Origin of the sequence: Flavobacterium sp. W22_SRS_FK3, from assembly GCF_052113665.1 — a bacterium.
Taxonomy (GTDB): domain Bacteria; phylum Bacteroidota; class Bacteroidia; order Flavobacteriales; family Flavobacteriaceae; genus Flavobacterium.
In genome coordinates this window covers 115,343-288,913 of sequence record NZ_JBGQOF010000005.1, presented here as the reverse complement: position 1 = coordinate 288,913, position 173,571 = coordinate 115,343, and the positions used below count along the sequence as shown (strand labels likewise).

The following is a 173,571-nucleotide window of genomic DNA, read 5'->3' as shown; positions in this document are numbered from 1 at the left end:
AGGCATAGCTACCCTTACCCATAAAATTAACTTTTAAAGGGATTGGGATTTTGGCTACCGCCAAGATACCAAGCAGGGGGACCATGCTGGTCAAAAAAATCCTGTTTTAGCACAACTTTTTTGTTATATTTGAACTAATACAAGCGGAAGTTTTTTCATAGACTGACGTTAGCTGCAAGCGTGAGTGCGGCCGACAGAAAATCACATGACAAATGCAAACCCTTCGCAAAATGAAAAGAGCTGTAGGCCAAGCACACCCAAGCCAAACAACTACTCTAAATTCTTTGGTTTAGCTACAACTATCAGAGATTTGGTTACTTCTACCGTTTAAATTTGGAAGACTTTTGTAACATAAATTTTAAACTATTAAAAAATGGATAAAAAAATTTGGCTTATTACAGGGACTTCTAAGGGATTTGGAAGAGTTTGGGCAGAAGCAGCTCTTAAGCGTGGCGACAAGGTTGTGGCAACAGCAAGAAACATCAATTCATTAAATGATTTAGTTGCAATCTATGGCAACGCCATATTACCAATTGAATTAGACGTAAACAATCGACAAAACTGTTTTGACGCAGTTGAAAAAGCGAAAGCACATTTTGGTAAAATTGACATTTTAATCAATAATGCTGGCTTTGGTCACTTTGGTTATGTGGAAGAAATTTCAGAATCCGAAGCAAGAGAACAAATTGAAACAAATGTGTTTGGTTCTTTATGGATGATTCAAGCAGTGCTACCTCTGATGAGAAATCAAAATAGCGGGCACATTATGCAAGTATCGAGCATTGGTGGTGTAATGGCTTTTCCAAGTTTAGGTATTTACCATGCTTCTAAATGGGCAGTCGAAGGATTATGCGACTCGCTTTCTCAAGAAGTAAGTCAATTTGGGATACATGTTTCACTCATAGAGCCTACTGGTTATGCAACGGATTGGGGCACAAGTTCTGCCAAACATAGTAATCCAATTGAAGCGTATAACGGGATTAGAGAAATGATGAAAGCCAATGCAGGTAAGACTCCAATGGGCAACCCAAATGCAACTGGAGAAGCAATATTAAAATTGTCAGATTCTGCTAACCCACCACTTCGAATGTTTTTGGGAACAATGCCTTTTATGATGATTGAACCAACTTATGATAAACGCCTTGCAACTTGGAAAGAATGGCAAGCAGTCTCTGAAAATGCACAATGATAAATTTAGTATTGGTTTTGACTATTCGGAAATAATAGTCAAAACCATTTTTAAACAATTTTAATAATGCGCATGAAAGCAATCAAAATAATATTTCTTTTCCTAACAATAGTGTTCTATTTAGGTATGGGGGCAATGCACATTTTCAAGCCTGACCAATATTTAGTAACGATACCTTCTTGGCTACCGTTTCCAACACAACTTATTTACGGAAGCGCTATTATAGAAATTATTTTAGCAATATCACTTACACCTAAACAACCACGAACTCTAGCTTCCAAATTAATAATTACAATGTTGATTATTTATTTAGTCGTTGTTCATATTTCACCATCCATTACTTATTATCAAACTAGCAACCAGGATTTTATTGCAAGTCTTATAAGACTTGCTTTTCAGTTTATTCTGATTTATTGGGCTAGTATATTCGGTGAAATATCTTTTAAAAAACAGCAACAATGTTTAATTTTGAATAACTAAAATGAACAAAAAAAAACAACCTAATATTGTTAATTCAATTTCTGAATTACATAATTTTATTGGTTTATCAAAACCTCAACACCCACTAATTAGTCTAATAAATTTAGATGAAATTTCCAGCTCTAAAAGCGAATTTGTAGTAAGTATTATTTTAAATTTTTATAGTATTTCCTTAAAGAGAAAAGTGAAAGGGAAACTTAAATACGGACAAAATTACTATGATTTCGATGAAGGTGTTTTAGCAATGATGGCTCCAGGGCAAATGTTATCATCAAGTGGCTCAGATAATTATGAAGTATCTGGTTGGTGGTTAGTTTTTAATCCCGATTTTGTCCGTAATTATGCTTTAGGGAAAATAATCAATCAATATGGCTTCTTTTCGTATTCCGTTCATGAAGCATTACATCTTTCAGACAAAGAGGATAAAATGTTAGAAGGAATAATGAAAAATATCGAGCAAGAATATCACACATCTATTGACAATTACAGTCAAGATGTAATGGTTTCCCACATAGAATTATTACTTAATTATTCAAATCGTTTTTACAATCGTCAATTTATTACCCGTAAGTCAGTAAACAATGATTTGTTGAGTAAACTTGAAAATATTTTGACTGAATATTTTAAAGAAGAAAATATTGTAAAACTAGGACTTCCAACTGTTAAATACATTGCCGATAAACTTAGTGTATCACCAAACTATTTAAGTGATATGCTTACAAGCCATACGGGCCAAAGCACACAACAGCATATTCACAATAAGTTAATTGATAAAGCAAAAGAAAAACTTTCAACTACTAATTTGACTGTAAGTGAAATTGCTTATGAACTAGGTTTTGAGCATCCACAATCGTTTAGTAAATTGTTTAAAAGCAAAACAAAAATGACACCATTAGAATTCAAGCAATCATTTAATTAAAAATCAACGTATTTGGGGGCACATTTGTATTTTGCCTTCGCACAGACCAGCATCAAAAAACACAAAAGAGCCGTCAAGCAAACGCTTCAAAGAAACAGTGAACAACAGAGCGACGATGATAGAACGCCAGCACCTAACAGCTAAGGGATTCGTTGCGTACGTAGCACGAACAATGAAGCCCGTGTTGAACGTAACCACTGAGATTCTGCAACTATGCTTTTTTCGATAAATAAATTACAGGAACTTCAACAGGCTATTGCGCCTCTTTTTTTTTGGAAGTAGTTTCTGCTTGGTTTTCTCGTGTTTTCCCTTACCCATAAAATTAACTTTTACAGCGATTGGGGTTTTGGCTACCGCCAAAGATACGAGGCAGGTGGACCAGGATTTTCAGAAGCTCCCGTTTTAGCATAACTTTTATGTTATATTTGAGGTAATACAAACGCAGGTTTTTTAACAGTACAATAAGCGCAGTATAACGCACGTATCGATTGTTCCAGAGATATGGTCGTTAATTTCCTGTCGTTTACGGGACAGCTCTGGGTTTTCCTGATAACGGTTGTTGTTTTCTTCTAAAGCATCACAATATTGGCTATGGTCTATTTCCCTGCCTGATTTTCTGCTGGCACTTAAATGTTTTACAGGACATTCTTCGCATTTGGGTGTTCGGTATTTTTTAAAATTATAACTGTCTTTATCTTTTTTCTTATACCAACTCCCTGTGGTTTTAAGTGTTTCGCTCTGTAAATTAGTTGTTATTTTCTGTTTTTTATACAGAGAACAAGAAAAAAAATATTAAAAGTGATTTGGCGTACTGGTTTTGTTTAGCTTTTCTATTAATTTTAAGCTTATAATTTGTTAGGTTTACTTACATACTTGTTGCCTTTAATAAAAAAGCGCCATGGTAAAAGTGCATCTTCCTGTGCGTATGATACGCCAACACGCGGTGTAGAGACAATTTCGTCTGCATTATATCGAATACCCTGATCCTCAATCCAGATTTCTTCTCCCGTTAAATCTTTTTGGTTAAAGGAGCGATCAATTCCGAGTGCTTTAGCTGCAGATCCGGGACCTGATGAAATCGCTGCTTTACTTGCAGGCATATTGCGTCTAAATTCCATAATATCTTTTCCTATTAAGGGTTCAATACCTCTTATCAATACAGCATGAGGTTCTCCTCCCACAGAACTAACAACATTAAAGAGATGATGAATGCCATAACATAAATAAACATAAGAAACACCTCCTTCACTGTATAGCGTTTCAGTTCTGTTAGTTCGTCTTCCGCCATAGGCATGAGAAGCTTTGTCTTTTTCTCCAAAATAGGCTTCAGTTTCTATAATTATACCTGCTGTAATTTCTCCATTTATTTGAGTAAAAAGTACTTTCCCCAAAAGATCTTTCGCCAGAAAAAGTACATCTGGATTTAGATAATAGTAAAATTGTAATTTAACATGATTGCTTTTGGAATATTTAGACATAATCTTTATTTTTTTAAAATAATTCTTTAAGAAAAGATTCATTACTAAATTAAGCAATATAATTTATGAAACTATGCAATAATTTCAAAGTCTTATGAAACAAGTAAAAATGTGTAAAGTGATAAAATTGAAACGATTCAGGCAGTTGACTGCTAAACTGTATCTGACATAAAAGAAGTAAGTAGTTAAAAAAAGATAAAATAAGAAATTCCGGAGAACAGAATTTTGAGTATTAGATCCAGGAGTTCTTGACTTTTAGATTTAACTCTGACAATGTCTTTCTTCGAAACTTATATTAAATTAGCTTCAGTAAGACGAAAAATATAAAAAAGCAACTTTAAAAAAAAGTTGCTTCTTTATGGCTAAATACTCAACGAGTTATGACAACTCTTTTTTCAAAAATTTAGCAGTATAGCTCTTTTTATTTTTTGCTACTTCTTCAGGAGTTCCTTTGGCAATCAACTGTCCGCCGCCTTTTCCACCTTCTGGACCAATATCTATAATATAATCTGCAAGTTTGATGACATCCATATTATGTTCGATTACTAAAATGGTGTTTCCTTTATCAACCAGTTTATTGATTACATCCATTAAAACACGAATGTCTTCAAAATGCAAACCAGTTGTAGGTTCATCCAAAATATAAAACGTATTTCCGGTGTCTTTTTTAGATAATTCTCCCGCTAGTTTGATACGTTGTGCTTCACCGCCCGAAAGAGTAGTACTTTGCTGACCAAGCGTAATATATCCTAAACCAACATCCTGAATGGTTTTTACTTTTCTATAAATTTTCGGAATGTTTTCAAAAAATGGAACCGCTTCATCAACCGTCATGTTCAAAACGTCAGAAATGGATTTCCCTTTGTATCGAATTTCAAGTGTTTCTCTGTTAAAACGTTTTCCCTGACAGGTTTCACATTCTACATAAACATCCGGTAAAAAGTTCATTTCAATAGTCCTCACACCCGAGCCTTCGCACGTTTCGCAGCGTCCACCTTTTACGTTGAAACTAAAACGCCCTGCTTTATAACCCCTAATCATGCTTTCGGACGTCATTGTAAACAAGTTTCTGATTTCGGTAAAAACTTCTGTATAAGTCGCCGGATTCGAACGTGGTGTTCTCCCAATCGGGCTTTGGTCAATATCAATTACTTTGTCAATATGTTCCAGACCTTCGATTTTTTTATAAGGCTGTGGTTTTTTTACACCATTAAAATAATAGGCGTTCAGAATAGGGTAGAGCGTCTCATTAATCAGAGTGGATTTCCCACTTCCTGAAACTCCCGTAACGCAAATCATTTGTCCCAAGGGCAATTCAATAGAAATATTTTTCAGGTTATTTCCGGTTGCTCCGGTTAGTTTTAAAAACTTTCCGTTGCCTTTTCGACGTTCTTTTGGAATCTCCAGTTTCATTCTACCGTTCAAATATTGTGCGGTGATTGTGTTTGATTTCAAAGTTTCTGCGGGAGTTCCAATACTGATAATTTCTCCTCCGTATTTTCCTGCTTTCGGACCAATATCAATAACGTAATCTGCAGTTTCAATCATGTCTTTATCATGTTCTACAACAATTACAGAGTTCCCAATATCACGCAGTTGTTCCAGTGATTTAATCAGTTTTTCATTATCTCTTTGGTGTAAACCAATACTCGGTTCATCCAGAATATACAAAACACCCACTAATTGCGAACCAATTTGTGTTGCTAAACGGATTCGCTGAGCTTCTCCTCCCGAAAGTGATTTTGAACTTCGGCTTAAAGCTAAATAATTCAAACCAACATTCATCAGGAAGTTCAAACGATCTTTAATCTCTTTTACAACTTCAGAAGCAATTAAAAGTTGTTTGTCTGATAAATGATTATTTAAATCCTGAAACCAGGCTGTTAAATCGGAAATATCCATATCACATAATTCGGTGATGTTTTTTCCATTTACTCTAAAAAACTGTGCTTCTTTTTTTAAACGAGAACCTTCACAAACCGGACAATTTACTTCGTCCATGAAATCTTTTGCCCAGCGTTTTATGCTTGTTGTTGCGCTTTCATCGTATTGATTTTTGATGAAATTTGAAATTCCTTCAAAATCTATTTTATATTCCCTTGTTACGCCAAGATCTTTTGAGTTTATAGCAAATTTGTCTTTTCCGCCATACAAAATCATGGTCATGGCTTCTTGCGGAATTTTCTCAATCGGATCGGTCATTTTAAATCCGAATTTTTCTCCAATAGTTTCTAATTGCTTAAATATCCAGGAAGATTTGTATTCGCCAAGTGGAGCAAAACCACCACTTTTTATAGATAATTTCGAATTTGGAATAATCTTTTTTACGTTGATTTCATGAACCGTTCCCAAACCATTGCAATGCGGACAAGCTCCTTTTGGAGAGTTGAAAGAAAATAAATTCGGCTCTGGATTTTGATACGAAATTCCGGTTGTGGGACACATTAAATTCCTGCTGAAATAACGTACTTCATTCGTATCCTGATCTAAAATCATCAACACGTTTTCGCCATGATGCATCGCTGTATTGATACTTTCTGACAATCGCTTTTGATTGTCTTCAGTATCTTCAATCAGCATTCTGTCAACAACAATTTCAATATCATGAGTTTTATAACGATCCAGTTTCATTCCGGAAACCAAATCCTGAACTTCGCTATTTACACGAACTTTCAAAAATCCCTGTTTGGTAATTTGCTGGAACAATTCGGCATAATGTCCTTTTCTGGCACGAATAATCGGTGCCAAAATATTAATGCGTTTTCCATTAAAATCCTGAATAATCAAATCTTTAATTTGGTCATCAGAATAGGAAACCATTTTTTCGCCTGTATTGTAGCTATAAGCATCTGCACCACGGGCGTATAAGAGTCTTAAGAAATCATATATTTCAGTAATTGTTCCAACAGTCGATCGCGGGCTTTTACTGGTTGTTTTTTGTTCAATTGCAATTACTGGCGAAAGTCCATCAATTTTATCCACATCCGGACGCTCCAAACCACCAAGAAACTGTCTGGCATAAGCCGAAAAAGTTTCTACATAACGACGCTGTCCTTCGGCATAAATCGTATCAAATGCTAAAGATGATTTTCCCGAACCGGAAAGCCCTGTAATGACTACAAGTTTATCACGCGGAATAGAAATATCGATATTTTTTAGATTATGAACTCTTGCACCAAGAACTTCAATAGTATTGTCTTTTTCTAACATAAATTTGAGCAAAACGCAAAGTTACCACTTTGATTTGTTCTTTTTGTGCTAGAATATAGAAGTTTATGTTAAAAATTGTAACAAAAAACGGTAACTTTTGTTAGCACTTCTCTTATTGGTTGCTATATATATGGAATAGTATCCTGTTTTGAAAATCACCCCTTTTTTTGTTATCATCGAGAAGTTGATTAAAATTCAGTTTATATGTTAAGTCAATATTCCACATTACCTAACAAGGTGCTTTTTAATATCGGATAAAGCAAAAAATAAACTATCCGATATTAATATTATTCAATGGTCATAGAACGCAGTTTTGTTCTATAGGCTTCAAGCGCTATAGATTTGGAAATGAATCCGTAATACTTTTCATTTCGTATTACAGGAAGAAAAGCGGACTTAGATTTTTCAAATTTGCTCATTACAATTTCCATACTGTCAAATGAAGAAATAGTTGCAGATGGGGTTTTCATAACTTCTTTAATTAAAGTGTGTTTTACACGATATGTGTTAAAAATTATTTCCCTGATGTTATTAAAATGAACAACTCCAAGAAGTTTTTTTTCATTTGATACAACGGCAAAAACTACCTGATTGGAATGCGATATAAGATCAACTAATTTACTCAGGTTCTCATCAGGATGAACAGTTAAATAATCGCATTGAATGATGCTGTCAATATCTAAAGTAGATAAGATATTTGAATCTTTGTTACTCGTAAAAGCATGACCTTTTTTTGCCAGACCTTTCACATCAAGTGAATATTTCTCAAAACGTTTTGAAATTGCAAAACTTATCGAAGATACAATCATTAAGGGGATCATTAAGCTATATCCACCGGTAATTTCTGCAATTAAGAAAATAGCGGTAAGCGGCGCATGAAACAATCCGCTCAAAATACCGGCCATACCAACCATAGTAAAATTACTTATTGGAAGTTTTGATAAACCTATCAGACTAATAACTTTTGAAAAGAAATATCCAAGATAAGATCCCAAAAATAAGGATGGGGCAAAATTACCGCCATTTCCACCACTTCCAATTGTTAATCCGGAAGCGAATACTTTTACCATCATTGTAAAACCTACAAAAATAAGCAGAACCCACTGATTGTTTCTAAAATCACCAAACAAAGTATTGTCTAATATTTTTCCAGGATCAGTTTCTGATAAGATTTTGATGCTTTCATATCCTTCTCCAAAAAGAGTTGGAAAAATAAAAATCAACAGAGCCAGAAGAGATGAACCAAACAAAGCTTTTTTGTAAGGATTCATTTTTAATTTTACAAAATAGTGCTCAACTCTTTGAAAGTTTCGTGCATAATAAACAGCCATAAAACCTGTCAATATACCTAAAAGTACATAAAAAGGGATATTGTTATAATTAAAAACTTCTTGTTTTTTAAAAGACAATAAAATGGTTTCATCTAATACAATTGCAGAGACTAAAGCACCTGTAGCTGCAGAGATCATAATAGGGGTGAAGGCTGAAATACTTACATCTACCAATAAGACTTCGATAGCAAAAAGAACTCCTGCAATAGGCGCATTGAAAGCAGCAGCGATTCCTGCAGCCACACCACAGCCAATAAGTAAAGTTCTGTCTTTATATTGTAGTTTATAATTTTGTGCAAAATTTGATCCAAATGCTGCTCCAGTAACCACAATCGGACTCTCAAGACCGGCTGAACCTCCCAGACCAACAGTCAGTGAGCTGGTTACAATTTGCGCATACATCTGCTTTCTTGGAATAATACTTGCTTTTTTAGCAACAGCGTATAATATTTGAGAAGTTCCTTTTTCAATACTACCATTTAATATTCTTTTTACAACAAAAACAGTAAGAATAATTCCGATAATTGGTAAAATACTGTTGATGAAACTTAGTTTTAAAATTCCGTTGATGTAAGTAGCAAAGGAGAAAACGTTATGGGCAAAAGTTTTTAATATAATTACTGCCAATGAACAAGATATACCAATTAAAACACTTGATAAAAAAATAAATTGCTTTGGTGTCATTAAAGATTGCGCTAAGGCAATAATACTTTCTAGTTTTCTGAAATATTTTTTTAGCATTCTGTTGTAAAAGTTAGGGATATTGCAAATTTAGCTTTTAACATCCAAATTTGTATAAATTTCAATACAAATCTTTTTTAAAATTTAAAATCCTATAGCTGTATCGTCTCCTCGAAAATCCGCACCAGCTTCAAGAGTTTTGTTTGGCAGGACTAAAATAGCATCAACTTTACCAATTACTGGGGTTGTTTTCTCATTGATTAGATATGCTTTAGCTTTAAGTTTGTCTATGGTGCTACTATCAAAAGTATTTGGCTCAAAAGTAACAAGATCCGGCAACCATTGATGATGAAAACGAGGTGCATTTACAGCATCCTGCATACTTAATTTATATTCGTACACATTTAAAATAGTTTGCAAGACAGATGTTATAATTGTTGAACCGCCCGGAGTTCCCACTACCATAAAAAGTTTTCCGTCTTTTTCTACAATTGTTGGCGTCATCGAACTTAACATGCGTTTTTGTGGTGCAATACTATTGGCTTCGTTTCCAATTAATCCAAACATATTTGGTGATCCCGGTTTAGCACTAAAATCATCCATTTCATTGTTTAAAAAGAACCCTAACTCCTCGCAGTAATATTTTGATCCATAACCATCATTTAAAGTTGTTGTAGCTGCGATCGCATTTCCAAATTTGTCAACAATAGAATAATGGGTAGTTTCGGTACTTTCGTTATACGTTACATTTCCTTCTTTTATTTCAGAGGATAAGCTGGCTTTATCAACGTTAAGAGTTGACATTCTGTTTTTTAAATAATCATCAGACAGTAATGCTTTTACAGGAATTTTTACAAAATCCGGATCACCTAAAAACTGGCTTCTGTCGGCATAAGCTCTTCTTTCTGCTTCAACAATTATCTGGATAGCCTCTGCTGAATTATGCCCCATCTTTTCTAAATTATAAGGAGCAATCATTTTTAAAATTTGGGCAAGGCAAATCCCACCGCTGCTTGGTGGAGACATAGATGTGATTTTTAAATCTTTATAGGTAAATTGTAGTGGTTTTCTCCATTTAGCTTCATATTTAGACAAATCTTCAAGCGTAATAATTCCGCCCTTTTTGTGCAGATAATTAACTAGAATTTTTGCTGTTTGTCCTTTATAAAACTCATTTCTTCCATATTTTGAAATTCGTTTTAAAGTATTGGCAAGAGCAAGGTATTTAATAGTGTCATTTTCTTTAAAATTAGTTGCCAAAAGTGTCGATGAGCCGTTTATTTTTATAATTGCATCTCTATAATCGTGCAGATTTTTTTCTTGTTTTTTTGTTACTACGACTCCTCGTTCAGCTAAAGCAATGACAGGTTTTAAAATTTCGGACATTCGCATTGAACCGTATTTTTTATGAACGGCAAAAACTCCGGCTACTGTTCCAGGAACACCAATTGCAAGAGCGGTTTCTGTACTTTTTCCTTTTATGACATTTCCATCTTTATCTAAAAACATATCTTTTGAAGCAGCTAAAGGCGCTTTTTCGCGATAATCTAAAGATCCGGCTTCGCCATTTCCTCTCCGATATACCATAAAACCGCCCCCTCCAATATTTCCTGCAAACGGAAAACAAACTGCCAGGGCTAATTCGGTTCCAACCATAGCATCAAAAGCATTTCCTCCCTTTTTCATAATTTCAACGCCAATTTTTGAGGCTTCTTCTCTTGCAGAAACTACCATCGCCTTTGAAGCAATTAATCCGGTCGAATTTTGCTGTGCAAAATTTAAAGCGGAAATGAAACAGCATAAAAAAGTAATTTTTTTCATATCGAGAAAATATTGATTTTATAAGGAAAGCAATTTTTGTTTGGAGTGATGCTGAATATCTTCAAAGAAAGTAGTGAATTCGTTTTCAAAATCGGCATAAAATTCTTTTAATTCTTCGCTGGCAAATTGCATTTTAGATATGTTTTTCGACCTTCGATCCATTTGAGTTAAAATCTGATGAATACCTTCGACTGTTTGGTAGCTCAAAAGCCAGTTTCTTTCGATCATATACGGCATTAAACTCTGTGTTTTTTCAGTAAGTATAGCATAATTAGCATGCAATGAATTATAAAAACGATGAATAAAATCTTCCAGCTTTTCATCTGAATATTTGGTCCAGTTTTTGGCTAAAAAATGATCATACACAATGTCTACAATAACTCCGGCGTAATGATGGTATTTTTCATGTAAACGCTTGGTGCTTTTTCTGAAGATATCATGAGAATCAGTATAGGTATCTATAAAGCGATGTAAAATAATTCCTTTTTGCACATCATGAGGAAAATGATCGAATTGTTTACCACGAATACCATCGGCCATAAAATTGCCAATTTTGATTAAATCATTTTCGCCGGAAAGATAAATATGGGCAAGGAAATTCATTTTTTTGAGTTATTAAGATTCTGAAGGCTAAAGAAACTAGATCTTCATTGTAAATGTATAAAAAACTTTTTAAATCATTTTTGTTAAAAAAAAACAGTTTTTTGTTTTAATGTTTAGCGATTATTTTAAAATCTTAGTGCTTTATATCTTAGTAACCGGGCAACTTTTTTATATTTGTAATAAATACTATAACTCACAAAAATGACTTTAATAAAATCGATTTCAGGAATACGTGGAACTATCGGTGGAAAGGTAGGTGATAACCTGACTCCTGTTGATGCTGTAAAATTTGCATCGGCATATGGAACCTTTCTAAAAAATAACACTTCAAAAGAAAAATTGACTGTTGTAATTGGTCGTGATGCCAGAATTTCAGGACCAATGATTCATAATCTGGTTGTACATACATTGATAGGTTTAGGAATTAATGTAATTGATCTTGGACTTTCTACAACACCAACAGTAGAAATTGCTGTGCCATTGGAAAAAGCAGATGGAGGGATAATTTTAACAGCTTCTCATAATCCAAAACAGTGGAATGCTTTAAAATTATTGAATGAAAAAGGAGAATTTTTAAGCGGAGCTGAAGGTGCAAAAATTCTTGAAATTGCAGAAGCGGAAGCTTTCGATTTCTCAGATGTAGATAATTTAGGAGAGATTACAGTAAATGATGCGTATATGGATATTCATATTGACGAGGTTTTAAACTTGCCATTAGTTGATGTTCAGGCTGTAAAAGCAGCAAAATTTAAAGTAGTTGTTGATGGAGTAAATTCATCTGGAGGAATCATTATTCCGAAATTATTAGAATTAATGGGTGTTGAAGTTGTAAAATTATATTGTGAACCAAACGGACATTTTCCTCATAATCCAGAGCCTTTAAAAGAACACCTGACTGCTATTTCAGAATTAGTTGTTAAAGAGAAAGCACATTTAGGAGTTGTAGTTGATCCTGATGTTGATCGTTTGGCATTTATCTGTGAAGACGGAGAGATGTTTGGAGAAGAATATACTTTAGTAGCTTGTGCCGATTATGTTTTGAGCAAAACTCCCGGAAATACAGTTTCTAATATGTCATCTTCGCGCGCGTTGCGTGATGTGACTAATACACATAAAGGAAGCTACGAAGCAAGTGCAGTAGGTGAGGTAAATGTTGTAGAGTTAATGAAGAAAAATAACGCTATTATTGGTGGAGAAGGTAATGGTGGAATTATTTATCCCGAATCACATTACGGAAGAGATAGTCTAGTTGGAGTAGCTTTATTTTTAACCCATTTAGCGAATAAAAAAATGTCAGTTTCTGCATTACGTGCTTCATATCCGGAATATTATATGAGCAAAAATAAAATTGAATTAACACCACAAATTGATGTGGATGCAATTTTAATTGCTATGACTGAAAAATATAAAGATGAAGATATCACAACAATTGACGGTGTAAAAATCGATTTTGATGCAGAATGGGTTCATTTAAGAAAATCAAATACTGAACCGATTATCCGTATCTATACAGAAGCTTCTTCTCAGGAAAAAGCAGATGTTCTGGCACTTCGTATTATTGATGAAATAAAGGAGATTGCAGGGATTTAATACTTAAATAATCTGGATTTTGGCTATAAAAAAAGTTTGATGGAATTTTCATCAAACTTTTTTTAAATATTTTTTTAATACTTTTTAACCTTACTCAGGGCGGTTTTGTAATTTTCGTTTACTTTTTCCCAATTAATTAATTTATAGAAAGAATCGATATAGCTTCCTTTTCTATTCTGATAATCCAGATAATAGGCATGTTCCCATAGGTCTATTCCTAAAATAGGTGTGCCTGGTATCAAAGCATTTCTCATTAATGGATTATCCTGATTTTCGGTAGTTGTAATTTGTAATTTCCCTGCTTTATCTACAACCAGCCAAACCCATCCTGAACCGAATTGTTTTGTAGCTTCATTTTTAAATTGAGTTGTAAGATTGTTAAAAGACCCAAACTCTTTGTTTATCGAACCAGCTAAAGTATCTTTTGGAGTTTGCTCTTTTGGAGTTAAAATGTCAAAATAAAGGGTATGATTGTAATATCCTCCTGCATTTTGACGAAGCTTCGTATTGTTCATATCCATTTTTTTGAGAATATCTTCAATTGGAGCATTTTCAAATTCTGTTGAAACAATTTCTTTATTCAAATTATTAGTGTAAGCTAAATAATGTTTTGAATAATGAGTTTCTAAAGTCAATGATCTTATAGCAGGTGCTAAAGCATCATATGCAAAAAGCAGTTTTGTCAGAGCAAATGAGCCTTCATTTGCTTTTACATCGGCAGGAATACCTATTATGATTTTTTCTTCTTTTGTAGGTAAAGGCACTTCAACAACTTCAGTTAATTTATTATCATTACATGAAAACAATATCAGAAATGAAGCTGTGACAGTAAAACGAATGATGTTTTTCTTCATAATTTAAATTATTTTAATGTTAGTGAATTAATTATTTCAATGTAATTCTCTTTAGCTTCTTCAATAGATAGATGGCTAATTTGCATCCAGGCATTTGTTTTGAATGCATTGCGTAGATCAAAATTTTCAGATTGATTATATACAGCAGTTCCAAAAGTTGCTTGTTTGTAATAAGCATAAAGTCTTAGCTGCACATCTTGCGGCAGCGAGGCTTGTGTCATCTTCATTGCAGTTTCTACAGCCTCTGAAAAACGAAAATCCAGATCTTTTTTAGTCATTTAAGCTTTTGTAGCAATAACAGTTTTACCGCCAATTGCTTTTTGATTTAATACCACATTAATTGGCGTACCTAAAGGTAAAAATAAATCTACTCTTGAACCAAATTTAATAAAACCGGCATCGGTTCCCTGAATAACCTGCATTCCTTCCTTAGCATAATTAACAATTCTACGTGCTAATGCACCTGCAATTTGTCTGTATAATATTTGACCGAAAGTTTCATTTTCAATTACAACGGTCGTTCTTTCATTTTCTTCACTAGCTTTTGGGTGCCAGGCTACTAAAAATTTTCCAGGATGGTATTTACTGAATTTTATAACACCATCCATTGCATAACGCGTAACGTGTACGTTGATAGGTGACATAAAAATAGAAATCTGTAAACGTTTGTCTTTAAAAAACTCACTTTCATAAACTTCTTCAATAACTACAACTTTTCCGTCAACCGGAGCAAGAATGTGATCACTGTTTATAATTGCAATTCTTTTAGGATTTCTAAAAAACTGTAAGATAATAATCAAAACTATTAGGCCTGCAATTTGTACAAGCATTCTTAGCCATGTGATATCAATGAATTTGTCGGCAATTAAAAGTACGGCAACCGCAAAAACAGTACCTAATAAAATGGATGGACCTCCTTCTTTATGAAACATAATATAAAATTTGATAAAATAAAAATATAATTGGTGCTACAAATATAACACTATCTAATCGATCTAAAACCCCTCCATGACCCGGCATTATGGCTCCACTATCTTTAACACCTGCAATTCTTTTAAATTTAGATTCAATCAAATCTCCAATTGTTCCAAAAACACTGGCAATTAAAGCGATAATCATCCAAATTAAGATTGATCTGTTGCTGAAATCCGGATTGGGCTGAATGTATAATTTTGAAATCAAAAAACCTGCAAAAGCAGCAAAAATAGTCCCTCCAAGAAAGCCTTCAATGGTTTTCTTAGGTGAAATACGTTCGAATAATTTATGCTTTCCAATAGATTTCCCTACCAAATAAGCAAATGTATCATTGGTCCAGATCAAAATAAATAATCCGATAATAATTTTTGGATTGTAATCATTGGTGCCAAAAGAAATTTTAACGATAAATACAAATGGTAGTGTAATGTATCCTAGCAAATATAAATATTTTGACGATGTACTTATTTTTTGAACACTGTCATAAAATAAGAATAAAATACATTTGATAGATATAACAATAGTAACAGCAAGTAATATCAAGTCTAATTGCTGAATATTGGTATTTAAATTTAATCTTAAATTAAATGTCTGGACTAAATATGCAGTAGTCGCTTTATTATAGTGACTAACCAACATAATAGTTGTGTATAATAAAATTCCAAAAAGAATTGAAAAGACTTTATTAAGATTCGCTAAATTACAAAACTCATAAATAGCAATAATTAGAAAAATGCCAAAAAGAATAATAAAGCTTTCGGTAGAAAACAGAATAGATGTTAATAATAAAGCGATATAAACAGCACCAGAAATGGTTCTCTTGAGTGTTTCATTCATCTTAAAGGTCCTCTAAGAGCAATAAATATAAATTTTTAGCAACACTTCCGTATTGAGTAAAATCTTCTTCTTTTGCTTTTTCGAAATATTTTATTGTGGTAATATTCGTAGGGTAATCTCTTTCGTATTTTCTTTTAATAGCACTTAATCCGTCACTTTTCACAGGGAGTATTTGACTTGTTGTTGCTATTATGACGATATTAGGAGGTAATTCGTTTGGTTTGTCTTGTCTAATTTGTTTTGATGAAAATAAAATGGAACCTTCATCAGCAATAAGATTTTCACAGGAAGCCAATAAAAATTTGGGACTTTTAGGAGAAATATAAAGTAATTTATTCTCTTCTAATAGATTAAAAAGCCCTGGTTCGTAACATAAAGCTTCACTCTCAAACCAATCATTTTCTTCTAAAATATTTTCAAATTGCTCTTCAACTTCTTGCTTGTTTTCGCAATACAAAAATTTCCCTCCATTTTTTTTAAAATTAAAAATGAATTGTTCATCTATTGATAAATGACTGTTTGGAGCAGGATTGTTTCCATACTCACTTTCATTTTCCTCATCTGATGAAGTATTGGCAGAACCAAATATTTTTTTGAAAAAACTCATTTTATATGAAATACTTTACATGTTAATTGAAAACGCTCAAAGATAAAAAAATCTTAATTCAAAAGAGGTTTTTGAATTAAGATTTTAAAAAATATTAAATATTTAGTTGAAATTTACGAAACCACTTCGCCTAAATTTTTATCAAAAGTACGCTTTCCAAAAATAGTTTCTAAGTCATCTTTAAAAATAACTTCTTTTTCAATTAATATATCGGCAAGTTGATTTAACTTGTCTTTATTGTCTTCCAAAATTTGAATAGCTCTTTGATATTGACCTTCAATTAATTCTGAAATTTCAGCGTCAATAATTTTCGCAGTTTCATCAGAATAAGGTTTAGAGAAGTTGTATTCGCTCTGCCCTGTTGAATCGTAGTAGGTAACATTTCCAATTTTATCATTTAAGCCGTAAATTGTCACCATAGCACGAGCCTGACGTGTAACTTTTTCTAAATCGCTTAATGCTCCGGTTGAAATTCTGTCAAAAGTCACTTTTTCAGCAGCTCTTCCACCCATTGTAGCACACATTTCGTCTAACATTTGGTCAGTTCTTACAATTTGTCTTTCTTCTGGTAAATACCATGCGGCTCCTAAACTTTGTCCACGAGGAACAATAGTTACTTTAATTAATGGTGCAGCATGCTCTAACATCCAGCTTACAGTTGCGTGACCAGCCTCATGAATAGCGATTGCTCTTTTCTCTTCGGGAGTAATAATTTTATTTTTCTTCTCAAGTCCGCCTATAATTCTGTCAACAGCATCAAGGAAATCTTGTCTGTCAACAGCAGGTTTATTGTTACGGGCAGCGATTAAAGCTGCTTCATTACAAACATTTGCAATATCAGCTCCGGAAAATCCTGGAGTTTGTTTTGCCAAAAAATCTAAATCAAGTCCTTCAACTTTTTTGATAGGAGCCAAGTGAACTGCAAAGATTTCAGCTCTTTCACGAATGTCTGGTAAGTCAACAAAAATTTGCCTGTCAAAACGTCCTGCACGCATTAATGCTTTGTCAAGAACATCAGCTCTGTTTGTTGCTGCTAAAACAATTACGTTAGAATTTGTGCCGAAACCATCCATTTCTGTCAACAATTGATTCAGAGTGTTTTCTCTTTCATCATTTCCGCCTGACATGTTGCTTTTTCCTCTCGCTCTACCAACAGCATCAATCTCATCAATGAAAATGATAGCCGGAGATTTTTCTTTAGCCTGTTTGAATAAATCACGAACACGTGAAGCGCCAACTCCTACAAACATCTCAACAAAATCAGAACCAGATAATGAGAAAAATGGAACCTGAGCTTCACCTGCAACAGCTTTTGCTAATAAGGTTTTACCAGTTCCCGGAGGTCCTACCAGAAGAGCACCTTTTGGAATTTTACCTCCTAAATTGGTGTATTTTTCGGGGTTTTTAAGGAATTCTACAATTTCTTGTATTTCTTCTTTAGCACCTTCTAAACCGGCCACATCCTTAAATGTTGTTTTGATATCTGTTTTTTCATCAAATAATTTAGCTTTTGATTTTCCTATATTGAAAATTTGTCCGCCACCGCCTCCTGCGCCGCCAGACATCTTACGCATAATAAAAATCCATACACCAATAATGATGATTATTGGAAGTAAGCTCACTAAGATGTCACTCCAATTGCTTGCTTCTTTAAAATCATAATCAACTAATTTTTTTTCGGCTTTAGCTTTGTCTAATTTCTCCTGAAAAGATTTTAGATCACCAAATTTTGTAGTGTAATGAGGACCTTTGTTAGGTCTGTCAAACATATCTTTGGCTACTTTTTTATTTGCAGGATCTTTTAAAGCGGCATCTGAAAGGTAAATTTCAGCATCTTTATTATTGAAAATAATAACGTTTTTGATTTGCCCTTTGGCTAACATATTATCAATGTCAGACGATTTTAATTGAGCAGGCTCGCTTAAATTTGAACCTCCTGTTGCAAAACTTATAAATAAAAAAACCAGAAGTATTGCGGTATATATTAACCAGGGACTTATTTTAAATTTATTCGGATTTGGATTATTATCTTTAGCCATTAGAGAAATTTTCTTTTAGTATTTGTTTTCGATTGTAGTTATTTTGGCATCACCCCAAAGGCTTTCGATGTTGTAATATTCACGAATATGTTTTTGGAAAACATGTACCACAATATGAACATAATCCATAAGAACCCATTCTGCATTATCGGTTCCTTCTACGTGCCACGGTTTATCTTTTAAGTCTTTGGATACTGTTTTTTGAATGGAGTTTACTATGGCGTTAACCTGAGTGTTTGAACTACCGTTGCAAATAACAAAATAGTCACAAACAGCCGTATCGATGTCCCTTAAGTCAAGAATATCTATGTCATTTCCTTTTACTTCTTCAATCCCTTTGATTATGTTCGCCAATAGAACATCATTATTAATAGTCTTTTTCGCCATGAATTATTTTATATGAATTTGTAAAGTTACCAAAATTTGTCATTATTTTTGAACCTTAACAAAATATTAAATTAAGTTATTTAAATTATCAGAATGAAACTAATCAAACTCGATGCCATAGATTCTACAAATGATTTCCTTAAATCGCTATCAAGTCAAGAAAAGCTTGATAATTTTACAGTAGTAATAGCTGAAAATCAGAGTAAAGGAAAAGGACAAATGGGGGCAAAGTGGCAATCAGAGTCTGGTAAAAACTTAATTATGAGTGCCTTGGTAAAGGATTTTGTATTTGATAATCAGCAGTTTTTTGATCTTAATATTGTGGTTTCACTATCGGTAGTAGAAGTGCTAAAAACGTTAAATATTCCTGATTTAAGCATAAAATGGCCGAACGACATTATGTCATACAATAAGAAAATTGGTGGCATATTGATCGAAAATACGCTAAAAAGTGATGGCAGAATCGTGTCAGTAGTTGGATTAGGCCTAAATGTTAACCAAACTAATTTTGAAAATCTGCCTCATGCATCGTCTTTGGCTCTGATTACCCAAACTGAATTTGATAAAGAGATTTTCCCTCTTTTAATTATCAAAAAAATAAAAGAAAAAATCGCCTTATGGAATACTCATACTGCTGATTTTTGGAACGAATATGTTGATAATTTGTTTCGAAAAGGAGTTCCAATGCCCTTTAGAAATCTTCAAAATGAAAATTTTATGGGAATTATTAAAGGTGTAACTTCAATGGGAGAATTACAGATTGTTTTAGAAGATGAATCAATAAAAAACTTTGAAGTGAAGGAAATAATAATGCTCTATTGATCTTTATGAAAAAATAATTTAAAAGTAGCTCCTTCGTTTGGAGTACCTTCAGCAACAATATAACCCTTATGAACCTGCATAATTTTTTTACATAAAGCCAACCCAACTCCAGAACCTTTATATTCATCTTGTGCATGTAATCGTGTAAAGATTTTAAAAATATTTTTTGCAAAAATTTGTTCAAATCCTATTCCATTATCCGAAAACTCTAGAACTTCAAACAATTCTCCTGCATCTGATTTTTCGATACCTAATGACTTAACATTTATAACGGAAGCTTTATCTGTGATGGAGTATTTAAGTGAATTTTGAATTAGATTAGAAAAAAGTTGCTTCATTAAAAAAGACATTCCTTTTATTGATGGAAGTTTTTCAATATTAATTATAGCATTTTTCTCATTTATTAATTCTTGTAAATCATGTAATACTTCAATCAACACTTCATTAGGATTTACAATTTCAAAAGATTCAGTATGATGCTTAATTCTGGTGTATTTTAAGATATCAATTAAAAGTATTTGCATTCTGTTTGCCGAATTATTCATTCTTTGAACAGAATTTAAAACTTTTTCAGGTACTACTTCATCTTGTTTTCCCAAAATTCGCGAAGATATCATTTGAATTTTTCGAAGTGGTTCTTGTAAATCATGTGTACTAATCCAGTTTATATTTTCCAGTTCAGAATTAGTTTCTTTTAATATTTCACTTAATTTTCGATACTTTTCTTCTTCTTCGGTTATTATTAGCAAATTAAATAATTTTTGAAGTGTATGTGCATAATTAGCAGCGGCATTTAGTTCCGGCTGCAACCAAATTTTACTTTGACATTTTATAATTTCTTTATATAACTCAAAAGAATTTCTTGGGGAAAGTCCATTTTTATCTTTAATGATAGCTTTGTTCGGGTCACCGGCCCAATTAACTTCAGTTAAATATTCTGGACGAAACCAAATAATACAATTATTATTATCTGCACTTAGGGAATAATAGATGATACCAGAAGCTTCCTGACAATAATCACCAGGGTCTGGTAAAAAGTCTATTAATTTATCAGTATAAAAAAAGTTATTTTTAGAATGTTCTGAAACCCAAAGCAAAAGTTTAGTTATATTTTCATCATCAGGAGTCAATCCGCTTTTATAAATATTATAATCAAAAATTATAGCTACACCGGCAGCATTACAAATTTCGAGAATTTCGTTACTTTCAGCTATTTTATTAAAAGATTCTTCCTTTGCAGGCAGATTAAAAGAATTAAGCTTTTCTAATGCTGTATTAGATTTTCTTGCTACTTCGTATTCTTCATTTGACTGACGAATATTAATCTGCGAAGTAATAAAATGACCTTGTAATTGTGCTGCTAAGCGAATTTCAGGTGTCAGGTTTTTAGGGCTGTAATGATGACAAGCAATGAGTCCCCAGAGCTTTTTTTGATGTATTAATGAAATGGTTAGTGTTGCACCAACTCCCATATTATGCAAATATTTAACATGAATAGGAGAAGTGCTTCGCAAAATAGAAAAACTTAAGTCAAGATTTTTATCTGTACCACCATTATCAATAGTGTAAAGAGGCACTGGGCTATAGTTTACATCTACAATAAGTCGCAAAAGATTTTTCATATACAATTCTCTCGCCTGTGGCGGAATATCAGTATGTGGATAATGCAGTCCTAAAAAAGGTTCTAAATCATCCCGAACACTCTCTGCAAAAACTTCTCCGTTATAATCTTTATCAAAACGATAAACCATGACTCTGTCATAACCGGTTATTTCTCGGGTTCCCTTTGCGACCATACCACATAATTCTTTTAAATCATGTACTTCGTTCATATAATTCAAAAACTGTGCAGTCTGATCGTAAACATTTGTTTGTTGTTTACTAATGTATGTTGATGATTCTGCTTCTAAAATATAAATATCGTTGCTTTTGTGAATCGTGCATAAAAACGAATGGCTGTTAAAAATAAGTCTTAATGGTGTAGAGGACAGTAACAATTCATTAAAAATATAATCTTTAATTAAATCTTGTTGATTTTGTCCAAAAGAATCTGTAAAAGTAGTATTCAATAAGGATCTGTAATCTAATCCAATATAATCATGAATATTGCCACTACAAAATTCAATCTTCCAGGTAATAGAATGTATACCAATTAAAAAACCATGTGGCTGAATACTTCCTGGTATATGAATGGGTTCAAATTCACAGTTGGTTAGATTTACAATATTCCGATTTACTATATCTCTTATTTTCATAAACTAAAGGGAGTGAGCAGATAAATGGTCATTAATAATTTTAAATCCGTAAGCTGCGCCATTGATAATTTCATCTTCTGAATTTGTTTTCTCTTGAAAGTCAGTTAATTCTTTTAAAAATTTTTTCCAGTAACTTCCGGTTTTATTTCCATAGCCAGAAAAATAAGATGCTCCGTTTACTTCATCATAACCTAAAGAATCTTTGATGTTTTTTAAAATAAATCGACCACCCAGTGTAGATCCTTCAACAACATACATAATTCCCATTGCAAATTGCACTGACATCTCTGAAGAATTTATGAAAGGAGAAATGATTTTTTTTTTTTGAATTCCTGTTACTTCTAAGTCGTTTAAAATATGCTGTGCTTTTTTCCTTTCATTCAAGTCTGAAATAACGTCACTTAAAATTGGATGGATATCATTTTCAAAATTCTGAACGATGTCATGCATCAATGATAAGTACAAAGCATACTCTTTTATAGTGATTTCAGGATCAATTATTGATCTTGAAATTGGTAATTTTTCTAAATTTTGATGAGATTCCGAAGTTTTCGATCTAAGACTATTTAAGAAAGAAACGCTTGTTGATTCGTCAGTTTTCAAATTTTCAATATTCATTTTTGAAAAATTATTTATTTAAGTATAAAAAATTATGCTCATTTGGCTTGAAAGTATCCCAGTTTATTTTTAAGACATGATCAATTGCTTTTTGCAAAAATTCAAAATCTGTCGGCTTTTGAATGTAATAACTGGCACCAAGTTCTCTCGTTTTGGCAATGGCAACACTATCTGAAGATGTTGACAATATAATAATTGGAATGTTTTTATGATCTTCTGAACTTCTTAATTCTTTCAAAACATCATAACCTGTAAGTCCATGCATATTTAAATCTAAAAAAATAATATGAGGATTTGGTGGTGGATTTTTTAAATCATGCAACAATTTTTTACCATTATTTTGTGTAACAATATTTAAATGATTACCTAATTCATTTAAAGCATCTGTAAAAAAATCTAAATCTTCAGGGTCATCATCCGTGTAAAATATGGTAAAATCAGTATTCATAATCATTTTATATTTATTTGGGTACAAAGATAAAAAAAACTTAAAAACATTTTAAACTAAGTTATTCCAACGTTTAAAGTTAATACCATTAAAAAAATAAAAGCCTTTAGCGTAAACTAAAGGCTCTATTGTACTTTATTTATATTGTGTTTTATAATTTTGTCATGTTTGTAGCCAGGGTTTCAATAAATTTACTAATTGGCCCTTTTATCATCATGGCCATCATTGCGTTAAATTCACCTTCAAATTGAAGTTGAACTGTACTTTCATTATCTGAAATACTTTCAATGTTTGAAACCAAAGTAAAAGGAAGTTTATCACTTGCTGCTCCTAAAACAATTTTGTTGGGAGCAGTTTTTTCTTTCATTTTTAGTTTTATTTCCGGCATACCTTTCAGTCCAAAAATAAAAGCATCTTCGCCAATTACTTCAAATTTAGCAATGTTTTCAGGCATTAATTTTTCAAAATTCTTTACATCTGATAATAAATCAAATAAATATTGAGCCGACTTTTGAACAGTAACTTTTGGACTTTCTAAGTTCATAGTATTATTTTTTATTCTTTATTTTTATTTAAATCAATTGAGAAATAGTTCATCTAAAATCAATATTTTTGAAATCAACATTATTTTTCTTTTCCCCAAGTTGAAGGACTTACGTTCCATTCTTGTAAAGTAGATTGCTGCTCTTCTGTAATGTACTGTTTTTGAACCGCTAAATCTAATAAATTTTCATAATTGCTTAATGTGTATAATTCAATATTAGCGTTTTTGAAGTTCTCTTCAGCCACATTAAAACCATAGGTAAAAATTGCTGCCATTCCCTTAATATTGGCACCTTCATTGCGTAAAGCTTCTACAGCCATCAAACTGCTGTTTCCTGTACTAATTAAATCTTCAACTACTACAACATTTTGTCCTTTTTCAAAAAAACCTTCAACTTGGTTTTGTCTTCCATGTTTTTTTGCTTCCGGGCGCACATATACAAATGGCAATCCAAGGCTTTCGGCAACAAGAATTCCAATTCCAATGGCTCCTGTAGCTACTCCGGCAATAACATCTGGTTTTCCAAATTGCTTTTCTATATTTTTTGCAAACTCATTACGAACATGATTTCGTATGTCCGGAAATGAAAGAATTAATCTGTTATCACAATAAATAGGTGATTTCCACCCAGACGCCCATGTAAAAGGATTTTCTGGATTCAATTTAATTGCATTTATTTGCAAAAGCAATTCTGCTGTTTTTTCGGCGGTATCTTTATTAAAAATCATAGTGCAAATGTATAAAGTTTTTGTGAACGACAAACCACTTTTTTTGACAAATGAAATCTCAAAAGAGACTAATTTTCAATTGTTTTTATTGGAAAGTATTGATATAGAACATCTTATAGTTAAAATCTTTCAAAATAAAATTCAAAAAGCTTATTTATACCATCCTGATGAAAAGGAAATCATGAGGACGTTAAAAGCCAAAATACCTGTAAATAAAGCAGGAGGAGGCTTTGTGTACAACAAAAAAGGAGAGGTATTATTTATTTTCAGAAATGGTAAATGGGACTTGCCAAAAGGAGGAATTGAAAAAGGAGAAGAGATTGAAAACACTGCCATGCGCGAAGTTGAAGAAGAAACTGGTGTAAATAAACTACGAATCACCAATAAACTTCAAAAAACGTATCATGTTTTTAAACGAAATGGAAAATACAAACTTAAAATAACACATTGGTTTGAGATGCACTCTGATTTTGAAGGGACTCCTGTTGGGCAAGAAAACGAAGGCATTGAAAAAGTAGCCTGGCTAAATCCGGAGCAAATTAAAGAAGCCTTAAAGAATTCTTACGAAAATATTAAATTACTTTTTGAAGAAGAAAACACTTTGTAATAGCAATTACAACGTAAATATCAAAAATCAATGTTAATTGAAATGTGAAAATTGATATTGATTTTGCAATTGAATTTTGACTTTAATTTGGGTTTGCTGCCGTCCCGATAAGATAGCAAAATTTCTTTGCGTGTATTTGTCTTCTTATCGACATGCTGTCGGGCTATGAGTGCTACTTCTTTAACCAGCTTCTATTGCTCGAGATCTAGGTTTAAAAAGTTCGTAACAGTTTCTGGCGATTTTCATTAAAAAAAAGCCAATAAAGATAAATCCACATAATGAGAATTAAAATAAATTTCTTGAAATCCTTCAGGCTAATTTAAATTATTTTTATTTTGGTTGTTTTTCTAACATCCTATCTTTTTTTCCAGTTAAAAAAATTCGAAAAACTACATCAATCGATACACTGGATATTGCAAATGCGCCTTTTCATAATAAACGGAGTTTTTATAAATCCAATTTAACTGCGCTTCTGGGTTTTTTGCAAATTCTCCGTCATTTCTTTTTTTGGCTTCTAATTCTGCTTTTAATTGCGGATTTTCCTTTAATAATTGGGCTGCTGTATCTTCAAAAATATATTCTGAATAATGTTCTTTCTGCTGTAGAATTGGATCGAAGAAATTCCAATTAAAAAAAGAATCAATGCCTTCCGGTTCAAAAGCTTCTACCAGATATTTTACGCCTTTTTGTTTTGTTGAAATGAGATAGTCACCTTTAGCAAAAGCCATTTTTACAATTTTAGAAGTCACTTTTGTATTATAATGTAAATAATGTCCTTCATATGCATTAGAAACGGTTCTAAAATCTGAAATTTTATAACTTTCGACTTCAATAATTGTATCATTTTTAAATTGTGTAAACGAAATATTATTGGTCTTCAAAAGATTAATAATATTCCAATAACCAATTGGTATGATATAAGCAGAAGGGATGACAATGTCTTTTAGTGATTTGAATCCTTTTGTATAAGGTACATCTTTTTTATAGGGTTTGCTTTGGTCATAATACAAACGATCTCCGTTTGTAGCATCGCTTTTTTTGTATCCTGCTTCATATCCTAAAAATGAAAAAGTTGCAGCTTTAGTACTGTCTAATTCCCATTGTAGTGTATATGTTTTTTTAGGTTGATATTGATCCAAATTTTTAATTCGCAAGTCTTTTATTTTTTGATAATTGGTATCCATAAAATCCATTGTAGATCTCATGTATTCATAAGTAACTTTTACTCGATCTGCATACTTTTTAAGCATATGTGTTTCTACCACAAAACCAATTGTGTTAAACAAAGAAGTATAACCAGTAGTATATCTCGGACTATCAACAAACTGCCCAAAACCTTTGTCTGGAGTATCTTTAAACGAATCAACATAAGGAGTTGTTTCTATTTTCTTTTGCTGCAAATCATTTACCAAAGCCGGCATCATTTTATCATTCATGAAATCACCTAAAACAATTCCTAACTTATTATGCTGCGTCATTATATAAGTCAGTTTGTATTGATAATCAGAACCGTTGCTAACATGATTGTCTATAAAAACATCGGCATTTATTTTTTGAAAAATCTCAGCAAAACTCTTGGTATTTTGCGTATCCATTTTCATTAAATCACGATTCAGATCGTAGTTTCTGGCGTTTCCTCTAAAACCGTAAATTTCAGGGCCATTCTGATTGGCTCTTGTTGTCGAATTTCTGTTTAAAGCTCCACCAATATTATAAACAGGAATACAAACTAAAACTGTATTTTTAGGCGTTTTCAATTTTCCAATAGCTAAATCTCTATAGAACTGCATTGTGGCGTCGATTCCGTCAGGTTCTCCCGCATGAATACCATTATTGATAAAAAGTACTGCCTTGTTACTTTGGATTTTTGCAAAATCAAATTCTTTTTCAGGATTGTAAACGATAATGTGCAAAGGCATTCCAGAATCGGTTAAACCCATTTCTTTCATCTGAATTGTAGGAAAATCATGAGCTAATAGTTTATAATAAGCAATAGTTTCTTCATAAGAAGCCGACTGATTTCCATTTCCTTTCTCAAAAAAAGTATCATATTTTTTATTGTTTTGAGCAAAAAAAGTAATGGTAAAAAAGGAAAGGAAAATTGTAAAAAGTCTCATGATTTTGGATTTTAAAGGAACCAAATATAAAGAAATTTAGATTTATAAATTGTTGTAAAAAACAACAAATCCCTTACTTATTATTTTGTTAGAAGAAATCAAATTCAAAGAAAATATCAAAATATAAAATGTTTATCCGGGTTTCTTATTGATTAGCAAGTCTTTATTTTCTTCTAACTTTTTAAAATTTTATCCATTGGCTTTCCTTTAGCCAGTTCATCAATCAACTTGTCTAAATAACGAATCTTTTGCATGAGAGGATTCTCAATATTTTCTATACGATAACCACAAATTACCCCGCTTATTTTTGAAACATTTGGATTTAATTGAGGTACTTCTGCAAAAAAAGTTTCAAAGTCTTTTTTGTTATCTATTTGTTCCTGTAGCTCTTCTTGACTGTATCCTGTCAACCAGCAAATTATGTTATCGACCTCGGCTTTTGTACGGCCTTTTTTTTCTGCTTTGTTGATATAATGTGGGTATACGCTTGCAAATGATGTTGTAAATATTCTATGCTTTTCCATATTTTTTCGGTTTATAGTAATTAGTATGTGTAATTCGCCCTTAAAAATAATTAAAAAAGGATATAAATAAAAAATAGATTGAGGACTTAAAAATACTATTACAACCTTGGTAATTTGCTGTTAATGTAAAAATAACACAATCTAAAATCTAATTTTCCTACTTTTGCAAAATGAATAAAAATCACCATTCCAATAATATACTTTCGAATTTAGGAATTGAGAACCTAAACGAAATGCAGGAAGCAGCGCAGGATGCTATTTTAAACGAAAATAATGTTCTATTACTTTCACCAACAGGATCAGGGAAAACGCTGGCTTTTTTACTGCCAATTCTAGAGTTATTACAGCCTGAGATACTTTCGGTTCAATGCTTAATTTTAGTGCCATCTCGCGAATTAGGTTTGCAGATTGAGCAGGTTTGGAAAAAAATGGGAACTCAATATAAAGTTAATATATGTTATGGAGGTCACTCAATTGATACTGAAATCAATAATTTAAGCAATCCTCCAGCTGTTTTGATTGGAACTCCGGGTAGAATTGCAGATCATATTGATAGAGAAACTTTTCGTACAGATAAGATTCAGACTTTAATTTTGGATGAATTTGATAAATCATTGCAATTGGGTTTTCATGAGCAGATGTCCTATATTATTGGAAAACTTACGAAGTTGAACAAACGTGTTTTGGTTTCTGCAACTTCAGATATTGAAATTCCAAAATATACAAGAGTAATCAATCCTACTGTTTTAGATTTTATTCCTGAAGAAGAAGAAAAGGCAAATCTTTCGATGAAAATGGTGGTTTCACCCGCAAAAGATAAATTAGGAAGTTTATTTAATTTGATTTGTTCTTTAAAATCTCAGTCGGCAATTATATTCTGTAATCATCGTGATGCAGCTGAACGTATTAGTGATACTTTAAACGAAAAAGGAATTTACGCTACTTATTATCATGGCGGAATGGATCAGGATGAGCGTGAACGTGCGCTAATTCAGTTTAGAAACGGAAGTATGAGTTATTTAATTACAACAGATTTAGCTGCCCGTGGATTGGATATCCCTGAAATGAAACACGTCATTCATTATCATTTGCCTTTAAAAGAAGACGAATTCATACATAGAAATGGTCGAACAGCACGTATGCAGGCTTCAGGTACAGCTTATATAATCATTCACGAAAGTGAAAAAAAATTGGATTATATTGATTACGAAATGCAAATCCTGGAAGTAGAAAATACAACTACTTTACCAAAACCGCCTGAATTTCAAACTATTTATATTAGTGGAGGAAAGAAAACAAAATTGAATAAAATTGACATCGTTGGGTTCTTTTCTCAAAAGGGAAAATTAGAAAAAGCTGATTTAGGCTTAATTGAAGTAAAAGATTTTGTTTCGTTTGCTGCCGTGAAATATAATAAGGTAAAAGATGTGCTTAAAAATGTAAAGGATGAAAAGATGAAAGGCAAAAAATTCAAAATAGAAGTCGCCCGTAAGGTTGTTAAGAAAGAAAGATAGCGCTAATATTTATAATTTTTAAAAAATTTGATAAAAAAATCAAGGCATCGTAATTGATTTTTTATACATAATTTATTGATTATTAAAAAGTTGTATTTTTTTTATTTTAAGTTTGCATAAATTTAGATAAAAATCACAATTTAATGTTAATAAAAAAGTGATTTTAGAACTATTTTTTCATAATTTCGGCATTTATAAATAGTATAAAAATTAACCCCAAATTCATTATGAAAAAGATTATTACCCTTGCCGTTTTGCTTTTTAGTTTTGTTTCATTTGCTCAAATTAAAGTACTTGAAACTGTACCAGTTGAAAAATTAGGAAAAGTAAACAACAACTACATTCAAAAAATTGGAGATGAATACACAGTTTACTATACTAGTATTGTAAGTGATGATGATGAATCTTCAAGCTTAAGAAAGTTTTCTTTTAAAAATATTAATAACGATTATACAAGTCTTTATAATATTATTATGAATGGTTTTACTGCAACTCCTTTATACGATATTAAATTAGAATTACCTAATAATTACATTTGGTTGCATTACACAGGAAGTACTTTGCCTGAAAAATCTACAGTTCAGTTTATGGTTTCGAGTAAAAATGCTTCTTCAGGTTCAAGCAATGTTTCTGAGCCTTTTGTAAAAGATCAGATTAATAAATTATTTCAAAAGTAATTTGCTAAAATATAAAACTAAAAAGGCTATTCAATTTTCGAATAGCCTTTTTTGTATCATATAAGATTTTAGAAATATTTATTTTCTAAAATTCTTATGATTATGTTTTCTCTTGTAATGTGTTTGTTTTAAATGCTTCTTGTCTTCAGAAATTAGGCTAATTGTGCCGTCAATTTCTAGCATGCAAAGCTTTACATCGGTAAAATGTTCTAAACCATGTTCGCGCATAACTTCTTTCAATTCGTCGTTAGAAATATCTAATTTGCTTAAAGCTTTGAAATCAAGTCTTCCGTCATGAATTAAGACTTCAGGTTTGTCTAAAAGTAAGTCATTGACAATCTTATATTTGTGAGTCAATTTTTTGATTATAAAGTTTATTAGAAATAAAACCAAAGCAGCAATCAAACCTCCAGAGAGGCTTGTGTCAGGACCAACCATCGCGTTTTGAACCGAATTACTAATTAGTAAAATCAGAATGATATCGGCAGTATTTAATTGTGAAAGCTCTTTTTTGCCGAAAATGCGTAACGCAATTGTCATGAAAAAATAAACAGCTGCACTTCTTAATATGATATCGTAGTAAGGAAAGAGTGTCATTTTTTTTATTTGAGTTAAAAAAAACTTTACCAAAGATTTTAAGCCTTTAACAAAGTTACTACTGTATTTTTAAAAATTAAGTTTAAATAATATTCCTAATAAAAAAGAAAATATTATAACTTAAAATTCTTCTCAATTGCTTTAATCATTTCACCTGCAACATCTTTGTTTGTGGCACCTTCAATTCCTTCTAGACCTGGTGAAGAATTTACTTCAAGTAATAATGGTCCTTTTGAGGAACGAATAATGTCTACACCTGCCACTTTTAAATCCATTGCCTTTGCGGCTTTAATGGCGATCTTTTTCTCTTCTGGAGTTACTTTTATTACGGACGCAGTTCCTCCAAGGTGAATGTTAGCTCTAAATTCTCCAGGCATAGCTTCACGCTGAATGGCAGCAACAACTTTTCCGTCTATCACAAAACAACGAATATCTTTTCCATTTGCTTCCTTGATGAATTCCTGAACGAGAATGTTTGCATTTAAACTTTTAAATGCATTAATAACACTTTCTGCTGCTTTCTTGGTTTCTGCCAAGACAACACCTTTTCCTTGTGTGCCTTCTAATAATTTTACAATTAGAGGCGAACCTCCAACCATTTTAATTAAATTGTCTGTATCTAAAGGCGAGTTGGCAAATCCGGTTGTTGGAATATCTATACCGCTATTTAAAAGCAATTGTAACGAATATAATTTATCACGCGATTGTGTAATAGCTGTAGCCGAATTTAAAACGAACACCTTCAAAGCTTCAAATTGGCGTGTTAAGGCACAACCGTAAAAAGTAATACTTGGTCGGATTCGTGGAATAATAGCGTCAAATTGATTTAATATTTTTCCGCCACGATAGTGAATCTCAGGTGTTTTGGCGTCCAATTTCATATAGCATTCTTTGATATTCAAAAAATGCATCTCATGACCACGCATCTCACCGGCTTCCATGATTCTTTTATTGCTGTATAATTCAGGATTACTCGCTAAAAGTCCAATTCGTAAACCAGAACTCGCCTTTTCAGAGTTTTGATATAGCTCTTTTAAGGTTTCAGTTGTAGGTTGTCCTAATAGGTATTTTTGTTCAGGATCAACTAATACACGTCCACTCATTGCTTCACGGCCTAAAAGCATTCTAAAGCCCATTGAGTCACGATTGGTTAAAGTCATTTCTATTGGCCATTTTGCATCGCCAATTTTAAGATTGGTCTGAATTACATAACGATGTTCTCTAAAGCCACTGGAACTTTTTACAATTCTTTTGTCTACCAGAGGGGCTTCACAATGAATGATGGTTTTGATATTGTTCTGAATTGGATTAATGTCAAATTTCACCCAATTGGCATCATTTTTTATAAAAGGAGCTATGTTTATGGCATGCATTGCCGAGGTTTTAGCACCAGAATCCACACGAGCCTTGATTGTTGGGATTCCGAGTTCAGGAAATGAGCACCATTCTTCGCTACCTAAAATGACTTTATTTTGAAGCATATTTTTGTTTTTGTTGTAGAATTTAATAGCCAAAAATAACTATTTGGTTTTACTAAAGATAGTAAATTATCTAAAAAAAATACCCGCTACGTTATGAAAACGTAACGGGTAAATTAAATTTGTTATAAATTTAAATAATTATTGATTTTTCGGTTCTTCAGCTTTGTGGATTTCTACTGAAAGTTCTTGAGAATCATCTTTTAAATCCATCATTATCTCATCACCTGAATGTATTTTTGAAGTTATGATTTCTTCCGCTAACAAATCCTCTACATATTTCTGAATTGCTCTTTTTAGAGGTCTTGCCCCAAATTGTCTATCAAAGCCTTTCTCGGCAATAAATGCTTTTGCTTTATCAGTAAGACTTAAATTGTATCCAAGTTCAGAAATACGTGCATAAAGCTTTTTAAGCTCAATTTCGATAATCAAATCGATATCATGTTTTTCTAACGCATTAAATACGATTACATCATCAATTCTGTTTAAGAATTCAGGAGCAAAAGTTTTTTTCAATGCATTTTCTATAATACTTTTTGAATTTTCATCGGCCTGAGCCACCTTTGCAGCAGTTCCGAAACCTACGCCTTGTCCAAAATCTTTTAATTGACGCGCTCCAACATTTGAAGTCATGATAATGATGGTGTTTTTGAAGTCAATTTTACGACCTAAACTATCTGTCAAATATCCATCATCTAACACTTGAAGCATCATATTAAATACATCAGGATGTGCTTTTTCGATCTCATCCAAAAGCACAACACAATATGGTTTTCTGCGAACTTTTTCAGTCAATTGACCTCCTTCTTCATAGCCAACATATCCCGGGGGCGCTCCAACTAAACGAGAGATAGCAAATTTTTCCATATATTCACTCATATCGATACGAACTAATGCATCTTCAGAATCAAATAATTCTTTTGCTAAAACTTTTGCTAATTGTGTTTTACCAACTCCAGTCTGACCTAAGAAAATAAAGGAACCAATTGGTTTATTAGGATCTTTAAGTCCGGCTCTGTTACGCTGAATAGAACGTGCTATTTTTAAAACCGCATCGTTTTGACCAATTACTTTGTGCTGAATTAATTCAGGTAATTTGGCTAATTTGTTGCTTTCTGTCTGTGCAATACGGTTTACAGGAATTCCTGTCATCATCGAAACAACATCGGCCACATTATCTTCTGTAACTTCAATTCGGTTGCTTTTAGAATCTTCTTCCCATTGTTCTTGTGCAACAGCCAGATCTTTTTCTATACGTTTTTCATCATCACGAAGTTTGGCTGCTTCTTCATATTTTTGTTTTTTAACAACCATATTTTTGTTTTCACGTACTTCTTCTAACTGACGTTCTAGATCTAAAATTTGTTTAGGAACATCAATGTTAGTTATGTGTACGCGAGAACCTGCTTCGTCAAGGGCATCAATAGCTTTGTCCGGTAAAAAACGTTCAGACATATATCTGTTTGTCAATTTAACACAGGCTTCAATTGCTTCCTGAGTATAAGTTACATTGTGGTGATCTTCGTATTTGTCTTTGATGTTATTTAAAATGGCAATCGTTTCCTCAACAGATGTTGGTTCCACAATTACTTTTTGAAAACGTCTTTCAAGAGCACCGTCTTTCTCAATATATTGTCTGTACTCATCAAGAGTTGTAGCGCCAATACATTGAATTTCTCCTCTTGCTAATGCAGGTTTAAACATATTTGAAGCATCAAGAGATCCAGTTGCTCCGCCAGCACCTACAATAGTGTGAATTTCATCAATGAAAAGAATAATGTCATCATTCTTCTCAAGTTCGTTCATTACGGCTTTCATTCTTTCCTCAAACTGACCGCGGTATTTTGTTCCGGCTACTAAACTGGCTAGATCTAGAGTTACCACACGTTTATGGAAAAGAATACGGGACACTTTCTTTTGGATAATACGCAAAGCAAGTCCTTCTGCTATGGCAGATTTACCAACTCCAGGTTCGCCAATAAGAAGGGGATTATTCTTTTTTCTACGGCTTAGGATTTGAGAAACACGTTCAATTTCTTTTTCTCGTCCTACTACCGGGTCCAATTTTCCTTCTTCGGCCATTTCTGTTAAATCTCTCCCAAAATTATCTAAGACCGGAGTCTTAGATTTTTTGTTTGACTTATTGGCCGGATTGTTAAAACTGCTTTCTTTAAGACTGTCATCTTGTCCTGAATCATCATTGTAAGATTCGTTTCTTGGCAAGTTTTCTAAGAATTCTTCTTCGTTTGGAGTCATGTTTAAATATTGTTCTTTAGCTATGTCATAATCTATTTTTAATTTATTCAATAGCTTGGTTGTTGGATCGTTTTCGTTTCGTAAAATGCATAAAAGCAGGTGCGCCGTGCTAATGGACGAGCTTTGAAATACTTTTGCTTCCAGAAAAGTGGTCTTCAGTGCTCTTTCCGCCTGTCGGGTAAGATGAAGGTTTTTCTTTTCAGCATTTACTTCAACACTCTGGTTGGCTGGACTCAGTATTTCTACTTTCCTGCGTAAATGATCTAAATCGACTGCAAGGTTATTAAGTATATGAATAGCTTTTCCGTTACCATCTCTTAAAATGCCCAGCATGAGATGTTCAGTACCAATAAAGTCGTGTCCTAAACGAAGGGCTTCTTCTTTACTGTATGTAATAACATCTTTTACTCTTGGTGAAAAATTATCATCCATAATATATAATTGGTATTGTAAATTTAATGATTTAGTTTTTGAAAAACAAAAACCATACCCTTTGAGATCTCCTGTCAGCTAATAGACAAAAAAAATAACAATAAAAGAGTTAAAAAACGCTTAATTTATTAACTAAATGGCAAAATAAAGTTGTTAATAAATCATTGAAATAAGTGTGTGAAAATAGTTATAAAAATTTGAAAAAAACGTATCTTGGCACGCTTTGAAAATTAATATAATTATTTAATATAACAATTTATGTCTGAAGGAGAAAAGTTAATTCCTATTAACATCGAAGATGAAATGAAATCAGCTTACATCGATTATTCGATGTCGGTAATTGTATCCAGAGCACTTCCTGATGTTAGAGATGGCTTGAAACCAGTACACCGAAGAGTACTTTATGGAATGTATGATTTGGGAGTTAATTCTCGATCTGCCCACAAAAAATCTGCAAGAATTGTCGGGGAAGTTCTTGGAAAGTATCACCCTCACGGAGATACTTCAGTTTACGATGCTATGGTTCGTATGGCTCAAGAGTGGAGTATGCGTTATTTATTAGTTGACGGACAAGGTAACTTTGGTTCTGTTGATGGAGATAGCCCTGCAGCAATGCGTTATACTGAGGCTAGAATGAAAAAGATTTCGGAAGAAATCATGGCCGATATCGAAAAAGAAACTGTTGATTTTCAATTGAACTTTGACGATACGTTATATGAGCCAAAAGTAATGCCAACAAGAGTTCCTACCTTATTAGTGAACGGGGCAACAGGTATTGCGGTTGGTATGGCTACCAATATGCCTCCACACAATTTAACTGAAGTTATCAATGGTACATTGGCATATCTGGATAATAACGATATTGAAGTAGACGAATTAATGACACATATTAAAGCTCCGGATTTTCCAACAGGAGGTATTATATATGGTTATGAAGGTGTTCGCGAAGCGTTTAAAACCGGTAGAGGACGTATAGTAATGCGTGCTAAAGTTGGTTTTGAAGAAGTTGACGGAAGAGAATCAATCATTGTTACTGAAATTCCATATCAGGTTAATAAAGCTGATATGATTAAACGTACAGCGGATCTCGTTAATGAAAAGAAAATTGAAGGTATCGCTAATATTCGCGATGAGTCTGATAGAAATGGTATGCGTATCGTTTATATCTTAAAGCGTGATGCAACTCCAAACGTAGTTTTAAATACTTTATATAAGTTTACACAATTACAATCATCATTTAGTGTAAACAATATTGCATTAGTAAAAGGCCGTCCACAAATGCTGAATCTGAAAGATATGATTCATTATTTTATTGAGCATCGTCATGATGTTGTGGTTCGCAGAACGCAGTTTGAATTACGTAAAGCAGAAGAAAGAGCACATATTTTAGAAGGATTAATTATTGCTTCAGACAATATTGATGAAGTAATTGCGTTAATCAGAGGTTCGAAAAATACTGAAGAAGCTCGTGAGAAATTAATTGAAAGATTTAAATTATCGGATATTCAGGCTCGTGCCATTGTTGAAATGCGTCTACGTCAGTTAACCGGATTGGAGCAGGACAAATTAAGAGCTGAATATGAGGAGTTGATGAAATTAATTGAGCACTTGAAAGCTTTATTGGCAGATGTTAATTTAAGAACCAATTTAATTAAGGAAGAACTTGCTGAAATACGTGATAAATATGGTGACGAACGTCGTTCTCAAATTGAATATTCTGGCGGAGATGTAAGTATTGAAGACTTAATTGCTGATGAAAATGTAGTAATTACAATTTCTCATGCTGGTTACATCAAACGTACCAATTTAACTGAATACAAAACTCAAAATAGAGGAGGAGTAGGACAAAAAAGTGCAGGTACAAGAGATCAGGATTTCTTAGAACATATGTATGTTGCTACTAATCATCAATATATGATGTTCTTTACACAAAAAGGAAAATGTTTCTGGATGCGTGTTTACGAAATTCCGGAAGGAAGCAAAACGGCAAAAGGCAGAGCCATTCAAAACTTAGTGAACATTGAGAGTGATGATAAAGTAAAAGCTTTTATTTGCACACAAGACTTAAAAGATAAAGATTATATCAATAGTCATAATCTTGTAATGGTTACCAAAAAAGGTCAGGTTAAGAAAACTTCTTTAGAGAAATATTCTAAACCAAGAGTCAATGGTGTGGCAGCTATTACTATTAAAGATGGTGATGAATTATTGGAAGCTAAATTAACAAACGGAGAAAGCCAAATTATTCTGGCTGTTAAATCTGGGAAATTAGTTCGTTTTGAAGAAACCAAAACACGTCCAATGGGAAGAACAGCGTCAGGAGTTAGAGGGATTACTTTAAAAGATGATACTGATGAAGTAATTGGAATGGTTACTGTTGATAAAAACGACATCAACGATTCGCAAATTTTAGTAGTTACTGAAAATGGATACGGTAAACGTACCAAATTAGTTGACGAAGATGGTGAAGATGTTTACAGAATTACAAACCGTGGTGGAAAAGGAGTAAAAACACTTAATATTACTGAAAAAACTGGAAAATTAATTTCGATAAATGCAGTAACAGATGCAGATGATCTGATGATTATTAACAAGTCTGGATTAACTATCAGAATGGCAATTGAAGATTTACGTGTAATGGGACGTGCTACGCAAGGAGTTCGATTAATTAACTTAAAAGGTAAAGATTCGATTGCAGCAGTTACAAAAGTTATGAAAGATGATGTTGCAGAAGTTATTGTCGATGAAGATGGTAATGTTATTGAATCAGCTATCGAAAGAGTTAAACCGGATTTAGAAGTTCTTGAAGATGAAGGTGTTGTAGAAGACGATGATGAAGACGATGATTCTGAAGAAGAAGTCGAAGATGAAGACAATTCTGAGGAAGAAGAATCTGAAGAATAGAGGGATACTAAAAAAATTAAAATTAAATATACAAATTGAATATTATGAAAAGTAAATATGTAATACTTGCATCAGCATTATTGATTTCGGTAGCTACTTTTGCTCAAAAAGATCAAATTAAAAGTGCCGAAAAAGCATTAAAAAGCGGTGATGCACAAGGAGCCCTTGCACAATTAAAAGATGCAGAGAACCTAATAGTGAATGCAAAAGATACTGAACAATCTCAGTACTATTTTGTACAAGGAAATGCTTATTTAGACCTTGCTAATAAAAAAGTTGAAGAAAGCAAAAATTTAAGCGCAGCAGCTGACAGTTTCAAAAAATTAATTGAGGTTGAAAAAGCTTCTGGAAAACAGAAATATTCTACTCAGGCTGCAACTTCAATTACACAAATTAAAGGTTTGTTGATTAATTCTGCTATTGCTGATACTCAGTCAAACAAATCAGCAGAAGGGGCAAAAAAATTATACGAAGCTTATTTATTAGATAAAAAAGATACTATCAATTTGTATTACGCAGCTTCAACATATGTAAACGCTCAGGATTATGATGCAGCTTTACCAATGTATGAGGAGTTGAAAAAATTAAACTATTCAGGAAAAGGAACCAGTTATACTGCTGTAAATAAAGCTACAGATAATGAAGATGGGTTTAATACTGCAAATGAGAGGGATATGGCTGTGAAATTAGGAACTCACGAAAAACCTAAAACAGAACCTATTCCTTCTAAGAGAGGTGAGGTTTATAAGAATTATGCTTTAATCTTAGTTCAGAAAGGAAGAACTGAAGATGCTAAAAAAGCTATTGCTGATGCCAGAAAGGCAAATCCTGAAGATTCATCTTTAATTCTTTCTGAAGCTAACTTATATTTAGAAACTAAAGATTATGATACTTATAAAAAATTAGTTGGAGAAGCTTTGCAAAAAGATCCAAATAATAAAGAATTAATTTTCAATCTTGGAGTAATTAGTAATAATGCTAAAAATACTGCAGATGCTGAAAAATATTATTTAAAAGTAATTGAAATCGATCCTAATTACACGAATGCTTATCTTAATCTTGCTGCATTAAAATTAGAGGCAGAGAAACCAATCATTGATGAAATGAATAAATTGGGTACATCTGATAAAGATATGAAACGTTATGATGTGCTTAAAGTGCAAAGAGAAAATGTTTTTAAAAGTGTTATTCCTTATCTTAAAAAAGCAAATGAGTTAGATCCTAAAAATGAGGATGTTTCTAAAACTTTATTAGGTGTTTATAAAGCACTTGAAATGACTGCTGAAGCAAAAGCACTAAAAGCTACAATGTAGTAAAACAAGTATAAAATTAAATCTAAAAAAACCGTCTAAATCATTTTTGACGGTTTTTTTTATGCCTTAAATGCATTAATAAATTTGTTTTTTCTCAATGAAAGAAACAGACTTACTTCAATGTTTTACAGTGATAGTGTCTCACTACAGTTAAGTAAAAACGAACTTATGTTAAGACAAGACTTTATGATTATTTTGTTAGATTTTAATTATGTTAAAAAAAGGTAGGACACTTTTTTTTAAAACTGTAATATTTATTCTTTAAATAAAAAAGATATTTATTTACTTCAATTTGTTTTCGGTATCAGTATAATTACCAGTAATTGTTACATTGCTATTTTTGGTTACTTTTCCATAAATAGTTATGGAAGAATTGTTTCCAATAAAATTAATTTTTGCACCACTGTTAAGTCTTAAATCTCCCCAAATAACAACAGATCCTTCAATTTGCAAAAAAGCATTGCTATTAATTATAAGTTCTGTTGGATTAGCTTGTTGGTATTTTCCCTGAGCTAATGTACCTCTCATATTAAAAGTACCGCCGCTATTTAATATCAGGTTATTTTGAATTGTTATGGCGCCGCAATGTGTCAATAATCCACCTGAATTAATTATAGCAGAATTAATTGCTGTTGATCCTGAAAAAGATTTAACTTCATTCGAATTTAAAATTAAATCTTTACCCTGATTATACGTTGAATATTGTTCACAGCTTGTAAAAGTTGTGTTTTCCTTCTCTTTTTTAATAATCTTTAAGCCGCCTTTTCCACTGGCAACATAAATAAAATCACCACTTGATTTTACATAGTTTGAAGAACCTGCTATATCAACTGTTCCTAATAAAGTAAGTTGTGCTCCTGATTTGTAAACATTTAAGCCTGCAGCCCCATTAGCTACAAAAGCATATCCATCATTTACAGAAACAGCATTTGTAACATTATCTTCTCCTGGATTCATTACTTCAATAGTTTGTAATTTTGAACCACTATTGATATCGTATATTCCTAGGCCATTGTAACCTTCAGAAACTAATAATTTTTGTCCGTCAAAATCTATTGTTCTTTTTGCTCCGCTTACATCAGCAGAAGTATTGAAAGTCTTTTGTAAATTTAAAGTAGATTCATTGTAAATGTTTATACCTTTTGTTCCACTTAAAGTAATTATTTTATCACCATTTATAGCTAATGAGCGCAAATCTTCTATAGAAATTTTTCCGCTAATTTGTTTAGAACTATTATTAATTTTGTATAAGCTTCCCTGATTTCCTGTTGTTGCAAAATAAGAAGTAGAATTTGCTATAACATCAGTAGTTACTTTTCCTTCAAGTGCGTTTGTAGTATATTTATCAGTAAGTAAGCCTGAACTCAATTGCATGTTAATTACAATTGAAGGTTGTGATAAGGTGCTGTTTTTATCTACATCTGTAGCACCTGCTATAATTAAATTCCCATTAGAATATACCAATGAAGTAATATCTGTATTTGCAATTAATGCAGAAGTTAACAATTTTGGTTTGTATGGATCGGTAATATCGATAACATCAATTGCACCAGAGTAAGCATCACCAATCATAGTGTAAGCTACATAAGCGTAGTTTCCGTTTACTGCTACATGATTTGCTTGTAGTTTTCTTCCGTTTCCATCAACAGGCGGATTAATTTCTGCAATTTGAACAAGTGGAAAATCACTTGTATTTGCTGTTGCTTTTTTTGTTGATGAAGAATTAATAGTAAGCACTCCTGAATTAGTATAATCTAATCGTTTGCTTAGGGAGATCAAATCATTATTTATTTCAATTTTATCGTTAGTCTGTGATTGATTATCGGTTGAATCATCATTTTTATCACACGATACAAAAAGTAAAATAGTAAAAAAAGCTAGTAAGCTGATATTCTTCTTCATAAAATCTCTTTTGTTTAAATGAGGGTGCAAAAGTATATAATTATTTCAGTATTGTATCTGATTATCATTATTTTAACTAAAAATTTAAGTATCATCATTTTATTCTTTTACCATCTGTGATTTTAACATTTAATATCTGAGAATTAGAAAAAAAAAGAGAGATGCTATAAACAGATCTCTCTTTGTGGGTAAAATTTTGATAAAATTAATGTTTTCCGTGACCGTGTGAATTATGATGGTCATTTTTTTTATTATGGCTTTTGTCATTGTATCCATAATGTTTATCATGGTGTCCGCGATTGTCATTATGATGATTATCTCTTGGTCTAAAAGGTTTTTGAGGCGCACCATGATATCCTTTATAATATGTAGCTCTGTGTCTGTCATAGTATACATATGGTGTTCTTCCATGATAATCATTCAATACAACTTTATAACCTGAATACAAATCATAGTTTCTGTATTGTCTTGGTAAACGACTTGATCTAACCCATCTTCCACCACCAAAATAAATAAATTGTGAGGCTCTAACATCATAATAAGATTGGATATCAGGCAAATAATAATATTCCATATTAGTATATCCTACAGGTCCCCAAACAGGAGGAGTTCCAATATTTACATTTACAGATACCTGAGCTTGTGTGGCATTTGCAACGATTAGAAATAATCCAACGATTGCTATTTTTATTGTTTTCATCTTTAATATTTTTTTAATGTTAGTATATATCCGGATATTCATATACTATGCCAAAAAAATATCCGAAAATAAATTTTGCTTTAAAAAATGTTTTTAAGGGTGTAAAAAATCAAATAATATTTTTGAATATTGTTGATTGTGAAATAATTATAAAAGTATTGTGTGCAGAATAAAAATTCATTTTAAATGAAAAAAGGAGATCATTTATATTCTACAATTCTAGGTTTTCCTAATTCAAATGACTGAAGACCGATATCCTGAGTTTCAAAAGTATTTGTTTTAAAGAGACTTTCACCTTGGAAGGGGATACTGGGATAATACGAAATTGAAAGTTGAAAGGCACTAAAAACCAGATAATCGTTACTTATTAAAACCCCTAAGCTGATTTTTGAATAATATTTATTTTGAAGCAAACCTGAAGTACTGTTTCCTAATACAGCAATAGAATAATTAAAATAAGGATTCAACCTGAAACCCAAAACCTCTTCAGGTGCATATGTTTGGGTTTGTAATGTTAGTATCATTTTGCTTTTGCCGTAATGTGCTGCATTAAATCCCGGAATTCCATAATTTTCATTTATTGTAAGCTGATCTGCTATAGAACCAGCCCTGTTAATTCCAATAATCATTTCAGGTTTAATGAATTGTCGCAATTTCCAATTTCCTAAAGTCAATAAATTTGTAAAATAGTTGGCTTTAACTAAAATGGAAGTCTGGTAGGTTTTGGCTTGATGAAAAAAAGAACCAATTTCAAAGTTAGTACTCAAGAACCCCCATTTGTAATAATCTCCAAAAGATGCCTGAGCTCCAATGTATGGTCGCCATATTTTATTTTTATACTGATACCCGGCTGTTATTCCATAAATTCTACCAATCGGAACATCTTCGGTGTATCCATTTCTAAAAATATAATTGTCTTTTACGAATTCTCTTGTATTGACTCCAAAACCCATTAAAATTTGCTTTTCATCTGAAAAAAAATTGATGGTATCAAATGCTATGGTGGGTTGTTCAGTATAATCGATGTCTAAAAAACGTCCGGACACAATAAAATTAGTAGTTTTCTCTTTTTTTGTATTTGCACCACTTATATCAAAAGCTTTCGCAACCCAGAAATCATGAGAGTTGTACTTAAAAGGCTGGTATTCATATTTTAAAGTTGCATCCTGTAATGTGTCTTGTCTAAATTCTTGTCCTAAGAGTATACCGCCAGCCCATTTGGTTAAAGGAGAGTAAAAAGGACGTTCGATAGAAATGCTTTTAATATAGTTATCATCAATATCATTGTAATATTTGAATTTGGTAGTAATGAATGTGTTTTTTATGTTCGGTATAGTGTATAAAGCATTATGTGCATTGTGTCCATCTTCAAATCGGTTGGTAAATTTATATTCAAGCTGTTGACCAGTACCTACAATATTACGATCATTAAATCCAACTCCTACACGGGAACTCGATATCGAAAATTTAGGGGTCAAACTCCAGGCATCCAGAACACGCACAGTAATATCAATAGAATCATTGCTTGTTTCAACTAATTCTTCGGATATGGTTACTTTGTTTACAAATCTTTGTGATCGTATAATACGTTCTGTTTCTTCTATTTTATAACTGTCATATAATGAATTTTTTCTGAAAAGCAATAAATTCTGTATGGCAAACTTTTTGGTTTTTAGGTGTAATTTATTTCCGGTTCTTTCTCCCCAGTTTTTCGGGACCATAGTAGAATCGGTATCAGAGCGTCCAAAAGGGTCTAAAGTAATAATTCTTATATTGCGAATAATTTTGCCATCAATATTTGGTAGATGTTCTTTTTCAACTAAAGTTTCATTTTTCTTTTTAATTTTTGCTGGCTTGAAAATTATCTTATTTAAAAATTTTGTGAATTTACTTTTTTTTGAAAGCTCTTTAATTTTATTATATTTTTCGACACTGTCTTTTTTAGTTTCTTTTTCTTGTGAAAATGCGCTTTGGGAGAAATTCCAAAGAAAAAGAAAAAGTAAAACTATTTTTATAAAGTTTCGAAACATGCTAATAAAGTTAGCTTAAATAATTGGTGATTTTTATAATTTGTAATAATGTAATTAAGATTAAAAACAATTTTAGTTTTCAGTTTTTAATTTTCTAATTCTCCACGTAAATTTTTTTGGCATGTGATTGCCCATAACGTAGCCCCAGGGTTCTAAAGATTCGATTCGATCAAAAATGATTTTTAAAATAGCTAATAATGGTATAGCTAAAAACATTCCTGAAATTCCGGCAACGGCTCCACCAATAATGATTCCTATTATTGAAACCAGAGCGTTAATCTCAACCTTTGAATTGATAATTAAAGGTACAAGTATATTATTATCAATAAATTGTACAATAATATTCACAACTAGAATACCTATGACTATTGATACTTCAGGTGTTCCTGTAAGTGAAGATAGGATCGTTAAAACACCTGCAATCATAATTCCTATATATGGAATTAAATTTAATATTCCGGTAATAAGTCCGAGCAGAATAAAATATTTAACTCCTATGATCCATAAGCCCAATCCTGTTAAAATTGAAACTACAAACATTTCAAATATAAGTCCCAGTATATAATTATTTATAGAAATTTTTATTTGGGTAATGATTTCCCTTAATCTTGCATGTTCATCTTTATTGAATAATTTTGCTAAAAACAGAATAAAGTGGGTTTTGTATAAAAGAAACAGAAAGGTGTAAACAATCACAAGCATACTATCAAATAATACATCACTCAATGATCCTATAGCAGTTCCTATTGTTCCAGTTCCATTTTGTACAGAATCTTTAGTTACTTTTTCTATATATTTTTTTTGTTCCCAAATACTTATTTGAAATTTTTCATTAATGTAAGACTGTACATTGTTAAAAAATGAAATTGCATTTTTTTTAATGATATCAAAATCATTAGCAATATCTGTTACCTGATAAGAAATAAACGCTAAAATTGCTGCTATAAAAAGCACAAAAATTAATACCGTTATAAATGAGGCAAGATAGTTAGGGAAACTTAGTTTTATATGCAATAAACTATGTAAAGGAATCAGTAAAACAGTAAATAAAAATGCAAGCAATACAGGTGTAATTATATCACTTCCAATATAAGATATTGTACCAATACAAATTAGACTTAGTAGTATAAATGTAAATTTGGCATAAAAAGGCAGTACTACAGGTTGATTCATTTTTTGGATTTTAAACTAAATTAGGCTAAACAAATATTAAATTTTATTTAGTTTATATTGTTTTAGCTTTTAATATATAGTTTATAAAATTCCCATTATAGTTTAATCAAAAAACTCTTTATGTTCGTATTGTGAAGGCATTATCGAAATTCCTTTTTGCAGTAAAAGATTATTTGGGAAGACAATTTTCTCGCCTTCTTTGGTTTTTAAATTCACATGAAAAGCACTAATATCTTCAATTTCTGCTTCAATAGGAAAATCTTTGTCATGGATTTTTATAGTATCACCAATTCGGAAGGGAAATGAAAAAAATAGAATCATTCCAGAAGTGATATTGCTTAAAATAGACCATTGGGCAAACATCGCAACACCAATTACAGTAGCTATTGACGAAATAGTTATAAAAATATCCTTCGTATCAACACCCCATATAATTATTAAGCTTATGGTAATCAGTATATTCATTAATAAATGAATATACTTTATAACCAAATTAGTTCGATGTTCCAATAATTGACTTGTATTGGCATAACGTCGAATCAATTTTGCAATTATGACTCTTAAAGCTATTAAAGTTAAGATTAGAATTATTGTAGTTAAAATTTCCTGGCTATATTCTTTGAAAGAAAACATAAATTAAATTTTACTCTAATATACTCAAATATTCGTAAACTTTTGCAGTTGGCAACCCCATAACATTGGTATAAGAACCTTCTATTTTTGCAACAGCCATAAAACCAAACCATTCCTGTATGCCGTAAGCACCAGCTTTGTCATAAGGTTTATAGTTTTCGATATAATATAAAATAGCTTCATCTGATAAATCATTAAAAGTCACTTTTGTAATATCGTTTAAAAGAGTGGAAGCAGAGCTCGTCTTAAAACAAACTGAAGTAATTACTTCATGCGTTGTACCCGACATTGATTTTAGCATCTCAAAAGCTTCCTCAGCATTTTTAGGTTTACCCAATGCTTTATTTCGGTGCCAGACAATGGTGTCGCTGGTGACTAAAATTTCATTTTCTTTTAATTCTCCTTCAAAGGCATTCGCTTTTAAAAGCGCTAAAAAATCAGTAATCTCAACTGCTTTTAATTCTGGAGGATATATTTCTTCAATATCTTTTAATCTAATTTCGAAGTCTAAATCCAGATCTTTAAAAAATTGCTGTCTTCTTGGTGAACCTGACGCCAATATTAAGGTATGCTTTTTTAGTTTTTCTTTAAGCATTGTAATGAATATTTAAGGTGATAACAACGATTGATAAAATTCCAAAAAGTAATATTAATTTAAGGACATTGCTTAAATGGTGAAATTCTTTTTTTGATTTAGCGGTAAATATTTTAATAACAAAGTAAAGAAGAGGGGCAAGTACTAATATAAATGCGTATAAAGTAGCTAAAAAAAGACCATTTTCAACAAAGTAGTTTTTAATGTAAAGCGATAGTAAAATCAAAGGAATGATTGAAATAACGGTAACAATTTTTGCAGTTCTCTCAATACCAATAACAATTGGCAGAGTATTCATCCCCTGATTGTAATCTCCGTTAACATCTTCAATATCCTTCACTATTTCCCTTATAAAATTAATCATAAAGGCGAATAGAGCATAATCAGTTAAAATTGAGAATAAACTAGCCATTTGACTCTGATTACTGGAATCGGTAGCAGGAAAAATATCAAAAACGCCAATAATAATAACACTTAATGCTAATATAAAAGCAACAACTAAATTTCCTAAAATCATTATTTTTTTTATAGTAGTGGAATAAAAATATAATAAGGAGGCAATTAAAATAAAAATCACAACAAAATTGGGTCGCTGGATAACATTTGACAGATAAAAACCAATTGCAACACCTGTAATATTCAATGTAATATAAATATTATAGCCCTGTGTTTCTGAGATTTCTTTTCCTATTACAACATCATTTGGCTTGTTAATGCTGTCAGTTTCAACATCAAAAATATTATTGATTACATAACCGGCAGCAGCAATTAAAACGGTGCTTAAAACCAATAAACCATATTGCCATTCAGCTAATGCCAAAGGGATATCCTGTTCTTTTAAAAAGGCATAGCGGAATAAAACCTGCATAAAAGCAAGCATTAGTAAGTTTTGATAACGAATAAGTTTGAGGTATTTCATTTTAAAAATGTCCTGTTTTTTTTAGCTAAGATTTTGAGGTTTCATTATAAAGAGAATCATTAACAATTCATAATTAACAATTATTAATCGTGTTGTCCGTTAAAATATTCCATCCATTTCCCCTGCACTTTCATAACTTGTTCGATCACGTCACGTACAGCTCCTCTTCCGCCTTTAACATGCGAAATATATCGGCAAATATTTTTAATTTCAGGACTTGCATCCTGCGGGCAGGTTGGCAGACCTACCAATTTCATAACGTGAAAATCAGGAATATCATCACCCATGTACAATACATTTTCAGGTTTTATATTGTAGGTTTCAGTATATTCCTTAAAAGTTTTAACTTTGTCCGGCGTTCCTAAATGAATATCACTAATTCCTAAATTACGTAATCTTATACGAACCCCCTCGTTGCTTCCGCCAGAAATAATACATACCTTAAAACCACTTTCAACAGCTGCTTTCATGGCATAACCATCACGAATGTTCATTGTACGAAGCATTTCTCCTTCGTTAGTTACAAAAACAGAACTGTCTGTAAGTACGCCGTCAACATCAAAAACAAACGTAGTGATGTCATTCATTATTTCTTTAAAGTGTTTTGCCATTATGCTGTATAGATTGCGTTAGGATTTTATAGATATTTTTTTGATTTTCATTTGTTAAATAATTCAAATGTGCTTCAATCGTACCGAAATCATTACGTTTTGCAGGACCAGTTTGTACATCAATCGGATTTAAGGTCTTTATTTTATCAGCAGTTTCCTGAATCAGAGGTTTTAAAATTTCAAAAGACATTTGATGTTCGTTGCAGATTTCCTGTCCGATTTGATACAAGTGATTTGTAAAATTATTCACAAAAACTGCCGCAACATGTAATGCTTTTCTTTGTTCTGAACTGATTGAAAAAACAGCGTTCGAAATTCTGTTAGCAACTGTTTCCAAAATTTTATAATCCCTTTCATTCTCAGCTTCCAGACAAATTGGAATAATCGAAAAATCAACTGCTTTGCTTTTGGAAAAAGTTTGTAACGGATAAAAAACGCCTTTTCGGTTTTTCGGATTTAAAACAGCAATCGAAGAAGTTCCGGATGTATGAACAACTAATTGATTTTGAAAAGGCAATTGTGCTGAGACTTCAGAAATGGCATCATCTGTAACAGAAATGACATATAAATCGGCTTCTTTTAAATCTGAAAAATCAGTTACAATTTTATCTGATTCAATTAAATGTGTTAATGATTCTTTTTTTCTTGAAAACACTTGTCCAATTTCTATTCCTTCACTTTTAGTAAAAGCTTTAATCAGATGTTGCGCAACATTCCCGGAACCAATTATTGTTATTCGAATCATATCGCAAAATTAGCATTATTTTTTTTAAAGAGAATTGCTTTTGATTTGTTTGAAGCAGAATTTCTTTACCACCAGTTCAATGTTGCTGAACTAAACAAAAATAAAAGGGTTAAACTTCACTGTTCATCAGATAGTAAAAAAGCAACAAAAAATGGATGTGTGAGAAAAAGCTTTAGTTTTATCGATTTCTAAAATTAAGGCTGTGATTTTAAAATATTTCATGTCAAAAAAGTAGCTGTTTTTGGTTTTAATTAACAAATCGCAAATCTTAGAACTCAACATTTTTAAGTACTTTTGTGCCACTTTTATACACTGTAATTTCCTTAAAAATGGATAAAAAAATATTCTCTTTTTTGTTTTCTACACGATTAATGGCCGTTCTTTTTTTAACATTTGCAATCGCAATGGGTATTGGAACTTTTATCGAAAGTAAATACAATACGGATACCGCCCGAATTTTAATTTATAACACCTGGTGGTTCGAGGCTATAATGGTCTTTTTTATGATCAATTTCTTCGGAAACATTAAACGTTATCAACTATTGAAAAAAGAAAAATGGGCAACATTATTACTTCACATTGCTTTTATTTTTATTCTTTTAGGCGCTTTTATTACACGTTATATCAGTTATGAAGGCATGATGCCTATACGGGAAGGAGCAGCCGAAAATCAAATCTATTCTGATAAAACATTCTTAACCGTTTTTGCAGATGGGGAATATAAGGGAGAAATGAAACGCAGAACTTTTGAAAGAAGCCTTTTATTGTCACCTGTTACCAATAATGATTTTACACTTTCGGGTAAATTTGACGAAACTCCTTTCGAAGTAAGCTACGTTAAGTACATCATGGGAGCAAAAGAAACTATAAAACCGGATCCAAAAGGAACTTTATATATTAAATTAGTTGAAGCCGGAGCAGGTGGTCGTGAAGAACATTTCCTGAAAGAAGGAGAAGTTCAAAATATTCACAATGTTTTATTTGCTTTAAATAAACCAACTGATGGTGCTATAAATATCAATACAACTGGCGAAAAATATACGATCCAAACGCCTTTCGAAGGGGAGTTTATGCGAATGGCAGATAAATTTCAGGGAAAAGTCACCAAAGATAACATACAGCCTTTGATGATGCGTTCTTTGTACAGTATAGGTGATATCCGAATTGTTTTTCCGGATCCTGCCTTAAGAGGAGTTGTTGATTATGAATCAAACAATGATTACAAAGCTAAATCTCACACTGATGCTTTAATCGTAAAAGTAAAAGCGGAAGGTCAGGAAAAAGAAGTACGTTTGTTAGGATCGAAGGGAAGTGTTGGAGAACCGCAAACCATTAAAATCGGAAAAATAGAATACAGTTTATTTTACGGAAGCAAAGCATATGTTTTGCCTTTTAAAGTAAAATTAAACGATTTTATAGCTACTAAATATCCTGGAACTGAGAAAAGTTATTCGGCTTTTGAAAGTAAAGTTACCGTTCAGGATTCTTCAGAAACATTTGATGCAAGAATTTATATGAATCACGTTTTAGATCACAAAGGATACAGATTTTTCCAGTCTTCGTTTGATCCGGATGAAAAAGGAACTGTATTATCTGTAAATCATGATTTTTGGGGAACTTCGATTACTTATTTAGGATATTTTATGTTGTATTTTGGTTTAATGGCGATTATGTTTACCAAAGGCTCCCGTTTCACAGATCTAAAGCGTAAACTTGAAAAAGTAAAAGAGAAAAAAGCAAAATTAATTACGATTTTGATTGTAATGTTAAGTTTTAGTGGTTTTTCTCAGGCTCCTCATGTGCATACGCCAGGCCATAATCATGACCATACTCATACCGAAGAGCCTAATGATCATGCCAATCATGTAACACGTCCGCCAAGTCAAAAGCAAATAGATTCATTGCTGAATATTTACAAAGCACCGGAAGCTCATGCGGCTAAATTTGGCCGTTTGATTATTCAGGATGCCGGAGGAAGAATGAAGCCTATCAATACTTTTTCATCAGAATTGTTGAGAAAAGTAAGTCAGAGCGATACTTATAATGGAATGAATTCTGATCAGGTATTTTTATCCATGACACAATATGCTCAGGTTTGGATTCAGGTTCCGCTTATTTACATCAATACAAAAGATGACAGTATTCGTAAAATTATTGGTATTGACAGAAAAGCTAAGTTAGCCCCTTTTGTAAAGTTTTTTGATGAAAACGGAAATTACAAGCTTTCGCCGTATTTAGATGCAGCCTACAAAGCAGCAAATCCAAATAGTTTTGAAAAAGATTTTATCGAAACGGATAAAAAAGTAAACCTGATGGAATCTGCTTTAAGCGGAAGTATTTTGAGGATTTTTCCAATTCCGAATGATCCAAATAACAAATGGATTTCTTATTTAGAAATTAGTAAGGCAGGTTTAAAAGGAATGGACGAAACCTATGTAAAGCAAATAATTCCTTTGTATTTTAATGCTTTAAACAATGGTTCTATTTCGAAAGACTTTAAAACTGCCGATGACCTGGTGGAAAGTATAAACGGTTTTCAAAAGAAATTTGGAAGCAAAGTACGTCCAAGTGAAAAGAAAATTGATCTTGAAATCGCCTATAACAAATACAATATTTTGCCAAAAATGTTTTATTGGTACTCGCTTTCCGGAATATTCATGTTGATTTTTACACTTTTCAGTATTTTCTTCGATAAAAAGTTTTTACGCATTACAGTAAATGGTTTTCACATTTTAATAGGATTAATATTTGCGCTCCACACTCTTGCATTAATTGCGCGTTGGTACATTTCGGGTCATGCGCCGTGGAGTAATGCTTATGAAGCGATTGTATATGTGGCTTGGTCAACAATGTTCTTCGGATTGGCTTTCGACCGAAAATCAAAACTGACTGTCGCATCTGCAGCCTTTGTAACGGCCATGATTTTATGGTCTGCAAATTTAAACTGGGTCGATCCTGAAATTGCAAATTTACAGCCTGTTCTGAATTCGTATTGGTTAATGATTCACGTTGCGGTTATTGTAGCAAGCTACGGACCTACAGCACTTGGAATGATTTTAGGTTTTGTAGCCCTAATATTGATTTTCTTTACCAATGAGAAAAACAAGACCAAAATGGACTTGAATATAAAAGAGATAACTTATATCAACGAAATGGCATTGACAATTGGTTTAATCATGCTATCGATAGGGAACTTCCTGGGAGGTCAATGGGCCAACGAAAGCTGGGGACGTTACTGGGGCTGGGATCCAAAAGAAACCTGGGCATTGATTTCTATTATGGTTTACGCTTTTGTAATTCACGCTCGTTTTGTACCTGCTTTACGAGGAAAATGGTTTTTTAATTTAATGAGTATGTTTGCCTTTCTATCTATTTTGTTTACCTATTATGGCGTGAATTTTCACTTAGTAGGGCTACACTCATACGCAAGCGGAGAAGCACATTCACTAAGCTGGATCTGGTACTCATTAGGAACAATTTCAATAATAGGAGTTATAACCTACCCTAAATATCGAAAATATTATAAAAAATAATAGTTATTAATCACATAGAAAAAGGTTCAGCTTTACGGTTGAACCTTTTTTTGTTTAGAATTAGAAGCTGTTCCTGCTGTCCACTGTATCTTTTGTAGCGAACCCCGCCACAAAAGGATGCCGTTCTCATCAGGGCTAGGGCTTTAGTTTTCATTATAAAATTTAAGGCATAAAAAAAGGATAGTGTTTGCTATCCTTAAATTATATTCTTATTTGATTATTTTTTAATGATTTCCTCTAAAACAGCTTTGTTTTCGTAGTTGGTTACTTTAAGGATAATCTCCTGATTTTTTACCGTTTTTCCTTCGATGATATATAATTTTCCTTTTTTGTAAGGAACATTACTTTGATCAAAATCGACATCTCCAAATTGCAGTGTGTTTTTAATATCAGCAGTGTCAACCCATTTTTCGTTCAGCGTTTGAATTGCTTTATCCGAATATTGAAATGGCTTGGTTCTTAAGCTATTCAAAACTCTGGCATTCGGAAAGTAGTTGCAGCGAGTATCTTTTCCACTAAAAACGAGTGCTACAAAAAAGCATCCCATAACTAAACCAATCAAATAATAAGCAAAACGATGTACGAACTTCATGAATTAAATTTTTTGCAAAGGTAAGCTAAACTTGCTTTAAAAAACAAGTAAATTAATGTCGCTGTCAGGTAAATCAAACCATTCACCAATTGCTTTGTTGGTCAGGATTCCGTGGTACAAATAGATTCCGTTTTTTAAGCCTTTATTACATCTGATGGCACTTTCCAAACCGCCATCTTCAGCTATCTGAAGAAGGTAAGGAGTAATTATATTGCTTATTGAAAGTGAAGCTGTTTTTGAATATCTGGAAGGAATATTTGGTACACAATAATGTAAAACATTACTTTTTATGAAAGTTGGTTTTTCGTGTGTTGTAACTTCTGAGGTTTCAAAACAACCTCCGGTATCAATACTAACATCAACTATTACAGCGCCTTTTTTCATATGCTCGACCATAGTTTCAGTTACAACAATCGGACAGCGTTCTTTGCCTCGCATGGCACCTATGGCTACGTCACAACGTCTTAAAGCTTTAAGTAACGCTTTTTGCTGAATTGTAGAAGTAAAAATACGTTGATTCAAGTTATTTTGTAAACGGCGTAATTTGGTAATCGAATTATCAAAGACTTTTACATTTGCTCCAAGTCCAATAGCAGTTTTTGCAGCAAATTCACCTACAGTTCCGGCACCTAAAATAACAACATCAGTAGGAGGGACACCTGTAATATTTCCAAACAACAACCCTTTTCCAAATTCGTCAGTAATCATCAGTTCTGCTGCGATAAGTATAGACGCTGTTCCTGCAATTTCACTTAATGATTTCACTGCTGGATAAGAGCCGTCTTCGTCTTTAATATATTCAAAGGCAAGTGCAGTTATTTTTTTTTGTGCCAAAGCTTCAAAATAAGCTTTCTTTTTAGTTTTTAACTGTATGGCAGATATAATTATCGTTTCAGGATTAATCATTTTAATTTCTGCCAAAGTAGGAGGTTCAACTTTCAGTAATAAAGGACAGCCAAAAACTTTTTTAGTGTCTTTCGTAACCTCTGCTCCCGCATCACTATATTCCTTATCTGAATAACTGGAGCTTTCTCCCGCTCCTGATTCAATCATAACACGATGTCCTGCGTATGTCAACGAATTAACCGCGTCAGGGGTTAGGCAAATACGACGTTCCTGATAACTTGTTTCTTTCGGAATACCTATGAAAAGTTCTCTTTTATGTCGGCCAACTTCAAGCTTTTCTTCTTGTGGCAACAATTGCTGTTTTGTAAACGGAGTTAGGGTTATAGACATGGGTTAAGCAAAAAATTAAGAGTACAAATTACGTAAAAAGTTTTAAAATTAGTGCAAATATTCTGCTAATACTATAAGTCAATATTAACAGATTGTTTTTTCCATTTTGATGTTGGCTCTTTTATAACTTACATTTCCTAATGGGACTTCTATAAAACCAAATTTTTCATATAAATGAATCGCCGGAAGAAGAATTCTATTCGAATATAAAACTAGCTTTTTGATGTCTTTTTCTTCGGCGACAGCCAAACAATGCAGCAATAATTTATTTCCAATTCCAATTCCCTGAGCTTTATCTGATACAGCCATTTTGCTCAATTCAAAAGTAATATCATCAATTTTCATTAAAGAAGCTGTTCCGAGAATTTCATTATTACATTTTGCATAAAAAATCATTCCGCCTTTATCTATAATTTCCTCTTGTGGATTTGAAAGCATTAAATCGTCTTTTTCTTCAACTCTGAAATATTTATTAAGCCATTCAATATTTAAAGTTTTGATAGGTTCTTTTAGATCTGATGAAAAAGGGATTATTTGTACGCTATTTTGGGTATTCATTATAAATATATTATTACTTTCACGGAGATTCACGAAGTTTTTCACAAAGATTCACAAAGTTTTTATTAGAATATTTTTTTGAGTGTCTCTGTGAAAAACTTAGTGAATGTCTGCGGAATTAAAACAGTTCCAATTCTCTTTTCCTGTCTGTCAATAACACAATATTGATTGTTGAAGTTTCTTCCGGAAGCAGATTCTCAATTTTTTCAGACCATTCGATAAAACACCAATTTCCGGAATATAAATAATCATCAACGCCCATATCCAGCGCTTCTGTTTCTTTATTTAATCTGTAAAAATCAAAATGATAAACGATTTGATTGTTTGAAGTGTAATATTCATTAACTAAAGAAAAAGTGGGACTGCTTGTGGTGTCTTTAACCCCTAAAGTTTTGCATAATTGTTTAATAAGAGTAGTTTTTCCAACACCCATTTCTCCGTTAAAAAGAATGATCTTTTTTGGATTTTGAGCAATTATTTGTGCTGCTACTTCCTGAATTTGATCTAATGAAAAAACGATATTCATTGTTTGTATTTCTTTAATTTAAAAATCAGTCCCGAAATTCCTATTGAAAACCGGGATTGAAAACTGTATTTTTATTTTGGATTAAACACCAAAAACGGAATAATCATTTCTTCAAGCGAAATTCCGCCATGTTGATAGGTATTTTTGTAATAACTCACATAATGATTATAGTTGTTCACGTAAGCTAAAAACAAATCATTTTTAGCAAAAATAAACGAACTGCTCATGTTTATCGCCGGCAAACCTATTGTTTTAGGCTCTTTTACAACGTAGACGTCTTTTTGTTCGTATGTTAAACTACGACCGGTTTTATAACGTAAGTTTAAACTTGTGTTCTTGTCTCCAACCACTTTTGAAGGGTTTTTTACATTTATGGTTCCGTGATCTGTTGTCAGGATTAATTTGAATCCTAAAAGTTGTGCCTGTTGAATTATTTCAAGCAATGGTGAATTTTTGAACCAGCTCAAAGTCAGCGAACGATAAGCTTTGTCATCAGAAGCAAGTTCTTTTACAACATCCATTTCAGTTTTGGCATGTGACAACATATCGACAAAATTGTACACAACAGTTACCAGATCATTTCCTTTTAAAGCTTTAAAGTTCTCTGCCAGCTTTTTACCGCTTGAATAATTGGTGATTTTAAAATAATCTTCTTTTAAATTCAAACCCAGACGTTTCAATTGCGCACTAAGGAACTCTGCTTCAAAAAGATTTTTCCCTCCATCTTCAACATCATTCTTCCAATATTGAGGAAATTGTTTTTCCATTTCAATTGGCAATAAACCAGAGAAAATGGCATTTCTGGCATATTGTGTTGCTGTTGGAAGTATTGAAAAATAAGGAACTTCTTTTTCTAATTTATAATAATTGGATACTACAGTTTCAAAAGATTTCCACTGGTCATAACGTAGATTATCAATTACTACAAATAAAATAGGTTTGTCTTTCTTTTTAATTTCCGGAACGACTAATTCTTTAAATAGATTGTGGGATTGAATGGGTTTGTCTGCTTTTGGTACAAACCAGTCTTCGTAGTTTCGTTCGATATACTTTCCGAACTGTGAATTAGCTTCAACTTTTTGTGATTCCAAAATTTCGACCATGGCTTGATCGTTAATATTTTCAAGTTCTAATTCCCAGAATATTAATTTTTTGTATAATTCAACCCAATCTTCAAAAGAATTGACCATAGCTAATTCCATTGAGATTTTTCTGAATTCCTTTTGATAATCTAAAGTTGTTTTTTCAGAAATTAATCTGGAGTGGTCCAGGTTTTTCTTTAAACTCAACAAAATCTGATTTGGATTGACAGGTTTTATCAGGTAATCGGCAATTTTAGAACCAATTGCTTCTTCCATGATATATTCCTCTTCACTTTTGGTAATCATAATCATCGGAGTTGCAGATTTTTTTTCCTTCATTTCAGAAAGTGTTTCCAAGCCGCTCATTCCGGGCATATTTTCATCCAAGAAAACAATATCAAAGTTTTCTTCTTCAAATAATCCAATCGCATCCAATCCGTTATTGCAGGTAGTAACTGCGTAGTTTTTTTTCTCTAAAAACAGTATATGTGGCTTTAAAAGATCGATTTCATCATCGACCCAAAGTATTTTTATCTTATCCATAATTGACTTTAATTTTAATGCAATTTAAAGTTCTAGAACTTAAAAAGTATTAAAAATAGTATAAAATTAAAATTTCAGTTGTAATTATTTACGTTGTCAAAGTGAAGAAAAAATAATAATAAATATTTTTAACTGCTTCATTTTTAATTAGCAAATCAATTAATTTTATCATTAGTTTTTTACAGAATTAAGAAAAAATTATCCGTGAATTGTTTCGCCTTTACCGTAGTTTTTAATGATTGATTCTTCAAAAGCTAGCCATTCTCTCCAACGTTTTTCAACATCAATTCCAACTCCGTATTTTCTTGCGTATGTTATAAAAGTGGTGTAATGTCCGGCTTCGCTTTCCATCAATTCTCTGTAAAAAGCAGCCAATTCTTCGTCCTGAATATTTTCGGATAAAACTTTGAAACGTTCACAGCTTCTGGCTTCGATCATGGCTGAGAAAAGTAATCTTTCGACCAAACCAGAAACACGGCTTCCATCACCGCTTTTCTTCATATATTGGTATAATTCATTTACATAATCATCCTTGCGTTCACGGCCTAATTTCAATCCACGTTTGATGATGATATTATGAACCTGTTCAAAATGATCGATTTCTTCTTTGGCCAAAGCCAATAAATCTTTCACTAAATCCTGATGTTCCGAATTATTGGTAATAATAGTAATCGCATTTGTTGCTGCTTTTTGTTCGCACCAAGCATGGTCGGTAAGGATTTCTTCAATGTTTTTTTCAACTATATTTACCCATCTTGGGTCAGTTGGCAATTGTAATCTTAGTACACCCATTTTATAAGTCTTAAAGTTAGAAAGTCAAAAAAGTCGAAAATCAAAACTTAAATAGAAATTTACATTCCATTAAAGACTTTCGACCTTCGACTTTAAGACTTTATGACTAATATTTAGTAAACGAAAATTGGTCTTTCGCTCATCATTTCATCTACTTCGTTAGCTACTTCTTCAATAACGGCTTCGTTAGTATGATCTGTCAAAACTCTATCAATTAAGGCAACAATCGTTTCCATATCTTCTTCAACTAAACCACGAGTCGTGATAGCGGCTGTCCCAACACGAATTCCTGAAGTTACAAATGGTGATTTATCATCAAATGGAACCATGTTTTTATTTACCGTGATTTCAGCTTTTACCAATGCATTTTCAGCATCTTTTCCAGAAATATTTTTATTTCTTAAGTCAATCAGCATCATGTGATTATCAGTTCCTCCAGAAATAATGTTGTATCCCCTTTTTACGAAAGCATCTGCCATTGCATTTGCATTTTTTTGTAATTGCATCGCATAAGTAAAGAACTCATCTTTTAATGCTTCACCAAAAGCAACTGCTTTAGCAGCAATAATATGCATTAAAGGTCCACCTTGATTTCCTGGAAAAACAGCTAAGTCTAATAAAGATGACATCATTCTGATTTCTCCTTTTGGAGTAGTTAACCCCATTGGATTAGGGAAATCTTTCCCCATCAAAATCAAACCGCCACGTGGTCCGCGTAATGTTTTGTGAGTTGTTGTAGAAACAATATGACAATGTGGAATAGGATCATTCAATAATCCTTTAGCAATAAGCCCTGCAGGGTGAGAAATATCAGCAAATAAGATAGCACCAACGCTGTCAGCAATTTCCCTAAAACGTGCAAAATCCATATCACGAGAATAAGCCGAAGCCCCTGCGATAATTAATTTCGGCTTTTCTTTAGTGGCGATTTCCTGAATTTTATCATAATCTAATCTTCCAGTTTCTTTATCTACTCCGTAAAAAACAGGTACATAAACACGTCCTGAAAAATTCACAGGAGATCCGTGAGTCAAGTGACCACCGTGAGATAAGTCAAAGCCTAATATTTTATCACCTGGCTGTAAACAAGCATGATACACAGAAGCATTTGCCTGAGAACCTGAGTGAGGCTGCACGTTTGCATATTCAGCACCAAATAATTCCTTGGCTCTGTCAATTGCAATTTGTTCAATAACGTCAACTACTTCACAACCGCCGTAGTATCTTTTGCCAGGATATCCCTCAGCGTATTTATTAGTTAAAACAGAACCAGCTGCTTCCATAACTTCATCACTTACGAAGTTTTCTGAAGCAATTAATTCTAATCCGTGAATTTGTCTGTCTTGTTCCTCTAGTATAAGGTCAAAAATTTGTTCGTCGCGTTGCATTTTTTCGTTTTTCGTTAATTTCCTGCAAAAATACAAAAAAACGTTTGTGAAACTGTTAGATTATGATATATTTGACATAGATTTTTTCAACAAATAATTAACATTCACATGCCAATAACCGCCAACGATACTAAAAGAAAATCATGGTTAGAAGTACCAGAGAATAGTGATTTTCCTATTCAAAATATTCCTTTCGGTGTATTTCTTACCAAAGAAAATGTCGTTACTGTAGGAACAAGAATTGGTGATTTCGCTATAGATTTAGGAGCTTTACAACAATTAAACTATTTTGAAGGAATAGATTTAACTGATGATATGTTTATGCAGGATACGCTAAATGATTTTATTTCTGATGGAAAAAAAACATGGCGTTTAGTTCGTAATCGTATCGCTGATATTTTTGACGCAACAAATTCAAAACTTCGAGATTCTACAAAAGAACGCGATATTGTTATTTTTAATATTGATGATGTCGAGATGCAATTGCCCGTTTTAATTGGTGATTATACAGATTTTTATTCGAGTAAAGAGCATGCCACAAACGTTGGTAAAATGTTTCGCGATCCTGAAAATGCTTTGCTGCCAAACTGGTTACACATTCCGGTTGGGTACCATGGAAGAAGTTCTACTATAGTTCCGTCTGGAATTCCCGTACACAGGCCAATGGGACAAACTTTGCCAAATGGTGAAAAGACACCTGTTTTTGGCACTTCGCGTTTGGTAGATTTTGAATTAGAAACTGCTTTTATTACGACCGATGTAAATGTAATGGGCGAAAATATCGCAACTTACGAAGCTGAAGATTATATTTTCGGAATGGTTTTATTGAATGACTGGAGTGCCCGCGATATCCAAAAGTGGGAATATGTTCCTCTTGGACCATTTTTAGCAAAAAGCTTTGCCACATCAATTTCTCCGTGGATTGTAACTATGGATGCTTTGGAACCTTTTAGAACAAAAGGTCCTAAGCAAGATCCTTCACCACTTCCTTATTTACAAACCAAAGGGAAAAAGACGTTCGATATTCATTTAGAAGTGTCACTAAAACCTGAAAATAAAGAAGAAACGATAATTTCTAAATCAAATTTCAAATATTTATATTGGAATATGAGTCAGCAATTAGCACATCACACCTCTAATGGATGTCGTGTAAATTCTGGTGATATGATGGGTTCTGGAACAATTTCTGGTCCTACTCCAGATAGTTTTGGTTCGATGTTAGAACTAACTTGGGGAGGAAAAAGTCCATTAAAACTAAGAGATGGAAGTGAACGTAAATTTATCGAAGATAATGATACAGTAATTATAAGAGGTTTCTGCGAAACTAAGGAAATACGTATCGGTTTTGGAGAAGTTTCAAGCCAATTATTACCCCCTTTTGTGAGGAAATGAAGAGAAAATAAAGTATATTAATTATTTATAAAAAAGCTTGTATTTCTAAATACAAGCTTTTTTATAAATAAATTTGCAAATTCGAGTAGTCAAAATTTAACCCCAAAAATTTAAAAAATATAACTTTTCACTTACGAGATTATTTTACTGAAACTATTCAGGAATCTGCTGGCTCAGGCAATGCAAAGTTCCGAATCCCCATATGAAATCGATACAGCTTATACCGATAACCTCCCGATCAGGGAAACATTCAGAAAGTATATTTAATGCTACACGATCATTGCTGTCATTAAAAGTAGGAACTAAAACACATTTGTTCAAGATTAAGAAATTAGCATAACTTGCAGGTAATCTTAATTCCTCAAAATCTACTCGTTTTGGCATAGGTAATGCTACAATAATTGGAGATTTTCCGTCTTCCAATTTTGAATTTTGCAAACGTTTTAAATTGTCTTGTAATGGTTTGTAGTTTGAATCGTTTTTATCTGTTTCAATAATCGTAACTATAGTATCTTCATTTACAAAACGGCACAAATCGTCTATGTGTCCGTGAGTATCATCGCCTTCAATTCCGTCTCCTAACCAAATTACATTGGTAACTCCTAGATATTCTTTAAAAACTGATTCATAATCTTCTTTGGTAAAACCGGGATTTCGTACCTGTATTGTTGGATGCATTAAGCATTCTTCAGAAGTTAGTAAAGTTCCTCTTCCGTTTACATCAATAGCACCTCCTTCAACAATTACCGGTTTTCCTTTATATATAACCTGAGTTAATGGAATGTCTATGAATTCAGCAATTTTAGCCGGAACAACTTTGTCGAGTTGGAAATTTTTATACTTTGCCCAACCGTTAAAATTAAAATTCAAAGCTTCTCTTTTTGAACCATTTTTCACAATAATTGGTCCCGAATCACGCATCCAGCTTCTATTTGTTTTATGAATTACAAAAGAAATATTCAAAATATTAACATGTGCTCTTTCTAATATTTCGTATACTTTTTCTTTTAGTTTTCCATCGGCTACTACTAAAAAAACGGTTTCATAAGTAGCTACTTTTTTAATAAATTCTACAAAAGCCCATTGTACAGCTTCATATTTTCCCGGCCAATCATTACCATTATGGGGAAAACATAATACAATTCCTTGTTGTTTTTCCCATTCTGCTGGAAATCTTCTCTTATTTGTTGACATAAAAAAGTTCTAAATTAATGTTTGTAAAGATAAATTATTCATTTTTAATTATGAAACTGTATAAAAAAAATCAGAGTTAATCTCTATAATTCTAAAGGTAATTGTTTAATAAAAAGCATGTTATAATAAAAAAAATTGTAGATAATTATTGATTTTGACTTTTTTACTAAGATTTTATTAACTTAATGATGAAAATTTTTACAAAAAAAATATGATTTTTAAAAAAAAACATTAATTTTACTATAATTAATATAACTATTTTTTGATAGAAATTTTGTGATTTCATGTTAAGCTTTTAATCTGTTAGATAAAGTACACTATAGAAATATAGTGCTTTTTCTGAATAGAATTTAAGGTGTAAAACAAAAAAAATCATCATTAATAATTATTTTTAGTATCGCCCCAAGTTGTTTTAAAAAAGGCAAAAATTCATTTAATTCCCATTATACCTATATGTATGGGAATTATGTAAAAATTACAAAAATGAATAGAATGCTTTTTTTGTATCATTATTATAAGTTTGTTCTGAGTTTTTAAATAAAACTCACAATGGTAAACTTCAAAAAATGTTAAATTTAAAACACTTAGATATTATGAAAAAGAAATTAACTTCCTTAACACTTTTATTATTAACATTTGCAGCAAATGCTCAAAATATGGCAACGACTTCTGTTGAGTCCTCTATTGAAAATTCTGCTTATAACAAATGGTCCATCGAATTGAATGGTGGTTTAAACAAGCCCGTTAGAGCAATGGGCGCTAACTATGCTACAGAACCTTTGGGTGCTTGGCATGGAGATTTAGGAGTGCGTTATATGTTTAACCCTAAATTTGGTTTAAAATTAGATTATGGTTATGATCAATTAACCGAGGGTAGCAATTCTCCGGATTTTGATAGCCGCTATATGAGGCTTGATTTACAAGGAGTTATAAATCTTAGTAGAGCTTTAAATTTTGAGACCTGGACCAATACATTTGGTTTGTTAGTTCATGGTGGATTTGGAGTTTCACAACTAACTTCTAAAAATGGTTTTGATGGAGAAGATTACATGGGTAATGGAATAATGGGTATTACTGGCCAGGTAAGATTAGGAAATCGTGTAGCTTTAACAGCTGATTTAACTGGGTTAGTAAATATTAAGCAAAATGAAAATTTTGATGGAATGACACCTTTAACGACAAGAGGGTTTGACGGAATTTTAATTAATACATCAATTGGTTTAACATTTTATCTTGGTAAAAATGAAAAACATGCTGACTGGGTTAGTGAAGGAGATAAATATGACAGTTTAGAAAAAAGAGTTGGAATGATAGAAACAGGTCTTTTAGATTCTGATAAAGATGGTGTAGCTGATTTGTATGATTTAGAACCAAACTCAATTGCAGGTGTTGCAGTAAATACAAAAGGACAATCAATTGATAATAACCAAAATGGCGTTCCGGATGAATTAGAAAGTTACTTAGAAAAAACTTATGGAGTAAAAAGTGATAGTGTTTCAACAAATAGTACTGTAGAGCAATTAATCAACGATGGATATGTAAATGTTTACTTTGATTTCAACTCTTCAAAACCAACTACTGCTTCATTATCTGGTATTGATTTCTTAGTTAAATATTTGAAAAACAATCCTAGCAAATCTGCAGATGTAGTAGGTTACGCTGACGAAATTGGAAGTTCAAGTTATAATGTAGAGCTATCGAGAAAAAGAGCTGAAGCTGTGAAACAGGTGGCAATAAATGCAGGAATTGATGCTTCAAGATTAAATGTAATTGCAAATGGTGAAGATGCTTCTGTAAATAAAAATTCAAAAGAAGCACGTCAAATTGTGAGAAGAGTTTCTTTCCAAGTGAAATAAAAACTCAAAATAATACTAAAAAATCCCGTTACTATTAAAGAGGGCACTGATAAAGTCCTTTTTTAGGAATGATTGTTAATTAAAAGGAGTAGAAGCTAAAAGTTTTCTGCTCCTTTTTTTGTATCTTTTGGGTGTAATCATAAGGCCTTTTAAATGTTAATTCAGCAGCAGCAAATTCAGTTTAGTCCATATTCTTCATTATATGATTTAATCGTTCCACAGGATAATCTACTTAGAAAAATCAACGAACTAATAGATTTTTCATTCATTTACGAGGAGTTGTTAGATAAATACTGTACAAATAACGGTCGCAAAGCAGAAAGCCCAGTTCGTATGTTTAAGTACTTACTTTTAAAAACAATATATAATGTATCTGATGTTGATGTAGTTGATCGTTCGCGTTTTGATATGTCTTTTAAATATTTCTTAGAAATGAGTCAAGAAGAAGGCGTCATCGATCCAAGTTCCTTGACAAAATTTCGTAAACTTCGTCTTAAGGACACAGACTTATTAAATCTTCTCATTGGAAAAACTGTATCTATAGTTATTTAAAAGTGAATCATCAGATCTAAATCTATCATAGTTGATGCCACGCATACTTTATCGAGATCCAATCCATTTTTAGCAATTGATGTATTAAGAGAACGTTCTAAACTACTACTAAAAACGGTATATTTATTTGATGATCGATTCAAAGAGAATATGCCAAAGAACAACGATATCTATGAATTAGAAAAAGAATTGGACTATTGCAAAGAGTTAGAGAAGCGTATAGAAAAAGAACAATCTTTAAGTTCTATACCTGCTGTGAAAGAAAAATTAAACTTACTAAAAGAAGCAATAGAAGATACTCAGGAAAAATTTACTTTATCAAAAGATACAGATGCTAAAACAGGTCATAAATCTGCTGATAGCTCTTTCTTTGGATATAAGACTCATCTAGCGATGACAGAAGAACGAATTATCACAGCAGCTATAATAACCTCAGGAACAAAGGAGTTGGTCCAGAGTTACCGAAACTCTTAGAGATTAGCCAAGAAAACGGAATGGATGTAGATACCATTATTGGCGATGGAGCTTATACAGGAACAAAAAATCTCCAGCCAGCAACCGGGCAAAATATTAGAGTTGTAGCTAGATTAAATGTTTCGGTAGCACAAGGAACTAGAAAAGAAGAAGATAGATTTGAATACAATAAAGATGCCGATAGAATTGTTTGTCCTGCGGGGCATATGGCTATACGAAAAGCTAAACAGGGCAAAAAAAATGTTGGAAAAATCAATCACACACCTATTATTTTGATGTTGAAAAATGCAAGTCTTGTTCTTTAAAAGAGGGATGCTACAAAGAAGGGGCAAAGACAAAAAACTATGCTGTAACGATAAAATCAGACTTACACCAAGAACAAATCGCCTTTCAGGAAACAGAATATTACAAAGAAAAAGCAAAACATCGATACAAAATAGAGGCTAAAAATAGTGAGTTAAAAAAGATACACGGCTATGATAGGCTAATATCGTACGGCATTGCCAATATGCAAATGCAAGGAGCAATGACTATTTTTACAGTCAATTTAAAAAGAATACTGAAATTCATATAAGAAATTAAAAGCCAAATGGTGCATTATTCAAAACGACCTTATATAAGTCAAAAATAGACTCATACTAGCTTCAAATAAAAAACAGTTATAAAGCGAAAAACGCTTGCAACGGGTTAAAAAATCCTGTTACAAGCGTTTTTTTAATTCTCTAAAAACAATCCCAATCAAAATAAGAGGTGTTTTTCAGTGCCCTCAAATATTTGAAACAGCCTTTTTTTTAATCAACTAAATTTAGTCAATTGCTCTTTTTGTAATATCTCCAAAAGCATCAATTCTTCTGTCTCTGAAAAATGGCCAGTTCTGACGAACATTTTCCTGAAGATCTAAGTCAACTTCGGCTATTAAAATTTCTTCCTGATCATGAGAAGCTTGCGCTAAAATTTCCCCTTGAGGGCCAGCGATAAATGAAGCTCCCCAAAATTGAATTCCGTCAGTCCCTTCAATATATTGCTCTAAACCGATTCTGTTTGCAGCAGCAACAAAAACACCATTTGCAACGGCATGCCCTTTCATAACATTCATCCATGCACCATATTGGTTTTCTCCATATTGTTCTTTTTCTTTTGGATGCCATCCAATAGCTGTAGGGTAAAATAAGACTTCTGCTCCTTTTAAAGCAGTAATACGAGCAGCTTCAGGATACCATTGATCCCAGCAAATTAAAGTTCCAACTGTTCCTTTTTTAGTTTTAATTGCCTGAAAACCTAAATCACCAGGGGTAAAATAGAATTTTTCGTAAAAATGAGGATCATCGGGAATATGCATTTTGCGGTATAAACCTGCTTCTGTTCCATCAGTATCAATAATATAGGCACTGTTGTGATAAATTCCTGCCATTCTTTTTTCAAAGAAAGGAACAATAATAACAACTCCTAATTCTTTGGCCAATTCGCTAAAAGCAATAAATGATGTGCTATAAAGTGGTTCTGCTATTGCAAAATTATCTACATCTTCGCTTTGGCAAAAATAATGGCTGCTATATAATTCAGGTAATAAAATAACTTCTGCCCCTTTGTTTGCGGCATCTTTTACCCAACTGATACATTTTTTAAGATTATTTTCTGCAACGTCATTAAGGTTTAACTGAACAACGGCTATTTTATATTTTCTTTTCGGCATCACATAAAAATTTAGAGTGCAAAAATAGTAATTTTTAAAGGAATGACAAAGAGTGTTAATAGGAGCTTATGAAAACTAATAAAGCTATATTTTTTCCTGTAAATGCAAAAAAAACATCGGTATATGCATATCTGCATACCGATGCTTATAATTGTTTGAAAAGACAATTCTGAAAATTATTGTTTTTTGATTAATGCTATATTGCCATAATTAGAATTAACAGCAACTTTATTTTGACCCTTTTTCTTGTAGTATCCACTTATTTTTTTTGTTGTTGTTTTATTTTCGGTTACTAAAATTTCTAAAGAATTATCACTTTTAATGTTTCCGTATTTGGTGTTAATATCAAAATCAAATGTATAATTTGCATCATATCCTAAGGAAATATCAGAATAACCAGAATTAATATTGACATTATTTGCACCTTGGGTTATAGTTGAAATATTTACTTTACTGTAATTTGTATCTATATTTAGATTATTTGAAATTTCGGCGATATTGATTGTAAGGTAATTGCCGGATCCTGAAAAGGAGTTTATCTTTTGAAATTTAAAGCTGCCGTAATTACAATTGTATTTAATATTTTGTCCATCAGAAATAGTCAAGTCTGTGTAATTTGTATCTAAATTCAAATTTCCGGAGTCATTTATTTTTAAGTCTGAATATCGGGCTTCAATTGTTCCGGTTTTTATATAATCTATAGTAGAATTTTGGCAATACTCTATGTGAATGCGATTGTTGGAGCTGTTAAGTTTTCCAAGGATCACTTTACCATACTTACAGCTAATATCAGTTATTGATTCTAAACTAAGGATTGAAATATTTCCATATTTGTTGTTTAGTTTTACGGTTCCGTTTTTCGGAATTTTAATTACATAATTAATTTCAAAGATATTACTGCTTCCTTTGCTTTTTAAAGACGAATTTCCAATTTTGGTAATTGCGGTAACCATTGATTTGAGAGCAGTTATATCAACATCAATATTATTCAGTTTTTCGTTTACCCAGTTTTCATTTCCACCGGTCACTTTTATAGTAATGTCAAGGTCAATTTTGTCTTCATTCCAGGTTGATACTGAGATATTTCCGTATTTATTGTCAATATCAATTCCTGCGTTCGAATTAACAAGGTAGGTTTTTTTGATACTTTTTTGTTTTGAAATTAGAGTATCATCATTTGAAAATCCTAAAAAAGGAATCAAAATAAAAATAATCAGTGTGTTATAATATTTTTTCATAAGTTGTTTTTTTTAGATTTTCATTTTCTTCAATGTGTTGTAAAACAGTTTGCAAAAATGATATTCTGGTTTGCAAGTTGCTGATCATAGCATAAATGATTTGCTTGTTTTCACCATTTTTTTGAACTTCTTTTAATATTTTTTCATAATCGGCATCAAAAATTTTCATTTGTTTTAAGGCATCATTTATTATTTGTTCATTTTCGGGAGAAGTTTTATCTTTTAATTTAATCAGTTCATTATCAATCAAAATACTGAAAATAGAATCTGTTCTCTTGGTTTCTTTTGATGCAAATTTGAATTCCTTAGGTTTTTTGCTATTATTGTAAAAAACAGATATTCCTAACAATATTGCTATCGAAGCAGCAATGGCCCAAGTTGTATAATTATTTTTCTTTGTATTTTTTTTGTTTAATTTATTGAAGAAAACAATCTGATGGTCAGGATTTATTTCGTGAACATCCCACTGATTCTCAAATTTTTTTAATAAATTATCTAAATTTTCCTTTTCCTTTTTCATAAATCCAAATTTTCATTTTTGAGGTGATATAGGTATCGCGTCTTTGTTTGTTTTTGTTGACATAAAATTGTTTTAAGTGGTGATTTCATATGTCCTCCAATTTTTTTCTCAAATTTTCCTTAGCTCTGCTTAATGTAGTTCTGCAATTGGCATAACTGATATTTAAGATTTCACTAATCTCTTCCTGATCATAACCTTCAATATAAAAGAGAGTCAAGACCATTCGGTAATTGTCTTTTAAACCTGAAATAATCTCTAAAACCTGTTTTACTTTGAGTGAATTTAAATCGATATTTTCAGAAAAAAAAGTATCGTTTTCTTCAATTTTATAAAGTGTTTTGTTCAGGTCTTCCATCTGAAAAGCATTATTTTTTTTGTAAAAATCAATACTATAATTAATGATGATTTTTTTCAGCCATGCTCCAAACGCAACTTCCTGTTTGTAATCGTTAATTTTTATAAAAGCTTTCAAAAAACCTTCCTGCATGACGTCTTGTGCAAAATGTTCGTCTTTCACAATTCTGTAAGCTACATTATACATAGCTTTACAGTATCGATTGTAAACTTCAAATTGTGCTTTTTGATTGTTCTCTTTACAAAGTTTGATTAACTCTTCGATATATTGATTGGTTGTGTTCAAGTATTGATTGTTGATTTATTATAATGACTTTGATTTTTTAGGTTTGTTACACTTTGGATAAAATTAATTGTATTTTTTTTAAAATGCCCGTCATCCTTATATGAAGAACTCTTTAAAATAAAAATTCAAAACAAATGTCTTTGTTTTTGGCATAATGATTGTCTATTTTTATGGCCTAACTTTCAAAGACAATCTTTAGCCTGATTTTATTTAAAACATAGCTTTAGCAGTTGGTATTTGAGATTAGAACAAACCTTTTAATGACAAAACGACTTATATATTATTATGTCAAACCATAAAATACTCACTATTGACAATCTGTCACTTCAGGAATTTGATTCAGAAGCAGAATTAATTCCATTATTAACTCCCGAAGACGAAGAGGAAATGAACAATGAAGAACTTCCAATTTCGCTACCAATTTTACCTGTACGCAATACTGTTTTATTTCCGGGTGTTGTTATTCCGATTTCTGCCGGAAGGGATAAATCAATAAAATTAATAAACGATGCGAATGCCGGAGGAAAAATCATAGGAGTAGTTTCTCAGATTAATGAAGAAGACGAAGATCCGTCAAAAAATGATATTCATAAAATAGGAACCGTTGCGAGAATTCTTCGCGTTTTAAAAATGCCTGACGGAAATGTAACGGTTATTTTACAAGGAAAAAAACGTTTTGAAATTGATGAAGTTATTTTAGAAGAACCATATATTACTGCAAGTATTAAAGAGGTTTCTGAAGAACGACCTGATGAGAATGATACTGAATTTACGGCTATTTTAGATTCTGTAAAAGAACTGGCTATTCAGATAATTAAAGAAAGTCCAAATATTCCGTCAGAAGCGACGTTTGCAATTAAAAATATTGAAAGCCAGTCGTTTTTGATCAATTTTGTTTCTTCTAATATGAATTTAGCCGTAAAAGAAAAACAAGGTTTGTTATCAATAAACGGACTAAAAGAAAGAGCATTGGAAACATTGCGTTATATGAATGTTGAACTTCAAAAACTAGAATTGAAGAATGATATTCAGTCAAAAGTTCGTTTTGATCTGGACCAGCAACAGCGCGAGTATTTTCTTCATCAGCAAATGAAAACCATTCAGGAAGAATTGGGAGGTGTTTCGCAGGAACAAGAAATGGACGAAATGGGATTGAAAGCGAAAACCAAAAGATGGGATGAAAAAACGCAAAAACATTTTGAAAAAGAATTGTCTAAAATTCGCAGAATGAATCCGCAATCTCCTGATTTTGGAATTCAGCGTAATTATTTAGAGTTATTCTTGGAATTGCCTTGGGGTGAATATTCTAAAGATAAATTTGATTTAAAATATGCACAGAAAATATTAGATAAAGATCATTTTGGGCTTGAAGAAGTGAAGAAAAGAATGATCGAACATTTGGCTGTATTGAAACTTCGTAACGACATGAAATCGCCAATTATTTGTTTAACCGGACCTCCGGGTGTTGGTAAAACTTCCATTGGCCGTTCTGTTGCTGAAGCCCTTGGACGAGAATATGTGCGTATTTCCCTTGGCGGGTTACGTGATGAAGCAGAAATTCGTGGACATAGAAAAACCTATATAGGTGCGATGCCTGGACGAATTATTCAGAGTTTGAAAAAAGCCGGAACTTCAAATCCAGTTTTTATTTTAGATGAAATTGATAAATTGTCTAACGGAAATAGCGGCGATCCATCTTCAGCTTTATTAGAAGTTTTAGATCCGGAGCAAAACAGTTCTTTCTATGATAATTTTCTTGAAATGGGCTATGATTTATCTAAAGTCATGTTTATTGCTACTTCAAATAATATGGCTGCAATTCAGCCGGCGTTGCGTGACAGAATGGAAGTCATTAAAATGTCTGGTTATACTATTGAAGAAAAAGTAGAAATTGCGAAAAGGCATCTTTTTCCAAAACAGCTGGAAGCACATGGATTAACTTCGAAAGATTTGACAATTGGTAAAAAACAATTAGAAAAAATTGTTGAAGGTTACACACGCGAATCCGGTGTTCGTAATTTAGAAACTAAAATTGCTCAGGTGATTCGTAATGCAGCTAAAGCGGTTGCAATGGAAGAGGAATACAATAAAAAAGTTACTGATGAAGATATCATAACTGTTTTAGGCGTACCAAGATTAGAACGTGACAAATACGAAAATAATGATGTTGCAGGAGTAGTAACTGGTTTGGCCTGGACAAGTGTTGGTGGAGATATTTTGTTTATAGAATCTTTAATTTCAGAAGGAAAGGGCTCATTGACTATTACGGGAAACCTTGGAAATGTGATGAAAGAATCAGCTACAATTGCTTTGGAATATATAAAAGCAAATGCTAAAAAATTAGGATTAGGTATTGAATTGTTTCAGAAATATAATATTCATTTACATGTTCCGGAAGGGGCAACACCAAAAGACGGACCAAGTGCCGGTATTGCAATGCTTACTTCATTAGTTTCTTTATTGACTCAAAAGAAAGTAAAGAAAAGTGTAGCAATGACCGGCGAAATAACACTTCGTGGAAAAGTATTACCTGTAGGCGGAATAAAAGAAAAAATCTTAGCGGCAAAAAGAGCAGGTATTAAGGAAATCATCTTATGTCACGAAAATAAAAGTGATATTGATGAAATTAAAGCTGAATATTTAGAAGGGCTGACATTTCATTATGTAAAAGAAATGAGTGAAGTTTTGAATTTGGCTTTGACAGATCAGAATGTAAAAAATGCAAAGACATTAAAGTAGAATTTAAACTTTAAATTCTAAAAAATCATAAATTTCAAATTCCAATTGAAATATTCAAATTGGAATTTGGAATTTTTTTACTGTTTCTTTTTTTCAAGTACAGCGAGACCAAAACGAATTTTGTCATATCCCATTTTTTCTTCAAAATGATCAAAATAGGGTTTTAAAGCGTTTGGACTTTCAAGTTCTATTTGGGCTTTTTGCAATAGGATAACTTCTTCATCAGAAATAAACTGACTAACATCTATGTCAATTCCATCTAAATATAATTTTGCCAAATGCGAAATAACAGTCGAAAGACCTAAATTTCTTTTTGCAGCTATTTCTTCAATTGTATAACCGTTTTCAAAAAGTTCTAAAGTGTTTTTATAAGTATTGCTTTCCTTTTTAACTTTCGCATTCGTTTTTTTTACTTTTTCATAATAAACAATCGCATCAATAAATTCCGAACCATATTTTTCAAGTTTTACCTTACCCACACCGTCAATGGCCAGAAATTCTTCATCACTTATTGGTTTTAAAACTTCCATTTGTCTTAAAGCAGCATCACTGAAAATGACATATGCCGGGACTTCTTCATCTTTAGCAATTTCGTAGCGTAATTTTCTAAGTATTTCAAAAAGAGAATTTTTTGCAGTTTTTTCTTTTGCTTCCTTGATTTCATTTTTATCAATTGCCTTTTTAACCACGGTTGTTAATTTTACTTTTTCTCCTTCAAACAATACTTTTTTAGCAAAAGGAGTCAGTAAAATTTTATTGTGTTGATGAAATGCAATTTCACAATAGCCCAAATTAATTAACTGGATTAAATATTGATTCCAATCGTACCAGGATATGTCAGAGCCAATTCCGTAGGTTTTTAGGTTTTGATAATTTTTTTCGTAGATGTAAGCATTTTTTGAGCCTCTTAAAAAATCAACAATTACGGCCAAAGGTTCAGATTCCTGTAAGCGTGTAATAGCGGATAATGCTTTTTGTGCCAAAATTGTTCCGTCAAAAAAAACTGGAGGTTTTTTACAAATATCACAATTGCCACAATTCTCGGTTACCAACTCGCCAAAATACGAAAGTAGGATTTTTCTTCTGCAGCTCAAAGCATCTGCGTATTGTTTCATTCGGTCTAATTTTGCCAGCTGTACATCAGAGTTTAAACCTTCTGATGCAAATTTCTGGAGCTGGATCACATCGGCATAACTTTCAAATAAAACAGTTTCAGCAGGCAAACCATCTCGTCCGGAACGACCAATTTCCTGATAATAGCCTTCAATGTTCTTTGGTAAGTTATAATGAATTACCCAACGCACATTCGACTTATCAATTCCCATTCCAAACGCAATAGTAGCACACACTACCTGACAATCGTCGTTTATAAATTCATCTTGTGTTTTTGCACGAAGTTTATTGTCTAAACCTGCATGATATGCTTTTGCAGTGATTCTACTTTTCTTTAATTTTTCAGCAAGCTCTTCAGTGGTTTTACGACTTAAACAATAAATGATACCAGATTCATTGGGTTTGTTTTCTACAAAATCAATAATTTGTTTCACACGATCAAGCGCCGGACGAACTTCGAGACTTAGATTTTTTCTATCAAATGAAGCAATAAAAGTTTTGGAATTTTTTAAATTTAATTGTTTTGTAATATCTGTACGTGTTGCTTTATCTGCCGTAGCAGTCAAAGCTAGTATTGGAGTAGAAGGGAAGCGGTTTTTTAAATATCCCAAATTTGTATAAGCCGGACGAAAATCATGTCCCCATGACGAAATACAATGTGCTTCATCAATTGCAATCAGACTAATTGTTAATTCGTTAAATACAACATCGAGATAAGATAAACTTTCCGGAGCTATATAAACAAGTTTAAAATTATTCGATTTTAAATTGTCAATATAAAATTGCTGTTCTTCGCTTGATTGGCTGCTATTGATATAACAGGCTGAAATTCCATTCGTTTTTAAACTGTCTACCTGATCTTTCATCAAGGCAATTAATGGGGAGATTACTATAGTTATTCCCGGAAGAACCAAAGCCGGTAACTGAAAACAAATTGATTTCCCTCCTCCCGTTGGCATAATAGCGAGCGTGTCCTGACCGGAAAGTATGGTTTGTATTATGTTTTCCTGATTTGGTCTGAATTTTTCAAAACCAAAATTGTCTTTTAGTTTGGCATGTAGAATTTCTGAGTTCATTTGGCTTATATTTTTCGCAAAGATATAAAAAAATAATATTTTTCTTATAATTAATTGATTTCAGATTTCATAATCTGTTTTGATTAATAAAAAAAAGGAACCCGATTTAGAGTTCCTTTAATTTATTTTTGAAATGAATTAATCTTCATCATCTTCGTCGTCATCTTCGTCAGCAATATCATTTTTATCTTCGTCATCATCGTCATCATCTCCACCATCAACGTCTGGTTTGTCAAGATTGTCATCTTCATCTTCATCATCACTATCGTCTTCAAGATCAAGACCTTTTACTGGTTCGATTGTGTCAACATCAAGATCGATATCATCATCTTCATCATAATTTTCAATTCTGTCAGCAAGTTTAGTACTAATTTTCACTAAATAAATAGTATCTTCAGTGCGAACTTCAACAGCTTCGATTAATTCGTTTTTAGCATTTCTAAAACGGATAACATCCGAATCATCATAACCATCAGGGAATTTTTCTACCAAAAGGTTTAAAATTTCGTTGGTAAGTTTGGCGTAGTCTACTATAACTCTTTTCATAAATATCCTATAAATCTAATAAGTAAGCAAAAATTAATGGAGCAACAATTGTGGCATCCGACTCAATAATAAATTTAGGGGTTTTAATATCTAATTTACCCCAAGTAATTTTCTCGTTTGGAACTGCTCCTGAATACGAACCATAGCTGGTTGTAGAATCTGAAATTTGGCAGAAATAACTCCAAAAGGGAATATCATGCATTTCCATATCCTGATACAACATTGGTACCACGCAAATTGGAAAATCTCCTGCAATACCACCACCAATTTGGAAAAATCCAATTCCGTTAGTGCTATTTTTTGGATACCAGTCAGCAAGGAATGTCATGTATTCAATTCCTGACTTCATGGTAGATGCTTTCAAATCTCCTTTGATTACGTATGATGCAAAAATATTACCCATAGTACTATCTTCCCATCCCGGAACAATAATAGGCAAGTTTTTCTCAGCTGCTGCGTACATCCAGCTGTCTTTTAAGTCAATTTCGTAATACTCTTCCAAAACACCGGATAATAACATTTTATACATGAACTCATGTGGAAAATAACGTTCTCCTTTATCATCAGCATCTTTCCAGATTTTATAAATGTGTTTTTGTAAACGACGAAATGCTTCATGCTCAGGAATACAGGTGTCAGTAACACGATTCAATCCTCTTTCAAGCAAAGCCCATTCGTCTTCCGGAGTTAAATCACGGTAGTTTGGCACTCTCTCGTAATGAGAATGCGCAACTAAATTCATAATATCTTCTTCTAAATTAGCTCCGGTACATGAAATAATCTGTACTTTATCCTGTCTGATTATTTCGGCAAAAATTTTACCAATTTCTGCTGTACTCATTGCGCCAGCCATACTTACCATCATTTTAGCACCATTAGCCAGTTGTTGTTCGTATGCTTTTGCAGCATCAACAAGTGAGGCAGAATTAAAGTGTAAATAATGTTTTTCAATAAACTGACTGATTGGTCCTTTCATTACGTTGTTGTTTTTTTGTTTTTTTGTTTTGAATTAAAAGATTTTACCTTTCATATCTTCCTGCAAATTAAGAATTTTATCAATATTAATTTGCTTAATTTGAAGCTTTTTTTTTATATTTTTTTCGTGTAACCTAAAATCTTTAATACGTCATCTGAAGTTTGTTGCTCTGAGAAAACCTCAGTTGCTAAAATTCCGTTTTCGTCACGATCAATCAAAATATGTTTAGGCTGTGGAATCAAACAGTGGTGTAAACCTCCGTACCCTCCTATAGTTTCCTGATATGCACCAGTATTAAAGAAGCCAATATACAACGGCTTTTCTTTGTTGTATTTAGGTAAATATATGGCGTTCATATTTTGTTCGGAATTGTAATAATCGTCACTATCGCAAGTCAAACCTCCTAATAAAACCCGCTCGTAAGTATCATTCCAACGGTTCACCGCCAGCATGATAAAGCGTTTGTTTATAGCCCATGTATCCGGCAAAGTGGTAATGAAAGAGGAGTCAATCATATTCCATTTTTCTCTGTCGTTTTGTTGTTTTTGATATAAAATCTGATAGATAGCACCACCGCTTTCACCAACTGTAAAGGATCCAAATTCTGTAAAGATGTTTGGAACATCAACTTCGGCTTCATCACATGCAATTTTAATCTGATTGATAATCTCATCAATCATATATTGGTAATCATATTCAAAAGCAAGTGAGTTTTTAATAGGGAAACCGCCTCCAATATTTAAGCCATCAAGACTTGGACATTCCTTTTTAAGAGCAATATATACTTTTATACATTTTACTAACTCATTCCAATAATATGCGGTATCATTGATTCCCGTATTGATAAAGAAGTGAAGCATTTTAAGCTCTAATTTATCATTTTCCTGAATTTGTTTTTTGTAAAAAGAAACTATATTTTTATATCCTATACCTAATCTGGAGGTATAAAACTCAAACTTTGGTTCTTCTTCGGCAGCAATACGGATTCCAATTTTAAATTTCCCTTTAATTTCTGCCTGAAGTAAATCTAATTCTTCATAATTATCAATAATTGGAATGGTATTTTTATGTCCATTATTGATTAATCTGGCAATATTGGTAATGTATTCGTCTCTTTTGAAACCATTACAAATTACATAAGTGCTCTTGTTGATTTTACCGTTTTCCAGTAAATTCTCCACAATATTGATGTCAAAAGCAGATGAAGTTTCTACGTGAATGTTATTTTTGAAAGCTTCATTCATAATGTATTCAAAATGAGAGCTTTTTGTGCAATAACAATAATAATATTTTGCTTCGTATTTGTTCTTTTCCATTGATTTTCTGAACCAGGCTTTTGCCTTATTGATGTTTTCAGAAATCTGTGGTAAATAGGTAAATTTTAATGGGGTACCATATTGTTCAACCAATTTCATCAAATCGATATTGTGAAATTGTAAGTTGTCTTTGTTCAGTTTGAACTCTTCCTGAGGGAAATAATAGGTTTGATTAATTAAGTCAGAATATTTTGTATTCATTTAGCAATATTTTAGCATGTATTTTTAAATTTAGTAACGTGTCTAAACCTTAAATTCAAACCCTGATATTGGCAAATACAATTTCCAGTTTTTCGTGTTCTGCCTTTGAACATAAAAAAACGTCTAAACAAAAAGGACTCTTGCTATTGTAAAAACGGTTCATTATTCTTAATAAAGAACTATTGAGACGGTTTCTATAAGAGCTGAAGTGTCTTTGTTTATTGTTTGTTTTCATTGGAGCAAATGTAAAAAATAATATATACCTAATGCAACGCTTTTTATTAAAAAAAGTTTAAGATTTATAATCCTGAAACGCATCCAGAATCAATTTATTTTCAACAGATTGATTAATTTTTATCTTTCCGATGCCTTCAATCAGTGCAAATTGAATTAAACCATATTCGTTTTTTTTGTCGTGAATAAGTAATTCTAATATCGGATCTATGTCGTTTTCTTCAATTTGTACATCATCATAGATGCTTTTGAGTGCGGTTTTAATTTCAGCATACTCAGTGGCAGAAATTAGGTTTTTGTGCAATGAAATATAACTTTCCAGAATCATTCCAATAGCAATTGCTTCACCATGTAATAATGTTGTTTTAGTCTCGCTTTCTAAAAAGTAACTTTCTATAGCATGACCTAAAGTATGTCCAAAATTTAAGGCTTTACGGATGTTTTTCTCTGTTGGATCCTGAATTACAATATCATTTTTAATTTCAACTGAACGGTAAATCAATTCATCAAAATCTGCATAATCAATAGATTGTAAATTTAAAAACTGTTTCCAATAGAATGCATCATAAATTAAACCATGTTTCAGCATTTCGGCAAGACCGGAACGCATTTCACTTTGTGGTAAAGTTTCTAAATATTGAGTGTCAATCAGAACCATCTGCGGTACATTAATCACTCCAATCTGGTTTTTAAGATTTCCTAAATCCACACCTGTTTTTCCTCCCACCGAAGCATCTACCATAGATAATAAGGTAGTTGGTATATTGATAAAATCTACTCCGCGCTTAAATGTAGAAGCGACAAAACCTCCTAAATCTGTAACAACTCCACCACCAAGATTAATGATTAATGATTTTCTGTCAGCACCTAATTCTGTCAGCACATTCCAGATTTGTATGCAGGTTTCTATATTTTTATTAGCCTCACCAGATTCGAATTCTATAATTTCAATAGTTAAATCGGTTTCTAATAAAGGCAAAAATTTTGGTAAGCAGTGCTCATTTGTTTCATTATCGACTATAATAAATAAGGTAGAGTATTTATTTTCTTTTAAATGATTGTTTAAAGCCTCGTATGCATTTTGGTTAAAATGTACTAAATAATTATTTGCTTGAATAGATTGCATAATTCTTCGGTTAATTGAATCGGCAAAATAAGGCATTTTTAACTAAATAATCTTCAAATCCTGATTCTAATTTGTTTTAAAAATAAGTTTTTATAATCATTAAAAATAAATTCAGGAGCCTAAATTTGTAATTAATTTTGTGTCTTATTATAGAGATGTTTTTCTTGTAACATAATTTGGAGACTGAGAATTTAATTGATTATTTTTGAATAAATCTAACCATATTAAAGATATTTAAAAATTCAGACATCTTTGTTGAATAATATTCAAAACACTATTTATATTTGCATAAAAATAATTTAATGGAAAAAATATTCGATAACACTCAGGTTGCATTTTCGTTGAAAAGCGATACTGAACTTGACAGAGCTTATTTTCTTTTTAAAATGATCGATAGCCAGCCTCTAGTGAGGATAGGTACAGCTGTTACCAATTTTGCTATAAAGGCAAATCTTCCTGTTGAAGGTTTGATTCGTGCAACCGTTTTCGACCATTTTTGTGGTGGTGTTAACGAAGACGATTGTATAACAGTAGTTGACAAAATGTTTACCAAAGGGGTTTCATCAGTTTTAGATTATTCAGTTGAAGGAAAAGAAGAAGAAGAACAGTTTGATGCTGCCCTTGAAATGACTTTAAAAACTATTGAATTTGCCAAAGAACGTTTGGCAATTCCATTTGCTGTTTTTAAACCAACTGGTTTAGGGCGTTTTGAATTGTATGAAAAATTAGGAGAAAAACAAGTCTTAACTCCAGCAGAACAAGAAGAGTGGAATAGGGTGGTTGCTCGTTTTGATCATGTTTGCAGTGAAGCTTATAAAAAAAACGTAGCATTATTGATTGATGGTGAAGAAAGCTGGATGCAGGATGCTGCTGATGAGTTGGTTACTGATATGATGCGTAAATACAATAAAGAAAAAACTATTGTTTTTAATACCTTGCAAATGTACCGTTGGGATCGTTTGGATTACCTTAAAAAATTGCACGAAATTGCTAAAAAAGAAGGCTTTTTTATCGGAATGAAATTAGTTCGTGGCGCTTACATGGAAAAAGAAAACAAACGAGCGGAAGAGAAAAACTATGTTTCGCCAATTTGTGTTTCTAAAGAAGCTACTGATGCTAATTATGATGCCGCCGTACAATATATGTTGGATCATTTGGATGCAATGTCAATTTTTGCAGGAACTCACAACGAATTGAGTTCATATAAGCTGATGGAAATGATGGAACAAAAAGGTATTGCTAAAAATGACAGCAGAATTTGGTTTGGACAATTATACGGGATGAGCGACAATATCAGTTACAATTTAGCCGAAAATGGTTATAATGTTGCTAAATATTTACCTTTTGGCCCTGTAAAAGATGTGATGCCGTACCTTATTCGTCGTGCTGAAGAAAATACTTCTGTTGCCGGACAAACCAGTCGTGAATTGTCTATGATTAAGGCTGAACGTAAAAGAAGAAAAGGAAAATAAAACTCACAAAATAAAAAAAATCAAAAAAAACCGTCTCACAAACTGAGACGGTTTTTTTGATTTTTTTACATAGCTATTTCATAATACTGTCTTAAACTATAACAGACAAAGAGTTAATCATACAGTAACTATTACATTAAATGCAAATTTTAACAGATAAATACATTTGTATCAAATTTAAATTTAATATTATATGACAAAATATTTACTATTAAAACTAAAAAACGCTGTAACCTTTTTTAATTTAGAACTAATTTATACGCTGAGAATCGGATTATTTTTGCTAACAGCAATATTAGGCTTTAGTCAAAACAGTATAGGCCAAACGGTAGATCTTTCTACTTACATTAGAGTAGGCCGATACGATTTGCCAGAGCCAACGAGAACAGTATATGATTTGAAAGGAAAGCCGGTAGAGACGTTTGAATTTGAAAATGCTAGCGATGCACAAAATCAAAAAATAGGAAGCAATTATTCATCAGGGATTTACAACATTATGGTAGCTCAGGGAAGAAATAAAAAAACAATACGTGTGATTAAAAAATAACACTCATAATATTTATAAAAAGAGGCCGTTTAATAAGTTTAAACGGCTTCTTTTGTTTTGTGATTTATTAATAGTAGAACCTAAGAAAAAACTACTGTTTTATTGCTATAAACCATTGTTTTGCGCTCAGCATGTAATTTTATTGCCCTTGCCAATACTATTCGTTCCAAATCACGGCCTTTCATTATAAAGTCTTCAACGGAATGAAAGTGAGAAACGCGTGCAATATCCTGCTCAATAATAGGTCCTTCATCTAATTCTGCCGTAACATAATGACTGGTTGCACCAATAATTTTTACGCCTCTTTTAAATGCAGAATGATATGGCTTAGCACCAGGAAAAGCAGGTAAAAAGGAGTGATGGATATTAATAATTTTATTCTCGTACAATGAAATCAAACCAGGAGTGATAATTTGCATATATCGCGCCAGAACAATAAAATTGATTTGATATCTTTTTAGCAATTCAATTTGTTTGGCTTCAGCTTCTTCTTTATTGTCTTTCGTAAAAGGAATATAGTGAAACGGAATATCAAAACGTTCAGCAATAGAACGTAAATCATTATGGTTACTAATGATTACTGGAATTTCAACATTTAGCTCATCGGCACTATAACGCCCTAAAATATCAAATAAGCAATGGTCGTACTTAGATACAAATAAAGCCATTTTAGGTTTTTGCTCCTGATTATACAAGTCCCATGACATGTTAAAATCAGTTGCAATGGTGTGGTTAAAATCATCTTTTATGGCATCAATATTTATATTATGATTGGTTAAATCACATTCTAATCGCATAAAAAATACATTTTGTTCTGTATCCACATGCTGATCTATATAAGTAATATTTCCTTCTACTTTTGCAATAAAAGCGGTTACTGCAGCAATAATTCCTTTTTGATCCTTGCAGTGAATCAGAATAGTTAATTTTTGCATTATAATTTTATGGTTAATCGGTTAATTATTTTATAGGATCATCGTTTATTTGGCTAATTGTTTTAATCGAAACAGATATAAGTATTTTTGCGCCTAAACGATTAAACGTAATTTACTTTCCGTCCTGCATGGCAAAAACACTTTTTAATAGCGGGGTTGTTCTTGCACTAATATTGTTGCGAATGTCTTTTTCTTCTACGGCAATCATTTTAAAAACACCTGCTAAAGCTTGTGAAGTTGTATAGTCTGTTAAATCAGGATTTACTTTTTTTACAAGTGGGATTGTGTTGTATTTTGTAATTATTTTTTTCCAAACTACGTCAGCTCCAACTTTTTCAAACGAACTTTTAATTACCGGATTAAATTTTCCGTATAAAGCGGTTGTCGTACTTCCTTGCAAGTAACTTGTTGCTGCACTGTCATTCCCTAATAAGATATTTTTGGCATCAGTAAACGACATGTTTTTAACAGCTGAAACGAATATAGGAGTTGCTTCTTTTACAGCATCTTCTGCAGCACGATTGAGCATTTTTATACCTTCATCAGCCAATGAGCTAAGGCCAACTTTTCGTAAAGTCGCGTCAACTTTTTGTAGCTCTTCAGGCATCAGTATTTTTACAGCTTCATTTTTATAGAAACCATCAACAGCAGTCAATTTACTTACTTGTTCTGTAATTCCTTTGTTTAAAGCTTCTTTTAGTCCTGAAGCAATATCTACACCGCCAACACCTGGTATTTGTGAAGATAATTGGGGTAACTGATTTAAAGTTTGTTGTACTTGAGCACAAGAGTTAAGAGAAAATGCGACTGCTAATAATAAAATCTTTTTCATGAAATGGGGTTTTTAAGTTTCAAAAATACTACTTATTCAAAAACAAAGCCACAATTTTATTTAAGGAGCACAAACATTTTGTTTCATAATTAACTTTTGTCCTGCTGTACACTAAATTCCGCGCAGAAAAAAGCGCGGGATATCGTTCCCATCAGGGCTATTTTAGAAATCTTATTTTTTGAAGATCTAAAATTTAATGCTATGATTAAATTTGAAAATATAATTACGCATCGATGCATAACAAGAAAAGCTACCCGAATTGGATAGCTTTTTTCTAAATTTTTTTTTTATTAAAATGAACCACAGGTATTTCCTGAAAATGTTGCACCGGCTCCAGCTGAAATATTTGTTTTGACAGCTGATGCCGCAAGAGTTATAATACTGTATGGTGGAGTAAAAGCTGTATTACTTCCTGTGGTATTACCACTTGTACCTGTAAAAATATTTCCTGTAGCAGTTACAGCAGTATAACCTGTCATTAAATCAATAGGAGTTTTTACATTTTCAAATACATTATTTTCTACTTTAATATTGGCTTCAAAACCGGCAGCGATACATTTATTACTAGCTGTACTATTGAAATAACTGTTTATGATATGTATTTTTCCAAATCTAACTCTTGGCATTCTCTCTCTACATCCGCTAGCCCACCAGCATCTGGCAAAGGTAATTCTTAATTTTCCACGATCTCCCGTAGCACTATCGCTGGATCCAATTAGATTAGAATATCTATGATCGTCAGAACCACCTGATCCTCCGGCTTTTGGAGCTTTTAGATAAGTGAATTTTGTATAGGAAACTGTAATGTAGTCCGATAAATTTTTAATATCAAAGTTTCCATCAACTCCGTCTCTAAATTCGCAATGATCTACCCACACATTTTGGCAGTTGTCTAATGTTGCATTGTCCCATCCATCCGTATCATAAGCTCCGGGACCTTCAAAAATTAAATTTCTAATAATGATATTTTTGCATCCTTTGAAATAAATTATCCCAGAACCGTCTTTTGTCTGATTAGTCGAAACCAATTTTGCTCCACTGGCACCGTAAATTGTTTTTCCGGTTTGATTTTGAAATGATATTCTGGCAGAAACAGTAATGGTTCCAGATACTTTTATCACTTTTACTGAAGTGTTTTCAATAGCTGATTTCAATTGGGCATACGTTGTTACTGCCGTCTCTGCTGAAGTTCCTCCTCCGGTTGTTCCTCCGTTTTGTGAAGCCCATCCCGGAACTTCTGAGCAGACTCCAACTTTTGAGGTCGAAGCATTTTTATTGGTTGTCAGAATCGCTTCTTCTGTGTTTTCTGAGATATCTTCTGTGTTACAACTTGTAAGAGCCATAGCAATAGTAAATAATGAAATGGCAAATTTGGTTTTTAATTTCATGATAGTTTTTTTGTGGTTATTATTAAATTTTATAGCGATGCAAATATGTTTATTATTTCCTACACTAATATTGAACTTGTTCAATAATTTTGTAATTAATTTGAGTATTTGATTTTTTTTACATAATTAATTTGAATATAATATAATTTTTATATTTTTGCGTAATCGATTACATTATTTAAATTGTCTCAAAAATGTTATGATAGTAAGAAATTTTAATTAAGAAATAATTAAAAACATGTACGAAGAACTAAGACAAAATATAGAAAGAAAAATCACACTTACAGATGAAGAGTGGGGTTTTATATTGGATAAAACGGAGTTCATTAAATTAAAAAAAAATGAGTTTTTGCAGATACAAGATTCCAATAATGCTTACGAAGGTTTTATTCTGAAAGGTACTTTTAAAACTTATATTTTAAATGAAAACGGAACTGAGAGTGTTATTTTCTTTTCATTTGAAAATGAATGGATGTGTGATTTAGAAAGCTTTTATTATCAAAAACTAACGAAGTACAATATTAAGGCAATAGAAGACAGTGAAATATTAGTAATTAATAAGTCAAATAAAACACTTTTATTTGAACAAGTTCCTAAATTAATTCGGTTTCATATATTAATGGTGGAAAGAGCTAACATCGCAATACAGGAGAGGCTTTTAGATGTTTTAAACAAAACTTCAAAACAGAGATATATCGAATTTGTTAAAAAATATCCTCAAAAAAATCAAAAAATAAACAACAAAAATTTGTCTTCTTACCTGGGAGTAACCCATGAATTTTTATCAAAAATAAAAAAGAGTTTTTAAACTTAAGACGCCTCTAAAAACTAAAAAGGGCTATTATTTTCTTTAAGCCATTTTATAACTTCTTTTTATTAACAGAAATTATTTGAAATAAATTATCAACAAAAAATTTTAGTTGATACAGATCTGTATGTATTCCAAATAATTATTTTTGTTAACATAAAGCTATTTGCATAATCAAATATTAAAATATTTTGTAAATTGCTTCCTTAAAATTATCATATTCATAAAATGGAAGTACAAAAACCATATATTCCTAAAAATAAAGTAAGAATTGTTACAGCAGCATCTCTTTTTGACGGACATGATGCGGCAATTAACATCATGCGCCGTATTATTCAGTCAACAGGAGTCGAAGTAATTCATTTAGGTCATGACCGTAGTGTAGAGGAAGTAGTTAATACAGCTATTCAGGAGGATGCCAATGCGATTGCGATGACATCATACCAGGGTGGACACAACGAATACTTTAAGTATATGTATGATTTGCTTCATGAAAAAGGAGCAGGACATATTAAGATTTTTGGTGGAGGCGGAGGAGTAATCCTGCCAAGCGAAATTTCAAAATTGCATGAATATGGAATTACCAGAATTTATTCTCCTGATGATGGACGTTCTTTGGGTTTACAAGGAATGATAAACGATTTGGTTGAACAATCTGATTATCCAATAGGAGATAAACTAAACAGGGAACTCGATCATATCGAAAGTAAAACGCCAACGGCAATTGCAAGATTAATTTCGGCAGCAGAGAATTTTCCTGAAATTGCAAAACCTGTTTTCGATCAGATTCATCAAAATAATATAGATTCTAAAATTCCGGTATTGGGAATTACCGGAACGGGCGGCGCCGGAAAATCTTCTTTAGTGGATGAATTGGTACGTCGTTTCCTGATTGATTTCCCAGAAAAAACTATCGGATTGGTTTCTGTTGATCCCTCGAAACGCAAAACTGGAGGGGCACTTTTAGGAGACAGAATCCGTATGAATGCGATTAATAATCCTCGTGTTTATATGCGTTCACTGGCAACTCGTCAGTCGAATTTGGCTTTATCCAAATATGTTGCCGAAGCGATTCAGGTTTTAAAAGCCGCAAAATATGATTTGATTATTTTAGAAACTTCAGGAATCGGACAATCTGATACCGAGATTATGGATCACTCCGATGTATCCTTATATGTAATGACACCGGAGTTTGGTGCTGCTACACAATTGGAGAAAATTGACATGCTTGATTTTGCTGATTTAGTAGCTTTAAACAAGTTTGATAAAAGAGGAGCTTTAGACGCAATTCGTGACGTTAAGAAACAATACCAGCGAAATCATAATTTATGGGATAAAGATCCGAATGAAATGCCGGTTTTCGGAACCATTGCTTCGCAGTTTAATGATCCGGGAATGAACACGCTGTATAAAGCGATTATGGATAAAATTGTCGAAAAAACTAATTCTGAATTGCATTCGACTTTTGAAATTACGCGCGAAATGAGCGAGAAAATCTTCGTAATTCCTCCAGGAAGAACACGTTATTTGTCTGAAATCGCTGAGAATAACAGATCTTATGATGAAACAGCAATCGCACAGCAAAAAGTAGCGCAGAAATTATACGGAATTTTTAAAACCATAGAATCGGTTTCTGGGAAAGTTCTTCAAATTACAAAAGCAGGAATTGATGATTCAACTGTTTTGCCAACCGCAATTCAGGAACTAGACGAAAATCGTATCTTCCTAAACCTTTTACTCAATCAGTTCGATAAAGTAAAAATGGATTTAGATCCTTATAATTGGGAAATTATTCTGAATTGGGATGAAAAAGTAGCGAAATATAAAAATCCCGTTTATTCGTTTAAAGTTCGTGATAAAGAAATTAAGATTGCTACGCATTCTGAAAGTTTATCGCATTTACAGATTCCGAAAATTGCTTTGCCTAAATATGAAGGCTGGGGTGATATCTTGCGTTGGAATTTACAGGAAAATGTTCCTGGGGAATTTCCTTTTGCTTCGGGATTGTATCCGTTTAAACGTGAAGGCGAAGATCCGTCGAGAATGTTTGCGGGAGAGGGCGGACCGGAAAGAACCAACAAGCGTTTTCATTATGTAAGCGCGGGAATGTCTGCAAAAAGGCTTTCAACCGCTTTTGACAGTGTAACTTTATACGGAAACGATCCAGATTTGCGCCCGGATATTTATGGGAAAATCGGGAATGCCGGAGTTTCGATTTGTTGTTTAGATGATGCTAAAAAACTATATTCAGGTTTCGATTTGGTTCATGCTTTAACTTCGGTAAGTATGACGATTAATGGGCCTGCGCCAATGCTGTTAGGTTTCTTTATGAATGCAGCAATCGATCAGCAATGTGAGATTTACATTAAAGCAAATGGTTTAGAAAAAGAAGTTGAGGCTAAAATCAACAAAATATATAAAGACAAAGGAATTGAAAGACCGAAATACCAAGGCGATTTACCAGCTGGAAACAACGGTTTAGGTTTAATGCTTTTGGGCGTTACCGGAGATCAGGTTTTGCCTTTTGATGCTTATAACGAAATAAAAGTTAAAACGTTATCTCAGGTTCGAGGAACAGTTCAGGCGGATATTTTAAAAGAAGATCAGGCACAAAATACCTGTATTTTCTCAACAGAATTTGCTTTGCGATTAATGGGAGACGTTCAGGAATATTTTATTACCAAAAACGTTCGTAATTTCTATTCGGTTTCGATCTCAGGATATCATATTGCTGAGGCGGGAGCGAACCCAATTACGCAGTTGGCATTTACGCTTTCAAATGGTTTCACTTACGTGGAATATTATTTGAGCCGAGGCATGAGTATCAACGATTTTGGACCAAATTTATCTTTCTTCTTCTCTAATGGAGTAGATACGGAATATTCGGTTATTGGTCGTGTGGCACGTAAAATTTGGGCAAAAGCCATGAAAAACAAATACGGCGCTAACGAAAGGGCACAAATGTTGAAATACCATATTCAGACTTCAGGGCGTTCATTACACGCGCAGGAAATTGATTTTAATGATATCAGAACTACGTTGCAGGCTTTGTATGCTATTTATGACAACTGTAATTCATTGCATACCAATGCCTATGATGAAGCGATTACAACACCAACAGAAGAATCAGTTCGTCGTGCGATGGCGATTCAATTGATTATTAATAAAGAATTAGGTTTGACAAAAAACGAAAATCCAATTCAGGGCTCGTTTATCATTGAAGAATTAACCGATTTAGTTGAAGCAGCCGTTTTACAGGAATTTGACCGAATTACAGAACGTGGCGGAGTATTAGGAGCAATGGAAACCATGTATCAACGTTCTAAAATTCAAGAAGAAAGTTTGTATTACGAAACCTTAAAGCACAATGGCGATTTTCCAATTGTTGGTGTAAATACCTTTTTGAGTTCAAAAGGTTCTCCAACGGTAATTCCGGCAGAAGTAATTCGAGCCACCGAAGAAGAAAAACAATATCAAATTACAATGCTGGATAATTTACACCAGTTTCACGAAGCAAAAGTAAACGAGCATGTAAACAAATTACAGAAAGCTGCTATTAAAAACGAAAATTTATTCGATCATTTAATGGAAGCTACAAAGGTTTGTTCGCTGGGTCAGATCACTTCAGCATTGTTTGAAGTGGGAGGGCAGTATAGAAGGAATATGTAGAAGATGTTTGACTCTAAAAATAATAACCCGGAAAGAATGAAAGGTTTATGTATCGTAGAAACATAGATAAAAATTTAATCAGACCAATTTAGATCTCGTTATGAAATTTCGTTGGATAATAATAACAAAAAAGCAGCTCGATTAGAGCTGCTTTTTTTATGGGGGGCAAAAAAATCATTAACGACGAAATGCAGGGCTTTCATTTACGGATTCATCCAACGTAACTGTTTTAGTTTTTTTAGCTGAAACTGTAATTTTATGTTTTACAACTTTGCTGTTTTGTTTTACTTCTAAATAATAAGTCCCGGCAGGATATGCTTCTAAACTTAAAGTTTTTGAAACCTCTACTTCATTTACAGTTGATTCTCCTGTGTAAAGCAAATTATGATTATCATCAAAAATTGAAAAATTTGATTTTTCAACGGTGTTTAATGTAAAGCTAACTACTTTTCCATTACCGGTTTTTATATACAAGATATAATCTCCTTTTTCGTTACTTGCGTAAGTACTAATTGTTGTTAAAAATACAGCCACAACAAAGCTCAATGTTAAAATTTGTTTCATTTCTTCTTTTTTAATTTTCTAATTTAATTTTCTTATTCGTGGTATTGACAAAACTACAAATAGTTCCTTTATTTCAAAATTTTTATTGTTTTATTTTTCAACAATAAGTTGTTGATTTGTAAGGTTTTCTGTTGTTTTACTAAGATAGATACGTATTTACTGGTGTTTTGGATTTATTTTTTTGAATTATTTTTAATATTTTAACATTCAATACTTTAAGTTTATTAAGGTATACTTTGTTAAAACATTTATGTCTTGTTAATTTATTAATATGCAGAAAACATAAAACAAAAAAACAGCTCAAGAACCACCAAGAGCTGTTTTAAAAACCGTTAAGTTTTAAACTTTACTAACTATCTAACCTCATTTTTATACTTATGAAAAGCATAAACTTTTTAGCGTACTGCTACGTTTGTATTTTTTGCAGAAAATCCTGCTTTATAAACTGAAGAAATTGCTTTAGATGATAATATTATAGTATCATTAGCAATAATAATTTCATGTTTTGTTGTTTTAACGCCATCTTCTATATGTAAGAAATAAGTTCCCTCAGGAAATTCTTCAAACCTGAAAGTTTTTAGAATTCCATCTTTACCTGAGGCCTTTTCAGTATAAATTAAATTACCGTATTTATCGTAGATGGATAAATATGCCTTAGTTACATTATTTAATGCAAAAGTAACTTCATAACCATTTCTCTTAATAACATGAAGAGTTGAATCTTCATTACCGTCAATTGCATATGTACTGAATCCTGTAAAAAGTACTGCTATTACTAAACTTAATTTTAATATCTTTTTCATGGCTTTATTTTTTATTATTAATCATTCAATTCTATAATGCTAAATTACCACAACAAACTCATAAAGTATACTACTGGGTTTTCCAAAATGTATGCTATATTCTCATTTACGAAACCGTTATAGGTTAAAATTTGAATTATTAGAACTGTTAATGTTAATTTGATTATTATTTAACAAATATGTTAATCAAGTTACAGTCTAACCGAATTAAATCTATATTATAATTTTCATTTTAAAAAAAACATAAAAAAAACAGCTCAAGAACCACCAAGAGCTGTTTTAAAAACCGTTAGGTTTTAAACTTTACTAACTATCTAACCTCATTTTTATACTATGAAAAGCATAAACTTTTTTAGCGTATTACAACGCTTGTATTTTCAGCAGAAAATCCTGCTTTATAAACTGAAGAAACTGCTTTGGATGATAAAATGGTAGTATCATCAGTAATAGTAATTTCATGTTTTGTTGTTTTTACACCATCCTCTATTTGTAATATATATGTTCCTTCTGGAAATTCTTCAAATCTGAAAGTTTTTAGTATTCCGTTTTTTCCTGAAGCATTTTCAGAATAAATAAGAGCACCATTTTTGTCGTATATTGATATACTTGCTTTTTTTACATTGTTCAGCGCGAAAGTAATTTCTTTCCCGTTTCCTTTAATTACATGAAGAAAAGAATCTCCATTTCCGTCAATTGCATAAGTACTGATTCCTGAAAAAAGTACTGCACATACTAAACTTAATCTTAACATCTTTTTCATGATTATTATTTTTAAATTATTTTCTATTTCCACATTGCTAAATTACGTCATAACGGCTGTAAATTACACAACTCTATTTGCCAATATATATGCTATATTCTCATTTACGAAACCGATATAGGTTAAATTTTAAATTATTGTAGATGGTTATGTTAATTTAATTATTATTTTTTAAACATTTTGATGAAATTGAGAATATCGAAATCAAAGAATTATTTTTATTTGTATCTCATAATTTTTACTTAAAAAAAATTAGATAACAACAATTTTGTCGAATATGAAATATAAAAAAGCAGCTCAAGAAATAACCAAGAGCTGCTGTGTATAAAATTTACCAATGTTTTATAGAGTATGTTGAGTATTTTTTTAGCGTACTCCTATATTTATATCTTTAGCAGAAAAACCTGGTTTATAAACTGAAGAAACTGCTTTTGATGATAAGACTGTAATATCGCCTTCAACAGTAAGTTCATGTTTTGTTGTTTTTACGCTATCTTCTACTTCTAACATATAAGTTCCTGACGGAAAACCTTCAAATCTGAATTTTTTTAAGATACCATCTTTACCTGAAGCATTTTCAGAATAAATTATAGTACCGTCCTGATCATAAATCGTTAATTTTGCTTTTGTAATATTGTTTATTGCAAAAGTAACTTCATTACCGTTCCCTTTTATTACATGAAGAGTAGAATCTCCATTTCCATCAATTGCATACGTACTGATTCCTGTGAAAAGTACTGCTGCTGCTAAACTTAATTTTGACATCTTTTTCATGGTTTTATTTTTTTAAATTATTGTTCTAATTTTATACCGTTAAATTACTTCACCAGATCAATAAATGGCACAACTATGTTTTCTGATATATGTGCTGTATTCTCATTTACGAAACCGTTATAGGTTAAAATTTAAATTATTTACACCTTTAATGTTAATTTAATTATTATTTAACAAATAAATTAAAAGAAACGCAGGTTGACATATGGTTGATGTTTTTTATATTCATCAAAAAAAAAATCACTATAATGAAAACATAAAAAAACAGCTCAAGAACCACCAAGAGCTGTTTTAAAAACCGTTAGGTTTTAAACTTTACTAACTATCTAACCTCATTTTTATACTTTTATGAAAAGCATAAACTTTTTTAGCGTATTGCTACACTTGCATTTTTAACAGAATTCCCTGCTTTATAAACTGAAGAAACTGCTTTATTTGATAATATGGTTGTATCATCGGTAATTATAATTTCGTGTTTTGTTGTTTTTACGTTATCTTCTACTTTTAAAAAATAAGTTCCTATCGGAAATTCTCTAAAGTCGAATGTTTTTAAAATTCCATTTTTTCCTGAAGCATTTTCAGAGTAAATTAGAGTGCCATCTTTGTCATAGATAGATAAGTTTGCTTTTGTTGCATTGTTTATTCCAAAAGTAACTTCTTTACCATTTTCTTTAATTACACGAAGGGTAGAATCTCCATTTCCATCAATTGCATATGTACTGATTCCTGTAAAAAGTACTGCTGCTGCTAAACTAAATTTTGACATCTTTTTCATGACTAATTTTTTTATGATTTATTATCTATTTCTACAATGCTAAATTACTCCAATCATCAAGACAAACATGTAACTCTATTTGCTGATATATATGCTATATTCTCATTTACGAAACCGATATAGGTTAAATTTTAAATTATTGTAGGTAGTTTTGTTAATTTGGTTATTATTTTTTAAGCCTTTTAACTATATTGAGAATATGAAAATTAAAGATTTAGTTTTATTAGGATCTCGTATTTTTTATTTTAATAAAAATGATTACTAATAAATTTGCTCAAAAAAAATTATAAAAAAACAGCTCCATTACCACAATGAGCTGTTTTTTAAAGTCATTAAGATTTAAATTTCTCTAATTACCTGACCATTTTTACACAAGTATTAAAATCGGAATTTTCTAACGTATTGCGACGTCATCTTTTTTTGGAGAAAATCCTGTTTTATAAACAGATGAAACTGCTTTTGCAGATAAAACTGTTTTGTTGTCTGTAATAGTAATTTCGTGTTTTACTTTTTTTACATTGTCTTCTGCTTCTAAGTAATAAGTTCCTTCAGGAAATTCTTCTAAGCTAAAAGTTCTCAAAATCCCATCTTTACCTGAAGCGTATTCAGAATAAATTAGAGTGCCATCCTGATCATAGATTGCTAATTTTGCTTTTGTTACTTTGTTTAAAGCAAAAGTGATTACCTTTCCATTTGTTTTTAATACATGAAGGTGAAAGTCTTCATTACCATCAATTGCATAAATACTTGTTCCTGTAAAAAGTACTGCACATACTAAACTTAATTTTAAAATCTTTTTCATTTCAATAGTTTTAAATTAATAGTTCTAATTCGCTGATGCTAAATTAGTTCGGATATGTATAATTTTGCGCAGCCTCATTTGCAGATATCTATGCTGTATTCCCATTTACGAAAGCGTTATATGTTAAAATTTGAATTATTTTCGACATTTTTGTTAATTTTGCTATTATTTTTTAATCTTTATGAAATGAAACCAATTGCCCCAGCTCTTGAAATAATATCAAACTCATACGGAAGTTGTTTTACCTACACAAAGCACGCTCAAAAGACCAATAGTAAATCGCATTTACTGCATTATCATCCTGAAATTGAAATTGTTTTTGTAAATGGAGGAGCGGGAAAAAGACAAATAGGAAGTCATATTTCGTATTACACTAATGGTTCCCTGATTTTAATAGGCTCTAATTTACCTCATTGTGGATTTACAAATGAAAAAACCGGTAATACGGATGAAACTGTCATTCATTTTAAGCCTGATTTTCTGGGAAGTGATTTTTTTGGAATCCCTGAAATGAAGAAAATTCAAAAACTTCTCGATCAGGCCAAAGCTGGAATTGCGTTTGGAGGTGAAACCAAAAAGAGAATTGGAACCAAGATGGAATTAATGGAGAACAAATCTCCGTTTGAGCGTTTCCTGACTCTTTTATCTATTTTGAAAGATTTGGAATCTTCTGAAGAATATACCATCTTAAACGCTGATGGATTTTTACTCGAAATGCAGGTGCCAGATAATGACAGGATTAATGTTGTGTTTAGTTATGTAAAAGATCATTTTCAGGAGCCAATTTCAATAGATGAGATTTCTAAACTGGTAAGTATGACAACGCCGTCTTTCTGCCGTTATTTTAAAAAAATATCCAATAAAACGTTTACTGAATTCGTAAATGAATACCGTTTGGTTCATGCTTCTAAACTTTTGGCAGAGAAACCTATTAGTATAAATGAAGTTTGTTATGAAAGCGGTTTTAATAACTTCAGTCATTTCAGTAAGTCGTTTAAACAATATACCGGCAAAAGCGCTTCTGAATACAGGCAGGAGCATAAAGCTTTGATTATGTAGTTTTATAAAATAAACTTTAGTGATATAAATTAACCATCAATTCGTTGATGGCTTTTTTATGCTGTTTTTGATATAATTTGGTTATTATTTAAATCATAAAAAGGTATATTTATATTTCCTTTAAAAAATCAAATCATGAAGTATTTTAAAATTTTGCTATTTATATGTGTATTATCTTACGGAATCTCTTATGCTGCCAAAGTGGATACATTAGAAGTTTCCAGTACTGCAATGAATAAAACTTACAAAGCGGCTATTGTGCTGCCTAATTCATACGCCAAAAGCAAATCGACATTTCCAGTCATGTACTTATTGCATGGTGCTTACGGACATTTTGGTGATTGGTTAAAAAACACTCCTAATAAAGAATTGGTAAAAAACTTAGCGGACCAGTATAATTTGATTATTGTAATGCCCGAAGGAGAAACCTTTAGTTTTTATCTTAATAGTCCGGTAAATCCAGAAAGTCAGTTTGAAACTTTTATTACGCAGGAAGTTATTCAGAAAGTAGATAAAACCTACAGAACAATTAATAATAAAAATGGACGTGTCATTACCGGGCTTTCTATGGGTGGACATGGGGCATTGTACTTGTCGGCAAAACATCCAGATCTGTTTTGTGCTGCCGGAAGCATGAGTGGAGCGGTTGATATGAGTGTGATGCTAAATCGGGATTCGGCTGCACAGGTTATTAAATTGATTGAACCTGTACTTGGAGATAAAAGTGCAGATCCGGAAATGTATGCACAATATGCAGTTTTAGGAATGCTTGATAAACTGAAAAGCAATAAACTGTCATTGATTATTGATTGTGGAGTTGATGATTTTTTAATAGAACCTAATCGGGAATTGCACCGACGATTGGTTTATAATAAGGTAGAACACGATTATACCGAAAGACCGGGAGCACATACCTGGGATTATTGGGAAAATTCATTACCCTATCATGTATTTTTTTTCAATAATATATTGCTTAAAAATCAGCAGGTTGCAAAAAAATGATAATTTTTTTAATTTAGAGTCTACCAAAAATTTTTTTTGGTTTGATTTTTGGTTTACCTTTAAAATATAAACTTTAAATATAAAAAATTATGAAAAAGATATTGATACTTTTTGCAGTTGTTGGATTAACAGTGTTTTCGAGTTGCGAGGGGCCTGAAGGACCTCCGGGACCAGTAGGGCCACAAAGCGAAGCGGAAGTTTTTGAAGTTGGTCCAGACTTTACTGCAGGAAACGGCTATTCAGTTACTTATCCTCTGGATCCTGTAATGCTTTCTGGAGATAACATTTTAGTATATGAATTAGTTAGTACAGGTGGCGTTGATACTTGGGCATTATTACCTCAAGTTTATTACTTTAATAATGGTTTAGAAACTGCTCAATATAATTATACATTTACTTATAATCAATTTAGAATTTTTATTAAAGGTAGTTTAAGTGATTATTCTCAACTGCCAAGTAGTTTTAGATTAGGAAAAACTTTTAGAGTTGTTATTATTATAGGTAATGATGGAGTAAATGCGAAGAAAGCTAAACCAGATTATTCCGATTATAATGCTGTTATTGAAAGATATAATATTGATGATAGTAATGTTAAGAAAATAGATTAGTTGAATTATTCATAAAAAAAAGGAAATCGCAAGATTTCCTTTTTTTATGAATATGTTTTTAGAACTTAGTCCAAATCTAAATCCGTTAATTCTTTCTCTTTACCAAATTTCAATGAAACCAAAATCCCAACCAAAAGCGATAGTGCAATAAATCCTAAAGAAGCCCATTCCGGAACGTGAATATAATCGTGAAGCAGCATTTTTAATCCCACGAAGCTTAAGATAGCAATCAGGCTATATTCCAAATAACTGAATTTAGCCAGCATGTTTGCTAAAAAGAAATACATAGAACGTAATCCTAAAATGGCGAAAATATTAGAGCTAAACACCAAAAACGGATCTGATGTAATGGCTAAAATTGCCGGAACGCTGTCAACAGCAAATAAAACATCCATTACTTCAATCACAATTAAGGCAACGAATAGCGGAGTAGCTGCTTTTTTTGCGGTTTTTGTTGATATGAAAAATTTCTCGCCTTCCATTTCTGCTGTCATCGGAATAATTTTACCTAATGTTTTATATACAAAAGAATCTTTTGGCTGAAAATCTTCATCTTCACCAGATAATAACATTTTTATAGCAGTAAATAATAAAAAAGCTCCAAATAAATAAGTAGTCCAGGTAAATTTATTAATTAACATTACGCCAAAGAAAATCATTAATCCACGGAAGATTACAGCTCCTAGGATTCCCCAGAATAAAACACGGTGCTGGTATTTTTGAGGTATTTTGAAAGAAGCGAAAATGATGGCAATCACAAAAATATTATCAACACTTAGGGATAATTCAATTAAATAACCTGTAATAAACTTCATGGAGGCCACGGCAGGTTTTAGTTTATCAGGATTTGCAATGTAATCGGTTGTGTAAAGCCAGTAAATAACACCGGAAAAAAGAAATGACAATGTTACCCAAATCAATGTCCACTTACTAGCTTCTTTGGTACTGATGATATGTGGGTTTTTATTGAAAACGCCCAAGTCTAAAGCAAGAATAAGTACGACAGCTAATAAAAAGAAAATCCAAACCATTATTAAGATATTTTTTAAATGATTTACAAAGATAGTTCTTGGAATCTAACTTAAAAATTAAATTATTAGAATATTACTTTCAAATTTTAGTTAATATTTAGGTGTTTTGGATAGTAAAGTTTTTTATGCTATCTGCTCGAACTGGCATTTTTTTTTAATATTAATTAAACTGGGTAGATTTTTTTTAAAATAACTATAGACAAAAAAAAGTGCCATCAATAACAATGGCACTTTTAGTATAATTTGAATTATGAGTTACAACGCTGATTTTACAGTTTTGATAATTCTGGCTGCAATTTTGTATGGATCTCCGTTTGAAGCTGGTCTTCTGTCTTCCAACCATCCTTTCCATCCTTTTTGAACAGTCATTAAAGGAATTCTGATAGAACATCCTCTGTCTGAAACTCCATAAGAGAAATCGTGGATAGATGCAGTTTCGTGCTTACCAGTTAAACGTTGATCGTTGTAAGCTCCGTAAACCGCAATATGCTCAGCAGTAACAGGACGGAAAGCTTCGCAGATTCTTTCGTAAGTAGCTTGATCTCCGCAAGTTCTTAACACCTCGTTAGAGAAGTTAGCATGCATGCCTGAACCATTCCAGTCTGTATCTCCTAATGGTTTTGGGTGATATTCGATATAGTAACCATATTTTTCAGTCAAACGATCTAAAAGGTAACGCGCAACCCAGATTTCATCTCCGGCTTTTTTAGCACCTTTAGCAAATAATTGGAATTCCCATTGTCCACAAGCAACCTCTTGGTTAATTCCTTCAAAGTTAAGTCCGGCAGCAATACATAAATCAGCATGTTCTTCAACTAATTTTCTTCCATGCGTGTTTTTTCCACCTACAGAGCAGTAGTACATACCTTGTGGAGCAGGATAACCTCCAACAGGGAAACCTAATGGCAATAAAGTTTTAGTATCCATGATGAAATATTCTTGTTCGAAACCAAACCAAAAATCATCATTATCATCATCAATTGTAGCTCTTCCGTTAGAAGGGTGTGGTGTGCCGTCAGCATACATAACTTCTGACATTACAAGGTATCCGTTTATACGAGTTGGATCAGGATAAATAGCAACAGGAACTAATAAACAGTCAGAAGATCCTCCTTCAGCTTGTCTTGTTGATGAACCATCAAATGACCAGTTTCCAAGTTCTTCTAATGTCCCTTTGAAATTTTCGTGATCTTCAACTTTAGTTTTACTTCTAAGATTTTGAGTTGGTTCATATCCATCTAACCAAATGTACTCTAACTTAATTTTAGCCATAATAATATAAATTAATTTTTTTGTTTTTTTTCTCTGGGTCAAATATAGATTTATTTTTTTAGGCATAAAAATTAGGGGGTGCATTTTGTTTCGCTACTCATAATTTTTTAGATAAGCGCAATTTTGTATGGGGTATATTTAAAAAATAGCAATTTTTTAATGTTTAAAAAATAAATTCGTAATAAACACATGGGTTTTTTAAATTTATTTCTATCTAATTTATGAAAAATTGTTTGTTTCCTCAGTAATATCCACCTGTTTTGTTATATTTTTTCAAAAAGCACTCAGTATTCTTTATAAATAGAGCCTTTTATTGAAAAATTGCTTTTCAAAATTCTATGAATATCTTTAAAAAAAGGCCTTTTTATTCTTTATATTTGTTCCTCTTATTTTAAATCAAGTTATTACCAATTTTTAAAATTATATACATGTCAACATTACGTTTTCAAGCCTTAAAAGAAGCTTCGTCAAGAAAGCCAATACATTTTGAAGAAATTGATAAAAAGTCATCTCTTTTTGGGGCAAATGTTTTTAATGAGAAAGCTATGAAGCAATTTTTAACTTCAGATGCTTTAAAAGGAGTGAGGGATGCTATTCAGCACGGAACTAAAATAGATAGAAAGCTGGCAGATTACATTGCCATGGGAATGAAGGAATGGGCTTTGTCAAAAGGTGTTACTCATTATACACACTGGTTCCAGCCACTTACCGGAACTACTGCAGAAAAACACGATGCTTTTTTTGAAACTTCTTATGACGGAAGCGATCCTGTAGAAAAATTTGGCGGAGCACAATTAGTACAGCAAGAACCTGATGCATCCAGTTTTCCGAACGGAGGAATCAGAAATACTTTTGAAGCCAGAGGTTATACGGCCTGGGATCCAACTTCTCCGGCATTTATTTACGGAACTACTTTATGTATTCCAACCGTTTTTATTGCTTATACAGGTGAAGCCTTAGACAATAAGATTCCGTTGTTAAGAGCTTTATCTGCAATGGATGAAGCGGCAACTGAGGTTTGTAGATATTTTGATAAAAATGTCAAAAAAGTAACGGCAACTTTAGGCTGGGAGCAGGAATACTTTTTAATTGATAAAGCGCTGGCAAACTCCCGTCCTGATTTAATGATGACTGGAAGAACTTTATTGGGACATACTTCCGCAAAAGGACAACAATTGGATGATCATTATTTTGGATCTATTCCTACTCGTGCTTTAACGTACATGAGAGATTTAGAACAGGAATGTATGTTACTGGGAATTCCGGTAAAAACACGTCATAACGAAGTAGCTCCAAATCAGTTTGAGCTGGCTCCAATTTTCGAAGAAACAAATCTAGCCGTAGATCATAATTCTTTATTGATGGATGTAATGCAAAAAGTAGCAGAGCGCCATGATTTTAAAGTTTTGTTTCATGAAAAACCTTTTAAAGGCGTAAACGGTTCAGGAAAACATAATAACTGGTCTCTGGCGACTGATACCGGGGTAAATTTATTGAGTCCGAGTAAAACACCAATGAGTAATTTACAGTTTTTAACTTTCTTTATTAATACCATAAAAGCGGTAAATGATTACGAAACTTTATTGAGAGCTTCTATCGCAACAGCCAGTAATGATCACAGGTTAGGAGCAAATGAAGCACCGCCGGCTATTATTTCGGTTTTTATCGGCGAACAATTAACAAAGGTCTTATCTGAATTGGAAAGCGTAACTACCGGTAAATTATCTCCTGAAGAAAAAACAGACTTAAAACTGAATGTAGTAGGTAAAATTCCGGATGTACTTTTGGACAACACCGACAGAAACAGAACTTCCCCTTTTGCTTTTACAGGAAATAAATTCGAATTCAGGGCAGTAGGATCAAATTCAAACTGTTCGAATGCCATGACTACTTTAAATGCTATTGTTGCCAAACAATTAAAAGATTTTAAAGTTGAAGTAGATAATTTGATTGATACTAAAGGATTGAAAAAAGACGAAGCTATCTTTAATGTTTTAAGAGAGTATATAAAACAATCTAAAAAAATCCTTTTCGAAGGTGATGGATATAGTGATACATGGGAGAAAGAAGCAGCCAAAAGAGGTTTAAGTAATTTTAAAACGACTCCGGAAGCAATCAAAGCGAAAGTTTCTAAACAAGCATTAGATTTATTTTCAGAATTAGGAATTCTAAATCATGTAGAAGCAGAAGCACGTTACGAAATAGAATTAGAAGAATATACTAAGAAAATCCAGATTGAAGGAAGAGTTTTAGGAGATATTGCAAGAAATCATGTAATTCCAACTGCTATTCGTTATCAAAATACCTTAATTGAAAATGTAAAAGGCCTGAAAGAAATTTTCGGGAAAGAATTTGAAACTATTGCAAAAGAACAAATTATTTTAATCAAAGAAATTTCAAGTCATATTGAAAATATCAATTCAAAAGTTGCCGCTATGACAAACGAACGAAGAACGGCAAACCATTTAACAGATGCCCAAAAAATGGCAGAAGCATATTGCAATAAAGTGATACCTTATTTTGATGATATTCGTAATCATTGTGATAAACTAGAATTATTGGTTGATGATGAAACCTGGACTTTAACTAAATACAGAGAGTTGCTACTTACTAAATAAATTGCAAAATACACATTAAGAGATGGAGCCTTTGGGTTTCATCTTTTTTTATTTTAAAATCTTTATTTAAAACGAACTTTCGAAATGTGTTAATTTAAAAGTTAAAATTATACTACTTTACTTAAAAATTGTATAAAATATAATATGGAAAACACACTAATTTTACTCTATTCTAAAACATAAAAATTATGAAAAAATATTTATCCATAACGGCTCTTATATTAGTAGTTTTTTCCTGTGCTACAAATCCTCTAACAGGCAAAAAGAATCTTAATTTTGTTTCTAATAGCGAATTATTTCCTTCTTCTTTTCAACAGTATGACACTTTTCTAAAAGAAAATAAAGTGATTTCAGGAACTTCTGATGCAAAAAAAGTAGAAGCTGTAGGGTTCAGAATTAAAGCAGCAGCCGAAAAATATTTAACTTATTTAGGACAAACACAATATCTTAAAGACTATCGTTGGGAATATAAATTAGTAGATAACAAAGAGGTAAATGCATGGTGTTTACCGGGAGGTAAAATCGTGGTGTATTCCGGTATTTTGCCAATTACACAAGATGAAGCAGGTTTGGCTACCGTTATGGGACATGAGGTTTCTCACGCTTTGGCAAATCATGGTGCGCAAAGAATGAGTGCAGCACAATTACAGCAATTAGGTGCAGTTGGAGTAGCAGTTGCAACCGGAGGGCAAAGTGCAGAAAACCAGGAAATGTGGCAAAAATATTATGGGCTGGGCTCAGAGGTAGGCGTGATGCTGCCTTTTAGCAGGAGTAATGAAAGCGAAGCAGATAAAATTGGTTTGACACTTATGGCAATTGCAGGATACAATCCTGATGATTCCATTGCATTTTGGACCAGGATGTCTGCTAAAGGAGGATCTGGAACTCCTGAATTTTTAAGCACCCACCCGTCTGATGCCACTAGAATTGCTAATTTAAAATCATTGATTCCACAGGCTAAAGCAACTGCAGCAAAAGTTGGAGTAGTTTATAAATAATTAAAAATAAATTTTTTAAAGTTAAGTTTAAAAGAAGTTTCAATAGGAGGCTTCTTTTAAACTTATTTTATTTAACAAAGTCACGCATTCCATCGCTTCTTTAACATCGTGAACCCGAAGTATTTTTGCCCCTTTTGTCAAAGCAATTGTATTAATAACTGTAGTTCCGTTTAAAGCTTCCTGAGCAGAATTATCAAGTGTTTTATAAATCATTGACTTTCTTGAAACTCCAGTCAAAACCGGTAAATCTAACGAATTAAAAAGTTCCATTTTTTGTAAAACTTCATAATTTTGATCGTTAGTTTTGGCAAACCCAAAACCCGGATCTAAAATTAAATCGTTAATTCCGAGCCTTCTGGCTTGTTGTACTTTTTCAGAAAAATAGAAAAGCATTTCTTTTGCAATATCATCATATTTTGTTAGACTCTGCATTGTCTGAGGGTTTCCACGCATGTGCATCATTATATAAGGAACATTATATTGTGCAATAACGCCAAACATTTTATCATCTAATTCTCCTGCTGAAATATCGTTTATAATAGCAGCACCATTTTCTATGCTTATTTTTGCGACTTCAGATCTAAAAGTATCGATTGATAATAATGTTTCCGGAAAATGTTTTAAAACCAATTCTATTACAGGAACAATACGCTCAATTTCATTTTTTTCAGAAACAAATTCAGCACTTGGTTTACTTGAATAAGCACCAATGTCTATAAATGTAGCACCATCAGTTAGCATTTTTTGTACTTGAGAAATAATTTCAGCTTCATTTTTGTATTTTCCTCCATCAAAAAAGGAATTCGGCGTCACATTCAAAATCCCCATCACTTTAGGAATTGATAAATCAATAAGTTGACCTTTGCAGTTTATCAGCATCTGTTTAGTTATTTTGTTTAAGTTTCGAGTTTCAGTTATAGCCATTAACAATTTGTTTAGAAAAAACATGCAACAAAGAAAAGCTGAAACTTGAAACTCTTAAAAAAATCCTTATTTTTGAAGAAATTTTAGCAAATATACAGTAATAAATGAAGAATACTTCCCTTGAATTTGATAATGTAATTACAGTTTGTCGTACACTATATATCAATAAAATGAAAGATTATGGTAGTGCATGGAGAATTTTAAGACTGCCTTCTTTAACTGATCAAATATTCATAAAAGCACAAAGAATCAGAAGTTTACAGGAAAATGAAATCCGAAAAGTGGATGAAGATGAGAAAGGAGAATTCATCGGAATTATCAATTATTCGATTATGGCATTGATTCAATTAGAATTAGGAATTGCAGATCAGCCTGATTTGGATGTTGCAAAAGCAACCCAATTATACGATGCTAAAATTAAACTAACCAAAGAACTAATGGAAGCCAAAAATCATGATTATGGAGAAGCCTGGCGTGATATGCGTGTAAGTTCGTTAACTGATTTGATTATTCAGAAACTGCTTCGGGTAAAACAAATTGAAGATAATAAAGGAAAAACTTTGGTTTCTGAAGGTATTGATGCCAATTATCAGGATATTATTAATTATGCTGTTTTTGCTCTGATTCTGAACCCTATTTCGCTAAAAGAATAAATTTCAAATTAAATCCCAAATTTTAAAAATGAAAAATATCATTACCCAATTCTCACGCTTATTTGTCGGCATACTATTTATAATTTCCGGACTAATAAAACTAAATGATCCTGTTGGTTTCTCTTATAAGTTAGCAGAGTATTTTAGCGAGCCGGTTTTTAATATGCCATTTTTAGAGCCATTGGCTTTAGGACTAGCAATTTTTTTAGTGATTTTAGAAGTAGTTTTAGGTGTAATGTTACTGGTTGGTTATAAAACTAAAATTACGATTTGGGCTTTATTACTCTTAATCGTTTTCTTTACCTTCCTTACGTTCTACTCAGCTTATTTTGATGTAGTAAAAGATTGTGGTTGTTTTGGAGACGCTTTACATTTAACGCCTTGGCAATCGTTTACTAAAGATGTGATATTGCTTTTCTTTATCTTAATTTTATTCTTTAATCAAAAATTAGTAAAGCCATTATTTTCAACTCCACAAACTAATTTTGCTGTTTATGTGAGTGTTTTTTTATGTGCATTTATGGCAGTCTGGGTTCTGAATCATAATCCGATAAAAGATTTCCGTCCTTATAAAGTTGGGACTAATATAAAGAAAGGAATGGAAATTCCTGAAGGTGCCCCAAAATCTGTAGTTGAAATGATTTTCATTTACAAAGTAAATGGCGTTGATAAAGAATTTACCGAAAAAGATTTAATGAATATTCCTGAAGGAGCGACTTTTGTTGATCGAAAAGACAAAATAATTATGGAAGGTTATGTGCCGCCAATTCACGACTTCACCATGACAAAAGGTGATTCTGATTATAAAGAGGAATTGTTGAAAGAACCTAAATTATTACTTTTCGTTACTTATGATTTGACTTTATCGGAACCAGCTGGAATGAAAAAATTAGAAGCTTTAAATAAAGAAGCTCAATCTAAAGGTTATAAAGTGGTTGCCATGACTGCTTCAGGAGCTGAAGAAATTGCAAAAGCAAAAAAAGAATACGGTTTGAATATAGACTTCTATTTTTGTGATGCAACAGCTTTAAAAACTATCGAAAGAGCTAATCCAAGTATAATTGTTATTCATAATGGCACTATCATTCAAAAAGTGCATTATAATGATGTTGATAAATTAAATTTATAAATTTTTTATGTAAATATTTGATTTTCATATTTTAAAAAATCCAGATTCTAAATTCGACTGTAATTTTCAGTTTTTTAGAATTTGTTTTTTTTTAAAATACTTATATGTTTTTTTGTATTTTTGTCTTGTTTAAATAAAAAAAATCTATTTAGAAATTATATTTTAAAACATAAATGTTACAGAATTATAATTTTATCTTCATATCTCCGTTATAATGCAGATTAAGCTCTTAACAAACATGTTGAAAAAATTTGTTCTGTCTTTTTTGTTTTTGGTAAATTCCGTTTCTTTTGGTCAAATAGGAGGTCGGTATGTGTATCAATTTTTAAATTTAACAACTTCACCAAGACAGGCGGCTTTAGGAGGAAAATCGATTACAATTTATGATGAAGATGTTAATCAGGTAATGTTTAATCCAGCCACATTAAATGCAGATATGGACAATCATTTAGCAATGAATTACGGTAATTATTATGGTGAGGCATCTTATGGAACCGCTTCTTATGCTTATACTTATGATAGACATGTGCAAACCTTTTATGCAGGTATTAGTTATGTGAATTACGGTACTTTCGAAGGATATGACGAAAATGGTCAGACTACTTCAGAATTTACAGGTAGTGAAGGAGCTCTTTCAATAGGTTATGCATACAATATCCCTTATACAGACATACATTTTGGGGCAAATGCGAAGTTAATTACATCTACTTTAGAAACTTATAATTCTGTAGGCGGTGCATTAGATTTAGGTTTTTTGTTCATTGACGAAAGAAACGATGTAAACTGGGCACTGGCAATACGTAATATTGGAACTCAATTTACGACTTATTCAGGTTTAAAAGAAAAGCTTCCTCTTGAGATTATTGCAGGTGTTTCACAAGAATTAGATCATGTTCCAATTAGATGGCATCTTTCGTTAGAAAATTTGCAACAGTGGAATATTTCTTTTTCGAACCCTGTCCGGTCAGAAAGTAATATTGATGGTTCAACACAGGAAGACAAAGTTTCATTTGTAAATAACGCTTTGAGACATGTAGTTTTTGGTGTAGAACTTTTTCCTCAAAAAGCTTTTAATATTCGATTAGGATATAATTTTAGAAGAGCAGAAGAATTAAGAATTGAGGAACAGCGTAATTTTTCAGGAGTTTCTTTAGGTTTTGGATTAAAAATGAATCGATTAAAATTTAATTATTCGTATTCTAAATATACATTAGCAGCAAATACAAGTCTTTTTGGTTTAAATATTAATCTTCAATAATGATTTTATATGAAAATATTTAATTTAATTTTAGTTGTAGTACTTTCTGGTTTATTTATTAGCTCAAAGCCATACTTTAAAGATGAACCTAATAGTCTTGAAATAGAAAGGATTAATTTTAGAATTGAAGAAATGAAATCAATGTTAGAAGTTGGCTCCAAATACAACTCTAAAATTGCTTTTTTTGTCGATATGAGGATTCCATCCGGAAAAAATCGTTTTTTCGTTTATGATTTGCAAAATAATAAAATTTTAGATCAGGGTCTTGTTGCTCACGGATGTGGTTCAGAGACAGGAATTAAGGGAGATTTGAAATTTAGTAATATGCCTGATTCAAATTGTACTTCGTTAGGAAGATATTCTATCGGCAATAATTATAAAGGAATTTTTGGAAAAGCATATCGATTATTTGGCTTGGACGAAACCAATAGCAATGCTTTCAAAAGAGCAATTGTTTTACATCATTATTCAGCAGTCCCATACGAAGAACAAGATCATTATATCAGCCGTAGCCATGGTTGTCCAATGGTTAATGAACAATTTTTTAAAAGAATTGAAAAAATCATAGATTCTTCAAAATCAAACATCCTTTTAGATATTTATTACTAAAAACAAATAAAACGCCTTAATTTAAAATCAGCACTTTGAAAAACATTACCATTGCTATTGACGGCTTTTCATCAACCGGGAAAAGCACTTTAGCAAAACAATTGGCCAAGGAACTCGCTTATGTTTATGTAGACACTGGAGCAATGTACCGGGCAGTTGCTTTTTTTGCAATGAAAAATAACTTTATCAAGGCGGATTTTTTTGATAAAACAGCTTTAATTGATTCACTTCCTAAAATTCAATTAGAATTTAAGTACAATGCTGATTTAGGCTTTGCAGAAATGTACCTGAATGGAGAAAATGTAGAAAAACAAATCCGTACCATAGAAGTTTCCAGTTTTGTGAGTAAAGTAGCCGAAGTTTCTGAAGTTCGTTCAAAATTAGTAGAGCAGCAACAGCAAATGGGAACCAATAAGGCTATCGTAATGGATGGGAGAGATATTGGAACTGTGGTTTTTCCTAAAGCTGAACTTAAAATTTTTATGACCGCAAGTGCTGAAACCCGTGCACAAAGACGTTTTGATGAATTAAAACAAAAAGGTGATGATGTATCTTATGAAGAAGTTTTAAAAAATGTAGTTGAAAGGGATTATATAGATACACACCGTGAAGATTCCCCTTTAGTAATAGCTGAAGATGCCATTGAAATTGATAACTCATATTTAAACAAGGAAGAACAATTTACAGCTGTTTTGGAATTGGTAAAAGAGGTTGTTAAAATTTCTTAATTATTTGTAGATTTCATTTTTAATGGTAGTTTTACCGCTTCATTTATTTTAAAGACAATTTCATCATATGGGAATTAAAAACAGATTAATTGTAATGAGCTTTCTTCAATTTTTTGTTTGGGGAGCCTGGTTAATTACAATTGGAAATTATTGGTTTGGAACTAAAAACTGGGAAGGTACCCAATTTGGTCTTGTTTTTGGAACCATGGGAATTGCCTCTTTATTTATGCCCACCTTAACTGGAATTATTGCCGATAGATGGATAAATGCTGAAAAACTTTATGGTGTATTACATATTTTATATGCTGTAATATTATTTAGTATTGCTCAGGTTACTACTCCTGAAAATTTTATTTATGTTATGCTTGCAGCAATGTGCTGTTATATGCCAACAATTGCTTTAAGTAACTCCATATCTTATACTTCACTTAAATTAAATAACAAAAATATAGTAAAAGATTTTCCACCTATTCGGGTTTGGGGAACTATAGGTTTTATTGCAGCCATGTGGATTACGAATTTGAGTGGCAGCAAAGCAACCGAGTATCAGTTTTATATAGCCGGAATTGGGGCTTTTATTTTAGGAATTTACTCTTTTACATTGCCAAAATGTCAACCTCAACGTTTGACTAAAGAAGATGCTTCCTGGGTAGAAACTTTAGGCTTAGAAGCCTTTAAATTATTTGGAAACTATAAAATGGCGCTTTTTTTTGTGTTTTCAATGTTTCTTGGTGGTGCATTACAATTAACAAACGCTTATGGTGATGTTTTTTTGGATGAGTTTAAACATTTTCCAAAATATGCTGATTCATTCGTGATTAAATATTCGACAATTATTATGTCGATATCTCAAGTATCTGAAACTTTATTTATTCTGGCAATTCCATTTTTTTTAAGACGTTTCGGAATTAAACAAGTGATGTTGATCAGTATGCTGGCATGGGTTTTACGCTTTGGATTATTTGCTTTTGGAGATCCTGTTACTGGTTTATGGATGATTATTTTATCTTGTATTGTTTATGGAATGGCGTTTGATTTTTTCAATATTTCAGGATCATTATTTGTAGAAAGCAACACAGATTCTAAAATTCGTTCTTCGGCGCAAGGACTGTTTATGATGATGACTAATGGAGTAGGAGCGGTTTTAGGAAGTTTGACATCAGGTTGGGCTATTGATAAATATTTTACAAAGTCTTTTTTAAATACGAAAGAACTTGCAGCATTTTTGGAGACAGATATTTCAAATTCAAAAATGGTGAATTTTGTAAAATCTCAGGGAAATTCAATTTCAACAGATGGAATTTTTGCTAATCCTGTTTTAATGAAAGACTGGCACAATATATGGCTATCTTTTGCAACTTATGCTTTACTTATTGCAATAGCTTTTGCTGTCTTATTTAAACATAAACATGATCCAAAAGAGTTAGAAAATATTGGGCATTAAATAACAAGATTTTTTATTTATGAATTAGTTAAGTTGGGCAATTGAAACTTTTTAAGAGAAAGTAAAGCCTGTTCTTTTATATTGTCCTGAAAGAAACCAGTCCACCCTAATATATATCCGGTAAATCCGAAAGCTTGTTTTGACCATTTCCAAACATCAAAATTATCAGTGTGTTTAATAATTAATCCATCCTGAAAAATAAATTCAGCCGAAACCCTATTAATTACTTTTCTGTTTGTTTTACTAAAATTATAAGTGGCCATCCAATGGGCAGTTCCTGAAAATTCATCTGCTTTGATATTTGAAAATTCAATTTTGAGATTTCCTTTGCTTTTTAAAATTAGCATTTCCCACATTCTAGAAACCATTTCTTCTTTCAAAAGACCAAAAATTGGGTCTATAAAATGAATTTTAGGATGATAGCATTCGCTCATTGTTTCGAAATCAGCATTTGCAAAAGCTGTGTAAAATTTAGCAATTAAATTCTCGTTAGGATTCATTTTAACAAAATTAGAATATAAAAGTAAGATTATTTTTGGTGAAACAGGCTTTTATAAAAGACTAATTGAAGAGGCTGTATCAAAAGTTTTTTTAGATTTGTCAAAAGCAGTTGAAAAATAATTTTTTCTGCTTACTGCCGTAAAATAACCAGTTTGGTTTCCAAACGCATTAGAATTTCCTGTTATTATAAATCGAATTGCATAAATATCCGTTTTTTTTAATTTTGTAAATTCGGATGGTGTAAAATAATAATAAGAAGTGGTTTTTCCTTCTTCCGTTTCTTTACTGTTTCTATCTACACAAGCTATTACGTCTCCATTAACTAAATCAACATAAACACCTCCGGAAATTCTTGCTTGATCATTTGCAGTAGCGATTGTCAATTTTAAAATCCCGCCCTTATCAGTTTTTGCTATCTGGACATCAACCTCTCCTGTAAGAATATATTTTTCACAAATAAAAGTATAGTTTTCAGTTGCCGGAAATGGTTTTGAACCTTTAACACTTATTGTTTGCTGAGCATTGACAAAAGATGAAATAAAAAGAAACAAAAAAAAGGATAATTTAAAATTCATATATTTTATCAGGTATTATTCAATTATTTTGGAATCAAATTTCTCATCCCAATCCATTGATTTTATGGCAGAAATCAAATTTTCATCGTTTACAAAAACACGAAGCTCTTTATTGGCTACCTTTTTTGTGTATAAGGCATGGTAGCGGTAAATCGTTTCCTGTTTGGTTTTATAAACGCCATCTAATTTTAAATCAATAAAACTCCCATAATATTGTCGAAATCTTAAACAGGTTTTGGTTAAGCGTTCCTCAGTTGTATTTTCTATAACTGATTTTGTTACTTCGGTTTCATCGAAAGGTTTGAATTTCGATGTGTTGCATGTTTCAAGAACTCGTTTTCCTAATGAATAGGCTTTGTTTTGCTGATTCGAATTTACTTCGTTCTCTGATACTTTTTTAATTTTTATGTCTTCAGTGGTTCTGCTTACTGTTTTAGATTTGCAACCTAATAATAATAGCAAACATATAATCAATCCTGCTTTCTTCATAACTATTTATGTTATTTTTAATAATAAATTGGGATCAGGGCAGTTTTCAATGTAAAAATTTAAATCTTTTGTACTACAAACCCCAGGATAATCTCCCCAATAATCTCCCACGTCTTTAATAATTTGAAAATGCAAATGTGGTGCATAATCCCCATTAACTTTTGAATTTCCTATTTTTGCAAAATATTCTCCTTTTTTTAAAAAATCACCAACACTAATCCCTTCTATACTTTCTAACGATAAATGTCCATATAAAGTATAAAATTTTTCATTTTCGATTTGATGTTCCAAAATGATAGTTGGGCCATAATCTCCTAAACCAATATTATTTTTGAAGCTATGTATTTTTCCATCAAGTGCAGCTAAAACTGGTGTTTCTGCTTTTATCCAGAAGTCAACACCAATATGAATGTTTCGTTCAGAAATCAAATCACTTTTAAAAATGGAACTCCGCTGATATAAAGTTCGTCTTTCAATATAACCGCCAAAAGCAACTTCGGCATTATTTTTTTTTAAATAATCAATAATGTATTCCTCAAAATCAGCTGAATTTCCTGATTTACTTGCGGTTAAATTCTGATTCTTTACAGATAAATCTAAAGTAATGTACTTAGAATAATCTATAGTTGGATCGATTACTTTTGAGGGCGGGAAATTTTTTAATATAGATGCAAGAGGTTTCATAATAAGATTAGGCAACTTTTTCAATAATAATTAACTCGTTATGGTGTTCTACGCGGGGCAGCATTTTAGTAGCATATAATTTAGGATTTATTTCAGAAATGTATTTACGATTTCTAATATTATGCTTTTCATCAAGTATCATAGTGTTAAAAAGAACAAAACCTTGTTTTTTTAAAATAGAACATACTCTTTCGCTAAAAAAACGTTCAAATAAAAAATTAGGCATATTTGTGTCTTCAAAAACATCAATGATAATTAAATCATATTGGTCTTTAGTTTTCAAAACAAATTCAAAGGCATCATCGATAATAATTTCTAATTGCTTTATTTGAGAAAGGTTAAAATATTCATTTGCAATCTGAATCAGATCATCATCAATTTCGACTCCTGTTATTTTGCCCTTAAATTCAATTTCATCGACCAGCGTTTTTATAACACTTCCTCCGGCAACTCCCAAAACTAAAATATGATTCATTTTTTGAATAGTTTTAAAACCAATATTTCTTAATCCATACCTTAATATACGCTGCAGACTTCCATAAGAGTAATTTGTGTTTTCCGAATCTAAGACTAATTCACCATTAGCCCAGGTAACTTCAATCATCTTACTGCGAGCTGATCTTTTTTTAAATATTTTGATTGGAATTAAATAACTAAATATTTTTTGAATCATTTTTTGCGCTTTTACCCAAATTTAGCATTAATTTTTTTTATTTTGTGCGAAATATGAGATTTTAATGAAGAAACAATTGTATAAATTTCTTTTTTTTAAGCTAATGGGCTGGAAAATAGTTGGGATTGAGAATGCTGAAGTAAAAAAATGTGTGATGATGGTAATGCCTCATACGAGCAATCATGATTTTTATCTGGGAATTTTTACAAGAGGAATATCCGGTTTAGAGATGAACTGGGTAGGAAAGAAAGAATTATTCAAATTTCCATTTGGTTATTATTTTAGAAGTGTGGGAGGTGAGCCACTCGATCGATCAGGAGGCTTGAATAAAGTTGATGCAATTGCATCTATTTTTGAAAGAAAAGATGTTTTTCGATTAGCAGTTGCTCCGGAAGGAACCCGTAGAAAAGTTTCAGAAATTAGAAGCGGATTTTATTACATAGCACTAAAAGCAAAAGTACCTATAATTCCTGTTGCATTTGATTGGAAAAAAAAAGAAGTCAATTTAGGAAAAGCTTTTTTTCCGACAGAAAACTATGAAACTGATTTATTGTCTTTGAAAAAACATTATAAAAAGGTTGAAGGCAAGATTTATAAAAATAGTTTTCATTTTGATCAATAAGAAAGTATTTTGAAAACAGAAAAGTACCTAAATCGGTTAAAGTAAAAAATCCAAATAAATAAGTTTTTCGTACATATAATTAACCTTAAACAATTATATATGAAAAATTTATTTATTACCTCCGCTTTTTTAATTTTACTTTTTGCTTCTTGTGATAATAACGATTCTGATCCTGTTGCTAATAAGTTAGAATCAACTCTGGTCACTTCAAGTAATACTTCTGGAAAAATCACTGTTACAGATTTATTAGCTACAACTGCGATGGTAAAATCTTTTACAATAGCATCGCAGGACGCTGAAGGAATTTCATATAACAGTGAATCAGATGCTGTTATAGTAGCTTCAAGAAGCAATAATAAATTAGAAACGTATACCGGGATTAAAAATGCATTAAAATCAGGAACCGATAATTTGATGCTGTCATTAAGCAGTATAACAGGAGAATTTACAAATGCCAGAGAAACTGCAGTGTCAGGAGATATTGTTGTAGTTGCTCAGGATCAGTTAGATTCAAACGGTATGGTGAATAAGCTTTTTGTCTATAAAAAAACGTCTGCAGGTTTTTCTTTATTAAAAATATTTACCACAGATTTTAAGCTTTGGGGAATTCATATTAACGGCAATGATTTGTATGCAGTTGTAGATTTGACTGGAGATATTGTTTTGTTTAAAGATTTTATGAATAATATTTCCTTAACAACAATTGCTGCAACTAAACGCGTTACAATTGCGGGCTTAATACGCTCACATGGAATAACGTATTCAGCGAGTGATGATATTATGATTTTAACAGATGTTGCCAGTGCTGCATCAGCAACAGATGGGGGATTAATTGTAATTAAAAACTTTTCCACTGTTTTTAATTCAACTGCAGCTTCAGGGACAATTGCTATGGCGAACCAAATTAGAGTTTATGGTCCCAACTCCATGTTAGGTAATCCTGTTGACGTTGCTTATGATCCTGTAACAAAAAAAATATATGTTGCAGAAAGACTGAATGCTGGAGGGGAAGTTTTGACTTATAGCTTTCCACCTACATCGGGCGATTTTGCCCCTTTAAATGTTAGAGCTGAAGCAGGTGTTACTTCTGTTTTTGTTTTAAGAAAATAAAATTACTTTATAATATTTTTATTAATAAATAGCCTTATTTCAAATTTTGAATTAAGGTTATTTTTTTTGCTTAAATAAGACTCCATTAAACTATAAATAATTTTAAGTAAACAAAATTTTAAAATTTAAGGAAGGTAAGTTTTGAATGTTCCGTTTGTATAAAAAAATACAATTTTTTCAATTTCATTTCCTTCTGATTTTAGAATCATGTTTTTTGTATCAGAAAAATTTTCAGACGCTATCTTTTCCTTAGAGATAATTGAAGGTATTTCTGATTTACTTTCTTTTTTTTGAATTACATTTTCATCATTGTTTTTAGGAAAATTTCCTTTGCCACTTAAAATCCAATACAGGTCAACCTCTGGAAAAACTTCCAAAATTTTCATTACAAAATCCAAACTAGGTTTGTTTCTGCCGGATAGGAGATGTGACATACTTGAACGCTGAACACCAATTTTATCTGCAAATGAAGAAGCGTTTAGTGTATAATAATCAAGTATGATTTCTAATCTTTTTACAAAGTCGTCAATGTTTACCATTGTAAATTGTTGTTTTTTAGTTTTGTAGTTATCAATGTAAAAAATAAGAATTTAAGATGTTATTTACAGTTGTAAAATCTGCTAATGTGTGTTTTTTGTTAATTTAATACTATATATAGGTGTGTTTAAAATATTGATAAATAATATATTAAGTATTTAATATTATAAATATTTTTTTTGTGTTAATATTTTTGTAATTTATTTTTTAAAAAGATTATACACTGTTTACATTCTTAAATGTTATATAGATTTATAAGTTTACATTTGTAAAAGTAAAGATTTTTACTTTTGTGAACTAATCGAAAAGCAAATGAATTTAGAAGAAATTTTCAATCAGTACAAAGAGCAGTCAATAGCTGGCAGATATTTAACTTTAGAGCATATTCGACCTCTATTGGATAGAATTAATACTCATGGCCGGGTGAAGATTATTGGAAAATCGGTTTTAGATAAACCTATATATAGCTATGAGATTGGCTCAGGAAAAACAAGAATTTATCTGTGGTCTCAAATGCATGGTAACGAAAGTACAACTACCAAGGCATTATTTGATTTCATTAATGTTTTGAATAGTGGTTCTGAGTTTGCTCAGAATATGCTTGAGACCTTTACATTTTATTGTATTCCGATATTAAATCCAGACGGAGCTGCGTTGTATACTCGTGTAAATGCAAATCAAATTGATTTAAATAGGGATTCTCAAAATTTAACTCAGCCTGAAAGCAGAATTCTTCGTGAAGTTTTTGAGACTTTTAAGCCTCATTTTTGTTTCAATTTACATGATCAGCGTACCATTTTTGGAGCAGGTCAAACCGGCAAGCCTGCTACGGTATCATTTTTAGCTCCTTCTTATAATGAAGAAAGGGAGATTAATGAGAGCAGGTTAAAAGCAGTTAATTTGATTGCTGCTATAAATGATGAGCTTCAAAAATATATACCAGGTCAGGTTGGTCGATTTGATGATTCATTCAATATCAATTGTATAGGGGATACCTTTCAGTATTTAGGAGTGCCAACAATTCTGTTTGAAGCGGGTCATTTTCAAAATGATTATTCGAGAGAGATTACCAGAAAATTCATATTCTTTTCACTTATTATTAGTTTTAAAGCGCTTTTCGAAAACGTTATAGTTAATAATAGGATTGTTGATTATTTGAATATTTCACAAAATAAAGCGGTTTTTTATGATTTTATGTATAAAAATATCAAAATAAATTATGATGGTATCGAAATTATTACGAATTTTGTCGCTCAATACAAAGAAGAATTGATTGATGGCAAAATTCAATTTAATGCTTATATAGTCGAAACAGGAGAATTAGAAAATTACTTTGGGCATTATGAATATGATGCAGAAGGAGCTGAGTATTCAGATGATTTTACCAATTTTCCGAAAACTGATCAAAAAGCAAACTTTTATTTAAATAAAAACGTTAATTTTGTTAACGGATTGATTAAAAGTTAAATTTTATGTGAATTTGTTGTTTTTTATATATATTTTTATACTTTGTAATACAAATTAGTAATATTAATTAAAGAATTATGAGTAAATTTCGTTTAGATGAAGTAGATCACCAGATTTTAGATATGTTAATAGATAATACGAGAGTTCCGTTTACTGACATTGCGAAAAAATTGTTGATTTCTGCCGGAACTGTACATGTTAGAGTAAAAAAAATGGAAGATGCCGGTATAATCATGGGATCTTCATTAGCCTTGGATTACGATAAATTAGGGTATTCATTTATTGCTTATGTAGGGGTGTTTCTTAATAATACATCTCAAACAAAATTTGTATTAGAGCGCATTAACCAAATTCCATTTGTAACAGTAGCATCTGTAACTACGGGGAAATTCAATATTTTTTGCAAAATTAGAGCAAAAGATACTAAGCATGCAAAAGAAGTTATTTTCATGATTGATGATATCGAGGGCGTTTACAGAACTGAAACAATGATTTCATTAGAAGAAAGTATTAACGACAAGAAACGTTTGATGCACACTATTTTTAAAAATATGTAATATTTTCTTGAATGCTATATTAAAAAAATATAACCTCAAGTTTTCTTGGGGTTTTTTTATGACTAAATAACCAATCAACTATAAAAAAGATTATGTACACGTTACCTAAAATAGAACGTTTTAATCAAGATGTTCTCTCTAAATATCATATTTATAATAGTGTTTTTATAACATTACCTTTTGATTCTATTGATAACACAGGGGTTTTGCTACCGTTATTCACAGAAACATGCGAAACAGGATTTAAAAAACAGGAAACTCCAAAAGAAATTTTTGACTTTTTCTCAGATAAATTTTTAAATAATGCATCTGAAACCGAAAAAATAGGTTTAATGTTTCGATTTATTCAGTATATCGAACGTCAAATTGTACTATTTGATGCAATCGAAGATGCGGCTTTTTCTGTTGTGAATAATTTGGAAGGCCGAGGTTCTCTTCGTGATATTAAAGAAAAGTCAGATGCTAAAGAAAAAGACGATGAACTAATTGATTTTCTGGAAAACTTTAATGTAAGAACGGTTTTAACAGCACATCCTACGCAATTTTATCCAGGGCCGGTTCTTGGTATTATAAATGATTTGACAGAGGCGATCAGATTGAATGATTTGTTGAAAATCAAACAATTATTGGCTCAGTTAGGAAAAACTCCCTTTATACAAAATGAAAAGCCAAATCCATACGATGAAGCGGTAAGTTTGATTTGGTATTTAGAAAATGTGTTTTATGAGACTGCAGGAGAAATAGTTCATTATTTACAAAAAAACATTCTTCAGGGAGAAGCAATCCAAAATCAGTTAATAAAACTTGGTTTCTGGCCTGGAGGAGACCGTGATGGAAATCCTTTTGTAACAACCGATATAACATTAAAAGTTGCAGAACGTTTGCGTACTTCAATTTTGAAATGTTATTATGTTGAAATGAGGAATTTAAAAAGAAAGTTAACTTTCTCAGGTGTAGATACTTTGGTATCAGAACTTGAATATAAACTTTATAGGTCTGTTTTTTATTCTAAAGGAGAAATCTATATAACTTTAGATGATTTATTGACTCAGTTGAATAAAATTAGAACCATAATTATAGAAAAACATCAGTCTTTATATTTAGATGAGTTAGAGGCTTTGTTGGTTAAAATTAATTTGTTCGGATTTCATTTTGCTACTTTAGATATACGTCAAAATAGTAGAATTCATAATGCTGTTTTTCATGATGTGGTAAATCATTATTTAAATTCAGATTCAAAAATATTTCCTGAAAATTATTTCGATTTATCTGAAGAAGAGAAATTAGTGGTATTGTCAAAAGTTAAAGGTGATTTGAATCCGGCTGATTTTGAAAATGAAATTACTAAATTGACTTTGGAGTCTGTACAGGCTATTAAAACAATTCAGGAAAATAATGGAGAATTTGGCGCTAATCGTTATATCATTAGCAACAATGAAAGTGCATTGAACGTAATGGAAACATTTGCCATGATTCGTTTAAATAATTGGGATAATCCTACTGTTGATATTATTCCGCTTTTTGAATCAGTAGATGATTTACAAAAGGCACACAAAATAATGGAACAGTTATATACAAATCAAGAATATGGAGCACACTTAAAATCCCGTGGCAATAAGCAGACTATTATGCTTGGTTTTTCTGACGGAACAAAAGATGGTGGTTATTTGATGGCAAACTGGAGTATTTATCAGGCTAAAATTGAACTTACTGAGATTTCCAGAAAATACGGTATAAAAGTTATTTTCTTTGACGGACGTGGCGGACCTCCTGCACGAGGTGGCGGAAAAACGCATAAATTTTATGCTTCATTAGGGCCAAAAATTGAGAATAATGAAATTCAGATTACCGTACAGGGACAAACTATTAGTTCTAATTTTGGAACCTTGGATTCTTGTCGTTATAATATTGAAAATTTATTAAGTGCGGGAGTAACTAATCAGGTTTTTAGTAAAGAAAAAAACGAGCTGAGTGCTGAAGAAACAGAAATTTTAACTCAATTGGCAGATTTAGGATATGATAAATATTTAAGTTTTAAAAATCATCCTAAGTTTATACCGTATTTAGAGAAAATGAGTACATTAAAATACTATTCTAAAACCAATATCGGAAGCCGTCCATCGAAAAGAAGTAAATCTGAACAATTGGATTTTGCTGATTTAAGAGCTATTCCTTTTGTAGGATCGTGGAGCCAATTAAAGCAAAATGTACCTGGATTTTTTGGGGTAGGATCAGCTTTAAAACATTTTGAAGAAACGAATCAATGGGAGAAAGTAAGCGAGTTGTATCATAATTCTTTGTTTTTTAAGACTCTTTTGGAAAATAGTATGATGTCGTTGGCAAAATCATTTTTGCCTTTAACGGCTTACATGAGAAAAGATCCCGAGTTCGGAGAGTTTTGGCAAATAATCTACGATGAATTTGTAGAAACAGAACGTCTTTTGCTTAAAATAGCAGGTCACAAAACTCTTATGGAGAATTATCCTGATGGTAAAGCTTCAATTCAAATAAGAGAACGTATTGTATTGCCTTTATTGACAATACAACAATATGCTTTGTTAAGAATTAATGAATTGAATAAAGAAAAGGTAATCGATCAGGATTTAATTAAAGTATATGAAAAAATTGTGACCCGTTCATTGTTTGGAAATACAAATGCAAGTAGAAACTCAGCTTAAATTTTAAATTTATGAAAGCTTCAGATTTATCAACAAATGAGTATTCTGTTTTTAATGCGACTTATATTAAAGCTGCAGATGATAAAGCATTAATGGAAGGTTTAATCGATGGATTACTTCAGCTGGTTAATTTTGTAAAAAATATTCCGGTTGAAAAATTAGAATATCGTTACGCAGAAGGAAAATGGACAATTAAAGATGTTGTCCTGCATATGATCGATACAGAACGTATTTTTGCCTATCGTGCTTTAAGAATCAGTAGGGGAGATAAAACGCCTTTGCCGGGTTTTGAAGAAAATGAATATGTGCCATTTGCATTTGCTAATTCACGTTCTATAGAAAGCTTATTGGCTGAATATCAAAATGTCAGAAAAGCAACAATTAGTTTTTTTGAAAGTCTGAATGAAGATCAACTTTTGTTTTTTGGAACAGCTTCAAATACTGCTATTTCTGTCAGAGCAATTGGATTTATTATTACCGGACATCAAAATCATCATCTGGGAATAATTTCAGAAAGATATTTGTAATTATTACAAAGCTCGTTTTGTGACATAAGCACGATAACCAATAATAGCCATCTGCCATTTTTTGGCTTTAGCAATATCTAAACCTTGTTTAGTAAAACTAGGTAAAAGGATTTTGTTTATTTTAGCTAAAATTTTATACATAGGAAATTAATTTTTTCAAAGATATAAAAAAGACTTTGCACTTAAGCAAAGTCTTTTTTGTTATATGTTTAAGATCATTTATTTTCTTTCTTAGATTCAGCCATTTTTTCAAACTTCTCATAACTGCTTTTATCCTTTTGTTTCGAAGGTAAAAACAAAAAAAGGCTGTCTGGTTTAGACAACCTTTAAGTGTATTATGGGAGTAAATTAATACAGACGTGTAAATAATCCTTTTTTATTACCGGAGCCTCCGCTGCCTGTAATAGTAATATGTCCTGTATTTCCGTTGCCATCATAACCCCAGGCTAAATTGTTTGTAGCTGTATTATTGGTTACGGTATGTGCAACATTTTGACCTGCGCTTCCTAATTTAAATCCATTTCCGTCTCCATTTGTACCAAAACCATTATTGCTGGCTGTACAATTTTTGATTGTTACTGTATAAGGTTGTCCATAAAGATCCCATCCGTCATCAGAATTGTGATTAGCAGAGCAACTTTCAAAGACATTGTTTTTTCCGGCAGATAATTTACATGCAAAACCATCTGCATTTTCTCCTCCATTTGCCGCGTCATAATTATCGTTCGACTTACAGGAAAGAACGTAATTATCATGTCCTCCGTTATAGATTTGTAAACCCGAATCTCCATTTGCAGAAGTAGTTACATTATAAACATAATTGTAACCACCACTTTGAAAAACAAGACCACAATCAGGTGCATTTTTGATCGTCATACTGGTTATATTCCAGTAACTCCCGTTTACTTTTACACCCCAGCTGCCGGATGGTTGACCTGAACAGTTTAAAACACCTCCAGTAATATTGATTTTTGAACTTGAAGTGCCGCTTTTAGAAAGTTCTAATGTCTGGGTAAGGTTTATTGTGCCGCTAATTTTAATCACATCGCCTGCAACTGCAGATGAAACTGCAGATCTTAATGCAGATTCGGTTGTTACGGTAGTGGTTTTAGCAGTGAGAGAATTGCTTTCAGGTATTGTTTCCTGAACATCAATAGCTGATTGTGTGTCTTTTACAGGATTATCGCTGGTTTCACAGGCAGTAAAAGAAATAATTGACCACAATACGAGTAATTTAAAATTTGTTTTCATAATAATTTAAGTTGATTAATTGGTTAATAAAAATGAGGTTATTAAAATTTGCTATTCTTCTTAATACATGGTTTGAAATTAGAGTACTGATTATCAGTGTGTAATCGATTACGCAAACTTATGTAAAAAAATAATATAAAATACAAAATATTTAAAAAAAACATATTAAAAATGATTATTACTAAATTATTATCAATAAAAAATTGAATAAGTTCAATATATTAACTTAATTTATGTTTGTTCTAATTTTTTTTGTTTAATGCATACCAAATGTATTTTGTGAAATTTATTTTGAGTGTAAAAGAGTGGATAGAATAATAAAAAATAAAACAGAACAATTTAGTTGTTGTTTTTGGTTAATTTTGCTAAAATTTTAATAATGAATAAAATCTTTGTTTTTGTTTTGTTTTTAGCATTTAATACCGGCTTTTGCCAAAAGAAGTTTGATCCAGTAGAGGTTGAGAATTTTCAGAAGAAGATTAATTCTGAATTTGCAGACCCCAAGACAAGTCCGTTGGAGGAGAAGGATTTAAAAAAATTTAAAACGTTAGAATTTTATTCTGCTAACCACAAGTATTTTGTAAATGCAAAATTCATAAAGGCGAAAAATGAAAAAGCTTTCGAAATGAAAACATCGACAGCCAGAAAGCCTAAATACATTAAATTTGGTACTGTTTACTTTGTAATAGATAAAGTTGCATTGCAGTTAAATGTTTATCAGGATGTTCAGCTTTCCAAAACGAATGAATATAAGGATCATTTATTTTTGCCTTTTTCAGATTTAACCTGCGGTAAAGAAAGTTATATTGGAGGAAGGTATATTGATTTGAAAATTCCCAAAGGAAATACTATTTACATAGATTTTAATCAGGCATATAATCCTTATTGTGCGTATAATCACAAATATTCATGTCCAATTGTTCCTTTAGAAAATGACTTAAACGTAGCCATTGAAGCTGGTGTAAAAACCTTTCATTAATGAAATTCTTCAATTTTCATACACATCAATTTACAAATAATCCTGATATTTTGGAATTGGTTAATCAATATCCGCAGGATTTTGATGCTTCAATTCCTTTCTATTCAATTGGAATTCATCCATGGTATATTGTTGAAAATAGAATTGATGCCGATTTAAAAATTATTGGGGAAAAGTTGAAAGAACATAATTGTTTGGCAATTGGAGAATGTGGTCTGGATAAACGAATCGAAATCCCGTTTGAACAGCAGATTTTGGTTTTTGAAAAACAATTGTATTTAGCCGAAAAATATAAAAAACCAGTTGTGATTCATTGTGTAGCTGCTTTTCAGGAAGTTATTGAAATAAAGAAAAAAATGAAAACATCTGTTCCTATGATCATTCATGGATTTTCAAAAAACAGTCAAATTGCGAATCAGCTTATTAAAGAAGGTTTTTATATTTCATTTGGAAAATATTTACTTAGAAATCCTGATTTAAAAAATGTTTTTCAGGGTATTCCAAATGATAAATTTTTTTTGGAAACAGATACAATTGATGAAAGTATTAATGCTGTTTATGATTTGGCTTCTGAATATAAAGAACTAACAATAAGAGATTTAAAACAGGTTATCTCAAGTAATTTTAAAAATGTTTTTAAAACTGAATAAAATTAAAAATAATAAAATATAAATACCAAATATATGGCAGAGTGGACAGAAAGAGCTGAGCTTTTATTTAAAAAAGAAGGGTTGAATAATTTACAAAACTCAAATGTTTTGGTGGTAGGTTTAGGTGGAGTCGGCTCATTTGCAGCAGAATTTTTAGCAAGGGCAGGAGTTGGAAAAATGACAATTGTTGATGGTGATGTGGTTGATATTACTAATATAAACAGACAATTACCAGCTTTGCATTCTACCGTTGGTCAACCTAAAATTACGATTGTGGGTGACCGTCTACAAGATATCAATCCAGAATTGAAACTTACACGTATACAGGAGTTTTTATCCCCAGAACGAGCTTTCGAAATTGTTTCTGAAGAGTTTGATTATGTTTTAGACTGTATAGACAGCGTTACTCCAAAGCTAAATTTAATTATTTCTGCTAAACGTAAAAGAGTCAAAATTATAAGCAGTATGGGGGCTGGAGGTAAAATGGAAGCTTCCAAAGTGAAAGTAACCGATATTACTAATACAGTAAATTGTTTTTTTGCAAAAACGATCCGAAAACGTTTGAAAGAATTTAAAATTGATAAGTTAAAAGTAGTTTTTTCTTCTGAAATTCAGGATGAGTCAAGTTTAAGAATGACTGATGGATCGAATTATAAAAAATCTTTTTACGGAACCAATAGTTATATGCCAGGGTTATTTGGACTGTATGCAGCTGAAACCGTAATTCGTTATTTGATAGAGAATAATAAATAAAGTATTAAAAGAGGAATGATAAAAACAGTAATTTTTGACATGGATGGTGTAATTGTCGACACTGAACCGGTTCACCGTTATGCCTATTATAAACAATTTTCGGAGCTAAATATTGATGTGACAGAAGAAATGTATACTTCTTTTACGGGATTTTCGACACGAAATACGTTTCAGACATTAAAAGTTTTTTTTCCAACAATAGAACAGGGTGTTGAGGATTTGATCCAAAGAAAAAGAAGCATCTTCAATAATGCTTTCGATACTAAGGAAGATTTGTGTCTATTACAAGGAGTTGAAGATTTAATAAAAGATTTACACGCTAACAAAGTCCAGTTGATTTTAGCCTCGTCTGCTTCAAAAGTTACTATCGATCGTGTTTTTACCCGATTTAATCTGCATCAGTATTTTTCTGCAATTGTGAGTGGTGAAGATTTTCCGCAATCAAAACCAGATCCTGCAATTTTTGTACATGCGGCTTCTTTATCAGCTTCTCCGAAAGAAAATTGTATCATCATTGAAGACAGTACTAATGGAATAAAAGCTGCGAAGCGGGCAGGGATTTTTTGCGTGGGTTACCGAAGTGAAAATTCTGAAGGACAGGATTTATCAGAAGCGAATTTAATTATTAATCATTTTAATGAGTTAAATACCTTTAAAATATCACAATTAGGTAACTGAATTAAGTAAAATTTAACTTTTGTCCTTTTTTGAATTTGTAAATTTGAAAAAAAATAAACAGACTTTTAAAAATATGAAAAAATTACTTATTGCATTAGCCGTTATTCTGGCACCTTTTGTTGCAGAAGCACAAATAAAAACACCACAGGCAAGTCCAAAGGGATATATTAAACAAACAGTAGGATTAACTGATGTTGAAGTTACTTATTCCAGACCTGGCGCCAGAGGAAGAGCTGTATTTGGAAATTTAGTTCCGTTTGGAAAATTATGGAGAACAGGAGCAAATGAAAATACAATTATCAATTTTGGAGATGATGTTGTTATTGATGGTAAGACATTAAAAAAAGGAAAATATGCAATTTATACTATTCCTAGAATAGAAAGCTGGGAAGTGATTTTTTATCTTTCTACTGATAACTGGGGATTGCCGGAAAATTGGAGTGATGCTTATGTAGCTTTAAGAACGACTGTTAAAGAAGATGCATTACCAACTCCGGTTGAAACATTTACAATTGGCATCAACGGTTTGGATCAAAATTCTGCTTATTTGGAAATGGCCTGGGAAAACTCGCATGTGGCTCTAAAATTTGAAGTGCCGACTGCAAAAATTGCTACAGCAAGCATTCAAAAAACTTTAGCCGGACCAACATGGAATGATTACTATGCAGCATCTCAATATTTATTTCAATCAAATGGAAATATGATCACTGCAAGAGAATATGTTGACAAAGCCATAGAATTGAGTACTGAAAAACCATATTACCTTACAAGGTTAAAATCATTAATTCAGGCGAGACAAGGTGATAAAGCTGGTGCTATTGAAACAGCTAAGATTTCTTTGGCTGCTTCTGAAGCTGCAAATAATCAGGATTATGTAAAAATGAATAAAGACAGTATTTCAGAATGGAGTAGATAATCTCTAATTTGTGTATAAAACAACAAAACCCATTTTGAATATTCCGAAATGGGTTTTGTTGTTTTTAAATTAAAAGATTTCTATATCGAATGAAGTGTTGAATGTTTGATTTGCTTCTAAGACTATTATTCCTTCTTTTTTAAATAAATCTCCAGATTTTTCAATTGTATCAGAATAACCATACCAAGGTTCAATACAAATAAAAGGAGCATCCTCTTTTGTCCAGATTCCTAAATTTGGAAAATTTTTAAAATCTACTTTAATATATGGATTAGAGTTTTTAAGAATAGTTAACGAATTAGATTCAAGAGTCTTAAAAACCAAAGCATCATTTTCAAATAATTTATAATTTAATGAAACTGTATTGTTTGAAGTTTCTAAAACCTCAGTTGTATTAGAGATCAAACCGTTTTCAAGAAGCGAATATTCAAGTTTTTCTTCTTTTTCAAACTGAATACTGTAATTTGAAAATTCTTCTGGTAAAGCAAATGCTGGATGTGCACCTATAGAAAAAGGAATTTGTGTTTCTTCTTTATTGATTACTTTGTACCCTATATTTAGTTTATTGGCTTCAAGTCTGTAAATAATCTGCAACTCAAATTTAAAAGGATATTTTTTAAGTGTTTCTTCATTATATGTTAAGGAAAAAGTAGCTGAGGATTCTGTTTGTTCAATCAATTGAAATTCCATATCACGTGCAAACCCATGTCTTGACAAATGATATTTTTTTTCGTTAAAAGTGTATGTATCACTTTGTAAACTTCCAACAATTGGAAAAAGAATTGGCGAATGTTTTGGCCAGAACCTTGGATCACCATCCCAAATATATTCCTTGTTTTGATTATTGATAATAGAGAATAGCTCAGCTCCTGCATGTTTTACAGAAGCACTTAGTGTTTTATTTGATATAGTTGTTTTCAAAATTGATTGGAGTTAGTTTTATAATTGTAAATATATTTTTTAAATTTAATTTTATGAGTAAAACAATATAAAATGTTATTTTAATAAAATTTAGCTAAAATTAAATTAAAGCTTTTACTTTTCTCTTTAAATAGCTTTTTTTTTCATTAATTTGTTACATAAATAGGTATAAATATGAAAACAAATTTTCCGAAAGCCTTATTAAGTATGGCTTTTTTTATTGGAATTTCTTCTGTTTGGGCGCAAGAAAAGCCAACTACAACAGCAGTAAATCCTGTTAACAATTATGATTATCATGATGCATTTGCACCACATTTTTACACAAAAAACGGAACTGCAACACGTTCTGCAAGTGGTAAGCCAGGTGTTGAATACTGGCAGAACAGGGCAGATTATCAAATTAAAGTAAAATTAAACGAATCAACAAATGAAATTATTGGTACAGATGAAATTACCTATACCAATAATAGCCCGGATAATCTGTCATTTCTTTGGCTGAATTTAGATCAGAATTTATTCAAAAATGATTCAAGAGGAAATGCAGTTGTACCTTTAACAGGCAGCCGCAATGGAGCTCAAGGACAAATTTTTGATGGTGGAAATAAAATCAAATCAGTAAAAGTAATTTCAGGAAAGAAAAAAAGAGAGACTGAAGTTAAATATATAATTACAGATACCAGAATGCAAATTTTTCTTCCAGAAGAGTTAGCTTCAAAAGGCGCTTCTGTAAAAATAAAAATTGACTTTTCATTCATTGCGCCTTTTGAAGGATCAGACAGAATGGGAGTTCTGGAAACAAAAAACGGTAAGATTTTTACGATTGCACAATGGTATCCGCGTATGTGCGTGTATGACGACGTGAGAGGATGGAATACGGCACCTTATCTTGGAGCATCAGAGTTTTATTTAGAATATGGTAATTTTGATGTAAAAATTACAGTTCCTGCAACTCATTATGTTGTGGGTTCAGGAGAATTGTTAAATGGTTCTGAGGTTTTGCCAGCAGAACAATTTAAACGTTACAAAGAGGCTTCTCAAAGTGACAAAACGGTAATGATTCGATCTGCTGAAGAAGTTGCAGCAGCAGCTAATTCAAATATTGTCTCTGAAAAAACATGGCATTATCAAATTAAAAATGCACGGGATTTTTCATGGGCATCTTCTCCTGCTTTTATTTTAGATGGAGCCAAAATAAATTTACCAAGTGGTAAAAAGGCTTTAGCTTTATCTGCATATCCTGTTGAAAGTTCGGGTAACAATGCTTATGGACGTTCATCTGAATATGTAAAAGCCTCAATTGAACATTATTCTAAACAATGGTTTGAGTATCCTTATCCGGTGGCCACAAATGTAGCCGGAAATGAAGGCGGTATGGAATATCCAGGAATTGTATTTTGCGGATGGAAATCCAAAGGACAAGATTTATGGGGTGTTACTGATCATGAATTTGGTCATATTTGGTTTCCAATGATTGTGGGATCAAATGAACGTTTATTTGCCTGGATGGATGAAGGATTTAATACTTTTATCAATTCATTAAGTACAGCAGCATTTAATAATGGCGAATATAAAGAAGAACCAACTGATTTGCATGAACAGGCTGAACCTTTTACCAGACCGGATTTAGAAACGATTATGAGTTCTCCTGATAATATGAAGGAAACAAATATTGGGATGTTGTGTTATTTTAAACCAAGTGCCGGTTTGATAATTCTAAGAGAACAGATTTTAGGAAAAGAGCGTTTTGATATTGCATTTAGAACTTATATTGAGCGCTGGGCATACAAGCATCCAACACCAGATGATTTCTTTAGGTCAATGGAAAATGTTGCCGGAGAAGACTTAAGCTGGTTTTGGAGAAGCTGGTTTGTTAACAACTGGCGTTTTGATCAGAGTGTAAGTTCAATTAAGTATGTAAAAAATGATCCTTCAAAGGGAGTTATTATTTCTGTTGAAAATTTAGATAAAATGGCAATGCCAATTGTATTGGATGTGAAAACAAAAAGCGGAAAAGTAACAAGAGTTAATTTGCCTGTTGAAATTTGGCAACGAAATAAAGAATGGTCTTTCAAGCACGATTCTACCGAAGAAATAGAAAGTATAACGCTGGACCCCGATCATGCTTTTCCAGATCACAATGATACTAATAACATCTGGACTGCAGGAAAAGGTAAAATAGAGAAGGATGTTATTTTAGATGGATATTTAGGAAACTATTCCACAAAAAATGCACCGTTAAAAATTGATATAACAGAAAAAAACAGTGTTTTGAACGTAGAGATTACAAACTTTCCTAAGTTCTCTGTTGAGCCGGTTGCAGGCGAAAAAGATACATTTCAATCTAAAAGAGCAGGATTAAAATTCAAATTTAACGAATCTAAAACAGCATTTGATATGATTGTTTTGGGGAATGGTCAAGTGATACCATTTACTAAAAACTAAAATAAATTATGTAAATAATTCAGCCCGATAGGTTTATGTAAATCTATCGGGCTTATTTTATTTAAAAAATAACATAACATTAAAAAAATGTTAGAATTTTAAAAATTAGTTTTCTAAATGAAAAAATAGTGTACTTTTGCATCGATGAATAAAATAAGTTTACATATAACTTCTTTGTCACGGACAATCTCTCCTGGTGCTTCTCCCGAAGTACGGATGCTATCTTTATAGTATTCAAAGAGTTTTTCGTCGCGTATTTATTTATATTCATTTTCATTTTGAAATCACATAAGTTGTCCTTTGGGCAAACATATACCAAAAGTATTTATTTTTTTAAAAATTTTCATAATCAACTTTTTGATTTTGAGAATGTTACTTCTGTATTTTCTAATTTTATTAGCTTGTTTTTTGGATTTCAAAACAAACAATGCGTTTTAATATTTAACTCTAACTTCAACTATTGAAATGAAGATCTCTATTGTTGTTACTCAGGAAGAACACTTCAAATTCGCACAGGAAATATGCGATACGATAGAATCATCTGCCTTGCTAAGAGGTACGGGGATTGCTAAAAGAACTCCTGAATACATTCAGAAAAAAATGTCTAATGGTGATGCAATGATTGCTTTAGCAGACGGAAAATTTGCAGGTTTTTGTTATATCGAAAGTTGGCAGCACGGAAAATTCGTGGCACACTCAGGTTTAATTGTGCATCCTGATTACAGAAACTTAGGTTTGGCCAAAAAGATCAAATCAAAAGTTTTTGATTATTCTTTAAAAAAATATCCTGATGCAAAAATATTCGGGATCACAACTGGTTTGGCAGTTATGAAAATCAATTCTGATTTAGGATATAAGCCTGTACCATTCTCTGAGCTGACAACTGATCCTAGTTTTTGGTCAGGCTGTAAAACCTGTACCAATTACGAAATTCTCAAAAGTAAGGAAAACAAAATGTGCCTCTGTACAGGAATGTTATATGATCCAAAGGATAAGCCAAAAGATCCGCCAAGACATCCTTTTAATGAAGCTGTTTTGAAAAGATTAAAAAAAATAAAACAAGCTTTATTTTTAAATAAAATGTTGTCTTTGTTTTTTTTATCTTAAGTATTAAAATATAAAAAGAATCTCAAACTTGCTACATACGAAAGTATTAGCCTAAATTATAAAAAATGAAAAAAGTTGTATTAGCTTATAGTGGAGGATTGGATACCTCGTATTGTTTGAAATATTTAAAAAATGAAAAAGGATACGAAGTTCACACCGTACTTGTAGATACAGGAGGATTTGATGCAGAGGAATTATCTGCAATCGAAAAAAGAGCTTACGAATTAGGAAGCGCACAACACGCCAACCTTACAATCGTAGATAAATATTATGACAAAGCTATAAAATATTTAATTTTTGGAAATGTATTAAAAAACAATACCTATCCGTTATCGGTAAGTGCCGAGCGTGTTTTCCAGGCAATTGAAGCCATTAAATATGCTAAAAAAGTAGGAGCAAGTGCGATTGCACACGGAAGTACAGGTGCAGGAAATGATCAAATTCGTTTTGATTTGATTTTCCAGACCATTGCTCCGGAAATTGAAATTATCACGCCAATCAGAGACTTGAAATTGTCAAGACAGGAAGAAGTTGATTATTTAGCTAAAAACGGCGTACATTATTCTTGGGAAAAAGCACAATATTCTATCAATAAAGGACTTTGGGGAACAAGTGTTGGAGGAAAAGAAACCTTAACTTCAAGTCAGCCTTTGCCAAGTGAAGCTTATCCTTCACAACTGCAAAGAGAAGGCGAAGAAAAAGTGATGTTGCAATTTGAACAAGGTGAGTTAGTTGCAATAAACGGAAAAAAAAATGCTCCTGAAAAGAACATTGTTATTCTTGAAAAACTGGCAAATGCTTATGCAATTGGTAGAGACATTCACGTTGGAGACACTATTATCGGGATTAAAGGAAGAGTTGGTTTTGAAGCTGCTGCTCCGTTAATTATCATCAAAGCGCACCATTTATTAGAGAAACATACGCTTGGAAAATGGCAGCAATATTGGAAAGAGCAGCTAGGCAACTGGTACGGAATGTTATTTCACGAAGGGCAGTTTTTAGATCCGGTAATGCGTAATATCGAAACATTTTTGCAAGACACACAAAAAACAGTAAACGGAACGGTTACAGTTTCCTTAAAACCATATCATTTTTCGCTTGACGGAATCGAATCTAAAAACGATTTGATGAATACTGGTTTTGGTCAATATGGAGAAATGAACAACGCGTGGACGTCTGACGATGCAAAAGGATTTATTAAGATTTTAGGGAATGCACAAAACATATTTTCATCTGTAAACCATTTAGATCATGATTAATGTGATTATTTATTTAACAAATAGAACTTAATTTTATGAAAACAAAAGTATTTTTTCTATTTCCAATTCTTTTAATGTTTCTGGGCTGCTCAAGTGATACTGTCGCACCTGAAAAAGAAGAATTAAAAGAGATTAGCTACGAAGTTTTATTATTTGAATTTACAGCCGACACAGGTAATAATTCATCTCGATTACATTATGAAATAAAATATAATAACCCAAATAATGTTGCTGTAAAAGGAACATCCAGCATAACAGCCAATTATAACGGATTAATATTAACTCCTATTAAAAGAGTTCCTCCATATATTGAAATTGGTGCAAATTCTACTTATATAGAAGTTTATAATGTTGAATCTCCACATGACACACAATCATTAAGTCCTGAGCAGATAAAGGCATATTACATAAAGTTTGTATCCGCAAAATTTATTTTGGCTATTGATTAAAAAAACTAGGGGATTAGACAACTTTTTAAAATTGGCTAATCTAAAAACACAAAAGATATTAAAAATCGAATTCGATTTAACAATATAGTTAAAAAATAAAAAATATGATTAATATTGGAATAATTGGTGGTTCAGGCTACACGGCTGGAGAACTTATCAGAATATTAATGTATCATCCCAATGTAAACATCGATTTTGTTTATAGCACAACAAATTCGGGCAAACCGCTTTCTGTGGCGCACCACGACTTGATGGGAGATATTGAAATGAATTTTACTGATAAGATTAATCCGGATGTAAATGTTGTTTTCTTATGCCTTGGACACGGAAAATCGATTTCATTTTTGCAGGAAAATCAATTTGCAAGTCACACAAAAATTATTGACTTAGGAAATGACTTCAGATTGAACAAAGATGCTCATTTTGAAGGTAAAGATTTTATTTACGGTTTACCCGAATTGAATAAAGCTGACATTAAAAAAGCCAATTATATTGCAAATCCGGGTTGTTTTGCAACAGCTATTCAATTGGCTTTATTGCCATTAGCTAAAAATAATTTGTTGAATAATGACATTCATATTAATGCAACAACCGGAAGCACAGGCGCTGGAGTTGGACTTTCAGAAACTTCGCATTTTAGTTGGAGAAACAATAATATGTCGCATTATAAAGCTTTTGAACACCAGCATTTGGGAGAAATCTCAGAAAGTCTGGTTCAGTTGCAGGATGATTTTGAAAGTGAATTGCTTTTTATTCCAAACAGAGGAGATTTTCCAAGAGGGATTTTTGCAACCTTATATACAACATCCGACGAAAGTCTGGAACAAACTGTTGCAAAATACGAGGATTTCTATAAAAATGAACCTTTTGTAACTGTGACAACGACAAACATCAATATGAAACAAGTCGTACAAACAAACAAGTGTATCATCAGTTTAATGAAAAAGGGAAACCGGATTTTGATTACCTCAATCATTGACAACCTAACCAAAGGTGCTTCAGGGCAAGCGATTCAAAACATGAATTTAATGTTCGGATTAGAAGAAACCACAGGTCTACATTTGAAACCAAGCGGATTTTAATTTTTGTTGATAGTTATTGATTTATAGTTTGATGGAAACATCGCCTTAAGCCAACAACTATTAACAATCAACCAACAACTAAAAAAATGAATTTATTCAACGTTTACCCATTATATAACATAACTCCAGTAAAAGCAATTGATTGTACAATTATTGACGACAAAGGAGTAGAATATTTAGATTTATACAGCGGACATGGTGTGATTTCTATCGGCCACACGCAACCTGATTATGTTGAAAAACTAAAAAATCAATTAGATCATTTAGGATTTTATTCAAATGCAATTCAGAATCCTTTGCAGGTAGAATTGGCTCAAAAATTAGGAAAACTTTCAGGATTACAAGATTATGAATTGTTTTTATGCAGTTCTGGTGCTGAGGCTAATGAAAATGCCTTAAAGCTGGCTTCTTTCCATAACGGAAAATCAAGAGTTGTGGCTTTTGATAATTCTTTTCACGGAAGAACTTCTGCAGCGGTTGCCGTTACCGATAATAAAAAGATTGTTGCACCTTTAAATGCGCAGCAAGAAGTTACTTTTTTGCCATTAAACCAAATAGAATTAGTTGAAGCAGAACTGTCTAAAGGAGATGTTACAGCCGTAATTATTGAAGGAATTCAAGGAGTTGGAGGTTTAGACCAGGGGACAACTGATTTTTTCCAGGCTTTAGAAAAAGCATGTAAAAAACATGATGTGGTCTTGATTTTAGATGAAGTACAATCAGGATACGGAAGAAGCGGGAAGTTTTTCGCTTTTCAACATCACGGAATCAATCCGGATATTATTTCAGTTGCAAAAGGAATGGGGAACGGATTTCCGGTTGGAGCGATTTTAATTTCTCCAAAATTTGAAGCAAGTTTCGGATTATTAGGAACTACTTTCGGCGGAAGCCATTTGTCTTGTGCCGCAGGAATTGCGGTTTTAGATGTAATTGAAAAACTTGATTTGCAAAAGAATGTAAATGAAGTTTATGAATACTTTTTAGAGAAAATCAAAGAAGTTCCCGGAATCAAACAAGTAAAAGGAAAAGGTTTAATGCTTGGAGTTGAATTCGATTTTGATGTTTCTGCTCTAAGAAAAAAACTAATTATAGAGAAACATATTTTTACAGGAAGTGCTAATAATAAAAATCTCTTAAGAATTTTGCCACCGCTTACTGTGAAAAAATCACACATTGATACTTTTATTGTAGCCTTAAAAGAGAGTCTGGAAGAGCTTAAAAATTAAGATTAGAAATACCAAAAAACCAACCAACTATAAATTATGAATCCATTATCAATTGAAAAACGCAATCTGGTTTTGCACGCCATGGCAAAACTGGTAGAGCAAGAGCGGAGCCAGATTATTTTAGAAAATCAGAAAGATTTGATAGCTTATGACGGTTCTGATTTAGCGATGGAAGAACGACTGAAAGTTGATGATAAAAAAGTAGACGAGATGATTTTATCATTAAACCAATTGGCTGCTCAGGAAGATCCTGTAGGAGTTGAGCGTTTTCATTTTGTTCATGATAATGGAATTCGGGTAACGAATAAAACAGCGGTTTTTGGAACAGTTTTAATTATTTACGAATCAAGGCCTGATGTAACGATTGAAGCGGGAGGAATTGCTTTTAAATCCGGAAATAAGATTTTATTAAAGGGTGGAAAAGAGTCTTTACAATCTAATTTGAAGATTGTGAGTTTATGGCATCAGGCTTTAGAAGAAAATGGTGTTTCAAAAAACTGGGTTGAATATCTGAATTATAATCGTACCGAAACTCAGGCTTTTCTGGAAAATCCAACGCAAAAGGTTGATTTAATTGTTCCTCGTGGCGGTGAAAAATTGATTGAGTTTGTCAAAAAACACGCAACCTGTCCTGTAATTGTAAGCGGTCGCGGAAATAATTTCGTTTATGTTCAGCAGGAAGCTGATTTGGAAATTGCCTTAAAAGTAATTCTGAATGCTAAAACAGCTAAAATTTCCGCCTGTAATGCTGTTGACAAAGTTTTAATTGACAATAGAATTCCAAATTTTGAAGGTTTTGCTGCCATGCTAATTGAAGAATTGACAGAAGCTAAAGTTGAAATTTTGGTTGATCAATCTTTGGAAACTTTTAAAAATACAAAAGTGCTTTCAGACGAAAATATTTGGTACGAAGAGTTTTTAGATTATAAAATTGTGATTGGAACTGTTAATTCTGATTCGGAAGCAATTGCTAAAATCAATACATATTGTGGAGGACATTCGGCTTCTATCATTACTAGAAATGATGCTATTGCGCAAAATTTCATGGAAAGTATTGATGCTGCGGCTGTTTATCAAAATGTTTCTACCCGATTTACGGATGGTTTTCAATTAGGATTGGGAGGAGAATTAGCTATCAGTACGGATAAATTACACCAAAGGGGACCAATTGGGTTGCAGCATCTGGTTACCAATAAATGGTATATTTATGGAGAAGGGCAAATTAGGTAATTGAGATAATTTGTCAATTAGAAAATGTGACAAACTTATTTTGAATTTACAATTTAGAAATTTATTTAAGATTTAGCTTTGTGAACTTAGCTTTTATCTAAACAAATAAAATTAAAAACCTTGCGCACTTTGCGGTTAAATAGAACTGCGGTAAAAAAATAATAATGAGTAAAAAAAGAATTTTATTAAAAATAGGAAGTAATACCTTAACCAAAGAAACCAATCATATTTCGCGGGGAAAGATTGAGGATATTGGTATGCAGATAGCCGCTTTGAACAAAGATTATGAATTTGTAATCGTGAGTTCAGGAGCGATTGCTGCAGCCAAACAGTTTGTAAAACTAGAAAGCAAAGGCAAAGAAATTGCATTGAAACAAGCTTTAGCATCAATTGGTCAGCCACATTTAATGCGAATTTTTCATGAAAACTTTAGCGATTTAGGTTTGTTAACATCACAATGTTTGTTGTCTTACTCTGATTTTGAAAAAGACCAGTCAAAAGTAAATATTGTTAATACGATTAATGTTTTGGTTGAGAATAATTACATTCCGATTATTAATGAAAACGATACAGTCGCTACAGATGAAATTCGGTTTGGAGACAATGATAAATTAGCGGCTTTAACAGCAGTTTTATTAGACGTTGATATTTTGATAATCGCTACCAATACCAACGGAATTTACATAAAAGAATCCATTCATGATGAAATTCCGGAAACGATCCGTTTGGTAAATGATTTAAAACTTTTAGAAAAGGAAATTGGAGAATCAAAATCGTCACACGGAACAGGGGGAATGCAATCCAAAATCGAAGCAGCCGGAATCGCAAAAGCCGCTAACATTGAAACCTGGATTGTGAATGGATTAAATGATAATTTTATTTTAAAGGCATTAGAAGGAGAAATTCCTTTTACTAAGATTGTGTAAAAAGGGTTATTTTTTAACGGTTAATTCGGTTAATCGAATAAAAGAAGGCAATTACGAAAGAATAAAAAATATAAAATATCGATTAAACAAATGAAAGATTAACCGATTAATCAAAAAAACATGAACTATATTTCAATTCAGGATATTAACTCATTATCAAAATGGGTAAAAAGCGCGTTAAAAATAAAGAAGAACCCGCTTAAAAATCAAAGTTTAGGAAAGAATAAAACTTTAGGAATGTTATTCTTTAATCCTAGTTTAAGAACGCGTTTGAGTACTCAAAAGGCGGCTTTAAACTTAGGAATGAACGTTATGGTAATGAATTTTACAAACGAAGGCTGGACATTAGAGTTTGAAGACGGTGCCGTAATGAATTCTGGTGCATCTGAGCATATAAAAGAAGCTGCGGAAGTAGTTTCACAATATTGTGATATTATCGCGATTCGTGCTTTCGCAGGTTTAGTTGACAAGGAAAAAGATTATGCTGAAACAGTAATTTCAGGATTCTTGAAACATGCCACAGTTCCAATTGTTAATATGGAAAGTGCTGTACGTCATCCATTGCAGTCTTTGGCAGATGCTATCACAATGGAAGAATACAAAACACAACATAAACCCAAAGTGGTGCTTTCGTGGGCGCCTCATCCAAAAGCATTACCTCAGGCAGTGGCAAACTCATTTGTAGAAATGATGCAAATGCAAAAAGACATGGATTTTATAATTACACATCCGGAAGGCTATGAGTTGAGTGCGGAAATTACAAAAGACTGCAAAATTGAATACAATCAAAATAAAGCGTTCGAAAATGCCGATTTTGTTTACGTGAAAAACTGGAGTAACTTCAACGATTACGGAAAAGTAAGTAATATCGACCCAAGCTGGACAGTAACTGCCGAAAAAATGGCTTTAACCAATAACGGAAAATTCATGCACTGTCTGCCGGTTCGCCGTAACGTAATTGTAAGTGACGAAGTGATTGACAGTGTAAATTCAATCGTAATTGAGCAGGCGAATAACAGAACGTATGCAGCACAATTAGTTTTACAGAAGATTTTAAAGAAATTGTAAATAAATTCTAAGGTTCTGAGTTACTAAGATGCTAATTTTTCTTTGAACCTCAAACCTTAGTATTCCAGAAGCTTAAAGAAATGAATGTTACAGTAATAAAAATTGGCGGAAATATTATAGATAATCCAAATGAATTAGAGCAATTCTTAACTGATTTTTCTAAAATCAAAGGATATAAAGTTTTAGTTCACGGTGGTGGAAAATCAGCCACAAAAATGGCGCAAAGTATTGGTTTAGTACCTCAAATGATTGAAGGCCGCAGAATTACCGATGCTCCAATGCTTGAGGTTGTGGTGATGATTTACGCAGGACAAATCAACAAACATATAGTGGCACAATTACAGGCAAAAGATAATAATGCCATTGGTTTTTCAGGTGCTGACGGAAATTTGATTCAATCTGTTAAAAGAAATCACCCCACAATAGATTACGGATTCGTTGGAGATGTAAAACAAGTAAATACATCTTTATTGAAAACCTTGCTTGAAAACGAAATTGTACCTGTTTTCTGCGCTATTACACACGACAAAAACGGACAATTATTAAACACAAATGCCGATACAATAGCGAGTGAATTAGCCATTGCATTATCTGAAGTTTTTGATGTTACACTAACATATTGTTTTGAAAAACAAGGTGTTTTGCAGGATTCAGAGGATAATTCTTCTGTAATTACTGAAATTAATGAAGAATTATACAACAAGCTAAAAGCCGAAAATATAATTCATTCGGGAATGATTCCAAAATTGGATAATTGTTTCAACAGTTTGTCACGAGGTGTTCAAAAAATAAAAATAGGGCATCACAAAATGCTAAAAAAGCCTGAAGTTTTGCACACGACAATTACATTATAAAAGAAAAAAGTTGCTAAGTTCACAAGAAACTCTGACTTTTGCATTCCTAGTATACCAGTACCAAAATAAGAAATGAAAAATATAGAAACGCTTACCCAGGAAGCCATAATGCTATTAAAAAATCTAATTGAGACACCTTCATTTTCCAGTGAAGAAGATCAAACGGCACTTTTGATAGAGAATTGGTTCAATCAAAACGAGATTCCCTTTAAAAGAGAAAACAATAATGTGTGGGCTTTCAATAAATATTTCGATCAAAATAAACCAACCCTTTTACTGAATTCGCATCACGATACTGTAAGGCCAAATCAGGCTTATACAAACGATCCGTTTAAAGCCATCGAAAAAGACGGTAAATTATTTGGGTTAGGAAGTAATGATGCCGGAGGATGTTTAGTATCGTTATTAGCGGCTTTTGTTCATTTTTATGAAAATCAAAACTTGTCACATAACTTAGTTATTGTGGCTTCTGCCGAAGAAGAAAGCAGCGGTAAAAACGGTTTAAACAGTGTTTTGAAACATTTACCAGAGCTGGATTGTGCCATCGTCGGCGAACCTACTTTGATGCAGTTAGCTGTTGCTGAAAAAGGTTTGTTGGTTCTGGATGTAAAAGTAAAAGGAACGGCAAGTCACGCCGCGCATCAAAATGATGATAATTCATTATACAAATCAATTGATGTAATGGAATGGTTTAAAAATTATAAATTCGATAAAATATCAGACGTTTTAGGTCCCGTAAAAATGACTGTAACGCAAATCAACGCAGGAAAACAGCATAATGTAGTTCCATCAGAATGTGATTTGGTAGTTGATATTCGTGTAAATGATTGTTACACCAATTCTGAAATTCTGGAAGTGGTGAAAACAAATCTAAATGCCGAAGTAACGCCGAGATCAATGCATTTAAACGCATCGTCTATTCCGGTTGCGCATGGTTTAGTACAGGCAGGGATCGCTTTAGGAAGAACAACTTATGGTTCGCCAACACTTTCAGATCAATCAGTTTTGAGCTGTCAGTCTTTAAAATTAGGTCCAGGCGAAACCCTGCGGTCACACTCGGCAGACGAATTTATTTTTATCAACGAAATCGAAGAAGGAATAGAGTTGTACATCAAAATACTAACTGATTTCTTTAAATTATAAAATCATTCAGGAGCTATTTCCCGCTATCCGTTACAATCTTTTCCTGGCTAAAGAAGCCAGAAAAAGGATTTTCACTACTATCGGGGCTAGAACAGCTACAGTATAACAATGACTTCAGAGTAATTAGAAAATATAAATTTCAAAAGATTCAAAATCTAAGAAGTCTAAAAATCTAAAATGTAAGAAGTCTAAAAAAACTAAGTTATGAAACTTTGGGAAAAAGGAATACCAACAGACAAACAAATCGAACATTTCACCGTTGGCAATGACCGTGAATTGGATTTGGTTCTCGCAAAATACGATGCTTTAGGTTCAATTGCGCATGCAAAAATGCTTGGGCAAATAGGATTACTAACTTCAGAAGAAACTGCTTCTTTAGTTGATGCATTAAATGATATCATCGCTGATATTGTAGTTGGAGATTTCGAAATAGAAGAGAGTTTCGAAGACGTACATTCCAAAATTGAATATCTTTTAACCATAAAATTGGGCGATGCCGGAAAGAAAATCCATACCGCGCGTTCCCGTAACGATCAGGTTTTGGTTGATGTTCATCTGTATCTAAAAGATGAATTGAAAGCATTAAAAGAGCAGGTAAAAACACTTTTTGACTTGTTAATGGAATCTGCAGAAAAACATCAAAATGTTTTATTACCAGGTTATACACATTTGCAAATCGCCATGCCATCCTCATTCGGAATGTGGTTTTCAGCTTACGCCGAGAGTTTTATTGATGATATCACGATGTTGAATGCAGCATTAAAAGTGGTAGATCAAAATCCATTAGGCTCTGCTGCAGGTTACGGAAGTTCTTTTCCAATCAACAGGACTTTTACCACTCAGGAATTAGGTTTTGAGACTTTAAAATTCAATGCAGTTGCGGCACAAATGAGCCGTGGAAAAGCAGAGAAAACAGTTGCGTTTGCGATGAGCAGTGTTGCAGCAACGCTGTCAAAATTTGCTATGGATGTTTGTTTATATATGAGTCAGAACTTTGACTTTATCAGTTTGCCGGCGCATCTTACGACAGGTTCCAGCATTATGCCTCACAAGAAAAACCCCGATGTGTTTGAATTAATCAGAGGAAAATGTAATAAGATTCAGGCGCTTCCGTACGAAATCACTTTAATTACAAACAATTTACCAAGCGGTTATCACAGAGATTTACAATTACTAAAAGAAGGTTTATTTCCTGCGCTTCAAAACCTAAAAGCGTGTCTGGATATCGCCATTTTCTCCGTAAAAGATATTACCGTAAAAGAAAATATATTAAAAGATAAAAAATACGACTATTTGTTTACTGTAGATACTTTAAACGAAATGGTGGTTGCTGGGATGCCTTTTAGGGATGCCTACAAAGCTGTTGCAGAACAATTGGAGGCCGGAACCTTTAAATCTCCAAAACAAACAAAGCATACACACGAAGGAAGTATTAATAATTTATGTTTAGATAATATTAAAGATAAAATGAAGGCCGCTTTTTAAAGAATTTCATTTTTAAAATAATATAACCGATTTGTATAAATGCAAATCGGTTTTTTTTATATAATGATTAGAATTAAAATGTTTTAATAACTTACATCTAAGGCATAAAAAAAGCTATTGATAATTCAATAGCCTTTTTAGAAAGATATTTTTAAAACTAATTTTTTACAACCTTAAAAGTTTTAACTCTGTTTTCAATTTGTACTTTACAGATATAAACTCCTTTAGCAAGGTTTGCAATGTTTAATTCTACTTTTTCATTACCAGTAACAGATTTAGAAGAAGTATAAACTTTACTGCCATTTACAGAGTATATTTCTATAGCAGCTTCACCATTTTCAATGCTTGAAAATTCGATGTTTAAAATATTATCAATAACCGTTGGATAAAATTGAAGTTCTAAGTTTGATACATTATCATTAATACCTAAAGTATTACAACTTGTATTTGCAGATATTTCGCCTGTAGCTGAAACGAGTAATGTAGCTCCGGCACCGCAAGAGTTATTTATATATCCAGCTATATCTGCTGCAGCTAGTACAGTATAAGAATAAGATGGTTTTGAAACTGTACCCGTAACTGAATTAGCTCTATTAATACAACCATCAAATGCCACACCCACAGTTCCACCATCAGTTGAAATATAATCTTTGTAAACAGTGCCTATAGTAGCAAAGTTTGTGTTTTCTACATAGCAAGTAGTATTGTTCGTTCCTCCTCCAAGACCAATAGCCAATGATCCTGCAACTGACGTTTTGTAATAACAGTTTAAGATATGCAATTGAGCATTTCTTGCTCTTGGCATTCTCTCTTTGCATCCTTCGGCCCAATAGCAGTTTTTAAAAGTAATACTATAATTTCCGTCAGTAGGAAAATCTGTTTTTGAAGAACCAACTAAATCTGTAAATCTGTGATCATCTGTTTTGCCAAATCCACCACTAATTGGTGACTTCAAATAGGTAAATTTACACCATGAAATAGTTACATTATCTGCTTTTCCTTTGTTGTCAAAATTGCCATCTTCACCATCTTGAAACTCACAATGATCAACCCATACATTAATACCTTCATTTGTTAAATTATCTCTGCCATCAACATCAAAAGCACCCGGTCCTTCAAAAATTAAATTTCTAATAATTATATTACTGGATCCTGGCTTAATATTTAGAATTCCGGATGGATCTTTTCTGGATGGATCAACTTTAGGATCAATATTATCAGAAAATTGTGTATTTACAAGTTTTGCTCCCGGTAATCCAATAATGGTTTTATCATTTAGTTGCACAGTTGTATAATCACATGTGATTGTTCCCGAAACCAAAATTACAGAAGTAGAACTTGCAGTTGAGTTAAGAGCTGTTTTAAATTGATTGTAATTAGTAACCGTTACAGTATTAGAAGCAGTTGGTGTTCCACCTCCGGTTGCTGCAGCACCAAATCCTTCAGGAGCTGACATATAATAATTCTGAGCAAAAAGGCTGGATATACTCAGTAGGAAAAAGAATAAGGGGAAAGTTTTTTTCATAAAAATTAAATTTTAGGTTGTTTAAAAGTTTACAAGTGGTTAATGTAATCGATTGCACAAATTTAATTCAATAAAATTTAAAATGAATGTTTTTATAAAATATTTATAATTCTGCAATAAACTTTTGAGTGGAAACCTACTTTATTCTGATGTTTATAAGAATATATTATTTTTTAAAGGATTTTTTTTTAAATCTTAAAATTCAGGAATTGATTAAAAAAAATTCCCAAACTTTTGAAATTTGGGAATTGTTAATAAGCTAAATTTAACTTTACATATAATTAGACTTTACCTAGAGTATATAATTGTTCCATTGTAGGAGAAAGACTTCCGCCAGCCGGTTCAAGTGTTATCCCAAAAGCTTCTGCATAAGCAGTTTGATCAACAGCAAATATCTTTTGATCGTTTGCCTCAAAATCACTTAATAAACCAATACTTGTTGGAGTTAGGGTAGGACTTAGTTTAAGAGCCCAAACCTGATACACCATTCCTTCTGGAGGTTTTGGTAAACCGGCAGCATCTATATAAGTGGTTTTAGTATCCTTATTCCAATATACTTTTGCAAACGATGTCGGAGAAACAGCCTGACCACCGAGTGTTACACCAGTGTTTTTAATATCCCTAACAATTGTTAAGCTTTTTTCTGTTTGTTTATTTTGTTGTTCTAAATAAGCAAATTCTCTTTCAATTTTGTTTTTTTCATTACCTACAGTTGCAATAGCTCCTTTTGTTTTTGTCAATTCTAAAGTTTGGTAGCCTAATCCTAATAATAACAATACAGCTGCCGCCCACCCAACATACTGAGACCAGTTTGATGCTGGTTTCATTTCTATCACTTTACCATGTTTCAGTTCTAAGCGTGCTTTTATTTTCTCGAAATTGGCTACCGAATGAAATGGTGAAAAACTAGATGATAAAGCTACTATTGCTTTTTCTATCGAAAGAATTTCCTGTTCAACTTCGGGATTATTTTTTGCCATTTCGGCTACTTCCAGGTTTTCAGATTCGGTTAATAAACCGTAAACATATAGTTCTAAAATTCCTGATTCTATATATTCTTTTGCTTCCATTATATTTTTAAATAATTACGTAAATCGTTAATACAGTTTCTGTTTTGTGTTTTTATAGTCCCCAATGGCATAGCCAGTTCTTCTGAAGCTTCTTGTTGGGTATATCCTTTAAAGAATAACAAATCGATAATTTCAATACATTTTGGTTTTAATTTTTTTACAAATTCATGAATTCCAATTGCATCAATTTTATTAGAGAGTTTGTTACTGTCATCTAACAGATGTACGAAATTATCGGAAGAAAGGTTTTTTTGACTGTTGTTAAAATTTTTAGATCTTAACTTATCAATAGAAGTATTTCGGGCAATATTAAGGATCCAGGTATAAAAACGACCTTTACCTTCGTTATATGAATCTATGTTTTTCCAGATTTTAACGAAAACTTCCTGTAAAACATCTTCAGCTTCTTCACGGTTTTTTATCAAAACATTGATGACCGAAAATAGACTTTTGGAATACATGTCATACAAGTGTGTAAAAGCCTTTTCATCTTTCTTGTAGATTAAAACTAATAATTCTTCTTGACTCATAAATTTAGGTTTTAAGTTTTAACAAAGTTTAATTTACTTTTTTTATGCCTTGTGATAAAGATAATTTATTTTTTTTAATTTTTTTAATTTTTTTGGCAGTGTGAAGCCTTGAAAAATAAGGAACTATAAAAAAAAAACTTTTTTTTTGTTTTTTTTTAAAACCATAAACAATCCTTTTACGTAAATGCTATTATAACATAAAATTAAACATTCATTTTAATAGCAAGAAGCAAAAAATATTGAAAATTTAATTTTTAGAGGTAATGAAAATATAAAGAAGTTCAAAAGTATTGATAGTTGATAGCTTCGGACTTTTAAACAAATAGTTAATAATTTTAAGTTGCTCATGTGCTAATAAATTAGGTGGTTGCCTTTTTAAATACCACATTTTGGAATCACTTAATATTACATGTTTTTTAATTATAGACTGCTCATTACCGGAGCATCAACTAAAAAAAGAAAACATAAGTTAAATTGAAATTAAGAAGTAAAGAAATAAAAGCATTGGGGACGGAAGTATAGCAGTTCAGTTTATTTTAGAACAACTGGACTGTTTGACCTTCCGGTTATTAACGATTTTTAAAATTATACACTTTTAAATAAGTATTGATAAGTTTTTACATGGTTTGATTTGTTTGTAGGGAGAAGCCTAACGCCTGATTAACGTTAGGCTTCACTTTTTTTATTTAACTTTTATTTAAAATAAATAAATCTTTCAAATTCTTAATTTGAGTCAGAATTTAACTAATTTTATAAAAAATATAAGCGATGAAAAAAATATTTATAATATGCAGTGTTGTTTTTTTATTTAGTTGCCAAAATCAGGCACAAACCAATAAAATAAAATCACTTAAAACAGAGAATGTTATGACTAAAGAAAACATATATAAATACAAAGTGGAAGATTTATCAGGTGATACTTTTGATTTTGCTTCTTTAAAAGGAAAAAAAATTATGATTGTAAATACCGCTTCAAAATGTGGATTAACACCTCAGTACAAAGATCTTGAAGCGATTTATAAAGAATATAAAGACAAAGGTTTTGTGATTGTAGGATTTCCGGCAAATAATTTTGCATCTCAGGAACCAGGAACTGCTAAAGAAATTGAAACATTTTGCCAGCAAAATTATGGTGTTACTTTCCCAATGATGAATAAAGTTTCTGTAAAAGGAGATGATATGTGTGAAGTTTATAAATTTCTGACACAGAAATCTAAAAACGGTTTACAAGATTCTGAAGTTGAGTGGAATTTTCAGAAATATCTAATTAATGAAAAAGGGGAATTAGTAAAGGTTATTAAACCAAAAACATTGCCTACAGATCCTGAAATTATTAACTGGATTAAAGGATAGTGATATTTAAAATTAATTTGAAATGAGATTTTTAGGAAACTTAAAATCTCATTTTTCGTTTTTGAAAATAGATGCAACTGCTGCTTCATAATTCCGAATGCTCTTTGCCTTTTTTATCTGTTTCAATATTTTGTGTGGATTTGAAAAGGTCTCCGAAAAATATTCCCATAAGTGATACATCTTCAATAAAATATGAGTTTGACCTGATAAGGATTCGCTATAAATAGCATATAAGGTTTCATGGAAGTCACTGAACAACTCCATTTTATTTTTAGGATATTCAGATGTGTTGTTTTTTATCATTGATGGTAAAAAAGGGTCAGCTATTAAGCCTCTTCCAATCATCCAATGGTCTATGGTTGGGAAACGCTCTTGCATTTCGTGAAATCTAGCTACAGAAGTAATATCACCATTGTAATACAGTTTATGTTTAGTATTATCGATGCATTGCTGAAACGCATCCAAATGAACGCCGCCTTTGTATAATTGCTTGCCAATTCGGGCATGAATGGCAATATTTTTAATTGGATACGTATCTAAAATAGGTAAAACATCCAGGATTTCATCAGTATTATCATAACCCAAACGCATTTTCAAGGATACAATGATATCTGTTTCAGAATGAGCTCTGTCCAGAATATAATTGATTTGATCCGTATTTTTAATTAATCCCGAACCCATTCCGGATTTGGTTACCATAGGATACGGACAGCCTAAATTCCAGTTTAATTCTTTATACCCTAATTCCTGAACATATTTGGCAACAAACAAAAACTCATCGGCATCATTCGTTATCACTTGTGGAATTACTTCTAAATCTAAATTATTTTCAGGTAGCAAGTCTCTTTCGTAAGATGATTTTATAATCAATTTTCCATTCAAACGAATATATGGAGAATAAAAAGTGTCTATTCCTCCAAAAAGTCTATTTTGGGTATTTCTAAATCGAAAATCGGTAAATCCTTGTAAAGGTGAAGAGAGTAACGTAAAATCCATAGTATTTGTAAAGCTGCAAAGATACTATTTGTAAACGGTTATGATTTTTTATATTATTCTTTTCTTTTATTTATTGTGATGGACTAAAAAATCATTCTAAAATCAATTGCATGAGTACTAAGTCAAGCCAATGATCAAATTTATAACCAACTTCCCTAATTGTTCCTGTAACAACAAATCCAAATTTTTCATGAAAGGCAATACTTCCGGCATTATCTGCATCAATGGCGCCAATCATGACGTGATAATTTTGTTCTTTCGCCAGGCGAATCAGTTCGGTCAATAATTTAGAACCAATGCTTTTTCCAATCACATTATTTATGACATAGACCGAATGCTCAACAGTATATTGATACCCAATTTTTTCACGGAATGGGCCGTAACTCCCAAAACCAACTACATCACCATCTAAATCAGCCACAATTATGGGTAGATTTTTAGCTTTCTTATCTTCAAACCATTTTGTCTGAACTTCTAAATTTTGAGTTTCATAATTATAATTTGCTGTTGTATGCAAAATGGAATGGTTAACTATTTCTAATATTTTTTCTAAGTCTTCTAACGTTGCATCTCTTATTACTACATTCATGATTTTTTGTTATTTAATGCCCAGTTCAGTTAATAACACATCTACTTCTTTTGAATTCCAATTCATTTCATTTGCAATAATTTTTGCATCTTTAGCATATTTTATGGCCATTTTTTTTTCTTTTATTTTGTTGTAAAGTCTTGCCAAAAGCAAATTCCCGTCATAAGAATCATTTAATTTTACTGAATGGCTTACCCAGAAAATGGCTTTTTTTAAACTTTCTATATCAGCAATATGCTTAAAATACGTCTGGCCAATTTCTTTTAGAAAACTAACATCATTCCAGACTAAATTCTCAGTATTTTCAAGTGTTGTTTTCTTGTAAAATTGCCAGTTTTCTGTTCTTTCAGCTAAAGTCAAATCGAACTTAAAAATCAAAGAATCTGTTTTCTGCAAACGAATCGATTTTGCAATTTCTCTTTGTTTATAATAATTTATGGTATCCAAATTATCAACCAGGGGGCGAAGCAATTCGGTTACGATACTTTGTATTTTACGATCGATACGGTTTTGAGAAGCTACGGCAGCAAATTCTTTTTGATGTTTTAAAACATATTGAAATTCTCTCGAATCGATGTCTGTAACACCATTGGCGATAGCGCGCCAGTTTATTTCACTAACTAACTGTGCATCTGATTGCGTTACGAGATAAAAATGTGTTGCGGGAGATAAATCGGTTCTCTCTCTTCCTTTTTTTAATACATTTAGATAAGCAAAAAACTTATTAGAATTGCCCGTGTCAGCCATGAATTCTTTTTCTAAATAAGGCAACTGCATTCTTGGATTCAGCGCATAACTGACCTCAGTCATGAATTCTGCTGTTTTCATTTCTCCTTTTAATGCATAAATAAGTGTTTCATTTGTATCTAAAAACAAAAAAGTAGGTAATGATTTTGTATTGAATTTATTTTTAAGCGAAATACCTTCTTCTTTTTCAATATTTTTCCAAAGGCAAATATAATTTTTCTTTAAAAAATCCATAACAGCCGAATCACTAAAAACTTCTTTTTTCATTTGATTGCAATGTGGGCACCAGTCTGCATAAAGCATTATAAAAATAGGTTTATTTTCTTTTTTTGCATTTTCTAAAGCTCTTTTATAGGGTACGTCCTCCGGAATAAATTGATTTTGAGATTTTATCGTTTGTATAGAAATTAAAAGTAAAAACAGATATATAAAACGCATAAAGAAGTTTGTTTTTTATTTAGAAAATTAGGTTTTACAAATATATTTTCTTTTTCTAGAAATTGAATCAATATATTCCTATTTATAAGTTAAATCAAAAGTGAAGTTTGTAACTTTGTGTAGTCAAAAAAAATCTGAACTTTAGATTTCTTTAAAAATAATACGCCATTTAGCATGATTTACCCCAAAATACCACTTGCTCAAAGCATTATAGAAATTTGTTTAGCAAAAGGAATTGATAACATTATAATTTCTCCCGGATCCAGGAATGCTCCTTTGACCATTGGTTTTGCCCAAAATCCTAATTTTAAATGCTATAGCATAGCAGATGAGCGTTGTGCTGCATTTTTTGCTTTAGGAATTGCCCAGCAAACAAAAAGACCAACGGCAATTGTGTGTACATCAGGATCGGCATTATTGAATTATTATCCTGCTGTAGCAGAGGCATTTTATAGTCAGATTCCATTAATTGTGATTTCTGCAGATCGACCTCAAAATAAGATTGATATCGGTGACGGTCAAACCATTCGTCAGCAAAATGTTTTTCAGAATCATTCGGTTTTCAATGCCAATTTAACCGAAGAGGCTTCTGATGAAAATGATTTAAAAATTAATAAAGCCATAGAAACTGCAATTCTTCAAAGAGGTCCTGTTCACATTAATGCACCTTTTGAAGAACCTTTATATGAAACAGTTGAAGCACTTTCGATCCAGCCAAAAATCACATATCCGGATGAAATTATCGAAACAAAATCCATTGAAAATATAGAAGATTTTGTTTCAATATGGAATTCGGCCAAACGAAAACTTATTTTAGTTGGGGTAAATGAAAGAGATTCAATCGATAAAAGAACAGTAGAAAATCTTGCTAATGATCCATCAATTGTAGTTCTGACAGAAACTACTTCTAATTTACATCATACAAATTTTATTAATAGTATTGATACTTTAATAACCCCTTTTGATGATATAGATTTTAAGGAGTTTGAGCCTGAAATTTTAGTAACTTTTGGAGGAATGGTCGTTTCGAAACGCATTAAAGGTTTTTTACGGAAATACAAACCGCTGCATCATTGGCATATTGATACTTTACGAGCTTACGATACATTCAATGCTTTAACCAAACATTTTGTGATGCACCCAAATGATTTCTTTAATGCCTTGTTATCTAAAACAGTTTTTGCAGAAAGTGATTATTTCAAACAGATCAATGAGGTTTATCAGTTGCGAAAAATTAAAAAACAAAAGTATTTAGATAAAATACCATTTTCTGATTTTAAAGTATTTCAAAAAATAATAGCTTCTTTGCCTAAAAGCAGTCAACTGCAAATAAGCAACAGTTCTGCTATTAGATATGCACAATTAATTGATATTGATTCTTCAATAGAAGTTTTTTGCAATAGAGGAACTAGTGGAATAGATGGCAGTACATCAACAGCAATAGGTGCTGCAGTTGGAAGTCTAAAACAAACCATCTTTATTACCGGTGATATTAGCTTCTTATATGATAGCAATGCTTTATGGAATTCTTATATTCCTAAAAATTTCAAAATTATTTTGATTAATAATGGAGGAGGAGGAATTTTTAGAATTTTGCCTGGTCATGAAGAAAAACCTGTTTTTAATACTTATTTTGAAACGTCGCATCATTTAACAGCAGAACATTTGGCAAAAATGTATCGGTTTAATTATTTGACGGCATCAGATACAGAATCATTAGAAATCAAAATTTCAGCATTGTATGCAGAAGATGACGTACCTGCTGTTCTGGAAGTTTTTACACCATCTGTAGAGAATGATTTGATTCTGAAACAATATTTTAAAGAATTAATTTAAAAAAATAATTTATGAAAGAAAAGCGTCTAAATGACGCTTTTTTTATCGAATTGGAATTGGAAAAACGGGTAAACTGGCATGTCCTAAAGCATCAACTGTTTGTACAGCAAATAAACAATTATCTTTAGAATACGGAATTTCGGCTTTGGTATCTTTTACAAAAAAAGTTTTTTCCCATTGAGAGGAAGACGTTTCACGCATCAAAATTTGGTATCCGAATTGTGGCTTATCTTCTGGTGAATTCCAAATTAAAATTGAAGAATTAGAAAGATTTTTTACTTCAATGCCAAGATTCACAGGAGCTTTTGGAGACCATGCCAAATTAGCCAAAACAGCTAAATTGGCACAGGTATTTTTTCTTAAATAGTCGAAATCCATAAATTCAGGAAGATCTCCAAATTTAACATTATTTTCCGTTCTTAAATCCTGATGCTGATGATCAAAATTTTCATTCATTTCGCAAAAACGAACAGCTGGAAAACCATTTTGACTAAAAGGGGTATGATCGCCTCCACGTAAAAAACGATCATTTCTGTACACCAATTTTACAGTAAGCTGATCAATATATTGCTCTGTAATTGTTTTGATATATCTTGCCAATAAACGAGACGCACTATCATTCTCACGATTAGTTGCTTTACGCATTTTAGCTTCATCCTCAGTTTCTAAATACGGAATACTCTCGCTGAAAATTCTGACTTGAGTATTATCTCTTAGATTAGTTCCGCTTGATAAACTGTTCCCAATCATGTCATTATTTAACATAGCAATTATATTCCAATTAGATTCTTTGGCAAATTCAGCAAGATGCCTGGCACCGTAAAGCCCTTGTTCTTCACCAGTAACTGCTACAAAAATTATAGTAACAGGAAATGATCTTTTGCTCATTATTTTTGCTAGTTCCATTACAGCTGCAACTCCTGAGCCGTCGTCATTTGCGCCGGGTGCATCAGATTTTACATTCATTACGTCAGAAACACGTGAATCGAGATGACCACTAATGATAAGTACACGATTATCGGTAGGATCTGTTCCTTTTAAAGTTGCCATTACATTTCCAAGCTGACTATCCACTTTAATTCGTTTTCCATCTGCTTTAACCGTAAAATAATCTATTGTTGAAGTTAATCTTCCATCAGATTCTAATGCATATTTTTCAAATTCTGATTTTACCCATTGTTGTGCTGCACCAATTCCTTTTGTTTTACTTTTAGTATCACTTAAAGTATGTCTGGTCCCAAAAGTGACTAATTTTTGAACAGTTATTTCCAGGTTCTGGGCTTTAACTTCAGAAATCATTTTTTTTATCTCTGGATCTTCAGCAACTTGAGAAATGGCGATTTGAGAAAAGAACAAAAAGATAAAAACGAAACAAAAGATATTTTTTTTCATTTGACTGGAAATTATTTAAGGTTCTCAAATTTAATTAAAAAAAGATAGATTGCAATAATGAGGTTGTTTCATTTTTATGTAAAACATTTTCGCTGTACCATTTTCAAACTTCGTACATTTGCACCTTAAAACTTAGCTAATTTAGAGCTTAGAACTTCAAGAATATGATTGAAATAGGAAAATACAATACACTTACCATATTACGTGATACCAAAGTTGGTTTATTTTTAGGAAATCCTGAAAAAGATCCGGAAGGAATTCACGATATATTATTACCAAATAAATACGTTCCGAATGAATTTGAAATAGGCGAAGAGCTTGTTGTTTTTGTCTATTTAGATCATGAACAGCGTCCGGTTGCGACAACACTTGAACCTTATATTTTATTGAACGAATTTGCGCTTTTACGGGTAAATTATATCAATCAGGTTGGTGCTTTTATGGATTGGGGAATGGAAAAGGATATTCTTGTTCCGTTTAAAGAGCAGGCACGCCCGATGGAAAAAGGGAAGCGTTATTTGGTGTATTTGTACATGGACGAAAAAACAAATCGTTTAGTAGCTTCAAGTAAACTGAACCAATTTTTAAAAAATGATCATCTTACGGTCGAAAAAGGAGAAGAAGTAGATTTGATCGTTTCACATATTACCGAATTAGGAATTAATGTTATCATCAATGAACAGCATAAAGGATTGTTGTATAAAGATGAAGTTTATGATGATGCCATAAGAACAGGTGACAGGATGAGAGGTTACATCAAAAACATTCGTCCTGATAATAAAATAGATGTTGCTTTGCAAGTACAGGGTTATCAAAGTATTGAGCCTAATGCAGAGAAAATTTTAGATGAATTAAGAGCAAACAGAGGATTTTTACGATTAAACGACAATTCACATCCGGAAGATATTAAAACAGTATTAAAAATGAGTAAAAAGACTTTCAAAAAAGCGATTGGAGCTTTATACAAAGATAAACTCATAGAAATTAAAGAAGATGGAATTTATCTTGTAAAAGAATGAAGTAAAATTTCACAAAAAAGCTCAAAAGTTATCAGACTTTTGAGCTTTTTTTATTTTTGTGTTTCCATCTTTTATGCGTCCATAAGTAGTATTCTGGAGCTTCATAAATTTGTTTTTCGACTTCTTTTAAATACATTTCAGTAATTTTAAAATCTTCAAAATCTTTAGGGTTATCGGCAAGCGAAATAAAAGTAGCTTCATAATAACCTCTTCTCACTTTTTCAACTTTTACAAAAATTACACTTAAATTATATTTTTTTGCCAGCATTTCAGCTCCTGTATGTACGGGAACTTCGATTCCCATAAATTTACTTGAGTGAAAAATACGGTCTAATTTTGGCGATTGATCGCTTGCTAATCCATATAAACTTAATATTCCATTACGCTGGTTTTGAGCCATCAGCGGAATTGCTTTTTTTGTTTCTATTAATTCTGTATCATATTTAGAGCGAATTTTTCGGATTAATTTGTCAAAATACGGATTAGCAAGTTTTTTATAGACAGCAACACCATGAAAACCAATCTTTGGATTAATCGTCAAAAGCCATTCATAACTTGCATAATGAGAAGCAACGAGAATGGCACTTTTTCCTTTTTTTGCATAATCCAATATCAGATCTATATTAGTTATTTGAAATCTTTTATCCATTTCTGCATGTGAAATACTCATTGTTTTGATCATTTCCAAAAACATATCACACATATGCTGATAGAATTTTTTCTCAATTTTTTTTCTTTGAGTATCGCTTAAATGTGGTAGTGCAAGTGCCAGATTTGCATGCACCACTTTTTTACGGTATCCAATAATATAATATACCAGAAAATAGACACAATCTGAAAACCAGTAAAATATTCTAAAAGGAAGTATAGAAATAAACCAAAGTAAAGGATAGGCTAAGATATAAACAAGAAACTGCATCTAACTTTTTTTTACAAAGATAAAGTAAAAATGAATAACGCCATATATTTTGGACAGTTTGAAAGTTCTCTCTAAGATTGACTATATTTACAATTCAAATAAATTAAAATTTATGAATACCATTTTGATAGGAGTTATCATTGCAAATGTTTTGATTAGTTATAAGGGGTTTAATGATCCTGCTTTTTTTAGAAAATATGAATTCCATGTAGGAAGCATTCGTTCAGGAGAACAAATCAGGATGCTTTCATCCGGTTTTTTGCATGTAGATATGATGCATCTGGTTTTTAATATGCTTACGCTTTGGTTTTTTGCACCTGTGGTTTTGAATTGGTTAGGTACTTTTTCTTTTGTTTTAGTTTATTTTGGAAGTTTAATTTTCGGAAGTTTGTTAACTATGTTGTTTCACAAAAATGATTATAGCTATAGAGCTGTAGGTGCATCTGGAGCTGTAACAGGGGTTTTATATTCGGCAATTTTATTGCAGCCTGATATGATGCTGGGAATATTTTTTGTGATTCCAATTCCGGCCTATCTTTTTGGAATTTTATATTTACTCTATTCAATTTATGGAATGAAAGCCAAAAATGACAATATTGGACATACCGCTCATTTTGGGGGTGCTGTAGGAGGTTACTTAATTACTTTGATAAAAGAACCTTCATTGCTTATGGATCATACTTTAATGACAATTTTACTTGCGATTCCTATTTTGATACTTTTTGTAATGGCTAAAATGGATAAATTATAATGCTGGCACAACTTTTGAAATGCCATTATCAAACAATTAAAATATAACAAAAATGAAAAAACTAATATTATTTTTAACAATCATGTGTATGACTATGTCTTACGGCCAGGAAACAAAACAAATTCCTCAAATCAATGTTAATGGAGAAGGAAAAGTAAAAATAGCCCCGGATCAGGTTTCAGTTTCAGTTACAGTTGAAACAAAAGGAAATAATGCTAAAGACGTCAAGAAACAAAATGACGAAAAGATTGATGCTGTTTTAAAATTCATCAAAAAAATGAATATTCCAACAGCTGACTTCAGAACAAAACAAGTTGCATTGAATCCGCAGTACGATTACGAAAAAAAGAAAACCAGTTATAATGCTGTTCAGACTGTAGAAATTTTATTGAAAGATTTATCTAAATACGATGAATTAATGGAAGGATTGGTTCAACAAGGGATAAATCGTATCGATAAAGTTTCTTTTGAGTCCTCTAAATTAGCTCAATACCAATCTGAAGCAAGAAAAATTGCGATGAAAGACGCTAAAGCAAAAGCAGAAGATTATGTTTCTGTTTTAGGGCAAAAAGTAGGGAAGGCGTTTGTTATTTCTGATAACTCCCAAATATATCATCCACAGCCTATGTATGCTTCTATGAGAATGAAAGAATCTGCAGATGCCGGTTCTTCGAATGAAACTATGGCAATCGGAGAAATCGAAATAACTGCAAATGTAAGTGTTAGCTTTATTTTAGATTAATGTTATAAGTTCCAATAAAATTAAAACCCAAATTTCGATCAGTTGGAATTTGGGTTTTATTTTTTTAATATTATTACTGCTGCAATTTTTTATAAAAGTTTAAGAAGTAAAAAAACAATTGTGAGTTGATTTTTATAGATTTGTAAAATCAATATTTTCTCAAAAATTACTTAGGAAACAATTATAAAATCAAAAGACAATGAAATCTGTTACTTCAATATTTTTATTTTTAATGCTCGTATGCTCAAATTCTTATTCACAATTAAGTTCAGATAAAATATTCGAAAGTTTTAAACAGGGAGAACGTACAAATTGTTCATCGATAGCTTTTATTAAGGCTTCTTTAAACGTTTATGGATTAGATAACCTTTTTGTGACAGAAAAAATTAATGACAGTTTACAAAAAATTACATTAAAAAATAATGCATCATTTAATCTGAAAAACGAAGAACTAAAGAAGGCTAGAGAATCTGCAGGTTTTGTATATATTAAAGACAATTGCGAAAGCGAAAAAATAACAGAATATGCGATATTAACATACGCAGTAATGGCAAAATATAAGCAAGTTATTGACAAAGAGGCAATTTTTGATAAAGCATTAGAGGATTTAGAAGATGGTGAAGTACATACCCCAACAATTTATAAATATTTAGGTTTCGAAATAGGAAAACAAATACAAAAGTTAAAGCGGGAATCAGGAAGTGAATTTTGCGGAGTTGTTGCATGGTCAACAGCACATGCCGTGTTTGTTTGCGAAGAATTTATGGACTATTACGGTAATAAAAAAAGTATATTTATAAAATATCCGGGGCGTTTTAGAATTATAAAGTAAGAACACAGAACAATATTATTTATAGAATTTACCCTAAAAATAACCAATAGTAATCATTAACAAAAAAAAAGAAATCAATTAAGTTGCAGCTTAATTTAATTTATATATTTTTGTTTTCATTAACAACCAATTACATTCATAAAATGAAGAGCAAAATTATTTTACTAAGTTTCCTTTTCTTCTTGACAACTGGCGCTATTTCAGCACAGACAAAAAACGCTCCAAGAAGTATTATCAGTACAACAGCTCTAATTCGCAAATACCATGACCAAAAAGAATTGAGTGGTATGCAAAAAGGAGAACTTTTGGAATTATACATTGAGCGTATTAAAGTTCTTGTAAAAACCCTTCCATACATTGCTTTGGTTACTAAACCAGGTGTCACAATGGCTGATTTAGGTATTCCGGACGATAGTGATCACAAAAAGATATTAGATAATCAGGCAGTTGGCACTACAACTTTCCTAGAGACGACAGTAGAGTTTCAAAGAAAAATGATGCCTTATTCAGACAAAGCTAATTTAATAGCTGCTATTCTATTTTATGAAGGCACACTGAAATCATTACACGAGTTCAATGAATTGAACGAAATGTGATACTATGATATTACTTGTTTTTTCTAAATCAAATAAAAAAACCATTTCAGATGAAATGGTTTTTTTATACCTATATGTTTCGTATAATTCTTTTGTCAATTGTTTTAATTCAAAATAGTACATGTAAGTCTAATCTTTATTGAACTTAATTTTTTTGCATTCTTTTGTGTGAAATTTTTGAATTAAATATTATTCCCTTGAGATAGATTGTACACTTATTTTAGTATCACTGAATTTTCAGTTTTTGCTCTTCTGTAAGAGAAAATTGATATAAGATTTTGTCAAAGCTTAAAAGCTTAATCATAAAGACTAAATTCGGTTAGAATTTTTATTTTAATGACTCCCAGATCATTTTTTGAGCATCATCAAATTCTCTTTTTTATTGATGATGGATAAAGCTTTTTTGAAATCGGAATGTATTATTTTATGCTCAAGATCCTTTTTCAATGATTGAAAAGAATCTTGAGCAAAACAGAAAAATTCTATAAAATCAGCAAAAAGCTAAAATATATTCTCACTGTTTTAGAAAGATGGCAATAAATCCCTATTTAACTTATTAAAAGGACTATTATTCAACTATAGACGTTTCATCGAATTTCTAAACTAAAAATCTTCTAAATTATTTATTCTTTGTTCTGAATTCCATTCAGAATTTAACCTGATACTAAGATAGTCTTGCTTGGAGGAATGATGCTGTGCTATTTGTTCTGGCAGCAACAAACTTATGTTTTAAAGTACAAAAATGCTCTTATGCAGGTATTTTGGTTTCTCATGCATAACAATTCGGCATTCATACCTTTTTTTTTATTTAAATATTAGGAGCATAATAATTTTATAGAGAAATAAAATCTACTGAAACCTAATATAAGCCCTAATAAACAGGGAATAAAATAATAAAAAAATGGAAAATTCAATAAACTTAGAACAACAAAAATGCCCTTATCTAGCGCAACAAGCAGCTGCAGTCGCTGTAGTTCCGGATATTACAACTCCACTTGTATCAGCAACAAATCAGCCACCAGTCGTTGGAATTGATAATCTTGGTCTTTTAAATAATTTTATTGGTACCTGGAACAGTCCCACTGGAGCTGCTGCCACAGGTTATAATGTTATGCCTTTACCTCAGGCTGGTGCTTTAAATGGTTATATTACTAAGAATTTTCCTTATTTTGAAGAAATCTCATTTTCGGCTATAGCGGGTGGTGCACCAAATCGTGAGGGTAGATATACACAGGCAAGTAGTGTATTGTTTTATGAACAAAGAGTATACATTGCAGATAACGCTGATCCAAGCGGGGCGCAGCCAATTCAAAATACTTTAATCCATGCAGAAAATGGCACTTGGCTTTATCATGTTATACAAAATCAGGTAGAAGGTCCTTATGGTCCTGGTTTCGTTCCAGATTCAAGTCTTATTCCGGTACAAGATCCAACAACTCAGTATAACAAACAAATTTCGGTACCTCATGGTGTTTCAGTATTGATGACAGGAGGACCAGTTGTTTCCGGTACAGGAAATCCGGTTTTTCCAATCGCCGACAGAACTCAGCTGCCATTTACAGATCCTTCAATTATAGATCCGTCAACCTATTTGACACAGCAATTGAATTCATTGAATGCTAAAGGCATTACGGTTACCGATTATTCAAGTATAAACGTAAGCACTACAAATCATGGTGGTGCGGTGGGTAATATCAATTTTGAAAATTCTTTTGGAAAAGTGATTTCAATGAACACAACCTGGTATGTTGAAACTTTGAGTAATGGAACAGTGCAGTTGCAATACGTTCAAAATATCATTTTAGAATTTATAATTAATGGCGTACAAGCCCAGTTTTCGCATATTGATGCTAATACCTTACAATTAGTAGAAACGTTTGCTCAGGTGAATGCAAATAAGGCATGGCAGAATACAGGAGTTACTGTGCAGCCCGGAAATCAGGTAACTGTAAGTTACAAATCAGGCCAATGGACTGCAGATCCGGCTACAAATGGTGGTAATCTGTACGGAGCAAATGGATGTCCGGGTATTACTGTAATGCAATCTGGCTATCCAATTCAAAATATAAATATGGGGACACTTATAGGACAAGTTGGAACGAATGCTCCTTTCTTAATTGGAGACGGACCTGTTTTAACTCCCGAAGGACAAAGTGGGGCTTTAAAATTATGTATAAACGATGATTTAAATGCTGAATACGGAGCTGGACTAACCGATAACATTGGCAGTTTACAGGTGCGTATAAAAATTTAAACAATCCGAAGCGAAGGAAATTAACAGATGAAAAAATAAATACTACTTCTAATTTAGAATAGCAAAATGAAACCTATAAAAGAATTTACAGTTGCAGATTATCTGCTTACGCGACTAAAGCAATTAAATGTTACTGAAGTTTTTCAAATTCCGGGCGATTATGTAAAACATTTTACACAAGCTTTAGAAGACTTTGACGGAATTGAAACTATTGGAACTTCAAACGAATTGGATGCTTCTTATGCGGCAGATGCTTATGCGCGTACCAGAGGTTTATCAGCTGTGTCTTTCCAATATGGTGTCAGTACTTTTAGTGCATTAAATGCTATTGCAGGAGCTTATGTAGAGCGTAGTCCTGTTGTAGTCATTAGTGCAACTCCCGGAGCTGATGCGCGACAAATTGGAAGTATGTACAATGTACTTTATCATCACTCTACGGGTAATCTCAATGCAGATCAGGAAGTTTACGAAAGAGTAACTGTTGCTGCCGAGACTTTGAGCAGTTCTGTAGATGCTCCTGAAAAAATAGATAAATTAATCATTGCGGCGCTTACACACCAGCGCCCTGTGTACATAGCATGTTATAAAGAGGTTTGGGGTGAACCTTGTCCTAAACCTTCTAATAAAAAACTAGAGCCTCAAATTATAAAGAGTGAAAAAGCGGCACTTGAAAATGCTGTTTCTCAGGCCTGGATTCAAATTAGTCAGGCAAAATCGCCAATAATTTTGGCAGGTGTAGAAATCTTGCGGCACGGTTTATCCCATTTATTAGAAGAGCTTATTAAAGAAAGTGGAATGTTGTATACGACAACTTCACTTGGAAAAACGGTACTGGAAGAGAAAGGGGATAAATTTATTGGAACCTATTCTGATCAGGCTTCAATACCCGAAGTGATCAAATTAGTTGAAGCCTCTAATTGTATTTTGTCTTTAGGAACTATTATTACCGACGATTATTTATGGCTGGTAGAAAATAAGTTTTCAGATATGATTCAGGCAACAACGCAGGAAATGCGTGTTGGTTATTTTACATACAACAATGTAACTCTAAAAGACTTTATTGAAGGATTAATTGAACGTTTTAAAAAAGCAGCAGGATATCCTTTAAAAACAATAGCACCAGCTCAGCCAAAATTTCCAGAACCGTGGAGATCCAATTCAGACTCTAAATATGATTTAACACCCGAAGTAATAACATTTAACCGCTTTTTTGAGCATACAACGGCTTTTCTGCAAAAGCAGAAAATGCTTAAGGACATTGTGATGACTTTTGGTGTAAGTTCATCCATGTATGTGGCTACCAATATGTACGGATTATCACAGAACGCCTATATTTCTTCGGCTGCCTGGCAGTGTATTGGTTTTGAAACTGGTGCAGCTTCCGGAGCACAGCTTGGAAGCGGTAAACAGGCGTGGACAGTAGCCGGTGATGGTGGTTTTATGATGATCGCACAGTCACTTTCGACTCTTGTAAAATACAACATCAACTCCATAATTTTTGTAATGAGCAATGGGGTATATGCTATAGAGCAGGTTTATGTAGATATTGACTCATTTAAGGCAGGACCATCTTATAAATTTGATGCATTTGATATTCTTCCAAAATGGGATTATCAGGCACTTGCCAAAGCATTTGGAGCAAATAGCTACAAAGCCAAAACGGTTACAGAGCTTAACGAAGTGCTGCTTAAATTGAAGAAAAAAACAAATCTTCCTACTCTGGTCGAAATTGTAATTCCTCGAAAAGATCTCGCACAGCAAATGGAAAGATTGGGTAATGAATAAAAACGATCAAAAATTTTAAAAAAATATTATCATGACTAAGAAAACATATTCTATTTTTGGAGCAGGTGCAGCCGGACTTTATACTGCCTGGAGATTACTTGATGGAAAATCTAAACAGGAAAAGAACCAAAAAATGCTTGTTAAAGGCGATGTGTTGGAACTTTACGATTGGGGTAAATATGATTTTTCTAAAAAAAACACAGGTACCAGAGAACCAGGTGCACGTGTTTGTACATGGCATTATAAAGACGACAAAAACAATTCGTATCTGGAATTGGGCGGTATGAGATATTTGTATTGGGATGGAACTCCTAAAGGACCCGGACATCGTTTGGTAACTAAAGTTATAGAGAAACTGGATTTAAAGAAAGATTCAATTCCATTTAATGAATCCGGAGATCCACTACTGTCTTTGCGATCTAAAAACATGTACATTTCAGATGTTACTTCTAAACAGCCAGCCCCATATTTTGCAAACAATTACGCTCAGGATGCTCCTCCAGATGATGGTTTTACAACGACACAATCTGTTGCGATCACGCAAACAACAGGGCCTACTACCCGAAGAGAATGGTGTAAATTTTATGATGAAGGAAGAATTAATATCGATATGCCTGATAGTTCGATTTATCAGAAAGGAGATTTACTAAAGGAAATTGGATATTGGAACCTGAGTTATGATATGCTTGGACAAGAAGGATTTAGCTATTTAGCGGATGGAAATGGATATAGTTCAAACGTGGTAAACAGCAATAGCGCCCAGTCTTTTAATGTCAATGATGAGTTTCTTCCGGGAACAGAATACAAAACGTTAATAAAAGGGTATTCCAGCTTATTTGATAGCTTATTCGAAAAGGTTGAAAAATTGGCAAAAGAAAAAGGAATCACGCTAAATTATTTTCCAAATACCCGATTGCGTTCTATTTTGTATACCAAGTCAGGAGTACATTTTACAACAGCAACACGTCAGGATCCTGATACGCTTGCAGAAAGCAAAATATGCCATGCTGCATTTCTTGCAATGTCAAGAGCAGCCATTGAATTAGTGGCTCAAGCATCAAGATATAGCGACAAAGAAGGTTTAGATATATTAAATCACGAAAAAGTGCAACTATATTTGGAGTCTGTACTTATGGAGCCTTCCTATAAAGTAGGTATGTTTTTCAAGACTCCATGGTGGAGAGAAACTTTAGACGGAAGTCCAACTTATCCTGCTAAGTTAACAAGTTACTTCTTAACACAGGAAGGAATCGCCAAATTAAATAAAGAGCATTTTCCTTCTAAATATTTAAAAGAAATAGAAAAGGCTAAAAATCCTCTTATAATAGGTAATACCTTTAATGATAAGGCCAGTTTTATAGCGGCTGTAGAAAGCGCAATTCAGGATCGTCTTACTTTTAAAAAAGAAAAACAAATCTCAACGATTGCCGAATTGGATACCATTGGTCCAAGTATTACAGATATGCCCATCCGACAAGTCGTTTATTTTGGCGATAATGCCAGAAGTGAAAAAGGGGATAAAGTATATGGTATTCTTGCCAGTTACGATGATATTCAGTATGCAACATTCTGGAAAGCTTTAGAACTTGGCCCAAATAAAACACGTAAAATTCCGGAGTCCAGAGATTGCCAGCCACTTGAAGGCCCCAGAGAAGCTACGCCTATAATGGTAAAAATGCTTCGCTCTCAATTGGCCTCACTTCATTTTGGACCACAGGCAGATTATTCTTATGTGCCTGAACCTTTAGAAACGAGGTACATGGATTGGTCACTTCCTCCTTTTAACGCAGGTTATCATGCTTATAAATCGCATTATGACTTAGGTGATGTACAGCAAAAAATTAGAAAACCATCACAACTTGTGCCGAAAACAGATTGCGAAATTTTTATAGTTGGAGAAGCGTATTCAAATGATCAGGCTTGGGTAGAAGGTGCTTTTTGTACAGCGGAATCTGTTCTGAATGATTTTTTTGGAATAGAGCCTATCATAGACGAAAAATATTATCCATTTATTTGTCCGAAGTAATCTATTTAACCCTTTAGGAATAATTCAAAATGAAAATAATTTAACACATGAAAATCGAAAAACTTTTTACACTTTCAAATACGGTAACAAAAGAGAATATTAAAGACGTAATGCAACAGGCCATTGCGCTGGAGCTTGCTACTATTCCAACCTATTTATCAACCTATTACTCGATAAACAGAGCACAGGATCAGGATAAATTGTATTCAAAAATTCATACTCAGCTTTCACAATCCGGCGAACGCTCTGAGGCTGAAATTGATGAACTTACACAGGAACTAAAACTGGATGTATTGGTTTATTCGAATAAATCGGCCGCTTTAATTATGAGCGTTGTGATAGAAGAAATGCTGCATTTGGCTCTTGCCTGTAATGTAAAACAAGCAGTTTGTCAAATAGAGCCGGATCTAATGGGTATTGGAAAAGTATTGTCATTTCCAACACAATTAGATGGGCATATTCCTGAATTCCAGATTAATGCTGCAAAATTGTCGCTGAAACAATTGACAACCTTTTTGCAAATAGAAAGTCCTGAGCCGTTTATAGACCCTTATGCCAATAAACAACTGCAGGATACGATTGACTATCAAACAATTGGCCGTTTGTACGAAATGATTATTGAATGTGTAAAAGATGATTTCCCTGGGCCATATAATTACAGGCCACAATTGCTGCCTCCTGATAATCCGGAACGTCCAAAACCGTACTATTCGCAAAATTCAATGAATACTGTACATTATGACAGAGATCATAATCCTCAATTTGCTAATGGCAATGATAGTGGCGAACTAGTTGGGGTACACGATGCTCATTCGGCAGTTGAGGCTTTGGAACGCATTGTAGAACAAGGAGAAGGAAGAAGCAAAGAGAAGCAGCATACTTTGATTTGGGGAGCGGATAAAATGCCAGTTCCTATGGAAGTCGTGAATGGCAAGGTTACTTTCTGGGAAGGAGATTATGATGATACAGGAAAAGAAGTGGCGCATTTTGCTAAATTCCTCGAAGCTTATAGTCTTGGAGGTTATTATCAGGAAAAATTCAGTAAAATTCAGGGTTTAGACGATTTCTTTAGCTATTTTGTATATGATACTGATGCAAATCCTAGTACTGCAGATTATATAGCTTCAGGCAATCAGTCACTCGCCTTATGTTCAGAATTGGGTAATGCCGTTTTTGCTTATATACTTTTAATGATTGAAACCTGCTATTACAAAGATGAAAGTACCCAGTATGATTTATTTATGTATGGTATTCATAAATCAATGATCTGGCTTTTGAGCGGTGTTGGAAATCAAATCAATCAGTACAGCTATACAAAAGGGAATCAGGCTTACAAAGGAGCTTTAACATTTGAACCTTTTTCGTTTGAGCAAAGTTTCTTAAGACCTAAAGCTCAAATCATGAATCTGGTGGATCAATTAGCAAAAGCAGATCCTGTAAATTGGGGCTGGGCAATAAAAAGTGAAAATTATTTCCCCTCTTTACCTGATGTAGGATTGGATCATAGTATTGTTGCCGATATGCCTAAAGTACCAGGTACCCCTTATACCCATCATCATTAATATAAAAAAGATAATATGTCAGAATTAGTAAATAGAGAGCTTCATGTATGTATGGGGCTTAATTCATGCAAAAATGCCGGATATTCAGGAAATAATGACTGTGCAGGAAAGGGAGATTGTTCAACTGCTGTTGGTCATCCCTGCCATACTTTAAATGCATGCAAAGGGCAGGGTGGATGTGGAATTTTTGGTACTACCGAAGAATTTAGTCACCCAGGTGAAAACGAATGCCGCTATCAGGGCAGTTGCGGCGTGCCTATTTTGTCATCTCGTTTTATGGCACAAGGACCTAATAAAGGACTTAGTGTTTGGCAATTAGCAAGAATACGTTTTGAAGAAAAAAGAAAAGCAAGCGGCAAATCCTTTGGTGAAGCTCCACAGCAATACGGACCAAGCGATGAATACGTAAATACAGTTCGCGGCACTACAGGTCAGGATTATTCTTCTTGTGGACAAAGTGGTTCAAGATCTTGTTCGTACATCAATAATCCTGTCGAAAGAAAAGCTGCTGCCGATCTTAGAGTTTTAAAAATGGAGCAGGAAAGCACTGAAAGGCTGCCACAGGCTGCTACAGATTGTGATTCGAATAAAAATGGCAACTAAACTTGGATTACCTAATTTAGGATTAGGTTTAGGACTCAGAAGCCAGCATTTTGAGCACATTTTGAAAAAAAAGCCAGCCGTAGATTGGTTTGAGGTAATTTCTGAGAATTTTATGGATTCGCATGGAATGCCAAGATATATTTTACAGCAAATAGCAGAGCAATATCCCGTGGTCATGCATGGGGTATCGCTGTCTATAGGAAGCACAGACCCTTTAAATTTAGATTATTTGAAAAATTTAAAACAGCTGGCAAGCGAGGTAAAACCAGCCTGGATTAGTGATCATTTGTGCTGGACAGGAGTTTTAACCACTAATTCGCATGATTTATTGCCGCTTCCGCTAAATGAAGATTCATTGAAACATGTTTGTAATAGAATCAGGCAAGTTCAGGATTATTTAGAAAGGCCGCTGATAGTAGAAAATCCAAGCACTTATGCATCGTTTAATAATTCGACGCTTTCGGAATGGGAGTTTTTACGAATCATGACCGAAGAAACAGGCTGCGGATTACTTTTGGATGTAAACAATGTGTATGTGTCTTCTTTTAATAATGATTTTGATCCTTTAGAATATATCAACGGGATTCCACATGATAGAGTGGTACAAATGCACTTGGCCGGTCATCAAAATTGCGGTAATTATATTATCGATACCCATGACAGGGAAGTGACCCATCAGGTTTGGAAATTGTTTCAGCAGGCTTATCAGTTATCTGGTGAAGCTTCCATTTTACTGGAGTGGGATGGCAACATTCCGCACTTTGATGTATATCATTCGGAATTACTAAAATCAAAGCAATATATGGATGCCACTTTTGCTGGAATTCAAACAAAAGTACTCTCTCTCGATAAAGAACAGGTTTCAAACCCATTGAATCTATTTGCTATGAATAAATTTTATAGGCACTAAAATGCAGAAAACGGTTAAAATACCATTAAAAGATTTTCAGCAATGGATGCAGCAGCTTTTGCTGGATCCTTATCAGCAAACAGGAATCAATCCTAATGATCTGCTTTCGAATGAATCAAATATAACTTCAATTGAAGATGTAATTTGTCACTCGGAAAAACTTACTGCTCAGGAACATTTAGGAATTTACCAGCGAAGTTATATAGCACGTTTGCGAAATTGTATGTCACAACAATTTAGTGCTTTAGAATATGCTTTAGGCGAAGATCTTTTTTGCGCTTTTGCGGATGATTATCTTGCTTCAAAACCATCACAAAATTATAACTTATCTTTTTTGGGTGCTCATTTTGCAGACTATCTCGAAAATAAAAGACCTGATGCCAAAGAAGAGATTAAAGAAGACTGGATTGATTTTATGATTGAACTGACTCGGTTTGAATATGAAATCAGCGTTCTTTTTGAAGTGAAAGCAGAAGAAGACTACCAATTAGCAAACATGGATACGCACGAAAATGAATTAAAATTAGTACCAATATTTGCCTTATTTAAATTCCGATTTCCGGTGCGAAAGTATTATTCTGAATTTAAGAATGGAAAGCAGCCTGATCTACCGCTTGAAAACGAAACTTATTGTGTCGTTTTGCGTCACAAATTTAAATTAGCGATTTATGACTTGCACAAAGAGCAGTATGATTTTTTAATTTTTTTGAAAGAGCAAGGAAATATTGCTACTGCAAAACAGTTGTTTAAAAGCAATTATAAAGAAAATAGTATTTTGTTTGAAAAAGTATGGAGTAGCTGGAAAGAACGATGGGTAACAGCTAATTTTTTTCGAAAATAAAGAAAAAATAAAAGAAATCTTTAAATAACATTTTTTTATTTCTTTTAGTATTGTGACCTTCTCAAGTTATATTTTGTTTCGACATATCCTTTCTCATATAAGTCAACGCGAAAAGACAGAGATATGGAAAACTTCAGTGAGTAATTGACTCCAAAACCCATTTTTGCTGATGACTAAAATTTTACTGCTCTTTAAAAAAAAGAGTTTGAAAAGAATTATCATTCGAATTAATTATAAAATGCCATAAATTATTCTTTATTCTCAACCTGTAACTGAATTTACCATAATAAGGATTGTCTGCTGTTAGTGAATGTCCGATAACTATATAAGTAGGTTTTGCAGGATTTCGATAATTTTTTATCTTTCACTCTTACTGCTAAAAAATGTTTTCAATCTTTGAACTCATGATATTTTTACAATATGTAAAAGCTTTCTATTTATTTCAAAGTGTATAAATGAAATAAAAAAATAGAGTTTTAAACTACATATTGATTGATTTCTTAGATTTGTATAACGCATCAAAACTTTTTTATTATGCCAGTAATTGAACAATCAGAATATGTTTTTCCTCCGATTATTCATCGCAACCGGCATATTTCTACTATTTATGCTGCTTTGTTTAAAAAGTTTGAAGTGCCAGGATACACAAGAGAAAAGCATGAGTTGAGTGACGGAGATTTTATCAATATTGATTTTATAATAAATGATCCTAAAAAAGCAGTGATTTTATGCCATGGTTTAGAAGGTGATTCCCGCCGAACATATAATAATAGTTGTGCCACTTATTTTCAGCAGAAAGGTTTTTCAGTTTTTGCATGGAATAATCGCACTTGTGGAGGAGAAATGAACCGTCTCCCGAGACTTTATCACCACGGCGCGGTTGATGATCTGAATGAGGCTGTTCAGTTTGTTTTACAAAAAGGCTTTGAAAATGTTTATTTGATTGGATATTCAATGGGAGGTGTGCAGCTCCTAAATTATTTTGGATGGACAAAAATCGATGAACGTATAAAAGGAGCTGTTTGCATTTCAGTGCCAACTCATATTGCAACAAGTGCTGCTATACTCAAACAAGGCTTTAACAGAGTATATTTAAAGAATTTTACAATTGATATTAAAAGAAAGCTCAAATATAAGGCAGCACAATTTCCTGATTTTATAAACCGTGATCAAATTGACAGCATTTCTTCTTTTGATGAAGTTGATCATTATTTTACAGCACCATTGCATGGTTTTGCCAGTCGCGATGACTATTACCAGCGTGTTTCTCCAGAGTTTTCGCTTCAATATATTACCACTCCTGTTTTAATTATTAATTCTTTGGATGATCCTTTTTTAGGTGAAAGATGTTACCCAAGAGCTATAGCTAAGGAAAGTACATATGTTTATCTTGAAACCCCAAAGTATGGAGGACATTGCGCTTTTCCATTACGTAACTCAATGTATTCTTATGCTGAAAAAAGAGCCTATGAGTTTTTTAAATCCTGTAATTAAATATGTTAACATAGTTTAGTCTTATTTATTCGTATTTTAAATATTTTAAAATGTCAACTTTTGTTATTTGGTATGCTTTTGCCAAAACGATTGTAAGTGTCAGGAATAATAAAGACACAAAGGCAAGGATAAAAGGCAAAACCGGAACATCGATGCGGAAGGCAAAATTTTCAAGCCATTTTTTTAATAAAATATAAGCCGGAATAATCCCGATTAAAAATCCGATGATACAGAAGATTACATATTGTTTAGATAAATCTTTCAGTAAAATGTTCGTTTCTGCGCCAAGTGTTTTTCTAATGGCAATTTCGCGTAATCTTCTTTCCATTGAAAAAGAAGCCAGGGCAAATAATCCAAAAACGGCGATTAAGATTACTACAATGTTTAATAAGCTAAATAAATTTCTTTGGTCTTCGTACTTTTTGTAGGTTCTGGCAAAGTTTTTATCTACAAAATTGTATTCAAAAGGATATTCAGAATCCACTTTTTTAGACCAAAATTCCTTAAGCGAAGCAATAGTCTTTGACATGTCTTTTGTCAAAAGCTTTACAGAAACATATTCTATATTGCCTTGTGTCCATTTCTGTGTATTGATATGGAACAAAATCATAGGATTTATTTCAGTGTCTAAACCAGAATAATGAAAGTTTTTCACGATTCCCACAACTTTATATTTTTCGCCATTCCAGCCAATTACTTTATCCAGTGGATTTTTTTCGCGCAAAGATTTAGCCGCCACTTCATTCAGTAAAACATTAGAAATAGTATCTGATGCCAGTTTATCTGTAAGTGATCTTCCTTTTATTACTTGAATACCTAACATTTCAAGCATTCCAAAATCAAATCCGATTTGCTGAACTATGGTTACTTCGTTGTTATAAAACAATCCACCTTTTGAAATTTCATTTTCTCCAATAGAAAATGCTCCGGCAGAAACATCTTCAACACCATTTATTTTTTGAATTTCCTGTTGAATGCTTTTGTATTGCTCAAATTTGCCTTTACCTTTTTGCTCTCTAAAAGAAATATTCATTACCTCAGATCCTTTAAAACCTAAATCTTTTTCTATCATAAAACTGACCTGCTGGTAAACTATAAGAGATCCGATAATGAAAAAAGTTGCAATCGAAAATTGTACAATAAGCATACTGTTTCTAAGCCATATTCCGCTTTTACTACGCAAATAATTTCCCTTTAAAACGTTCAGGACTTTAAAATTTGAAATGTAAACTGCCGGAAAAACGCCACAAACGAAGATCGCAGCGATGAAGATTATAACGAGCTGCAGGTAAAATTGTGATCCGGACAGAATTAATTCTTTGTTTAAAAATTGATTGTAAAAGGGCAAAGAAATTTCAACAATTACAAGTGCCAATAATATGGCAAATGATGTGATTAATGCCGTTTCAAATACAAACTGATAAACGATTTGCAATTTTGTGGCGCCAATAATTTTTCTAACGCCTACTTCTTTTGCTCGTTTTATGGCATTCGCCGTGGCTAAATTTATATAGTTTACGATTGATGATATTAATATTACGATCGATAAAGCCATTAATATTCGTAAAAACTGCAGATTTCCTGTTCCTTCCGGAAAGGGATACTCTCCATTATAAAGTCTTGAATTTTTAAAAGGAAGTAATTTAGACTTCAAAGGTTCGCCAAATTTTTTTATAAAAGCCTTAAGGGTCATCCCTTGATTTCTCGCTTGCTTTTTATAGTTTTTTTCAAGAAATAATTGATCCAGACTTTTGGCTACTAATGCTGCATCTTCCTTTTTATTTAATTTTAAAATTAAACCAAAATTAAAACCCCAGTGGTCTTTCAAATGTTCCAAATCTTCTTCAATACCATTTATAATTGCGGCTGGTATTACAACTGATTTTTCGGGTAATCGATATACGCCGCGAACAACAAATAGTTTGTCCGCATATTTTACTTGTTTGCCAACAGGGTTTTCATTCTTAAATAAGCGAAAAGCTGTTTCTTCAGAAAAAGCAATACTTTGCGAATCGTGCAGGGCACTTTTTGCATTACCATATTTGAATTCAAATGGAAAGAAAGAAAAGAAACTTTCCTGGGCTGAAAATATTTTATCAACCAATTCTCTTTTGCCATTGTATTGTATGGTTTCTCTCGTGTAATAGGTATTGAAATAGCAATAATCTTTTAAATAAGACGTAGTTGATTTTAGCGCCGGAGCAGTAATAGCAGAGTTTCTGGCAAAAACATTTCCTTCTCCCAGGTCATTCATGACGATATAGGTTTTGTCACTTGAAGTATTCCATTTGTCATAAGAATATTCATCATTCCAATATAGAATCGCAAAAATCAATCCTGCGATTCCAATACTCAAACCCAAAACATTCAAAGCCGTAAAGAATTTATTGTTTTTGATGTGGTATATAAATATGTTGATATAGTTTTGTAGCATTTATTCGTATTTTAAATATCTTAGGACATCAATTTTGGTTACCTGATATGCTTTTGCCAAAACAATTGTCAAAGTCAAAAAGAGTAGAGAAACAAGCGCAACGAAAAAAGGAAGCACTGGAATATCAATTCTAAAAGCAAAATATTCTAACCATTTTTGCAATAAAATATAAGCAGGAATTATTCCGATCAAAAAACCGATCATACAGAAGATTACATATTGTTTTGATAAATCTTTGAGTAAAGTATTGGTTTCTGCGCCGAGAGTTTTTCTGATGGCAATTTCTCTAAATCGTCGTTCCATCGAAAAAGAAGCCAAAGCAAATAATCCGAATACCGCAATTAGAATTACAACTACATTTAGAACAGAAAATAACTGACTTTGATTTTCGTATTTTTTGTAGGTTCTGGCAAAGTTTTTATCTACAAAATCATATTCAAAAGGATATTCGGTATCTACTTTTGTTTTCCAAAATTTTCCAATAGCATCAATGGTTTGAGACATTTCATCGGGAGAAATTTTAACGGCTACCGTATGCATTTCACTCTGAGTCCATGATTGTGCTTTGATGTGAAAGAAAATCATTGGCCCAATTTTATTTTCAAGCCCAAAATAATTAAAGTCTTTTACAATTCCGACCACTCTGTAATTGCCGTCCTGCCAATTGACTACTTTATTCAATGGGTCTTTTTCCTGCAATGTTTTTGCGGCAGTTTCATTTAGTAAAACATTGGAAATCGTGTCTGAAGCAAATTTTTCGTTTAAGTCACGTCCTTTTATAACTTGTATGCCCATCAGATCCAGCATTCCAAAATCAATGTCCAGTTGCTGCGTTATCACCTCCTGATAATTTTTGTAATGCAAACCGGCCCATGAATTTTCTACACTTCCAATAGAAAATGATCCTGCAGAAACAGCTTCAACGCGATTAATTTTTTGAAGTTCCTGCTGAATGGCCTTATATCTTTCAAACTGTCCTTTTCCTTTTTTAGACTTCAGTGAAATGTCTATAACCTGCGCTCCTTTAAAACCCAAATCTTTTTCGGCCATAAAATTTACCTGCTGGTACACGATAAAAGAACCAATGATAAAAAATGTGGAAATCGCAAATTGTAAAATCAGCATTCCGTTGCGAAGCCAGATACCGCTTTTGCTTCTCGAAAAGTTTCCTTTTAAAACTTTCAGCACTTCAAAATTTGAGATGTAGATGGCAGGAATAACACCGGAAACAAAAACAACAAGAATAAAAACCAATACTAATTGAAGGTAGAACTGACTTCCGATAAGAACGAGATTTTTGTTTAATAACGCATTGTAAAAAGGCAATGAAAGTTCGACCATCACCAATGCCAGCAATACTGAGAACAGCGCAATTAAAATGGTTTCATATACAAATTGAATAATGATTTGCAATTTTGAGGCGCCAACAATTTTTCTTACTCCTACTTCTTTCGCGCGTTTTACTGCATTTGCAGTGGCGAGATTAATGTAATTGGCAATCGATAATAACAAAATAAGTATGGATAAACCGATCAGTATTCGCAAAAAAACGACATTACCACTTCCTTCTGCAAACGGCATATTTCCCTGATGAAGTCGTGCACGTTTAAGGGGTAATAATTCTGCTTTAAGAGGTTCGCCATATCTTTTTATAAACGCCTCAAGGGATAAACCTTCGATCTTTGCCTGTTTTTTGTAGTTTTTTTCAAGATGTATCTCATCCAGTTTTTTAATGACTGCAGTGGTGTCGCTTTGCTTTTTTAGCTTCAGCATCAATCCATAATTTAAACCCCAGCTTTCTCTGTTTTTTTCTAAATCATCTTCTATTACCGTTGTTACTGCAGACGGCATCACGGAGGATTTTTCGGATAATCTGTAAACTCCGCGAACAACGAAAAAACGTTCGGCATATCTGACTTGTTTTCCCATCGGATTTTCGCCTTTAAATAAACGTGAAGCTGTTTCTTCAGAAATTGCGATGCTGTTGCGATCGTGAAGAGCACTTTTTGCGTTACCACGAATAAATTCGAAAGGAAAAAAAGAAAAGAAACTGCTTTGCGCCGTAAGAATCTTATCGAATACCTCTGTTTTTCTCTGATATTGTATTGTTTGTTTCGAATAATTGGTTCTATAATAGCAATATTCATCTAAATAAGAGGTGGTCGACTTTAAAATAGGAGCAGGAATTGCTGAAGATACACCCCAGACATTCCCTCCGCCAAGATTACTCATGACGGAATAGACTTTGTCTTTTTCAGGATTCCATTGGTCATAAGAATGTTCCTCATTCCAATATAGAATCGCAAAAATTAATCCTGCGATTCCAATACTCAAACCCAAAACATTTAAAGCTGTAAAAAGCTTGTTGTTTTTGATGTGGTATATAAATATGTTGGTCCAGTTTTGCAGCATTTTACTCGTATTTAAGGTATTTCAAGACATCCACTTTTGTTGCCTGATATGCTCTTGTAAGAACTACTAAAAGTGTTAAAAAAAGTAAAGCGCTAAAACCTATTAAAAACGGATAAAGAGAAATGGTAATTCTGTAGGCAAAATTCTCCAGCCATTTATTTAGTAAATAATAAGCCGGAAATAAAGCGATTAAAAATCCAATGATGCTGAAAAGGACATATTGTTTACAAAGTTCTTTTAATAAAACATTGGTATCGGCGCCGAGTGTTTTCCGAATTGCGATTTCTTTCATGCGTCTTTCGATAGAATAAGAAGCAAGCGCAAATAATCCGAAAAGTGCAATGATAATTACAATAATATTCAGCAACGAGAAAAGATTCTTCTGTTTCACATAACTGCTATACGATCTTTTATATTCCTTATCCACAAAATCATATACAAACGGATATTCTGAATCTACTTTTTTTGTCCACAAATTTTCAATAGAAGCCAAAGTTTGCTGCATGGTTTTGGGATCTGCAGAAATATAAATATTGTTCAAAACTGATGGGAACCAGGGTATCGTTTTAAAATGGAAAAAAGACATTGGAGGTATTGGTTCGCCGGGATTTCCTAAATTAAAATCTTTAACTACTCCCACAATGACAACATTAAATCCATTCCATTCTATTTTTTTTCCTATCGGATCTTTTTCATTTAATAATTTCAAGGCCGTTTCATTAATCAGCATCGAACTTATGGTGTCCTGCGCAAATTTCGGGCTTAGATAACGTCCTTTCACCATTTTTATTTTCATCATTTCCAATAGTCCAAAATCGATTGGCATATTACTGCCGTCAACATTTATATCTTTATAATGATAAGATATCACAGATTTCGCGCCGTTTCCAAACACAAAACCAGCGCCTGCAACTTGTTTCACGCCTTTTATGTGCTGCAATTGGTTTTTGATAATGGTATATCGGTCAAATTGATCTTTTGCGGTTACTTTTTCTCCGTAGATATTTCGATAGGAAACATTCAGGATCTGTTTTCCGTTAAATCCTAAATCTTTAGAATTCATAAGATCTATTTGCTCGTAAACGATATAAGATCCCACAATAAAAAAAGAAGCAACAGCAAATTGAAAAATCAGCATTCCGTTTCTGAGCCAGACACCGCTTTTGCTTCTGCCAAAATTTCCCTTTAATACTTTTAGTGATTCAAAATTCGAAACATAAACTGCCGGAAATATTCCTGCGACAATTACCATAACAATAAATATAACAATAAGCTGTAAAAAGAACTCGCCGCTTTGCAATACAAGTGTTTTATCTAAAAAAGCATTATAATATGGCAAAGAAAGTTCCACAATTACAAGCGAGATCAAAATAGAAAGCAATGAAATTATAGCGGTTTCAAAAACAAACTGCTCAATTATAGCCGATTTTGAAGCTCCGATAATTTTTCGAACCCCAACTTCTTTGGCTCTTTTTACAGCATTTGCAGTAGCAGAATTGACATAATTAACAACTGACAGGATTAGTATTAAAATAGACAATCCAAGCATGATCAGTAAAAACTGAAAATTACCTTTTGCTTCAATTAAACTGCCGGTTTTTGAATGTAATCGAAGTGAGGCTAATGGCTCCAAAGAAGGTTTTACATCACCAAATTTCTTAATAAATTCCTGAGGAGTAATTCCTTGTGCTTTGGCGTAGCGGGCAACCATATTATCAAAATATAGTTTCTTAAGATTATCGGTTACGCGTTTTTGGCCGTTTGGATTTTTAAGTTTTAATAAAAGAACAGATTGAAAATTTCCCCATTGCTGAATAGTGTTTTTGAGTCTTTCATCTATAAAATTAACCACGCACGACGGGTTGTAAACTGATTTTTTGTCCAGTTTATAAACGCCTCTCACAATTAAATTTTTGTTTTGCAGCACGATTTGTCTGCCCAAAGCACTTTCGTTTCCAAAAAGCTGAATGGCCAGATCCTGAGATAAACAAATACTGTTGACGTCCGGCAATGCTGTTTTAGCTTTACCTTCAATAAACGTATATGGGAAATATTCAAAAAAGTTCTTTTGAGCCGAAACGATCTTGTCAGACGAAACTTTTTTATTATTAAAGCGAATGATATCATTTTCGTATTCACCGCTTAAATAACAATACGATTCCACTTCGGGACTTATTTCTTTTATGGCCGATCCAATGGGTGCCGAACTTGAAGCCCAATAGGTAGTAGCATCCATTTGGTTGGCTACTAAAAATACGTTGTCTTTGTTTGGATTCCATTGATCGTAACTCTGCTCGTCATTCCAATATAAAATTGCAAAAATCAATCCTGCAATTCCAATACTCAAACCCAAAACATTCAAAGCCGTAAAGAGCTTGTTGTTTTTGATGTGGTATATAAATATGTTTGTCCAGTTTTTTAGCATTATTCTAGTTTTTAGAAGTTACCAAAACATCGACATTTCTATTGTTTGTTTTTTCAGAAAGAATAATTCCGTCTTTCATCAAAATTGTTTTTTGAGAGAAAGAAGCATCATAATCAGAATGCGTTACCATCAAAATCGTGGCTCCGTTGGCATGAAGATCCGTCAATAGTTCCATTACTTCATTACCGTTTTTACTGTCCAGATTTCCGGTTGGCTCATCGGCAAGAATAATTTTCGGGTCATTAATTAAAGCCCTTGCCACCGCCACACGTTGCTGCTGACCTCCCGAAAGCTGTTGCGGATAATGTTTTAATCTATGAGAAATACCTAATTTATTGGCAATCTCGTTTACTTTTTTCTTTCTTTCAGCCGATGGAATAGTATTGTAAATAAGCGGCAATTCGATATTATCAAAAACGGACAATTCATCAATTAAATTAAAATTCTGAAAAATAAACCCGATGTTTTCTTTTCTGGCTTTTGATTTTGCATTTTCCTTCGTGCCCACCATTTCCTGACCTAACAATTCATAACTTCCGCCGGAAGCGCTGTCTAATAAACCAATAATATTCAGTAAAGTTGACTTTCCGCTTCCGGATGGTCCCATGATCGACACAAAATCGCCTTGGTTAATCGTTAATGAAATTTCGCTTAATGCATTTGTTTCTACTTCTTCGGTTCTAAAATTTTTTGAAAGCTTGTTAATTTTGATCATAATGATTGTTTTAAGATTGATGATTTTTTTTAATAATTTTTATTGCCGATAGAACAGAAACGCATCGAAATTAAGATAATTGACAACATAATCAATAAATATCTATTTTTGTTACATTTACCAGCAATAATGATTCTCATACTTGATGATTTGATAGTCTAAATGTGATTTTCGTGCCAAAAATTTAAAGATCGTAACTGCTTAGTTTTTACGATTTTATTTTTTGAAATAAATCTAAAGTGTCCACTATTGGACAGCTTTCGTCCAAAACCGAACAAATATGAAAAAGACAAATGCTTCAATTTTAATCATCGACGATCAGGAAGACATCCTTTTTGCGTCGAAAGTGTTCCTGAAAAAATATTTTGAAGACATTTATACGCTTAATAATCCCAAAAATGTGGTCGAATTATTATCGAAAAAAAACATTGATGTCGTTTTACTTGACATGAATTACAGAATAGGTTTTGAAGATGGAAGGGAAGGTTTGTATTTGCTAAAGGAAATAAAAACGCTTTCACCAAAAACAGTTGTGATTTTAATGACTGCTTTTGGAAAAGTAGAAACGGCGGTTGAAGGTTTAAAATCTGGCGCTTTTGATTATATCCTGAAACCCTGGGAAAACAAAAAACTGCTTGAATCTGTTAAACAAGCCGTTGATAAATCCCGAAAAGAACAAAAGAAAAATAGAGAGGTTGAAATCGAAAAGGACTTTTTTATCGGAACTTCTGAAATTATAAAAAAGGCGTATTCCCTTGCTGATAAAGTGGCCAAAACAGATGCTAATGTTTTGATTTTGGGCGAAAACGGAACGGGAAAGTTTGTCCTTGCCCATCATATTTTTAGGCAGTCTGACAGAAAAAACAATCCTTTTGTGGCGGTCGATTTAGGATCTCTGAATTCTAATATTTTTGAAAGTGAATTATTCGGTTATGCAAAAGGGGCTTTTACAGATGCCAAAACAGATACGCCGGGACGTTTTGAAATGGCGCAAAACGGAACTATTTTTTTAGATGAAATAGGAAATGTGCCGTTGCATTTGCAATCTAAACTTTTACAGGTTATTCAAACCAAAACGGTAACGAGATTGGGGGAAATAAAACCAAGACCTTTGAATGTGCGCATTATGACAGCAACCAATTTAAACCTGAAACTGGAAGTTGCTGATAAAAATTTCAGGGAAGATTTGTATTAC

150 protein-coding genes and 1 pseudogene (1 of these 151 running past the window's edge) are annotated in these 173,571 nt (G+C 32.3%); 69 read left to right on the top strand and 82 right to left on the bottom strand.

All coding sequences use genetic code 11. From position 1 onward, the window contains the following. Positions 1 to 373: 373 nt before the first annotated feature. From ACEN2I_RS07245 to ACEN2I_RS07235, 3 genes are all read left to right on the top strand, one after another. Positions 374 to 1,189, top strand: a complete 816-nt coding sequence (locus tag ACEN2I_RS07245; RefSeq protein WP_441765427.1) for an SDR family oxidoreductase — start codon at positions 374 to 376, stop codon at positions 1,187 to 1,189. 72 nt (positions 1,190 to 1,261) lie between these two features. Further along, positions 1,262 to 1,669, top strand: coding sequence for a DoxX family protein (locus ACEN2I_RS07240; protein ID WP_441765426.1), 408 nt, complete (start codon positions 1,262 to 1,264; stop codon positions 1,667 to 1,669). A gap of 1 nt (position 1,670) precedes the next feature. Further along, positions 1,671 to 2,588: a helix-turn-helix domain-containing protein gene (locus tag ACEN2I_RS07235; protein ID WP_441765425.1), complete on the top strand. Its 918-nt coding sequence runs from the start codon at positions 1,671 to 1,673 to the stop codon at positions 2,586 to 2,588. Between the two features lie 845 nt (positions 2,589 to 3,433). Here ACEN2I_RS07235 and ACEN2I_RS07230 read toward each other — a convergent pair. From ACEN2I_RS07230 to ACEN2I_RS07210, 5 genes are all read right to left on the bottom strand, one after another. Further along, positions 3,434 to 4,066, bottom strand: a complete 633-nt coding sequence (locus tag ACEN2I_RS07230; RefSeq protein WP_441765424.1) for a DNA-3-methyladenine glycosylase — start codon at positions 4,064 to 4,066, stop codon at positions 3,434 to 3,436. 378 nt (positions 4,067 to 4,444) lie between these two features. Further along, positions 4,445 to 7,276, bottom strand: a complete 2,832-nt coding sequence (gene uvrA, locus ACEN2I_RS07225; RefSeq protein ID WP_441765423.1) for an excinuclease ABC subunit UvrA — start codon at positions 7,274 to 7,276, stop codon at positions 4,445 to 4,447. Positions 7,277 to 7,563: 287 nt separating this feature from the next. Beyond that, a complete protein-coding gene (locus ACEN2I_RS07220; RefSeq protein WP_441765422.1) occupies positions 7,564 to 9,348 on the bottom strand; it encodes a chloride channel protein in 1,785 nt (594 codons plus the stop codon). Between the two features lie 84 nt (positions 9,349 to 9,432). Then, a complete protein-coding gene (gene ggt, locus ACEN2I_RS07215; RefSeq protein ID WP_441765421.1) occupies positions 9,433 to 11,109 on the bottom strand; it encodes a gamma-glutamyltransferase in 1,677 nt (558 codons plus the stop codon). An 18-nt stretch (positions 11,110 to 11,127) separates the two neighbouring features. Continuing rightward, on the bottom strand, positions 11,128 to 11,712 hold the full coding sequence (locus ACEN2I_RS07210; RefSeq protein WP_441765420.1) for an ACP phosphodiesterase: 585 nt from the start codon (positions 11,710 to 11,712) through the stop codon (positions 11,128 to 11,130). 201 nt (positions 11,713 to 11,913) lie between these two features. On the opposite strand from ACEN2I_RS07210, the gene glmM reads away from it, so the two are divergent. Continuing rightward, positions 11,914 to 13,302, top strand: coding sequence for a phosphoglucosamine mutase (glmM, locus tag ACEN2I_RS07205; RefSeq protein WP_441765419.1), 1,389 nt, complete (start codon positions 11,914 to 11,916; stop codon positions 13,300 to 13,302). 74 nt (positions 13,303 to 13,376) lie between these two features. Here glmM and ACEN2I_RS07200 read toward each other — a convergent pair whose 3' ends face one another. From ACEN2I_RS07200 to rsfS, 7 genes are all read right to left on the bottom strand, one after another. After that, positions 13,377 to 14,156: a superoxide dismutase gene (locus ACEN2I_RS07200; protein WP_441765418.1), complete on the bottom strand. Its 780-nt coding sequence runs from the start codon at positions 14,154 to 14,156 to the stop codon at positions 13,377 to 13,379. A gap of 8 nt (positions 14,157 to 14,164) precedes the next feature. Beyond that, complete coding sequence (locus ACEN2I_RS07195) at positions 14,165 to 14,434, bottom strand: acyl-CoA-binding protein (protein ID WP_441765417.1); 270 nt, start codon at positions 14,432 to 14,434, stop codon at positions 14,165 to 14,167. Continuing rightward, complete coding sequence (locus tag ACEN2I_RS07190) at positions 14,435 to 15,088, bottom strand: phosphatidylserine decarboxylase family protein (protein ID WP_441765416.1); 654 nt, start codon at positions 15,086 to 15,088, stop codon at positions 14,435 to 14,437. It abuts the gene before it with no gap. Next, positions 15,078 to 15,968 carry a phosphatidate cytidylyltransferase gene (locus ACEN2I_RS07185; protein ID WP_441765415.1) on the bottom strand — a complete coding sequence of 297 codons (891 nt, stop codon included), beginning with the start codon at positions 15,966 to 15,968 and terminating at the stop codon, positions 15,078 to 15,080. The genes ACEN2I_RS07190 and ACEN2I_RS07185 overlap by 11 nt, the downstream gene beginning before the upstream one ends. 1 nt (position 15,969) lies before the next feature. Then, the gene (locus ACEN2I_RS07180) at positions 15,970 to 16,575 is read right to left on the bottom strand and encodes a lactate utilization protein B/C (protein ID WP_441765414.1); all 606 of its coding nucleotides are present in this window, start codon (positions 16,573 to 16,575) and stop codon (positions 15,970 to 15,972) included. Positions 16,576 to 16,688: 113 nt separating this feature from the next. After that, positions 16,689 to 18,614, bottom strand: coding sequence for an ATP-dependent zinc metalloprotease FtsH (ftsH, locus tag ACEN2I_RS07175; RefSeq protein WP_441765413.1), 1,926 nt, complete (start codon positions 18,612 to 18,614; stop codon positions 16,689 to 16,691). A 15-nt stretch (positions 18,615 to 18,629) separates the two neighbouring features. Then, the gene (gene rsfS, locus ACEN2I_RS07170) at positions 18,630 to 19,001 is read right to left on the bottom strand and encodes a ribosome silencing factor (RefSeq protein WP_012024667.1); all 372 of its coding nucleotides are present in this window, start codon (positions 18,999 to 19,001) and stop codon (positions 18,630 to 18,632) included. 93 nt (positions 19,002 to 19,094) lie between these two features. Here rsfS and ACEN2I_RS07165 point away from each other — a divergent pair, with 93 nt between their 5' ends. Continuing rightward, a complete protein-coding gene (locus ACEN2I_RS07165) occupies positions 19,095 to 19,823 on the top strand; it encodes a biotin--[acetyl-CoA-carboxylase] ligase (RefSeq protein WP_441765412.1) in 729 nt (242 codons plus the stop codon). On the opposite strand, the gene ACEN2I_RS07160 is transcribed toward ACEN2I_RS07165, so the two are convergent. From ACEN2I_RS07160 to pyrE, 5 genes are all read right to left on the bottom strand, one after another. After that, positions 19,817 to 22,078, bottom strand: a complete 2,262-nt coding sequence (locus tag ACEN2I_RS07160; RefSeq protein ID WP_441765411.1) for an ATP-binding protein — start codon at positions 22,076 to 22,078, stop codon at positions 19,817 to 19,819. The two genes, ACEN2I_RS07165 and ACEN2I_RS07160, sit on opposite strands and share 7 nt — an antisense overlap. 3 nt (positions 22,079 to 22,081) lie before the next feature. Next, positions 22,082 to 22,696 carry a biliverdin-producing heme oxygenase gene (locus ACEN2I_RS07155; RefSeq protein WP_441765410.1) on the bottom strand — a complete coding sequence of 205 codons (615 nt, stop codon included), beginning with the start codon at positions 22,694 to 22,696 and terminating at the stop codon, positions 22,082 to 22,084. Positions 22,697 to 22,706: 10 nt separating this feature from the next. Then, complete coding sequence (locus ACEN2I_RS07150; protein ID WP_441765409.1) at positions 22,707 to 23,150, bottom strand: response regulator; 444 nt, start codon at positions 23,148 to 23,150, stop codon at positions 22,707 to 22,709. Between the two features lie 145 nt (positions 23,151 to 23,295). After that, the gene (locus ACEN2I_RS07145) at positions 23,296 to 23,688 is read right to left on the bottom strand and encodes an SRPBCC family protein (RefSeq protein WP_441765408.1); all 393 of its coding nucleotides are present in this window, start codon (positions 23,686 to 23,688) and stop codon (positions 23,296 to 23,298) included. Positions 23,689 to 23,768: 80 nt separating this feature from the next. Continuing rightward, the gene (gene pyrE / locus ACEN2I_RS07140) at positions 23,769 to 24,416 is read right to left on the bottom strand and encodes an orotate phosphoribosyltransferase (protein WP_441765407.1); all 648 of its coding nucleotides are present in this window, start codon (positions 24,414 to 24,416) and stop codon (positions 23,769 to 23,771) included. 7 nt (positions 24,417 to 24,423) lie between these two features. Between pyrE and ACEN2I_RS07135 the strand changes: the two genes are divergently transcribed. Next, on the top strand, positions 24,424 to 25,023 hold the full coding sequence (locus tag ACEN2I_RS07135; protein WP_441765406.1) for an NUDIX hydrolase: 600 nt from the start codon (positions 24,424 to 24,426) through the stop codon (positions 25,021 to 25,023). A 389-nt stretch (positions 25,024 to 25,412) separates the two neighbouring features. On the opposite strand, the gene ACEN2I_RS07130 is transcribed toward ACEN2I_RS07135, so the two are convergent. Further along, a complete protein-coding gene (locus tag ACEN2I_RS07130; RefSeq protein WP_441765405.1) occupies positions 25,413 to 27,140 on the bottom strand; it encodes a M14 family metallopeptidase in 1,728 nt (575 codons plus the stop codon). Between the two features lie 173 nt (positions 27,141 to 27,313). Continuing rightward, a complete protein-coding gene (locus tag ACEN2I_RS07125; protein ID WP_441765404.1) occupies positions 27,314 to 27,664 on the bottom strand; it encodes a DUF2200 domain-containing protein in 351 nt (116 codons plus the stop codon). 170 nt (positions 27,665 to 27,834) lie between these two features. On the opposite strand from ACEN2I_RS07125, the gene ACEN2I_RS07120 reads away from it, so the two are divergent. Together ACEN2I_RS07120 and ACEN2I_RS07115 are read left to right on the top strand one after the other, a co-directional pair. Next, entirely contained in the window at positions 27,835 to 29,178 is a 1,344-nt protein-coding gene (locus ACEN2I_RS07120; protein ID WP_441765403.1) for a DEAD/DEAH box helicase, read from the top strand. Positions 29,179 to 29,405: 227 nt separating this feature from the next. Beyond that, positions 29,406 to 29,855 carry a hypothetical protein gene (locus tag ACEN2I_RS07115; protein WP_441765402.1) on the top strand — a complete coding sequence of 150 codons (450 nt, stop codon included), beginning with the start codon at positions 29,406 to 29,408 and terminating at the stop codon, positions 29,853 to 29,855. Positions 29,856 to 29,933: 78 nt separating this feature from the next. Here the strand turns inward: ACEN2I_RS07115 and ACEN2I_RS07110 are convergent, their stop codons facing one another. The 3 genes from ACEN2I_RS07110 to ACEN2I_RS07100 form a co-directional block, all read right to left on the bottom strand. Beyond that, on the bottom strand, positions 29,934 to 30,452 hold the full coding sequence (locus ACEN2I_RS07110) for a DUF421 domain-containing protein (protein ID WP_441765401.1): 519 nt from the start codon (positions 30,450 to 30,452) through the stop codon (positions 29,934 to 29,936). Between the two features lie 113 nt (positions 30,453 to 30,565). After that, positions 30,566 to 31,933 carry a 30S ribosomal protein S6--L-glutamate ligase gene (gene rimK / locus ACEN2I_RS07105; RefSeq protein ID WP_441765400.1) on the bottom strand — a complete coding sequence of 456 codons (1,368 nt, stop codon included), beginning with the start codon at positions 31,931 to 31,933 and terminating at the stop codon, positions 30,566 to 30,568. A 138-nt stretch (positions 31,934 to 32,071) separates the two neighbouring features. Next, positions 32,072 to 34,618 carry an ATP-dependent Clp protease ATP-binding subunit gene (locus ACEN2I_RS07100; RefSeq protein ID WP_441765399.1) on the bottom strand — a complete coding sequence of 849 codons (2,547 nt, stop codon included), beginning with the start codon at positions 34,616 to 34,618 and terminating at the stop codon, positions 32,072 to 32,074. Positions 34,619 to 34,876: 258 nt separating this feature from the next. Here ACEN2I_RS07100 and gyrA point away from each other — a divergent pair, with 258 nt between their 5' ends. Both gyrA and ACEN2I_RS07090 read left to right on the top strand, forming a co-directional pair. Next, a complete protein-coding gene (gene gyrA / locus ACEN2I_RS07095) occupies positions 34,877 to 37,522 on the top strand; it encodes a DNA gyrase subunit A (RefSeq protein WP_441765398.1) in 2,646 nt (881 codons plus the stop codon). Between the two features lie 44 nt (positions 37,523 to 37,566). Next, positions 37,567 to 38,835 carry a tetratricopeptide repeat protein gene (locus ACEN2I_RS07090; protein ID WP_441765397.1) on the top strand — a complete coding sequence of 423 codons (1,269 nt, stop codon included), beginning with the start codon at positions 37,567 to 37,569 and terminating at the stop codon, positions 38,833 to 38,835. Positions 38,836 to 39,117: 282 nt separating this feature from the next. On the opposite strand, the gene ACEN2I_RS07085 is transcribed toward ACEN2I_RS07090, so the two are convergent. From ACEN2I_RS07085 to ACEN2I_RS07045, 9 genes are all read right to left on the bottom strand, one after another. Then, a complete protein-coding gene (locus tag ACEN2I_RS07085; protein ID WP_441765396.1) occupies positions 39,118 to 40,737 on the bottom strand; it encodes a hypothetical protein in 1,620 nt (539 codons plus the stop codon). 205 nt (positions 40,738 to 40,942) lie between these two features. Continuing rightward, a complete protein-coding gene (locus ACEN2I_RS07080) occupies positions 40,943 to 41,437 on the bottom strand; it encodes a hypothetical protein (RefSeq protein WP_441765395.1) in 495 nt (164 codons plus the stop codon). Between the two features lie 200 nt (positions 41,438 to 41,637). Continuing rightward, positions 41,638 to 43,467: a hypothetical protein gene (locus ACEN2I_RS07075; RefSeq protein ID WP_441765394.1), complete on the bottom strand. Its 1,830-nt coding sequence runs from the start codon at positions 43,465 to 43,467 to the stop codon at positions 41,638 to 41,640. A 72-nt stretch (positions 43,468 to 43,539) separates the two neighbouring features. Then, complete coding sequence (locus ACEN2I_RS07070; RefSeq protein ID WP_441765393.1) at positions 43,540 to 44,640, bottom strand: AI-2E family transporter; 1,101 nt, start codon at positions 44,638 to 44,640, stop codon at positions 43,540 to 43,542. A gap of 102 nt (positions 44,641 to 44,742) precedes the next feature. Continuing rightward, positions 44,743 to 45,273 (bottom strand): mechanosensitive ion channel domain-containing protein, encoded by a 531-nt coding sequence (locus tag ACEN2I_RS07065; RefSeq protein ID WP_441765392.1) that lies wholly within the window; start codon positions 45,271 to 45,273, stop codon positions 44,743 to 44,745. 10 nt (positions 45,274 to 45,283) lie between these two features. Further along, positions 45,284 to 45,868, bottom strand: a complete 585-nt coding sequence (locus tag ACEN2I_RS07060; protein WP_441765391.1) for a Maf-like protein — start codon at positions 45,866 to 45,868, stop codon at positions 45,284 to 45,286. Further along, positions 45,861 to 46,787, bottom strand: a complete 927-nt coding sequence (locus tag ACEN2I_RS07055) for a geranylgeranylglycerol-phosphate geranylgeranyltransferase (protein ID WP_441765390.1) — start codon at positions 46,785 to 46,787, stop codon at positions 45,861 to 45,863. Before ACEN2I_RS07055 ends, ACEN2I_RS07060 begins: the two co-directional genes overlap by 8 nt. An 83-nt stretch (positions 46,788 to 46,870) precedes the next feature. Next, positions 46,871 to 47,398, bottom strand: coding sequence for a KdsC family phosphatase (locus tag ACEN2I_RS07050; RefSeq protein WP_441765389.1), 528 nt, complete (start codon positions 47,396 to 47,398; stop codon positions 46,871 to 46,873). After that, positions 47,382 to 48,143 carry a Rossmann-like and DUF2520 domain-containing protein gene (locus ACEN2I_RS07045; RefSeq protein ID WP_441765388.1) on the bottom strand — a complete coding sequence of 254 codons (762 nt, stop codon included), beginning with the start codon at positions 48,141 to 48,143 and terminating at the stop codon, positions 47,382 to 47,384. The genes ACEN2I_RS07050 and ACEN2I_RS07045 overlap by 17 nt, the downstream gene beginning before the upstream one ends. Before the next feature lie 329 nt (positions 48,144 to 48,472). Between ACEN2I_RS07045 and ccsA the strand changes: the two genes are divergently transcribed. Continuing rightward, a complete protein-coding gene (ccsA, locus tag ACEN2I_RS07040; protein WP_441765387.1) occupies positions 48,473 to 51,676 on the top strand; it encodes a cytochrome c biogenesis protein CcsA in 3,204 nt (1,067 codons plus the stop codon). Between the two features lie 10 nt (positions 51,677 to 51,686). Here ccsA and ACEN2I_RS07035 read toward each other — a convergent pair whose 3' ends face one another. From ACEN2I_RS07035 to glyA, 8 genes are all read right to left on the bottom strand, one after another. Continuing rightward, entirely contained in the window at positions 51,687 to 51,830 is a 144-nt protein-coding gene (locus tag ACEN2I_RS07035) for a hypothetical protein (protein ID WP_441765386.1), read from the bottom strand. A 63-nt stretch (positions 51,831 to 51,893) separates the two neighbouring features. Further along, positions 51,894 to 52,268, bottom strand: coding sequence for a DUF4258 domain-containing protein (locus ACEN2I_RS07030; protein ID WP_441765385.1), 375 nt, complete (start codon positions 52,266 to 52,268; stop codon positions 51,894 to 51,896). Between the two features lie 36 nt (positions 52,269 to 52,304). Further along, a complete protein-coding gene (locus ACEN2I_RS07025; RefSeq protein ID WP_441765384.1) occupies positions 52,305 to 53,504 on the bottom strand; it encodes an alanine dehydrogenase in 1,200 nt (399 codons plus the stop codon). A gap of 84 nt (positions 53,505 to 53,588) precedes the next feature. Further along, positions 53,589 to 54,062, bottom strand: coding sequence for a GNAT family N-acetyltransferase (locus ACEN2I_RS07020; protein ID WP_441765383.1), 474 nt, complete (start codon positions 54,060 to 54,062; stop codon positions 53,589 to 53,591). 118 nt (positions 54,063 to 54,180) lie between these two features. Beyond that, on the bottom strand, positions 54,181 to 54,588 hold the full coding sequence (tsaE, locus tag ACEN2I_RS07015; protein ID WP_441765382.1) for a tRNA (adenosine(37)-N6)-threonylcarbamoyltransferase complex ATPase subunit type 1 TsaE: 408 nt from the start codon (positions 54,586 to 54,588) through the stop codon (positions 54,181 to 54,183). A 71-nt stretch (positions 54,589 to 54,659) separates the two neighbouring features. Further along, positions 54,660 to 56,213: a response regulator gene (locus tag ACEN2I_RS07010; protein WP_441765381.1), complete on the bottom strand. Its 1,554-nt coding sequence runs from the start codon at positions 56,211 to 56,213 to the stop codon at positions 54,660 to 54,662. Positions 56,214 to 56,411: 198 nt separating this feature from the next. Beyond that, the gene (locus tag ACEN2I_RS07005; protein WP_441765380.1) at positions 56,412 to 57,005 is read right to left on the bottom strand and encodes a tRNA-(ms[2]io[6]A)-hydroxylase; all 594 of its coding nucleotides are present in this window, start codon (positions 57,003 to 57,005) and stop codon (positions 56,412 to 56,414) included. A gap of 113 nt (positions 57,006 to 57,118) precedes the next feature. Beyond that, entirely contained in the window at positions 57,119 to 58,393 is a 1,275-nt protein-coding gene (gene glyA, locus ACEN2I_RS07000) for a serine hydroxymethyltransferase (protein WP_441765379.1), read from the bottom strand. A gap of 108 nt (positions 58,394 to 58,501) precedes the next feature. Between glyA and fahA the strand changes: the two genes are divergently transcribed. Continuing rightward, positions 58,502 to 59,785 carry a fumarylacetoacetase gene (gene fahA, locus ACEN2I_RS06995; protein ID WP_441765378.1) on the top strand — a complete coding sequence of 428 codons (1,284 nt, stop codon included), beginning with the start codon at positions 58,502 to 58,504 and terminating at the stop codon, positions 59,783 to 59,785. A 153-nt stretch (positions 59,786 to 59,938) separates the two neighbouring features. Here the strand turns inward: fahA and ACEN2I_RS06990 are convergent, their stop codons facing one another. Next, the gene (locus ACEN2I_RS06990; protein WP_441765377.1) at positions 59,939 to 60,979 is read right to left on the bottom strand and encodes an agmatine deiminase family protein; all 1,041 of its coding nucleotides are present in this window, start codon (positions 60,977 to 60,979) and stop codon (positions 59,939 to 59,941) included. Positions 60,980 to 61,572: 593 nt separating this feature from the next. Here ACEN2I_RS06990 and ACEN2I_RS06985 point away from each other — a divergent pair. Continuing rightward, a complete protein-coding gene (locus ACEN2I_RS06985) occupies positions 61,573 to 62,835 on the top strand; it encodes an OmpA family protein (protein ID WP_441765376.1) in 1,263 nt (420 codons plus the stop codon). Between the two features lie 153 nt (positions 62,836 to 62,988). Next, positions 62,989 to 64,435 (top strand): annotated as a pseudogene (locus tag ACEN2I_RS06980) (IS1182 family transposase). 231 nt (positions 64,436 to 64,666) lie between these two features. On the opposite strand, the gene ACEN2I_RS06975 reads toward ACEN2I_RS06980, so the two are convergent. From ACEN2I_RS06975 to ACEN2I_RS06960, 4 genes are all read right to left on the bottom strand, one after another. Next, on the bottom strand, positions 64,667 to 65,554 hold the full coding sequence (locus tag ACEN2I_RS06975) for a carbon-nitrogen hydrolase (RefSeq protein WP_441765375.1): 888 nt from the start codon (positions 65,552 to 65,554) through the stop codon (positions 64,667 to 64,669). A gap of 176 nt (positions 65,555 to 65,730) precedes the next feature. Further along, positions 65,731 to 66,792, bottom strand: a complete 1,062-nt coding sequence (locus tag ACEN2I_RS06970; RefSeq protein WP_441765374.1) for a hypothetical protein — start codon at positions 66,790 to 66,792, stop codon at positions 65,731 to 65,733. Further along, on the bottom strand, positions 66,776 to 67,312 hold the full coding sequence (locus ACEN2I_RS06965; RefSeq protein ID WP_441765373.1) for an anti-sigma factor: 537 nt from the start codon (positions 67,310 to 67,312) through the stop codon (positions 66,776 to 66,778). The genes ACEN2I_RS06970 and ACEN2I_RS06965 overlap by 17 nt, the downstream gene beginning before the upstream one ends. An 85-nt stretch (positions 67,313 to 67,397) precedes the next feature. After that, a complete protein-coding gene (locus ACEN2I_RS06960; protein WP_441765372.1) occupies positions 67,398 to 67,952 on the bottom strand; it encodes an RNA polymerase sigma factor in 555 nt (184 codons plus the stop codon). A 285-nt stretch (positions 67,953 to 68,237) separates the two neighbouring features. Here ACEN2I_RS06960 and lon point away from each other — a divergent pair, with 285 nt between their 5' ends. Then, on the top strand, positions 68,238 to 70,691 hold the full coding sequence (lon, locus tag ACEN2I_RS06955) for an endopeptidase La (protein ID WP_441765371.1): 2,454 nt from the start codon (positions 68,238 to 68,240) through the stop codon (positions 70,689 to 70,691). Between the two features lie 77 nt (positions 70,692 to 70,768). On the opposite strand, the gene recQ is transcribed toward lon, so the two are convergent. From recQ to aroB, 5 genes are all read right to left on the bottom strand, one after another. Beyond that, complete coding sequence (gene recQ / locus ACEN2I_RS06950; protein WP_441765370.1) at positions 70,769 to 72,880, bottom strand: DNA helicase RecQ; 2,112 nt, start codon at positions 72,878 to 72,880, stop codon at positions 70,769 to 70,771. 138 nt (positions 72,881 to 73,018) lie between these two features. Then, the gene (locus ACEN2I_RS06945) at positions 73,019 to 73,426 is read right to left on the bottom strand and encodes a DNA primase (RefSeq protein ID WP_441765369.1); all 408 of its coding nucleotides are present in this window, start codon (positions 73,424 to 73,426) and stop codon (positions 73,019 to 73,021) included. A gap of 7 nt (positions 73,427 to 73,433) precedes the next feature. After that, entirely contained in the window at positions 73,434 to 74,402 is a 969-nt protein-coding gene (locus tag ACEN2I_RS06940) for a deoxyhypusine synthase family protein (RefSeq protein WP_007811609.1), read from the bottom strand. Between the two features lie 113 nt (positions 74,403 to 74,515). Then, positions 74,516 to 75,919, bottom strand: coding sequence for an arginine decarboxylase (locus tag ACEN2I_RS06935; protein WP_078229375.1), 1,404 nt, complete (start codon positions 75,917 to 75,919; stop codon positions 74,516 to 74,518). A gap of 292 nt (positions 75,920 to 76,211) precedes the next feature. Further along, positions 76,212 to 77,279, bottom strand: coding sequence for a 3-dehydroquinate synthase (gene aroB / locus ACEN2I_RS06930; RefSeq protein WP_441765368.1), 1,068 nt, complete (start codon positions 77,277 to 77,279; stop codon positions 76,212 to 76,214). A gap of 302 nt (positions 77,280 to 77,581) precedes the next feature. Between aroB and ACEN2I_RS06925 the strand changes: the two genes are divergently transcribed. Both ACEN2I_RS06925 and ACEN2I_RS06920 read left to right on the top strand, forming a co-directional pair. Continuing rightward, positions 77,582 to 78,751, top strand: a complete 1,170-nt coding sequence (locus ACEN2I_RS06925; RefSeq protein WP_441765367.1) for a proline dehydrogenase family protein — start codon at positions 77,582 to 77,584, stop codon at positions 78,749 to 78,751. 193 nt (positions 78,752 to 78,944) lie between these two features. Further along, on the top strand, positions 78,945 to 79,298 hold the full coding sequence (locus ACEN2I_RS06920) for a T9SS type A sorting domain-containing protein (RefSeq protein WP_441765366.1): 354 nt from the start codon (positions 78,945 to 78,947) through the stop codon (positions 79,296 to 79,298). 80 nt (positions 79,299 to 79,378) lie between these two features. Here the strand turns inward: ACEN2I_RS06920 and purU are convergent, their stop codons facing one another. From purU to ACEN2I_RS06905, 3 genes are all read right to left on the bottom strand, one after another. Next, on the bottom strand, positions 79,379 to 80,233 hold the full coding sequence (gene purU, locus ACEN2I_RS06915; RefSeq protein ID WP_441765365.1) for a formyltetrahydrofolate deformylase: 855 nt from the start codon (positions 80,231 to 80,233) through the stop codon (positions 79,379 to 79,381). Positions 80,234 to 80,345: 112 nt separating this feature from the next. Beyond that, positions 80,346 to 81,065 carry a DUF4197 domain-containing protein gene (locus ACEN2I_RS06910; protein WP_441765364.1) on the bottom strand — a complete coding sequence of 240 codons (720 nt, stop codon included), beginning with the start codon at positions 81,063 to 81,065 and terminating at the stop codon, positions 80,346 to 80,348. 290 nt (positions 81,066 to 81,355) lie between these two features. Further along, on the bottom strand, positions 81,356 to 82,453 hold the full coding sequence (locus tag ACEN2I_RS06905) for a pectate lyase family protein (protein ID WP_441765363.1): 1,098 nt from the start codon (positions 82,451 to 82,453) through the stop codon (positions 81,356 to 81,358). A 238-nt stretch (positions 82,454 to 82,691) separates the two neighbouring features. Between ACEN2I_RS06905 and ACEN2I_RS06900 the strand changes: the two genes are divergently transcribed. Both ACEN2I_RS06900 and ACEN2I_RS06895 read left to right on the top strand, forming a co-directional pair. Beyond that, positions 82,692 to 83,261: a Crp/Fnr family transcriptional regulator gene (locus ACEN2I_RS06900; RefSeq protein WP_441765362.1), complete on the top strand. Its 570-nt coding sequence runs from the start codon at positions 82,692 to 82,694 to the stop codon at positions 83,259 to 83,261. Positions 83,262 to 83,489: 228 nt separating this feature from the next. After that, positions 83,490 to 86,930, top strand: a complete 3,441-nt coding sequence (locus ACEN2I_RS06895; protein ID WP_441765361.1) for a methylmalonyl-CoA mutase family protein — start codon at positions 83,490 to 83,492, stop codon at positions 86,928 to 86,930. Between the two features lie 177 nt (positions 86,931 to 87,107). On the opposite strand, the gene ACEN2I_RS06890 is transcribed toward ACEN2I_RS06895, so the two are convergent. The 6 genes from ACEN2I_RS06890 to ACEN2I_RS06865 form a co-directional block, all read right to left on the bottom strand. Then, positions 87,108 to 87,494, bottom strand: coding sequence for a secretion protein (locus tag ACEN2I_RS06890; RefSeq protein WP_441765360.1), 387 nt, complete (start codon positions 87,492 to 87,494; stop codon positions 87,108 to 87,110). Positions 87,495 to 87,889: 395 nt separating this feature from the next. After that, positions 87,890 to 88,297 (bottom strand): secretion protein, encoded by a 408-nt coding sequence (locus ACEN2I_RS06885; protein ID WP_441765359.1) that lies wholly within the window; start codon positions 88,295 to 88,297, stop codon positions 87,890 to 87,892. A gap of 352 nt (positions 88,298 to 88,649) precedes the next feature. Then, the gene (locus ACEN2I_RS06880) at positions 88,650 to 89,057 is read right to left on the bottom strand and encodes a T9SS type A sorting domain-containing protein (RefSeq protein ID WP_441765358.1); all 408 of its coding nucleotides are present in this window, start codon (positions 89,055 to 89,057) and stop codon (positions 88,650 to 88,652) included. 366 nt (positions 89,058 to 89,423) lie between these two features. Next, positions 89,424 to 89,831 carry a T9SS type A sorting domain-containing protein gene (locus ACEN2I_RS06875; protein WP_441765357.1) on the bottom strand — a complete coding sequence of 136 codons (408 nt, stop codon included), beginning with the start codon at positions 89,829 to 89,831 and terminating at the stop codon, positions 89,424 to 89,426. Between the two features lie 367 nt (positions 89,832 to 90,198). After that, entirely contained in the window at positions 90,199 to 90,606 is a 408-nt protein-coding gene (locus ACEN2I_RS06870) for a T9SS type A sorting domain-containing protein (RefSeq protein WP_441765356.1), read from the bottom strand. Positions 90,607 to 91,000: 394 nt separating this feature from the next. After that, positions 91,001 to 91,408: a secretion protein gene (locus ACEN2I_RS06865; RefSeq protein ID WP_441765355.1), complete on the bottom strand. Its 408-nt coding sequence runs from the start codon at positions 91,406 to 91,408 to the stop codon at positions 91,001 to 91,003. A 186-nt stretch (positions 91,409 to 91,594) separates the two neighbouring features. Here ACEN2I_RS06865 and ACEN2I_RS06860 point away from each other — a divergent pair, with 186 nt between their 5' ends. The 3 genes from ACEN2I_RS06860 (at position 91,595) to ACEN2I_RS06850 (ending at position 94,077) form a co-directional block, all read left to right on the top strand. Next, positions 91,595 to 92,467: an AraC family transcriptional regulator gene (locus ACEN2I_RS06860; RefSeq protein WP_441765354.1), complete on the top strand. Its 873-nt coding sequence runs from the start codon at positions 91,595 to 91,597 to the stop codon at positions 92,465 to 92,467. A gap of 135 nt (positions 92,468 to 92,602) precedes the next feature. Beyond that, on the top strand, positions 92,603 to 93,469 hold the full coding sequence (locus tag ACEN2I_RS06855) for an alpha/beta hydrolase (RefSeq protein ID WP_441765353.1): 867 nt from the start codon (positions 92,603 to 92,605) through the stop codon (positions 93,467 to 93,469). Between the two features lie 89 nt (positions 93,470 to 93,558). Next, positions 93,559 to 94,077, top strand: coding sequence for a hypothetical protein (locus tag ACEN2I_RS06850; protein ID WP_441765352.1), 519 nt, complete (start codon positions 93,559 to 93,561; stop codon positions 94,075 to 94,077). Positions 94,078 to 94,142: 65 nt separating this feature from the next. On the opposite strand, the gene ACEN2I_RS06845 is transcribed toward ACEN2I_RS06850, so the two are convergent. Both ACEN2I_RS06845 and ACEN2I_RS06840 read right to left on the bottom strand, forming a co-directional pair. Continuing rightward, positions 94,143 to 95,111 (bottom strand): TerC family protein, encoded by a 969-nt coding sequence (locus ACEN2I_RS06845; RefSeq protein ID WP_441765430.1) that lies wholly within the window; start codon positions 95,109 to 95,111, stop codon positions 94,143 to 94,145. Between the two features lie 252 nt (positions 95,112 to 95,363). Beyond that, entirely contained in the window at positions 95,364 to 96,380 is a 1,017-nt protein-coding gene (locus ACEN2I_RS06840) for a glutamine synthetase beta-grasp domain-containing protein (RefSeq protein ID WP_441765351.1), read from the bottom strand. Between the two features lie 428 nt (positions 96,381 to 96,808). Here ACEN2I_RS06840 and ACEN2I_RS06835 point away from each other — a divergent pair, with 428 nt between their 5' ends. Together ACEN2I_RS06835 and ACEN2I_RS06830 are read left to right on the top strand one after the other, a co-directional pair. Next, the gene (locus ACEN2I_RS06835) at positions 96,809 to 98,998 is read left to right on the top strand and encodes a glutamine synthetase III family protein (RefSeq protein WP_441765350.1); all 2,190 of its coding nucleotides are present in this window, start codon (positions 96,809 to 96,811) and stop codon (positions 98,996 to 98,998) included. A 188-nt stretch (positions 98,999 to 99,186) separates the two neighbouring features. Continuing rightward, the gene (locus ACEN2I_RS06830; protein ID WP_441765349.1) at positions 99,187 to 99,996 is read left to right on the top strand and encodes a M48 family metallopeptidase; all 810 of its coding nucleotides are present in this window, start codon (positions 99,187 to 99,189) and stop codon (positions 99,994 to 99,996) included. A gap of 39 nt (positions 99,997 to 100,035) precedes the next feature. Here the strand turns inward: ACEN2I_RS06830 and folP are convergent, their stop codons facing one another. Next, a complete protein-coding gene (gene folP, locus ACEN2I_RS06825) occupies positions 100,036 to 100,875 on the bottom strand; it encodes a dihydropteroate synthase (protein ID WP_441765348.1) in 840 nt (279 codons plus the stop codon). A gap of 149 nt (positions 100,876 to 101,024) precedes the next feature. Between folP and ACEN2I_RS06820 the strand changes: the two genes are divergently transcribed. The 6 genes from ACEN2I_RS06820 to ACEN2I_RS06795 all read left to right on the top strand — a co-directional run bounded on the left by ACEN2I_RS06820 (position 101,025) and on the right by ACEN2I_RS06795 (position 106,741). Further along, positions 101,025 to 101,573, top strand: coding sequence for a DUF1599 domain-containing protein (locus ACEN2I_RS06820; RefSeq protein ID WP_441765347.1), 549 nt, complete (start codon positions 101,025 to 101,027; stop codon positions 101,571 to 101,573). 28 nt (positions 101,574 to 101,601) lie between these two features. Next, complete coding sequence (locus ACEN2I_RS06815; RefSeq protein WP_441765346.1) at positions 101,602 to 102,702, top strand: BT_3928 family protein; 1,101 nt, start codon at positions 101,602 to 101,604, stop codon at positions 102,700 to 102,702. A gap of 238 nt (positions 102,703 to 102,940) precedes the next feature. Then, on the top strand, positions 102,941 to 103,960 hold the full coding sequence (gene porQ / locus ACEN2I_RS06810) for a type IX secretion system protein PorQ (RefSeq protein ID WP_441765345.1): 1,020 nt from the start codon (positions 102,941 to 102,943) through the stop codon (positions 103,958 to 103,960). 9 nt (positions 103,961 to 103,969) lie between these two features. Next, a complete protein-coding gene (locus ACEN2I_RS06805; protein WP_441765344.1) occupies positions 103,970 to 104,569 on the top strand; it encodes a murein L,D-transpeptidase catalytic domain-containing protein in 600 nt (199 codons plus the stop codon). A 35-nt stretch (positions 104,570 to 104,604) separates the two neighbouring features. Further along, on the top strand, positions 104,605 to 105,297 hold the full coding sequence (cmk, locus tag ACEN2I_RS06800) for a (d)CMP kinase (RefSeq protein ID WP_441765343.1): 693 nt from the start codon (positions 104,605 to 104,607) through the stop codon (positions 105,295 to 105,297). A 67-nt stretch (positions 105,298 to 105,364) separates the two neighbouring features. Next, on the top strand, positions 105,365 to 106,741 hold the full coding sequence (locus tag ACEN2I_RS06795; protein WP_441765342.1) for a nucleoside permease: 1,377 nt from the start codon (positions 105,365 to 105,367) through the stop codon (positions 106,739 to 106,741). A 17-nt stretch (positions 106,742 to 106,758) separates the two neighbouring features. Here the strand turns inward: ACEN2I_RS06795 and ACEN2I_RS06790 are convergent, their stop codons facing one another. The 5 genes from ACEN2I_RS06790 to ACEN2I_RS06770 are packed head-to-tail and all read right to left on the bottom strand — an operon-like array spanning position 106,759 to position 109,663. Further along, the gene (locus ACEN2I_RS06790; RefSeq protein WP_441765341.1) at positions 106,759 to 107,241 is read right to left on the bottom strand and encodes a nuclear transport factor 2 family protein; all 483 of its coding nucleotides are present in this window, start codon (positions 107,239 to 107,241) and stop codon (positions 106,759 to 106,761) included. 51 nt (positions 107,242 to 107,292) lie between these two features. Next, the gene (locus ACEN2I_RS06785; protein ID WP_441765340.1) at positions 107,293 to 107,817 is read right to left on the bottom strand and encodes a hypothetical protein; all 525 of its coding nucleotides are present in this window, start codon (positions 107,815 to 107,817) and stop codon (positions 107,293 to 107,295) included. A gap of 15 nt (positions 107,818 to 107,832) precedes the next feature. Further along, positions 107,833 to 108,306, bottom strand: coding sequence for a hypothetical protein (locus tag ACEN2I_RS06780; RefSeq protein ID WP_441765339.1), 474 nt, complete (start codon positions 108,304 to 108,306; stop codon positions 107,833 to 107,835). Between the two features lie 6 nt (positions 108,307 to 108,312). Next, positions 108,313 to 108,990 carry a peptidoglycan DD-metalloendopeptidase family protein gene (locus ACEN2I_RS06775; protein WP_441765338.1) on the bottom strand — a complete coding sequence of 226 codons (678 nt, stop codon included), beginning with the start codon at positions 108,988 to 108,990 and terminating at the stop codon, positions 108,313 to 108,315. A 7-nt stretch (positions 108,991 to 108,997) separates the two neighbouring features. Beyond that, a complete protein-coding gene (locus ACEN2I_RS06770) occupies positions 108,998 to 109,663 on the bottom strand; it encodes a spermidine synthase (protein ID WP_441765337.1) in 666 nt (221 codons plus the stop codon). A 103-nt stretch (positions 109,664 to 109,766) separates the two neighbouring features. Here ACEN2I_RS06770 and ACEN2I_RS06765 point away from each other — a divergent pair, with 103 nt between their 5' ends. Both ACEN2I_RS06765 and ACEN2I_RS06760 read left to right on the top strand, forming a co-directional pair. Next, positions 109,767 to 110,285, top strand: a complete 519-nt coding sequence (locus tag ACEN2I_RS06765) for a 1-acyl-sn-glycerol-3-phosphate acyltransferase (protein WP_441765336.1) — start codon at positions 109,767 to 109,769, stop codon at positions 110,283 to 110,285. Positions 110,286 to 110,384: 99 nt separating this feature from the next. Continuing rightward, positions 110,385 to 111,395: a hypothetical protein gene (locus tag ACEN2I_RS06760; protein WP_441765335.1), complete on the top strand. Its 1,011-nt coding sequence runs from the start codon at positions 110,385 to 110,387 to the stop codon at positions 111,393 to 111,395. A gap of 125 nt (positions 111,396 to 111,520) precedes the next feature. Here the strand turns inward: ACEN2I_RS06760 and ACEN2I_RS06755 are convergent, their stop codons facing one another. Further along, on the bottom strand, positions 111,521 to 111,934 hold the full coding sequence (locus tag ACEN2I_RS06755) for a helix-turn-helix domain-containing protein (protein ID WP_441765334.1): 414 nt from the start codon (positions 111,932 to 111,934) through the stop codon (positions 111,521 to 111,523). A gap of 310 nt (positions 111,935 to 112,244) precedes the next feature. Here ACEN2I_RS06755 and ACEN2I_RS06750 point away from each other — a divergent pair, with 310 nt between their 5' ends. From ACEN2I_RS06750 to ACEN2I_RS06735, 4 genes are all read left to right on the top strand, one after another. After that, positions 112,245 to 113,399 carry a M14 family metallopeptidase gene (locus tag ACEN2I_RS06750; RefSeq protein ID WP_441765333.1) on the top strand — a complete coding sequence of 385 codons (1,155 nt, stop codon included), beginning with the start codon at positions 112,245 to 112,247 and terminating at the stop codon, positions 113,397 to 113,399. 77 nt (positions 113,400 to 113,476) lie between these two features. Continuing rightward, entirely contained in the window at positions 113,477 to 113,956 is a 480-nt protein-coding gene (locus ACEN2I_RS06745; protein ID WP_007805990.1) for an Lrp/AsnC family transcriptional regulator, read from the top strand. A gap of 92 nt (positions 113,957 to 114,048) precedes the next feature. After that, positions 114,049 to 116,634: a phosphoenolpyruvate carboxylase gene (locus ACEN2I_RS06740; RefSeq protein ID WP_441765332.1), complete on the top strand. Its 2,586-nt coding sequence runs from the start codon at positions 114,049 to 114,051 to the stop codon at positions 116,632 to 116,634. An 11-nt stretch (positions 116,635 to 116,645) separates the two neighbouring features. Next, positions 116,646 to 117,161: a DinB family protein gene (locus ACEN2I_RS06735; protein ID WP_441765331.1), complete on the top strand. Its 516-nt coding sequence runs from the start codon at positions 116,646 to 116,648 to the stop codon at positions 117,159 to 117,161. Positions 117,162 to 117,164: 3 nt separating this feature from the next. On the opposite strand, the gene ACEN2I_RS06730 is transcribed toward ACEN2I_RS06735, so the two are convergent. Together ACEN2I_RS06730 and ACEN2I_RS06725 are read right to left on the bottom strand one after the other, a co-directional pair. Then, positions 117,165 to 117,302 carry an SsrA-binding protein gene (locus ACEN2I_RS06730; RefSeq protein ID WP_441765330.1) on the bottom strand — a complete coding sequence of 46 codons (138 nt, stop codon included), beginning with the start codon at positions 117,300 to 117,302 and terminating at the stop codon, positions 117,165 to 117,167. Positions 117,303 to 117,509: 207 nt separating this feature from the next. Then, positions 117,510 to 118,412, bottom strand: a complete 903-nt coding sequence (locus ACEN2I_RS06725) for a right-handed parallel beta-helix repeat-containing protein (protein ID WP_441765329.1) — start codon at positions 118,410 to 118,412, stop codon at positions 117,510 to 117,512. A gap of 379 nt (positions 118,413 to 118,791) precedes the next feature. Between ACEN2I_RS06725 and ACEN2I_RS06720 the strand changes: the two genes are divergently transcribed. The 5 genes from ACEN2I_RS06720 to ACEN2I_RS06700 all read left to right on the top strand — a co-directional run bounded on the left by ACEN2I_RS06720 (position 118,792) and on the right by ACEN2I_RS06700 (position 122,388). Next, on the top strand, positions 118,792 to 119,391 hold the full coding sequence (locus ACEN2I_RS06720) for a DUF1684 domain-containing protein (protein WP_441765328.1): 600 nt from the start codon (positions 118,792 to 118,794) through the stop codon (positions 119,389 to 119,391). After that, complete coding sequence (locus tag ACEN2I_RS06715; RefSeq protein ID WP_441765327.1) at positions 119,391 to 120,041, top strand: TatD family hydrolase; 651 nt, start codon at positions 119,391 to 119,393, stop codon at positions 120,039 to 120,041. Before ACEN2I_RS06720 ends, ACEN2I_RS06715 begins: the two co-directional genes overlap by 1 nt. 33 nt (positions 120,042 to 120,074) lie before the next feature. After that, on the top strand, positions 120,075 to 120,794 hold the full coding sequence (locus ACEN2I_RS06710; protein ID WP_441765326.1) for a tRNA threonylcarbamoyladenosine dehydratase: 720 nt from the start codon (positions 120,075 to 120,077) through the stop codon (positions 120,792 to 120,794). A gap of 15 nt (positions 120,795 to 120,809) precedes the next feature. Continuing rightward, a complete protein-coding gene (locus tag ACEN2I_RS06705; protein ID WP_441765325.1) occupies positions 120,810 to 121,472 on the top strand; it encodes an HAD family hydrolase in 663 nt (220 codons plus the stop codon). A gap of 73 nt (positions 121,473 to 121,545) precedes the next feature. After that, a complete protein-coding gene (locus ACEN2I_RS06700; protein ID WP_441765324.1) occupies positions 121,546 to 122,388 on the top strand; it encodes a DUF2911 domain-containing protein in 843 nt (280 codons plus the stop codon). A 69-nt stretch (positions 122,389 to 122,457) separates the two neighbouring features. Here the strand turns inward: ACEN2I_RS06700 and ACEN2I_RS06695 are convergent, their stop codons facing one another. After that, on the bottom strand, positions 122,458 to 123,309 hold the full coding sequence (locus ACEN2I_RS06695; protein WP_441765323.1) for an aldose 1-epimerase family protein: 852 nt from the start codon (positions 123,307 to 123,309) through the stop codon (positions 122,458 to 122,460). 174 nt (positions 123,310 to 123,483) lie between these two features. Here ACEN2I_RS06695 and ACEN2I_RS06690 point away from each other — a divergent pair, with 174 nt between their 5' ends. The 12 genes from ACEN2I_RS06690 to argH all read left to right on the top strand — a co-directional run bounded on the left by ACEN2I_RS06690 (position 123,484) and on the right by argH (position 137,580). After that, the gene (locus ACEN2I_RS06690) at positions 123,484 to 125,751 is read left to right on the top strand and encodes a M1 family metallopeptidase (RefSeq protein ID WP_441765322.1); all 2,268 of its coding nucleotides are present in this window, start codon (positions 123,484 to 123,486) and stop codon (positions 125,749 to 125,751) included. Between the two features lie 465 nt (positions 125,752 to 126,216). Further along, positions 126,217 to 126,858 carry a GNAT family N-acetyltransferase gene (locus ACEN2I_RS06685; RefSeq protein ID WP_441765321.1) on the top strand — a complete coding sequence of 214 codons (642 nt, stop codon included), beginning with the start codon at positions 126,217 to 126,219 and terminating at the stop codon, positions 126,856 to 126,858. 65 nt (positions 126,859 to 126,923) lie between these two features. After that, positions 126,924 to 128,117 carry an argininosuccinate synthase gene (locus ACEN2I_RS06680; protein WP_441765320.1) on the top strand — a complete coding sequence of 398 codons (1,194 nt, stop codon included), beginning with the start codon at positions 126,924 to 126,926 and terminating at the stop codon, positions 128,115 to 128,117. Positions 128,118 to 128,152: 35 nt separating this feature from the next. Further along, complete coding sequence (locus tag ACEN2I_RS06675) at positions 128,153 to 128,566, top strand: hypothetical protein (RefSeq protein WP_441765319.1); 414 nt, start codon at positions 128,153 to 128,155, stop codon at positions 128,564 to 128,566. A 104-nt stretch (positions 128,567 to 128,670) separates the two neighbouring features. Further along, positions 128,671 to 129,648 carry an N-acetyl-gamma-glutamyl-phosphate reductase gene (gene argC, locus ACEN2I_RS06670; protein WP_441765318.1) on the top strand — a complete coding sequence of 326 codons (978 nt, stop codon included), beginning with the start codon at positions 128,671 to 128,673 and terminating at the stop codon, positions 129,646 to 129,648. Between the two features lie 86 nt (positions 129,649 to 129,734). Beyond that, positions 129,735 to 130,874 carry an aspartate aminotransferase family protein gene (locus ACEN2I_RS06665; RefSeq protein WP_441765317.1) on the top strand — a complete coding sequence of 380 codons (1,140 nt, stop codon included), beginning with the start codon at positions 129,735 to 129,737 and terminating at the stop codon, positions 130,872 to 130,874. A 36-nt stretch (positions 130,875 to 130,910) separates the two neighbouring features. Continuing rightward, entirely contained in the window at positions 130,911 to 132,104 is a 1,194-nt protein-coding gene (locus ACEN2I_RS06660) for a glutamate-5-semialdehyde dehydrogenase (RefSeq protein WP_441765316.1), read from the top strand. A 164-nt stretch (positions 132,105 to 132,268) separates the two neighbouring features. Continuing rightward, positions 132,269 to 133,030 carry a glutamate 5-kinase gene (gene proB / locus ACEN2I_RS06655; RefSeq protein ID WP_441765315.1) on the top strand — a complete coding sequence of 254 codons (762 nt, stop codon included), beginning with the start codon at positions 132,269 to 132,271 and terminating at the stop codon, positions 133,028 to 133,030. A gap of 120 nt (positions 133,031 to 133,150) precedes the next feature. Next, on the top strand, positions 133,151 to 134,098 hold the full coding sequence (locus ACEN2I_RS06650) for an N-acetylornithine carbamoyltransferase (RefSeq protein WP_441765314.1): 948 nt from the start codon (positions 133,151 to 133,153) through the stop codon (positions 134,096 to 134,098). Positions 134,099 to 134,178: 80 nt separating this feature from the next. Beyond that, positions 134,179 to 134,952: an acetylglutamate kinase gene (argB, locus tag ACEN2I_RS06645; RefSeq protein ID WP_441765313.1), complete on the top strand. Its 774-nt coding sequence runs from the start codon at positions 134,179 to 134,181 to the stop codon at positions 134,950 to 134,952. 72 nt (positions 134,953 to 135,024) lie between these two features. Continuing rightward, positions 135,025 to 136,095: a M20 family metallo-hydrolase gene (locus tag ACEN2I_RS06640; protein WP_441765312.1), complete on the top strand. Its 1,071-nt coding sequence runs from the start codon at positions 135,025 to 135,027 to the stop codon at positions 136,093 to 136,095. 204 nt (positions 136,096 to 136,299) lie between these two features. Next, complete coding sequence (gene argH / locus ACEN2I_RS06635) at positions 136,300 to 137,580, top strand: argininosuccinate lyase (RefSeq protein ID WP_441765311.1); 1,281 nt, start codon at positions 136,300 to 136,302, stop codon at positions 137,578 to 137,580. 157 nt (positions 137,581 to 137,737) lie between these two features. Here the strand turns inward: argH and ACEN2I_RS06630 are convergent, their stop codons facing one another. The 3 genes from ACEN2I_RS06630 to ACEN2I_RS06620 all read right to left on the bottom strand — a co-directional run bounded on the left by ACEN2I_RS06630 (position 137,738) and on the right by ACEN2I_RS06620 (position 140,705). Beyond that, on the bottom strand, positions 137,738 to 139,105 hold the full coding sequence (locus tag ACEN2I_RS06630; RefSeq protein WP_441765310.1) for a pectate lyase family protein: 1,368 nt from the start codon (positions 139,103 to 139,105) through the stop codon (positions 137,738 to 137,740). 281 nt (positions 139,106 to 139,386) lie between these two features. Next, positions 139,387 to 140,175 carry an anti-sigma factor gene (locus ACEN2I_RS06625; protein ID WP_441765309.1) on the bottom strand — a complete coding sequence of 263 codons (789 nt, stop codon included), beginning with the start codon at positions 140,173 to 140,175 and terminating at the stop codon, positions 139,387 to 139,389. After that, positions 140,175 to 140,705 carry an RNA polymerase sigma factor gene (locus ACEN2I_RS06620; RefSeq protein ID WP_441765308.1) on the bottom strand — a complete coding sequence of 177 codons (531 nt, stop codon included), beginning with the start codon at positions 140,703 to 140,705 and terminating at the stop codon, positions 140,175 to 140,177. The genes ACEN2I_RS06625 and ACEN2I_RS06620 overlap by 1 nt, the downstream gene beginning before the upstream one ends. Positions 140,706 to 141,473: 768 nt before the next feature. Between ACEN2I_RS06620 and ACEN2I_RS06615 the strand changes: the two genes are divergently transcribed. Next, on the top strand, positions 141,474 to 142,058 hold the full coding sequence (locus tag ACEN2I_RS06615) for a glutathione peroxidase (RefSeq protein ID WP_441765307.1): 585 nt from the start codon (positions 141,474 to 141,476) through the stop codon (positions 142,056 to 142,058). Between the two features lie 48 nt (positions 142,059 to 142,106). Here ACEN2I_RS06615 and ACEN2I_RS06610 read toward each other — a convergent pair whose 3' ends face one another. From ACEN2I_RS06610 to ACEN2I_RS06600, 3 genes are all read right to left on the bottom strand, one after another. After that, positions 142,107 to 143,054, bottom strand: a complete 948-nt coding sequence (locus tag ACEN2I_RS06610) for a tRNA dihydrouridine synthase (RefSeq protein ID WP_441765306.1) — start codon at positions 143,052 to 143,054, stop codon at positions 142,107 to 142,109. Positions 143,055 to 143,145: 91 nt separating this feature from the next. Next, positions 143,146 to 143,643, bottom strand: a complete 498-nt coding sequence (locus tag ACEN2I_RS06605) for a GNAT family N-acetyltransferase (RefSeq protein WP_441765305.1) — start codon at positions 143,641 to 143,643, stop codon at positions 143,146 to 143,148. Positions 143,644 to 143,652: 9 nt separating this feature from the next. Next, the gene (locus tag ACEN2I_RS06600) at positions 143,653 to 144,828 is read right to left on the bottom strand and encodes a thioredoxin family protein (protein WP_441765304.1); all 1,176 of its coding nucleotides are present in this window, start codon (positions 144,826 to 144,828) and stop codon (positions 143,653 to 143,655) included. Positions 144,829 to 145,002: 174 nt separating this feature from the next. On the opposite strand from ACEN2I_RS06600, the gene menD reads away from it, so the two are divergent. Further along, positions 145,003 to 146,664: a 2-succinyl-5-enolpyruvyl-6-hydroxy-3-cyclohexene-1-carboxylic-acid synthase gene (gene menD / locus ACEN2I_RS06595; protein WP_441765303.1), complete on the top strand. Its 1,662-nt coding sequence runs from the start codon at positions 145,003 to 145,005 to the stop codon at positions 146,662 to 146,664. A gap of 42 nt (positions 146,665 to 146,706) precedes the next feature. On the opposite strand, the gene ACEN2I_RS06590 is transcribed toward menD, so the two are convergent. Next, positions 146,707 to 148,056, bottom strand: coding sequence for a M28 family metallopeptidase (locus ACEN2I_RS06590; RefSeq protein WP_441765302.1), 1,350 nt, complete (start codon positions 148,054 to 148,056; stop codon positions 146,707 to 146,709). Positions 148,057 to 148,220: 164 nt separating this feature from the next. Between ACEN2I_RS06590 and ACEN2I_RS06585 the strand changes: the two genes are divergently transcribed. Then, a complete protein-coding gene (locus tag ACEN2I_RS06585) occupies positions 148,221 to 149,075 on the top strand; it encodes a CvfB family protein (RefSeq protein WP_441765301.1) in 855 nt (284 codons plus the stop codon). A gap of 31 nt (positions 149,076 to 149,106) precedes the next feature. Here the strand turns inward: ACEN2I_RS06585 and ACEN2I_RS06580 are convergent, their stop codons facing one another. Further along, positions 149,107 to 149,994: a lysophospholipid acyltransferase family protein gene (locus ACEN2I_RS06580; RefSeq protein WP_441765300.1), complete on the bottom strand. Its 888-nt coding sequence runs from the start codon at positions 149,992 to 149,994 to the stop codon at positions 149,107 to 149,109. Positions 149,995 to 150,106: 112 nt separating this feature from the next. On the opposite strand from ACEN2I_RS06580, the gene ACEN2I_RS06575 reads away from it, so the two are divergent. The 12 genes from ACEN2I_RS06575 to ACEN2I_RS06520 all read left to right on the top strand — a co-directional run bounded on the left by ACEN2I_RS06575 (position 150,107) and on the right by ACEN2I_RS06520 (position 164,390). Then, positions 150,107 to 150,745 carry a rhomboid family intramembrane serine protease gene (locus ACEN2I_RS06575; RefSeq protein ID WP_441765299.1) on the top strand — a complete coding sequence of 213 codons (639 nt, stop codon included), beginning with the start codon at positions 150,107 to 150,109 and terminating at the stop codon, positions 150,743 to 150,745. A 52-nt stretch (positions 150,746 to 150,797) separates the two neighbouring features. Further along, a complete protein-coding gene (locus ACEN2I_RS06570; RefSeq protein WP_441765298.1) occupies positions 150,798 to 151,487 on the top strand; it encodes an SIMPL domain-containing protein in 690 nt (229 codons plus the stop codon). Positions 151,488 to 151,686: 199 nt separating this feature from the next. Beyond that, positions 151,687 to 152,319, top strand: a complete 633-nt coding sequence (locus ACEN2I_RS06565) for a hypothetical protein (protein WP_441765297.1) — start codon at positions 151,687 to 151,689, stop codon at positions 152,317 to 152,319. Positions 152,320 to 152,462: 143 nt separating this feature from the next. Beyond that, a complete protein-coding gene (locus ACEN2I_RS06560; RefSeq protein WP_441765296.1) occupies positions 152,463 to 152,915 on the top strand; it encodes a hypothetical protein in 453 nt (150 codons plus the stop codon). A gap of 901 nt (positions 152,916 to 153,816) precedes the next feature. After that, the gene (locus ACEN2I_RS06555) at positions 153,817 to 155,169 is read left to right on the top strand and encodes a heme-binding protein (protein WP_441765295.1); all 1,353 of its coding nucleotides are present in this window, start codon (positions 153,817 to 153,819) and stop codon (positions 155,167 to 155,169) included. A gap of 66 nt (positions 155,170 to 155,235) precedes the next feature. Then, positions 155,236 to 156,954: an alpha-keto acid decarboxylase family protein gene (locus tag ACEN2I_RS06550; protein ID WP_441765294.1), complete on the top strand. Its 1,719-nt coding sequence runs from the start codon at positions 155,236 to 155,238 to the stop codon at positions 156,952 to 156,954. A 31-nt stretch (positions 156,955 to 156,985) separates the two neighbouring features. After that, complete coding sequence (locus tag ACEN2I_RS06545; protein WP_441765293.1) at positions 156,986 to 158,980, top strand: hypothetical protein; 1,995 nt, start codon at positions 156,986 to 156,988, stop codon at positions 158,978 to 158,980. A 47-nt stretch (positions 158,981 to 159,027) separates the two neighbouring features. Continuing rightward, the gene (locus ACEN2I_RS06540; protein WP_441765292.1) at positions 159,028 to 160,542 is read left to right on the top strand and encodes a ferritin-like domain-containing protein; all 1,515 of its coding nucleotides are present in this window, start codon (positions 159,028 to 159,030) and stop codon (positions 160,540 to 160,542) included. 15 nt (positions 160,543 to 160,557) lie between these two features. Further along, positions 160,558 to 161,145 (top strand): hypothetical protein, encoded by a 588-nt coding sequence (locus ACEN2I_RS06535; RefSeq protein ID WP_441765291.1) that lies wholly within the window; start codon positions 160,558 to 160,560, stop codon positions 161,143 to 161,145. Then, the gene (bufB, locus tag ACEN2I_RS06530; protein WP_441765290.1) at positions 161,135 to 162,055 is read left to right on the top strand and encodes an MNIO family bufferin maturase; all 921 of its coding nucleotides are present in this window, start codon (positions 161,135 to 161,137) and stop codon (positions 162,053 to 162,055) included. Before ACEN2I_RS06535 ends, bufB begins: the two co-directional genes overlap by 11 nt. A gap of 1 nt (position 162,056) precedes the next feature. Then, the gene (locus ACEN2I_RS06525; RefSeq protein ID WP_441765289.1) at positions 162,057 to 162,896 is read left to right on the top strand and encodes an HvfC/BufC family peptide modification chaperone; all 840 of its coding nucleotides are present in this window, start codon (positions 162,057 to 162,059) and stop codon (positions 162,894 to 162,896) included. 534 nt (positions 162,897 to 163,430) lie between these two features. After that, on the top strand, positions 163,431 to 164,390 hold the full coding sequence (locus ACEN2I_RS06520) for a YheT family hydrolase (RefSeq protein WP_441765288.1): 960 nt from the start codon (positions 163,431 to 163,433) through the stop codon (positions 164,388 to 164,390). A 25-nt stretch (positions 164,391 to 164,415) separates the two neighbouring features. On the opposite strand, the gene ACEN2I_RS06515 is transcribed toward ACEN2I_RS06520, so the two are convergent. Genes ACEN2I_RS06515 through ACEN2I_RS06500 form a run of 4 tightly spaced genes read right to left on the bottom strand, consistent with a single transcriptional unit; the run spans position 164,416 to position 172,376 of the window. After that, positions 164,416 to 166,824 carry an ABC transporter permease gene (locus ACEN2I_RS06515; RefSeq protein WP_441765287.1) on the bottom strand — a complete coding sequence of 803 codons (2,409 nt, stop codon included), beginning with the start codon at positions 166,822 to 166,824 and terminating at the stop codon, positions 164,416 to 164,418. Next, positions 166,825 to 169,236, bottom strand: a complete 2,412-nt coding sequence (locus tag ACEN2I_RS06510; protein WP_441765286.1) for an ABC transporter permease — start codon at positions 169,234 to 169,236, stop codon at positions 166,825 to 166,827. It abuts the gene before it with no gap. A gap of 1 nt (position 169,237) precedes the next feature. Further along, complete coding sequence (locus tag ACEN2I_RS06505) at positions 169,238 to 171,661, bottom strand: ABC transporter permease (RefSeq protein ID WP_441765285.1); 2,424 nt, start codon at positions 171,659 to 171,661, stop codon at positions 169,238 to 169,240. Positions 171,662 to 171,665: 4 nt separating this feature from the next. Continuing rightward, complete coding sequence (locus ACEN2I_RS06500) at positions 171,666 to 172,376, bottom strand: ABC transporter ATP-binding protein (RefSeq protein WP_441765284.1); 711 nt, start codon at positions 172,374 to 172,376, stop codon at positions 171,666 to 171,668. 280 nt (positions 172,377 to 172,656) lie between these two features. On the opposite strand from ACEN2I_RS06500, the gene ACEN2I_RS06495 reads away from it, so the two are divergent. Beyond that, positions 172,657 to 173,571: the 5' portion of a sigma-54-dependent transcriptional regulator gene (locus ACEN2I_RS06495; RefSeq protein WP_441765283.1), read on the top strand. It continues 441 nt past the right edge of the window; 915 of the gene's 1,356 nt are visible here — the first part of the coding sequence; it begins with the start codon at positions 172,657 to 172,659; its stop codon lies off the right edge, out of view.

Coding starts and splice junctions, on each gene's coding strand:
- ACEN2I_RS07160 (WP_441765411.1), bottom strand. CDS start 22,078: ATGAAAATAAGAGATATAGTAAATCGGAATATTGTAAATCTAACCAAC.
- gyrA (WP_441765398.1), top strand. CDS start 34,877: ATGTCTGAAGGAGAAAAGTTAATTCCTATTAACATCGAAGATGAAATG.
- ACEN2I_RS06675 (WP_441765319.1), top strand. CDS start 128,153: ATGAAAACAAAAGTATTTTTTCTATTTCCAATTCTTTTAATGTTTCTG.
- argH (WP_441765311.1), top strand. CDS start 136,300: ATGAAACTTTGGGAAAAAGGAATACCAACAGACAAACAAATCGAACAT.
- ACEN2I_RS06525 (WP_441765289.1), top strand. CDS start 162,057: ATGCAGAAAACGGTTAAAATACCATTAAAAGATTTTCAGCAATGGATG.
- ACEN2I_RS06760 (WP_441765335.1), top strand. CDS start 110,385: ATGAAAAATTTATTTATTACCTCCGCTTTTTTAATTTTACTTTTTGCT.
- ACEN2I_RS06570 (WP_441765298.1), top strand. CDS start 150,798: ATGAAAAAACTAATATTATTTTTAACAATCATGTGTATGACTATGTCT.
- ACEN2I_RS06830 (WP_441765349.1), top strand. CDS start 99,187: ATGAAAAAATATTTATCCATAACGGCTCTTATATTAGTAGTTTTTTCC.
- ACEN2I_RS07090 (WP_441765397.1), top strand. CDS start 37,567: ATGAAAAGTAAATATGTAATACTTGCATCAGCATTATTGATTTCGGTA.
- ACEN2I_RS06730 (WP_441765330.1), bottom strand. CDS start 117,302: ATGTATAAAATTTTAGCTAAAATAAACAAAATCCTTTTACCTAGTTTT.
- ACEN2I_RS06565 (WP_441765297.1), top strand. CDS start 151,687: ATGAAATCTGTTACTTCAATATTTTTATTTTTAATGCTCGTATGCTCA.
- ACEN2I_RS07065 (WP_441765392.1), bottom strand. CDS start 45,273: ATGTTTTCTTTCAAAGAATATAGCCAGGAAATTTTAACTACAATAATT.
- ACEN2I_RS07010 (WP_441765381.1), bottom strand. CDS start 56,213: ATGGATAAGATAAAAATACTTTGGGTCGATGATGAAATCGATCTTTTA.
- ftsH (WP_441765413.1), bottom strand. CDS start 18,614: ATGGCTAAAGATAATAATCCAAATCCGAATAAATTTAAAATAAGTCCC.
- ACEN2I_RS07125 (WP_441765404.1), bottom strand. CDS start 27,664: ATGGAAAAGCATAGAATATTTACAACATCATTTGCAAGCGTATACCCA.
- ACEN2I_RS06785 (WP_441765340.1), bottom strand. CDS start 107,817: ATGAATTTTAAATTATCCTTTTTTTTGTTTCTTTTTATTTCATCTTTT.
- ACEN2I_RS07020 (WP_441765383.1), bottom strand. CDS start 54,062: ATGAATACCCAAAATAGCGTACAAATAATCCCTTTTTCATCAGATCTA.
- ACEN2I_RS06700 (WP_441765324.1), top strand. CDS start 121,546: ATGAAAAAATTACTTATTGCATTAGCCGTTATTCTGGCACCTTTTGTT.
- ACEN2I_RS06870 (WP_441765356.1), bottom strand. CDS start 90,606: ATGAAAAAGATGTCAAAATTTAGTTTAGCAGCAGCAGTACTTTTTACA.
- ACEN2I_RS06985 (WP_441765376.1), top strand. CDS start 61,573: ATGAAAAAGAAATTAACTTCCTTAACACTTTTATTATTAACATTTGCA.
- ACEN2I_RS07055 (WP_441765390.1), bottom strand. CDS start 46,787: ATGAAATACCTCAAACTTATTCGTTATCAAAACTTACTAATGCTTGCT.
- proB (WP_441765315.1), top strand. CDS start 132,269: ATGAGTAAAAAAAGAATTTTATTAAAAATAGGAAGTAATACCTTAACC.
- ACEN2I_RS06545 (WP_441765293.1), top strand. CDS start 156,986: ATGACTAAGAAAACATATTCTATTTTTGGAGCAGGTGCAGCCGGACTT.
- ACEN2I_RS07235 (WP_441765425.1), top strand. CDS start 1,671: ATGAACAAAAAAAAACAACCTAATATTGTTAATTCAATTTCTGAATTA.
- ACEN2I_RS07005 (WP_441765380.1), bottom strand. CDS start 57,005: ATGGGTGTACTAAGATTACAATTGCCAACTGACCCAAGATGGGTAAAT.
- ACEN2I_RS07210 (WP_441765420.1), bottom strand. CDS start 11,712: ATGAATTTCCTTGCCCATATTTATCTTTCCGGCGAAAATGATTTAATC.
- ACEN2I_RS06510 (WP_441765286.1), bottom strand. CDS start 169,236: ATGCTGCAAAACTGGACCAACATATTTATATACCACATCAAAAACAAC.
- ACEN2I_RS06935 (WP_078229375.1), bottom strand. CDS start 75,919: ATGAATACAAAATATTCTGACTTAATTAATCAAACCTATTATTTCCCT.
- ACEN2I_RS06805 (WP_441765344.1), top strand. CDS start 103,970: ATGAAAATATTTAATTTAATTTTAGTTGTAGTACTTTCTGGTTTATTT.
- ACEN2I_RS07145 (WP_441765408.1), bottom strand. CDS start 23,688: ATGAACTTAGAAAGTCCAAAAGTTACTGTTCAAAAGTCGGCTCAATAT.
- ACEN2I_RS07245 (WP_441765427.1), top strand. CDS start 374: ATGGATAAAAAAATTTGGCTTATTACAGGGACTTCTAAGGGATTTGGA.
- ACEN2I_RS06710 (WP_441765326.1), top strand. CDS start 120,075: ATGGCAGAGTGGACAGAAAGAGCTGAGCTTTTATTTAAAAAAGAAGGG.
- ACEN2I_RS06755 (WP_441765334.1), bottom strand. CDS start 111,934: ATGGTAAACATTGACGACTTTGTAAAAAGATTAGAAATCATACTTGAT.
- ACEN2I_RS06735 (WP_441765331.1), top strand. CDS start 116,646: ATGAAAGCTTCAGATTTATCAACAAATGAGTATTCTGTTTTTAATGCG.
- ACEN2I_RS06505 (WP_441765285.1), bottom strand. CDS start 171,661: ATGCTAAAAAACTGGACAAACATATTTATATACCACATCAAAAACAAC.
- ACEN2I_RS06610 (WP_441765306.1), bottom strand. CDS start 143,054: ATGGATTTTACGTTACTCTCTTCACCTTTACAAGGATTTACCGATTTT.
- ACEN2I_RS06795 (WP_441765342.1), top strand. CDS start 105,365: ATGGGAATTAAAAACAGATTAATTGTAATGAGCTTTCTTCAATTTTTT.
- ACEN2I_RS07070 (WP_441765393.1), bottom strand. CDS start 44,640: ATGAATCAACCTGTAGTACTGCCTTTTTATGCCAAATTTACATTTATA.
- ACEN2I_RS06745 (WP_007805990.1), top strand. CDS start 113,477: ATGAGTAAATTTCGTTTAGATGAAGTAGATCACCAGATTTTAGATATG.
- ACEN2I_RS07080 (WP_441765395.1), bottom strand. CDS start 41,437: ATGAAAACAATAAAAATAGCAATCGTTGGATTATTTCTAATCGTTGCA.
- ACEN2I_RS07220 (WP_441765422.1), bottom strand. CDS start 9,348: ATGCTAAAAAAATATTTCAGAAAACTAGAAAGTATTATTGCCTTAGCG.
- ACEN2I_RS07060 (WP_441765391.1), bottom strand. CDS start 45,868: ATGCTTAAAGAAAAACTAAAAAAGCATACCTTAATATTGGCGTCAGGT.
- ACEN2I_RS06550 (WP_441765294.1), top strand. CDS start 155,236: ATGAAACCTATAAAAGAATTTACAGTTGCAGATTATCTGCTTACGCGA.
- ACEN2I_RS07180 (WP_441765414.1), bottom strand. CDS start 16,575: ATGAGTTTTTTCAAAAAAATATTTGGTTCTGCCAATACTTCATCAGAT.
- ACEN2I_RS06625 (WP_441765309.1), bottom strand. CDS start 140,175: ATGGAAGCAAAAGAATATATAGAATCAGGAATTTTAGAACTATATGTT.
- ACEN2I_RS07190 (WP_441765416.1), bottom strand. CDS start 15,088: ATGTTTCATAAAGAAGGAGGTCCATCCATTTTATTAGGTACTGTTTTT.
- ACEN2I_RS06650 (WP_441765314.1), top strand. CDS start 133,151: ATGAACTATATTTCAATTCAGGATATTAACTCATTATCAAAATGGGTA.
- ACEN2I_RS07045 (WP_441765388.1), bottom strand. CDS start 48,143: ATGATTCGAATAACAATAATTGGTTCCGGGAATGTTGCGCAACATCTG.
- ACEN2I_RS07185 (WP_441765415.1), bottom strand. CDS start 15,968: ATGAATGAAACACTCAAGAGAACCATTTCTGGTGCTGTTTATATCGCT.
- purU (WP_441765365.1), bottom strand. CDS start 80,233: ATGCAAAAATTAACTATTCTGATTCACTGCAAGGATCAAAAAGGAATT.
- tsaE (WP_441765382.1), bottom strand. CDS start 54,588: ATGAATATCGTTTTTTCATTAGATCAAATTCAGGAAGTAGCAGCACAA.
- bufB (WP_441765290.1), top strand. CDS start 161,135: ATGGCAACTAAACTTGGATTACCTAATTTAGGATTAGGTTTAGGACTC.
- ACEN2I_RS06885 (WP_441765359.1), bottom strand. CDS start 88,297: ATGAAAAAGATATTAAAATTAAGTTTAGTAATAGCAGTACTTTTTACA.
- ACEN2I_RS06600 (WP_441765304.1), bottom strand. CDS start 144,828: ATGCGTTTTATATATCTGTTTTTACTTTTAATTTCTATACAAACGATA.
- ACEN2I_RS06880 (WP_441765358.1), bottom strand. CDS start 89,057: ATGAAAAAGATGTTAAGATTAAGTTTAGTATGTGCAGTACTTTTTTCA.
- ACEN2I_RS06725 (WP_441765329.1), bottom strand. CDS start 118,412: ATGAAAACAAATTTTAAATTACTCGTATTGTGGTCAATTATTTCTTTT.
- ACEN2I_RS06685 (WP_441765321.1), top strand. CDS start 126,217: ATGAAGATCTCTATTGTTGTTACTCAGGAAGAACACTTCAAATTCGCA.
- ACEN2I_RS06540 (WP_441765292.1), top strand. CDS start 159,028: ATGAAAATCGAAAAACTTTTTACACTTTCAAATACGGTAACAAAAGAG.
- ACEN2I_RS06605 (WP_441765305.1), bottom strand. CDS start 143,643: ATGAATGTAGTAATAAGAGATGCAACGTTAGAAGACTTAGAAAAAATA.
- ACEN2I_RS07110 (WP_441765401.1), bottom strand. CDS start 30,452: ATGACACTCTTTCCTTACTACGATATCATATTAAGAAGTGCAGCTGTT.
- ACEN2I_RS07075 (WP_441765394.1), bottom strand. CDS start 43,467: ATGTTTCGAAACTTTATAAAAATAGTTTTACTTTTTCTTTTTCTTTGG.
- folP (WP_441765348.1), bottom strand. CDS start 100,875: ATGCTGATAAACTGCAAAGGTCAACTTATTGATTTATCAATTCCTAAA.
- ACEN2I_RS06715 (WP_441765327.1), top strand. CDS start 119,391: ATGAAATTCTTCAATTTTCATACACATCAATTTACAAATAATCCTGAT.
- ACEN2I_RS07115 (WP_441765402.1), top strand. CDS start 29,406: ATGAAAAAGATTATTACCCTTGCCGTTTTGCTTTTTAGTTTTGTTTCA.
- uvrA (WP_441765423.1), bottom strand. CDS start 7,276: ATGTTAGAAAAAGACAATACTATTGAAGTTCTTGGTGCAAGAGTTCAT.
- ACEN2I_RS06895 (WP_441765361.1), top strand. CDS start 83,490: ATGGAAGTACAAAAACCATATATTCCTAAAAATAAAGTAAGAATTGTT.
- ACEN2I_RS06555 (WP_441765295.1), top strand. CDS start 153,817: ATGGAAAATTCAATAAACTTAGAACAACAAAAATGCCCTTATCTAGCG.
- argB (WP_441765313.1), top strand. CDS start 134,179: ATGAATGTTACAGTAATAAAAATTGGCGGAAATATTATAGATAATCCA.
- ACEN2I_RS06575 (WP_441765299.1), top strand. CDS start 150,107: ATGAATACCATTTTGATAGGAGTTATCATTGCAAATGTTTTGATTAGT.
- ACEN2I_RS06560 (WP_441765296.1), top strand. CDS start 152,463: ATGAAGAGCAAAATTATTTTACTAAGTTTCCTTTTCTTCTTGACAACT.
- ACEN2I_RS06815 (WP_441765346.1), top strand. CDS start 101,602: ATGAAAAATATCATTACCCAATTCTCACGCTTATTTGTCGGCATACTA.
- ACEN2I_RS07120 (WP_441765403.1), top strand. CDS start 27,835: ATGAATAAAAATCACCATTCCAATAATATACTTTCGAATTTAGGAATT.
- ACEN2I_RS06850 (WP_441765352.1), top strand. CDS start 93,559: ATGAAAAAGATATTGATACTTTTTGCAGTTGTTGGATTAACAGTGTTT.
- ACEN2I_RS06975 (WP_441765375.1), bottom strand. CDS start 65,554: ATGCCGAAAAGAAAATATAAAATAGCCGTTGTTCAGTTAAACCTTAAT.
- ACEN2I_RS06740 (WP_441765332.1), top strand. CDS start 114,049: ATGTACACGTTACCTAAAATAGAACGTTTTAATCAAGATGTTCTCTCT.
- ACEN2I_RS06990 (WP_441765377.1), bottom strand. CDS start 60,979: ATGTCAACAAATAAGAGAAGATTTCCAGCAGAATGGGAAAAACAACAA.
- ACEN2I_RS06705 (WP_441765325.1), top strand. CDS start 120,810: ATGATAAAAACAGTAATTTTTGACATGGATGGTGTAATTGTCGACACT.
- ACEN2I_RS06855 (WP_441765353.1), top strand. CDS start 92,603: ATGAAGTATTTTAAAATTTTGCTATTTATATGTGTATTATCTTACGGA.
- ACEN2I_RS06640 (WP_441765312.1), top strand. CDS start 135,025: ATGAAAAATATAGAAACGCTTACCCAGGAAGCCATAATGCTATTAAAA.
- ACEN2I_RS07025 (WP_441765384.1), bottom strand. CDS start 53,504: ATGTCTATAACCCTAACTCCGTTTACAAAACAGCAATTGTTGCCACAA.
- ACEN2I_RS06925 (WP_441765367.1), top strand. CDS start 77,582: ATGGAAAAAATATTCGATAACACTCAGGTTGCATTTTCGTTGAAAAGC.
- ACEN2I_RS06945 (WP_441765369.1), bottom strand. CDS start 73,426: ATGAAAAGAGTTATAGTAGACTACGCCAAACTTACCAACGAAATTTTA.
- pyrE (WP_441765407.1), bottom strand. CDS start 24,416: ATGATTTTTAATAAAGATACCGCCGAAAAAACAGCAGAATTGCTTTTG.
- ACEN2I_RS07030 (WP_441765385.1), bottom strand. CDS start 52,268: ATGAAGTTCGTACATCGTTTTGCTTATTATTTGATTGGTTTAGTTATG.
- ACEN2I_RS06865 (WP_441765355.1), bottom strand. CDS start 91,408: ATGAAAAAGATTTTAAAATTAAGTTTAGTATGTGCAGTACTTTTTACA.
- ACEN2I_RS06835 (WP_441765350.1), top strand. CDS start 96,809: ATGTCAACATTACGTTTTCAAGCCTTAAAAGAAGCTTCGTCAAGAAAG.
- ACEN2I_RS06620 (WP_441765308.1), bottom strand. CDS start 140,705: ATGAGTCAAGAAGAATTATTAGTTTTAATCTACAAGAAAGATGAAAAG.
- porQ (WP_441765345.1), top strand. CDS start 102,941: ATGTTGAAAAAATTTGTTCTGTCTTTTTTGTTTTTGGTAAATTCCGTT.
- ACEN2I_RS07195 (WP_441765417.1), bottom strand. CDS start 14,434: ATGACTAAAAAAGATCTGGATTTTCGTTTTTCAGAGGCTGTAGAAACT.
- ACEN2I_RS07035 (WP_441765386.1), bottom strand. CDS start 51,830: ATGAAAACTAAAGCCCTAGCCCTGATGAGAACGGCATCCTTTTGTGGC.
- ACEN2I_RS06680 (WP_441765320.1), top strand. CDS start 126,924: ATGAAAAAAGTTGTATTAGCTTATAGTGGAGGATTGGATACCTCGTAT.
- ACEN2I_RS06820 (WP_441765347.1), top strand. CDS start 101,025: ATGAAGAATACTTCCCTTGAATTTGATAATGTAATTACAGTTTGTCGT.
- ACEN2I_RS07100 (WP_441765399.1), bottom strand. CDS start 34,618: ATGGATGATAATTTTTCACCAAGAGTAAAAGATGTTATTACATACAGT.
- ACEN2I_RS06580 (WP_441765300.1), bottom strand. CDS start 149,994: ATGCAGTTTCTTGTTTATATCTTAGCCTATCCTTTACTTTGGTTTATT.
- ACEN2I_RS06590 (WP_441765302.1), bottom strand. CDS start 148,056: ATGAAAAAAAATATCTTTTGTTTCGTTTTTATCTTTTTGTTCTTTTCT.
- ACEN2I_RS06615 (WP_441765307.1), top strand. CDS start 141,474: ATGAAAAAAATATTTATAATATGCAGTGTTGTTTTTTTATTTAGTTGC.
- ACEN2I_RS06665 (WP_441765317.1), top strand. CDS start 129,735: ATGAATTTATTCAACGTTTACCCATTATATAACATAACTCCAGTAAAA.
- ACEN2I_RS06940 (WP_007811609.1), bottom strand. CDS start 74,402: ATGAAAGGACCAATCAGTCAGTTTATTGAAAAACATTATTTACACTTT.
- ggt (WP_441765421.1), bottom strand. CDS start 11,109: ATGAAAAAAATTACTTTTTTATGCTGTTTCATTTCCGCTTTAAATTTT.
- ACEN2I_RS06535 (WP_441765291.1), top strand. CDS start 160,558: ATGTCAGAATTAGTAAATAGAGAGCTTCATGTATGTATGGGGCTTAAT.
- ACEN2I_RS06630 (WP_441765310.1), bottom strand. CDS start 139,105: ATGAAAAAAACTTTCCCCTTATTCTTTTTCCTACTGAGTATATCCAGC.
- ACEN2I_RS06920 (WP_441765366.1), top strand. CDS start 78,945: ATGACAAAATATTTACTATTAAAACTAAAAAACGCTGTAACCTTTTTT.
- glmM (WP_441765419.1), top strand. CDS start 11,914: ATGACTTTAATAAAATCGATTTCAGGAATACGTGGAACTATCGGTGGA.
- menD (WP_441765303.1), top strand. CDS start 145,003: ATGATTTACCCCAAAATACCACTTGCTCAAAGCATTATAGAAATTTGT.
- fahA (WP_441765378.1), top strand. CDS start 58,502: ATGCCAATAACCGCCAACGATACTAAAAGAAAATCATGGTTAGAAGTA.
- ACEN2I_RS06860 (WP_441765354.1), top strand. CDS start 91,595: ATGAAACCAATTGCCCCAGCTCTTGAAATAATATCAAACTCATACGGA.
- ACEN2I_RS07165 (WP_441765412.1), top strand. CDS start 19,095: ATGAAACTAATCAAACTCGATGCCATAGATTCTACAAATGATTTCCTT.
- ACEN2I_RS06770 (WP_441765337.1), bottom strand. CDS start 109,663: ATGATTCAAAAAATATTTAGTTATTTAATTCCAATCAAAATATTTAAA.
- ACEN2I_RS06660 (WP_441765316.1), top strand. CDS start 130,911: ATGAATCCATTATCAATTGAAAAACGCAATCTGGTTTTGCACGCCATG.
- ACEN2I_RS07050 (WP_441765389.1), bottom strand. CDS start 47,398: ATGGCAAAACACTTTAAAGAAATAATGAATGACATCACTACGTTTGTT.
- ACEN2I_RS06890 (WP_441765360.1), bottom strand. CDS start 87,494: ATGAAACAAATTTTAACATTGAGCTTTGTTGTGGCTGTATTTTTAACA.
- ACEN2I_RS07085 (WP_441765396.1), bottom strand. CDS start 40,737: ATGAAGAAGAATATCAGCTTACTAGCTTTTTTTACTATTTTACTTTTT.
- argC (WP_441765318.1), top strand. CDS start 128,671: ATGATTAATATTGGAATAATTGGTGGTTCAGGCTACACGGCTGGAGAA.
- ACEN2I_RS06775 (WP_441765338.1), bottom strand. CDS start 108,990: ATGAAACCTCTTGCATCTATATTAAAAAATTTCCCGCCCTCAAAAGTA.
- ACEN2I_RS06965 (WP_441765373.1), bottom strand. CDS start 67,312: ATGAAAAAGGAAAAGGAAAATTTAGATAATTTATTAAAAAAATTTGAG.
- rsfS (WP_012024667.1), bottom strand. CDS start 19,001: ATGGCGAAAAAGACTATTAATAATGATGTTCTATTGGCGAACATAATC.
- ACEN2I_RS07150 (WP_441765409.1), bottom strand. CDS start 23,150: ATGATTATGAATACTGATTTTACCATATTTTACACGGATGATGACCCT.
- ACEN2I_RS06720 (WP_441765328.1), top strand. CDS start 118,792: ATGAATAAAATCTTTGTTTTTGTTTTGTTTTTAGCATTTAATACCGGC.
- ACEN2I_RS07135 (WP_441765406.1), top strand. CDS start 24,424: ATGTATAAAGTTTTTGTGAACGACAAACCACTTTTTTTGACAAATGAA.
- ACEN2I_RS07200 (WP_441765418.1), bottom strand. CDS start 14,156: ATGAAGAAAAACATCATTCGTTTTACTGTCACAGCTTCATTTCTGATA.
- ACEN2I_RS06515 (WP_441765287.1), bottom strand. CDS start 166,824: ATGCTACAAAACTATATCAACATATTTATATACCACATCAAAAACAAT.
- ACEN2I_RS06585 (WP_441765301.1), top strand. CDS start 148,221: ATGATTGAAATAGGAAAATACAATACACTTACCATATTACGTGATACC.
- rimK (WP_441765400.1), bottom strand. CDS start 31,933: ATGCTTCAAAATAAAGTCATTTTAGGTAGCGAAGAATGGTGCTCATTT.
- ACEN2I_RS07230 (WP_441765424.1), bottom strand. CDS start 4,066: ATGTCTAAATATTCCAAAAGCAATCATGTTAAATTACAATTTTACTAT.
- ACEN2I_RS06900 (WP_441765362.1), top strand. CDS start 82,692: ATGTACGAAGAACTAAGACAAAATATAGAAAGAAAAATCACACTTACA.
- ACEN2I_RS07155 (WP_441765410.1), bottom strand. CDS start 22,696: ATGAATATTGAAAATTTGAAAACTGACGAATCAACAAGCGTTTCTTTC.
- ACEN2I_RS06500 (WP_441765284.1), bottom strand. CDS start 172,376: ATGATCAAAATTAACAAGCTTTCAAAAAATTTTAGAACCGAAGAAGTA.
- ACEN2I_RS06790 (WP_441765341.1), bottom strand. CDS start 107,241: ATGAATCCTAACGAGAATTTAATTGCTAAATTTTACACAGCTTTTGCA.
- aroB (WP_441765368.1), bottom strand. CDS start 77,279: ATGCAATCTATTCAAGCAAATAATTATTTAGTACATTTTAACCAAAAT.
- ACEN2I_RS06910 (WP_441765364.1), bottom strand. CDS start 81,065: ATGAAAAAGATTTTATTATTAGCAGTCGCATTTTCTCTTAACTCTTGT.
- lon (WP_441765371.1), top strand. CDS start 68,238: ATGTCAAACCATAAAATACTCACTATTGACAATCTGTCACTTCAGGAA.
- ACEN2I_RS06875 (WP_441765357.1), bottom strand. CDS start 89,831: ATGAAAAAGATGTCAAAATTAAGTTTAGCAGCAGCAGTACTTTTCACA.
- ACEN2I_RS06690 (WP_441765322.1), top strand. CDS start 123,484: ATGAAAACAAATTTTCCGAAAGCCTTATTAAGTATGGCTTTTTTTATT.
- ACEN2I_RS07130 (WP_441765405.1), bottom strand. CDS start 27,140: ATGAGACTTTTTACAATTTTCCTTTCCTTTTTTACCATTACTTTTTTT.
- glyA (WP_441765379.1), bottom strand. CDS start 58,393: ATGCAACGCGACGAACAAATTTTTGACCTTATACTAGAGGAACAAGAC.
- ACEN2I_RS06905 (WP_441765363.1), bottom strand. CDS start 82,453: ATGAAATTAAAAACCAAATTTGCCATTTCATTATTTACTATTGCTATG.
- ACEN2I_RS06520 (WP_441765288.1), top strand. CDS start 163,431: ATGCCAGTAATTGAACAATCAGAATATGTTTTTCCTCCGATTATTCAT.
- ACEN2I_RS06750 (WP_441765333.1), top strand. CDS start 112,245: ATGAATTTAGAAGAAATTTTCAATCAGTACAAAGAGCAGTCAATAGCT.
- ACEN2I_RS06780 (WP_441765339.1), bottom strand. CDS start 108,306: ATGAAGAAAGCAGGATTGATTATATGTTTGCTATTATTATTAGGTTGC.
- ccsA (WP_441765387.1), top strand. CDS start 48,473: ATGGATAAAAAAATATTCTCTTTTTTGTTTTCTACACGATTAATGGCC.
- ACEN2I_RS06970 (WP_441765374.1), bottom strand. CDS start 66,792: ATGAAAAAATATTATAACACACTGATTATTTTTATTTTGATTCCTTTT.
- ACEN2I_RS06765 (WP_441765336.1), top strand. CDS start 109,767: ATGGGCTGGAAAATAGTTGGGATTGAGAATGCTGAAGTAAAAAAATGT.
- ACEN2I_RS07240 (WP_441765426.1), top strand. CDS start 1,262: ATGAAAGCAATCAAAATAATATTTCTTTTCCTAACAATAGTGTTCTAT.
- ACEN2I_RS06840 (WP_441765351.1), bottom strand. CDS start 96,380: ATGGCTAAAATTAAGTTAGAGTACATTTGGTTAGATGGATATGAACCA.
- recQ (WP_441765370.1), bottom strand. CDS start 72,880: ATGAACTCAGAAATTCTACATGCCAAACTAAAAGACAATTTTGGTTTT.